Genomic DNA, 227,263 nt, shown 5'->3' with positions numbered 1-227,263 from the left:
TGCGCTCAGAGCAGCAGATGCTGCGCGATTGGGTGGAAGACCAGGGCGAACACACCAAACGCCTGGCAACCGTGATGGAAGACGTCTCGCGTTCGATGGCCAATGGCGGCCGCGGCCAGGAACCGGGCGAATAACCTGATATGGCGCTTTCTCGATCAAGACGGCGCTCCGGAGCGGTCGACTACTGGCCAGGCTTCGTCGATGCCATGGCCACGCTTCTGCTGGTCATCATCTTCCTGTTGTCGATCTTCATGCTGGCGCAGTTCTTTCTGAGCCAGGAGATCACCGGTCGGGACACGGTGCTCAACCGGCTAAACGCGCAGATCGCCGAACTTACCGAGCTGCTCGCGCTAGAACGCGCCACGGGCCAAGAACTGCAAAGCCGTCTGGCAACGCTCACCTCCAGCCTGGAGGATGCGCGCGCTGAGCAAGAACGGTTGACCGGTCTTCTCCAAACGCCCGATACCGAGGATACCAGCGGTTCGATCATCGCCAACCTTGAAGACCAGGTGGATGAAGAACAAGCGATCTCCCGCGAAGCGCTGAACCAGGTGGAGCTTCTGAACCAGCAAATCTCCGCTCTGCGCCGCCAGATCGCGGCCTTGGAAGATGCACTGGATGCCTCCGAGACCCGAGACCGGGAAAGCCAGACCCGCATCGCCGATCTTGGGCGACGCTTGAACGTGGCGCTGGCCCAACGGGTTCAGGAACTCTCGCAATTCCGCTCGGACTTCTTTGGTCGTCTGCGCCAGATCTTGTCGCAGCGCTCAGACATCCGCGTTGTGGGTGACAGGTTTGTTTTCCAATCCGAAGTGCTGTTCGACTCCGGCGCCGCCGATATCAATCCTGGCGGTAGCGCAGAGCTTTCGCGCCTTGCTGAGGCTGTCATCGAGCTTGAAGCGGCCATTCCCTCGGAGATCAACTGGGTGATCCGCGTGGACGGTCACACCGACTCTCGACCGCTTTCTGGCACCGGGCTCTACGCCACCAACTGGGAGCTTTCCACCGCCCGCGCCACGTCGGTGGTACGCTTCCTGATCAATGAAGGCGTCTCACCCGAGCACTTGATGGCCGCTGGCTTTGGCGAATTTCAACCCATCGCCGAAGGAGAGGATGATGAGAGCCTCGCGCGAAACAGGCGTATCGAGTTTAAGTTGACCGAGCGATAAACGAAGCGCCTCGTGATCAGGGCTCTCAACCCTATAGCAATCGCCCCAATCAACGCAGAACCACGGGTATTGTTTCACGGCGGCATCGCCGAATTGAAGAACTCCACAAGCTCGTGGTGGAGTTGCTGGTGAAACACTCCCCGATCAAAACCTTCTGCATCAACGCAGTAGAGGTTCCAGAAATGGCGGTCATACTGTCGAATGCTATCTGGGCAGACGATGCTGAAAGCGGCATGATCAGCGCCTTCAACCACGTGCACATCGGGCAGCGTTGGTAAGTTGGCGGCAAGAATGGCCCCATTCGAAGCGTGCGGCACCAACATATCCTGCGCGCCGGACCAGATCTGAACCGGAACTGAAACGTTCGATAAAGCGTCTTGATCAAACGCGTATCCATATCCAGGCGCCGCTGCACTGATCGCGGCAATGCGGGGATCACCAACCACCGCAATGAGCCGCGGAGCAAGCTCGACTGGATCAACATCATCCAAAGCGCTGGGGGCACATGTGAGCTCCCCAGGGACATCTCGGCAATACTGCGCCGCCAGTTCGATATCGATCAGTGCGCCCGCCGCTGCCAAAGCGGTGTAGCCGCCCATCGAGAAACCGTAGACACCAATGCGCTCGGCATCGATAACATCAGCCTGCGGCCAACCCGATACCATGTAGTCCAGTGTCGCTGACACATCCGCCGGACGTGACACCAACCAGTCGGCCGCCCTCGTGAGCCGGTTCTCATGATTGTCGCCCGGATGAGTCAGTGCCACGGCCACATAACCAGCCTCGGCAAGCGCAAGCCCGGTGTGCGCATGAGCGTCCATGGAGCTGTCGTGCCCATGGGAAATGACAATGAGCGGGAGGCTGTCTCCCTCTACTGGCCCATCAATGGCGACGGCTTGACCAAGCATAATCTCAGAGCCCCGCGACAGTTCGGCCGAGGACGGATACCAGATGCGCAGCTCAATGGGCGGCTCTGTCGGCACCTGCGCGCGTTGATGACCCACGGCCTGCACATGTGCGGGCCATAGCAGGGTGAGTGCCAGAAAGATCAGCTTGGCTTTCAAAAGGAACCCTCCAATAACAAACATTGGCAAAGCTCTGTCCTAGCATAAGTGGTAACTTTGAGGGCCTCGGCCCGCATGCGCAACGTGGACCACCATGCGGCCTGATCAGATTCGTCCGACATTGGACGTCTGTCACCGAGCTGGGAGGTACCTAAACCCGCTCGACGGTCTTCTCTGGCACTTCAGAAAACTGAAGATCAGCCAAGCGTGCGTAAAGCCCGTTCGAGGCGGCGAGTTCGCTGTGCGAGCCGCGTTCGACCACTTTACCATCGTCCAGCACAACGATCTCATCAGCGCTGCGCACGGTGGCAAGGCGATGCGCGATCACGATGACTGTGCGCCCAACCATCAAACGTTCCAACGCGTCCTGCACCAGATGCTCGCTTTCGGCATCCAAAGCGCTTGTGGCTTCATCGAGCAGCAAGATAGGCGCGTCCTGGAGCACAGCCCGGGCAATGGCGATACGCTGCCGCTGCCCGCCCGACAAGTTGACCCCGCGCTCTCCCAGCATCGTGTTGATGCCATCAGGCAGGCCGTAAACAAAGGCCGATGCATTGGCCGCAGCAAGTGCTGCCTGGATATCATCATCGCTTGCATTAGGCCGAGCGAAAGCAACATTGTCGCGAACGCTGGCCGCAAAGATCGCCACGTCCTGTGGCACCAGCGCCATCTTCTCGCGCAAGGCAATCGGATCCATGTCGACGACTTTCTTGCCATCCACCAGAACATCACCGCTCTGCACATCGTAAAAGCGCATAAGGATTTGCAACACCGTCGATTTGCCCGCCCCCGACGGGCCAACCAAAGCCACGGTTTTTCCCGGGAGCGCCTCAAACGAAACATCTCGTAGCACTGGCACCGCGGGCGAAGATGCACCGTTGGAACCGTAGCCAAACGACACATGATCAAAAACGACGTGTCCGACATCCCCCGCAACCGGCGTCACGGCCGCACGATCATCGCCGCGATCCTCTGGCAGGATTTTCACATCCACCTTCAGCAAGCCGCAGAGCCGATCAGCAGCGCCAATGGCCTGGGCAACCTCGCCAACCACCTGGCTGACCTCGCCAAGGGCACCGGCAGCAAACACCGCATAGAGCAAGAACTGCCCCAACTCACCCGCGGTCATATCGCCAGACACCACCGCGTTGGCACCGTACCAAAGCACCAACACGACGCTGGAAAAGATCACAAAGATCGCAAAAGAGGTCAGCAGCGCACGGGCCACGATGGAACTGCGTGCCGCTTCAAACGAGGCTTCCACTGCTTTGCCAAAGGTGCGTGCCAAGCGACCCTGCGCCGTATGCGCTTGAACAGTACGCACTGAGCTGATCGCTTCGCTCGCCATGGCCGAGGCATCGGCGAGCACATCTTGCGCCACCCGTGAGCGCGCCCGCACCTGACGGCCAAAGATGATCAAGGGCAGCACGATGAACGGAATAGCCAGCAATACCGCGCCCGACAGCGCGGGACTGGTCACCACCATCATGATGCTGGCGCCCACAAACATGAAAAAGTTGCGTAGCGCCACCGAAACGCTGGTGCCCACCGCCGACTTCATCTGCGTGGCATCGCTGGTAAGCCGTGAGACGAGCTCGCCAGAGCGGGCGCTATCGTGGAATGAAAGATCAAAGCGCATGATGCGCTCAAAAACCGCCGCGCGAAGATCAGCAACCACCCGCTCACCAAGCCATGTGACAAGGTAGTAACGCAGCGCACTCATCACCGCCAAAACGCTGACAACGGCGATAAGGCCTAAGAACACGCCGCCCAACGGCACGCCATCTTCGCCAGTAAATCCACGGTCGATCACCATGCGCACCGAAAGCGGGACGGTCAGCGTGGCGGTCGTTGATCCAACAAGCGCGAAAAAGGCTGCAACAATGCGTCCCTTATAGGGGGCAACAAACGGCCACAAATCACGCAGTGTTTGACGTGCAGACTGCACATCAAGACGCGAGGGGGGCTGGGTTTGGTCAGCGGAATTGGCCATGCCCTTCCCTACCGATCAAATCGCTTTGATGGCAAGGTTTGACAGGCGATCACTTAGGGGAGTGAGCCGATTGACCGCAGGCGCAGCGGCCAGAATGGACAAGCATTGCGCTACCGACTTGCAAGCCAGCGCACCATCGTGTATCGACGCGCGCTGAAGCGATGGATTTTTGGCTAGCGGCTGCAATCCAAGCGCCGCCAAGATTTTCACACCAATCGTGATCAACGCAGCGCCATCTAGGCGCGCGGGTCTCGCAATGACGGATAAAGACGATGAAACAGGATATCCATCCCGACTATCACACCATTAAAGTGGTGATGACCGACGGTACCGAGTACGAAACCCGTTCCACCTACGGCAAAGAAGGCGACACGCTGCGCCTCGACATCGATCCAACGACACACCCAGCTTGGACCGGTGGTCAGCAGACTTTGCTTGACCGCGGTGGCCGTCTGTCGAAGTTCAAAAACAAGTTCGACGGGTTCCTCGGCAGCAACTAAGCCGAAAACCGATCATAGAATTAAAAAAGGCACCCAGATGGGTGCCTTTTTTTTGTTTAAGGTCAGTCCGTCGGATCATCCAAACGCATCTGACAAACGCGCCATCTGCTCAGCCACCGGATTGGCCGCAGGCTGATCATCATCCACCGTGTGGCCGCGTTGATAAAAAATGCCATCCAGACGCTGCACACGTGTTTGCAGATCAAGCGATGCTTCAACCAGCTCACGCAGCGTGCTTGGCAGCTCATCCCAACCAGGGCCCTGCGTAGGACTGGAAAGGCCATGGATACGCACCTTGGCCTTTTCTTGCGCCGCTTGCTCCAGCGTCATCTCACCTTCGTGCACGGCACGTTGCAGCAACAGCCATGAGGCCAGCTGCATCAACCGGGTGGTCAGCCGCATCGACTCCGTCGCATACGCCATCGCCCCGGCGCGGGCCAGATCCTTGGCTTCCTCGCGACCTTCTTTGTCAAGATATTCAGCGGTCGTTTCAACCAACTGCATGCCGTGCTCAAAAAGGTCATGGAACGCGTTGGAACCAACCAGCCGATCAGCGAACGAGACCGGGTCATCCGGCGTCATCATTGAGCCATCGTCTATGCCGCTCGTATGATCCATAGTGCTGTGCCACCACTGTTGTTGCTCAGATTGTGGCAAAGCATAGCCCATTTGGCCGCGCCGTCCATATCCCAGCCCACCCTAGAGGCAGCGATCTTCAGGCTCGGTTAACAGTGCTTGGTGAGGTTTGGTCGTTTGTCTTGCTGGCACAAAGCAAAAAAAAGCCGCAGCAAACGCTACGGCTGAATAATCAGTTTGAAAACAGGGAGGCGTCAATGAGCAACCATGAGCTCAAAAACTGTCGAGAAAACTCGATTTCCAGAAGGTAACCGAGAAAGGTTTCTGAAATCTTAACGCCTCAAAATAGAGTGATTTTGTTTACTTCATCCTATCCACGGATACCGTTCAGTTCATCGACCAGCCAGTTGATCATAGGGTTTTTCTCATCTCGCACGTGCCGCAAGGCATGCACCTGGAAGGTGCGCACCGTGATCGGTGGCGGCGTGAAGGAAAGCTGAAAACGCGCTGCATGCAATCGCACAAGAGCTGCCGGTAGAGTGGCGATCATTGGGCTGTCGGCTAGCATTGCCAAGGCCGGTAAGAACAAGGGCACCGAGAGCACAACACGTCGCTTCAAGCCTTGGGCGGCAAGCACCTGATCGACAATACCCGCCATGGTGGCATCGCCTGATACCAGCAGATGATCCGCCGCCAGGTAGCGCTCCAAGGTAGGCCCATCGCGCAAAAAGGGATGGTCAGCGCGCGCGGTGACAAGATAGCTTTCTTCAAACAAAACTGTGCTGAGATGCTTGGAACTGCGATCTGGAAAGAACCCCAGCGCAAGATCAACGTCACCAGCTTCCAGCGCCTTCAACGCATCGGCCTTGGTGTGCGCTTGAATGGAAAGCGTGATGCCGGGCGCCGATTGGTGAAGCCGCGCCATCAAGGCAGGCACAAGCGTGGCAATCTCATAGTCTTGCGCTGAAAGGCGAATGTGCGCGGCGCTCTGGCCCGGGTCAAAGGCTGTGGGTCCCACCAGCGCACTTTGTAAGGCGTCCAGCGCTGATTGGACCGCAGGCTCGATGGAGCGCGCAAACGCCGTTGGCTCAAGCCCATGGGGTCGGCGCAGAAAAAGCTCGTCCTCAAACACCTCACGCAGCCGCCGCAGGGCGTGGCTGATGGAGGAGTTTGTCAGGCCAAGCTCTTGTGCCACCAACGATGCTTTGCCGTGTCGTATCAACCCAGCAAAGATCAGAAGAACCGTGAGGTCCAAACGGCGCATTTTCAAATGATTGAAATCTGACATGAAGTTATTTCAGTTTCATTGAATACACCTACCACCTAATCCTGTTGCTGACGGCCCGCAAGAGCGGCCAACCCATCGACAGGAAAACCTCATGCCTCACATTCTTATGATCGTCTCCAACCCCGCCACATCGCCGGTGACCGGCTGGCCGATCGGTTTTTGGTGGGCCGAACTCACCCACGCTTTCGAAGCTTTTCAGGATGCCGGACACGCCATTACCATCGCCTCTCCCAACGGCGGCGACTTGGAAGCCGATGCGTATTCTGATCCAGAAGATGAAAGCGGTTACTCCGCTGAAGACACCATCTCCCTGGCTTTCAAGCAATCGCCCGACAAGATGGCGCTGCTCAAAGGTACACCGAAACTCTCTGACCTCAACGCCGACAACTACGACGCTGTGTTCGTGGTCGGTGGCCAAGGGCCAATGGTCACCATGATCGATGATATGGCGACGCAGGACTTTCTGGCCAGTTTTTACGAGGCTGGCAAACCAACAGCCGCTGTCTGTCACGGCACCTGCGTGCTTTTGAAAGCCAAGCTTTCAAACGGCGATCTTCTGGTGAAAGGCAAGCGCTGGACCGGGTTTGCCAACGCTGAGGAAGAGTATGCCGAAAAGGCTGTTGGCCAAAAAATCCAACCCTTCTGGATTGAGACCGAAGCCAAAAAACTGCCCGACACGCAATTCGAGGTGGCAAGCCCGATGGAGGAGTTCGCCATTCGCGATGGCAGTTTGATCACCGGCCAACAACAAGTTTCAGCAGGCGCAGCCGCACGCGAAGTTATCGCCGCTCTCCGCAGCTAGGTGTTGACCATGGGACAGATGACCCTTGTTGCAATGGCGCTGGCAACGGGCGCTATGATCCCGCTCCAGCTGGCCTTCAACGGCCAGTTGGGCACCGCGCTCAGAGGCCCTGTGGTGGCGTCTTTCTTCGTGTTCCTGACCGGGGTTCTCGCCACGGGTTTGGTGCTGCTCATCGCGCGCACGCCCTTACCCGGTCTGGCAGCCATGAAGGCGGTACCCGTCTCCGCTTGGATCGGCGGCATCATCGCGACGCTTTATATTCTGGCGGTGGTCTATCTGGTGCCCAAACTTGGCGTTGGCTCAGCCGCTGTGCTGATCATTGCCGGGCAGTTGGTGACAGCACTGCTGCTCGACCATTTGGGCGCCTTCGGCACAGCGCAAAGCTCCATTACCTGGCTCAAAGCAAGCGGCGCGAGTCTGGTGTTGGCGGGTGCGGCGCTCGTGAAGTTTACCTGAACCTCAGGATTTTGGTGCCCCAAACACCGCATCAGCGGCAAGGCGTGCGGCATCCTTGGATGTCATTGCCTCTTCGCAGCGGGCGATCTCGCCACGCAAGGCTTCAATGCGCTCGGCCAACTCGCCGACCGAGGCATCAGACAAATCCTCGCCCACCGTGATTGTCGGCTTGGGCTTGGGTTCCAGATCGATATCCATCACATTGTCCCCCTTCATTGAAGCCATTTGCGGCGCTATGCGTTGAGACATCATACCGTCTGACCCTCTCGCACAACAAGTGGCACATCATGAGCAGCTTTTCCGATCTCCCCAGCAGCATCAACGTCATCACCATCGACAGACCAGGCGGGCCGGATGTTTTGGTGCCAGGCACCCGGCCCATGCCACACCATCTGGATGACCACAAAATCCTGATCAAAGTGGAAGCTGCCGGGGTTAACCGCCCAGATGTTCTGCAACGCGTTGGGGCGTACCCGCCGCCAAAGGGCGCAAGCGATATCCCGGGGCTGGAAATTGCCGGCACCGTGGTGGCGCGTGCGCGCGGCGCTGAGCGCTACGAGATTGGCGAACAGGTGACAGCTTTGGTCACTGGTGGTGGCTATGCTGACCATTGCGTTGCCGACGAGCGCCACGCCCTGCCGATCCCCGAAGGCCTTTCGATAGAAGCCGCAGCAGGCATTCCCGAAACCGCCTTGACGGTTTGGTCAAACGTGTTTGACCGGGGCGGCCTCACTGAGGGTGAGACATTTCTGGTCCACGGCGGCACATCAGGCATCGGCATGATGGCGATCCAACTGGCCAAGGCCCATGGCGCGACCGTGCTGGCCACAGCCGGATCAGACGAAAAATGCGCCGCCATGCGCGAGCTCGGCGCCGACCACGCCTTCAACTATCTAGAAGAAGACTATGTGGAAGGCACAAAGGCCGCGACCGATGGCAAGGGCGCCAACGTGATCCTGGATATGGTCGGCGGTGACTATATTGAGCGCAACTGGAAAGCCGCCGCCGTTGAAGGGCGCATCGTCCAGATCGCTTTCCTGAATGGCGCAAGCGTTGAGGCTGATTTCTCACGCCTGATGCTAAAGCGGCTTACCCACACCGGGTCCACACTGCGCGCACGCTCCGATGCGTTCAAAGCGCAACTAGCCGACGATGTGCTGCATCATGTCTGGCCACTGATTGAGTCGGGCGATGTGAAGATTCACGTCGACTCCGTCTTTCCGCTCCAAGACGCCAGCAAAGCGCACGAACGCATGGAAAGCTCAAAGCATATGGGCAAGATCATCCTGCGTCCCTAGGCCACCAAGAAACAGGTAGAACCAGAACCTGCGTTCAACCAAAGGCGGGTAGACTCGCAATCTATATATTTGTATATACAAAGATAAAAAGAAATGGAGTTTCGCCATGACAGCGCGTTCAACCACTACGCCGCCCCAACCGGGGCAACCACCCTATAGCCCCTTGATGTTCCTCGCCGCCCTGGGAGCAGGAGGTCTCATCGTCACTTTCTTCATGATGCTGATGTTCTGGGTCCCGCATCCCGACCAGCCCGTGCCCGTGTTCGAAGACATCATGACCGCGTTTTCCAGCGGCGGCCTTGCCATGCAAGCGACCATCTCCATCGCCTTGGCTGGTATCGCCTTTTTTGCTGCGACGCTGGTCCGGCTGCTTGTCTGGAATGTGCAACGTTTGCGCCAGTTCGCCCGCACCGAAGGCTACCAAACCCTCATGGCAAGCAATGCCGGAAGCCAAATCATGGCGATGCCACTGGCCTTTGCCATGGCGGTCAATGCCGGTTTCATTCTCGGCTTGGTGTTCGTGCCGAACCTTTGGAGCGTGGTCGAATATCTCTTCCCACTGGCTATGATCGCCTTCGCCATCATCGGATACTATGCGTTCAAGCTGTTCGCGCGCTTTGCCAGCAAGGCCTTAGGCGGCGGACTGGATTGCACCAAAAACAACTCGCTGGCGCAGATGCTGCCAGCCTTCGCCTTCGCTATGATCGGTGTCGGTTTGGCCGCGCCAGCCGCCATGTCCACAAACGCCATCACCGTGGCGTTCTCGCTTGGCCTGTCCACGCTTTTTATTCTGGCATCCATTGTTCAGGGCCTCATCGCACTTTCGCTTGGCGTGCGCTCCATGATGGAGAATGGCCTCGCCGCTGACGGCGCCCCTACTCTGATGATTGGCGTACCGATCCTCACCGTTCTTGGCATTGCCTTCCTGCGCCAAAACCATGGCTTGCATGTCCACTTTGATCTGCCCACATCGGCTGGTAGCACCTTCATGATGCTTACCACCTTCTTCGCCGCACAGATCCTTCTGCTTGCCGCCGGCTGGGGTGCGCTGAAGAAGACAAACTATCTGGCTCGCTTTGTCAGTGGACCTGAATCCTCTCCTGGATCACTCGCCCTACTCTGCCCTGTGGTGGCGTTCTCAGTGATGGGTCACTTCCTCATCAACAAGGGCTTGGTCGCCACCGGTCTCATTGCCGAGTTCGGCGTTGCTTATTGGAGCGTAACGGCCATTCCGTTGGCGTTCCAAGTGCTGGCCATCTGGCTGTTCTTCAAGCTGCTTGCTAAACTGATGCGTCAGGCACCGGCAGCGCCCCTAAACACCGCCGCGACCGCATAAACCCAAACAATCCACGGGCTGGATACCAGCCCGTGGTACTGTGAGCCCCTCATGTCGACAGACACCGTTGAACGTCCCACCGCTGCTTCCATGGCCGACAATGTTGGCGAAGTGACAGAGATTCTCAAGCTGCTCAGCGCCCCGGCGCGCCTGCTGGCGGTGTGCCACTTGGTGGATGGCGAGAAGTCCGTAGGTGCCTTGGCTGAGCTCACTGGAAGCAAACCCACCACGCTCTCACAGCATCTGGCTTTGCTGCGCGCCCATGGTTTGGTAGCAACCCGCCGCGATGGAACCACCATCTATTATACGTTGGCATCGGACGAGATCGCCGGCCTCATCGCCTATTTGCACAAGGCTTGGTGCAAAGCTTAGCGTGGGCAAACTGCAACCGACCATTGCAACCGGTTTGTAAATTTACTATACGGTTCCCACCTCCCCGACATCATTATCAAGATGCTCGGCCCCGCGATCGGAAACAGTCCGACCGGGCCTGAAGAGCCTTATTGTTAGGATTCCACCATGGCCGACACCCTTTTGATGCCCAAAGCCACCGCCGTTTGGTTGGTTGATAACACCGCGCTGACGTTTGATCAGATCGCCAAGTTTTGTGCACTTCACCCGCTTGAGGTGAAAGCCATCGCCGATGGAGAAGCTGCTCAAGGCATCAAAGGCCTCGATCCGCTGCAAACAGGCCAACTGACTCGCGAGCAGATTACCGCTGCTGAAGAGAACCCAGCGCTCGACCTAAAACTGCAGCCAGCCAAAACGGTGGTTGCAACCAGTTCGAAAAAGCGCGGGCCGCGCTACACCCCGGTGTCACGCCGCCATGACCGCCCCAATGCGATCCTTTGGTTGTTGCGCAACCACAAGGAACTCAAAGACGCACAGATCATGCGTTTGGTCGGTACGACGAAAAACACCATTGAATCGATCCGCTCTGGCGCGCACTGGAACGCGGCAAACCTTACACCGATGGATCCAGTAACCTTGGGTCTGTGCAAACAGATCGAGCTGGATTTGGAAGTGCAGAAGGCGTCACGCAATGCACCACCAGCCATCGAAGCAGCTGGCCCTGTGCTGCTGACAGCCGAAGAAGCGTTGGCCGCCACCACGCCAACCGAATTCCCCAGCGAAGAAGAGGCTGGCATCGAAGAGGTGTTTGGCGTCAGCGAACCTTCCGCTGAGCAGGAAGAAGAGGCTGCTCAAGAAGCGCAAGACGATCTTGATGCTGATTCTGTGTTTGCCAAGCTGAAAGAACTGACCAGCCCATCCGACGAAGACACAGGCGCCGACGAGAAATCGTAAGGCGTTAAGCGCTCGGCTCGACCGGCACGGTGTAGTTCAGCCCCAACCGACCGCCATCGGCATAGAGCGTTTGGCCAGTGATGTAGCTTGCCTGCTCGCTGGCCAAAAAGGCCGCGATGGAGGCAATTTCGCTCGCCTCACCGATGCGACCGATGGGCGTGCGGGTCATCATGCGCTGGCGAATGTCATCGTCAGCCAACACATCTTCCACCAACTTGGTCATGATCGTGCCCGGCCCGATGGCGTTGACCCGGATGCCATGCTTGGCGAGAGATAGGGCCATCACCTTTGTCAGCTGCCGCACCCCGCCTTTCGAGGCCACGTAAGGCGCTTGGTTGGGGATCGCGAGCTCAGCGTTCACGCTCGACATGGTGATGATTGTGCCCGGCTTTTCACCTGCCTCCACCCGCTCCACCATATGCTTGGCGACGGCTTGGCATGTAAGGAAGACACCTTTCAGATTCACGCCGATCACCCGGTCGAAATCAGCCTCATCAATCTCCAAAAAGTCTGCGGTGTGAACAATACCTGCATTGGCGACCAACACATCAATCTCGCCATAGGCCTCGAGGCTCTTAGCAAGCAGATTGCGCACATCCAGTCGGTCTGACACATCGCAATGCACATAGGTCGCCTCACCAACAGTCGACAGCCGCTCCACCACGTCTTGGCCAGCGCTGTCGTCCACATCGGCGACGATGACTTTCATGCCCTCTTCGACGAAACGTTCGGCAATGGCCAACCCGATCCCGTGCGCGGCACCGGTGACGATTGCGGTCTTGCGTTCCAGTGCGAAACTGACGGCCATGAAGTGTTCCTAATTCTGTTGAAGATGCGCCGCGTTTAACGCGTCGGGCGTTGGGCGGACAAGCAGCGTGCAATCATAAGTGATCGTACACTGCTTCGCTCGGCCCGATCGCTAGGCTGCATAGCCTTTGGTTTTCAGTGCGCCACTGATCTCATCCAAGATCGCAGGATCATCGATGGTAGCAGGCATTTTGTAAGGCTCGCCGTCAGCGATCTGTCGCATGGTTCCGCGCAAGATCTTGCCCGAACGGGTTTTCGGCAGACGATCCACCACCATCACTGTTTTGAAGGCCGCCACCGGCCCGATCTTCTCGCGCACCAGCGCCACCATCTCTTTTTCAAGCTGCTCCATCGGCAGATCGACGCCATCTTTGGTGACCACAAAGCCAGCTGGAAGCTGACCCTTCAGTGCATCAGAGACCCCGATCACTGCCGCTTCCGCAACAGCAGGGTGGCCAGAAAGAACCTCTTCCATGCCACCGGTGGAAAGCCTGTGTCCGGCAACATTGATGATGTCATCGGTGCGCGCCATGATGAAGAGATAGCCATCTCCGTCGATCATCCCGGCATCCGCGGTTTTGTAGTAGCCCGGAAACTCTTCCAGATAAGACGCCTTGAAGCGCTCATCATTGTTCCAAAGTGTCGGCAAACAGCCCGGAGGCAGGGGCAGTTTCACCACAATGTTGCCAAGTGTGTCGGCGGGCACCGGGTGTCCTGCATCATCAATCACCTGCACATCATAGCCAGGCATCGCCACGGTCGGGGATCCTAGCCTCACCGGCAGTTTGCCAAGTCCGACTGGGTTGCCAGCAATGGCCCATCCAGTTTCGGTCTGCCACCAATGGTCGATCACAGGTACGCGCAGCTTCTCTTGCGCCCATTCAATGGTGTCCGGATCTGCCCGCTCCCCGGCCAAGAAAAGCGTTTTGAGTGTGTGCAGATCATACTTCTCGATAAAGGCACCGTCAGGATCTTCCTTCTTGATCGCGCGGAAAGCCGTCGGTGCAGTGAAGAGGGAGGACACCTTGTGCTCTTCAATCACCCGCCAAAACGCACCTGGATCGGGCGTACCAACCGGTTTGCCTTCGTAGAGAATGGTCGTGCAGCCGGCCAGCAGAGGCGCGTAGACAATGTAGGAATGACCGACCACCCAACCGACGTCGGAGGCTGCCCAAAACACGTCGCCGGGTTGCATGTCGTAAATCGCGCTCATCGTCCAATTGAGGGCCACCATGTGGCCGCCATGGTCGCGCACCACGCCCTTGGGGATACCAGTCGTGCCAGAGGTGTAGAGAATGTAGAGCGGATCAGTGGCGTCCATAGGCTCTGGATCGCTATCGATACCGCGCGCATTGGCATCGGCGAGCAGCGCGTCATAGTCGTGATCACGTCCGTCAATCAGGTCACACGGCTTCTGTTCGCGCTGCTTGATGACCGTGAGCTCTGGCTTGTGCGTTGAAAGGTCAATCGCCTCGTCCAGCAGCGGTTTGTAGGCGATCACCCTGTTGGGCTCGATGCCGCACGAGGCGGAGATAATCGCCTTGGGACGGGCATCGTCGATGCGGGTGGCAAGCTCACTGGCCGCAAACCCACCAAACACCACCGAATGGATGGCCCCAATGCGGGCGCAGGCCAGCATTGCAATCGCTGCTTCAGGGATCATCGGCATATAGACAACAACGCGGTCGCCCTTACCGACACCGAGGTTTTTCAGCACCGCGCCAAAAGCGCTCACCTCATCGCGCAAATCCTCAAAGGAGTAGACTTTCTTTGAACCCGTGATCGGGCTGTCATAGATAAGCGCCGCCTGGCCCTTACGCCCGCGCTCCACATGACGATCAAGACAGTTGTAGGCTGTGTTGCAGACACCGCCAGGGAACCAACGGCCATAAACACCAGCACTTGGATCAAACACACGCTCAAACGGGCTCATCCAATCCACGCCTTGGGCAGCGTGGGCCCAAAAAGCCAGAGGGTCTTCCTGCCAGCTTTGATAGGTTTGATGATAGTTCTGGCTTGAAGCGCTCATGGCGGTTCCCTTCCCTGTATCCGGTTTCGGATCTTTTCTTGATGTCGCAGTGCTGCTGACAGGTGTGCCCAATCTGCTTCTTGCCCGCAAGCTGGGCAAAAGGTGATGAGCTTCATCAAACTCTACGCCTATAGACCAACAAAAAAGCCGCCCGGCGAGCGCCAGACGGCTTGGTGACATGTCACTCCAAAAAGGGGCTAGTTGGCCCTGGTGCCCACTGTCTCCTTACGCAAACGCTCCATCTCATCCTTCAAACTGAGTTTCTGTCTCTTAAGTGCAGCAATCTCCAGGCCATCCTTGGCCGGTCGCCGCTCTTCGTCAGAAATCTTGCTGTCAATCGCGAGGTGCCGCCGCTCCAATTCGGCGAGATGAGATTCAACCGTCATGCAATCCTCCTTTTTCTAACAAAATGAGGCTGCCATACTGATTTTGGGTCGTACAGATTGACTTTTCAAATAATCGCGCTGTTCGCATCGCCTATCCGCATCTTTTTATACTGCAATGCACGAAAAACCGGTTCGGAATCAGGGGGCGAGTAGCGCACTGCAAAAGAGCATGGTATCGATGCTGGCTCGCGACCGCATTTTGCGGACAGTTTTCGTCGGTCGAGTTACCCGTTTATGACCCCCACGCCTTCCAATGATGATCAGGATGCGCGCCAGGAACTGGCCAAGCTGCGCCAGGAACACCGCGACCTCGATGCAGCCATTGAGGCCCTCATCGAAACGGGACGTGCTGATCATCTGCAACTTCAACGGCTCAAAAAGCGCAAGCTCATCTTGAAAGATCGCATGATTGTGCTCGAAGATCAGTTGCTTCCCGACATCATCGCTTAAGCAAAGCCGCCTTTCATGTCCTCACATCACGCACCTCGATCCGGCGAGGCCCCAGTGGCCATCATCATGGGCAGCCAGTCCGATTGGCCGACCATGCGCCATGCCGCTGACCGACTTGATGAGTTGGGCGTGGTTTATGAGACAAAAATTGTCTCCGCTCATCGAACGCCAGATCGTATGACGGCTTTTGCCAAGGGTGCCGAAGACGCCGGTCACAAAGTGATCATCGCTGGAGCCGGTGGCGCCGCCCATCTTCCAGGCATGGTTGCCGCAATGACCACCTTGCCTGTGCTTGGTGTGCCGGTGTCAGTGACTGCGCTTCAAGGGCAAGATAGCCTTCTTTCCATTGTCCAGATGCCCGCCGGTGTGCCTGTTGGAACCCTCGCTATCGGCAAGGCCGGTGCCTCCAACGCCGGACTTATGGCGGCAAGCATCTTGGCACTGTCGGACGATGATCTGGCAGATCGCCTAAAAGCTTGGCGACAGGCACGCACCGATGGTGTTGCCGCTGCTCCGGTGGACGACCCAACCTGATGAACGCCCTCCAGCCTGGTAGCACCATCGGCATTCTTGGCGGCGGTCAGCTGGGGCGCATGCTTGCCATGTCAGCGGCACGCTATGGGCTAAAAATCCATATCTTCGATCCAGCCAAAGACGCGCCAGCGGCAGAAGTCGCTGCCACTCACACCTGCGCCAGCTACACCGATGGCAACGCACTCGCCTCGTTTGCAAAGGCCTGCCAAGTCGTAACGTTTGAGTTTGAAAACGTCCCCAAGGCCAGCCTGGAACAGCTGGCAGGCGCGGTTCCGCTCCACCCGGGCTTGGCCTCACTGGAAACCAGCCAAGACCGCCTCACCGAAAAACAGTTTTTGGAACGTTTAGGGCTGAACGTTGCGCCCTACGCCGCGATTGATGGTCCAGACGCAATAGAGCGCGCCCACACTGCGCTCGGTGGTGACACAGTCCTGAAAACCCGCCGGCTTGGGTATGACGGCAAGGGCCAGACACGCCTCCAAACGGCTGACATCGACGCCCATCAGGCCTGGCAGGCGATTGGCGCAGCGCCAGCAGTGCTTGAAGCGCGCATTGCTTTTGTGGCCGAGGTCTCAGCTATCATTGCACGTGACATTGATGGCAACGCGGTGGCCTATGACGTGCCGGTCAATATCCATAAGGACGGCATTCTCGACACGTCATCGGTTGGTCAGTTTTCAGCGTTCAACGTGACACCGGACTTGACGCGCCAAGCACAAGAAGCAGCCGTTAAGGTTGCCGTCGCACTTGAGCATGTTGGTGTGCTGACGGTGGAGTTCTTTGTCACGGAACAAGGAACCCTTCTGATCAATGAGATCGCACCGCGTGTGCACAATTCTGGCCACTGGACCATGGATGCATGTCTGCATGACCAGTTCGACAATCACATACGCGCCGTCGCCGGGTGGCCACTCGGCGCGCCAGAACGTCATTCAGACGCGGTCATGACGAATCTTGTTGGACCGGATGTCGAAGAGCTTGCCTCACATGCAGCAAGACCCGACACCCAAATCCATCTTTACGGCAAGGCAGATGTGCGAAAAGGCCGAAAGATGGGCCACATCACGCGCATTGCGCCACGCACATAAAGTCAGGCCAACCGCGTGCAAAAGCATGTCAGCTTTGTGGACAAACCGCAGTCGATCTGGTATCCGCCCACCTCATTCCGCATTGTAGGTTGGATGAGGAGCGCCATCGGGCGGCCATTGGGGCGTCCAAACGCGGCTTTGCTGCTGGTTTGGCCCAATACTCTGTTGATCTACAACGCATTGAAACAAAACACCCTTTTCGCCCTCTGGCACGGCAAAGCATAGGCCACGGCGACAACGACAGGATGACACGTGCAGGTACTCGTTCGGGACAACAATGTTGATCAGGCGCTCAAAGCCCTGAAAAAGAAGATGCAGCGTGAAGGCATCTTTCGTGAAATGAAACTTCGCGGCCATTACGAAAAGCCGTCTGAAAAGAAAGCCCGCGAAAAGGCTGAAGCCATTCGTCGTGCTCGCAAGCTGGCCCGTAAACGCGCACAGCGCGAAGGTCTGCTTCCAGGCAAAGGCCGCCGTTAAGTCTGGCGCCAGCCCCTATTCTGCCAGAATAACCCCTCACCAAAGCTGGACGATGCGCCTATGATGCGCATCATTGTAGCGCGGGGATTGCGCGTTCTAGTCTAGCAGCGCGCTCCACCGGGGTCATGCTGAGGGTTTTCATGGTTTGCGTTTCACCACACTTTGACACCAACCAAGGCAAGCAAACGGCCCATCGAGCGTCGACCTTGCGCTGGATGCCGCGTGTTGCGCTTGCTACCTGCGCGGCTCTCTTTTTGGCCGCATGTCAAACCGCTGGTCTCAACCAGGCCACCGGGCCGCTAGCTGCAAGCCAAGCGGTAAACATCGCCTCGCTCACCGAAGTCATCTCATCCAATCCGCAAGACCCTGGTGCCTACAATATGCGTGGCACGGCCTATGGTCGCGAGGGTCGCTACAATGATGCGCTGGCCGATTTCAATCAGGCGTTGGCGCTCAACCCGAGCTTTTACCAGGCTCTTGCCAACCGCGCCCTTGTTCATCGTGAGATGGGCAACAGCGCGCAGGCCCTGGCCGACTACTCTGCCGCTATCGCTGCCAACCCGGCCTATGATGCTGCCTATGTGGGGCGCGGCAACATCTATCGCGAAGCTGGACGTTTCCCGGAAGCCTTGTCGGACTATGAGCGAGCTATCCTGCTCAATTCTTCTGATGCGCGCGCTTATTACAACCGCGCGCTTATCTTCCAGTCACAGAACAATCATGTGCTGGCGATTGAAGATTTCACCACCGCCATTGGCTTCAATCCCAATGCCACCGAACCTTACATGGCGCGCGGCTTAAGCTATCTGGCCCTGCGGGATTGGAGCGCTTCGATTGAAGACTTTGATGCCGTGCTCGGCCGCGACTCGCGCAACATCGATGCGTGGATCAATCGCGGAATCGCGTATGAGGCCGCAGGCAGCTTAGAAAACGCCCGCGTGTCCTATCAGCGCGCCTTGACGATTGATGAAAACAATCGCGTTGCAATGCAGGGCCTCGGCCGGGTGAACTAGGTTCTGCCTTAGGCTTTCAAGGCCTGGGTTACTGCGCCTCTAAAACCTGCATCACGCACCATCAGATAAACAAACGGCTCCAACTCTAGCTGCCATCCAGCACATTCAGCTGCATGAGCAAGGGCTTGCTTCTGAGGGCCGAGTTCCATCAAACCTTCGCCGTTGACGACCGGGCCATGGAGCGACCGATACGTCCACACACCGGTCAGACGCACGCCAAGCCATGGCACGTCGATGCGCTGCTCCAGCCATACCCGATCATAATTAGTGCCAACAGCTTCACTGGCATCCAGCGCTTGTAAGAACGCAACCGGAATGAGTTGCAGATGGGCCATTGTGAGCCCACCCGACTGCTCGACCAGTGTTGCTGGCATAGCGCCATAGCGCGCAATATGGGCTGAGTGCGCTGTGACATAGCCGGAAACACGCACAGGCCCTTGCATCACAGAGACCGGCTTTACACCAAACTTGCGCCGCAAGACTGACACGGCTGCGTTGGACCCAACCGCCAGAACCGGCGCACAAAGCCCAACTCCTTCCACGTGGAGAGATCGTCCGCTCCCTCGCACGCCACACGGCGAAAAGCGGGCAGCACGCCCTTGATGAAAGTGCACGGGAACAGAAGGCCGACTGTAAGGATAGTTGAACGCCCGGGCGAGCACGTTGGCCCGAAACGAACAAACCCGCCCAGGGTCACCTGAGCGGGTTTGTGAACTTGATATCTGCGACACGTCGGAGCCCTAAAGCGCCTTCACAATATCCTCGACCATCTTCTTGGCATCGGAGAACAACATCATCGTGTTGTCGCGGAAGAACAGCTCGTTCTGCACCCCAGCATAGCCAGATGCCATGCCGCGTTTGACAAACAGCACAGTGCCAGAGTCCGCAACGTTCAAGATCGGCATGCCATAGATGGCCGACTGTGGGTCGGTCTTGGCTGCCGGGTTGGTCACATCGTTGGCGCCGATAACAAAGGCCACATCAGCGGTCGAGAACTCGCTGTTGATGTCTTCAAGTTCGAAGACCTCATCGTACGGCACGTTCGCCTCAGCCAAGAGCACGTTCATGTGTCCAGGCATACGGCCAGCCACAGGGTGGATGGCGTACTTCACCTCCACGCCTTCAGCTTTCAGCGTATCAGCCATCTCCCGCAGCGCGTGCTGGGCTTGCGCAACGGCCATACCGTAACCGGGTACAATGATGACTTTGCCGGCATTCTTCATCATGAAGGCGGCATCGTCAGCGGACCCCTGCTTAACCGGACGGGTTTCTTCTTCACCACCCGCGCCGGCTGCAGCATCATCGCCACCAAAGCCGCCCAGAATAACGGAGAAGAACGATCGGTTCATGCCCTTACACATGATGTAAGAGAGGATCGCACCCGATGAACCGACCAATGCGCCTGTGATGATCAACGCTGTGTTGCCAAGCGTAAAACCAATGCCCGCAGCAGCCCAACCGGAATAGGAGTTAAGCATCGACACCACGACGGGCATGTCGGCGCCACCAATCGGGATGATGATCAAAACGCCCAGAATCAGGGCTGCCAGCACAATCATCCAGAAGATGAAGTGGCTTTCAGTGCCGACCAGAACAACCGTCAACACCACAAGCGCAACAGCCAAAGCGATGTTGATCAAGTGCCGTGATGGCAACATGATCGGTTTGCCGGACATGCGCCCATCAAGCTTGGCGAAAGCGATAATCGACCCAGTGAACGTGATTGCACCGATGGCAGCACCCAAAGCCATCTCAATCAGAGCGGCCGTTTTGATGGTACCAACGTCACCCAATCCAAAAGCCTGCGGCGCGTAGAGCGCGGCAGCAGCCACCAGAACAGCGGCCAGACCAACCAGCGAGTGGAAGGCTGCCACAAGCTGCGGCATGGCCGTCATTGGGATGCGCTTGGCGATGACCGCACCGATACCACCACCGATCCCGATACCGAGAAGGATCAGCAGGATCGATCCCATGGTGAGGTTGGTGAGGAACAGTGTCGTCACCACGGCGATGGCCATACCGACCATGCCGTACATGTTGCCTTGGCGCGAGGATTCAGGGCTCGAAAGACCCCGCAAACTCATAATGAAAAGAACACCTGCAATCAGGTAAAACAGGGCTGCAAGATTAGCACTCATGATCTCAGTCCCGCCCTATCGTTCTTTTTTCTTGTACATGGCGAGCATTCTCTGGGTGACGAGAAAGCCACCAAAGATGTTCACCGAGGCGAGGATCAGCGCCACGAACCCAAAGGCACGCGCCAAACCGGTGCCTTCGGCGCTTGCCACATCCACACCAACAGCAAGCAGTGCACCCACCACGATCACCGAAGAGATGGCGTTGGTCACTGACATAAGCGGGGTGTGCAAAGCCGGTGTCACCGACCAAACCACATAGTAGCCAACAAAGATCGCCAGCACGAAGATCGACAGGCGGAAGACAAACGGATCAATTGCCCCGCCGCTTGCTCCATGGGCCACTGCGGCCATAGCATCAGCACTGCCTTCCAGCCCGCCGGATGCCAGCCGTTCGGCAATGCTTGTAGCGTGTGCGGCAGCGTCCGCCGCCTGTGCCGCCGCGTCTTGCGCTGCTTCTGCGGCCTCGCGCGCCTCTAACAGCGCTTCGTTGGTTGCATCGCTCATGATTTAGCCTCCTCTTCAGGAGCATCAGATGTATCAGCGTCCTGTTTGGGCGCATCCGTTTTGGGGGTATCGCTCTTAGGTGCGAAGTTTGGGTGCACCACGGCACCATCGCGGGTCAGCACAGTGGCCTGCACCAACTCATCATCCCAGTTGATGGCAAGCGCCTTGTTTTCTTTGTCGATCAACGTCTCGACAAAAGAGTAGAGGTTCTTGGCAAACAACAACGAAGCTGTGGCCGCGATCCGCCCGGGTACGTTGAGATAGCCAACAACTTTGGCAGGGCCAGCCTCGACCACGTCACCCGCTTTTGCACCTTCCACGTTACCACCGCGCTCAACCGCCAAGTCGACCAGCACCGAGCCAGGTTTCATCGCGTTGATCATGTCTTTGGTTACAAGGCGCGGCGCCGGACGACCTGGTATCAACGCCGTTGTGATCACGATATCTTGCTTGGCAATGTGCGAGGCAACCAGCTCAGCTTGCTGCTTCTTGTAATCGTCGGACATCTCTTTGGCGTAACCGCCAGATGTCTCAGCCTGTTTGAACTCTTCGTTCTCAACAGCAATGAACTTGGCACCAAGCGATTCCACCTGCTCTTTAGAAGCAGGCCGCACATCGGTGGCAGAAACAACGGCACCCAACCGACGGGCCGTTGCAATCGCCTGGAGACCAGCAACACCAGCACCCATGACGAACACTTTGGCTGCCGGCACCGTGCCAGCCGCCGTCATCATCATCGGCATCGCGCGGTCATAAACTTCGGCAGCATCAATCACCGCTTGGTAGCCCGCAAGGTTGGCCTGACTGGAAAGAATGTCCATCACCTGAGCGCGGGTAATCCGCGGCATGAACTCCATCGCAACACCGGTCAGCCCGGCTTTGGCCATCGCCTCGACAGATTTTTCATTGCCATATGGGTCCATGGACGCCACCAGGAGAGCACCTTTGGGATAGCTCTTCATGTCAGCATCGGATGGGCGGCGCACGCGCAAGATAATGTCAGCCTCGGCGACCGTCGCCTTGGCATCCTTAGCGATGGTTGCACCTTCTTCGGTGTAGGCTTCGTCTGGGAGGCGCGAGGTTGTGCCCGCACCTGCCTGAACCGTGACATCAGCACCTAACGCTTTGAAGCGTTTGACCGTGTCGGGCGTGATGGCAACCCGACCCTCATTGGGGTCGGTCTCTGCCGGAACCGCAATTTTGACCATGGAAATGCGTCCTTGATACGCGGACCCAGAGAACCTGGACCTTGGAAACAAATGAGAGAACAACCAAGCATTGTGGCTGCGTCAGCGCAACCAGCCTTGGCTGGCAGACTATCCCGCCAGATAGGGCAATGCCTGTTTAGAGCAAGAAAATCGCCATCAGGATCAGCACCAGGACAACAAGTACGGTGCCCCATTTCAGCAGCTGGATAAAGATTTCAAATGTGCGGTTGTGCTCGTTGTAATCGTTGGCAACGGGCGTGGTCTTCTCGGCAGCGTCAGACACGGGCGCTCTCCTAAAATCGGCATGACTGGGATTGGTCAAAGCGCTTACACCAGCTTGGCGGCGGCTGACAATGCACTCTGACCGCCAAAGCGTCTCTTATTGCGCTGCGATCGCTGGTTCGAGGGCATCTAGGCCATGCTCTTGCACTGAAATAGGCTCCAGCCCAGCTTCGATCATCGCCTCGGTTTGCTTCTCGACCAGCTGTGCGGCGTTGAAGTCTTCAATCTCTTTCTGGAACAGCTGATAGAAATTGAGCTCTGCTTTGAGGTGCAAGAAAACCCCACCCAGACCAATGGCCGCCCGGTCCATAAAGACAAACTCGCGCGGAATTTTCACCGGGCCAAGACGCTGAAGCTCCTTGCGCACCATGATCGCCTGCTCGCGGCCATACTCGGTGGCATTCACACCTGCAGCCACAGCGCGCACCTTGTCTTCTAGAAGAGGCCCATTGATGAAACGCGCCCAGATGTTGAGCACATCGCGCAGCTCTTTGGTCAGGTTCTCAAAACCCCAAAGCTCATAAGCATGGACGATTTGATCTTCGTCATCCTTCATCAGCCCTTCGTTGAGCTGGAGAACCCCTTCAACGAACCGGGCAGGGAACTTGCGGATGCAACCATAGTCCAGAAGGTTGATGCCTTCCGGCGCGCCATCTCGCTTAAACACCTGATAGTTGCCAAGATGCGGGTCGCCATGGATGACACCGATATGGGCAAAGGGCCGCCACCAGGCGTGGAAGATGGCGGTTGAAAGCCGGTTGCGCACCTCCTGGCTCTCGTCCTTGAAATCAAGGATTTTCTCGCCGTCCAGCCATCCAAGTGTCAGCAAACGCCCGGTTGAAAGCTCATCCACCACATCCGGCACACGCACCAGTGCATCATCTGTTCCAAAAAAGTTACGATAAAGGCGAGCATGGGCCGCCTCGAGCACGTAGTCGAGTTCCTCGCGCAGACGTTCGGCGGTCTCCTGCTTCATCTCCGATGGATCGATGGCCGCATCCATGCGGCGGAACAGCGAAAAGATGAAATCAAGCTGCTGAAGGTCAGCCGCCACCGCCGAGGCCATATCTGGATATTGCAGCTTCACCGCCAGATCGTGGCCATCCAGCGAGCGGGCCTTGTGCACTTGCCCCAGCGATGCCGCCGCCGTCGGTGCGTGCTCAAAGCTTTCAAATCTTTGCTGCCAACCAGCACCCAGTTCCGCGCGCATGCGCCGCTTCACGAACGCCCAGCCCATCGGCGGCGCCTCGCTTTGCAGCTTCTGCAACTCAGCGGCATATTCTGCTGGAACTGCATCTGGAATCGTGGAGATAAGCTGCGCAACTTTCATCAATGGGCCTTTCAGCCCACCCAGCGCTTCGGCCAACGCCTCAGCATCAGCAGGATTGACCTTCGCCCCACCGAATAGCCGACGCCGCGCCATGGTCGCCGCAACACCACCGACCGATGTACCAACGCGAGCGTAGCGCCCTAGCCGTCCTGTCAGGCGGTTGCGTTCATTGTCGTTGCGCTCATTGGCCATTGCTGTCTTTCACATGCGAGGGGGGATGCTCTGCTACGCATAGATAGGCCAATAAATTCAGCATTCCACTGTGGTATCCTCGGACTTGATCCGAGGAACCAGGCAAAGGCCTACCAGCGAAGTGGATGCCGGGTCACGCCCGGCAATAACAATGGTGTGGCGGGGCAGCTTACGCGTCTAAGGCCTCAAGCTCATCAATGAAGCCTGAAATCACATTCAGCCCGGCCTGCCAGAAGTTGGGATCACGCGCATCAAGGCCAAACGGCACCAACAGTTCGCTATAGGGCTTGGAGCCACCCGCGCGCAGCAGGTCCAGATAATGCTCAGTAAAGCCCGCATGCGCGTTCTCGTAACGGGCATAGAGTGCATTCACCAGACAGTCCCCGAACGCATAGGCATAGACATAGAAGGGCGAGTGGATGAAGTGGCCAATATAGGTCCAGAACGGACGGTAGCCATCATCAAATCGCACCGCATCGCCCAGGCTCTCATGTTGAACCGAAATCCAAAGATCACAGAGCTGCTCAGAGGTCAGTTCGCCTTGCTTGCGCGCTTCATGCACTTTGCGTTCAAACGTGTAGAACGCGATCTGGCGCACAACCGTGTTGATCATGTCCTCAACCTTGCCCGCCAACAGGCTCTTGCGCTGAGCGACATCATCGGTTTGCGACAGCACCGAGCGGAAGGTCAGCATCTCGCCAAACACACTGGCCGTTTCTGCAAGCGTCAGCGGCGTCTGCGCCATCAGCGCACCCTGTCTGCCAGCAAGCACCTGGTGCACACCATGGCCAAGCTCATGGGCAAGCGTCATCACATCACGTGTGCGACCTTGATAGTTGAGCAGAATGTAAGGATGCGCACTTGGCACAGTCGGATGAGAAAAGGCGCCCGGCGATTTGCCCTCTCGTGACGGCGCATCAATCCAGTTCTCATCAAAGAACCGCTTACCGATGGTCGCCATTTCCGGCGAAAACCGCTGATAGGCATCAAGCACAATGCCCTTAGCCTCATCCCAACCGATCAGCTTTTTATCAGCATTGGGCAGAGGCGCGTTGCGGTCCCAATAGTCGAGCGCATCCTGACCCATCCATTTCGCTTTGAGCGCATAGTAGCGATGGGAAAGCTTGGGAAAGCTGGCTCGAACCGACGATACCAGTGCGTCGACCACCTCACCCTCAACCCGGTTGGCCAAGTGGCGGCTGTCGGCAACATCCTCAAAGCCGCGCCACCGGTCAGAGATTTCCTTGTCTTTGGCCAAAACATTGGTGATCAATGTGAACGTTCGCAGCTCGCCACCAAGGGTCTGGCTAACGGCTTCCGCAGCCGCCTTCCGCTTGGCCCCATCATTGTCCTGGAGCAGCGAGAGCGTTGGTTCCAGCGATAGCGACTGGCCATCAACGTCGAAGCGCAAGCTGGCAATCGTTTCATCAAACAGCCGGTTCCAAGCTGCACGCCCGGTGACCGATTTTTCATGCAGCAACTGCTCCAGGCGATCTTCCAACTGGTAGGGCTTTTCGCGCAGCGTGTCGTCAATCCAGGGCTTGTAGCGGGCAAGCGCCTCGTCGGCGTATCCGGCAGCAAGCTCGTCATCATCCAGCTTGGTGAGTTCCAAGGTGAAAAAGATGAGGTGCGATGAGGCTGTTGTCAGTTTTTCCTGGCAATCACCAAAAAACTTCGCGCGTTCAGGGTCGGTGGTGTTTTCTGAGTAGACCAGGCCGGCAAACGAATAGAGCCGCCCCATAAGCTCTTCGATCGCTTCATAGGAAGTGATGGCCTCAGCCAGCTTTGCCCCGCCCTCAGCCAAACGATTGGCAAGCTCGCCTTTGTAGGTCGCCTCAAATGCCTGGGAGTCCGCCAGCACCTTCTCGAGGTCTGCGCTCACCTGGTCGCTTGTGATTCCGTCATAGAGAGCTGAAAGGTCCCATTCAGGCAGATTGTTCAGGGCTGCATCGCGCGCGGTCATACTAAGGCTTATCCTTTTTGTTGATTTTGGCGCGTAGCGGTACGCGCCACCTGGAGCCCGCGCAAGGCCCGTTTGTGTGACGGCGGTAATCTGTTGTTACGAAGAAAGCCCGCAAACGGTTTTTATGCTTAATCGCCCGTTTACCCTATCACGGCATGCTGTCCCCTATCGAAACAGGTCGATTACCCCGACCAACGGCAGTATTGCGTGGAGAAGTGCGTGTCCTTGCGTTCCTCAGTTCTCATTGTTGATGACGATCCTGTACAAAGGCGGCTGCTCGAAGCATCGCTAACCCGCCTGGGCCATACACCCATCTGTTTGGAGAGCGGCCAAGAAGCGCTGAACTTTCTGCGTTCTCCCGATGGCAAAACCATCAAAGCCATCCTGCTTGATCTTATTATGCCAGACCTGGATGGGATGGGCGTGCTGTCGGCGTTGAAAGCTGATGGCAATGCGATCCCTGTCATCGTTCAAACATCACAAGGCTCTATCGATACCGTTGTCTCCGCCATGAAGCTTGGCGCCAGCGATTTCATTGTGAAGCCGGTCTCACCGGAACGGCTTCGCGTTTGCCTTGCCAATGCGCTGAAGATGAGCGCGTTGGAAGACACAGTCAGCCAGATCAAGCGCTCCGCTGAGGGACGTCTTACCGTCACCGATATCATCACCCGCTCACCAGCGATGGCCCGCGTGGTGCAACTCGCCGAACGGGCTGCCAAATCGCAAATACCGATCTTGATTGAAGGCGAGTCCGGTGTCGGCAAAGAGATGATCGCTCGAGCGATCAAAGGTTCAAGCCCTCGCCGCAACAAAGCTCTGGTGACCGTCAATTGCGGTGCGATCCCAGAAAAACTCGTCGAGTCGGTGCTTTTTGGCCACGAGAAAGGTGCCTTCACCGGCGCCAATGAAAAACATATTGGCAAGTTCGCCGAAGCCCATGGCGGGACGCTTTTTCTCGATGAGATCGGCGAATTGCCGCTTGATATTCAGGTCAAGCTTCTCCGCGCCCTACAAAATGGCGAGATCGATCCCATCGGCGCCAAAGCCCCGGCACGGGCCGATTTTCGGCTGATCTCGGCAACCAACCGACCGCTTATTGATCTGACCCGTGATGGCTTGTTCCGCGAAGACCTTTATTACCGCCTCAACGTTTTCCCCATCTGGGTGCCACCGTTGCGCGAGCGCATGGACGATATTAGCCACCTGATTCAGCATTTCTTGGTGCGCTTTGCCGCTGAAGAGGGCAAACGCCACATCCGCGGCATCTCCGCCCCAGCGCTTGAACTTGTCAGCAGCTATTCGTGGCCAGGTAATATTCGTCAGCTTGAAAACGCCGTTTTCCGTGCTGTTGTGCTCTGCGATGGCGACCAGCTGACACCAGCTGAATTCCCACAAATCGCCGCGCATGAAGGCATGGTGCTGCCGCTTGAAACAGCCAAATCAGCCCCACTTGCGCCACCGCCAGCCAAAGCTCCAAGCCAAGCCATGTTGGGGCAGAGCGCCCCACAATCAGGCATGATCGACGCCGCATCGCGCTATGGCATGGCTGACTTGACCGATGGCGCTGGAGCACCACGAACGCTGGCCGCCTTGGAAGAACAAGCGATCCGCTTTGCCATTGGCCATCTTGGTGGGCACATGAGCGAGGTCGCTCGCTCGCTGGGCATTGGACGATCAACGCTCTACCGCAAACTCAGCGAGTACCAAATCGATGCATCCAACCCAGATGGAACCGCAGAGGGCGCTGACGCTGTTGCACAAGAGCAACCTTCAAGGTTGTCGGCTTAGCTTCACGCGGATTTGAGCACGGCCGTGGCCTCCGTGCGCTTGCAGGGTTGCAGGCACTCTGTCACCCCTTGAGCGGTGACAGAGTGCCTCTGAGTGAGGTGATTCGCGTCACAGACAGGGGCGCACACATTCTGGCATTCGGCTGGCGACGGGCAGAGACTCGCGCAGCGATGAGGAGACAATAGCTTTGAGAACGTGCACTTTTCTTTTGGCGACTGCTTTTTCCACCGCTCTTGTAGGCCTCAGCCACGCCGCAGATCGAGCTCCGCTAGACCTCGAATGTGAAATCAATCCGGTATGCGTTGAAGACGCTATCGCCCAAGCCATTCTAGAGATCGCACCGGAAACAGACACGGCCGCGACGAGCCTTGTTCCTATCGACCCTCGGCTTGAACTGGCCCTGCCCACGCTAACGCCTGAGCGTCCAAACACAGTCGTTGCACGCAACCTCACCCCGGCAACGACGACCGTGGCACCGGTACAAAGCGTCGATCAATATGAGATCGACGAAACAGCGATCGCTGCGCGTGATGCCCGGATGCTCGACACGCTCACCAGGCAGTCCATCGCTGCCATCGTCGGTCAAGGCCTGGAAAATGATGGCGAGACCACAAGCCAGGAGCGCCAAGCAGCCGAAGCGTTTTACGCAAGCCGTGGCCATGCACCGCTTTTTCTGACGGCCGGCAAGCTGAATGAACTGGGCGCAACACTGCTCGATGTTTTTGAGACCGCTGACAGCTACGGCCTCAACCCCGTCGACTTTGAAAACATCGCGTTCATTGCCAAGGATGGTCAAGCTGGCGACGCCATGGCTGCCGCCCGCGCCGATGTTGGTATGACGCTGTGGGCGATACGCTACGCTCGCCATGCAACAACCGGGCGCGTGAACCCGTCCAGCATTGCTTCCGACATCACGCTGGAGCGCAATTTCGTTGACCCTTCAACGGTGATGCCGTCCTTGCTAGCGGCCAGCGATCCGCGACAGGCATTGCTGAGCTACCACCCACCGCATGAACAGTTCCATGCCTTGCGCGAGGAACTGGCCAAACTGCGTCAGCGCTCTGAAACGGAAATCTTGCAGCCCATCGCCGAAGGCGGGACGATCCGTCTTGGTGACATCGATCCGCGCGTCCCACAGCTACGCGAGCGCCTTGGCCTGCCCGATATGATGATGACGGCAAGTGTTGATGACGCCGATGTACGGCTGGTCAGCACGCGCTCGGACGAAGATCCTGTGCCGACGCCGCCCAACCCCAACCTGTTTGATGAGACGCTCGATGCCGCGATCAAAGTGTTTCAGGCCGAACACAATCTGACGGCCGATGGCATTGTCGGTCCGGCAACATTCGCTGCGCTTAACGAGCAAGCAGGCGATTTGGTACCACACATCATCGCCAACATGGAACGATGGCGCTGGATGCCGCGCGAGCTTGGTGATTTCCACGTCATTGCCAATGTGCCCGAGTACCGGCTTTGGGTGATGCGCGATGGTGAAAGCATTTTCACCACCCGCACAGTGGTTGGTCAACGACGCCACCGCACAGCCATCTTTTCCGATGAAATGGAATACATGGCGGTGAACCCCTATTGGAATGTGCCATCCTCGATCGCCCGCAATGAGATCCTCCCGCGTCTTCTACAGGACCCTGGCTATGCTCATCGCGGCAATTACGAGGTCATCTACAACGGCCAAACGGTCGACCCCTTCGCCATCAACTGGCATGCAGCTGCCGAGCTTGGCATGCCGCGAATCCGCCAGCGCCCTGGCGCTCGCAACGCGCTCGGCGAAATCAAGTTCATGTTTCCCAACCAGCACGCGATCTACTTCCACGACACACCATCACGAGGCCTCTTCGGACGCGACCAACGAGCCTTCAGCCATGGCTGCGTGCGCGTGCTCGACCCATGGGCATTCGCTGAAGCGCTGCTTACCAACGAGCCAGACTGGGATTTGGCGCGTGCCCGTTCCCTGCAGGGTCCAAGCGAGCGCAACCTGATTCTCGACAATCATATTCAGGTCCATCTCACCTACTTCACCGCTCGCGTGAATGATGAGGGTCGCCTGATCATGGCGCGTGACATCTATGGTCATCATGGCCGCGTGCTGGACGCATTGGGTTTCGCCAGCAGCTAAAGCATCCTGCTTTTTCTCCACGACAGCCTTATCGCAAGTCGCGTTTTATTGGAGCGAGAGGCAGCGAATTGCTCCCCAACTCAAATGCAGAATGCATCAGCAATCGACGCCTCACATCAAGGAATGGTCACCTGTCGAAATCGGATCGTTGGCAGAAAGCGGTTTCGCTTTGGTAACCGGGGCTTAACCCTAATCATGGAAGCGTAAGCCACTTGCGCTTGCTCAAGGCGCTGCGCCATGATTTGACCAAGTTTTACCGGTGTTGGGTACAGTCGGTTGGGACCATGCAAGCGTCGTCTGTGGACGGCGGGCAAGCAACGCGCGAACGTCATTGGGGACATCGCAACGCAGCTTGCGCAACTTGCAACGCAAGCGAGGGCAGTTTGGGACACGGGACAGCACGAATGGACATGGCGCATCAGGCCAGAACGCGTGCATTGCTAACGGGCATGATCACGCAAGCCACAGCCAAAACTGTTTTTGCCAAGCGTGTTTCGCTTCTCCTGCTCATCACCGCTCTTTCGTTTTTTGCGTTCGGCGCATCGCTAAGCTTGGCGCAAGATCGAACGCTTTCGCTTTACAACACCCACACCCATGAACGGCTGACTGTCACCTACAAGCGCAATGGACGTTTCGTTCAAGCCGGCCTTAATCAGCTCAATCGGTTTTTGCGTGACTGGCGGCGTGACGAGGTGACACGGATTGATCCGGACCTCTTTGACATCGTCTGGACCGTTTACCGCGAAGTGGGTGCCAGCGAACCCATCCACGTTGTTTCCGCCTACAGGTCGCCAGCAACCAACAACATGTTGCGCCGCCGGTCCTCTGGCGTGGCGCGCAATTCTCAACACACTCAGGGCCGGGCGATGGACTTCTTCATTCCCGGTGTGTCCGCCGCTGAAATTCGCGCAGCGGGTCTGCGTTTGCAGCAAGGCGGCGTCGGCTTTTATCCACGCTCTGCCACCCCTTTTGTTCACCTCGACACCGGTTCGGTGCGCATGTGGCCACGGATGACACGATCACAGCTCTCGCGCGTGTTCCCCAATGGTCGCACCATCCATATTCCGGCCGACGGGCAGCCCATGCCAGGCTTCGAACAGGCCCAGCGCGAGCTTCAGCGCGGCGGCGGTCGCACAGTGTTTGCATCGTCAGGCTCCAGTGCCTCAACTGCACAAAATGATGGTGACGGCGACATCGTGCTACCAGGTGAAAGCGGCGGTGGTTTCCTGCAAGCCTTATTTGGTGGCAACACCCCAGAGCCAGCCGCAGAAGTACCTTCAGCGCCAAGCCGCACAGTTGTCGCGAGCCTGCCCGCGCAGACGGCTCCAGCCGAAACAGAGATTGCCAGCGCACCGCGTGATCGCTACGCGGCGCCCTCCCCTATTCTTCCGCCCTACGCCAGCGTCGATGGCACGTGGAGCGCACCCTCGACCGTGGCGGGTCTAACAGTCCCAGCACCAACACCAGCACCGACCATTGACGACATTCAAATGGCGGCTCTGGGCACCAGCCCAGCACCAGCTTCGCCAGGTGCCATTGCTCTGGACAATGCCTTTGCGACGGCACAGTCAGCGCCGACACCGCCGCCACTCAGCCCACCAGCGCTGAGCGAGCCGACCACCGCGCAACAACCACAACCGGTCGTGCTGGCGTCCGCATCCCCATCGTTGGCGCAAACACAACTGCCGCCCATCAGCCGCGAGCAACAGATCGCGCAGAACGTCCCGGCACCAGGTCAGATCGCGGCGATCATCGAGGCTCGATTTGCCGAGCGGCGCGCCGCCCAGGCGAGCCTCGCAGGCCAAGTGAGCGAAGCGTTGCAAACCGCAGCTTCATCACCGACCCCCGCCCCAGCGGCAGCACCAAACGACCCGAACTCATCTCTGCTTGCCTTCGCGCAACCCACAGAGTCAGCGCTCGCACCAGGCAATGTGCTTTCAGAAACAGGCGCTTTGGCCGCACCAAGTGCTGCTGAGGTAGCAAGCGCACCGCGCTTTGTTCCGCCAGTTCCAGCGCCCTCACCGACACTGGTTGCTGCCGCGCCAACGCAAGCGACACCAGCAACAACCGCCCCTGCAGCAGATGGCAACAGCTTGATTGCAGCTGCGTTCGCTGCTCAGCAGGACACACGCACCCCAGCACAGTCAGCCATTGATGTTTTGACAGGATCAACGGATAGCCCGGCGCAGCCTGGTATTACAGGACGGCTTTATCCAATTGCTGATGATTTGACGCCAGGGCTCGCCAAACAATCGATCCGTGGCGCGCGGCATGCGACGCTTGTCGCCCCCTCAGCGTCGGTGACGCTATCGCCGACCGTCGTCCAGTCCAGCGGCTTCGTGCCGTCGGGCACGTTCCAACTGCGCACAGACGGGTTTGGGCGGTCTGGCAGCTAACTGATGTTGGAAGATCGAAGTCTTTAGCTGTCGACGTCGGTTGGTGAAGGCGCAGCTGGTCCGCCAAGCGCGCCAAGATAGAGGTCAAGCAACGCTTCCTGCTCTTGCCGTTCGGCCTGATCCTGCTTGCGGATACGCACCACTTGGCGCAGCACTTTGGTGTCAAAGCCATTGGATTTGGCCTCGCCATAGACATCTTTGATATCGTCAGCGATGGCCTTTTTTTCTTGCTCAAGCCGCTCAATACGCTCGATGATACTGCGCAACTGGCCTGCTGCGACGCTGCTATCTGCCATGTCTACACTCCGCTTGTGCAGGGCATGCGCCCCGTGTGGATTTGATCAACAACCAAACGACCAAAGCCGGGTCAACCGCAGGCTCGCCCTTACCCGTGGATGGCGTCAACAAGGCTGGGGACAAGCTTCGCTTCGCTCAATCAGAATGCGCAGCGTGTGATTTCTCAAAGGCAGCCTTCTGTCCAGGCGTCGCCGCTGTTTGATACTTGGCTTTCCATTCATCGTACGGCATGCCGTAGACCATCTGCCGGGCCCTGGCTTTGTCGAGGTCAACACCAGCATCGTCAGCTGCATCGACAAGCCAATTGGACAGGCAGTTCCGGCAAAAGCCAGCCAGATTCATCATATCGATGTTCTGCGCATCCGTGCGCGTTTGCAGATGGGAGACCAACCGGCGAAACGCCGCTGCTTCCAGATCGCGCTGGGTGGATTCATCCATGAAAAAGCCTCGTTCTAGCGTTGATCAACAGGCAGTATGTGGCGAAGGCTCGGCTGTTTCACAAGGGTCGTTAGCATCGGTATCAGCCGAGACGCCCAGGCATCGACACCCGACGCGCTGTGGATCAAGTCCTGCCGCACTTCCAGCAGTGCATGGGGTAAGCCCTTACACGTGCCATGGCGATGCATGGTGTCACCTGGCAACTCACCGCGATAAGGCTCATTGTCGCCGACGATCAAATCGCCTTCAGCTTGCAAGGCTTCAATCAATGGCACGGCGAGACGTGGATCCTTGTCCCATAACACCCCAGCGTGCCACGGGCGGGGATGCCCCCGCCAGATCGGCGTGAATGAATGCACCGAGAACAGCACAGGAGCCCGGTTGGTAACGCGGTGCACATGCCCGATCGCTTCGGCGATGGCATCATTGTAGGGCTCATAATAATCGGTGATGCGCCGCGCGCGCTCAGCTGCGTCATGGCGCGCATTGCCTGGTACAACCGCACCATCGGACAACCGCATGATGAGGGTTGGGTCATCGATACCGCGGTTGGGGTCGATCAGAAGTCGGGAAAAGCGTGACATCACCAGCGTGGCATCCAACGCGTCAGCCAGCTGCTCACACAGCGCCTTGGCACCAATATCGTAGCCGATATGACGCTCAAGCTGATCGGGTTTCAAACCAAGCGTGCCGTAGGCTTGGGGCAAAGTGTTCTCGGCATGATCGCAAAGAATGATCAACCCATGATCGCTATCACGCAAACGCAGCTCGTAGGGAGCTGAGTCACGCGTTTGATGTGCCTGTCGATTGACGGGCTGATCCATGGGTTATGCTTTCCGATAGCAAATGGGGCGATGGGCCAGACCACAAGGTGCCTGCTTCCATCAGGTAGCGCTGATCATGGGATGCTTGCAAGACCATGCCCGTTGTTCTTAGCTCTCCGCCGATGGCCAAGGAACGATTTGCCGCACACCCAACAGTGCGCAGCACGACAGGCCGCCGCAATTTTGTCGTGTGGCCCCGTCATGGCAATCTCACGCCCGCTGTCTTGGCCCGACCAACACCGTGGGTCGCAAACCGCCGCTTGCACCTGGATGAGAGAACGATAATAAGACCCCCATGAGGCTCCTTAACCCCACAGCCGGACGCGCCCGCAAACCGGGTCTGACCTTCGCGTTCATCGTCACCGCCTTTGCTGTCGCGGCTTTGGTGGTCGGCGGCTACGTCGCATTCAATCGCACGCAAGCGGTTGAGCCGATCGTTGAGGACGCGATCGAAGGCCGCGTGGTGGAAGGCACAGATGCCATGGAAGAGGCCAGCACGGCGCCCAACACATTGGGTGTTGGGCCAACCGGCTTTCGTGTGTGCAACGAAACCTCCAGTACCATCGGCGTCGCACTGGGCTACGACTCACGCCAAGGTTGGATATCTGAAGGCTGGTGGAACTTGCCCTCCGACACATGCGAGACCCTGCGCTCAGGGTCGTTGGCTTCGCGCTACTACTATGTCTACGCGATCGACTATGATCGCGGCGGGGAGTGGAAAGGCCGCCACTATATGTGTACACACGCACGTATCTTCACCATCAGGGGATTCGAAGACTGCGCACAACGTGGACTGGAGACCACCGGCTTCTTTGAAGTTGATACCTCCGGACAGGCCAGTTGGACCGTGCAGCTCACCGAAGACTCTCTCCAGTAGCGACAGGCCGCCCATGCACAAGCGCAACCGCAGCGTCAAGATTCTCGCCACCCTCGGGCCGGCAAGTTCAGAAGTCGAACAAATCAAAGAGCTGCATCTGGCGGGCGCCGATGTTTTCCGGATCAATATGAGCCATGGTGACCCGGACAAGATGCGGGCGATGATGGAAAAGATCCGCAGGGTGGAGGCTGACGTTGGCAGCACCATCGGTATTCTGGTTGATATTCAAGGCCCCAAACTGCGCGTTGGTATGTTTGCCGATGATGCGGTGATGCTGGACAATGGCGCGTCTTTCCGCCTCGACACCAAGGATGAGCCAGGAACGGGGGAGCGCGTTCAACTACCGCATCCTGAGATTTTTGAAGGTATGGATGTCGGCCACACCCTCATTCTCGATGATGGCAAACTGCGTTTGGAGTGCACAGGCACCGACCAAAAAAGCTACATCGACACCAAAGTCATCGTTGGCGGCAAGCTCTCAAGCCGCAAGGGCGTCAGCTTGCCTGACACCACCATTTCAGGTGGCGCACTGACGGAAAAAGATCGCCGAGACCTAGCAGCCGCACTGGAAGCTGAAGCTGACTGGATCGCGCTTTCCTTTATTCAGCGGCCTGAGGATGTCGCCGAAGTGCGGAAGATCGCACGCGGCCGCTCTGGCATCCTGTCCAAAATTGAGAAGCCGCAGGCGGTGGAGAAGATCGAGGAAATCATCGAGCTTTCCGATGCGATCATGGTTGCTCGCGGCGACCTGGGCGTAGAAATGCCCTTGGCCTCCCTGCCCGGCACCCAGAAACGCATCACGCGCGCAGCTCGCAAGGCTGGCAAGCCGGTGGTGGTTGCCACGCAAATGCTGGAGTCCATGATCACCTCACCGGTGCCAACACGCGCCGAAGTGTCCGACGTTGCAACCGCCGTTTACGAAGGCGCCGATGCGATCATGCTGTCGGCTGAGTCCGCTGCTGGCGATTATCCGCACGAAGCCGTCTCGATGATGAACACCATCGCCATTGAGACCGAAAACGACCCACTCTATCGTTCCATTATCAACGCGCAGCGCACTGAGCCGGAAGCAACAGGCGCGGACGCGATTTCAGCAGCAGCCCGTCAGATCGCTGAAACACTGCACCTCTCAGCCCTCGTCTGCTACACCTCCTCTGGGGCCACGGGCCTGCGCGCAGCCCGCGAACGTCCACAAACACCCATTATCGCGATCACACCGCGGATACGCACCGCGCGCCGCTTGGCGCTGATCTGGGGCATCCACCCAGTGGCAACCGATGATGCGACCGATATTGACGATATGGTGGAGCGGGCATGTGCGGTGGCGATGAACCAAGGCTTCGCAAGCCCAGGTAACCGCATCATCATTACAGCGGGCGTACCCTTTGGCACCCCTGGGGCCACCAATATGCTACGCATTGCCTTTGTTCGCGAAGATCAAAGCAACAGCTAGGCTCACCCTTCGGCAGTCTCGACCGATGGGCGCGCCGATTCCACGATTTGATCGATGGCATCTAGCACCAGCTCCGGGTGGGTTTGGTGCGGCATATGCCCGCCACCTTCAATGACGACCTTTTGGGCCCCAGCGATGTCTCGCTCCAATCCATCTGAATGGATATGCGGCAGGACAACACCGTCCGCATCGCCGGTGATGATCCGAACAGGCATGGTGATGTTTTGATAGCTTGCCGCTTCATCGACGACGAACGGTTTGAGGCGGTAAACATCCTCTGCGTTGGCCTGAAAAGCGTGTGGCCTTAGCACCAAGCGCGGCATCAGCTGGTCGGCATAGTCTGGCCTTGGTGGTTCCGGCGCAAACACCCCTTCCACGCCAGATTCAACTTGAAACCAACCTGCCGGAAGACTGATCAGGCGGGTGAAAAGCCAACCAAGAACCGGTTGATTGGCCAGACCGTAAAACCAATCCACTCCGCCGGGCCATGGATGGGTAGCCGGCGCAACGAACACCGCGCCGTCCACAACATCGCTGTGGTGCACCGCCATCTGCGCAACCACAGCCCCACCCCAACTGTGGCCAACAGCGATGATGCGCGTGGCGCCCGCTGCTTGGGCGGCTGCGATGAGCCTATCAGCTTGCACACGCGGTGAATGATCGCCAGGAAGTCGCTCACTGTTTCCTTGCCCGGGCCGATCAACGTAAAGCGCGTGAAACCCAGTGCCAAAGCGCTCAGGAAGATGATCCCCAAGCGCAATCATAAACTCCCGATGATTGGAGCTCGCGCCATGAACGAAAAGCAGACTTGGCTGGCCGTCTGAGGGTGTGCCGTTCTCCACCAAATGTACGGTGACGCCGTCCACGTCGATGAGGCGACCCTGTGGCGGATGCGCATGGTTCAACCATACAGCACCAACCTGCGTGACCACGCCAGCAGCGCCGACAAGAACAATCAGAGCAACAAGAAAACCAGTCAAATGGGTGCGCCGCGCAATCGCCGTTCAATAGCACCAAGCACCTCACGCGTGCGATCCATATGCGGATGAACACGCAAAGCTTCGGCAAGGAAAAGCTGCGCTTGAGCGTCTTGGCCAAGCTCTTCAAGAATAAACCCGATGCCGCTGAGGGCCCCAAAATGGCGAGGCTCAAGGCGTAAAACCTGTTCCACATCCGCTATCGAGCGCGCATAATCCTCGCGCAAATAGTGCACGGTGGCACGTCGGTTCCAACCTTCAGCATAATCAGGCTCAAGCGCGATCACCGTGTCTAAGAGGTCAAGTGCCATGGGAAAGTCGCGCGAGCGCATCGCAACGGATGCCCGCCGCATCAACAGGTCAACCGCCTCGCTGCCCGACTGGTTCCAAAGATTTTGTACCTGACGGGCCAAAACGTCAGCAGCTTGACCGTCTTCGCTCAGCGCAAGGGCATCAAGCAGAGAACCAACACTGTGAACTGGATCGGCAACGCTATCAGATTGATCTGCCTCGGGAGCGGTGGCCGAAGCTTCAGTGTTCTCACTGGCGTTCGACGGCACAGCCAAGACAAGCCCGAAGAGCAGTCCCATAGCAAGCCCGGCGTTTCGTGCCAGGAGCGAATCAAATGTCAAACGGGCAAAGAAAAACCGCATGCCCTGAAGTCTGCATCAGGTCATGCGGTTCGTCAAAATCACCAAGCCGTGAGCATATAGCCCTACAGCTTAGGAAACAGGCTTAGCCCTGGCGCGCTTTAAAGCGACCCTGGGTCTTGTTGATGATGTAAACACGGCCACGACGACGCACCATGCGATTGTCGCGATGACGCTTCATCAGCGATTTCAGCGAGTTCTTGATCTTCATAACAACGGACCTTCACAACAGACGCGGCACGTGTTGGATCGGTGCCACAAATAAAAGGGCGCGCATTGCTGCGCGCCTTGAAAAAAGCTTGGACAGTCCATGCCAAGCAAGCTGGAGAATGTCAAGCAAGCTAGCGCCAATCCTCATCTCAGCCTTGATCCAGCATCTATAGCTGATGCCTATCGGCAAGCGCTTAGCCAACAGCGGCCCCATCGCGATGGACCCATGAGAAAAGCACGGGGCAACGCCTGGCGGAAAGCCAAATGAGCGGGAATAAAAATGGTGGGCGCGGGCAGGATCGAACTGCCGACCCCTTCGATGTCAACGAAGTGCTCTCCCGCTGAGCTACGCGCCCTCAACGGTGGCGAGGTCTTATCGGGTAAACTGAAGCGATGCAAGCGGGCAAAAGCGCTTGCGAAGGGATTTGCCTGTTAAGCCGCCAGAAGCTTTTCAACCTCATCCACCAGGTCTTTCAGATGGAAGGGTTTGGAGAGAACTTTGGCGTCTTTGGGCGTGTTCGCGTCTGGGTTCAACGCCACAGCCGCAAAACCGGTGATGAACATGACTTTGATTTCCGGGTCGAGCGCGGTTGCCTTACGGGCAAGCTCAATACCGTCCATTTCCGGCATTACAATATCGGTGAGCAGCAGCGTAAATGGCTCTTCGTTCAGCCGATTGTAGGCGCTCTGGCCATTGTCAAACGACACCACCTCATAGCCAGCATTTTCCAACGCTTTGGCCAAAAAGCGGCGCATGTCGTTGTCATCTTCGGCCAACAGTATCCGTGTCATGTCTGCTTATCTCATCAATCATCGCCAGGGCCGAAAACAAGCAAGGCCCGAAATCAAAAGGCAGGGCAGCAACCAACGTCAATGATTCGAGTTGCTGCTACGCCCGCTTACATACGGCGATGCCCCTTTCTTGGGAAGCCAAAGCAGGCTTTTGCCGGAAGAATTGAACGCACAACCCACCGGACTGGTTGATAAATCATTCCAATTGGCAACCCTCACACACGGTGGACTTCGCCAAGTGAACCTGCGATCCTCAACCCAACACTTTGCGTAGCAGCGCGTTTTTTCGCCTCAACGCCAAACAGACCTTGGGCCTTGATGGACACAGTTGAATCCTTCGATACAGCACCACCCTATGATCTGCTTGTGCCGATCACGCAAACGGTGCCGTTTGTGTTCGGTTCGCCCCATTCTGGCACCAGCTATCCACGCAACTTTTTAGAAGCATCGCAACTCTCAACGCTCGATCTTCGTCGCTCCGAAGACACCTATGTCGATCGGCTGATCACCCCGTCGGTGCAAAAAGGCGCCCCAATGATCACCGCGCGCTTTCCACGCTGCTATTGCGATGTGAACCGCGAGCCTTATGAGCTTGATCCACGGATGTTTTCCGATGCACTGCCCGCCTTTGCCAACACGGCATCGCTTAGAGTTGCCGGCGGTTTGGGCACGGTTCCGCGCGTTGTTGGTGACCGTCAGCCAATCTATCGGCGGAAACTGCCAGTGGCCGATGCCATGGAGCGGGTGGAAAAGCTCTACAAGCCCTACCATTCCGCACTGCGACGGGCTTTGGCGCAAACACATGTGCGCTTTGGCGCGTCGGTTTTGGTTGATTGCCATTCCATGCCCTCGCTCATTCGCACATCCAGCGGCACGCTGAGCACAGACTTTGTGGTTGGCGATCGGTTTGGCGCCAGTTGCGCACCGCAGATTTCTGAAACCATCGTTGATGTGCTGCGCGACCTTGGTTTCGCCGTTGCCCGCAACAAACCCTATGCTGGGGGCTTCATCACCGAACATTATGGTCGCCCCGACAAGGGCATTCACGCGGTGCAATTGGAGATCAATCGCGGTCTCTACATGAACGAGCGCACACTTCTCCCCAATGCGGGCTTCAACGCCGTTATGGACGCCCTGAGCGAGACGATGGATGCCTTGTTTTTGCTCGATGTTGAGGTCTTAGCACCGGTAGATCGCGCAGCCGCCGAATAGCCCATTCCATCAAGCCAAAAAAAAGCCGTTTAACCCGAAGGTCAAACGGCTCAAGTCTAGGGAGGAAACGCCCAAGGAGGGCATTACGTCACGCCGGGAGGGCCATGACGCACTGCAAAAATGAGGTGTGCACCGCAACAAGTCAAGGCGGCCGATACGTTTTTTGACCAGTTGCTCAAAAATGTCGCGCTTTAGCAACGCGGGCGAACAATTGTTGCGCAGAAACGATCAATACAGACACAAAGTGTCGAAATACCAACGCAACTCATCCACAGCCACGCCGACCACCCTAGGCTCTTTCATTCCGACTGCGCCAAAAACCAGTTGGTCAGGACAATTGTCCATGCGATGGCCATACCCATGAATCACGTGACGATACCGGACAATGACTGACGCACCCGACACTGCTATTGCCGCCCGCTCAGCCCTGTTTGAGCAAATGCAAACCATCGCGCGTCGTGAGACCTTGCCGTTTTTCCGCACGGCCATGACCATCGACAACAAGCAAGCAGGCACAGGCGGTTATGACCCCGTGACCGAAGGCGACCGCAACTGCGAGGCCGCGCTGCGCACCCTTATTGAGAAGCACTTTCCCGAGGATGGCATTTTCGGTGAAGAGTTCGGCAATGTGCGGCTCGACGCCCCTTTTGTATGGGTAATCGACCCGATTGATGGCACACGCGCTTTTGTTGCTGGCGTGCCGCTCTGGGGCATGCTGGTGGGTCTGATGCATCAACACAAACCCGTGGCAGGTCTTGCCCATCAGCCCTTTATTGATGAGGCTTTCAGCGCACCTGGCAATGGATCAGCACTTTGGTCCAAAAGTGATGAAACACGGGCCATGGCAACGCGCGCAACAGACGCGCTCAGCAACGCCACACTGATGACGACGACGCCGGCATTGTTCGATGGGAAAGAGCGCGCGGCCTATGACACGCTGGAGGCCAGGGCACGCAGCGTGCGCTACGGCACCGACTGGTACAGCTACGCGCTGATCGCTTCTGGTACCGCCGATATCGTGGTAGAAAGCGGTCTTAGCCCTTATGACATCCTGCCCCTCGTTCCAATCATTGAGGCCGCCGGAGGATCCGTGACCGACTGGCACGGCGCTCCCCTTGCAACAGTGAACGACGCGTTTTCTGGTCAGGTGCTCGCCGTCGGTGACAAAACGCTCATCGCAGAAGCAACAGAGTTGCTGGCACCAGCCGCGCGGTAGAAAACGCGATTGCTAGAGCAACGACACGTCAAAGTTCTCCAAGGTCCGCTTAAGGTTGCGATCGCGCAGTTCTGGGATGGAGAAAAAGGCCTCTGTCGCTGCTAGAAACAGATCGCGGATCGCATCGCGCTCAAACATCGGCTCGTGCTTGGATCGCGGCAAACGCAGTAACGTCGCGGTGGGAACAGCCGCGGCCATCCGCTCAATGGCATCGGGCGAAACAACATCATCATGCCCAGCTTGGACAAACATGCACGGCGTTTTGATCTGATCAAGAAAGTCCTGATCCCATACACGCGCCATGCCCCGCGAAACTCGGTGCAGCCAGCCAAAGGTCGGCCCGCCCAGGCCAAGATCAGGATGGTCGGACAACATACTGGAGACCGCCGCGTACCGTTTGGGATCAGAAGTTACCGCATTGTCCTTGAAGGGACCGGACCCCGAAAGCGTTTCACCGACTCCTGGTGGAAAAGACTGACCAAGCCCCATCCAAGTGGCCCATTTAGCACCACGCGCAATGGTCTGGTGCGAAGCGGTTTTCACGTTGAAGCGCAACAGCGGCACTGACAACACCATCCGATCAAACCAAAGTGGTTTGCGTATCAGCATGTGCAGCGCCAGCAGCCCACCCATCGAATGGGCAAGCCCCATCAGCGGCAGCGGGCAATCTGGCAACACACCCTTCTCGATCACAATCTGCAAGTCACGCACATAGGCATCGAAGTCATGGATATGGCCTTTGCGCGGTTCATTGCGCAAAACTCAACTCGAAAGCCCCTGACCGCGCCAATCAAATGTGACGACCACAAAGCCAAGCTTCACATAGTGCGCGATAACATCGGCGTATTTTTCGATGAACTCGCTGCGTCCGTGCATCAGGATCAGTGTGCCAAGCGCTGTGCCCAACGGACGAAAGTGTGCAACGCGCACCCGTGCGGTCCGGCGCAAGCCGACGGAAAGATAGAACACCCGGTGCAAGCGCTGCATGGGCATGCCATCGACCCAATAGAGAAACGCGCCATCCTCACCAACGATGGATTCCGGGCGCTCTACATCGTCGCTCATTTTCGGTTGTACTACCGCCATAGCAGGTCTCTTGCCTCACTCTGGGTGGGCTTGCAACATCGCGCGTTCGACAGCGGGAAGAATGGTGGGGTCCAAGGTTTGCGCCACATTGAACCGCAAAAACGTGCAGGCCTCCTCGCGCAGACTGAACGCTTGGCCAGGCGCCAGCACAACGCTACGGGCAAAAGCATTGCGTGCCACCTGCGCCGCGTCCAACCCGCCAGGCAGTTTACACCAAAGAAACATCCCACCTTTTGGCTCCAAGACCGGCTCTATCCCGATGGTGTGGAGCTGACGGATCACTTTGCCCATCGCATCGGCCAGCCGTGTGCGTACACTGCTCATATGCCGACGATAAGCGCCATCGGTCAGCAGCCTAAAGACAAGATCGGAGGAGAAAGCACCGCCCCCGAACGATGTCGCGAGCTTCAGATCAACCAGTTCCTCTATCCAATCAGAACGAGCGGCAATGAAACCGCATCGCACCGCAGCTGAGAGTGTCTTGGAAAAGCTGCCGACATGGATGACCCGGTCCAACCCGTCAAACGCAGCCAAGCGCGGCGCTGGTTCTTGCTCAAAATCGGCAAAAATATCATCCTCAATGATCAGAACATCGTGTGCCTCAGCAAGCTTCAACACACGATGAGCCACAACCGGCGACAACGTCGCGCCCGTTGGATTATGCAGCGCAGAGTTGGTGATGTAGAGCCGCACCCGATGAGCACCAAGCACATGCTCCAGTTGGGTAAGATCGGGGCCGTTTGGAGTGTACGGAACACTGACCACATTCACACGGTGAGCCCGCATCAAGGCGTGAAAATTGAAGTAACATGGATCATCAAGCAGCACCGTATCGCCCGGTTTCAGCAAAAACCGGCACAGCAGATCAACGGCTTGCGTGCCCGATTCGGTGATCATGATGTGCTGTGGGGGCGCTTCAATACCCCGATCTGCCAACCGTCGCGCAAGAAGTTGGCGAAGCGGCGCAAGACCGTGGGGGCTTGCGTAGTCAACAAGGTGACCATCCCCTTCTCGCGCCAAGCGGCGCAATGCCCTCGCGATGTCATCGCCGGGCATCCAAGACGCCGGAAGCCAACCGCAGCCGGGCTTCATCAAACTGGCGTCGTGATTGAGCGCGCGGCGCGTCATCCAAACCGGATCAACGTCACGGTGGGCTGACGGGTCAACAGGTGCCAACGACAAAGGCGGCAAATGGCCGGAGGCAAAAAAGCCAGCGCCAGGTCGCGACGTGATCGCACCCTCGGCAACCAGCCGATCATAAGCCTCAACCACAGTGGACTTCGAAACCCCAAGCCGCTCGGCCATGGCGCGGATGGAGGTGAGTCTGGCACCGGGCTGACTATGCTGGCCCGCAATTTGACGGCGAACAGCGCCCATCACCATGTCGACGCGGGTCTGGCTAGGCTCTGCAATGTTTTTGCTTAGGCTCATCTGTACACCAATTTGTATCAGTACACTTTTATGAAATTGTACTGCACTGTCTCTGGAGAATCCATCGCTGTCGGCGCCCTTGGGGGAGGCAAAGGGAGTGTTTGATGAACCAGAGCAAGAACGGTTGGATCTTTGGCCTTATCGGCGTGATCATTTTCAGTGGTTCGCTGCCCGCAACGCGTGTGGCTGTCGCTGATTTCGACCCCCTTTTCTTAACCGTCGCGCGGGCTGCACTGGCTGGGCTCTTGGCTGTCGCAACGCTTGTCTGTCTGCGCCAGAAACGTCCCGACCGCACGGACATCCCATCGCTCGTCATCGTTGCACTCGGTGTTGTCGTGGGTTTTCCTCTCTTCACCGCACTCGCCTTGCAACACATCACATCAGCCCGCTCGATTGTGTTCATCGCGCTGCTGCCCCTGGCGACGGCCATCTTCGGTGTCATGCGCGCTGGTGAACGCCCTCATCCCGCTTTCTGGGCATTCTCCCTAGCTGGCAGCGCCTTCGTCGTTGGATTTGCCCTCAGCGAAGCATCATCCGGGGTGCTGATCGGCGATGCCTTTATGGTCGCGGCCGTCATCGTTTGCGGTCTTGGCTACGCAGAAGGAGGCAGACTTTCCCGCACATTGGGCGGATGGCAGGTGATCTCCTGGGCTCTGGTGATCTCGCTGCCGCTGATGCTTGTCCTCAGCCTTATCACCTTCCCCGACACTCTGGCTGGGATCGGAACGTCAAGCTGGACAGCGCTTGGCTATGTGTCGATGTTTTCAATGTTTATTGGCTTCGCCTTTTGGTATCGTGGGCTGGCCCAAGGCGGCGTTGCCGCCGTATCGCAACTGCAGCTGCTGCAACCCTTTTTCGGTTTGCTGCTTGCAGCTGGACTGCTGCGCGAGGAGGTAAGCCTCATCATGGCAGTTGTCAGTGTTGCCGTGGTCGCCTGTGTAGCGGGTGCAAAACGGTTTTCTCAAAGCGCCATCCAAGCAAGAAAGGCTGGCGTCCCACAAAGGGGACACCAGCCTCGGTCCTAGATAGCCACCTGGAGGGCGGATCGGCGACCGTCTAAGCCCATTCTGGAATTCGGGGGGGGAAGGTCGGGTGTTACCCACGACCCCAACGCCAGATGATGTTGCCGTTGAACTTGTTGACGGCGATGCGGCGGTAACCGCGCTGGCCGCGAGCCTCAAACACATAAACGCGGTTGCGCTCACGCAGGAACGAGATGTCCCGGAAGCCCGCCTGGCGCAGAATGCGACGCGCCTGACGCGGACGGATCTGCTCGCGAACATGACGCGGTGGCTGATAGCGCGGCTGGTGGTAGCGCGGAGTGAAGTGGTGGCCGTTCGGGCCAAGCGTGAAGGTGCCTTGCGGCGTCGACCAGCTGAAGTGGAAGTTCGTCGCGTTGGCAACGTTAGCGCCGCCTGCGAGGGTACCGAAAGCCAGCGCACCGGCGATGGCGGTTTTCATCAGGGTTTTGCGATTGGTCATCATCGTCTCCTTAGAACCATCTGTGCTGGGCAGTGGTGGAAGCAGGTGGGGTTTGCCTCAGCGATGATCAGACACTAGCGACCGCCCCCTGAACCCATTTGGAAGCATGTGTTCATTTTCGGTTCAGGGAAAAAAGGCGGTGCAAAAAGGGGTTAGCAGGCCTGCAGAAAGGCCCCCCTTGAAAACAGCTCGTCCAATACGCAGCTATACTCTCGAAGGCGCCAAACGGGCCTTCAGCGCAGGTGACAGCAGCGATAGCCAGATGGGATCGCGACGCTCGTGACGAGCTCTGCCATCGGCGTAACCTTTCAACTGTTGCTTCTTATGGAGAACACACATGCGTGTTGATTATTCGCCCCTTTATCGTTCCACCGTCGGTTTTGATCGGCTCTTTTCCATGCTCGACCAGACGGTCTCAAACGAGACAAATTCTTATCCGCCCTACAACATTGAGCGCACCGGCGAGAACGCCTATCGCATTTCCATGGCGGTAGCCGGTTTCGGCCCCGATGAGCTGCACGTGGAAACCAAAAACCACACGCTGCATGTGCGCGGTGAAAAGGGTGCTGATGTGGCCAGCGACACCCGCGAGATCCTGTATCGCGGCATTGCAGCCCGAAACTTTGAGCGCCGTTTCCAGCTTGCCGACTATGTCGAAGTGAACGGTGCTTCAATGGAAAACGGCCTGCTTCACATTGAACTGAAGCGTGAGCTGCCTGAAGCCATGAAACCCCGCAAAATTGCGATTTCAAACGGCGCGAACGGCAAAGCCGAGACGGCTGCTATCGAGGTGGACACCGCAAGTGCCGACACCCAAAAGGGTTAAACAATCCAGACAGTAAGCCAGCTCCCTATGGCTTAATGAAGAAAGCCCGGCGGAAACGTCGGGCTTTTTAGTGGCTTGACCCCAACACCACACACGTCAAGGTGGTAGGTTGAAACGGGGGAACTAAGCCATGAAGAAGACAAATGTCGCGCGTTGGAGCGAACTGGCCGACCGCACACCAACCTATGCGCTGGTGGCTGATGTCGATCTTGTCATCGTCCGGTTCGATGACGAAGTCTCAGTGTTTTATGGGCGCTGCCTGCATCGCGGAGCTTTGATGGCCGATGGTTTCGTACGCGGCCAGAACCTTATCTGCGGTGTGCACGATTGGGATTACCGGCTCGACACTGGCATCTCAGAGTACGCCAATGAGGAGCAACTCCCCAAATTCTCCTCCTGGGTAGAGGGTGATGAGGTTTGCGTCGATGCGGATGAAATCAGCGCATGGGCACAAAAAAATCCGCAGCCCTTTAATCGTGATGCCTATCTTGGCCTCTATGCCGACACCTCTCATGGCACAGCCGAAGAGCCGCTGAACGGGCTTATTCAGCAATATGCACGCGATGGCCTATCAAAGACCGGCCACCATGGCATCGTCGAATCCATGGGGGTACCTCGCGAGCAGCTTCCCAGTTGGGACGATCTCCAGCTGCTCACCGCCCAGCTGCACAAGCCGCCATTGCTCGACGAGGACGCTGTTGGCACCGAGGTGGTAATTGGTCCAAACGCCCAAAAGCCGCTGCGCTTGAAGATACCCCTGTTTGTGTCTGACATGTCTTTCGGCGCCCTGTCCGAGCCGGCCAAAGTGGCCCTTGCTCGTGGTGCTGAACTGGCCGGAACCGGGATCTGTTCCGGCGAAGGCGGCATGCTTCCAGAGGAGCAGGAAGCAAACTCGCGCTACTTCTACGAACTGGCCTCTGCCCGCTTCGGCTTTGATTGGGAGAAGCTGGCCAATGTCCAAGCCTTTCATTTCAAAGGCGGCCAAGGCGCAAAAACTGGAACGGGTGGACACCTGCCTGGCGCAAAGAACCAGGGAAAAATCGCCGAGGTACGTGGAATAGCAGAAGGTGAAGACGCGATATCACCTCCGCGTTTCCCCGATTGGACGAAGCCATCGCAAATCAAAGCCTTTGCAGACGAGGTGAGAAGCCGGACCGGTGGCATTCCCATCGGCTACAAACTGTCGGCCCAACATATCGAAAAGGACATCGATGCCGCTCTGGAGGTTGGCGTGGACTACATCATCTTGGATGGCCGTGGTGGTGGCACGGGCGCCGCGCCCATCTTGTTCCGCGACAACATCTCTGTGCCGACCATCCCAGCGCTGGCACGCGCCCGCGCGCATCTCGATAGCCTTGGGCGTGAAGACGTGTCGCTTGTTATCACCGGGGGCCTGCGAAAGCCGGCCGATTTCATCAAGGCACTGGCACTGGGCGCCGACGCTATCGCGGTTTCCAACGCGGCGATGCAAGCCATCGGCTGCATCGCTATGCGCGCCTGCCACACCAACAACTGCCCGGTTGGGATCGCAACGCAAAAACCGCATCTGGTGAACCGCATAGTGGTGGAAAAGTCAGCGCGCCAGCTGACCAACTTCTTCGAAGCTTCGGTGGAACTCATGCAGGTGATGGCGCGGGCCTGCGGCCATGATCACTTGTCCAAGTTCAATCGCCATGATCTCACCACATGGAAGAAAGACATGGCCGCGCTATCGGGCGTTGCATATGGCGGGGTCAGCTAAGCGGTTTTATCTCGCTGCAACGATCCCAAACAGTGTTTAGCGCCGCAACGTCACGCCGGCTTGGGCGGTGAAGCGGTTGATATCGCCATCATCATCAGGCTCGTGTTCATAGGTGGTATCAAGACGGAACGCGACGATGGGTGACGCGCGCCAGGTCAGACCTGCGCGGCCGGAATAGGTGCGCGTTTCAGCATCAATTCCGCTGAACACCGTGTCATCAACACCAACACCCAAGCGCAGATCCACATTGCGTCGCAGGGCATGTGTCAGGCCCAGCTCTGCGGAACGATTGATGCCAACACCGGAGCCTGCACGAGTTGTCGGGTCAAGCTCGGTTTCCACATCAAGCGTTACGCTTGTCAGCGCAGTCACATCCCAGGTGAGAGATGCGGCAGCTGTAAGGGTGAGCACATCCTCCAGCTGATCGTCAGCAAATTGCTCGCCAGCAAAGCCAATAGAGGCCTCACCGCTGAGCGGTCCATCATCGGCAATCGTCAAGCCGCCGCGCAACCCGTAGCCCAGGCTGTTGCGCTCAAAACCATTGCGATCGACACGCTCGTCAAACCGCCGCAGACCAATCGTGCCTTCTACAAAGGGGCGCATGATCGGCCCAGGCGCTTGCGAGAGGCGCATGGTCAAGTCTCCATCGAAACGATTGCGATCCTCGTTGGATTGCACACCACCGCCTGCCAAATTGGTGTCGCTGAAAAGTGAGCGCGAGGCGTCCACCCCAAGGCTTGCCTCAACCGGACCAATGGTGCGCGCGACTGTGGCACCGACCTCAAACTCATGGGTGTCTGTGCTCCCATCAGCACCCGCAGCGGCGTTGTCATCGCTGTCAGGCTCTCCGGTCAGGGTGTAACCACCGCGCAACGTCACAGTGGTTTCCAGCCCGAGATCAAGACGCAACTCATTGTCGATGGCCAGCGAGCGACCAAGGTCGCGCCCATCGTCAACATACTCCAGCGAGCCGCGCAGACTGCCAGTCCACGCATGACGGCTCCAATCGCTCTCAACCGAAATCTCTGGCGACAGGGTGAGCGTGCGCACTTGGCGTGCATCCACCTCACTGTCGGTGTTGCTGTCATAACCGACAGCCAAATCAATCGCCGGAAACCAGGTTAGCGGGCCAGAACGAATACCAATTGGCGCGTAAGGGTCAGGAACATCAATACCTTGCTGCGTGGCAAGCTCAGGTGTCGGGGGCGTATCGACAGCACCCGTCACCAGATCAGTGTCAGGCAGAGAGAAACGGACAAGGTCATCTGCTCCAACAACTTGTTGGCCGGCAGACGCTTGACCCGTCAGATCAGGATCACCGCCGCTTTGGGAAACCGTTGCATAGCGATCACCAGCGTCCACTTCGCCCTGGCTCTGTGCTTGCGCAGGCTCAACGCCCATCAAGCCCAAAGGCACAATGGTCAGAGAGGCGAAGGCCCCAAAAACGATCAGAGAAGAGGAACGCACGCTCATACCAAAGGGCTGCTTTGCCGGGCACGCAACGCTCAAACGCTCGCACCAAAGAAGGGTTAAGCAACCTTAAACCGCTACGGTTAATGAGGTGTTGCTGCGCTGTTTACCGCGCACTAACCCTAAGTGCAGCTTTCGCAAACTCTGTGGTTTTTAACGCACGGCATTTAGCTCTCGTTTTCCATCGGCTGCCTACTCTGCACGCGAAAGGTGCAGTGGCTGACTGCACGTGAGAACAGCGCAAGGCCTGGGTGACCCCATGGATTTAGCAACGATTATCGGCATTTTGGCCGGAACCGCCGTCGTCCTGGTTGCGATGCTCCTAGGTGGCAGCATCGGACAGTTCGTCGATCTTCCCTCGATCCTGATCGTGATTGGTGGTGGGTTTGCCGCAACGCTTATTCGCTTTCCTCTGTCGGGCATCGGCCAGGCTTTGGTTATGGGTGGCAAGGCTGCTTTCACGCACAAGAAGGTTTCACCAAGCGAACTGGTTGAAGAAATCGCCAACCTCGGTGATGTGGTGCGCAAGAGCGGTCCCTTGGGTCTGGAGAATGTGGAAGTCTCCCACCCTTTGCTGCAAAAGGGCACACAATATGTCACCGACGGCTTTGAGCCAGCGTTTATTCGCGAGAGCCTGGAACGCGAGCGTGACCTGTCATTGGAACGGTTGGCCGAGGGCCAGCGCGTCTTCAAATCCCTTGGCGACGCTGCCCCAGCCTTCGGCATGATCGGAACGCTTGTTGGTCTGGTGCAACTGCTGGCCAACATGGATGACCCATCCACCATCGGTCCGGCGATGGCCATCGCGCTTTTGACCACCATGTACGGCGCTATTCTGGCCAACCTTGTCTGCCTGCCCATTGCCGACAAGCTGGAAGCCAAGTTTGCCGTGGACGAGGTCAACCTCTCGCTGGTGATCGATGGCGTCACGCAGATTCGCGAGAACAAAAGCCCGACACTTATCCGCGAAATGCTGTTGGCATACCTTCCGGAAAAAGCGCGCGCTGAACTGGCCGCTGAAGCAGCGTAAGCGGAGCGCAGAACGATGGCACGCAAAAAGGCATCCGGCGGCGGCGTCCCAGAATGGCTGGTCACCTTTGCTGACCTTATGTCCATTTTGGTGTGCTTCTTCGTGCTCATCATCTCCTTTTCCATTCAGGATCAGCAGAAGCTGCAAATTGTTGCCGGTTCCATGCGCGATGCTTTCGGCAGCCAGGAGATCATTCGCCGTTCCGGCATGATCGAGGTTGAGGGCGCACCACTTCGTGATTTCGTGCGTCGCGTCGGCATCGTTGAAACGCCAGAAGATTCTGAGTTCGCCAACGAGCGGCACGATATGCGACCGCTTCAGGGGCCTGAAGCGAACACGCATACTATCGAGCAAGCCGAGACGGAGATCCCGCGCCGCTTCGCCACGGCTGCTGCATCCCTGCGTCAAGCCTGGCAGGCACTGCCTGAGATCACCGAACTCTCCCAGCACATCATTCTGGAAGAGAATGAAGAGGGGCTGCATGTCTCGCTGGTCGATCAGGATGGCCGTTCCATGTTCCCAGAAGGGTCGAAGTATCCTTACGAAACAACACGGCTGCTGCTGGCTCAAATGGCCCCGACACTGCGCCAGTTCCCCTATCGCGTGCAGATCACAGGCCACACGTCGGCCTCGTCAGCACCGCCACTCAATCCCTCCTACACTGATTGGGAACTTTCAGCAGACCGCGCCAACGCTTCACGCCGTATCTTGCAAGACAATGGCGTTCCAGCCGAGCGCTTTGCTGGTGTCATCGGCCGCGCCGACAGTGAACCGTTGTTTACCAATGATCCGGCACTTCCGGCCAACCGTCGCGTGACGATCTTGCTGATGCGCGAAGAGCCACCGATCCCGCACGATCACTCGCCCTAACCGGCTTACCTGAAAAAGCAGAGAGTTAAACCGCTTCCACCTGCAGTGTCGCACCACGCGCATCAGATACACGCACGCGTGTACCGGCCGGCAAGTCTGGCCCCTCAACACGCCACATCGTATCGCCAAGCTTGACTCGGCCTCTGCCGCCGACGAGCGGCTCTTCCAACGTGATCTCGCGTCCCAGGTAGGATTTGCCGCGCTCATTAAGGCCCGGCGCATCGGTTGTTTCATCGCCTTGGCGTGCAAAAAAGCGGCGGCCTGCAATGATTGATGTGAGCGCAAAGACCGCGAACAGGATCAGCTCGACTTGCCAACTCATATCGTTGAAAAAGGCCACCAATCCAACGGCAATAGCGGCAATGCCAAGCCACATGAAAAACACCCCGGGGGCAAGCAACTCCAAGCCCAGAAGGGCGACGCCGAGCGTGATCCAAGTCCACTCACCCAGTTGCGAGAACGATTCCATGGTCAGCTCCCACCCGACTTACGATCGGTTTGATCGCCCAGGGCAGCTTTGGCGATCTCGCCAATACCAGCCACCGAGCCGATAACTGAGGCCGCCTCAAGCGGGATCATCAACGTTTTCTGGTTCGGTGAAGCAGCAATCTCGCCGAGAACCTTCACATACTTCTCAGCCACAAAATAGTTCACAGCTTGAGCCGAGCCGCTCTCGATAGCGGTGGATAGCATCTCGGTGGCTTTGGCATCGGCTTGAGCAAGGCGCTCACGAGCCTCAGCATCGCGAAAAGCGGCTTCCCGGCGACCTTCGGCTTCCAGCACCAGAGCTTGTTTCTCACCATCAGCACGCAAAACCTCTGCCTGGCGCAAGCCTTCCGCCTCCAGAACCGCAGCGCGCTTGTCACGTTCAGCCTTCATCTGGCGCGCCATGGAATCCACCAGATCGCGTGGAGGATCAATATCCTTGATCTCAATGCGAGTGATTTTCACGCCCCACGGATCAACGGCAGCATCGACAACGCGCAGCAAGCGAGCGTTGATCTCATCGCGGTTGGAGAGCAGCTCATCAAGCTGCATGGAGCCCATGACCGTGCGGATGTTGGTCAGCGTTAGATTGATGATCGCGTTTTCTAGTCCAAGCACCTCATAGGCCGCACGTGGAGCGTCCAGCACCTGATAGAACGTCACACCATTCACCGTCACCGTGGCGTTGTCTTTGGTGATGACCTCTTGGCTTGGAACATCCAGAACCTGCTCCATCATGTTGATGCGCGCGCCAATCTGATCAAAAAACGGCACGATGAGATTGAGGCCTGGGCGGAGCGTTTTTGTGTAACGGCCAAACCTTTCAACCGTGTAGTTGAACCCCTGCGGCACCTGCTTGATGCCCATAAAAATGAGGGCAATAATGAGTGCCAGCAAGACGATGATGACAATGTCAAAACCGCCAATAGGAAGGTTTGGGAAGGAATTCATAGGTTTCACCTGCCAAGATTACGAACGCTTGCCCCTGCGTTTACATGTGCCCGATCGGATCAATGCGCAAGCTTGAACTTTGGACGCACGACAATCTGCAAGAGCGTCAAGAGCGCTTGAGTGGGGCTTAAGACGCGCGCGCTACCATTGAGGCAGCCGCCTGCCCAGCCGCTTCAATGTAAGCGGGATCGTGATGAACCAGCACCGTTGAGAACGCTCCATCCATCAACAAAACCACGTGACGGGCCAACGCATGGGGATCTTGAACACTCTCTTCAACAAATGTTTCGGCAAGCCACGCCTCGAACTTCTTCTTGTGTAACGCGCCAACTTTCATCGCTGGGTGCCCAGGCATATTGGCCAGTTCAGCGGCCGTGCGCAGAAAGCCACACCCCTTCCATTTCGGGTGGCGTGCAGCATCAGCCAGCCGATCGAACATCGCTTGAACCTTACCCGATAGCCCACCCTCAGCCTCATCAAACCAGGCCTTAAACAGTGCCAAATTGGGCTGATCGCGCGAGGCCAGATAGGCCTCGATCAGATCGTCTTTGCTTTTGAAGTGGTAGTAGAGCGTTTTCTTCGTGATCCCAGCCTTGGCGGCAATTGCATCCACGCTGACGGCGCGAATTCCTTCGCCGTAGAACAGGCTGTTGGCGGCATCTAGAATGCGCTCTTTGGCAGGTCGATTGGGTCTTGGCACCAGGCATGTATACTACTCAGTGAGTATACGTCAATTTTGATGCCCCCTATGGTCTCCTCAACCAAAGGAGACCTTGATGAGTGATCTAATCATCCAACGCAGAGAGGGCGCGATCGCGCTCCTCACCTTCAACCGTCCAGAGAAGCTCAACGCCCTCAACTATGCTCTCAACGATCAGTTGCTGACGCTGCTCGACAACATCGAGCGTGATCAATCGGTGCACGCGCTTGTGCTAACCGGCGCCGGTGAACGGGCCTTTTCCGCCGGTGGTGATATTCATGAGTTTGCCCGAAGCATCAAAGCTGGCGTCGACGTCGCGGTGACTGACTTTTGCAAGCGCGGGCAAGCCATGACGGCCCGCTTAGAAAGCTTTCCCAAGCCCATTATTGCAGCGGTCAACGGCATCGCCTTCGGTGGAGGCTGCGAGATCACCGAAGCTGTGCATTTGGCAGTGGCCAGCGAACAAGCCGTTTTCGCCAAGCCGGAAATCAACATCGGTATTCCGCCAACCTTTGGAGGCACGCAGCGTCTCCCGCGCCTGGCCGGGCGCAAACGCGCCCTGGAACTGCTCCTGACAGGTGATCGTTTTTCACCTCAGCGCGCCTATGAGATGGGTTTGATCAACAAGGTGGTGCCACATGACCGGCTTTTGCCGGAAGCATTCGCCATGGCCGAACGGATCCTACAACACTCGCCCATAGCCGCCGCACGCATCATCACGGCGGTGACGCGCGGTATCAACACAACCATTGATGAAGGGCTCATGATTGAGCGCGAGCAGTTCGCGCGTATGGCGGTCACGAACGATGTTCATGAGGGACTTGATGCCTGGATCGCACGCCGCACGCCAAACTACAGCGGGACCTAACCGCCGAGCAGACGCAGAGCGCTCCCTAAGGCGCGGCCCTTGTTGCAGCACAAATGAATGCCCACCTCTCCTAAGGGAAAGAAGGGGACAACCGCTATGCCAAGACTGCTCTTCGCTCTGTTGCTGCTGGTAGGGGCAACATTCGCACCTGCAACCAGCATTGCCCAAACCACAGGACAGATCGTTGAGGTGGCGGTGCCAGCGCCGTCGTTCTCAGGCAATCTGCTTGGAACACCAGATACGCAGAACGCCGCGATCTATCTGCCGCCAAGCTATGATCAGGAACCCCAAAGCAGATACCCCGTCATCGTGCTGTTGCACGGCATCTTCGACGATTATGGCGTTTGGCTGGAGAATGTCGGCGTACCCGGCATACTTGATCGGCTGATCGCAACAGGTGACGTTCCCGAACCCATCGTCGTCATGCCCAATGGCGGCAACCGATATGGCGGCGGCTTCTATCGCAACTCGTCGGTCAGTGGAGATTGGGCCGACTATATCGCAGAGGATCTGCTTGGTTTCGTCGACGAGAACTTCCGCACCCTTGTAAGCGAGGAGAGCCGCGCGATTGTCGGGCATTCCATGGGAGGTTACGGCGCTATTAACCTTGCCATAACCCGCCCGGGATTGTTCTCAACGGTTTGGGCGATGAGCCCTTGCTGTCTGGCGGCCACCGAGGATCTGAGCTTCGGCAACGATGCCTGGAAGCGCGCTGCCGCTGTCTCAAATGCCGAGGACGTTCAGCAGCTGATCGACGCTAATGATTTCTTCCCCATCGCGTTCTTGGGCCTCATCACGGCTTTCAGTCCCGCGCCGGATGCAGCACCGATCCACGCAGACTTCCCTTTTGAAGTGGTCAGGGGGGAGGTCATCCTGGATGGACCCGCCTATGATCGCTACTTGGATGCTTTCCCGGTCCGTCAGATCAGCCAGGCTCGAGAAAATCTGCGCGATCTAAGAGGGTTGGCTCTGGATGTTGGTCTCGACGATCAGTTTTTGCACATCCCGACTGGCGCGCTCGCGCTGTCACAGCAGCTTGGCGAAGAACGGATTCCCCACCGTTTGGACGTTTATGACGGGGATCACCGCCAACAGGTGAGCGAACGGCTTGAAACCGTTGTCCTACCTTGGGTTGGCGGACGGTTGGAGGCACCGCAATAGTCCAATGGGGTTGGGAAAGCTCTACTTCACCCAGCCCTGCAACTCGCGACGGGTCAGCGCCTCAATGACACGCATGCCGTTTTCGCTGTCGTTAAGGCACGGAATGTAGCTGAAGTTCTCACCGCCATGTTCTTCAAAGATTTCATGGGCTTCCATGGCGATCTCTTCCAGCGTTTCCAGACAGTCTGAAACAAAGCCCGGGTTGAAGACGGCAATGTTTTTCACGCCTTCGCTGGCAAGCTTTTCCACCGTCTTGTCAGTGTAGGGCTGTAACCACTCTTCAGGGCCAAACCGCGACTGGAAGCACGTCATCAAACGGCCCTTCTCCCAGCCAAGCCGCTCTTCCAAAAGGCGCGAGGTCTTTTGGCAATGACAATGGTACGGGTCACCTTTGGCGAAATAGCTTTCCGGAATGCCGTGATAGGAAGCGATCACCTTTTCTGGCTCAAAATCCAAGGTCGCCAAATGCGCTTCAATCGAGCGCGCCAACGCATCGATGTAGACCGGCTCGTCATGATAAGCCGGCACCGTGCGGATCGCAGGCTGCCAACGCAACTTTATAAGGTGCTCAAAGGCCTTGTCGTTCACCGTGGCCGTCGTTGCCGATGCATATTGTGGATAGAGCGGGAACAGCAGAATACGGTCACAGCCTTCGGCCCGTAACGCTTCGATGCGGCTGGCGATGGATGGATTGCCGTAGCGCATGCCCCAGTCCACCACGACATTTTCGTGATCGGCAAGCGCTTCGCTCAATAGGTCAGACTGTGAGCGCGTGTAGGTGCGCAGGTAGCTCTCATCCAGCTCTTCATTCCAGATGGTCGCATAGTCTTTGCCCTTGCGACCCGGGCGCACCATCAAGATGATACCGTAAAGGATGGGATACCACAGCGCCTTCGGCCACTCGATCACGCGACGATCTGTCAGAAACTCCGCCAGGTACCGTCGCATCGGCCAATAGTCCGTTGCATCCGGCGTACCCAGATTAACCAGCAACACACCCACTTTGCCAAACTTGATCGGTGGATGACCGTCAGGCAGCACCGAGTTTTCACGCGAGCGATTGGGCTCAGCAGGTGCAATGGTTGCATCGGCGAACGCTTTATAATCCTGCGTGTTCACGTTGGGGAACTCCTCACGGCCTGTCCGGGCAGATTGTCTTTGGTGCATAAGCATAGTCCCATACGTGGCAGCAAGGCATTTGGATGGATCAATCGCCGCACATTGCCATTGATATCAAGCAATCGTCACGTCTGTGGGCTCGGTAAAAGCGACGCTTGCGGCGCGACACAAATCTGTCATGCTGGTGTCACACTGGGGCGAGACAGCTCTGGCAAGACATACCCAACCATTCCTATCACGCGCCTTGAGGGAGGCTTTTCATGCACCATACTCCAACCCGTCTGTTGGCCACGCTCGGTCTTACGACCGCTCTGCTGGCAGCGCCCGCGTTCGCGCAGGACTCAACCACAGTCAATGTGACGTTCCTGCTGGTGAACGATGTCGATACAGTCGACAACATGTCCGATCAGGGCGGCTTTGGGCGTCTTGCAACCGTTGTCGCAGAAGAGCGCGCCGCCAATGAAAATCTGGTGTTTGCCGTCGCTGGCGATGTCATTTCGCCATCCCTACTCTCCTCATTTGATCAGGGCGAGCACATCACCGAACTGTTCAACATGATTGGGCCGGACATCTTTGTGCCTGGCAATCATGAGTACGACTTCGGAGAAGAGATTTTCCGCACCCGTATGGCCGAGCTAGATGCACCTCTGCTCGCTGCCAATTTGCGCAATGAAGATGGCACCGTGCTTGATGGCTTCGCAGACACCATGATGATAGATGTCGATGGGTTCATGATCGGCATCATCGGCCTAACGGCTGAGGACGCTGTGGTGAAATCATCGCCGGAAACACTGCAACTGGGCGGCGCACTTGAAGTTGGCCTGGAGCAGGCCGCAGCATTGCGCGATGCTGGCGCAGACATGATTGTCGCGGTGACGCACAACCATGTCGGCATCGACCATGAAATGTACAACACCGGCGAGTTTGATCTCATCCTCTCCGGCGATGATCACGATTTGCGCATTGAGTACAATGGCCGCACGGCCCTGGTGGAATCGCGTGAGCAGGCTGACTACGTGACCGCCATCGACGTGACCGCGACCATCCGTGATGGCGACCGCCGCCGTGTGGGTTGGGAGCTTGGCTTCCGTCCGATCTCAACACTCGGCATGGATCAAGAGCCGACAGTTCAGGCGCGGGTGGACGAGTTCAACGCTATTCTCGATGAAGAGTTGAACGTTACCATCGGTTCGATCACTGCTGAGCTCGATTCCCGCAGGGCTTCTGTGCGTTCCGGTGAAGCAACAATGGGCAACCTGGTCGCCGATGGCATGCGTGCTGCTGTTGGCGCCGATATCGCCATCACCAACGGTGGCGGCATCCGTGCCGACAAAGTCTATGAGCCAGGCAGCGAAATCACGCGCCGTGATATCCTGTCAGAACTGCCGTTCGGCAACGTCAACATCATGATCGAACTGACCGGTGCTGAAGTGCTGGCTGCCTTGGAAAACGGCTTCAGCCGCGTGGAAGACGTGTCGGGCCGCTTCCCGCAAGTCTCAGGCATGATGATTGAGGCGGACATCACACGCGAGCCTGGCGACCGCGTAACCTCAGTCATGATTGGCGACGCACCGCTGGACATCGATGCAACCTACACCGTGGCCACCAACGACTTCATGGGTCGCGGTGGTGATGGCTATTCGGTGTTTGCCGATGCTCCACGCATTGTGCGCGAAGAAGATGCCAAGCTGATGGCCAACGATGTCATGGTGCATGTTCGTGAGCTTGGCGAATTCGCGCCAGCGATCGACGGCCGCATCACCTTGACCCGATAACGGTAACACCCGTCAAAACGACGAAAGGCCGGGAGCAATCCCGGCCTTTTTGTTTGAGGGCCTGCTAAGCCGCCATCATCGCAAAAGTACGGCCCGTGTTGCCAAACCGACCGGGCGCCAAGCGCTCAAGCTGCGGTCGCAGACCGGTCAAAGCCTCAAAGCGCGCCAACACATCCTCATCAATCCAGTCACCGGCCTCGGTCTCAACCTGCAGAATGGGTTGAGCCTGATCTTCCGCGTGGGCGATCAACCGCGCGTCGAGCACATCCTCATGGTCACTGACAAGCTGGGCGATGTCACGCGCTTGCACCTTATGCTCCTGAACGGTGGCCACCGGCTGAGCAAAACCCAACCAGCCCTGAAGGCCCGGTGTACGATAGCGGTGTGGTACCTGTTCGAGCGCAGAGAGAACGCCTGTGCGTAGCGGAGCATCATTGGCCGCCGGGTCATCAAGAAGCACTTCGCCCACCATGCCGTGTGGCACTTCACTATCTCCGCCTGGCTGAACGATCGCGACATCGATGTCTCCAAGCAAAACATAGGCGTCCTCGCGCGCTTGGCGCAAGGCATAGGGGCCAAAATCAGGGTCCGTCATGGCGTCGCACATCGCAATACCGTGTTGGGCTGCGACCGTGTGCACGATGGGAAACACGGCTCCGCCACCCACCAAAGCATGCGTGAGAACAGGCGCGTAGCCAGCTTGGCAAAGTGCGAACAAACGATCAGGCGAACCAACGAAACAGGTTGCGACAACACTCTCGTCTGTCAGCATCTGCTCGCCGCTGATAGGCTGTGCACCCAGTTCGCGGAGGGCTTGGTCGGTCATCGCCTGAAGCGCGCCATAGGCCGGGCCGAACCCGTTCAGCACAACCATCCCCGATCCAATACCCGCCATCTCCAGCGCAGCTTTCATGCGCGCAACAGCACGGCTGGACGGGTTATCGACCAAGGCTTCAGCCTGGCTCCACGCTTCCTGACTCATGAAACGCTCAACTCCACACAACGCAACTTTCGCGTTCAGTGTCGCCGCAAAGCCTTACCAAGAGGTGGATTGAAATTAACCTTTGTGGCGAGGCGCTCTACGCACCCTGAAGTCACTCATCCCAAGGAATAGGCCGACGGTCGCGGAAAATACGTCCAGATGGTCCACCTTCGGGAAGCGTGGCCAGAAACAGAGCGGTGTCCGCGCCCTCTTCTGGCGTGCGGTCAGCGCCCACTCCGCCCATATCGGTACGCACCCATCCTGGACACATCGCGTTGACCAGCACGCCGCGCCCTGCTTCGCGCGCCGCTTTTATGGTGATCGCATTCAAGAACGCCTTGGTGATGCCATAAGCACTCGGCCCCAATCCATTCAGAGACCCCCAACCGGATGACACATTGACCACACGGCCATAGCCGCGTGCCGCCATACCCGGCATCAACTCACGCATGAGTTGCAAGGGGCCAAGGGCATTGACCCGCGTTGAAGCCTCAACATCGTCCCAGGGCATGGTGAGCAGGTCACCATCAGGCAAGATACCGGCATTGTTGACCAACACATCAATGGGCACCTGATTACGGGCAAGCTTGGCAAGCCCTTGGCGGATCGACACCGGGTCGGCGACATCCATCATCATGGACCGTGCTTCAACCCTGTGCTGGCGATGGAGGCTCAGCACCAACTCACCCAGCGTTGCGCCGTCACGGCCAACCAAAACCACGTTCAAGCCTTCGGCAGCCAAACCTTCAGCAATGGCTTTGCCAATCCCACGATTGGCGCCAGTCACAAGAGCGGTTCGGTTCATCAAAAGCTCTCCCTATTTGTTGTTGGTAAGCGCCACCATTGATGCCGATCAACGCCCATCGCCTCTTTGATTGGCATTGAAGCGCACCCAAAACAAGGAGCAATACCTTGACCGAGAAACACCCTAATGTGGCCCTGTTGGAGACGTTGAATCCGCGCGACCTTGCCTCAGCTAAAGAGCTGTTTTCACCTGATGTGGTCTGGCATTACGTTAATCCCAACCTTCCGGAGATGGAGGGAGCTTACAAGGGACTTGAAGGCATACGCGATTTTTTCGAGCGCCTCGGTGAGAAATCTGATGGCACCTTCACTGTGCAGCCGATTTCAGCAACCGCACACGGCGACGAACTGGTGGTCACACACACCAAGAACACGATGACCATGGACGGCGAAACCTTCGCCATCCATGCGGTGGTTGTGTGGCGCTTTGTCGAAGGGCGCATTGTTGAGGCTTGGGATTTCCCATCCGCTTACACGCTGGCCGAGCTGACTTAAACTGAGCGAGTGCGTGGCTGTAATCGCGAGTTTCGCCGCCTCCTCAATGCCGGTGACAAAAGCGATGCAGCTCATGAGTTCAAGCCTTGTAAAGACAAGACCGGTCTACACATAAGCTCAAAACATTGGGTTGGCCCTCAAGCTTCGCCCGACCCGCCGCAGCTTTCAGCAGCAACGCAACATCACCGACGCGGTGACGCGCGCGTGACAGGACCATCTATGACGCATGCGCCTGCCAGCCTGTTGGAGATTGTTGATCGCGTTGTCGCAGCAGCAGAACCCGATGTCATCGACATCGACAGCGTGCTGAAATCAGTTGGGCGAGCAAGCTTCACACCCATTCTGTTGTTGCCCGCCGTGGCCGTGGCAACACCGCTGAGCGGCATTCCGTTTTTCTCGTCCTTGATGGGCATCATCATTGCCCTTGTGTCGGCGCAGATGCTGTTGCGGCGCCGCCATCTTTGGCTGCCATCCTGGTTGCTAAAACGTCAGGTCAATGGAAAAACCGTCCGCGATGCATTCCTTAGCGCCCGACCAGTTTTGGCATGGGTTGATGGCCATACCACCCAGCGCTTTCGTGCCTTTGTTCGACGCCCACTGATCTTCATTCCGCAATTGCTTTGCCTGATATCGGGCTTGATGATGCCGTTTTTGGAGTTTGTGCCATTCTCCTCATCAGCTCTTGGCGTGGGCGTCACTTTGCTTGCGCTCGGCATGCTTGCCCGTGATGGCGCTATCATCTGTATCGGTCTTCTGCCCTACGGCGTAGTGATTGGACTCATCATCCACTTTCTGTAAGAGGCTTCACAACGGACTGGCTGATTCAGCCAATACCCCAAGCCAACAAAAAAGCCCCGAAAATCGTCGCGATCTTCGGGGCTTTGCGTGAAGGTTTGTCCAGCCTAGTTGAGCAGATCCGGCAGGATCGTCACGATGCCGGGGAAGAGCCATAACAGCCCAAGTGCCAGCACTTGGATGCCCACGAATGGCAGCACCCCTCGATAGATATTGCCAGTGGTCACAGATGGTGGCGCGACACCGCGCAGATAGAACAGCGCAAAACCAAACGGCGGTGTCAGGAACGAGGTTTGCAGGTTCACCGCGATCATGATCGTTACCCAAGCGGGATCAAGCGTGCCGCCATAGATCACCGGCCCAACGATCGGGATCACAATGTAGATGATCTCCAAGAAGTCGAGCACAAACCCCAGAACAAACAGGATGAGCATGACGATGAGGAAAACCACCAGCTCATTGTCAAAGGCTCGAAGGAACTGCTGGATGTAGTGCTCACCACCGAAAGAAATCAGCACCAGGTTGAGCAGCTGACTGCCGATCAGGATGGTGAAAACCATCGAGGTAACTTTGGCCGTCTCGCGCACCACCGGCGAGAGAACATTGCCGCGGAAGAGAACCCAGCAGCTGTAAAGCAGCCCTAGGAACGCAAAGTGGTAGGCACCCTGCGCAAGCACGTAGGCAACCCAGTCTTCAAAGGCGACCGATTCACGCGTGATGCGCAGGTCGAAATTGACACCCAGCAGGATCATAACCACCAGCGCCAAGCTGGAGTAGATGACGATTTTGGACTTACCGTCTTCTTCCTTCAGCTTGCGGAACGCCGCCAGCATGATCGCACCAGCAGCACCTAGGGCAGCTGCTGGTGTTGGGTTGGTAATCCCGCCAAGGATCGAGCCGAGCACAGCAACGATCAGAACCAGGGGCGGGAAAACAACCCGCAAAAGCTCATTCTGCGCCAAGCGGCCCATCGCTTCACGGGCGCCATAAAGGGCCAGCAAAGCTGGGATTGCCAAGATCATGAACTTTGCGCCAGGCCCGGTGAGCGGACTGATGAACAAGGCATCAAGGACAAAGGCCAAGACAACGCCCACCCCGCCGATAATCAGTGGCGTTGCGCTGGCGCTGGCAGAGACCCCGCGCGCGATGATCAGAATAAGCGCCAACAGAACAAAGATGGTGGTGACACCTGAACCGATCGGGGCGGTGTTCTCCAGCGCCTCAGCACGCGCAACTGCCATTTCTTCTTCAGAGCGCTCATGGGCTTCTTCGCCACCACCTGACGCCTGGATGGCGGCACGTTCTTCAACAGCCCGGTCCCAAGCGTCCTGACCGTGCAATTCGATCATCGCTTCCTGGCATTGCGGAGAAACATTGGTGCGCAGGCTCGCCACTTCACCGCCATCGGAGAAATTCGAGACGGAGAACGATTGGCTACCGATCATCCCGCCGCTGACAGCAAGGCCCACGGCAAAGAGCAGGCCAAGCGGTGCGGCCAAGAACCATGTCATGCCGCGGCGACGGCCAATGGCTTCAGATGTGTTGCCGCCACCAAGCTCCACCGCTGGCGCTTTGTCTGGGTTCACCAGCGCAAAGCCAAAGGCGTAGACGCCATAGAGCATCGCGATGAAGATGCCAGGAATAAGAGCGGCCTGGAACAGCGTACCCACAGAGAGCACAGCTGGTTCGCCGAGATAGGTCAGCGCATCTGTACACCCGGCGAGCTGGGCGCGGGTTTCTTGACCGGCCGCATAAAGGTCACCCACCAGCGTGCCAAGAAGAACGATCACGATGGATGGCGGAATGATCTGGCCAAGCGTACCAGAGGCCGCAATCACGCCGGTCGCAAGCTCCGGAGAATAGTTGTTGCGCAGCATCGTAGGCAGCGCAAGCAGACCCATGGTCACCACGGTGGCCCCAACAATGCCGGTTGAGGCAGCAAGGAACGCCCCCACCATGACAATGGAAACAGCCAGACCGCCAGGCAGTGGGCCAAACACGCGGGCCATGGTTGTCAGAAGGTCTTCAGCGATCCGCGAACGCTCAAGCGTGATGCCCATCATCACGAACATGGCCACAGCCAGCAGAGTCTCAATAGACTGACCGGCGATCACACGCTCATTCATCCGGTTGACGATAAAGGAGATATTGCGCTCCATCGCCAACTGCCAACCGCCCGGGAAGACCGGTTCCTCTATCCTCGGTAAGTCCGGGTATCGGAAGATGGATATCGAGTCGCGCACCACCCCCTCGGCAACCAACGCTCGGTAGGGATCAGAACTGGTGTCGATGGCCTGATGTATCAGCAGGCCTGCGGAGTCGAGCCCTGCAATGATCGCAAAAGAAATCACCCCGGCCCCAGCGATGGAAAATGCCACTGGGAAGCCGGTCAAAATGGCTGCGAACAATGTCAGGAAGACAATGATCAGGCCGACTTCGACCCCGTCCAATCCAAAAAGCATGGTGTTGCCTTACCCCCTAGTCGCGCGTGGCGACCAAACTACTCAAATACCAGCGCTCAATCAGGTTGAGCCGGAATGGGCCTCGTGCGCGAACTCTTCGGCTTCGTCGCCCATCACATCCTTGTCGAGATACTTGCCCGCACTCTCCTCGCCCTCGACATACTCAAGGTAAGAGCGCCAGAAAAACGCCATCGCGTGGATCAGCACCAGCACACAGAATGCAACCAGCAGAACCTTGAAGAGGAAGTAGGCGTTGAAGCCGTTAGGGCTGAAGCCGATGGTCTCCACGTTCCAACGCAAAATGCGGGCCTGCATCAGCATGCGATCAAGCGTGCTGGAGGCCGAAGGATTGGGCACCACCAAATGGCGCCACATGAAAAACCAGGCGTAAAGATAGGTGATCAGCGTCGCCGGGATCATGAAGAACAGACACCCGAACATATCGATCAGTCGTTTTGTACGATGAGACACCGCCGAATAAACAAGGTCCACGCGCACGTGGCCGCCTTGAACAAACGTGTAGGTACAGCACAGACAGACGATCATGGCGTTGTAGAGCTTCAGTTCTTCAGACCACCAGCTCAAATCTTGACTGAAAGCGGTACCCAAAGGGCCAAGCTGAATTTCAGCGACGCGAAAAATACGCTGCAGGAAAACGATCATCACCTGCTGCAGCACCATGATGAGACCAACCCAGGCGGCGGTGCGCCCTACCAAATTGGCAAACGTTTCCAGACCGCGCACGCAGCCCCAAAGAATCTCGCGTTTCCAAAACATTCCCAGTGCAGTGATGACCAGAAACGTTGTGAGCATGACGAAGAAAAATTCGATCGACCCGCCATAGTAAATGAAGCGCACCAGCGCTTCAGGGTCGGCCCAGTTCAGCCAAGCTTGCGGATTGATAATCGCCAGAAACAGATGGTACGGCGCCAACGCAATGTTGGTGACAACCCAGACGATGAAATCGATCATACCAATGTACCCCGTGCGCGCGTCCCCAAAGGTATCCCAGCGGTGGGATCATGTGCGCGTCACCTCTGCAATTCAGCGACAGAAGTGAGAAAACCCGCCCGGCCTGAGCCGGGCGGGAAAATCAGTTACATCGCTGCGTTCACGCGGTTGCGCTGACGCATATATTCGCCATCGGCAATCTCGTACCAGTCAGCGGACTCTTGCAGAGACGCGAAGTAGCTCTCGGCGATTTCCGCATACATCGGATCGCTCATGTTCTCTTCGCGAACCTCAGCGGCGCCACGACCATACTCGTCCCAAACATCTTCGGGGAACTGGCGAACCTGAACGCCACCAGCCTGCAAACGAGCCAAAGCAGCACCGTTTTCAGCCAGCGAAAGCGCTGTGTTCTGTGCGTGGGCAGCTTCAGTCGCAACTTTACAGACCTGCTGCTGCGTTGCTGTCAGCGATTCCCAAACTTCCTGGTTGAACACCATGCTCAATGCAGAGCCTGGCTCATGGAAGCCAGCAGCATAGTAGGTGTTGGTCACTTCCTGGAAGCCCATGCGCTCATCGGCGTAAGGACCGATCCATTCGGCACCATCAATCTGGCCAGACGCAAGCGCCTGATAGATTTCACCGCCGGGAATGTTCTGAACAGAAGCACCAAGGCGACCGAGCACCTGACCACCTTGGCCAGGCATGCGGAAGCGAAGACCCTGCAGATCATCAGCGGAGTTGATTTCTTTGTTGAACCAACCACCTGGCTGCATCGCGGTCATGCCGCAAAGCAATGGCTTAAGGCCAAACAGGCCGGACAGATTGTCATGCAGTTCCTGGCCACCGCGACGGTAGTACCAGTTGGCCATTTCTTGCGCTGTCATGCCGAAAGGCACGGACGTAAAGAAGGCAAAGCCAGGATGCTGGTTGAGGAAGTAGTACTCAGCTGAGTGGTACACATCAGCTTGGCCTGACGACACAGCATCGAAAACTTCAAAAGCGCCAACCAGCGAACCGGCAGACATTTTGTTGAAGCTCAGCTGACCATCGGTCATGGCCGTGATGTAATCGATAGCGAGCTGTGCCGCGTCATCGAAAATCGCAAAACCATCAGGCACCGAAGTAACCATGGTCAAAGTGCGATTGCCCTGCGCAATGGCAGGAGCGGCCAGTGTGGTTGACGCGGCAGCGCCTGCACCAACAAGACCAGCTTTTTTAATAAAAGAACGACGATCCATATAGAGTTCCTCCCGAACTTCTTTCAGCGGATAGCTTTTTTAGCCAAACACAAGAAGCTATGCGCTATACGCATAACCCCCATGCAGCTGGGTGCACTTAAACCGTAAAGCTCTTCACAGCACAAGGGTCAATGACCATACACAATTAGGCGAAAGACCTTTAACCAAATCGCATGGTAAATCAGGCGGTTATGCTCAAGGAAAAGGCATTCTTGATTGCTGCCTGATTCCCTAGCAAACAGGACATACGTATGCAGACTTCACGCCCCCTCGTTCTGGTTTCTTCTGATGAACGTGAGCTTCACGGCTTCACCTGGCACGCGGCTATCAACACCTATTTGAAGTCTCTGGCAGGCCCGGCAGGCGTTACACCGGTGATCGTTCCCTCGCTGGGTGATGCGGTCGTCAACGACACGTTGCTGGCTGCTGCCAGCGGTGTTTTGGTCACCGGGTCACGCACCAATGTACATCCAGATCTTTATGACGAAGAACCAACCGAAGCTCACGAGCCCTACGACCCGGCACGCGACTCAACCTCCCTGCCCTTGATCAGGGAGGCGCTGAATCGAGACCTACCCCTGCTGGCCATTTGCCGCGGGCACCAGGAACTCAACGTTGCGATGGGCGGCACGCTGGAAACAGAAATTCAAGAGCAGGAAAACAGACGCGACCACCGCGGTGGCTCTGTTGACTTGCCCCAGCACGAACGTTTTGCCCACAACCATCTCGTTAGCCCCACACCTGGCGGCCTCCTTGCCACCATTCTCGGCGAAGATGATGTGCAGGTGAATTCAGCACACCGGCAGGCCATCGATCGGTTGGGCGACGGGCTTACCGTGGAAGCCACGGCAGATGACGGCACCATCGAGGCTATTAGGGTGAGTGATGCAAAGAACTTCGCCTTAGGCGTCCAATGGCACCCGGAATATTGGGCAAGCCTGTCGGAGGATGCTGACGCACCATCAACGAAAATCTTCAAAGCGTTTGGCGATGCGGCGCGCGCTTACAAAGACTAGCGCCCAAGCGATGCAAGCAGAAGCAGCGCACCGAAGGACACGACAATCAGGCCGCCAAGGAGGCTAAGCACAATCGGTGCATAGCGCATCAGCACCGATGTTTGGCCACCTTTGGTCAGAAACCCTGACAGCCCACTGGCAAAGACCGCCAGCGTACCAACGGTGATCGCCGTGCCCACACCCATGGCATAGGCAGAAAGGGCGCCGGCCCAAAGCAGACCTTGTGACATGGCGAGCACCAGAACCAGCAGCGCACCAGTGCAAGGCCGCGCGCCCGCGCCCAAAACAAGCATCAGCGATTGGCCGAGCCCAGCGGTCCGCGACACCTCATCCGCATCTGGCATGTGCACGTGATCGCACCCGCAATGGGCATCATGCACATGGTGTGGGTCGCCACGGGTGTGGGTATGGTGTGCGTGGTCATGGTGCGTGTGATGATGGTCATGATCATGGTGATGCCCATGATCGTGCGGATGACCTGCAGGCGCCAGAGCAACAGGCTGCGGCAGCAAACCTTTCACCGTTCGCCATACCAAATAAAACCCAAGCAGAATGATCAGCGCGTAGGAGAACCGCTCGAGCGTAATGGTCGCATCGGTCAGGAACGTGCGCGACAGGCCAAACACGCCTGCCAGCAAACCAACCAGCACCACGGCCATCGTTGCTTGCATGACCGCCGCCCCGATAGCCAGCATCGCACCGCGACGCGCGGTATCACCGCTCGCCAGCATGTAAGAACTGATCACCACCTTGCCGTGACCGGGGCCTGCGGCATGCGCCACGCCGTAGCCAAAGGAAAGGCCGAGCAGTGTCCAAAGCGCCGATGATGAGGTCGCAACCTCGCGCAGAGCTGCCGTCAACCCATCGTAGAACGCACCTTGGGCCTGCGCCGTCCAAACGATCAGCTGATCAAAGCCAAACCCTGGCACCGGCTCGCTTGGAACAACCGGACCAAACGGATTAGCCATTGCTGGCGTTGCCGCCATAGCCAAGAGAATGAGCAAGCAAAACCTGGTCATGTGCAGACGATCCGTGCCCGATTGGCCAATTGCTCTGTCACCGATAGCAACTCCTCCGGCACGGCTTCATCAGCCGGGATGAGCGAAAGAATGCTCGCATAGCTATCATCCAACGGCGGAGGTTCATCAACGGAAAGAGCGCATCCCATCGGGGCGTTGGCCATCTGAATAGGATTGTTCTCAACCAAGGAGAAGGCCACAAAATACTCCGGATCGAAAATGTCCAAAATCACCAAGTCATGAGCCGCTGCGTCTACTGTGGCCTCCAACGGCAGGGTGAAATGGAGTGTCGTGTGCACCCCATCATGCTCAAGATAATAGTCTTCAGGTGGGCCGAAAGTTTCGGAGTAAAGGTCGCCAATTCGGTCCGTGGTGGCGGCACCAGCCATACTAGTGAAAAAATGAAAATCAGCCAGAGACGTGACATTCACCTCAGCCAGCTCAGCGGTTTCCTCGCGCGAGTATTCGCCGTCGCCATTGGTATCAAGACCAAGCATCAGATAGGAAGAAAACGCTTCATCGAACCGCCACGCGTGACGGATCGCCGTGATGGCCCCTGCATCGTCGAACACCACTTCAGCTGCCGCATCCACCCACACGTGTGGGTGTGCCAAAGCGGGCATTGCGCCTAGCAGCATCAACAACGCAACAAGTGGGGCAGCGACCCCGTGAAAGAATGCAGTGCCGTTCATCACGGGTGCCTTTTGATTCTAAGCTTGGCACAAGTATGGCGCTCTAAGCCCCGCCACGCAAAAGACCATGAAGGGCAGGCAGGGCTGCGCCCAGCAAAACCACACTGATACCCACAAACGCGGCAAGTTCCAGCGTTTGGCCGAAGATAAGCGCCGCAGCAACAGTTCCAACCCCAGGGCCAGCCGCTGCAATGAGCCCAACATGGACAACAGGCAAGCGTGACAACGCAAAATTGAACGTGAAATAGCTGATCGCCGTCATACCAAGTCCAAGATAAGCAAACGCTATCAGCTGGGGCGATGTGACAGCTGTGGGCAGGTCGGATCCAACCACCAGCGCAACAACCCACGCGGCCGCACACGCACCGGTCACCTGCAATGGGGCTAAGACAAACCAAGGCATCGTGGCGCTAGTGTTGATCGCGCGGCCAATGGTCATGCCGCCTGCACCGATCAAAAGTCCTATGCCCGCCAACACGAAACCCAGCGGCTGATTGGCCCCCGTTCTTTCGCGCACAATCACCAACAGAAGCATCCCAGCAAAGCTGACCAGAAGGCCAATCACCACCCAGATGCTCAGCGTCTCTTTGAGAAAAAGCCGCCCCATAAGCGCCACCACACCAGGCATCAGTGCCGCCAACAGTACAAATGTCACGCTGTCCAAATGAGCCCCCGCATTGGTGAGGATAATCATCAGCAATCCCGGCTGAACCGCGCCTAGCGCCAACCCCTTGGCATAGGCTGAGGGTGGAAGAGAGACTTTGGGGAAGAAAAACCGAGCAACCCAGAGAACCAGCGCACCAACGGTCATTTGGATGAGGACAATGATCGGTGGTTCGAAGGATGTGACCAGATACTTCTGGACGACCAAACCGACTGGGCCCGCGCTGAAGGCAAAAAGAGCGCCCAAAACAGGCAATGTCAACGCATCATTGGCGCGGTGGGTCATGGTTGCATCTCATGCTAAGGAGGGAGAAAGCGAATCTCGTAACCATATAAGTTACATGAAACGAAACAGCAAACTCTCTTTGGCACTTCACACGCTTGGTCATTTGGCCATTGACCAAGACGAGCCGCGCACATCGGCGACCATCGCCCGCCACAATGACACCAATGATGTGGTGGTGCGGCGCGTTCTTGGCTTGCTGCGCAAAGCGGGATTGGTGGTGTCAGAAAAGGGGCACGCAGGAGGTTGGAAGCTCGCGCGACCAGCCGAAGAGATCACGCTGGCCGATATCTACCTGGCACTTGGTGAGCGGTTCATGCGCCAAGACATCAAAGGCGAAGAGAATCCCGCCACCTGTTTGATCGAGCGGGCCGTGCGCGAGGAGGTTGAAGGCGCCCTTAACGAGGCCGAACAGGTCTTGGTTGAGAAGCTAAGGGCGACGGATCTGTCGAAAATCGCCAACCAGGCAAACACATAGCCGCCGATCTTTCTAGATGCAGTCACTGGCGCGGTTGGCAAACTGATCAGCCAAAAAATCGATGAACGCTCGCAACTTCTGCGTCATGTGGCGCCGTTCAGCGTAAACGGCGTAGATGCCCACGCCCTTCAGCTCATACTCTTCCAACACCGGCACCAAACGCCCGGCTTTGATATCGTCTTGCACGGTGAGATACGGCACTTGGCAGAATCCAAGACCTGCCAAAGCCGCCATACGGATGGCGTGTGGCGCATTGATGCTGATGACCGGATCGATGCGAACGGAGCGCCGCCCCTCAGGCGTGTCGAACGTGTAGGCACGCTTTACCCGATGATTGCTGTCGGCAATGGTCGGCAAACGTCCCATATCTTCAAGCGCGTTCGGTGTACCATGCTCAGCCAAAACCTCGGGCGCTGCACACACCACAACGCGATAGGGAGAGAGCTTGCGGGCAATCAGGCTGGAGTCGGCGAGCTCGGAGATGCGAATGGCAACATCAAAACGCTCCGCCACCATATCGATAAAACGGTCCTCAAAAACCACGTCCAGCTGAACACTTGGATAAGCTGCAGCGAAGGCCATGATCGTTTCGCCGAGCAATCCCTCCGAATGGGTCCGAGGAGCCGATATGCGCAGCGGTCCGCGTGGCGTATCGCCCTGCTCACGCATACGCTCTTGCAATCCGTCAATGCCTGACAACAGGTCGAGCGCTTCATCAAAATAAGTCTGCCCAGCCTCAGTCACGGCCACCGAACGGGTCGTGCGGGTGAGCAAACGAACGCCCAGGAAGTCTTCTAACTCGCGCACATCCTTGGAAAGGATGGCTTTCGACCGCCCCGTCGCGCGCGCTGCTGCTGAATAGCCGCCCTCACGGACAACATCCACGAAGGAGCGCATACGGGTTAGTGTGTCCATGAAAGTCTCGCCAACTGAATCATGCTCCTGATTTAGGACAGAAGCACGAGACTTTCCATCGCTCTTCGGTGGCTGAGACTATGCCACTTCAGTCTGCGCAATGAGCGTTTGCTTGGCCCCCGAAGACAGCAGACCAAACAAAACGTCACTGCTCAAGTGATAGGGGTTCACGTCTGAGCTGGTGTCTTGAATGCCATAAAGCGCCTGATTGATGGAATCGATGCTGACCACATTCATCGCCCAATCAGGGAACTGGCGCTGATCAACAACGGCAGAGTGGCGCAACTTTACATTGTAGTGACCCTTGTCCTTCTCAATCTTGGCAAACAGGTCCATCACCACCTTTTCCTCTCCCTCAAGGAATTGGATGTAGTGGTTCGGAGTACACAACAACACACCAGTTATATTCAACCTTTGGTTGTTTAGACGTGATGCTTCTTGAATTCTGTTCAAGTCTTCCTGTGGATCAGTATGACGTGAAGGACGGCGAATACTGACATAAGTGAGGCCTGTAAGATCCATGGAGCATGCCCTTTTCATGGCTTTTGTTGTGGCTCTAAACTTATTTTCTATCTGTACTTTCACATCGAACCGGTTTCATGATGGTTAATTAGCCCCCTCTGTTTTAATGTTTACTAATGCAATGACAGGCAAAGGCAGTTGAACGCGATGCGCTCAACGGTTTTTGCAACCAGTTGCAAAAATCTGGGGCCCAGTCGAAAAGAGGCGTGACAAGCCCGTCGGCCTGTGCCCTAGTAACGTGAAGTCCGCAGAACGGGCTTAAGCAAGACGCGGACAAAGCCGCGCTAAAATACGGTTCTTTGGGAGAAGACACATGACCAAATCTTTGAAACGGGCCCTTTTGGGAACGGCTGCTGCTGCCATGCTCGCCGGTGGGGCGTTCACGGCTGCACAGGCCGACCATCACGTGGTTACCGAGCTGCACTTCCTTGTGCCTGGCGGCGCCGGCGGGGGCTGGGATGGTACAGCGCGCGGTACCGGCGAGGCACTGACCAATGCCGGCCTTCTGGAATCAGCGTCTTATGAAAACATGTCCGGCGGCGGCGGCGGTGTGGCGATTGCCCACCTGATCGAGACAGCCGAGCAGCAAGAAGGCACGTTGATGGTAAATTCCACACCCATCGTGATCCGTTCTTTGCAGGGCGTTTTCCCACAATCCTTCCGTGACCTGACACCAGTTGCCGGCACGATTGGCGACTACGCAGCGATCGTTGTGCACAACGACTCTGAGTACCAGTCGTTTGAGGAGCTGCTGGCAGACTACAACTCAGACCCACGCTCTGTCGGCATTGCAGGCGGCTCGGTGGCCGGTGGCATGGACCATCTGGTGGCCGCGCTAGTAATGCGTGCTGCTGGTGGTGATCCAACCGAAGTGAAGTACATTCCTTATGACGCTGGCGGCGATGCCATGGCAGGTCTCCTGTCAGGCGAAGCACAGGCACTGTCCACCGGCTTCTCAGAAGCGGTTGAAATGGCCCGTCAGGATCAGGTGCGCATTCTCTGCGTAACCTCGCTTGAGCCCGTGGCTGCAGCACCCGATGCTCCAACCTGCGATAGCGCAGGCGCTCCGGGAGCTGAGTTCGTCAACTGGCGCGGCTTCTTCGGCGCACCAGGCCTGTCTGATGAACTGTCACAAGCCTACCAAAACAAGCTGGCTGCCATGTACGATACGCCAGAATGGGCGGAAGTGCGTGACCGCAACGGTTGGGTTGAAATCTTCAATCCAGGCGATGAGTTCACCAGCTTCCTGGAAGAGCAGGAGCAGGTGATCGGCGATCTGATGCGCGAGCTTGGCTTCCTTTGATCGCGTAAAAACAGAAGGCGTCGGGATAAGATCCTGGCGCCTTTTTCTTGATCTAACTCTTGGTCTGGGGTTTTGGGGATCTCATGTCGCGTGACCGCGTAGGCGCTTTGCTGCTGCTCGTTTTCTTTGTGGCCTATGGCTATCTCAGCACGAACATCACACTGCTGCCGTTTCAGCTCAATCAAGCTTTTCATGCGCGCACCGCGCCGCAGTTTCTCACCTTTGCCGGCATCCTGTTGGCGGTGTTTTTGCTGATCAAGCCCGGTGATGATCGCCCTGTTGATACCTCAGGCATGACGTTTAAGCGCGTCGCGCTGCTGTGTGGCCTGATGATCTTTTACGGCCTCACCGTACGCGCCCTGGGCTTCCTCATCTCCACCAGCATCTTCCTGATGGGCGGCTTCTGGGTGATGGGCGAGCGGCGCTGGCTTGTGCTCGTCGGCGCGTCCATCCCGGTGGTTATTGGCTTCTGGCTTTTGATGACACAGGGGTTGGATGTGTTCGTTGCCCCCTTCCCTGAGTTTTTGAGGTAACGATATGTTGGACGGTATTCTCTCAGGCATTGGTGTTGCCGCACAGCCGATCAACATCCTCATGGTGATGGTAGGCTGCTTTGCCGGAACTTTCATCGGCATGTTGCCAGGCCTCGGGCCGATCTCAGCCATCGCACTGATGATCCCGATCACCTACGGCTTCGATCCCTCCACCGGCCTCATCTTGATGGCGGGCGTCTACTACGGTGCGATCTTCGGCGGCTCGACCTCGTCGATCCTCATCAACGCGCCAGGCGTGGCTGGCACCGTGGCCTCCTCCTTTGACGGCTATCCGCTTGCGAAAGCTGGCCATGCTGGCAAGGCGCTGGCAATCGCGGCTTACTCCTCATTCTCTGGCGGAACGATTGCTGCCATCTTCCTGCTGATCGCAGCACCCGCTCTGGCGCGGGTCTCACTTTCGTTCCAGTCGACTGACTATTTCGCCCTTATGGTTCTGGGCCTGACGGCCGTCGCGGCCTTTGCCGGCAAAGGCAATCTGGTCAAAGCCCTGTTGATGACCATTTTGGGCTTGATGCTTTCCACCGTCGGCACGGATCAAGCCCAAGGTGTGCCACGATTCACGCTTGGCATGCTCGATCTCATCGACGGCATATCCTTCCTGCTTCTAGCGATGGCAACTTTTGCACTCTCCGAAGCGTTGATGGCCGTTTTGCGTCCGAAATCGGCTGCAGATCAGGCCAAAGAGCTGGAGGCGCAGAAAAACCTCGGCTCCATGAAATTGAAAAAAGACGAGGTGAAGGAGATCGCCCCCGTGGTTGGGCGCTCTTCAGTCCTCGGCTTCTTCATTGGCGTTCTGCCCGGCGCAGGCGCCACCATTGCCTCCTTCTTAGCCTATGGCGTTGAGCAACGCTTGGCTGGGCCGAAAAAGGGCAAAGAGTTTGGCAAGGGATCGATCCGCGGCCTTGCCGCGCCGGAAACCGCCAACAACGCTGCCTGTTCGGGCTCCTTCGTGCCGCTGCTAACGCTCGGCATCCCAGGGTCTGGCACCACGGCGATCATGCTCGGCGCTCTGCTTTCCTACGGCATCCAGCCCGGCCCCCGCCTTTTCATCGACAACCCGGAAGTGTTCTGGTCGGTGATCATCTCCATGTATATCGGCAATATCGTGCTGTTGGTGCTGAACCTGCCGCTGATCCCCTACATCGCGCGCGTGCTCGCCTTACCGTCTGCCGTGCTCGTGCCGTACATCCTCTTTTTCTCACTGATCGGCGTCTACTTCGTCTCGTTCAATACCTTCGACATCCATCTCATGGTGCTTTTTGCCATCATCGCGCTGGTGCTGCGATTGCTGGACTTCCCTATGGCGCCGATGCTGCTCGGGTTCATTCTGGGCGGTATGATGGAAGAGAATTTGCGCCGCGCGCTGATCATCTCCGATGACAGCTGGTCGTTCCTGTGGGAGCGTCCGCTCACGGCATCCATCCTCGCCATCGCGATCCTGATCTTGTTCGTCCCGATCCTCACGCCCTACATCGCCAAGATGAAGGACAAGGTGTACGGCAATGTCGGCGAAGGCGGTTGATTAGGAAGAGCCTGCGCCGCCGCGGGATCAATCAAGGCCAAAAAAGCGATGCTCCATATGCTCGCTTTGCCCACTGAAATAAACAAAGCAATCAGCCTCAAACGGAGGGGTTGACGATGTTAGAGATACTTCCATTTCTTGAGGGAGAAGTGCTTTAACAACAGTGCGTTAAGTCACCATGTCAAAATTGTTCACCAAGTGCGAACTTGTGTCCCTATTTCGCAGCGATGGGTTTGACACCACCACATTTGGACCAGACTGCAAAAACGAAACCAGCATGCTTACCACACGCATGGGAAATGCTGAGTATACCGCTTTTGGAAGCCAGTTTCATCTTATTGAGTACTGCTTGGCGGGACATCACAAAGCGATGAACGCCTACGATCATCGCATCGGGTCAGCGCTTTGTGACTATAGACCCGGTGGCGTGTTCTATTGCCCTAACGCCAATCCTGGTAACCTTCGTTTTGAAGGCGATGTAATGTTGGTCATGTTCATGGTGCCCGACAGAGCCATGGCACGTGCCAAAGCTGATCTTCTGCGCGGCGATCCAGACCGTACCGAACCACCAGCCTTCAATGGCTCGTACAACCCCAAACTACGCGCTGTTGTACGTGCCCTCTTTCACTCTCTGATGAAGCCAACTGGTCCAGGCTGTTTCGGACGCGATCAGATCGTCCAGTCATTGTGCGCAGAAGTTCTGCAACAGGTTGATAGTGACAGAATGCAGCCCGATGCCAAACGCGAACGCCGCCTGACATCACGCGAACTCTCTCGAGCGCTGGAAGCGCTGGCGCATGAGGTTACAGATCGCGGCGGGCTTGAAAGAGTAGCCAGCAATATAGGCCTGTCACCATTTTACTTTTCACGTGCTTTCAAAGCCACCACAGGCCAAAGCCCCCATCAATTTCTGATCGATATGCGCATTGGCAAAGCCTGCCAGGAGATGCTCAGCAGCTCACAACCGCTCAGCCAGATTGCCCTAGCATGCGGTTTTGTGTCTCAAGCACACATGGCACACACGTTCCGCAGTCGGCTCAATGTTACGCCGACAGATGTACGTCAAGCGGCGCGCCATTAGTCCAAATCCCAGACCGCGAACAAAAAAAGCAAGAATCTGAAAGCCAGCCTCTTTCCAGGGTCCTAAATTTTGAGGCGCGCACCTCGCGCTTCCCCCTTTTGCCCACTGGAAAGAAAAGACCATGGCTGTTTTTGCCCTCGACTCCCAACCTCTCATCCCCGCCTCACGACTGGCCCGTTACTGGACAATCATAGGATCAGTGCTGCTGGCCGCATCGGTGTTTCAGCCCATCGTTGCATCATTTTTGCGCGACATCCCGCCTGAGCAAATGCTTGCGCCAATGGCAAACTATATGGGCAACGGCCAGATGCCAGACGAGGTGACCAACCTGTTCGCTGGTGTATTTGCCAACATCCAGTTTTCGCTCGCCTTTGCCGCCTTGAAACTGATCGTTGGTGGTTCGGTTCTTTTTGCTGCGCTGAAGTTGGCCAAGAATGACTCCACCTATGCCTGGATCCTTCGCGCAACCTCCTACCTGGGCATGGCTGCATTCGTCGGCATTGGCCTCTACTTTGCCTACTCCTCGTTCATCATCGGTAGCGCTATGGATATTCCTCTCCTCATGTCGATCATGATGGCGGCCTTCGGCGTTGTGGTGGCGTTCTTCCCTGGTCGTTGGCTTTGGCGAAACGCCGAAAGCTTGCGTGCCCTTTAATCGCATCCAAAAAAGAGAGCACAGAGATGACCACACGTGCACCAGCGAACGTACCCACCGTTTCAATGACCGCACTTCAGACAACACTGTCCGACTGTCTAGCCCTTGTCGCCGATACCAAGCATGCCCATTGGAACGTAAAAGGCTCAGACTTTTTTCAGTTGCACGAGTTGTTCGACCGGCTTGTGGATGATTTGACGGACCTGTCCGATACCGTTGCAGAGCGGCTTGTCGCCCTTGGCGGTTTGGCCCGCGGAACGATTGACGAAACCGCCAGCCACCGCACGCTTGCCACACTCAATGCCGAATTGCAGTCTCAAAGTGATCTGCTAGCTGGGCTGATCGAACGCTACTCAGACCTTTCAGCCAAACTCGTTCCACTGATCAATGAAACCGCCGATGCCGGCGATCCAACAACGTCAGATGTGCTCACCGAGGCCTCTCGTTCGGTCGACAAAGCCAGATGGTTTCTTATGTCTCATCAAGCAACTTGAGGAGACATGATGCCAGATCAAAATCCAAGACCCCAACACCTCGACGAAGCCGCCATTCGTGCTCTTTCCGACAGGTTTGCCGATGCCGCAAACAGCGTGAACGGCGACGATTTCGCGGTCCTTTGGACAGACGATGCCGTGTGGACCATTGGCCCACCTATCGATCAACAGTTCGACGGGCGTGAGACCATCACACAGGCCTTTATCGGCCTTTTGCAAACACGGTGGGAGTTCTTCATCCAGATGCCCGCCGCGCGGGTCTACACCATCGACGGCGATCGCGCTTCAGGACGGTGCTATGTCAACGAGATCGCACGTGCCAAAGATGGCACGGCCAATTACAATCTGGCCGTCTACGAGGATCAAGTCATGCGTGGGCCAGAGGGTTGGCAGTTCACACGACGCGACTACAAGGTGCTTTACCTTGATGAAACAGGCTTGGGTGGTGACGCCTTTCAACGCCAAGCAGGCTATGGCCAACCGTGAGAGGGTCCAAGCACCGAGAAGAACGCAGGACACAGCACTTGGATAACAACCCAAAGCTGCGCCCTGCAGTAAGGCAACTGGTAAGCTCTAACCTCCGGGGCCGCGCCTTTTGTCATGGTCTTTGGTGATGCGGCGAACCATCTTGCCGAACGCTTTGTCCTTGGTGCGCCGTTCGGCCAAACTCGCTGAGTTAAAGGCCTCTTCTGCCGATAGTTTGCGCCAGCGGCCAAGCCGCGCCGGATCCAAATCACCGGATTCAATAGCCTCTTGCACCGCGCATTCCGGCTCACCCTCATGCCGACAATCCTTGAACCGGCACTGACGTGCGAGATCGACGATATCGGCAAAGACATCCTCAATCCCTGACTCCGCCTCGGTCAGTTGCAGCTCACGCATGCCTGGCGTATCGAGCACCACACAGCCACCCGGTACCTGGTGCAATTGCCGCCGCGTGGTGGTGTGCCGGCCTTTGGCATCGTCTTGGCGAATGGCTTGAGTGGCGATCGCTTGCGTGCCCGAAAGCGCATTGGTCAGCGTCGATTTGCCGACACCTGACGTGCCAAGAAACGCCACAGTCTGCCCAGGTTTGCACCAATCAGCCAGCTTCTGCCGTGGCTCATCACCGCGCGCATCCAACGTGACGACACTGGCCAGATGAGAAATCGACGACGCTTTGTCGATATAGGCTTGAACATCAGACGTCTGATCCGCTTTGGTTAAAACGACGACCGGCGTGATCCCTGCTTCCAGGGCCACGGCGATGTAGCGCTCCAAACGGGCAAGTTTTAAATCTTGATTGCAGGAGGAAACGATGAACGCCGTTTCGATGTTGGCGGCGATCAACTGTATCTGTCGATCCGTCCCAGGCGCGCGTCGCTTCATCAGACTTTTGCGCTCTAGGAGACGGCTCGACTGTGGACGCGTTTGATCAAGCAGCAGCCAATCACCAACGGTCGCATCAGCACGTGGCGGGATACTCGTATCGATGCCATCGCCAAGAACATGCAGCGCGTTGCGATGCACCTCGATAACGCGAACCTGTGGCATCTCTGCCAGATCCTCGACACTGGTTTGTTGAGCAAAAAACGGCTGCCACCCTAAGGCGGCAAGGGCGGACAAAGAAGTATTAGCGCCGCGGTGCGTTTCAGCCTGCGGAAGGAAGGAGGAATAGTCCCGTGACATTGCGGGTCAACTTTCATGTCAGAGCCACGAGCCATGCTCGGGCATCTCGTTCGGTAGGGATGAAAGATGCACATCTACTGGCCCACCAAACCGCGTTTGGCAGTGCGTCTTCAGCTGTTGATGTTGCAGCGGGAGGCCTTTTGCCTCCCAACCTTACCGGGACATGAACTCTCCAATGTTGGCGCTTTGGATGTAGCGACGCCAAGCGGTTTTTCAAGACTGATCGAACACGCAACCTGGTGCACGGGGACCTTTTAATCGGCACTGTCCGCGCGTTGAAGAGACGCTTGCCCAACAGGGCTCAACGCGTAAACACCACGGTCCACGCGTTCAAACCAGCCATAGTGATCATCAGCCATCATGCGCGTTGCGCGCTCAACACCTGTTGCTTTGGCAACCTCGGCGCCACGGCACGGTCCATGGGCTTCCAAATGGGCAGCACAACGCATTGCATCCTGTCGGTAGGCCGTGATCAGGCCCACCCGGGTCGATCCACCGGTGTTGGGGTCGCCCACCCGCTTAGCGAACTCTCGCAGCAAACGGTCCTTGCGTTTTTTGGATTGGCGTGGGGCGTATGGCCCTGGGTCCAAATGCACCTCAACCAACGCATCAGAAAGCCGCACAGTGATAAGTCCTAGGCCAAGCCGTCGAGCGAGGCTCATATTGCGTTTCAACGCAAGCTGAAACCGCCGCCCAGATCCACGCGCCACGGCCAAATAAACAGCGTCAGTGATGGATTGCCGCGCGATGGCCTGATGAAAAAGACCAAGCGAGAACCCTGTTTTCAGCTCAACAATCACAGGGTCATCTTCGCCGCGGCAGGCCACAACATCGGCAGCACCGACCTCCGCTTTCACCTCATAACCCTGCTGGTTGAGAAACGTTTTGATCGGCTCATAAAGGTCTATTTCTGCGATTCGGCCCATGACGATAGGTTAGGATGGCCGCAGAGAAGCAGCAATTGTTGGAGGCAAACAGGAGACGCAGACTACGGCTGCTCTTAGAAAGCTTCCAATTGATTCAAATTTTAATGGATTTCTTCGCCTGTATTTTAAAGGTCACCCCTAGTGTGTCGCCAACAGAACGTAGGGATCGTCATGTTTCGGCACACATTTTTCGCACACCAAACGCCGCTAATGTCTGGTGTTTGTGCGACCTTCAGGAAATTCATCAAGCAGGACTCTGGCGCGATCGCCATCATCGCATCGATCGTCATGCCGGTCCTGCTACTCTTTGTGGCGTCCATGATGGACTACACCAATGCACAACGCCTGCGATCAGCATCGGCGTCGTCGCTGGATGCCGCCTTGTTGGCGGCGGCAAGCAGCTTCTCAGCGGGGCAGCTTGAAGAGGCGGATATTGAGACATTCGTGAACGATTATTTCACAGCCAACATGCTCGGCAAAAATCTCAATGCCGACTCCATCGGTACGGTCTCAACAAGCTTCGATGATGATACCGGACGCATCAGTGGATCGGTCCACGCGACGGCCAATGCCCTTTTCACCCACATCCTGAACCCGGATGGCGTGGAGATTGGCGTTGATGCAGATGTGACGGTGAGCAGGCTCAACATTGAGCTGGCGCTGGTTTTGGATGTCACCGGCTCGATGCGCGGGTCCAAGCTGCGTGCCCTGCAGGAAGCAGCCAATGAACTGGTGGATATCCTTATCCCCCAAGCCAATTCTGCGGTGGGTTTGAACGAAGTACGCATCTCCCTGGTTCCCTACTCCGACCTCGTCAATGTCGGTAGCTATGAAAGCAACATCACCGGCTACAGCTCAGGCGAATCATGTGTGTATGAGCGCAGAGGAGGTCTGGCATTCCGTGATACCGCACCCGTCGGACCAGCTCGAGGAGCACCTGAGGATGATAATGGGGTCGCGGACTACCCGCCCAACGGCAATGGTCTGCGGTCGGCTAAGCCTCGGTCGAACCCTCGGCGTAATTTCAGCGGCTACATCTGCAACAACCCAGAAATTGTGCCGCTCACCGCTGATAGTCGTCAGCTCTCCACTCAGATCAACAACTTCACAGCTGCGGGCTGGACCGCTGGCCACATCGGCATCCAGTGGGGTTGGTACACACTCTCACCCCAGTTCAACACCGTTTGGCAACCAAATGCCGCTGCCTATGAAGACGAAGAGACTCTGAAAGTGATGGTCGTTATGACCGATGGAGCCTTCAACACTTGGTATCGTCCAGGACGTCACGATTCGTTCGATCAAGGTGAACGGCTCTGTGACGAAATCCGCGATGATGGCATCCAAGTCTACGCCGTTGGGTTCATGACGGGATCAACCGAAGAAAACTTCCTTCGCGACTGTGCATCCAGTGCTGGTCATTATATCGACGCTGCCTCTCGATCTGACCTTATCGATGGGTTCCGGAACATCGCTCAACAACTCCAGTCCATCCGCCTGGCGTCGTAGTCAACCCGATAACGAGGTTTCGGCGGCCCACAGCCGTCGAAACCTCAAGCTTTGTCCGCATCGCGCGTTTGGCTGCGGATCGTAAGCCCAATCCCGATGAGAATAACAAAGGCGCCCACCCAGGTGAGCGGTGAGTAGCTCTCTCCCAGAAAGAGTGTAGCGGCCGCCAATCCAACGGCGGCGGCGATGTAGCCAAGCTGACTCAAAAGCACTGGGCCACCATATTTTTGAAGCCTAAAATACACCGGAAACGTCAGCGCACCGGCCAGCATCTGCAGCGCCGCCGCAATCGGGGCATTGGCAAGTTGATGCAGCTGAAGATCTTGATCGACTAAAAGAAGCGCAACGACATACCCAATCGAGGCAGCGACATTTGTCCAAAGCGCCAGCAGGTCCGGCGAAGCCCCCTGCGGCCAGCCGATCGTGCGATAGATATTGCCGATAGCCAGCGTGATGGGGATGAGAAACGCAACGGCTAGCCAAAACGTGGCCGATGGCGCCAACACGGTCTGACGTGAAAAGGCGACAAGACACGCACCAAGAAACCCGACAAATATGCCGACAATGCCAATCATACTCGGTGGCTTAAAGCGAAAGGCAATGGCAAGCGCCAACGTGAACACCGGCGACGTCGCAAACATCAGCCCTGCGTAGCCCGATCCAACAAAAGGAATGAGGGCAAACACCAAAATGTTGGCGGCGAAAAACGAGATTAGGCCAGAGATCAGTGAGAAACGGGCGACCCTCCAGCTCGGCAGTCGCAGCTCACCGCGCGGCAGCAGGATGAGGCTCATGCCGATCACGGCACCCACTGAAATAAGAAGCGGCCAGAGGATCGCAGAAATCCCCGCATCGCTTGCGATTTTTCCCAGCGGGAAGTTCGATCCTATCAAAAATCCTGACAGGATGAGCAAAAGCACAGGGTTGCTCCACATAAGCGTGCGCCTTCGATCTTGTCAGTCACTGGGAAGTGGCATGGGACATCACGCCAATCGGGTTATGGTGGAGACCAGGGGCCGCTACCAAATTGCGCTATAGCGGCACCGAGGGCAAACCGCCATACACGCCAAGCGGGAAAGACAGTTGCCGCTTCCAAGAACGCACACCTAAACTTGCTCTTGGTAGGTGTTAGCAACTGGAGCGAGAGCGGGCGTGATGAACCTGCTGACCACAACACAAAAACCCCAATCACCGGCGTTTTGCTTGCGATCCCCTTGGCATCGACCCGTCAGCAAATGCCTTGAGCGACATTTCATTATTGATATGCAACCAGCGCTACTTCGAATTTGCTCGGTATGTAGGCCACAGATACTCTTTCAAGTCCTGGCGGTGCGTTTTGGCACCCAGTCTATCGACGACACAACCCATCGAACGGCGATTGAGTTTGTCCACTAGCCCTGAATAAGCTCACCTATGCGGCGGTACAATGAGCAACAACAAGAAGACCTGGCCGCGCAAACTCCGTAGTCAAGAATGGTATGGCGGCACATCCAGGGATGCGATCTACCATCGCGGCTGGTTGAAAAACCAAGGCTATCCCAACGATGTCTTTGATGGTCGTCCCGTCATCGGGATCATGAACACATGGTCTGACCTCACACCTTGCAACGGCCACCTGCGCGAGCTTGCTGAGAAAGTCAAAGCCGGTGTTTGGGAGGCAGGCGGCTTTCCCGTTGAGGTCCCCGCCTTCTCCGCATCGGAAAACACCTTTCGACCCACCGCGATGATGTTCCGCAACCTGGCAGCCATGTCGATTGAGGAGCAAATGCGCGGTCAACCTATTGATGGCGCCGTGCTCATGGTCGGTTGCGACAAGACCACACCCAGCCTTCTCATGGCAGCCGCCTCCACCGACTTGCCATCCATTGTGGTGACCGGCGGACCGATGCTCAATGGATATTTCCATGGCGAACGGGTGGGGTCCGGCACCCATCTCTGGAAATTCTCTGAGGCCGTCAAAGCCGGCGACATGTCGCAAGAGGATTTCCTGGAAGCGGAGCAATCGATGAGCCGCTCCACGGGCACCTGCAACACCATGGGCACGGCATCCTCCATGGCCTCGATGGCCGAGGCTTTGGGCATGGCGTTGTCAGGCAATGCTGCCATCCCTGCGGTCGACAGCCGCCGCCGCGTAATAGCACAGCTGTCAGGGCGACGGATCGTTGACATGGTCAAGGATGATCTCAAACCATCTGACATCCTCACCAAAGACGCGTTTGAAAACGCCATTCGCACAAACGGGGCAATTGGTGGGTCTACCAACGCCTTGATCCACATGTTGGCATTGGCTGGTCGACTGGATGTCGACGTCACCCTGGATGATTGGGACCGATGCGGCCGCGATGTGCCAACTCTCGTCAACCTGATGCCGTCGGGTGACTACTTGATGGAAGAGTTCTTCTACGCAGGTGGCTTGCCGGTTGTTCTGCGTGCATTGGGCGAAGCAGGGCTTCTCCACAAAGATGCATTGACGGTCTCAGGTCATTCGATCTGGGAGGACGTGAAACACGCGCAGAACCACAATGAGGATGTCATCCGTCCCGTTGACAAGCCACTCACACCACAGGGCGGCATAGCCGTCTTGCGCGGCAATTTGGCACCCGATGGAGCGGTCTTAAAACCCTCCGCTGCGTCAAAGCATCTGCTGCGCCATCGCGGACGCGCCGTCGTGTTTGAGGACATTGATGACTACAAAGCCAAGATCAATGACGATGCCTTGGACATCGATGAAACCTGCGTCATGGTGCTCAAAAACTGCGGGCCTAAGGGTTATCCAGGCATGTCGGAGGTCGGCAATATGGGTCTGCCTCCCAAGGTCTTGAAGAAAGGCATCACCGATATGGTGCGCATCTCCGATGCGCGCATGTCGGGAACCGCTTACGGCACAGTGGTTTTGCACACGGCGCCCGAAGCAGCATCTGGTGGCCCCTTAGCGGTCGTCCAAAATGGCGACATGATTGAGCTGGACGTCGAGGCGCGTCATTTGCACCTTGATATCTCGGAAGCCGAGCTTCAGGCCCGTTTAGACGCATGGGTTCCTCCGCCTGGTGTTAGCGGCGGTGGCTACGCCTGGCTGCATCAGGAGCATGTGGAAGGCGCTGATACCGGGGCCGATCTGGACTTCCTGAAAGGCTGTCGAGGCGCACCGGTTGCGAGGGACTCCCATTGATGGAAATCGCGCTTGTTGGCATTGGCAAGATTGCGCTGGACTCGCACGTCCCTGCAATCAACGGCTCGCCAGATTGGACACTCGCGGCCACTGTCTCACGCAGCAACACCATCCAGGGCATCACCGCCTACACCGACTTTTCTGAGCTTTTGGAAACCCGCACAGACATTCGCACCGTCTCTCTGTGCATGCCGCCAGCACCTCGCTTTGCCTACGCTGAAGCCGCCATCAAGGCAGGGCGCCATGTCATGCTGGAAAAGCCACCAGGAGGTACATTGAGCGAATGTCATACCCTCCAAGCAATGGCGCAACACCATGGTGTCAGCCTTTACACAACATGGCACTCGCGCGAGGCGACCATGGTTCCAAATGCAAAGGCGTGGCTCGCCACACGTACGCTGCGCAGCGTGCATATGGAATGGAAAGAGGATGTGCGCCAGTGGCACCCGGGCCAAGACTGGATATGGGAACCTGGGGGCATGGGTGTCTTCGATATGGGCATCAACGGGCTGTCGATCCTGACCGAAATTCTCTGCGAACCGATCCATTTAAAAGCCGCACGACTTCTGGTGCCTGAAAACAAGCAAATGCCGATTGCTGGGAGCTTGGACTTTTTCCATCCCGATGGGGCCGATGTGTCGGTTGAACTGGATTGGGCGCAGAAAGGCCCACCAACCTGGGCAATTACGGTGGAAACAAATGATGGCACACTCCAGCTTAGCCAAGGCGGCGCCAAGCTTGCTTTAAACGGCGAGCCTGTTGCGCTTGAGAGCAGCGATGATGATGCGGTTGGCGAATATCCGCGCCTCTACCAAAAGATGGCGAAGCTTGTGCAGGCTGGCCAGTCCGACATCGATCTCAGCCCCATGCGCCATGTGGCCGACGCTTTCACCCTCGGCCACCGCGAAACCGTTGCTCCGTTTTTTGATTGAAGACAGCCTCAAACCAAAAGGCACATCATGGCTTACACCTATTCAGGCATTTGGCCTGTCGCGCCAACTCCCTTCCATGAGGATGGAAGCCTTGATCTAGAAGGGATGAAGCGGGTTCTTGATTGTCTGATTGATCAAGGCGCTGACGGCATCTGCATCTTGGCCAATTTCTCCGAGCAGTTTTTAATCTCTGACGAGGAACGTCAGACGCTCGCACGCCTTTGTGTTGAGCATGTCGCAGGCCGTGTGCCAATCATCGTGACCATCAGCCACTACGCCACACAGATTGCAGTGGAGCGCGCCCGTTATGCCAAGAGTTTGGGGGCTGATATCGTGATGATGATGCCGCCCTATCATGGTGCCCTCTTAAAAGGCACGCCAGAGCAAAGCTTTGAACAGTTTCAAGCGGTGGGTGACGTTGGCATCCCAATCATGGTGCAGGATGCGCCTCTGTCAGGTGTCGATCTATCCGTTCCCCTATTGGTCAAAATGGCCAAACAGATCGAGATGGTGAAGCTCTTCAAGATTGAGTGTCCACGCGCAGCCAACAAAATTCGTACGCTCATTGAGCAAGGTGGCGATGCCATTGAAGGACCATTCGATGGCGAAGAAGCCATCACGCTGCTGGCCGACCTTGATGCTGGCGCAAGCGGCTCCATGACATCGGGCATGATTGTTGATCAGATCAAGCCGGTTTTGGAACATCATCTGGCTGGCGATGCCGACGCGGCCACCAATGCCTATGGGCGCATTGCAATGGCGATCAATCATGAAAACCGACAATGCGGCTGGCAGTCATGCAAAGCTGCAATGATGGAGGGCGGCGTGATCGCTTCTGACTATTGCCGCCACCCGATCCCACCGCTTCATCCAGCCATCAAGGCACGCCTCATGAGCCTTTTAAAACCCTTGGACCCGCTCGTCTTGCGATGGGGTCAGGGGTGAAACGACAGCCCATCTGATCCAGCATCAGGCTCGACGCGCTACAGACGGCGCAGCGTTTCCTCCAGCACACGCTGGGTGGCCGGCGTCTGTTGCTTGTAGCGGTTGCGGATCACAAAGAACGGGCGCACCTGGATGCGCTCATTGATGTTCAACTTGGCAAGCTTAGCGCCCAATCGATCATCGGAAAACAAATCCGCCACCTGTTCGGTCAACGGCGCAACCGCATTGCCCGTGGCAATCATGGCCAAAGCCACCAGCAAGGACGAGCTGTCCGTCACGTTCATCGGAATAGCAATGCCCTGGCTGTGATAGGCGTGCTCTACGGCTTCGCGTATCGGTGAGCCGCGCTCCTGCATGATCCACTCTTCTTGCCTGAGATCACTCAAAGCAACGGACTGCGCACCGGCCAACCGATGGGTTTGATGCACCACCAGCGCCACGGTCTCGCGCCGGGCCGGCTGCATCAGGAACTGAGCGGCATCGAGATCCGGCGAAACGCGCGCGATAATGAAATCAAAGATGCCCTCTTCCAAACCGCGCACCAGCTGCGTCGACGGACCTATCTCGATCTTCACATTCAGCCCGGGGGTCTCTGAGCGCACCACTTGAACCGCTGGAACCAAGCAATCAACGGCAGGGCCGGTCACACATCCGACTCGCACGGCACCGCTGGCCCCAACATTGATCGCATGGAGCTCATGCTCCAGCGTGTCATACTCTGACTGAATAACGCGGGCATGGCGCAGAAAAGCCTGACCAAGCTCGGTCGGCTCCATCCCCCACGGGTGCCTGATGAACAGGGCGCCATCCACCTCGGTTTCGATCATCGACAGAATGCGTGAGGCGGCAGGTTGAGACATGCCCAGGGCGTCAGCGGCCACTTGGAGCTTTTCCACCTCGGCAATCTTGATCACCAACTGCAAGTGGGATGGCTTCATTTTGCGGGTGTAACTGGCCAAATCACATATCACCTTTGTTATGCAATGCGGCTCTAAATACATTTGAAAGCAATGTCACGATCGGTCATGACTTCTCTCAGGGGAAACACCCCAAAAATGTGAGGCACGAAGGCTGCAAACCCCAACGTGCCCTAACCAGGAGGAAAGCATGAAGATCGGGACTATTCTCGCAGCAAGCGTTGGCGTTCTGGCGCTCACAGCAACGGCCTACGCAGATGGCCTTATCGGCATCGCCATGCCCACCCAATCATCCTCCCGTTGGATTTCCGACGGCGAGTCGATGGTCGAGCAGTTTGAAGCCGCTGGATACGACACCATCCTGCAATACGCAGAAGATGACATCCCCAACCAGCTGGCGCAGATCGAAAACATGATCACCAACGGCGTGGACGCTCTGGTAATTGCGGCCATTGATGGCACCACACTGTCCAACGCCCTGGAAAATGCCCACTTCGCCGACATTCGCGTCATCGCCTATGACCGGCTGATCCGCGATAGCGAATATGTCAGCTACTACGCGACCTTCGACAACTTCCAAGTCGGTGTCCTTCAGGCCAACTCCCTGGTGGATGGCTTGCGCGAGCGCTTCGGCGACGGACCTTACAATGTGGAGCTTTTTGGTGGGTCACCGGACGATAACAACGCCTATTTCTTCTACGATGGAGCGCTAAGCGTTCTTCAGCCGCTCATCGACGATGGCACAATCAACGTCGTTTCAAGTCAGATGGGCATGGACACGGTGGGCACCCTGCGCTGGGACGGCGCCGTAGCCCAGGCGCGCATGGATAACCTTTTGTCCGCCCACTACACCGATGCCCAGGTACACGGTGTGCTATCGCCATACGACGGTTTGAGCATCGGCATCATCAGCTCGCTGAAAGGTGTGGGCTATGGGTCTGGTGACTTGGAAATGCCCATCGTCACCGGACAGGATGCAGAGCTTCGTTCCGTGCTTTCCATGCTTGAGGGTGAGCAATACTCCACCGTCTTCAAAGACACCCGTGAGCTGGCCGGTGTAACCGTCGGCATGGTGGAAGCGCTGCTTGAAGGCGGCGAGCCGGAAATCAACGACACAACAACCTATGACAACGGCATCATTGTTGTGCCAAGCTTCCTGCTTGAGCCTGTGTCGGTCGATATTTCCAATTGGGAAGAAGTTCTGATCAACTCCGGCTACTACACCGCTGATCAGGTGCAGTAGACACACTCCCACTGTCTTGGGTCGCCCGTTAAGATAGCGGGCGACCCAACCCGCGCCGGACTGCCCCATGATGCCCTCAACGTCTCCCCCCTGTTGGAAATGAAGGACATCACCAAGACCTTCCCCGGGGTGAAGGCACTGAACCAGGTCAATCTTCAGGTTCGCGAAGGCGAGATCCACGCTCTTGTGGGCGAGAATGGCGCCGGCAAGTCCACCCTCATGAAGGTGCTCTCAGGTGTCTATCCCTCAGGCACCTACGATGGTGAGATCCACTATGATAGCGCGCTTGCCCAGTTCAGCTCAATCGCTGACAGCGAAGAGAAGGGCATCATCATCATCCATCAGGAGCTAGCACTCGTCCCGCTGCTCTCGATCGCCGAGAACCTTTTCCTGGGCAATGAGATTGCCGCCCGTGGCATCGTCAACTGGCACGAGACCATGCGCCGTTCAGAAGGCCTGCTTGAAAAAGTTGGCCTGTCCGAAGCCCCCACCACCATTGTTGAGAAACTTGGTGTTGGTAAGCAGCAGCTTGTGGAGATCGCCAAGGCACTCTCGAAAAAAGTTCGCCTTCTCATCCTTGATGAACCCACAGCCGCCCTGTCAGAAGCCGACAGCCAAGCGCTGCTTGATTTGATGCTGGAACTGAAAACACAAGGCGTCACGCAGATCATCATCAGCCACAAGCTGAACGAGGTGCGCCGCGTGGCCGACACCGTCACAGTCATCCGCGATGGCGCCACCGTCTCGACCATGGCCTCGCATATTGAGGACATATCTGAAGACAAGATCGTCCGCGATATGGTCGGTCGCGATATGGCCCACCGCTATCCAGAACGCACGCGCAAAGCCGGTGAAACGCTGATGTCGGTCAGCAACTGGAATGTATGGCATCCCGAACATGCCGACCGTCAGGTAATCCACGATATCAGCTTCAACGTGCGCCGCGGCGAAGTTGTTGGCATCGCTGGTCTTATGGGTTCCGGCCGCACCGAGCTGGCGATGAGCCTGTTCGGTCGTTCTTACGGCCAGAACATCAAAGGTGATGTGGAGATTGGTGGGCAGCGCGTTGATGTGAGCAGTGTGCCGCGCGCGATTGCTGCGGGCCTGGCCTACGTGACGGAGGACCGCAAAAGCCTCGGCCTGGTCCTTGATGAATCCATCCAAACAAACATCACACTGAGTAACCTTGAGGCTGTGTCGGCCAATGCCATTCTCAACAGTAAGGAAGAAGCCAAAGTCGCCAACAGCTATCGCGAGGCGCTGAACATCCGCACACCCAGTGTGCGCCAACGCGTGGTGAACCTTTCTGGCGGCAACCAGCAAAAGGTCGTGCTGTCCAAATGGCTTTTTGCAGAACCTGATATTCTCATCTTGGATGAGCCAACACGCGGCATCGATGTTGGTGCCAAGTACGAGATCTACGGCATCATCAACGATCTCTCTGCGCAGGACAAAGGCGTGGTGATGATCTCTTCCGAAATGCCGGAGCTCCTGGGCATGTGCGATCGCATCTACGTCATGAACGAGGGGGCGTTTGTCGGCGAGCTAACCGCAAACGAAGCAAGTCAGGAACGCATCATGTCACTGATTGTGACGCACTAGTTGGAAGGACGAGCCAAGGTGGCCCAAGCCCAAGCGCAAGACACGTCAACCGCCTCAAACATGGGCGCTTACCTGGTTGCCAACTTCCGGCAGTACGGTCTGTTGTTGGCCCTCATCGCCGTCATGCTGTTCTTTCACATCGTGACGGATGGCACCCTGCTGCGCCCGGTGAACATCACCAACTTGCTGCTGCAAAACAGCTACATCATCATCATGGCGCTGGGCATGTTGATCGTCATTGTCTCCGGCCATATCGATCTATCGGTTGGTTCGGTGATGGGCTTTATCGGAGCTTTGGCAGCCTATCTGATCGTCAGTCTTGATATGTCGATGTGGGTCGCGGTGCCCATATGCATTCTGTTTGGCGGGCTCATCGGCGCTGCGCAGGGCTACTGGGTTGCCTATTGGGGCATTCCATCCTTCATCGTCACGCTGGCTGGCATGTTGGTGTTTCGCGGCCTTTCCCTTTGGCTGCTCGATGGTCAGTCCCTTGGCCCCTTCCCCCGCGAGTTCCAGGTGATCGCCAACGGCTTCGTGGCAGATCCTTTCCCGGCGGGGATCGGTGAGCAACTTGCTGCCATCTTCCAGGTATCGCGGCTCAACGTCTTGGCTCTTGGCACCGGTGTTGTGGCTGCCGTCATGATCCTTTGGATGGGCATGCGCAGGCGCGCGCAGGATCTTGCCTATGGCGTGGCCGTCGAACCAACCATCTTCTTTGTCGCGCGCAACGCCATCATTGTCGCCGCAGTGGTGTTCATTTGCTACAAGCTGGCAACGTTTCGTGGCCTGCCCAACGTGCTTCTCACCATGGGTGTGCTGACGCTGATCTATGCCTTTCTCACCGAAAGCACGATTTTGGGCCGCCGGATCTATGCTCTCGGCGGCAATGAAAAAGCAGCCACGCTGTCAGGGGTCAAAACCAAGCGTCTAACGTTCTTAGCCTTCACCAATATGGGCGTCTTGGCAGCTGTGGCTGGCTTGGTCTTCGCAGCACGCCTCAACTCAGCAACGCCCAAGGCAGGCTTTGCTCTTGAGTTGGATGTGATCGCTGCCGTCTTTATCGGCGGCGCATCAATGTCCGGCGGTGTGGGGAAGATTGTTGGTGCGGTCGTCGGCGCTTTCCTGATGGGCGTGCTCAACAATGGCATGTCGATCATGGGCATCGGCATCGACTACCAGCAGATGATCAAAGGCCTGGTGCTTTTGGCTGCGGTCATTTTCGATGTCTACAACAAGAGCAAACAGTAGCGATGGGATGTGTCCCGGCCTGCAACAGGCAAACCGAACGGCCCGCTAAGCCATCGCCTGGCCGCAATGGGCGCCGGAGAGGAACGCCAGCTCGATGCGCGGGCCGAGCATGCCATCGCCCGCAACGCCTAAGGTTCCGTCTGCGCTGAGCAGGTAGGGCTCGCCCAGAGCCTCTTCCACCAGGGCGTAGCGCCAGCGATGGCCCGCACCATAAATGGGTTGCGGCACATCCACGCCCATCTCGTCCTGGAAAAGGCGCAGCAAAACCGGCACCATCGCGTCGCGCTCCCGCTCGATATGCTCAGATGAATAGCTCGCCGAAGCCTGCACGACCCAAAGATCATGATCGCTTCCCCGGTCAGGTCCGCGCGCTGATTGGCGACATGCCATGGCAAGTTGGCTGGTCTCGCCAAGTTCGGGCACATCGGGCAGATCAAGTGGTTTGTCGAAGGCGGCAAGCAGCGTGTAGCTCGGCGCATAGCTGATCTCGCCAAGCCGTTGGAACCCCTCGCCAAAGGTCTGCAACAGGTTAAGCGCCTGAGGTGCAGGCGCCGCCACCACCACTTTGTCAAACGGGCCGTGATGATTGCCATCCTTGTCGGAAAGCACATGGCCCTCAGCCACTTTCCCGATATGGGCAACTTCAAAACCGGTGATAACAGCAATGCCATCCTGACCTTCAAAGCCCGCCTTCACCAGCGCCGCCATGCCGGGCTTGCCGATCATCGCCCCTTGCTTGACGCTGTCCCAGACGTGGATGGCGCCTTTTTCATGCAACTCGGCAATGTATTGCGAAAAGGCTGGGTCGCGCACCGTGGCGTACTGCGCCCCATGATCGAACGCGCCATACTCAGTGCGTCGGGTGGAAAGCCGTCCGCCAATGCCGCGCCCCTTGTCGAACACCTGCACACCATGACCGGCCGCTGCCAACGTACGTGCCGCCGCCAGACCGGCCATACCGGCGCCAATCACTGCGACATCAAGGGACATGAAAGAGGCCTCGCCTTTGTTGCTTTACAATCCATATAGCGAGCGATGAGCACAACTTCACCACAAAACGAAGACCAAGGCGCAGACCAGACGCCGCAGGCCTGCACCGTCTATTACGATGGTGCGTGCCCGCTCTGTCAGCGTGAGATCGCGATGTACCAAGGCATGGACGGGGCCGACGCCATCCGCTGGCATGATGTCAGCGCCGTCGGCACGGGTGCCGATGATTTGATCACCAGCGATGCCATGGCGCGCTTTCACGTACGCCGCGCTGATGGGTCTTTGGTGTCAGGCGCGCGCGGTTTCTTTGAGGTGATGAAAACCATCCCCAAACTGCGCTGGCTTGGCCACGCGCTCTCGGTACCACCCATCCCTTGGATTGCAGAGGGTGCCTATCGGCTGTTCCTACCCTTGCGGCCTTGGCTGAAGCGCATTGTGCCCGCCCCCAAAGTGGCGCCCCGAAACGATGTGTCCCTATCGGATGGCTGAGCTTTTCCCAACATCGCGTCAGGCTGCTCTGGAGCGGCTGAGATGCTTCGCCCCCAAAGCCGGGCGGGCTTATGCATCAGGTCGCAACACCGATGTCGGACCAGGCAACCCCACGGCCGTTTCCATGCTCTCGCCTTATCTGCGCCGCCGCATGATCACCGAGCGGGAAGCGATCGAAGAGGTTCTGAAACACCATTCGCCAGAGGCAGCGGAAAAGTTCATCCAGGAGGTTTTCTGGCGCACCTATTGGAAAGGCTGGTTGGAAATGCGGCCCGCCGTTTGGGATCACTATCTGACCGAGCGGGAGGCGGCGCTCGCTGATCCGCCCGCCGATTATCAAGCGGCCATCGAAGGGCGCACCGGTATTGAAGGGTTTAATGATTGGGCGCAGGAACTGGTGCAAAGCGGCTGGCTGCACAACCACGCGCGCATGTGGTTCGCCTCGATCTGGATTTTCACGCTGAAGCTGCCATGGGCGCTTGGCGCCGATTTTTTCTACCGTCATTTGCTTGATGCGGACCCTGCTTCCAACACGCTATCCTGGCGCTGGGTGGCAGGGCTGCATACCAAGGGCAAAACCTATCTGGCGCGCGCCGACAACATTGAAAAATACACCAATGGCAGATTCCGACCACGCGACCTTGCACCCTTTGCTGAGCCGTTGATCGAGGCGTTCGAAACCCCGGCCCCGCTGCCACCACGAGATGCGCAAACCCGTGTTCCGGATGGGCCTTATGTACTGCTCCTGACCGAGGATGATTTGCATCCCGAAAGCTGGCCAGGGTTCGAGACCAACCCACCGCAGGAGGTGATCGTTCTGAACCCGTCGCCGCAGGAGGCCAGCCTCAACAGCGGAACCATCGCCTCGCAGTTTTCGAAAGACGCCCTGCAAAATGCGATCACGCGGATCGACCGCCCCGTGACGTTTTGCGAGCAGACGGCAAGCGGACTGACGCAGACGATGAGCGGACGAACGGCGGACCGTCTGGTCATTCCGTACCAATTAAGCGGACCGTCCGCTCCCAGTCTGAACCGTAGTCTGGTTAAATTGGAAGCCGCTGGCATCACCGTACATGAGCTGAAACGCAGCTGGGATGATCACGTCTGGCCGCATGCAACCGCCGGCTTCTTCAAACTGAAAAAGAAAATCCCTAAGCTGATGGCTCAAGCGGGCCTAACCCACTAGGCCGCCTGCTCTACGTCCAGCCGACCCTCTTCAACCGCATGGCAGGCGATGGCCCGACCACCCATGTCGAAAGCATTTGGCACTTCGGCCTTACAGCGATCATTGGCAAATGGGCAGCGGGGATGAAACACGCAGCCTGAAGGTGGATTGATCGGGTTGGGTATCTCACCCTGCACCGGTTGGCGCTCGCGACCAACCTGCGCAATGGACGGCACAGCATCCAGCAACATGCGCGTATAGGGGTGCGCGGGATTGGAGAAAAGATCTTTGGTGTCAGAGACTTCCACCAGGCCACCCAGATACATCACACCGATACGATTTGCCATGTAGCGCACCACAGCAAGGTTGTGGCTGATGAAAAGATAGGTGAGGCCAAGCTCGTCTTGCAGGTCGCGCATCAGGTTCAAAATCTGCGCCTGCACGGACACATCAAGCGCCGACGTCGGCTCATCGCAAACCAAAAACTCTGGATTGGAGGACAACGCCCGGGCGATGCAAAGACGCTGACGCTGGCCACCAGAGAACTCGTGCGGGTATTTCACCGCATCGCGTGCATCCAGACCCACCAGTTCCAAAAGCTCGCCAACCCGCCGGTTGATCGCTGCGTCATCATCCATCAGGCCAAAAACGCGGATCGGCTCGGAGATGATCCGGTCGATCCGCCAACGCGGATTAAGGCTGGCATAGGGATCTTGGAAAATCATTTGCATGCGGCGCCTTAGCGCCGCGCGCGCATCCTCATCGGTGTTTTGATGGATCGATTGTCCATCCACCGTGATGCGGCCATCGGTCGGGTTCAACAGGCCAATCACCATCTTGGCGACAGTCGACTTGCCCGACCCAGACTCCCCAACCAAAGCGAAGGTTTCGCCTTTCTTGATATCGAAGGACACGCCGGAAACAGCGGTCAGATTTTGCTCTGGCAAGCGCTCAATCACGCGGTTCAACCAAGGCTTGGACACGTTGAACCGTTTCACCAACCCATCGACTTCAACAAAGGCGCTCATTCTGCTGCCTCCTGGATCAAATGCGCATAGGCCGGGTCATGGAGGAAACAAGCCGCAAAGGACTGGTCGACCGGCATCAAATCAGGCCGATTGGTTGTGCAGGGCTCAAAGCAGCGTGGGCATCGTGGATTGAACGCACAGCCTTCCGGCAGACGGTCCAAACGCGGCATAGACCCTTCGATCTGGGCCAGTCGATCTCCCTCCGTATCAAGGTCCGGGATCGCGCCCATCAGGCCAACGGTGTAAGGATGATGCGGATTGTGAACGACATCTTCCACCGGGCCGATCTCAGCAATCCGACCTGAATACATAACAGCGACCCGATTGGCCGTTTCGGCAATCACGCCCATATCATGCGTCACCAAAATCACGGCTGTGCCGCGCTCAGCGCAGAGACGCTTCAACAGCGCAATCACCTGCGCCTGTACGGATACATCAAGCGCGGTGGTTGGTTCATCGGCGATGATGAGTTCTGGCTCTGCGGCCAGTGCCAGGGCAATCACAACGCGTTGGCGCATACCGCCAGGAAACTCGTGCGGGAAGGCATCAAGTCGTTCTGATGCGGCAGGAATGCCAACATCTTCCAGCAAGGACACAGCACGTTCTCGCGCCTGCGCGTCTGTCATGTCCATGTGCGTGAGGATCGTCTCAGTCAGCTGACGGCCAATGGAGTAAAGCGGATTAAGGCTCGTCAGCGGGTCCTGGAAGATCATCGCGATCTTCTTGCCGCGTATCTTGCGCATCTCTTCCAGGGGCAAACCATCAATACGCTGACCATCCAGCGTCACCGTGCCGCCAGCAATGCGCCCTGGGGGCTCCAGCAAACCGATGATGGCTGCGCCAGTGATCGACTTGCCTGCGCCGGACTCACCAACCAGGCCAAGAACTTCACCGCGACGGACATCAAACGATACACCATCGATAGCACGCAAAAGCGCATGACGGGTTGGAAACTCGACCACCAGATCGCGCACCTGAAGAAGTGCGTCATCGGACAAACCGCTTTGGGTTTTGACTTCACTCACCACAATCAGCCCCTAACGCAGTTTCGGGTTCAGCGCATCGCGCAACCAGTCACCCAGCAAATTCACAGAAAGTGCCAAGGCCAGCAGCGTGATCGCAGGGAAGAGCAAAATCCACCACTCACCGGAGAACAGGAAATCCTGGCCTGTGTTGATCAGCGTGCCGAGCGAGGGTGTGGTTTTCGGCATGCCAACACCCAAGAACGAGAGCGTCGCCTCAGCGATAATGGCCAGAGCCAAACCAATGGTCGCAATCACCAGAACCGGACCCAACACATTGGGCAGAACGTGACGCATCATGATGGCAAACGGCTTCACGCCAATGACCCGGGCCGCCTGCACATATTCCTTGTTGCGCTCCACAAGGGTCGCGCCACGCACAGTGCGGGCATACTGCACCCAGTCGGACAGCGCGATGGAAACGATAAGGATCCAAACGGCCAGATCGTTGCGCATGTCGGGCGGCACCAAACCACGCACAACACCAAACACCAGCAGAGCAATCAGGATCGATGGAAATGTCAGCTGAACATCAGCCACACGCATGATGACGGTGTCCGCCCAACCGCCGCGATAGCCCGCGACCAAGCCCAAAACGATACCGATCACCATGGCCAATGCCACGGCGGACACACCCACAAACAACGAGATGCGTGATCCGTAGAGAATGGTGGAAAAGATGTCCCGACCCTGATCATCCGTGCCGAGCCAATAAACACTGCCGGTGAACTGATTGGGCTCCATGGGCGCCGTGAACCCATCCATCAAATTGAGTTCGGCCGGGTTAAACGGGTTCTGCGGTGAAATCAGCGGCGCAAAAATCGACGCCAGCACAATGATCAGCACAACCACAGCCGCAACAATGGCAACCGGTGACCGGGTGAAAGAATACCAAACATCTGACCGCCTGATGCGCGCTATCAGTGAAGGCGCATCGGCTTTAGCCGCTTCCAACTTCTCGGCAACAACCTCGCCGTCCACGGCCAGGTCAGATTTGTCCATCGATGTATCGCTCATGTCCGCGCTCCTATTTCGATGTCGGACGCTCGACCCGCAAACGCGGATCAACGGCGAAGTAGAGAAGGTCAACGATCAGATTGACCAGCACAAAGAAGACGGCGATCAGCATCAGATAGGTGGCCATCACCGGAATATCGACGAAGTTGATGGCGTTGATGAACATGAGGCCAACGCCCGGCCACTGGAACACGGTCTCGGTGATAATGGCGAAGGCAACGATGGAGCCAAGCTGCAAGCCAGTGATGGTGATCACGGGGATCATCGTGTTTTTGAGCGCGTGGCCAAAGTTCACCGCCCGCGCCGAAAGTCCGCGGGCACGCGCAAACTTAATGTAGTCGGTACGCAGCACTTCCAACATTTCTGAGCGCACCAAACGCATGATGAGTGTGAGTTGGTAGAGACCAAGAGTAATGGCTGGAAGAATGAGCGATTGAAGCCCTGAGACGGTGAGAAATCCGGTGGTCCATCCACCAATCTGCACCACTTCACCGCGTCCATTGGAGGGCAGCCACTGAAGCTCCACGGCGAAAATCCAGATCAGCGCAATGCCGATCAAAAAGGTTGGCAACGAAACGCCGATCAAAGACGTTGTCATGATAGTGGTGGCGATGAAGCCTTTGCGGCGTAGCGCGGTGTAAACGCCCAGCGCCAACCCTCCGACCAAGGCAAACAAGCCGGACACAAAGGCCAATTCCAGCGTCGCGGGTAGCCGCTCGCCGATAAGCTGCGAAACCGGCACACCGGCGCGGTAGGAGATGCCAAACTCGCCTTGAACCGCGCCCCAGAGGAAATTGAAGTACTGCACGATAAACGGATCGTTCAGCCCAAGGCGCTCGCGCAAATTGGCGATGTCTTCAAAGGTGCGTTCTTGCCCAAGCAAACTTTCGATCGGATCGCCGACATAGCGAAACATCAAAAACGCGATCAGGCCTACGATGAGCAGAACCACAATCGACTGAAACACCCGGCGAATGACAAACGCGATCATACGCTACCCCCAACCAAAAATGGCGGGCCACGAAAGGCGGCCCGCCATCAAAAAAGCTACTCGACGCTGACCCAGCGAAGAATGAAGAAATTGTCCGAGCGCGGCGAAACCTCTACGCCATCGCGCACACCCCAAAGAATGGGCTGCGAATAGAGCGGCACATAGGCCACCTCATCTTGGTAGATGCTGGTGATCTCATCGAGCATGCCCTGGCGAACACCCTCATCCACTTCCGATTGCACCGCTGGCAAAAGCTCATCCACACGATCGTTTGAGAAGCCACCAAAGTTCCAGGATCCGAGGCGCCGTTCTTCGTTTGGTGTTGAAACCAGGAAGCGGATCGGATGCTCATGGTCAAACGTGCCGGGCGACCAACCGAGCAGATACATATCGAAATTGTCGGCACGCAGCTCCGGCCAGTAGTTGGCGACCGGCATGGTGTTGAGGTCAACCGTGATGCCCACCTGCGCCAGCATGGCAACCACCGCTTGGCAGACAGCCGCATCATTGATGTAACGGTCGTTCGGACACATCAGCGAGAAAGTGAAGCCATCTTCGTAGCCGGCCTCGGCAAGCAGCGCGCGGGCACCATCAGGGTTGTAATCCAGACGGTCCGGCAGGCTCGCTGAGTAGCCACGCATATCGGGCGTGACGAGTTGAGACACCGGTTCGACCGCACCGCGCATGATGGTCGTGTCTATCGCGTCGACATTGATCGCGTGATAAACCGCTTGGCGCACTCGCACGTCCGCAAACGGGTTGGGCGACCCATCAAAGGTCAGCGTTTCGGCCTCATGCGGAAAACCGAGCATCATCACACGGGCTTCTTCGCCCACGATGACGTTCATGCCATCGGTGTTTTGCAGACGTTCCACATTTTGGATTGGCACCGGGTTGATGAAATCAACGTCACCGGCAATCAACGCTGCCAGCATCGTCGCGTCCGACTGAATGGGCGTGTAGATAGCCTGCGTGATGGTGTGCTCCACCTCACCCCACCAGCCATCGAACGGTTCCAAAACAGTACGCACGCCCGGCGAGCGCTCCACCACCTGGAAGGCGGCCGTACCATTGGCATTGAGCGTCGTGAAGCGCTCTTCATCGGTGGCGGGTGTCTCAGCTCCGTTTTCCACCGACCAATCACGATCCATGATCATGAAGTTGGCAATGGAGCCTGGGAAGATGGGATTGGGCGCTGAGGTCATGAAGTCGATGGTGTAATCATCAACCACATTCACTTCGCTCACCGTCGCAAACCAGGAGCGCACATCCGAGGTTTCACCTGAGGCGCGTTCATACGAGAACAGCACATCATCGGCGGTGAATTCCGCACCATTGTGGAAGGTCACGCCCTCGCGCAAATGGAACCGCCATCCTTCATCGCCAAGTGCTTCCCAACGCACAGCAAGTGCAGGTTCTACGGCCATCGTGCGATCGCGACGCACAAGGCCTTCATAAACATTGTTGAGGAAACCCAGAACCGGTGCAGACGACGCTCCATGCGGATCCATCGTATTTGGGTCAGACGTTGTCGCCCAACGAAAGGTTTCAGCTGAGGCGGGCGCCGCTGCACCCAGCGCCATTGCCAGCGCGAGCGTCGACACAGCCAAACGCGTTTGTGAGTGGAACATAAGTTGGTTTCCTCCGAAATCCGACCACAGCGCGGTGATGCGGGGCCGTTCTATCCACAAATGAGGCAAGGCCAGACATGCCAGCGCCCCCTGCCCGGATAGTGGGCGAAGAGAGTGGCGGAGCAAGCCAAATCCTTGCAGGCCCCGCCACTGTAACGACATCAGGTTCTAATCGGTGATCAATTGAACGTGAGGAACTTGAAGTGCGGCTGATCTTCAGGCTGCACGGGGAAGTCGATGTTTTCGCGCATACCCCAGTTCAACACTTGGTTGTGAATGGGGATGTAGAGCACATCTTCCTGTACCTGCGCCCAGATCTCACCGATGGTGGCATTGCGCGCTTCAAGATCGGTTTCCGATGCCAGGGAGACGATCATCTCGTCGACCTCTGGGTTAGAATAACCGGTGTTGTTCCAGGAGCCGTAATCGCCTTCGGTCGAGTGGACCAGGAAGTTGAACACATACTCACTGTCAAACGTTGGAACGCCCCAGCCGAGCAGATAGAACTCTGTTTCCTGGTTCTGGATCAGCGGGAAGTGGTTGGCACGGGTCTGTGCTTCCAAGTTCGCGGTGATACCGATCTGAGCGAGCATGCCGACGACGGCCTGACAGATCGCCTCATCATTGATGTAGCGGTCATTGGGGCAGTTGAAGATGATTTCAAAGCCATCTTCATAGCCAGCTTCTGCCATCAAAGCGCGAGCCGCTTCAACGTCGGTTTCAGGCGCTGCGTCCAGCTCTTCGGTCCAACCATTGACGAACGGAGGCATGATCACACCCGTTGGTGCTGATTGGCCGCGCATCACAACCTGCTGGATCGCATCGCGGTTGACAGCTGTGTTGACAGCCTGGCGCACGCGCACATCAGCGAACGGGTTGGCACCCTCAACGCTGTCGGTGTCCAAATCATCTTCACCCTGCTGCATCCCGAGGAAGATCACGCGGTTTTGCGGGGCGGTCACAACCTTCAGACCATCGGTCGAACCAACGCGGTCCAGATCCTGCACAGGGATGTCTTGGATCAGGTCCACTTCGCCCGAAAGGAGCGCAGCAACACGCGTCGCCTGGTTTTGGATCGGCGTGTAGATGATTTCCGAAACTTCAAGCGGGAACTCACCAATACCCCAATAATCTGGGTTGGCCGTCAGCACGGTGCGCACTTCTGGCTCACGGCTTGTCAGACTGAAAGCGCCGGTGCCATTGGCGTTGCGCGCCGCAAAGCTATCTTCGCCGTTGGCGATATCCTGAACAGCGACCACGTCGTTGGCCTCAGCCCAACCCTGATCCATCATGAAGAGGTTGGTCAAATTGTTCGGAAACAGCGGGTTTGGACCTTCGGTGCGGAAATGCACCGTGTAGTCGTCAACCTTGATCACCTCAGCCAACGAAGCGAGAAGCTCCTTCATCGCCGAGGTTTCGGTGCGCGCACGGTTAATCGAGAACACAACATCGTCGGCGTTGAACTCAGCGCCATCGTGGTACGTTACACCTTCACGCAGTGTGAATTCCCAGATGTTCGGATCGCTCTCAAGCGGCGCCCAGCTTGTTGCCAAGGCTGGGATGATGTCACCAGCCATGTCACGCTGCAAAAGCGGCTCGTAGATCTGGTGGGCGAGTGTATGGGTCGGACCCTCGTTTTGCGCGTGCGGATCGAGCGTCAACGAATCGCCGACACGGGCCCACCGCAAAGTCTCTGCGTTGGCCGCACCGGCAAGCATGGTTGCGCCCATAAGCACCGCAGCGGTGCGGATGAGTGTGGATTTCATATATGATACTCCCTGTTGCATCGCCGCGATCTTCGTGACCGGCGTGCGATGAAGACTTGCATCTAAACGCAAGGCGTAGGTCTTGTCACCTAGGATAGCTGGAGAGATCGCCTAAGCGTTGGGCAGTGATGAATATCTTTTCACTCCCAAAACAACTGACGCTACGTCACTGAGAGACCTGCGCAAACCAGGACGGCTGAAAGCGCTGAACCTCGCCGAGAAGCTTCACCATCTGCCGTGCTTGATGATCAATGATGGCTTGGCCGTCTTCAGCGGTCGCATCGTCCGCGTTGCCCACTGCACCAGATGGGTTGAGATCGTCGCCCATCCACCCAAACCCGATGGGCCCATAGGCGCGCAGCAAATCGAAGTCTGTCCCAAGCTCCCCCTGCAACGAAGGGAAGGGCTTGGCTTCGTCTTGATCCACAAGGTCAGGCCAAAGGGCCAGCATGATGGCCGTTTCGAGCCGTCCACCATGGATATCAACGGCCTTGTCGCCGGTCGTGATCAACCCTTCGGGCAAACCCAGACGCATCCAGTTGGTGCCAACACACAACATGCCAAGCTCCGCACGGATTTGGTGGGTTGCATCCACCATCACGCCAACATTGCCACCATGAGCATTGATGATCACCAGCTTACGCACTCCAGCGCGCGCAACTCCACGCGCAAGCTCCATGATCAATCGAAACGTCAGATCACGGCCAAGCGAAAGCGTGCCAGGTTTGTTGGTATGTTCCTGCGAATGCGTGATAGCCAGCACTGGCATTATCAACACGTTGGCCTCTGCTGGCAGCAGCGCCGCAACAGCCTCCATCAATCCGTTGGCAATGCTTGTATCAGTGCTGACAGGAAGATGAGGGCCATGCTGCTCGGTTGCACCCAGCGGTAGGACGGCCACATGATCGTTAAAAGCGCCATCGCCAAAGGCGGACGCAGGCAGCGCGGTCCAATGGTGTGTGGGCATGCAAGTTCTCGCATTGTTTTGACGTAGGTCCAATCAAAATCACTTGAAAACAGGTACTGGCAAGTCCCAACTTTTTGCTGAGGCCTAATGGGCCAATTGCGAACTACAGTACTTCTGGGTGATATACTCAACTTGTGTGGTATAAGGGGGCGCAAATGTCATTTAACCAACGCAAGACGGTTACCTATCGCTTGGTGCAAGCGTCAAAGGCTTACCGTCAACGTGCGGCCAACATTCTTTCAGAACTCAACCTGCATCCAGGGCAAGATCAGATCTTGAAAGCCCTTGCAGGGGGGGATGGCCAAACCATGGGTGCACTTGCCAGTGCACTATCGGTGCAACCACCAACGATTACCAAGATGGTCGTACGCTTGGGGACCCAGGGCATGGTCGAACGCCGCCCAAGTCTGGACGATGGTCGTTCATCAAAAGTCTTTCTAACCGAGAAGGGCAGCCAACTCATTGGTGACTTGGACACCCGCCTGAAACGCATGGAGCAGGAAGCACTTAAGGGCTTTGAGGACAAGGACCGGAAGCGCTTGCGAAAGGCGCTTATCCAGCTGGAGAAAAATCTCAGCGCAGACACAGAGGATGATCCCGCCTCATCAGAAAGCCCGTAAGAGAGGCTGCTTACCAGGAAGCTGAAGCAATAGACCTGGCGATGAGGTGGTGATAGGCAGCTGCTATGAGTGCACCCCCCGCTGATACGCGCGCCGCCAAAACCTCACAAACGCTGTCCACGCCGCTTGCCGCAATTACCTTGATGGTGATTGCCGTTGGCTTGTTCGGGTTTTTGGATGCAACCGCCAAATACCTCGCCCAAAGCTTGCCGGTCCTTCAAGTGGTCTGGATGCGGTTCGTCATGCACGTGGTGCTGGCCGTCTTCTTCTTGCGTTTGTGGCAAGGCTTCGGACGCTTTGCCACCAAGCGTCCAGTTTTACAGATAAGCCGCGGTCTTTTTCTGCTCGGCACGACGGTCTTCAATTTCTGGGCGCTGCTTTATCTGCAACTGGCCGAGACCGCGTCGATCATGTTTGCAGGGCCGATCGTCGTGGCCGCGCTGGCGGTGCCACTTCTTGGCGAGAAAGTCGGACCACGACGCTGGGCCGCCATTTTGGTAGGTTTCATCGGCGTTCTTATCGTTACCCGACCGGGCCTGGATGGCCTGGGTTGGCCAGCGCTTATTTCAGTCGGCGCGATGGTGAGCTTCGCGCTCTACTCCTTGGCAACCCGCGTTCTGGCCCAGACAGAGAACGAAGAGGGCCTGGTGCTCTTCACAGCGCTGGTTCCAGCCCTGGCTTTAGCGCCATGGGCCATTGCGGTCTGGCAATGGCCAACAGATGCGTTGAGTTGGTCACTGATGCTGGCCACCGGTATTTTTGGCGGTGGCGGCCATTGGCTGCTGATCAAGGCTCACCAAGGAGCGGGAGCCTCAACGCTTGCGCCCTTCATGTACACGCAAATTGTTTGGATGGTCTTGCTTGGCTGGTTGGTTTTTGCCGACATTCCAACAGTTTGGACCATACTCGGCGCTGGGATTATCATAGCATCCGGCCTCTACCTGCTCTATCGCGAGGAGGTGGTGCGGCGACGCGAACAAGCCCATTCTGGTGCTGGAACAACAACCTCACGAGACCTTCCTACATGATGCAGGCCCACCATGATGCACACCATTCAAGCCTTTGACCGCATCGGCGAAGAAAACGCTTTTGCCGTACTCGCACGCGCCCAGAAGCTCGCCGCAACCGGACGGTCCGTGATCAATTTGGGCATTGGTCAGCCTGATTTCTCCACACCTGACCACATTGTCGATGCTGCGGTCAAAGCACTGAAGGACGGCCATCACGGCTACACCGATGCGCGCGGCATCCCGGCGGTACGCGAAGGCGTAGCGCGGTACACGAAAAGCCGTACTGGCGTTGAGATTTCACCCGACAATGTGCTGATTGTGCCCGGTGGCAAGGTGACCATGTTCACGGCCATCTTGATGTTCGGCGAACCAGGCGCAGAAATCCTCTATCCCGATCCGGGCTTTCCCATTTACCGTTCAATGATCGAGTTCACCGGCGCTAGACCCGTGCCCATTCCAATCACGCAGGAGAACGGGTTCGCCTTCAAAGCCGATGATGTGCTCGCCCGCATCACGCCCGCCACACGCCTGATCATCGTGAACTCACCCGCCAACCCAACGGGCGGTGTGACACCCAAGGCGGAGATCGATGCGCTGGTAAAAGGGTTGGAAGCGCATCCAGATGTGGCGATCTTGTCCGATGAAATCTATGAGCGCATGACGTACGGCCCGGACGGCCCAGCCGATAATCATGTGTCACTGCTCACCTACCCGTCGATCCGAGACCGCCTGATCCTGCTGAACGGCTGGTCGAAAACCTGGGCGATGACTGGCTGGCGCATGGGCTGGTCGATCTGGCCTGACGGGCTCTATGACAAAGCGCGCAAGCTGGCGGTCAATTGCTGGTCCTGCGTCAACGCCCCGGCGCAATGGGCTGGGCTTGCCGCCCTCGACGGCCCACAGGACGCGGTTGATACCATGATGACCGCCTTCGCCAAACGTCGGCGACTGGTTGTCGATGGCCTGAATGACCTTCCAAATGTTTCCTGCATTGAGCCAGAAGGCGCATTCTACGCTTTTCCCGACATCTCAAAAACCGGATGGCAGGCAAAAAAACTGGCCCACACGCTGCTCGACGAAACAGGCGTGGCCCTCATCGGTGGCCCTGACTTCGGCACTCTGGGCGAAGGGTTTATCCGGGTGTCCTACGCGGCCTCAGCCGAGCAGATTGAAGAAGCGTTGGGACGGATCAAAAGCTTCTTGGAACGTTAGACCAAAAGTGCCATCACCAAGCCGGTCAAGATCGGCACAGGTGCTGAGACGATCAGCCGTTCGATGATGACTTTCTTCGGGACGGTCGCAAGCTCCCAGATCAACAAGCGGTTGAGGCTGACCAGCGCCCATGCCGTGACATAAACCACCACGATGGGCACAGAAGCTCCCGCTTTGATGGCGGCCGCGCCAAGTGCAAACCCAACCACCGGCCCACCAGGCGTCAGCACGCCGATCACATAGGCAATGGCGTATCCTGATGCTCCCGCACCATCACCCAGATAGGTCTCGGCAAGCTCCGGCGGCAGCAGAGCAGCGACAAACCCAGCCCCCAAAATGCCGACCGTCAGCGCCGGTAGGATAGCCAGAAACTGATCCCTGGCCTCGGTGAGGCCCTCGCCGACCAACGCTTTGTCGCGCCGCGCTGCCATAACAATCATCACCACGGCGATGACGTAGAGCAGAAGTGCAAACCCCAGAACGATCATTCACCGATCTCCGGCCGCGGCTTCTTTTTATCGGCAGCGCGCTGTTCTTCCGTGCGTCCCGGCAACATGCGTGCAGCCAACCCACACAGGATGGGTACAGGCAAAGAAATCAGCGTGCGCAGAATGACGAACTCCGCCCCGAAAAACGACAGTTCCCAGACGATCGCTCGATTGATCCCAATGGTCAGCCAAGCGGTGATAAACGCAATCGTCGAGCCGCGATCAGCACCGGACAGATAAAGCGCGGTGGCAATCGGAAAGATCGTCATCGGACCGCCGGGAATGATCGCACCGGCCAGCGTTGCCACGAACAGCCCTCTTAGCCCGGAGCGTTCGCCAATCCAGCGTGCTACCACTTCTTTTGGCAGAAGGATGCGCAAAAACGCAGCGACCAGAACCCCGGCCGCCACCTTCGGCAGTACCGTCAGCCAAAGCACGGCATCATCACGCAGGATCTGGGCGAACCGCTCCCACCCATCGCGCACGTAAACGCCGATGGCGGCTCCAACCGATAGCACCAGAATGAATAGAAACCCCACATCCTTATGCAGCGGTTGGCGCTTGGGTCCAGCCATCAGGCAACCACCACAATGAGCACGATGGAAAACCCAATCAACACGATACCGGCAACCTCGCGAACGCTCACCGGCTCCTTGAAATAGAACCAGCTGGTGAGGGTGGAGAAGATTAATTCCACCTGTGCCAATGCTTTGACCAAAGCTGCCGTCTGCAAGGTGAGTGCGGTGAACCAACCGATGGAACCAGCAACACCGGCCAACGCCACCAAGCCACTTTCGCGCCAAAGCCCAAGTGTTTTCATGACCTGTCCCGGCTCTCGCCAACGCAGCCAAATTGCCATGATGAGCGTTTGAACCAGTGTCGCCGCTGCCAAGGTCCATCCAGCACGGACAAAGGCACTGGAGTCTCCCAGAGACAGCGACGCGCCTCTGTAGCTTACCGACGCGATGGCAAAGCCAGCACCAGCGGCCACGCCAAACAAAACCGCCTTGTCCGCCAAGTTCAGCGCCCGCAGACCATCTTCACGGCGCTTGAACACCATCAACGCCACGCCTGCCATGCCAACAACGACAGCGATGACACCCCACAGTGAAAGCAGTTCACCCAGCACAATGGCGGCGAAGACAGCCGCCTGCAGCGCCTCCGTTTTTGAATAGGCCGTACCGATGGCAAAGGGTCCATGGGCGAAGCTGGCAAGCAACAGATAGGTCGCACCAATCTGCGCCACTGCACCCGATAGCAAGAACGCGACAAACGTCAGCGACGGCACCCCAGGCGTCCAGCCCGTCACGCTGGAAACAACCAGCGCATAACCAAGCGCCAATGGAAACGCGAACACAAACCGCGCAAACGTCGCCCCGCCCGTGGAGAGCCTGCCGGTCAGTTGCTTTTGCAACAGCGACCGCAGGTTCTGCAAAAACGCAGCGGCGATGGTGATGGGAATCCAGAGAGGCATATGGTGACGGTCTATCACCTCATACCTAGCCCACGCCATGCCCCGGCAAGCATGGCTGCCATTCAGCTGGTGTGCCCGGCCTAATTCTCGCTCACGTCTCGGTAACTGATCAGCTCAATGCCATAGCGAGCGGTCGCCTCGATGACATTTGGATCAGTAAGAACGGCAAGACAACTTGCTCGATCCTCAGCAACATCTTCGTATTCGTCATGACCATGGCCACGCAGCTCATCGGATAGCACAGCGGGATGATCCACGAAGATGGATGGACCCTCAGTGAGGCCCGCGAGCATCTGGTTAAACGCCTCAACACGTGGCTCGGCATCGCGCGGAAACGGCTGGTACCCTACAACACGCGGCAGATCGTCAGTACCAAGCGGATCGTCCTTCAACCCATACTGCTTGGCCAGCGCTCGCACCATGGCGCCCAGACTTGCATCGATATCCTCAAAATGCCGGGTCATGTGAGAGCTGATATGGCTGGCCTGAGGAAACAGACGCTTGCCAAGTTCGACTTGGGCACGAAACTCTGCTTCGATCTCGTTCAAGTTCCAGGCACTCGCCTGGAAACGGGGTCGAAAAAAGCCGTGACCGTCCACCAAGCTCGGCGCATGCGTGAGCGGGCGCCATTTCACGCGATCCCATTCGCTCGTCAGCGTCAAATGGACGCCGATATCGACGGCTGGCAAGCGCGCAAATCGCTCAGCCGCATCGCACACCCAAGCGCCAGGCATCATGACTTCGATCGAGCGGGCAATGCCTTCGTGCACGGCAAGCTCGCAACCCTGATTGGCCGCGAGGCTTGTACCTGCATCATCAACGCGAACAAGAAGCTTGGCGTTGGTGGTTGTCAGGGCTTCACTCCGCCGGTTTTGGGACATCCTCTTTTGGCGCGTCCCCTTTGGGCTCTTCCTTGCCAGCGCTCAAACGCGCCAGGAAGATACCGCCACCAGTAAGAACAGCACCCACAACATCAGAGATCAAGCTGCCTTCAATGAGGAACAGCGCCGCGATCAAGAACATGATGCGGGGCACCTGCGGCAAACGACCGGTAAAGAAGAAGCCTTGGACGCCGCCAGAGAGAAGACAGACGCCAACGGACGCCGTGATCAAGGCGCGCCCAATTTCCACCCATGTCCCATCAGCCAGCAGCGCCGGATTGTAGAAGAACATGAAGGGCACGATGAACGCGGCCAGACCGATCTTAAACGAGGTCACCGATGTGCCCATCGGATTGGCGCCGGATATCCCCGCCGCCGCGTAACTTGCCAGCGCCACGGGCGGCGTAATCGCCGACACCACCGCATAGTAGAACACAAAGAAATGTGCTGTCAGCGGGTTGATACCGAGCTGAATAAGGCCAGGCGCAACCACCGATGCCGCCACCGCATAGGCGGCCGTTGTCGGCATGCCCATACCCAGCAGGATGGAAATGCACATGGCAAAGAACAGCGCCAAAAGCTGGCTGGTGTCCGCCAAGCCCAAAAGCAAGGATGAGAACCGTGCTCCAACGCCGGTCAGCGAAATCACACCAACGATAATGCCAGCACAGGCACACACAGCAATGATCTGGATCGACATCACGCCAGCCAGGTCAAAGGCTCGGTAGATGTCGCGCGGCGTCATCTTGTTGGGCGAAAGCCAGGAGACCACAGCCGCTGCAGCCGTCGCCAACGTGCCGGCGCGGATCACCGAGTAACCCATGAAGAGCGCCACGATCAAAATGATGATCGGCAAGAACAAGTAGACGTGCTTGGCCAGCTCTTTGAACTTTGGCAGCTCATCCTCGCGCATGCCGCGCATGCCAAGTTTGCGAGCTTCGAAATCGACCATGAAGAAGATCGATCCGAAATAGAGGATCGCCGGGATCACCGCCGCCAGAGCGATTTCTGTGTAGGGAATGCCCGTGATTTCGGCCATGATGAACGCACCAGCGCCCATGATTGGAGGCATGATCTGCCCGCCGGTCGAGGCTCCCGCTTCAATCGCGCCTGCGGACTTGGGCGGATACCCAACTTTCTTCATCAGCGGAATGGTCAGCGAGCCCGTCGCCACCACATTGCCTGCCGATGTGCCGTTGATCATGCCCATCAGACCGGAGGCAAAGATCGCCACCTTCGCCGGGCCACCGCGTGAGCGACCAGCTGCCGCAAAGGCGAAGTTGACGAAATAATCGCCCACTTTGGAGGCCTGCAGGAACGCGGCAAAAATGATGAACAGGATGATATAGGTCGATGACACCGCGGTCGTCGGTCCAAGGATACCGGCGTCGGTGTACACCTGGCTAAAGAACCGCTCCCAAGTGATATCGGGCGCGTTCAGGAAGCCTGGCAGTTTGTCGCCGACAAACACGTAAATCAGGAACACCACCGCGATAACGATCAGTGTCAAACCAGCCACACGGCGGGTCAGTTCCATGATCAAAAGCGTACCAGCAACGGCAGCAATCGACATACCGATCGGCGCAAACGGCGTGCCCGTCGCATTGCGCATCGCGGTGCCATAAATGGTGATCAGATAAGTCGCGACGGCGATGCCGCAGATGGCAAGCACAAAGTCAGGTGCGGAAAAGTGGTGGCGCGGCAGTCGGTGCGCCCAGCCGATACCAATCGCACCAACCGTTGCGACCAGGAGCGGCACACCGAAATGATAGATTTCGCGATTGCGGATCGTTGCGTCGATGCCATTCCACATCGCACCGCCAGCGATTTCATTGGCAAAGCTAATGGCTGTGTAAAGCGCGTAAAGCGCAGGCAGGGCGAGCGCATAGGACAGATAGCCAAGCATTGTGGTTGGCTTGCTGTCATCGCGGTTGAACGAGCCACCGGCATAAAGCAGAAAGCCAAGCACCAAGGCGCCTGCAATGTGCAGAATACGGAAGTTCCAGGTTTCTAACGGGAACTGCGGCAGGAATGGAATGTCGATACCAGTCCATGCCGAGATCGAAACGCCGTTGAGGGCGGCCATATGGAAAGCGGCGTAAAAGGCTGAAACAAACGCAATGACTTTGAGCCCATGGCCTTCAAACAGGCGCCGGTTGCTTTCAACTGGCTCTTCATCCACGCCTTCGGCAATGACCACAGGGTCATGCAGCACGGGCTGGGCCACCATCGCGGCCTCATGGATTGCCTCATCGCTCATGCGATCAGGATGGTCATCACCCTCAACGGGTTTCTTGTCACTGCCTGAAGTGTCGCTGTCTGCCATGTCCCTAAAGGGTCCCCTGCCCACTGTCGTGCGGCGCTCCAGGTCTTGCTGCCCGGCTTCGAACCTCACGCGTTGACGCATCATGCGTCGAGATAGGAAACGGGCCGCCTTTGACAGGCGGCCCGAAAGTATTGGCCTTAGGCCAAGCTTACATTGATGAGTGGATCATGTCGTCGGCAATATCGGCGCCGGCGTTCTCTTCAAACCACTGAGCAGCACCTGGGTGCCACATCATCACGGTGTTTTTGTCCCAGTTCTCAGGAACCGTCGTACGTGCAGCACGGTGAATGTTCACCATCCGCTCATTGTCCGACATCACCGTGTCCACGACTGCGTAGACAAAGCTTGCAGGCAGATCGCAGTTGGCAATGGCAAAGTTCCACATGGAAACCGAACGAGCGTCAGCTTCAAGCGTGGTGTACGTGTCAGCTGCGATGTCAAACTGCGAAACCGGGAACGCTTCCATGATGGCAGCCTGTTCCTCTTCGGTGAACTCAATGATGTTCACATCCGTTTGCACTTCCAGCTGAGAAACAGCAGGCACCGGAACACCAGCAGCGAACGCGATGACGTCAAGCAGGCCATCCTGCAGCTGCGAGCCAAGGTCAGACCAGCCGCCATTGCGGCGATCAAAGTTCACACCCAGCTCTTCCATCATACGTGGGAAGTAGGTGTCAGAGGTCGAACCAGCAGGGCCGAAGCCGATGCGTGCGCCATCAGGAATGTCAGCAACCGACTCAATGCCCGAAGAGGACAGTGCCGTCACGGAAAATGGCGTCTGATACATCGGGAACATCGCGCAGGCATTGGTCATTTGCAGACCAGGCGCGATTGGGTTGGTGCCGTTGATGGATTCAGCAGCTGGGCCCATTGTGGTCATGCCGAACTGAGCATCGCCAGTGTGCACCAGCGCCATGTTCTGCATTGGGCCACCGGTGACTTCACCGCCGCCGGAAATGCCAAGCTCTTCAGCAACAAGGTTTGCCCAGCCTGAGCCGTAGGCAAAGTATGTGCCGCCCTGTGAGGCCGTGCCCACAGTGAAGCTTTCAGGCCAGCCTTCACGGTCCTGAGCAACAGCAGCGCCAGCAACAGCAACCGAAAGAGCTGCAGTGGTGGCAAGAAAAGTAGCAAGTTTCATCGAAGAATATCCTCCCGTTAAGCCGATGATGTCGGCTTTTCGTGTGCAATGTCACACGCGTTCTTATCTCGGTCGGACATGGGTGCATGGCAACCATGAAAAGAACAGGCGCGACGAAAGCGCGGCTTTTCTGCATGGCAGCTATGCACTACGCAACAATTGCCTGCGATTCCAGCAGCGCTTCAGCAAGCTTTTTCAGAAAATGGGTGGATTCGGTAACATCGCCCGATTTCCGTGGGTTGGTTTCTACCCACCAGCCTGGTCAGGTGAGCCACTATGTCGAAAATCGTCGCGCGAGAGATCGTATTTGCGCATCTTTTCATAGAGAGATTTGCGCGAAATTCCCAAGGCTTCGTAAGTCGCTTTGAGGTTTCCGCCATGAGCGGCGATGGTCGCGGCAATCAAGCTTTTCTCGTAGGCAGCCACTTGCTGCGCCAATCCTTTTGAGGCGCTCTGCAACCCGTCAGCCGGTTCGTCTGCCGCTGGATCAAAGTCCAAATCAAGATCCAGATCGAGCACGAAGCGATCAGCGGCGTTTCGTAACTCGCGCACATTGCCCGGCCAAGATCGCCGAGCCAGCGACGCCAGAAGGCGGTCTGGCACCACCCGAACGGGACGCTTGTAACGGACGCTCGCATCGTGAACGAGTTGAATGAAAAGGCGTGGAATGTCCTCACGGCGTTCATCGAGCAGCGGCATGCGGATGTGCAGCACGTTGAGACGATAATAAAGATCGTCACGAAAGGTACCCGCCTCAACAGCCTTTTCCAGATCGCTTTTGCTGGCAGCGATGAACCGCACATCCAGCTCCACCGGATCATTTGACCCCAGTCGTGTGATAACACGGTTTTGGATCGCGTGCAGAAGCTTGGCTTGCAGCCGCATCGGCAGACTGTCGATCTCATCGAGAAACACTGTCCCGCCGCGCGCATGTTCAAAGCGCCCATAACGCGCGCGGGTGGCACCTGGAAACGCCCCGGGCTCATGGCCAAACAACTCACTATCGATCAGTTCCGAAGGCAGTGCGGCACAGTTGATGTGCACAAAGGGACCGCTGGCGCGGGCGCTTGCCATTTGAAGCGCGCGCGCCGCCACTTCCTTACCGGTGCCCGTTTCACCAACAATCAAAACGTCAGCATCGGTTTGGGCAACCGCACGAACCTGCGCACGCACAGCAACCATCGCCTCACTGCGCCCGGCAAGGCGGGCTTCTATCGGACCGCGCCCAATCACCTGGTTGCGCAGCAACCGGTTCTCTAAGGTGAGGCGACGTTTGTCGAGCGCACGGTTGATGGAGTCGACCAGAACGGCGGGAGCAAAGGGCTTCTCGATAAAGTCATAAGCACCGTCCCGCATGGACTGAACGGCCAGTTCCACATCGCCATGGCCTGTTACCAGGATCACTGGAAACTCTGGATCAATCTCCAAACAGCGCCGCATCAAGGTCAGGCCGTCCATGCCCGCCATGCGAATGTCGGTCACCATCACGCCCGCGAAAGCGCGTCCAACATGGGCCAAAGCAGCCTCGGCATCGGCGAAACAGCGGGCGCTAAGATCAGCAAGGTCGAGAGTCTGCGCCGCTGCCAGGCGAAGTTGCTCTTCATCATCAACGAACAGAACCGTCTCATCGCTCATTCGGCAGCCATCCCAGCTGACGATGGAGCCTCGGCGGCCAGCAGTTCAATGGAGAACTCAGCACCACCCTTCTTGCGGTTGCGCGCGCGTAACCGTCCACCGAAATCCTCAACAATGTTGTAGGAAATCGAGAGGCCGAGCCCGAGGCCCTTGCCGGGACTTTTGGTGGTGAAGAACGGATCGAACAACTGCGCCAGAGCCTCATCTTCCAGCCCTTCGCCGCGATCACGCACATGGATCAACACGCGCTGTTCATCGTCTGCTTCGACAGCCAGTTCCAAGGGCGGTGTCGGCATGCCCTCCATGGAATCGAGCCCATTGTTGAGCAAGTTGATGATCACCTGCTGCAACCGCAGCTGTCCGCCCATCACCCAGATAGGCCGCTCTGGTGGCTGATAGGCAACCTCTGCGCCCGTCTTCTTGAAACGAGCCTCCATGAGCGCCATCGCATCATCAATCGCGTGCAGCACATTGACCGGCCCAACATCCTCTTGAGGGCGGCGCGCAAAATTGCGCAGATGACCCGATATCGCCGCCATCCGATCTGCCATCTTGGAGATACGCGAAACATTCTCCCGCGCATCGGACGGGCGGTCACGATCAAGAAACGTCATGGCGTTGTCAGCGTACGTCTTCACCGCCGTGAGGGGCTGGTTGATTTCATGCGAGAGCGCTGCCGACATTTGCCCAAGCGCTGCCAGCTTCCCGGCCTGCACCAACTCATGCTGAGTCTTTCGCAACCGCTGCTCTGCTGTCCGCCGTTCCTCTACCTCAACCCGCAGATTGGCGTTGGCTGCATTGAGATCAGCCGTGCGCTCATCAACGCGACGCTCCAACATATCCTGGGCAGCGCGCTGCGCTTCCATACGCTCCATGATACGCGCACGCCGCTGCAGCAAACTCATCAGAGCAAGTCCGACAAACAAAACGAACAGCACAAAGACCATGAGCGCCGTCAGCGCTTGCGCTTTGGCAGGCCCGGCAGGAACAAGAATGGCAACACGCCATCCCACATCCTCGATCAGGGTGGATGCGGTAACAAAATCTTCGCTCCTGCCTTCGTCTTGCACACGCAAAAAGCTCAGCGCGTCGGTCAGCGGTTCACGCATGGTGGTCAGCGGCGTCAACTCCTCCAGCGGATATTGCTGGGTGTCAGCCACTTCGGCCAGCACAGCAGGCGAGAGGTCAGAAAGCGTGCGAAAGTGCCAGGACTCTCGGCTCGACATAAACACAATGTCATTCAGGTCGCTGACAATGATGTCGTTCAGGCCGCCACGCCAGGCATCTTCAAACGCATCAACGGTGAACTTCAGCGTCAACACACCAATCACCGTCTCATCTTGCCAAACGGGCGCAGAATAAAAGTACCCACGCTCCAAGGACGCGGTACCCAGCGCAAAGTACCGCCCCAGCCCACCGACGACCGCCTGGGTGAAGTAAGGCCGGAACTCATAACTGCGACCAAGAAAAGAGCGCTCCTTAAGGTAGTTGCTGCTCGCAATAGTCAGGCCGTCGGTGTCCAGGAGATAAACATCGGAGGCTCCCAAAGCCTCAGCGGTGATACGCAACTCCTCATTGATCTCGTTTTGCAGCCCACCATTCTCAGGCTCAGCCAAAAGCCGCGCCAAGACAGGCCGCTCACCAATCAGGCCCGGTAGCGGTTCAAAGCGTTGCAGGGCACCGCGCAAACCTTCCACGGACAAGCGTAAAGTGGCCAAGCTCTGCTCGCCCGCGCGCACCAGGAACAAGCGTTCAACAGTTGGCAACGCCGCCAAGCCGAGCGCAATCACCACCAACAACCCAAGTGCCAATCGCCCGCTGTCAGATTTGAGAAAGCGGCGCCCCGATGAAACCTCTGCCATCATTCAACTATGCGGTGGTTGGTTCATATTGCCTAGCTGGCTTTTCGTTCTGGCTTAACGAACACAAGCACAAGCACAGCACTAAGAGCTGCCAGGCCAAACGCGATCCAGGCAAGCAGGCTGTAAGCTTCCAACGAGGCGACCGTGTGCAACACCTGGTCATTGAGGGTAAGGCCTTCCTCTCCAGGTACGGCAAAGCCTGGCAGTCCATCGGCGTTGCCATACGCCATCGCGCCAAGTGGTGCGAAAGCTGCTACGGCGAACAATCCCCCTGCCCGCGAGACGGCATTGTTAATGCCCGAGGCAACCCCAGACTGGCTGTCGCTGACCGCGTTGATGATGGCGGTTGAAAGCGGTGGGATACAGAGCCCCATGCCAAGGCCCAAAACCACCAGCGATCCACCAACGAGAAACAAAGAGCCCGTGCCTGCTGCAAGACTTGTCAGCCAGAACGATACCCCAGCAATGCCGGCACCGACCGCGAGAGGCAGTCGCACGCCGATCTTGTCCACCAGAGCACCAACCCGTGGTGTGATCAACGCCATCACAGCGGTGAATGGCAGAAAAACAGATCCCACAGCCAGTGCTGAAAAGTCATAGGCACTCAGCAATGTGACGGGCAGGAAGAAAAGCAAACCGCCCAGCGCCGCATACAGCAGAAACGTGGCCGCATTGACGGCGGAAAAACCCGGCGCGCTAAACATGCCAAGAGGCATCATCGGATCGGGTGAACGGCCCTCGTGCCAAAGGAAGAGCCCGCACGCCACCAAACCTAAGACCACCAGGGCAACAAGAACCGGCGTGCCAAGGACTGCAGAACCAGGTGCGCCGCCTTCACCCATCAGGGTCAGCGAGAAGGCAAGCAATCCAAGGGCGGCGACGGCCAACACCGCTCCTAGCCAATCTAGCTTTTGCGCCAACGTCCGGTGCGCATCATCTGGAACACGGGCCCACAACAACCAAAGCGTGGCGGCGGCGAGCGGTAGATTGATGTAAAAAGTGGAGCGCCATCCAAGCGCATCAACCATCGCACCGCCTATGATCGGGCCGATGGCGGCTGAAACGCCCGACGCCGCCGCCCAAATGCCAACCGCGCGACCACGCTCTTCGCGCGGATAGTAGGTGGCGATAAGCGCCAGCGAAGACGGCACCATCAGGGCCGCACCAAAACCTTGAACAACCCGTGCAGTGATCAGCTGGCCACCATTGAGCGCGATCGCACAGGCCAGCGATGCCAGCGCGAAAATCGCAATACCCAGACCGAAAACCCGCCGGCGACCGAATACATCGCCTGCACTCCCGCCGACCAGTATAAAGGCCGTGAGAACCAGCGTGTAGCCGTTGACCACCCAACTGATGGTTGCCAGCGAGGCGTCAAGGTCTGCACGAATGGCCGGTGCGATAATTGCGACAATGGTGCCGTCTATGAAGCCCAGGGTGGAGCCAAGAATGGCCACCACAAGCACGATGAGCTGCTGGCGTTTGGAACAGGCGACATGGCCAATATCGGCAGGCGCTGCAACGGCGCCCTCTTGGGTAATCCCGCGCATCAGTTAAGCGCCCTTGTTGATCACTTTGGACGCAAAGGTAGTACGCCTAAGGCCAGCTTCCAAGCGGCGATGTCACCACCACCCGGCACAAAAAAACCCCGCCCATGCGGGCGGGGTTTTTCACAATCGAACCATGGCACTGTTGCTCAGTAGCGCTCAGAAATTTGTAGCGTTGCTGGAATGCCGCTGCCGCGATTGTAAGAGCCGATCCAAACATCATACTGGCCAGCAGGTGCATTGGCGATGCGCAACTGCGCGCCCAAATCGACACCACCATCATCGTCGAAGTACCATTCGCCCGACGGTCCGTTGACCAGGAGAACAGTGTCGATGTTGGACTGAATGATAAAGGTAAGGGCTGACGCGCCGCTCGTGCGGTACTGAATACGATAATCAGGACAAGTCGCCACCCAACCCCAAGCACCGATACCGCAGTTTGAGACATCATTGCCGCCGCCAGCGGTCACATTACGGTTCCAAGGGTCAGGCAAAAACCCCTCGGTCAGATTCACGGTGCCAAAATGCGGGCTTCCCTGCCATGTTGGACATGCGGCATGTGCGTCATTCACAAAGGCAAAAGAGGCGCCAAATGTGACGGTGGCAAGCGCCATAACGCCGCCCAGTGCGGATAAGAAAATGCGTTTCATGTTTGTTTCCCTAGTATGACGCCGGGCGTTTGATCCAACCCGGCACTCCCCCCAAAACCCCAACATAGAAAGTCTTGCAAGGTGGCATGTCAAATATGGCCTGATCACACCACGCGCACGCACTGGATGAGCCAAGCACTACCAAGCACAAGCCGATCGGCCGGTTTGTGATATCTGTCACACTTTTCCAGTGCGCAAATCAAAGCTCACATTCGGGTTAACGCTCAGTGCTGAGGCAACCCATCGCACTTGCCAAACAAAACGCGTCGCGCACGTAGAAATGTCGAAACACTTGTCCCTAAACCTGCCAGGCCAACGCGATGATTGAAACGCAGCCCTTCTCGTCTTTTCCAGCCGATGGTTTGGCCATCATCATCGGCACCAATGGTGGCATTGGCGCACAAGTCGCTGCTCAAATACGCGCCAGCGGTCACTTTGCCGATATGATCGGCACATCACGCACTAGCGCGCCTTCGCTGGACATCACACGCGAGGATGACATCAAAGCACTTGCAGATACGGCCAGCGCAAGCGGACATGACCTTCGCTTGGTGTTCGATGCCACTGGCTATCTCCACGGACCCCATGGCGGTCCGGAGAAAAGCTGGTCGGCCATTGATCCCGAGGCCATGGCCTATCAATTCCGCATCAACACCATTGGCCCAGCCCTTCTGCTCAAGCACTTGCTGCCGCTGTTCCCACGCAAGGGCAAAGCGGTGTTTGCTACAATTTCCGCCAAGGTTGGCTCCATTTCCGATAATCAGCTGGGCGGATGGTACGGCTATCGCGCAGCCAAAGCGGCACTCAATCAGATCGTTAAAACCGCCTCGATTGAGTTGGCCCGGAAACGACCAGACGCGATTTGCTTGGCACTGCATCCAGGAACGGTGGCAACGCCTCTGTCCGATCCTTTTGCAAAGCAAGGCGTAAGACTTCAAAAGCCAGAAGAATCCGTAGCGTCAATGCTATCAGTCATCAACGCAGCAAGTGTAACGCAGTCAGGCAGCTTGATGTCTTACAATGGTGATTCGCTTCCTTTTTGAACTGGCTAAGAAGACCGGTGCAACAGCGGGACCAACACCCTGATTTGCATTCTCGCGCCCTTGCCCAGTGCTTACGCTTTGCGCAGCGGGGCAAAATAAGCCTGCATTTTGTGCGGTGCACAGCCCTTGAGCACCCCCAACCCCTGTGTTAGCCCTTCGTATCCTTTTGCTGTGATGGACCGAGAACACTCGGCCTCCAGTGTGAGGGTGGCACGTGTCCGCTGAGGGGTTGGGCAACAGACCAAGGGAATTTGTTTTGGTTGATCGCCAAAACTCCTGACTCGTGTCTGCGTAAACAAGGGAAGGACCAACAATGAAAAAACTATCGATCGCTGCAACAGCAGCATCGGCTATCGCGCTGACCGTATCAGCGATGCCAGCTCAAGCAGGCGACCAGCTTGATGCGATCATGGATCGCGGCGAGTTGATTTGCGGCGTGAACACCGGCTTGGCCGGTTTTGGTATTGCTGACAGTCAAGGCGTATGGACTGGCTTCGATGTCGACTATTGTAAGGCTATGGCCATTGCGATCTTCGACGATTCCAGCGCCGTTCAATATGTACCGCTTTCCTCCGTGCAGCGCTTCCCCGCCCTGCAAGCAGGTGAAGTTGATATTCTTTCGCGCAACACAACCTGGACGCTAACCCGCGATGCATCGCTGGGCGCAACCTTTGCTGGCACTTGGTTCTATGACGGCCAGGGCTTCATGGTCCGCGCAGAAGATGGCATTGAATCGCTCGAAGACATGGACGGCGCATCGATCTGCGTTGAGTCCGGCACCACCACTGAACTCAACCTGGCCGACGTGTTCGCTGCTCGCGGCATCAGCTATGAGCCTGTACTCTTTGAAGCGCTTCAGGAAGTTCTCACAGCGTTCTTCGAAGGTCGCTGCGATGTGTACACCACAGATGCTTCGGCATTGGCTGCTGTGCGTACCGCAAACGCACCAGACCCAGATGACTATGTGATCCTCCCAGACCTCATCTCAAAAGAGCCGCTTGGCCCAATGCTGCGCCGCGGCGATGATGAGCTCTATGCGATTGCACGTTGGGTTCTTTTCGCTGCTCTGGAAGCCGAAGAGAAGGGCGTAACGTCTGAAAATGCTGCAGATCTTGTGAGCAGCTCGTCAGACCCAACCGTTCAGCGCCTGCTTGGTGCATCTGGTGAAATGGGTTCCCTGCTTGGTCTGCGTAATGACTGGGCTTTGGACATCATCACCGAACTCGGAAACTACGGTGAAATGTACGAGCGCAACATCACGCCGCTCGGTCTACCACGCGGTCTAAACGCGCTGTGGACCGAAGGGGGCATTCAGTACGCTCCGCCGGTTCGCTAAGACGGCAATTTGGACGGGCCATGGTGCACACGCACTGTGGCCCGTTTCCTTTTCCAGCCTGAAGACTTCGATGCCTGAGCAAGAATCAACGCTTGCCATTCATCACATAGGTCATTCTGGCCAATGCGTATCGCGCTGACATGACGAACGACCAAACGTTCGCGGGTCCAAAACAGCGCACAGGGAACAGATTCGAGATCACGCATGACTGATCACGCGCACAGCAGCGCAGGATTTCCGGAGCCATCGGCCCCGAAACCCAAAGCCGCGCCGAAAACCAATCTTCTATACAGCGAAAAATTTCGCGCCATCATCTATCAAGTCGTGCTTATCGCCGTTGTCATCGGCATTGGCTTCTTCTTGGTATCAAACACGCTGGCAAACCTTGCGGCGCGCGGCATCCAGTCCGGCTACGGCTTTCTCGATGTACGCGCTGGGTTTGATATCGGCGAAGCGCTGATCGACTACACCAATGATGACACCTATGGCCGCGCCCTGCTGGTCGGCATTCTGAACACGATCAAGGTGGCTTTCTTCGGCATCATTCTGGCGACGATCGTTGGTGTAATCATGGGGATCGCCCGCCTTTCCTCCAACTGGCTGGTGGCCAAATTCGCTTCCATCTATGTCGAGGTTTTGCGCAACATCCCACTGTTGCTGCATCTGTTCTTTATCTACGGCGTGCTGATCAACATCCTGCCGCGACCGCGCGACAGTTGGACCCTCTTCCCAGGCGTCTTCCTTTCCAATCGCGGGCTGAAATATCCCGTGATGGCAGAAGACCCCATCTGGCTTTGGGTGTTGATCGCCATGCTTGTCGGCGCAATCGGCGCCTACTTCTTGGCACGTCGCGCAGACCAAAAGCAGGCCGAGACAGGCAATCGTCCCAAAACACTGCTGCCCTCGCTCGGCCTCATCTTTGGTCTTGGCATTGTGGTGTGGTTCATTGGCGGCGCTCCCACCGAGGTCAATGCACCAGAATTGCGTGGCTTCAACTTCCGTGGCGGTCAGTCACTTTCACCAGAATTTCTGGCGCTGCTTCTTGGCCTGACGATCTACACCAGCGCCTTTATCGCGGAAATCGTGCGTTCCGGTATTCAGGCCGTGAATTACGGTCAGACCGAAGCGGCGAAGGCCGTTGGACTCAACCCGGGGAACACACTGCGCTTGGTGGTGCTGCCTCAGGCATTGCGCGTGATCATTCCACCGATCACCAGCCAGTATCTGAACCTGACGAAGAACTCCTCACTGGCGATTGCCATCGGCTATCCAGACCTCGTGTCTGTCGGCAACACCGCTCTCAACCAATCAGGTCAAGCGATCGAAATCATCGCTGTTTTCATGACCGTTTACCTGTCTCTGTCGCTCATCACCTCGTTGTTCATGAATTGGTACAACGGGCGCATTGCGCTGACAGAACGCTGAGCGGGGAGAGAACCATGACAGATACAACAAGCTCCGCTGTGAACGACCGCCCAACAACAAGCGCATCGTTTGCTGACGCCGCCAACTTCGTGCCGACCGAGGCACGGCCTGCCCCGGCGTCTATTCGCCCGGGCCCTATGACCTGGTTGAAAGAGAATCTCTTCAACACCTGGTACAATGCCCTCTTCACCCTGGTTGCCATCTATGCTCTGGCCAACTGGATTCCAGCCGCGTTCGACTGGTTTTTCACCAGCGCGCTTTGGGAAGCTGCACCAGCTGACGCCTGTGACGCAGTCACTGGCGCTTGCTGGGCCTTTGTCTATGAGAAATGGCGCTTCATTCTTTTTGGCACCTACCCGTTTGAACAACAGTGGCGCCCCGGCGCTGCTGTGATTTTGTTCATCGGTATGGTGATCATCTCCTGCTTCAAGCCGATGTGGAACAAGAGCCTTTTGGTCATCTGGCCGGTTGGCTTGATCGTTTGCTGGATCCTCCTGTCCGGCGGAATTTTTGGCCTGGACTATGTGCCCAACAACCTATGGGGCGGTCTGCCCATCACACTGATGCTGGCCGTGATCGGCTGTGGCCTGGCCTTCCCGATTTCCATTGCACTGGCGCTCGGTCGTCGCTCCAAAATGCCGATCATCAAGGCCTTTTGCGTTGGCTATATCGAGTTGATCCGCGGTGTGCCGTTGATCACCGTGCTGTTCATGGCGTCGGTCATGTTCCCGCTGTTCATGCCCGAAGGCATCACCATCGATAAACTGCTGCGGGCGCAGGTTGCCATCATCATGTTCGCCGCTGCCTATCTGGCAGAGGTCGTGCGCGGTGGCCTTCAGGCGATCCCCAAAGGGCAATATGAAGCAGCCGACGCCATGGGTCTCTCCTACTGGCAAGCGATGGTTTTTATCATCCTGCCCCAGGCGCTCAAGATCACCATCCCACCGCAGGTCAACACCTTCATCGGGATGTTCAAAGACACCTCACTGGTGCTGATCGTCGGTATCTTCGATCTCATGTTCACCATGCGCGTGGCGATCAACGACCTTGAATGGCGTGCCTTCTACATCGAAGGCATGGTGTTCGTCGCCATCCTCTACTTCCTGTTCTGCTACTCCATGTCGAAATACAGCCAATGGCTGGAGCACGAACTTCACAGAGGCCACAAGCGCATCTAGTGCCTGGCACCTCTCTTCAGTTTCTCGCTTAGGGATAACCAACAATGGCTACCACAGCACCCGCCTCCACCGCCGCCTCATCTATGGGCACCAGCGAAGTCATCTCCATGTCTGGTGTCAACAAATGGTACGGCGATTTCCACGTCCTCAAAGACATCAACCTGTCCGTCAAATCGGGCGAGCGGATTGTCGTTTGCGGGCCATCAGGCTCAGGCAAATCGACCCTCATTCGCTGCCTCAATCGCCTTGAGGAGCACCAAGAAGGCGAGATCAATGTCGACGGCATTGAGCTTACCGACAACATCAAAAACATCGACGCTGTGCGCGCCGAGGTTGGCATGGTGTTCCAACACTTCAACCTCTTCCCGCACCTTTCCGTGCTCGATAACTGCACGCTGGCACCAATCTGGGTGAAGAAAACCGCCAAAGCAGAAGCCGAAGCGCTTGGCATGAAATATCTGGAGCGCGTGCGCATTGGCGAGCAAGCCCACAAATATCCCGGGCAGCTTTCCGGCGGCCAGCAACAGCGTGTGGCCATTGCGCGCGCGCTTTGCATGACACCAAAAATCATGCTGTTCGATGAGCCAACGTCAGCGCTTGATCCAGAGATGGTGAAAGAAGTGCTCGACACCATGGTGGACCTCGCCAAAGAGGGCATGACCATGCTCTGCGTGACGCACGAGATGGGCTTTGCCAAAGCGGTCGCCGACCGGGTGATCTTTATGGATCAGGGTGAGATCGTCGAACAGAATGAACCAAACGCGTTCTTCGACAATCCACAGAACGAGCGCACCAAAGAGTTCTTGAACCAAATTCTGTAAGCAAACCAGGTCGTTCCGAGCGCACCAAATGACGCCCGGAATGCCTTCTCTCAGCTGAACAACTTAACGGCCATATGTGGACAGCTATGACGGTGTCATAGACCCGTCACATGACCATCCTAAGCCGGCCACCATGACAGGTGTCCTTTCTGCACAGATACGCGCGCACGATGGCCTAACCGCCGTTGATGGCGGCGCTGGCATTACCCTCACCGATTGCGCCAAGACTTTTCCGGACGGCACGCGCGCGCTTCTTCCGCTTTCACTGGAAATTAAGCCGCGTGAAAAGATGGTCATTCTTGGACCCTCCGGCTGCGGCAAGACCACCCTTTTGCGCATCATTGCGGGCCTTGAAACACCTGACCTTGAAGGCTCGGTTTACTTCGATAAGGATGATGTCACCGGCGTTCCAATCGAGACGCGCCGTGTCGGCATGGTGTTCCAGTCTTATGCGCTGTTCCCAACGCTCACGGTTGCAGGCAACATTCTTTTCCCACTGCGATTGAAGAAGATCGACAAAGCGATCCAAAACGCCCGCCTGGCCCAACTGGCCCAGTTTGTCGGCATTGAAGGCTTGGAGCATCGCCACATTCACGAGCTTTCCGGCGGACAAAAGCAACGTGTGGCTCTCGCTCGAGCATTGGCGGTGGAACCGCGCATCTTGCTGCTCGATGAACCGCTCACGGCGCTGGACGCAAGCTTACGCGAACGCCTGCGCGCCGAGCTTTCCTCCCTCTTGGATCGTCTCGGCGTAACAGCCATCTACGTGACCCACGATCAGTCTGAAGCAATGGCCTTGGCCGACCGCATCGTCGTTATGGATCGTGGTGCGATCGCCCAGGTCGGCACACCCTTTGAGATCTACGAAAAACCGGCCTCCCCCTTCGTCGCCAAGTTCATCGGCGCAGCAGCCCTCATCCCAGCCCACGCACATGATGGTGGCATCCATGTGCAAGGTCAGCGCATCGCCGCCTATCCTGACAAGCGCGGGGATGTGTTTCTTGTTGCAAGGCCAGAAGATCTGGCCCCAACAAGCGACGGCCCTCTAGAAGGCCAAGTGACAGCTGCCACCTACTTTGGTGATCGCAAGCGGCTGCACATAACGCTGAATGACGGACCACCGATCATTGTCGACACGCCACCGGAGACAGCGCTGGAGGCAGGCGACACAACCCAGCTGGGACTTACATCCGACAAGCCGCGCATTTTAACGCCGTAAGAGCTTTTCCAAAGGAAACCAGCGTAGCGTCATAGACTTGTGATGAAGCCTCACTAGGCCCGTCATCATCGTCAATGACACCATCGTTTTGGAGCCTATCATGTCCGCATCGCGTTCCCTGAAATCTCTGGCCGCAGCACTCGCCATCACCATTGCTGTGCCACTGGCGGTGCAGGCCGCCGAAGGCCGCTTGGTGCTCTACACCTCACAGCCCAACGCTGATGCGCAGGCCACCGTGGATGCGTTCACAGCCGCTCATCCAGATGTTGAGGTGGAATGGGTCCGCGATGGCACCACGCAGATGATGGCGCGCCTTGCCACCGAGTTCGAAGCTGGCAACCCACAGCCAGATGTTCTGCTGATCGCCGACATGGTCACCATGGAAGGTCTGAAGCAAGAAGGCCGCTTGATGGCCCATGCCGATGCAGACACCTCAGCCTATAATGATGGCTTGATGGACCCAGAAGGCTACTACTTCTCCACCAAGCTCATCACCACAGGCATCGTTTACAACACCGCCGCACCCTTCGCGCCGGAAAGCTGGCTCGACCTGCTTGGTGAGCAGGCCGTCGGTCAGGTTCGCATCCCATCGCCGCTTACCTCAGGCGCTGCGTTGATCCACCTGGAAACGCTCACTACTAACCTCGACATGGGTTGGGACTATTATGAAACGCTTGCCGAAAACGACACCATTGCCGCAGGCGGCAATGGCGGCACGTTCAACGCTGTTGCCGGTGGCGAACAGCTCTTCGGCATGGTGGTGGACTTCTTGGCCATCCGCGAAAAAGCCAATGGCGCACCGGTTGAGTTTGTCTTCCCCACTGAAGGCGTGTCGGCTGTCACCGAGCCGGTTGCCATTCTGTCTACCGCGCAAAACCCAGATGCCGCCAAAGCCTTTGTTGATTTCCTGTTGTCGCCTGAAGGTCAGCAGCTCGCCGCAGATCAGGGCTATGTGCCCGCCCATCCAGCAATCGAACTGCCTGCCGGTTTCCCCGCACGCGAAGCCATCACCGTGATGCCGTTCGACCCGGCACAAGCGCTTGCAAACTCAGAAGAGAATCGCATCCGCTTCGCCGATATGTTCGGCCAGTAACAGCTGGAGAGAGACGGATTGACATTGGCTGGCGCGCCACTTCAAACAGATCGTGAGGTTGCTGCATGAGTGACCAGACGATAGGTGCGCCTACCCTGCCCCGCACACGCCATCATGTGGAACCCAAAGACCCGGCCAAGAGCCTAAGCCAGCGTGTTCCGTTTGCCCTTTCGCGCATGGACGCGTCCACCCCCTATTGGGTTCTGGTGGTGACCGTTGTGCTGCTTGCGATCTTCCCGCTCGTGCGCTTGCTTGTTGCTGCTTTTGCACCGGGCTTGGACGCCTTTTGGACCGAAATCAGCCGCACGGCTTCGGTGCGCGCCACGATCAACACCTTTGATGTTGCTCTCTGGTCCTCGTTCCTCTCGCTTAGCTTGGGTGGTCTTCTTGCCTTTCTCGTTGGCGCGACGGATATGCGCGGCAAACGCTTGCTCTCTGTTGCTTTCCTTCTGCCGCTGATGATCGCCCCACAGGTCACAGCACTGGCCTGGCTGCAACTGTTCGGCCCATCCTCGGCATTGCTGCAATCCATCGGCCTGGCACCACCACCTGGTTCAGCAAATCCGATGTATGGCCGCGAAGGCATCATCTTGTTGCTTGGGGTTCAGCACACAGCGCTCGCTTTCATCACCTTACGCGCTGGCCTGCGCGCCATCCCCGGCGATGTGATCGAGGCTGCCCGAGCGTGCGGGGCAAGCTCCTGGCGCGCCTTCTCCTTTGTCGGCCTACCAATGCTGGCGCCGTTTCTAGCAGCGGCCTTTGCGCTGTGCTTTGTCTCCTCAACTGGCAATTTCGGCATCCCAGCTCTACTCGGTATGCCGGAGAATTTCCTCACACTGCCGACACTCATCTACCAGCGCTTGGCAAGCTTCGGCACAGGGATGATCCCACGCGTCGCCACATTGGCCGTCCTGGTTTCTTTCATCGCTGGCATTGGCACGATCATCACCGCCTTTGTGCTCGCTCGCTACGCCACCCGCATTGAGGCCGATAAGCCGCTGACACCCTTCACGCTCGGCCGCTTCCGCCTGCCCGCCGAAGTCGGTGTCTGGACGCTGAACGCCCTATTGTTGGTCGCACCGCTCACCGCGCTGATCGCAGCGTCCCTGCTGCCCTCTTACGGCATGGCGTTGACCGCAGAGACGTTCACGCTCAACAACTATGTTGAGGTGCTCTTTCGCCAGGATGTCACGACGCGCGCCTTCATGAACTCCTTCATGTTGGCGAGCGGCGCAGCGCTGATCCTGATGGCGATTTCGCTGCCCTCTGGCTACGCGCTCTCTCGTCTCTCCGGGCGCCGCCGCGTGCTGTTCGAAGCGCTGGTGGAAACACCCTATGCCCTTCCGGGTATCGTGCTCGCCATCGCGATGATCCTGCTCTTCATCCGCCCACTGCCCCTTATCGGCGTCAGCCTTTACGGGACCTACGCCATCATCTTGATTGCCTACCTGTCCAGTTTCTACATTTTGGCCTTGCGCCCAGTAACGGCCGCCTTCAGCCAGCTCGATCCGCGACTTGAAGAAGCCGCCGCCATGTGCGGAGCAGGGTTTTGGCAGCGCTTTAATCTGGTTTTGGTTCCAGGTGTGCTGCCTGCTGCAGCGGCAGGGGCGGTGCTGGTATTTCTAACCGCCTTCAATGAGCTCACAATCTCCGCGCTTCTCTGGTCGTCGGGCACCGAGACACTGGGTGTGGTTCTCTTCAACTTTGAGGATGGCGGCTACACAACGCTTGCCTCGGCGGTTGCTGTGGTCACGGTCATCGTGGTTTTGGTTCTCGTGATCGCGCTCGACAGCCTGCACCAACGCCTGCCAAAGGGAACGCTTCCCTGGCGTTAAGCGCACTGCTAACAAGCAGCCATGAACCAGCAAAGCTTTCTCCGCTCACTCTTTGATGAAGCCGTACGGGTCGCTGACCCGATGATCTGCGTGCCCGCGCATCTGCCGCCGAAACCTGATGGTAAGCTGCTCGTCATCGGCGCAGGCAAAGCCTCTGCGCGTATGGGAGAAGCGCTCGAAAGCGTCTGGGGTCCGTGCGAAGGGCTCATCATCACCCGCTATGGCTATGAACGTCCGCTGCAAGGCGTCACGCTCAAAAGCGCATCACACCCCGTGCCCGACGAGGCTGGCTTGCGCGCAACGCGCGAGCTACGCGCTTTGCTGAACCAGGCAAACAAAGATACTTTTATCCTCGCTCTCATTTCCGGTGGCGGGTCATCACTGATGATCGAGCCGGCGGGTGACATGACGCTAGAGGACAAGATGGCGGTCAACGCCGCGCTGCTGACCTCAGGCGCGCCGATTGATGAGATGAACGTGGTGCGCAAGCACCTTTCACGCATCAAGGGTGGCCAGTTGGCCGCCGCCGCCTATCCTGCCACCTTGCACACGCTGATGATCTCCGATGTGCCGGGCGATGATCCGGCCTACATCGCGTCTGGCCCAACAGTCGGCGACAGCTCGACACCCGCTGACGCCCAAGCAATCATCAAGCGCTACGGCATTGATGTTCCCGCATCCGCAGAGGCTGTTCTCAATGATGCCACTGGCGTCATAACACCCGGCGATGAGCGTCTTTCAACCACGACCAACACCATCATCGCCGCGCCCTCCCAGTCGCTGGAAGCTGCCAAGGCTATCGCAGAAAAAGAGGGCGTCAACGTCACAATCCTCGGCGACGCGCTGGAAGGTGAGGCTCGCGACCTAGCCCGTGAGCAAGGCGCATTGGTGCTCAAGATGCAGAGTGGAATCAGCAAGCCACATCTGCTTCTCTCCGGCGGCGAGTGCACCGTGACGCGTACCGGCGATGGCATCGGCGGCCCCAATGCTGAATACGCTCTTTCGCTCGCCATTGCACTGGATGGCGCCCCGGGCATTCATGCACTTGCCTGCGATACCGATGGCGTGGATGGGGCAGCCGAAGTGGCAGGCGCGATGGTGGCACCAGAAACGCTGGCCAGAGCGCGCGCCAAAGGTATCGACCCACAAGCATCTCTAACGAACAATGACGCACACAGCTTCTTTGCCAGCCTTGAGGATCAGGTGAGCTCCGGCCCAACGCTGACCAACGTCAACGATTTCCGCGCGATCCTGATCGAACCCACTTAAACATCCACGGTATCGACAGCCCCGGACGTTTGGGCCAATGCCACCGACTTGATGACGGCGTAAACACCCAAACCTGGCTGCAAACCCATTTGCTCCACCGAGCGGCGGGTGACCTGAGCGACCAGACTATCCTCGCCGCAGGCAAGCATCACATCCACTGCCGACGGGTTGGTGCCCGATGCACGCAGTTCGGTTATCTGGCACGCCAACACATTGAGCGCGCTAAGACCCTCAGGCGGTTGCAGTGAAAGCATGACATCACGCGCCGCGATCTCCACCTGGAGCACCCAGCCGAGAGGCGCATCCACCTGCGGTACGAAGAGCCGCCCACCGGCCAATGCCAACTCTGAGAGACCATCGGAGCTGTTCTTCATCACCAAACGGGCGCGAACCGTGCGGGCCAACCCTGTCCCACTGCCGCCAAGCAGCGCATCGGGTGCGCCCTGATCAACGCATTTCCCATCGGCGATGATGGCCACATGATTGGCCAACCGCAGCACCTCCTCAAGCGTATGGCTGACATAGAGGATAGGCACGCCGACCACATCGCGCACCTTCTCAATGAGCGCGAGCACATCGGCTTTGCGCGCCTGATCAAGCCCAGCCAAGGGTTCGTCCATCATCAGAAGTTTGGGTTTGGAAAGCAATGCTCGGCCAATCGCCACCCGCTGTGCTTCGCCGCCCGAAAGCCCAGATGGTTTGCGGTTAAGCAGCCCGTCCAGACCCAACAGTTCAGCCATCGCCACCGCATCGGCCCGTTTCACCGAGCCATCGGAAAAGCGCGCACCATAGAGCAGGTTCTTCAGCACCGACAGATGGGGGAAGAGCCTGGCATCTTGAAACACCAGACCAATGCGTCGTTTGTGGACTAGCTGATTGGTGCGGCTGGCACTGTCGAACAGCACCTGGTCGCCGAGCTGAATGTGCCCACTGTCGGGCGTGACCAAGCCAGCAACCGCCTTGATCACCGTGCTCTTGCCTGCGCCCGAGCGCCCAAAAAGTGCCGTCACCCCATCCCCAGTGGTGACATCGAGATCGAGCGCAAAATCACCCTGCTGTTTTTGGATCGCGATCTGAAGCGTCATGACCGGTCCACCCGCGCTGCGCTTGCCCGACGCGCCAAAAGCTCAGCAACCAGCACTGCAGCAATCGAAACGGCAATGGAAACCACAATCAGGCGAAACGCGCTTTCTTCTCCGCCGGGCACCTGAAGAAAGGCGTAGATCGCTGAAGGGATGGTCTGCGTGCGCCCAGGAATGTTGGAGACAAAGGTGATCGTCGCACCAAACTCACCCATCGCTTTGGCAAAGGCGAGCACCATACCCGCGATAATACCAGGCAACGCCAGCGGCAGCGTCACACTCATCATAACCATGAGACGGCTAGCACCGAGCGTCGATGCGGCTTCTTCCAGTTTCGGGTCGATGGATTCAAACGCCAAGCGGATCGCCCGCACCATGAGAGGAAACCCCATCACGGCGCTGGCGAGCGCCGCACCGGTCCATTCAAAGGCGAAGCGTATGCCGAATGTCTCATCCAGAAACGCACCAATCGGCCCTTGGCGACCAAACCCGATGAGCAGCAGATAGCCGGTCACCACGGGTGGAAGAACCAGCGGCAAATGCACCACAGCATTGAGCAAGCCATGACCAAAAAACCGCCAACGGGCGAGCGCATAGGCGATGAAGAGGCCCAGCGGCAGACTGGTCAATGTCGCCACGAACGCCACCTGCAAGGAAAGCGCGACGGCCTGCCATTCGTTGGGACCAAGCCACTGCGTGATGCCCACTAGCCACCCTCACCAGTTGAGAGTGGCGAAAACCCATTCGCAGCCAAAATCTGCTGCGCCTCTTGGCTGATCAAGAACGCCAAAAATCGATCAGCCGTTGCATTGTCGGACTGCGCAACCCTTGATGCGGTGTACCGAATGGCGGAATGGCTATCTAAAGGGAAGGTTGCCGCTGCAAAAACCGCCTCATCGACATGCGCATCACTGGCATAAACAATCCCGAGCGGCGCTTCGCCACGCGCTACCAAGAAGAGCGCTGAACGCACATTGTCGCTCTGCGCCAAGCGTGGCTGCAAAATGTCCCAAACACCAAGGTTTTCCATTGCCTCACGCGCATAAATACCAGCGGGCACAGCATCCACGAGCGCCACAGCAAGGCGACCATCCCCGCCCAAAATAGCGAGCAAATCATCAGCAGAGGAAAGATCAGGTGGCGCATCAAAGACCGTGGATGATTGTGCAACAAGCACCAATCGATTGTCTGCAAACGTGTCGCGCGTCTCGGCGTCGATCAACCCACGCTGATCCAGATAGTTGATCCAGATTGGGTGGGCGGAAACGAACACGTCTGCTGGCGCACCTTGTTCAATCTGGCGGGCAAGAACGGACGTGCCAGCGTAAGAAAACACCACCTCGGCACCAGTTTCTTGCGTGAACGCCTCACCAATCGCATCAAATGCGTTTTTCAAGCTGGACGCCGCAAAAATGGTCAGCGGCTCGGCCCTTAATGGCAGCATCATCACAGCAAGAAAAACAAGGGCCGCAACCGCGCGCATCACGCCGTCCCTGCAACCCAATCGGTCAAGCCAAGCTCAGCTTGAAGCTTTTTGGTAAGCCCGCCCGCCATGATCCGATGAGCTTCGCGAACATAGACTGAAAGATCCTCATCGCTCAGCGGATTGTCCTCCACCACGCGGATCCATTGCCCTTTGGCCATGTAGGGTGCCTGCATAATGCCCACTTCCTGGGTGAGCATCTCAAAGCTCATCGGCGCAACTTTGAGCACCAAGGCGTGCTGACCATCCTTAGCCGCATCCTCATCCTTGCCGACCCAAAAAGTCGACATCGCAAAAACCTTGTTTTTGGTCTCGTTGCCAACCTTCCAGACATTGGAATTGCCCCACTGCACCACCATGAAGGTGGCCGGCAGGCTTTCGCACAAGGCGTCAAAGGCGGCGCGGTCCATCATGAGGTGATCTTAGGAGAAAGCGTCGCGCAAATCGAGCGTGCCGCGCTTGCCGATATCACTGTAATGAGAATCCAAGAACTGCGTTGCCGCCTCACGTCCGATATCGCGCAAGCGGGTGAAGAACGCCCAGCTGGTGTTGAACTTCGATCCAGCGCCCAGCGCTGCCAACTCGTCACTGGCATCGATGCGATGCACGCGGTTGCGGCGATACTCGCCACCCTCCAGCTTACCATCATCGATCAAGCGATTGACGAAGTCTATGGCGCGAAACTCGCGTAGCAGAGAAGCATTGAAGGTGATTTCAGAAACCCGTTCCAGAATTTCCTGGCTGGTTTTCGGCGTTTCGTTGCGCTCAATCGGGTTGATCTGGATGAGCACAATATCCTCGCACTCGGTCTCGGTGAAAAAGGGATAGAGCGCCGGATTACCGGTATAGCCCCCATCCCAATAGGGTTCACCCTCAACCTCCACAGCCTGGAAGGCATAAGGAAGGCAGGCAGAAGCCAGCACCGCATCAGCCGTCACATCACCCCGCCGGAAAAGCCGTATCTTACCCGAATGCACCTTGGTCGCCGCAATAAAGAGCTTGAAGTCGTTGCACTTGGCCACGCGATTAAAATCCACCAGCCGCTCAACCACATCGCGCAACGGATTGATGTTGAGCGGGTTCACCTCGTAAGGGCTGGTCAACTGAGACGTGAACGGATTGGCCCAGGGCGCCATCGGAAAGAGTTTGGCAAAGGCCTGCGCGCCGCCGCCATTGGCCATTGGCCACATCCAAAAGCTCAAAAACCGATCAAGCACTTCCTGCTGCTGATCTGTAACGGAAAACGATCCATTGCGGGAAATCGCCCGCCAGAACGTTTCTAGCTTCTCGCGCGCACCGTCAGCACCTTGTTCATACCAACCATCGGCCAGCGCCACCGCGTTCATCGCGCCAGCGCTGGTTCCTGAAATACCCTCAAAGCCAAGACGCCCATCTTCGAGTAGCTTATCAAGGACGCCCCAGGTGAACGCCCCGTGCGCACCGCCGCCTTGCAGCGCAAGGTTGACCTTTTTGGTGTTGGTTCGCGCCACGATCTGGGCCTACCTTTTTAACTCTACATAGCCGTCCAGCCGCCATCGGCTGGGAGCGCAGCGCCGGTGATTTGCGAGCCAGCTTCGGAGGCCAAGAACACCGCAAACGTACCCATCTGTTCCACTGTCACAAAGTCTTTGGTCGGCTGCCGTTCCAGCATCACGTTTTTGATCACGTCTTCACGTGACATGTTGTGCGCCTTCATCTGATCGGGAATTTGCCCTTCCACCAAAGGCGTCAGCACATAGCCGGGGCAGATGGCGTTGCAGGTGCCGCCGCATTCAGCCAGCTCCAGTGCGATGGTTTTGGTGAGGCCGACCAAACCATGTTTGGCCGAGACATAGGCGCTTTTGTAAGGTGACGCAGTAAGGCCGTGCGCCGAAGCAATGTTGATGATCCGACCCCACTTCTTTTCCTTCATACCCGGCACGGCGGCACGGATCGTGTGGAAAGCCGATGAAAGATTGATCGCCATGATCGCATCCCATTTCGACACCGGGAAATCTTCCACCGGGGCGACATATTGAATGCCCGCATTGTTGACGAGAATGTCCACGGTACCGAGCTTTTCAGCGGCAGTTTCAACCAGCTTCACACAAGCTTCGCCGTTCGACATATCCGCCTGGACATAGATCACCTCACTGCCGGTTTCCTCGGCAAGATCTGCGGCGATCTTATAGTCTTCCTCTCGACCCAAATGGCTGTTCAGGGCCACCTTCGCACCCGCTTGAGCCAGGCTTCTTGCGATACCAAGGCCGATGCCAGAGGTAGAACCGGTGACGACGGCAACATGGCCGGAAAGATCGAGGGTCAAAGCCATAGGGGCCTCCAAAAATTATGGGTGTCTTTGTCGCGGACCATACGCGCCTTGCTCCATTTTGCAATGCAGCATTGGAAACAGCTGGCCATCTCGGCTTAAGGTCGGAGTTAAGCTTTCAACTCTTTGCCGGGTACGCGCACACTTCCCGCACAACACACGCATGGCACTTGGGCGTGCGCGCTTGGCAAACCCGCTTGCCAAACTGCAACAGCCAGAAATGTCCATCGCGTTTTGCCCAATCCGGAGAACGGTCCTCAAGGCTTTGTGCGGTTTGCGCTTCGGTCTTACCACGCGCCAAACCAATGCGATTGGCGACACGATGAACATGGGTATCGACGGCGATCACACCCTCGCCGAACGTGAAACTCATCACGATATCCGCGCATTTGCGCCCAATACCTGGCAGGCTCAAAAGACCGGCGCGGGTCGATGGCACCACACCGTCATGCTCGTCGAGCAAAGCGGTGCAGAACTTGCGGATATTGCGCGCCTTCATGTTGTAAAGCCCAGCCGGTTTAATGGCCAAAACGATGGTGTCATCGTCCAGCGCCAGTATGGCCTGCGGTGTTTTGGCGAGCGCGAACAATTGCCGTGTCGCCTTAGCAGTGTTGGCATCGCGGCTTTGTGCCGACAGCATGCATGAGATGCAGGACCTGAAGGCGTCCGGCTGCCCCTTAGGGCTTTTGGCAGAGTGTGTCCGCCCAGGCATCGTCGTTTCGAGCGCGCGATAGACAGTCTCCACCTCCTCATCGCAGAGCAAACGGGTGGCAGTAACGGAGTGGGAAAGCTTTGGCATGCGCGCCAACATGGCGCGTGATGGTTTGGCTTCAAGCCGTGTGTGGGGCCAAAATGTGCGGGGCCAAAAAACTCGTTGCTACAGGCCGGAGTGATCCATCCAATCGATCTCGGGCTGATCTGCAACCAATCCAAACGGATTGTGCGATCCATCATTGAGGTAGTAACCGCGCCGTATCTCATCAAAGTCTACGGTCTCGGCCACACCAGGCATCTGATAAATCCGTCGCGTGAAACGCCAAAGAGCCAGGAAATCCGTCAACCGATAACGCGTGCAACGGAAGTGCGTCGCGTAGACCGTATCGTAGCGCACCAACGTGGCAAACAATCGAAGATCGGCAGCAGTGATCGCTTGGCCAAACAGGTAGGTCTGGCTCGACAGCCGCTCTTCCAAGGTGTGCAACATAGCGTAGACAGATCGGGTCGCCTCTTCATATTCGTCCTGCCGTTGGGCTTTGCCCGCGCGATAAACAGCGTTCGACAAGCCATCGAAAAGCTGCGGCAGAAAAACCGCCATATCGTCAGCGTGCTCATCGGGAAAAAGACTGGGGCCGGTGCCGACTTTGTCCAAGGCCACCAGGATGTCTTCCGACGAATTGGAAAGCACGGCCTTCTCACGCTCATCCCAAAGGGCCGGCACCGTTGCCCGCCCTGTATAGGTTGGGTCTGTCGCACTGTAGAGTCCATGGACATGGCGATACCCAGCCTTGGCCAGCGGCCCGTCAGGTTTGATCGCATAGCCTTGGACGCGCGGTCCGCCTGCAATCTGCAAGGGCATGCGTTTCGCAAATCCCTTCAACTGCCAGGCAAGCACCACTGCGTGCGACCAGGGACAACTAAAGGACACAACCAGCACGAAATGCTCCGGTGTCTCTCTAAGCGCTTCAACAACAGCGGCATCCAGACGAGAAGGCAGCGCACTCAGCTCGCGCCTATAAGCTCCATCTTGCATCGAACGATCGGCATCATCATGCCATCGGCCATCTATCAGCATACCCATACGCTTAGAACGCCTTGTCTTTGTGTTGCGATGCCACGGCACCAGCCCTATACCTAAAGCATGCTTGATCGACCCGCACCACAACCCGGTTTGACCGGATATCTTTCAACGATACTGCCCCGCCGCAAGTCGGTTCCCGTGAATGTGGGCGGCGTGGTCGTGGGTGGTGATGCACCTGTGGTCGTCCAGTCAATGACCAACACCGACACCGCGGATATCCGCGCCACCGCGATCCAGGTCGCAGCGCTGGCCAAGGCTGGGTCAGAACTGGTGCGTATCACGGTGGACCGTGATGAGGCTGCCGCTGCCGTTCCGCATGTGAAGGAGAAGCTCGATAAGTGGGGAGTGAACGTCCCGCTGGTCGGCGACTTCCACTATATCGGCCACCAACTGCTTCAAGATCATCCAGCTTGCGCTGAGGCACTGGCGAAGTACCGGATCAATCCCGGCAATGTTGGCTTCAAGGCGAAGAAAGACGTTCAGTTCGGTGCCATCATCGAAGAAGCGATGAAGCGCGACAAAACCGTGCGGATTGGCGTGAATTGGGGATCGCTGGACCAGGTGCTGCTCACCAAGCTGATGGATGAGAACGCCGACAACGGCTCACCGCTGACCGCCCGACAAGTGACTCATGAAGCGATGGTGCAATCAGCGCTCCTTTCTGCCGACTATGCTGAAAAGCTTGGCATGGGGCGCGACAAGATCATCCTGTCGGCCAAAGTGAGCCAGGTTCAGGATCTGGTGGCCTGTTATACAGCGCTCGCCGCCCGTTCGGACTACGCGTTGCATCTCGGTCTGACCGAGGCGGGCATGGGCTCCAAAGGCATTGTTGCTTCATCGGCAGCTTTGGGCATTTTACTTCAGCAGGGGATCGGAGACACGATCCGCATTTCGTTGACACCCGAACCGGGTGGCGACCGCACCAAAGAGGTACAGGTTGCCCAAGAGCTTCTGCAAACCATGGGCATCCGCTCATTCGTCCCCGTGGTCGCCGCCTGCCCAGGCTGCGGACGCACGACAAGCACCACGTTCCAGGAATTGGCGCAGGACGTGCAGACTATGATCCGTGAAAAGATGCCAAGCTGGAAAGAGAGCTATCCAGGCGTCGAGCAGCTCACCTTTGCTGTTATGGGCTGCATCGTGAATGGACCAGGTGAAAGCAAACATGCCGACATCGGCATCTCCCTGCCTGGCACCGGAGAGCAACCCGCCGCCCCGGTGTTCATCGACGGCAAGAAAGCCATGACCCTGCGTGGCCCCAATCTCGCTGACGACTTCAAAGGCCTGGTCGAGGACTATATCGAAAAGCGATTTGGGACAAAGTCTTCCCCCACCCCTAACCCCTCCCCACAAGTGGGAGGGGAATAAGATCAGCGATATAGCACCTCCCTCCCTTGATGGGGAGGGATTGAGGGTGGGAAGAACTCATCGCCTCGGCAGCACGAACCAAGCATCAAAATCCAAGATCACGCCGTCGGCATAGCCATCATCGCTCTTGTAGGGAAAATCAGCGCAAGGGAGATCTTTGGTGGCGACCAGCCGCATACGTGTCGCGCCGACGTCCGTGCGCCCTGCAATCTCGGCCTGATCTAAAACTTCGCTCCAGGCATAGACCGTGTCGCCCGCAAACAGCGGCGCGACATGCCGACCGCCATTGATGGCCGCCAGATGAAACGCGTTACCACAGCCATTGAAGGCAAGTGCCCGCGCGAGCGAAATCACGTGCCCGCCATAGATGAGCCGTCGCCCAAAGCGGCCTTGCCCTTCGGTATGTTGGTTGAAATGCACTTTGGCGGTGTTCTGGTAGAGCCGGGTGGCGAGCATGTGATCGCTCTCTTCCACCGTCATGCCGTCCACATGGTCGATCTTCTCGCCAACCTCGTAGTCATCCCAGAAGAAGTCAGAACCTGACAGAGACGCATCCCACTTAGCGATATCCAACGCAGGCACAGCCTTGCCGAGAGCAGACGCATCGACGGCGCTTGCAAGGTCCGGCACCTGTGGCTCAGGCGCGGCGTTGGCTGCATCGCGTTTCCGCACCATCACCCAGCGCACATAGGAAAGCATCGTTTCGCCGCGCTGATTGCTGCCTGTGGTGCGCACATAGACCGTGCCGGTCTTGCCGTTGGAGTTCTCTTTGACGCCGATTACTTCGCTCACCGAGGTCAGCGTGTCACCGGGATAAACGGCCGCATGAAACACTCCCTCGGCATAGCCGAGATTGGCAACAGCGTTGAGAGAGATATCCGGAACGGTTTTGCCGAAGACGGCATGGAACACCAGCAGATCGTCCAGCGGTGCCTGAGGGTAGCCAATACGCTGCGCAAAACTGTCTGCCGATTGCACCGCATAGCGGGTGCCGTAAAGCGCGCGGTAAAGGCTGGCATCGCCAGTGGTCAATGTTAAGGGCGTGGCATGGTGGAGCATCCGCCCAACGGAGAAATCCTCAAAGAAATTGCCCGCATTCGTCTTCGACATGCTTCTGCCAACTCCCAAGCTGTGCCATCAGTTGGGTTGATGTGAACTGCCATGCTGCACTGCGGCAAGAGCGACTTTAGGGTGGCGACCCAAATGGCCGAGAAACGATGAACGAACCTAGGCACTCTTTTGCTGAACGTGGCGAGGTCGATGACGGTCGCCTTTTTGCACCGGCGGCAGCGCGCAATATCGATGCAATCCTTGAGGCTCTGGTGCCCCACCTCCCCGCGTCCGGCAATGCACTTGAAGTGGCCTCAGGCACCGGTGAGCATGTTGTACGCCTAGCTAAGGCAACCCCTGACCTGATCTGGCACCCATCCGACATTGATGGTGAACGGCTAACAAGCATCACCGCGTGGACAATTCAAAGCGGCGCAACCAACGTGCGCGCGCCGTCTGCCTACAACGCTGTTGAGCGGACTTGGGACGGTATCCCAATGGATGCGGTGTTCCTGTCCAACCTCACCCACCTCATTTCAGATCAGGCGGCTACAAACCTGCTCACCCACCTTTCCGGAGCGTTGGCGGCGGGTGGATTGCTTGCCATCTACGGCCCTTTCAAACGCGGCGCGGACTATGCCAGCGAGGGTGATGAACGTTTTGACGCTAGCATTCGTGCCGAGCGGCCCGAAGCTGGTTACAAGGACATCGGCTGGGTGGAGCATCAACTAGCAAGCAACCGCCTGAAGCATCAAGACACCATCGCCATGCCTGCCAACAATCTGATGACCATCTGGACCCAACCGCTATGATCCCCAGCTATAAACAATCCCGCCTTGCGCTTGCCTGCCTCGCTCTTTCGTTGCCAAGCAGTCTGCTGCAAGCGCAGACGATAGACGTCGCCCAGCTATCTGGCGGGATCGATCTGACGATTACGATCCTGGCAGACGAAAATGCTCAGGTGCTTGCTGCCAACGGAACCGAAATCCTGCGCGCTCCGGCGATCACCATCGACCTCGACTTGGTGGACGTCAACGGCGAGATGGCTGGGTTGATTGTTCAAGCTGCCGCTGAGGATCCAGCTTGCCCTGCATCGCCGTATGGGGTGACCATCGAATTTGGGCAGCCTTGGCTGCAAGGCCCCATCGGACAACCCTGCATCCCCTATGCAAGCGCAGCCTACCCAGGCGGCGCGATCCTTTTCAGCCCTCCCGAACTCTATCGAGATGGTGACGTTGTCATGTTCGACTTGGAACAAGGTCCCTACCGCCTCGGCCCAATCACATACGCCCCACAACCAGATCGTGGTTGGGACGCGCTGGATGGCGAAGTCGGAGGTTACAATGATCTCAGTGCCATTGACCTCTATGCCTCGCAGCCCGTTTACGATGCGCTGTTGGAAACATGGCAGGATGAGCTTGGCATCTTTGCGCGCCACCTTGGCAGCCGCACAATACCTGTGATCGAGGGGAACTTTCTGTTGCAAACGGGCTGTCTGCCCGGTCAGTGCGCGTTCGCGATTGGCATGCTTGCCGTCGATCCAGCAAGTGAGCAAGTCTATTCCGCCTTCCTCAACGAGGGCGCGCCCGCCACCCGCCCACCTCTGGAACAGTGGAGCAGCGACGCGCAAGAGATCTACGAGCGTTGGTCAGCGGGAGAGTTTCGTTGAGCCGAACACTGATCTCGTCCGGCTCGCCCTTCGAAAAAGAGGCCGGATATTCACGCGCGGTGGTCGACGGGAATTGGGTGTTTGTGTCCGGCACCACCGGCTACGACTACACCGCGATGACAATGCCTGAGGGTATGGAAGCGCAAACCCGCAACACCTTCATCACGATCCAAAACGTATTGGAAGAGGCTAGCGCAGCCATGGCCGACATTGTGCGCGTGCGCTACTACATCACCAAACGCAGCGATGCTGCCGCCTTGATGAAAGTAGCCGGCGATGTGCTTGGCGACATTCGCCCAGCGGCCACACTGATCATCTGCGATCTTTTGGAAGAAGAGATGCTGGTGGAAATCGACGTAACGGCGAAGCGTTCGACCGGGTAACGTGGTGTCCACGCCTTATTTTTTGCCGCGATTGAGCCGCTTCAACACCGGATCGATGAGGTCCGGGCGGTAGTCCATGATGAACTGCATCACCTTACGACCGCCGCCATAGACAAACAGCGAAGGGATCCAAAGACCCTTTGCCCCAAACATAAAGCGGGTGAAGCGGCTCTGTGGGATGCGGCCATCCAGCAAGATGAGCCATACGCCACGCACGACCAATTCCCCCACATGCTCCCACCGAAATTCAGTGGTGCCAAAACCAAGCCGCATCCGGTGAACGGTTTCGCCATCGGTCGTCGCAAGCGGTGTTCGCAAAAGAATGGCCTTTGCGAACTGGAAGCCGGGCCATATGAAAACAGCGCCGAGCGCTAGGAAAACCAGTGCCAAAACAGCCGTCAGCGGTGTGGCTGTGGCGCTTGGCGTTACAAACATCAGATAATGCGGCAGGGCGACCAGAGCGAGACCGACAGTGATCAGAAACAGCGCCAATATCCCGCCCTTGATGGGCGAAACGTATAGCGCTGTGATCTTATCGGTTGGTGGCTTTGTTTTCAGCTTGGCATTCATGCCAGCGGCTTAAGACGCGGGCGCCGCCGCTGCAAGCGCCTCTTCGATAATGGGAAGAAATGTCTCCTCAACATCGCGGGCGTCAAACACACCAATGTGCTTGTAAAGGATCACACCATCGGTGCCGATGATGAAGGTTTCCGGCACACCATAAACACCCCATTCGATGGATGCCCGGCCGTTCGGATCAACACCGATCCGGTCATAGGGGTTACCAAGCGTTGCCAAAAACCGGCGCGCATCGGCTGGTTGATCTTTCTGGTTGATCCCGATGATCTGGAAGCGATCATCGCCCGATAGCTGCATCAGCATGGGGTGCTCTTGGCGACAGGGTGCGCACCAGCTGGCAAAGATATTGAGCAACGTCACCTGACCTTCAAGGTGATCCGGCCCAAAGCCCGGCACACCGCTGTCCTCCAGCCGTGGCAGCGCCACAGCTGGCACCTGCTGACCGATCAGAGCCGAGGGGATTTCATTGGCCTGGCCGCCGAACACAAGTTGGTAGCCAAACACACCGCCCAGCGCCAGGAACACGAGCAAAGGTGCAAGCGCCAGCCAGTTCACCTTGCGCTTGGGCGCGTCTGTCGATTGATCCACACTTTGCTCGCTCATGAGATCTCTTTGGCACGCGAGACATCAACACCTTGCGCTTCAAGTTCGGCGAGTTGAGCATCCAAAGCTTTGCGGTCACGCCAAATCCAAAACACGAGACCAGCAAACCCAAGGATGCCTGCAAGCCAGGAAAAGGCAATGAATCCAAAATGGTGATCAATGACCATCAGGCTGTGCTCCCTTGCGGCACCACTGATTGCTCCGGCGCAACACGGCGCGCAGCACGCATCTGCATGGCGCGGATACGGCGCCGCTTCAGTTCATTCTCCATGGCCGCAAAGTGCAGATAGAAAAAGACCAGCATGAACCCGACCGCGCATATCAGCAGCGGGTAGAGCATCGCTGGATAGATGGTCGGCCCATCCACCCGGAACACAGAGGCCGGTTGGTGCAGCGTGTACCACCAATCGACGGAGAACTTGATGATCGGCAGATTGATCGCGCCAACCAACGTGATGATCGCAGTGACCTTGCCAGCTTTGATGGGCTCTTCAATCGCCTGCCACAGCGCGATGATGCCGAGATACACCAGAAAGAGAATGAGAACGCTGGTCAGCCGCGCATCCCAGACCCACCAGGTGTTCCACATTGGCTTGCCCCAGAGCGATCCTGTGATGAGGCATATCGCCGTGAACGTCGCGCCAATGGGGGCCAGTGCCTTGGCAGATACATCGGCCATTGGGTGCTTAAAACCAAGTGTTCCGATCGCTGACAGCGCCATCATCGAATAGGCCATCATCGCAAGCCAGGCCATCGGTACATGAAGATACATGATACGGATCGTTTCGCCCTGCTGATAGTCAGCCGGTGCCGTGACGAACGCGCCGTAAAGGCCAGCGGCCAACGTGATCAGCCCAAGGCCGAGAAGCCATGGTTTCACAGCGCGCGAAAAGCGCATCACCCGCGTCGGATTGGCATAGTCCAGAATGCCCATAAGAGCCTTCGCATCCTCTTGTTTTGCCAGCTAGCGTTGAGCAAGGCGCTTAGCATGCCAGTGGCGGGCTATCCAGTTACAGGCGTTGGTTAGGCCTCTGAGGTCGAAACCTTATCCATCCCCAATCTTTAACGTCGCCGCCGCACCCAACGTGCCGATGACCGCATAGATGAGGCTGGTTGCCGTTAGCAACGCGAAGGGCGGCCAAAACGGATCAGGCTCAACAATGGCAGCACGGGTGGCAGCAACACCGAAGATAAGTACCGGAATGGAAAAGGGTAGAATGATGACCGACATCAAAAGAGCGCCGCGACGCAAAGTCACAGCAAGCGCCGCCCCCACTGCCCCCAGAAAGGACAGCGCCGGCGTGCCTACTGCGAGTGTCGCCGTCAGCGCCAAGATCGCCCTGGGCTCCAGTGCCAGAAGCAGCGAAAGCAACGGCGTCACAAGAACCAAGGGCAAGCTAGACCCAAGCCAGTGGGCAATGACCTTGGCAATCACAAAGCTTGAAACCGGGCTGTCGGTCAGACGCAGCAAATCGAGCGCGCCATCATCCTTGTCGGATTGAAAAAGCCGCTCCAAACCGATCAGCGTGGCAAGCAGCGCTCCAATCCACATGATTGCAGGCCCGATGCGCGAGAGCAGATTGAGGTCAGGTCCAACGCCGAACGGGATCGTAACGATCACCGCCAGAAAAAACAGCGTGCCAGTCAGCGCCCCTCCGCCGACGCGAGTTGCCAGCCGCACGTCGCGTGCGATCAACGCCCGGAAAGCGCTCATGCGGGTTCACTTTCCAACCAGTAGGATTCGGCATCGCTCACGGCCTGTTCACCGCCCCGGCCATGGGCAGGGTAATCCCCCAGATCAAGCGTTCTGAGGTTTTGTAGGTCCAACATTGTGTGCGTGGCAGCAATCACAATACCACCAGATGCCCGATGGGCCTCCACCAATGACAGGAACCGAGTGGTCGAAGCTACATCCAGTGCCGCCGTTGGTTCATCAAGCAACCAGATAGGTCTCGGCGCAACCAGCAGCCGAGCCAACGCTACCCGCCTTTTCTGCCCCTGCGAGAGAATGGCAGCGGGCAAATCAATCACATGGCCAACACCAAGCTGATCTAGGGACTCAGAAATTGAAAAACCGGAACCGCCAAAGTACGCGGTCCAAAAATCAAGATTTTGCCGAACGGTCAGTGCACCCTTCAACCCATCTTGGTGCCCACCCAAATGCACCAAAGCGTTACGCGGCAAGTCGCTATCCGCCCCCTCGACTGACATGACCAGATCACCGGCCGTTGGTTCCGCCAAGCCTGCCAGTACCCGTAACAGTGAGGTCTTGCCCGATCCGTTAGGCCCGACAAGTGCCACCGCATCGCCACCGGAAAGCTCCAGCGACAGCCCAGCGACCAGCGCCCGCTCACCGCGCGACAGCGCCAGTTGTGTCATCACCAATCGCGCATCAGACCACATAGCCTATCCTTGCGCCCATAGCGCTTGCGTCCAGGAGGCAACTGAGATTGGTTGCCACGCACAAATGTTCTGAGTTTTCGACACCTAACACCAAGACCTGGGAACTGTATGTCCACACGTATTGCTATCGTCTGCCCTATCGCAAGTGGCGGAGGCATAACAGAGGCGTTCTTCAATAGCCTTGAGATGCTGCAACGCGAGGGCGCAACGCCAATTGCCATCGTGCCCGAGCAGTTCAGATTTCTGGAACGCCTTGAGGCGACTGATTTGGAGCACCACACCATCAAAGGATTGGAGCGCGGTGGGACGTGGAACTTTTTGCTGCAAACCAGGCGACTTCGACAAGCAATCAAACGTACCAAACCGGATATCCTGGTTTTGAACAATGGTCGTCATGTCGCTGCACAGAAGCGCGCCAATCCGGGCCTTCCCATTGTCGCAATCTACCATGGTGGCAAAACGCAGCGCTACGCCAAAGCCGATCGCATCATTACCATCAATGATGACCAGCGCGGTTACATGATCAGCATGGGCTACCCAGCTGACCGCGTGGTGGTGGTAGATAACGCTCTTCCGCTAGAGACGTTGCCACCCTACGTTGCACGTCAATCACGCGCAAATCCACCGACGGTAGGCACTCTGCGTTTGCTGGAGCCAGCTAAAGGGATCGATACGCTTATCGAGGCAATCGCTGAACTTGCTGGGCGCGGTCTACGCCTAGAGACGCGTATCGGCTCGAACGGATCGCAAAAAGAGAAACTTATAGCGCTGGCAAAACGGCTTGGCGTCCAAGACCTGGTTCATTTCGATGGATGGATAGAGGACAAAGATGCCTATTTCGATGCAATGGACATCTATGTGCTGCCGTCGCGGGCTGAGGAGTGGGGCATCGGTGTTGTTGAAGCCAACGCCGCTCGCCTGCCGGTGATTGCAACGAACACCCTGGGACCAAAACGCATAGTGGAGCACGACGTCACTGGGCTATTGGTGCCCAAGGAAGATCCAGCTGCGATGGCAGATGCAATCGCCGCGGTTGCTAGCGATACAGAGCTTGCAGAACGCCTAGCAAAAGCTGGGTATGAGCGCTGCGCAGAGCGTTATCTTCTGCCAAAAATCGCGCCCATTTTTTTCCACGAGATTACGCACGTACTTACAAAGGAAAAAAGCAAATAGCCTGCTCAGTTTTTCAAAAAGTAGTGGTCGAAATCGACGGTAGCGACGTGATCAAAACCACGTTCGTTCATCCATGTTTTTAGCGCAGGTGCGTTGTCTGTGAAGCTCTCAATTTGAAACAAGCAAGCATTGTTGGCGATAGTCGCCTCCATGCCAGCCAATACCTTCATTTCGCTGCCCTCTACATCAATCTTAGCAACAACAAGCGCATCCTTCAGCGGAGCCATGCTATCTATCTGGTCGGCTTCCACAACCGTTTCACCGGCAAGACCACCGTCACCAGCTTCAGTCATTCGCGATCCACCTCGATTAGCACTGTCAGCCATGAAAAAGCGAATTTGACCCGGTGCATCTGACGCGGCTTTCTCGATCAGTGTGATCTGATCCAACAGATCGTTGATGAAAAGGTTGGCTTTCAGTTGAACTAGATTCACCGGGTCTGGTTCAAACGCGATCACTTGGTCGGCCAGTCCCTGCCGTGCCAGCATCATACTGTAGAGGGCACCATGCGCACCAATATCCAAAAACACTGTTTTTTGGCCAGGTGTTCGTGCCGTTTTGATCTGCCGCTTCAGCATGTCGACTTGGGCAGGCTCCCAAGCGCCTTTGATAAGAAGATTACGATCTACTGAGTTCTTCTGATCAAGCAGAAACAATAGCCCCATACGCTTTTCCACCAGGTAGCGATGTTTGAACAGCTTTGCGTAGCGACGCAACAAACTTGGAATCAAACGCCGCAAGAATGGGAAACGCGCAATGAGCGGTGCGGGTGACATCATAGAAGAATGCGTCCTTTGCGCATTGGCAGACCGCAAGACGTCGAAAGTCATAGCACCAATCGTTTTTGGCATAAGACTATCTTTGGCCGCGACCTTTGTTGCCCTTTGAAAGCCTTATAAAACCGGTTATCTGAAGCGCAACCTGCCAAAATCGGGAACGCAGGAACCAAGTGCAGACCAACCAACCGGATTGACTGGCCGGAAACCATGGCAGCACAGGTGAAAACCCGCCAGACACAGTTTTTCACACGATAGGACGCCGATGTCGCTCGATAGCTTCAAGTCTCGCCAGACCCTGACCGCAGGCGGTCAGACGGTCACCGTCTACAACCTTTTGGAAGCCGAGAAGAACGGCTTGCAAGGCGTTTCCAAACTGCCTTACTCATTGAAGGTGCTGCTGGAAAACCTGCTGCGCCATGAAGATGCAAAAACGGTGCACAAGGCCGACATCGAAGCGATGAGCACCTGGGCCAAAGAGCGCACCTCCACCCAGGAGATCGCCTACCGCCCGGCTCGCGTGCTGATGCAGGACTTCACCGGCGTGCCCGCCGTGGTCGATCTGGCAGCCATGCGCGATGGCATTGTCGCGCTCGGCGGTGATGCGGAGAAGATCAACCCGCTTAACCCCGTTGACCTGGTTATCGACCACTCGGTGATGATCGATGAGTTCGGCAACCCGCGCGCCTTCCAGATGAATGTGGACCGCGAATATGAGCGCAACATGGAGCGTTACACGTTCCTAAAATGGGGTCAGAAGGCGTTCAACAATTTCCGCGTCGTGCCCCCAGGCACCGGCATTTGCCACCAGGTGAATGTTGAATATCTCGCCCAGGTCGTTTGGACAGATGAGCAGGACGGCGAAACGATTGCTTATCCCGACACGCTGGTCGGCACCGACAGTCACACCACCATGGTCAACGGTATGGCCGTGCTCGGTTGGGGCGTGGGCGGTATTGAAGCCGAGGCTGCCATGCTCGGCCAGCCGATCTCCATGCTGATCCCAGAAGTGGTGGGCTTCAAGCTGACCGGTGAAATGGTCGAAGGCACCACCGCCACTGATCTGGTGCTCAAAGTCGTGCAGATGCTGCGCGAAAAAGGCGTGGTCGGCAAATTGGTTGAGTTCTACGGCGACGGGCTGGATCGTCTGCCTCTGCCAGACCGCGCAACCATTGCCAACATGGCACCTGAATACGGCGCGACCTGCGGTTTCTTCCCCATTGATGATGAGACACTGCGCTACATGCACATGTCCGGTCGCTCCGAAGAGCGCATCAAGCTCGTTGAAGAATACGCCAAAACCTGCGGCTTCTGGCGCGATGACAGCGTCGAGCCGATCTTCACCGATACGCTGGAACTGGATATGGGCACCATCCGTGCAGCCATCTCCGGCCCCAAACGCCCGCAAGACTTTGTGGCACTGACCGAAGCGTCTTCAGCTTTCAAAAAAGAAATGGCCGAAACCTTCAAGCGTCCGCTCAACAAAGAAGTACCGGTTGATGGCGAAGACTATGCCATGTCGTCCGGCAAGGTGGTGATCGCGTCCATCACCTCCTGCACCAACACCTCCAACCCTTATGTGATGATCGGCGCCGGCCTGGTGGCCCGCAAAGCTCGCGAGAAAGGCCTAGACCGCAAGCCTTGGGTGAAAACGTCTCTGGCCCCAGGCTCAAAAGTTGTGTCGGAGTATCTTGAGGCTGCTGGCCTACAGGACGATCTCGATGCCATCGGCTTCAACCTTGTTGGCTATGGCTGCACCACCTGCATTGGTAACTCCGGTCCGCTTCAGGAGGAAATTTCCAAAGCCATCAATGATGGTGACCTGGTGGCCACATCGGTGTTGTCCGGCAACCGCAACTTTGAAGGCCGCATCAGCCCGGATGTGCGCGCCAACTATCTGGCCTCACCGCCATTGGTTGTCGCCTACGCGCTAGCCGGCGACATGAACATGGACCTGACACGCGAGCCCATTGGCCAGGACAAAGACGGCAACGATGTTTATCTGAAAGACATTTGGCCAACCCAGGCTGAGATTTCTCACCTCGTCCACCAAACGGTGACCCGTGAAGCCTTCCAGAGCAAGTATGCCGAAGTCTTCGAGGGTGATGAAAAATGGCAGGGCGTGGAAACCACCGACAGCCAGACCTATGATTGGCCGCCAGCCTCCACCTATGTGCAGAACCCACCCTACTTTAAGGACATGTCCAAGGAGCCGGGCAAGATTTCTGACATTGAAAATGCCCGCGTGATGGCGATCCTGGGTGATATGATCACCACCGATCACATCTCCCCTGCTGGTGCCTTCAAGGAAACCACACCTGCTGGTCAATACCTCACAGAACGCCAAGTGCCGGTGCGTGAGTTCAACTCCTACGGCTCACGTCGCGGCAATCACGAGATCATGATGCGCGGCACCTTTGCCAACATTCGCATCAAGAACGAGATGCTCGACAATGTCGAAGGCGGCTACACGCTGGGTCCAGATGGCGAGAAAACCTCCATCTATGAAGCTGCTATGGCGTGGAAAGAACAGGGCGTGCCGCTGGTCGTCTTCGGCGGCGAGCAGTATGGCGCAGGTTCCTCACGTGACTGGGCGGCCAAGGGCACCAACCTTCTTGGCGTGAAAGCGGTGATTGCGGAAAGCTTTGAGCGTATCCACCGTTCCAACCTGGTTGGCATGGGCGTGATCCCGTTTGAGTTCACTGGCGATGACAGCCGCAAATCGCTGAACTTGAAAGGCGATGAGATCGTTTCGATCCACGGGCTGTCTGGTGACTTGAAGCCACGCCAGAACGTAAAGGCCACCATCGAGTACCCCGATGGCACCAAGAAAGAGATCGAACTGCTCTGCCGGATCGATACCGAGGTTGAGATCGAATATGTCGAGCATGGCGGCGTGCTGCACTATGTGCTGCGCAACCTCGCCGCTGCAGCCTAAGGCATCACGCTTCTAAGCCATTGCAAACGCCGGAGTGAAAACTCCGGCGTTTTTCGTGGGCCATGTAAAGCTTTCACGGTCTTGCCCACGTCATTCAAGGACCTTCACCATGTCGCAGACCAGAATGACGGGCGTGCAACTCATCGCCCATGGCGGGCCAGAAACACTGGTTCTCAACAGGGCCATCCCGATCCCCATCGCGGGAAAAGGTGATGTGGTGATCCAGGTAGCGGCAGCTGGCGTCAACAACACCGACATCAACACGCGCATCGGTTGGTACTCCAAAAACGATGCAGATCCTGATGATGCAGCTTGGAATGGAAAAGCACTTCAGTTGCCCCGCATCCAGGGTGCGGATGTATGCGGTACCATCGTTGCGGTTGGTGAGGGCGTCAATCCAAAACGGATCAGCGAACGGGTTCTGGTTGAGCCAAGCTTGCAGGTGGTTGATGGGCGAGCGCTCGAAACACCTCAGTATTTCGGTTCAGAATGTGATGGAGGCTTTGCACAGTTCACCAAAGTGGCATCGGTACACGCTCATACCATCGACAGCCCTCTTTCTGATATCGAGCTGGCTTCTTTTCCGTGCTCCTACTCAACCGCAGAAAACATGCTCACCAGGGCATCCGTTGGCCAAAGTGACAAAGTGCTGATTACTGGTGCATCAGGCGGGGTAGGGTCAGCGGCCATTCAACTGGCCAAAGCGCGCGGCGCAGATGTTATAGCCGTTACCAGCCCTGCCAAAGCAGAAACGCTACGCAAGCTTGGCGCATCGAGAACGATCTCGCGCAACGAAAACCTGGTCGAAGCGCTTGGATCCAGCAGCATTGATGTCGTCATCGATCTTGTTGCAGGCCCAACCTGGCCTCAACTGCTGGAGGTTCTCCGGCCTAAGGGGCGCTATGCCGTGTCGGGTGCCATAGGTGGGCCGCTTGTCGAGCTTGATGTGCGCACGCTCTACCTGAAAGACCTCGGCCTTTTCGGCTGCACAGTGCTGGAGCCAGAGGTTTTCGGCAACCTAGTTTCAAAGATTGAGTTTGGTGCTATCCAGCCGTTGGTCGCGCAGACATTCCCACTGGAAAAGATAGCGGAAGCACAAGACGTATTCTTGAAGAAAAGCCATATTGGAAAAATCGTTCTGACCATTCCTCAACACTGACGCTGGTCCTTGCCCTACCCCATACGCACCATTGCCGCTGATCAGACCCTGGTCTTCAGGCAAAGATATATGTGGCCGGATAAGCCACTCGATCATGTCAAAGTACCCGGTGACGAGACCGCTCTGCACCTTGGCGCCTTCGACCGGGAGAACCTGATCGGCGTCGCATCCTTCTTTCATGAACCACCGGGCATGCGGCTGCGCAAACTGGCCGTCGCACCCGACCATCGCGGGGCGGGACTTGGCTCGCAGCTGGTTCAAGAAGGGACGAAGCTCGCCAGGGAACAAGGCCATACCCAGCTCTGGTGCGACGCCAGACAAACCGCGCGCGGGTTTTATGAAGCACTGGGTTTCACGCTCGACGAAGAAGTCTTCGAAAAATCGGGGCTAGCCTACCATGTTGCCCGCCTCAGCCTCTGCGGCTAGCCGCCATAAATATCAAACCGCGTTGGTGGCACCGATGTGAAGCCTTTGGGCGATTTGCTGGCAAGCGTCTGATAGAGCCGCGCCGACCCGCGTTGAAACGCGAACGAGCACCCAGCCAGATAGGCCGCCCAGATACGGTAGGTCTCTGGTCCCACCATCGCTTCGGCTTCATCACGTCGCTTGTACAAGCGCTCGCACCATGCCCGCGTCGTCTTCTGGTAATGCTGGCGCAGCGCCTCCACATCCTGAACCTCAAAACCAGCGATCTCCATCTGCGACAGCGTATGCCCGATATCGTCCAGCTCTCCGCCGGGGAAGATGTACTTCTGCAAGGCCCGCTGCTCAGGACGGCTGGAAAACTTGCGTTTCTTGCGCTTCGCCCCGCGTGAAATCGCATGGTTCATAAACAGCCCACCAGGCTTTAGAAGGCGTTGAACGGTCGCGAAGTATTCGGGGATGTTGGCCAACCCGATATGCTCATACATGCCGACGGAGGATATTTTGTCGAACGCGCCATCCATCTCGCGATAGTCCTTCAGGTGCAGGTTCACCTGATCAGCGATACCAAGTCGCTCCACTTTCGCCTGCGCGAAAGCAAGCTGCTCCTCTGAGAGCGTCACGCCATGCCCTTCAACGCCGTAGTTTTGAACCGCATGGCAAAGCAGTCCACCCCAACCGCAACCGATATCGAGCATCACATCGCCCGGCTTCAGCCGCAGCTTCCGGCAAATGAGGTCAAGCTTGTTAACCTGCGCGTCCTCAAGGCTGGCGTCCCAGCTGGGATAGTGGGCGCAGGAATACTGCATTTCCGGGTCCAGAAAGAGCTGGTAGAAATCATTGCCCACATCATAGTGAAACTGGATAAAGCGCTTGTTGTCGCCCGCTTTGCGGCCTTGACCCTCTGCGTCACCCGCGAAATCGCGCGTCGCATCCGGGTGATCTCCCTTGGCGAAGAAGAACGGAGCAAGGCTGCGCACAAGCGTGCCTTTGGCCAGACGTTTGAACGCCCGGCGTTTCTCGCGATCATGAGCAAGCGGCTCAGCCAGATCAATCAACGACCCGCCCTCCACTTCTATCCCGCCTTTGGCATAGTGACGCAGCAACCGATCTAAGCTCGGACGGTGGAGGATGGACGACACAACACCGGGTGACGCTATCTTAATGGCCAAGCCTGGCACCGGGTTCTCGCCGAGCGGCTCCAGCGATCCATCCCATAGCCGCAGCGAGAAATGGGCGTTCACACCCTGGCGGACCTGTGCGGCGATCTGCCGAGCAGCCATAAGTTGCTTTGCATCGCCCATGCCGTTCGCCCCGCTTAAGTCGCTCTACTGAAATCGTCCGCGCTGGCGTTGGCGTGTCTGATGCAGCGTTTCAACAAGCATAGCGGTCAAAAGCCCGAACATCAAAAGACCGTTGGACGCCGCCATCCCGCCGAGAAGCCGCCACTCCACTGGCAGCAACACATCGCCATACCCAAGCGTCGTAAACACCACCAGCGAGAAGTAGACCGACGCTTCAAACGTGACGAAAATCTCCAAAAGGCGCAGCGCAATCGCCCACACCCAAACAGAGCCCATGACCAACACGACGGTCCAAAGCATGACCAGGCACAAGAGCGTTGCAAGCTTTGGCCCATGGGGCGCACGGATGACCCAGTCGTGGGTGCGCAGAAGAAACGCCTCAAGGCCCCACCAGGCGAGCGCGGCCATGATGGCTGTCAACACGATCAGGCCGCTTCCAAGAGTCAATTGAACGAACATGCTGGGCGCCTTCAAACACATGGCAGTCTTATCGATCCCACCACTATGCACCTGAAAAGTAACCGAGGCCTTCTCAACACGTCAGACAGGCAGCAAGCCCGCATTGCGGCAAAGGAACCAACCCAGTGTCGTCAATGGGACATGCGCACAACCAAAAAACCTGCCAAGGCGTGGAACGCCGAGGCAGGTTGGAAAAACAGTCAGTCTAGCCTGAACAGAGCAGCCCCACCTTGTGCATGCTGCGGGTGTCTGGCTCTTCAACGCGTCCACTTCGGAAGAATGTAGCGCGAAGCAGATGCTATGGTGCACGACGCCGAGAAATCAGGGGCTGGGGGCTGGAGGGTCTGATGACCCAGCGCCGCGCTACCAAGCAACATAGGCAATGGACCCCGCCAGTTTGGCCGGTAAAGGGCGCGATCGGGGCTGTTTCTGGGCAATAATGTGGCGGTGTGGATAACTTCGCAGGCCCTTGATGACACGAAAAGCGCACAGAGTGCGCAGACGCCTTGCCAAATCAACCAAGGCTTGAAACACTTTACCCAATCAGAGGTTGAACCATTCGAAGAGCGTATGACGGACACAACGCAAGATTTACAGCAGTTGGTAGAGCTTGATGCGCACCGCCAGTCACGCAAACAAACGCCAACCCAGGCCGGTCAACCAGACGATATCGTTCGAATTGTCACCTCTAACAACGCTCCGCCATCGGCCAATCAGCCTGCTCAGATCAGCTTTAATCGCCGCGAACTCGATATGATCCTGAACGTGTACGGTCGCATGGTGGCTGATGGAGAGTGGCGCGATTACGCCATTGATTTGCTCAAAGATCGGGCGGTGTTTTCGGTGTTTCGCCGTGCTGCCGAAGTGCCACTTTACACGATTGAGAAAGACCCAAAGATGGCCCGCCGCCAGGGCGCTTACAAAGTTGTGGCCGCATCAGGACAAATCCTTAAACGCGGCCACGACCTGAAACAGGTGCTCAAAGTCTTCGACAAAAAACCCAAGCTTGAACTTGTGTGAGTCACACATCGTTCCAGTGGCCACTCGTTCGCGTCGCAACAGTTGATGATGCTGACGCAGCGGCGCGTGTACTACGTCAGTCCATTATACATCTTTGCCAGTTGGATTATGCAGACCAACCCGGCCGGTTGGAGCAATGGCTCGCGAACAAAACATCATCACACGTACAAAATTGGATAAGCCAAGATGGCTTCACACTGTATGTGGCCGAACAAGAGCGAGGAATTGTGGGCGTTGGCGGTCTTAACAATCAAGGGATCATCCAGCTCAACTATGTGGACCCGCATTGGCGATTGAGGGGCGTGAGTTCAGCCTTGTTGCTTGAAATGGAAACAAGCGCGCGCGAAGCAGGCAACTCGAACACAACACTCGAAAGCACCAGAACCGCCGAGCGCTTCTACCGAGCGCGCGGCTACAACACGCTTGCCGCTCAACAAGCACCAAGAGATGGGCTTTGGTTGACCAAAGCACTCACATGACCATAGCCAAACAAAACCCCGGCATCACTGCCGGGGTTTCTTTTTTCCCAGGAAGGCCACTTACGATCCTGGCGTGTCGCGCACAAAATCATTGCCGCGCTGAGCCGTGGCGGTGAAGGTCATCGCGTTCACCTTCCAGCCGTCTTCAGTGCGAATGAAGCCGTGCACATAGGTGCCCCAGACTTCCCAGAGTGCTTCGCCACCGTTTTCCGGTAAGGCGCTGCTTTCCATCCGGTTCCAGGCATAACCATGCGAGACCATGGTTGCGCTGTCGGCTGAATGAAACGTCACGCGGTGATTGCCGCGCAGGTGGAAGGAGGTCTTCTCTTCCGTCAGATTGGCTGACCACCCAGCGATCAGGCCATCGGCTGGAATAGTGGCTGGCTCACCGCCAACCAGTGACGTGAAATCGACGGTGATCTCATCGGTGAAGAAGCCGCGGGTTGTCTCCCAGTCTTTGGCATCAACACCAGCATCAATGGCATCGGCAATGCGGACCATTTCGGCCTGATCAACCAGGTTGTCGAGAGTGAGGGGCGTGCCACCCAGTTGAACATCAGCGGCAACAGTTGCAGAGGCGCTCATGGCAAGCGCGGCGATTGTGGTTGCGGTCAGTTTCATAGGTCTTCGTCCTTTAAAGAAATGGGGTGATGGGCGCCCCGCCGACAGTCTCATCGGCGCGGCAGATCTCATCTATGGACTAGGAAGAGAAGTGGGCGGCCATGGTGTCGGCGGCACGCGTCACGTCTTGGGGATTGTCGTAGAAGTCGAACTGGCTGACATCTTCCAGCCACTGAAGTGTTGCGTCGCCAGCAAACCCGCTTAGGAAGTCACGCACACCCTGTGGGATGGCAGCGGACTCCGAGTGGACAACAGCCAGCGGCTTATCGAGCGCCGCGCCATGGTCAGCTGGGTGGTAGGTCAACCAGCCTTCCCAGCTGGTCTGGTTCCACTGGTTGTCATACTCGGGGATCGCACCACGATCGGCTTCATAATAGTAGCCTCCGATCGGCATCAGCACGCCTTCGGCGCCTTCGGGGCCAGCAGCCGGAATGATTATCCCGCCCTCTGCCTCTGCCGTGCGGCCAAGCTCGATCAGACCGTTCACGCCGTCCTCGCCGCCATAGACAGCATTCACCAGCGCTTCGTTCTGAAGCCATGGGGCAACCAGGCCAACGCGGTTGATCAGCGGATTTCCGGAAACAGCGTCGATCATGTAACCGGCTGAGGCGCAGATGCCGAGGCCATTGATGTTGGCCGCATCCACTTCGGGCAGGTCCGCGATAAACGCGATGGCCGCTTCAATATCTTCGATCTTGGCCGCTGGGTTTTCTTCAAACCGCACATTTTGGGGCAAGTCGCCAGATTGACCCCAGCCGCGGAAGTCAAAGGTGAAGGCCGCATAACCGCGCGCTGCCATTTCACGGGCATAGGTCGCTGGCATCTGCTGCTGCACACTCGTCCAAGCACCGGTGACAACGACCGTCGGCAAAGCCGATCCATCATGATCGACGGGCAGATAAAGGGTGCCAGCCATGGCTGCTCCGTTGCTATCGAAAGTCACGGCACGAGTTTGGATCTCTGAAGCCAGCGCCGTGCCCGAAAGCAGGGCTGAGGCGAGAGCGGTAGAAGCAATGGTTTTGGTGGTCTTGGTCATCTGTCTATCTCCTTGTTTGGCAGCGTTTGGTCGCTGCGATGAGGAGACAATGCCGAATGAACGCTCAGGCCACAGGCGCGATTCTTGGTATCCGATAGGTCATTCTTGCCGTTTGAGCAGCCCGGCGATGCACGGGCGATCCGCATCATCGAAGGAAGCTGATATCAACGACGATCTGGGTTATCTGTCAGTGTGAAAATGACGCCACGTGGAACCTGCTTTGGACATCAAAACAGCATCTGACCAGCATGAGATCGCTCAAGCCATTGCGATAGACGAGGCGGCTGTCGGCTCTAATGAAAGGGCCAGCTACATCAAGTTGGTTGCCGAACGCGGCGACCTCAATATCGCGATCGTGCAAAATGAAGTTCAGGCTTTCAGCTGCCTGGATCAGGCTTACTTCTTCGAAAAACCATTCATCTCCCTGCTTATCGTCAAACCCGAGATGAGACGGCGCGGTCTTGCATCCAGCCTGTTGTCATACGACCGGCGCAAGTTCCCAGAAGTTTGGACATCGACCAACCGGTCCAATGCCGCGATGCGGGCCCTGCTCGTCAAAACGGGTTGGCATTACTGTGGCGAGTTGGATGGCCTTGATGAAGGCGATCCCGAACAGTTTTTCAAAAGCGCATAGATGTCCGTTTTGCCCTCGACCAATAGGGCGTCCCCGACGTCACAGAAAAGCGCTCAACCGGTGCGGTGCTGCGCCGGAGTTGCGCCAAACGCCCGTTTAAAGTGCTTGCCGAACCGGCTTGTGTCCTCATAGCCAACCCGCAAGGCGATCTCAGCGACCGGTAGTCCCGTCGTTTTCAAGAGCACACCAGCAACGCGCATCCGCTCGCCAATCACATATTGCAGGGGCGTCACGCCAAGCGCGGCCTTGAAGGCGCGCGCGAAATGAAAAGCGCTCATCGCCGCCTCACCCGCAAGCACCTCCAACGAGATGTCTTCGGCCAAATGATCGTGAATGTAGGTCACCGCACGCCGCAAACGGACATCGTCCAGCGCAGCGGCATCTTCAGGCAATGCTTGGACGGTCTGTGCAAGATGCGCCGCCAGAGCCCGATGCATCGTCTCGCGGTAGAGCGCACTTGGCGCATGGGCAACATCAAGCGTTGACCGAGCCAATTGCAAAGTCAGCGGATCGAAGGCCCCAAACTGAGGTGCGATAGCGCCTGGACTATCAAGCCCAACCTCGCGGAGCAGCGCCTCATCCAATTCCACAGAAAGGTATGTGTGCTCATTGTCATAGTGACAAAGGCCGCTGGCCCCGGCAGGCAAGATGAAGCCTTCCTCTTTTTGTAGCGGCGTGTGGGCCGGGCGATCCGAGCCAACGGCAATCTCATGCCCCGGCTGATCGGTTAGAAACACGCCAATCGAAAGCTTGGGCAGATCAAACGCTCCGCCACCACCAGGCGTTTGCACCCGCTGCGCGCGCACCGGTGGTTCAACGTCTTTGCTCTTTCCTGAACGGCCCATCGCTCAAACATGACATCAAAGGCTGCGACTTCAAGGCCGAGGTCAACATCACGTTCCACCATGAACGAACCCAATCACGCCAAACCGGCCTTGCCGACATCGCCCAGAGATACATAGCTAGGGCCATGTCCTCTTCACCAGCCAACGACAATCGACCGCTCGCCATCGCGACGATCTTGTTCACCGTCTTTGCGATGTCGGCTGGCGATGCGCTGATCAAAGGCATGGGCACCGATTCCACGGTGGGCATGTGGCAACTGTTCGTGGTGCGCTCGGTCATCGTCATGCCAGTGTTGCTGGGAGCTGGGCTAGTGTTCGGACTGCCCGCCAGCCTGGTCCCACGCTCGGTGCTTTGGGTAGGGCTACGCGCGACCCTTCTGGTGATGGTTTGGATTGCCTACTACACAGCGCTACCCTATCTGCCACTATCAGCGGCTGCCGCTGCCCTTTACACACTCCCACTTTTCATCGTCGCGTTTTCCGCGCTGTGGGCACACGATAGAGTGACTCCACTCCAAGGCTTTGCCGCTTTGCTCGGCTTTGTCGGGGTGGCCCTGGTGCTGCGGCCCGGCAGCGAAGCGTTCTCACCCTATGCCCTCTTGCCAATCGTGGCGGCCATGCTCTTCGCAGGGGCGATGGTGCTCACACGGCTGCGCTGTCAGGACGAGCATCCACTCGCCATGGTGTTCAGCTTGCACGTGGCATTCATCGCCACCGGGCTTGTTGGTGTCGTCGTGCTTTCAATGGCACCGGGCCTAACAAGTGATAGCTTTCTCACCAGCACGTGGCACACCATGACATCGGCTGAGTGGCAATTGATGGGGCTCCTCGCCCTGTCGATCCTCATCGCCTCGGTTGGAACAGCCGTTGCGTACCAGAAGGCTCCAACCGCCATTATCGGCACGTTCGAATTTGCTTATGTCGGCTTTGCGGTGCTTTGGGGCATTCTGTTCTTCGCCGAACGACCCGATCTTCTCACCTTGGTAGGACTGGCGCTGATCGTCCTGGCAGGCGCGCTGACGATCCGCAAATAGAGCGGCTCAGATCCGCTAGATCGAGCGAATGTTCACACGCTTGGAGAGTTCTTCACGGGTCTCCACGCGTTCTGAATACCGGTCCACCAGATAGGTCGCCCGCCCTCGCGTGAGGTGCGTAAACTTCATCAGCTCTTCCATCACATCAACCATCCGGTTGTAGTAGGGCGACGGTTTCATCCGGCCATCATCCTCAAACTCGGTGAAAGCTTTGGGCACAGAAGACTGATTGGGAATGGTGATCATCCGCATCCACCGACCCAAAATCCGTAGCTGATTGACAGTGTTGAAACTCTGAGATCCGCCGCAAACCTGCATCAGCGCAAGGGTACGCCCTTGCGTTGGCCGCACACCGCCAATGGGTGCCAAAGGCAGCCAGTCAATCTGCGTTTTCATGATGCCAGTCATGGCGCCATGTCGCTCCGGCGAACACCAGACATGCGCCTCTGACCATAAAGAAAGGTCACGCAATTCCTGCACTTTGGGATGATCGCTCGATGGGTCATGACCCTGCTCATCATCCACCAGTGGCAAACCGGCCGGGTCAAAGACCCGCACCTCAGCACCAAGCTTTTCCAACACGCGCTTGGCTTCCAGCGTGAAAAGCTTGGAATAGGATCGCTCACGCAAGCTGCCATAGAGCATCATCACGCGTGGCCTATGAGTTAGCGTATCGCCCAACAGTGCGCCATCAATGGGGTGCAGTTCGTCATGCGCAAGGTTTGGCAGATCAGTCATTGTCAGCCTCTGTTTCAGGCCGCCGTTCCAGCGCTTTGCTGCCCAATGGCAAATCAAGCAGCCACGCGCAGACGAGCAAAGCCAGGAAACCACCAGCATATTGCGCCAGCAAGAACCACGGCATGTCAGCCAAACGGATGCCAGCGAAAGTATCCGATAGCGAACGCGCAATCGTCACCGCTGGATTGGCGAACGATGTGGACGCGGTGAACCAATAAGCCGCCGTGATGTAGAGCCCAACAGCCATTGCCACTGCACTCTCACGGACCTTCAGCGTGCCAAGAATGGTGAAGATCAATCCAAAGGTCGCAACCGCTTCTGCGAACCATTGTGACGGTCCCGAACGCGCTTTGTCTGAAAGCTGAAACACCGCCTCATCGAACATCAGATGCGCGGCCCAGACACCAACGATACCGCCGATGATCTGGACGGCCACATAGGCCCAGCTTTCACGATCAGCGATTTTCTTCTGGCAAGCAAAAACAAGCGTCACAACCGGATTGAAATGCGCACCAGAGATCGGCCCCAACATGGTGATGAGCACCACAAGGATCGCGCCAGTAGGAATGGTGTTGCCAAGCAGCGCAATGGCAACATTCCCACCAGCCAACCGCTCAGCCATGATGCCCGACCCAACGACAGTGGCGAGCAGAAAAGCCGTTCCGATAAACTCAGCGGCAAGACGTTGTTGAAGCGAAAACGACATGGGCAAAGGCACAGCGCAAACAAAAAAGCCCCGGTGCGTACACCGGGGCTTGTGAAGCTTTTGTGACAGCCTCGTTTCAGACCGCTATTCGCGCTAGCCGAACAGCTCGCGGTTGGGTCGCAGGCCCAGAGCAAAAAACAGAACCTATCTTTTTGCTCCGTTCCTTCGAAACGACCGCTATTCGCGCTGGCCGAACAACTGCAGCAACATGATGAACATGTTGATGAAGTTGAGGTAAAGGCTGAGCGCACCCATGATCGCTTTGCGACCAGCCGCATCAGCGCTGTCACCCTCATAGTACATCGTCTTGATGCGCTGCGTGTCGTAGGCGGTAAGGCCAGCGAACACCAGAACACCGATCACTGAGATAGCGAACTGCAGAGCAGACGAACCGAGGAAGATGTTCACGATCGAGGCAATGATCACACCGATCAAGCCCATGAACAGGAACGAACCCCAACCGGAAATGTCACGCTTGGTGGTGTAGCCCCACAAGCTCAACGCACCGAAGGCAGCTGAGGTGATGAAGAACACGCGTGTGATCGATTCAGCGGTGTAAACCAGGAAGATCGAGGACAGGGACACGCCCATCACGGCAGCAAACGCCCAGAAGGTGAACTGTGCGGCGGGCACGCTCATCTTTGAGATGCGGAAGCTTAGGAAGAACACAGCGCCAAGCGGGGCAAGCATGATCACCCAGCGCAGAGGCGAGGTGTAAATGGCTTCACCAATGCTGGTCAGCCCAATCACAGATCCGGATGCATCTTGCACCACAGCCAGTTGGAACATGCCCATCGCCGCGATACCGGTGATGGCAAGGCCAATGGCCATGTAGTTGTAGACCCTCAGCATATAAGCGCGAAGGCCCTCATCAATGCCTGCGGCTGTGTGTGCGCCCTGTTGGGCGTAACCGTCGCGAAGCGGGTTGTTCATCGTTTTCACTCTCCAAATGGTCGTAAACGGCCAAAAAGTGGGCCAAACGCCATGTTTGCCCACAAAACTCAGGTATTGATCGTGAATATGGATATGAATGGCAACAATCTCAAGAGCAATCGAACCGGATTTCGATGATCCTCAAGAGAAAGCTAATTGTTACTCATGCCCTTTTGACCAAGCGTCACAAGTTCCGCAGCACCGGCGCAGGCTTCTGGCCAAGAATCTGCCATGTGCCGATCAGCCCCAGACCGACGGTGAGAAGCAGAGCGATCCCCACCGCACCAAAGGCCACCGAGGGCAGGAAGGTGAAGCCAGCGGTCATCACATATTCCAGCACGGCAAAGGCCGCGAAACTGCCAGCCGCCAAACCGAAGATCGCAGCGGCCAGACCCAGCAAAGCGTATTCGAGCAGAAACGCACCAAGGATACGCCCACGTGTGGCGCCAAGCGTTTTGAGGATCACCGCATCGTAAAGCCGATGCCGATGACCAGCGGCCAGGGCACCAGCCAGTACCAGGGTGGATGCAATCAGGGTGACGGAAGCCGCGCCACGCACCGCGAGCGCCAAGTCTTCCACCAGGGCGTTCACCTCATCCAAAGCATCTGAGATGCGCACCGATGTGATGCCCGGGAACGCCGCCGTGACAGTGCGCAGCAAGGCCAGTTCGGTCGCATCATCGGCCTCGCTTTCATAGGTCACGGTGGCCAAATGCGCGTGCGGCGCGCCCGCCAAGGCATTGGGCGAGAAAACCATAGCGAAGTTGATTTCCAGCGATTGCCATTCAACCGCGCGGAAGTTGGCAATGCGGGCGGTAATCTCGCGGCCAAGCACATTGACGGTGAGCAAGTCGCCAAGCTCAAGGCCCAGTTGCTTGCCTTCCTCATCGATGAACGAAACCAGTGGCTCGCCAGCATAGTCAGCAGGCCACCACTCGCCCTCGGTCAGCTCGGTGCCCTCCGGCGCTTCAGCTTCATAAGTGATGCCGCGATCGCCTTGCAGCACCCAGGCTGCTTCTGGCGGAGCTTCGAACTCTCCAGCGGGAATGCCTTGCAAAGAGATCAGCCGACCGCGCAGCATCGGCACGCTTTCCAACGTCGCCGTCGGCGCTTCTTCGGCGATCAGGTCTTTGAAACCGTCAATCTGACTGTTCTGAATGTCCAAGAAAAAGAAGCTTGGCGCGACATCTGGAATGGAGTCGGTCAGTTGGCGTCGCAAGTTGGCATCGATCAGCGCCAAAGCCACAAGCAGAGTAAGGCCAAGCCCCAGCGACAAAATCACGGACGGGGTCAGCGCACCGGGGCGGTGAATGTTGTCCAAGGCGAGCTTGGCCGCTGTTGATTTGGGTCGCGGGCTACGCTTGGCAATCGCCATCACCGCCCATCCAACAAGCCGCAAGATGACGAAGCTTGCACCCGCTGCGGCTAAATAGATCGCCGCGATGAACCGGCTATCGGAAACAAGGAACGCGACGACCCCAAGGCCGATCATCGCAGCGGCAGCACCTACCAAATAAATCCAACGCGGGAAGCGTCTTGAATTGCCGCCAATGTCGCGAAACAGCGCCGTTGCCGGCACATCACGCACCGTCCCCAAGGGCCAAAGCGCAAAAGCCAAAGCCACGAGAACACCATAGAGGGCTGCCAGCCCCAAAGCGTCGGGGTAAAGGCGTGTGTCGAGCGGCACTGGCAAAAAATCACCAAACAAAAGCTGCACTGCCCACGGCACCAAGGCGCCAACCACAAGCCCGATGACAATGCCGAAGACCGCAATCGCCATGACCTGAAAAAACTGCACGCGGAACACGAACGGCCCCGCTGCGCCCAGTGATTTGAATGTGGCAATCACCTTGCGCTTGGCTTCAACAAAGGCCCGCACAGCGTTGGCAACGCCGACACCGCCAACCACAAGAGCTGTGAGACCCACCAGTGTCAAAAACTGAGCGAACTGGTTGATCGCACCGGTAAGCCGCGGGCTCGCTTCCGTGCGGTCACGTATGCGCCAACCAGCATCTGGATGCGCATCATTGGCAGAGGCTTCAAAAGCATCCAAACCAGCTTGATCCAGCGGTTCGGCGAAAGCGAGTGTGTACTCCCATTCCACCAGACTGCCGGGCTGGACCAGCTCACTAGCGACCAATCCGTCGGCGGAAATCATCGCTCGCGGTCCAAAACCGAAACCAGACGATAAACGGTCAGGCTCGCGCTCAATGATGCCACGAAGCTGAAAGGCATGCTCGCCCAAACGGATCGTTTCGCCGATCTCAACACCTAACCGAGCGGCCAGTGTGCCCTCAGCGAGCAGACCGAATGTGCCATCGTCTTCTTGCAAGGCGAGGTGAACGGCAGCGGATTTGATGCCATCGCCATCCACATAAATAAGCTCAGACACCATGGGATAGAGATCATCGACCGCTTTGATCTCAACAATCGTCTGGCTTTGTTCATCAGCCGTGCGGGCCATGCCGCGCAGATCGGCAATGGTCATCATCTCTGCGCCCTGCGCGTTAAGAAACGCCCTTTCCTCCGGCGTTACCTCGCGCTGGATCAGCTCCAGTTGCACATCGCCGCCCAGAATGGTGCGCCCCTCATTGGCCAGCCCACCGGCCATAGACTGCGCCAGCGCGTTGACACCCGCAATGGACGCCACGCCAAGGGCGATACAGGCGAGAAAAATCGCAAACCCACGCAAGCCACCGCGCAATTCGCGCATGGCGTAGGCAAAGCTGAGGGCAAGGCTGGACGGCTGTCGGACGGTGCTGTGGGCGCCTGTAGCGCTGATATCGGCCATTTATTCCGCCGCCTCAGACAGCGCCTTTTCCTGCGTGTCTTCAACAACGCAGCCGCCTTCCAAGTGCACCTGCCGATCACATCGCTGAGCCAGAGCAAGATCGTGGGTCACAAGCACCAGCGTCGTGCCACGCTTGGCAGGTGCCTCAAAGAGAAGGTCAGCGATTTGCTTACCTGTCGGACCATCCAAATTGCCCGTCGGCTCATCAGCCACCAGAATGGCTGGTTTAGGTGCCAGGGCGCGGGCCACTGCCACGCGCTGCTGCTCGCCGCCGGAAAGTTGCGTCGGGTAGTGCGCGGTCCGCTCACCAAGCCCTACCGACTCCAGTTCGGTTTTGGCCGTTCCAAACGGATCATCATGGTCGGCCAGTTCCAGGGGGACTGCAACATTTTCCAAGGCAGTCATGGTTGGGATCAGGTGAAACGACTGGAACACAATCCCAATCTCGCGCCCACGAAAAGCCGCCAGCTTGTCTTCTGACAAATCGGTCAGCACTGCATCGCCAACCCGCACCGTCCCTGAGGTCGGGCGCTCAAGTCCGGCCAACACCATCAAAAGGGTTGATTTACCCGAGCCAGATGGTCCGACCAGACCAACTGATGTGCCGCGAGCGACATCAAGCGAGGCGCCTTTCAAAATGTCGACGCGCGCAGCGCCGGTACCAAGAGAAAGGTGAACATCATCAAGAGAAATAACGGAGGGTTGCGAGGAATCGGGCACGAAGCTGTCCATTCGAACTGGAAAAGAAGGGTCAAGCGTCCTACGTGGCGCATGGGTTGCCCGATCAAATAGGAACGCCAACGCGATGCGCCAAGACAGTCACAAAAATCTGACCGAAGCGATCTCGGTCAGAAAAACGCTTCATCCGCTTCTATCAGGCCTGGTGGCCCTGGCCATTCTTGCCCTGCTGAGCGTTCATGCCACACAAGCACGCGCCGAATCCATCACCATCATGGCGATGGGCGACAGCTTGACAGCTGGGTACGGCCTGGCGCCTGGCGAAGGGTTTCCCGCCCAGTTGGAAGCCGCTTTGATTGAACGCGGCTATGATGTGCGCGTGCTGGATGCCGGTGTGTCCGGGGACACAAGTTCCGGCGGGCTGGCGCGGCTCGATTGGTCCATGGACCCAGCCACCGACGCAGTGATTGTTGAGCTTGGTGCCAATGACGCCCTGCGTGGCATTGATCCAAGCGTCACACGTGCATCGCTCGATGGCATTATGAGCAACCTGTCGGACCGTGGCTTGCCGGTACTTCTGGCCGGTATGATTGCCCCACCCAACATGGGCGAAGCCTATGGCGAGGCATTCAATCCGATCTATGCCGATCTTGCTGAAACCTATGACAGCGTCCTTTATCCTTTTTTCCTTGATGGCGTGGCATCGGTACCAGAACTCAACCTTTCTGATGGCATTCATCCAACCGCCGAAGGCATTGCCTTGATCGTGGAGCGGATCATGCCTTACGTTGAAGATCTTCTTTCTCGCGTGGCCGACCAAGGCTGACGCTTCCCGCTCTATCAAACACCTTAAAGGAACGACCCATGGAAAAGCGCCCACTGGGACGCACCGGCATGGATGTGTCGGTGATCTGCCTTGGCACCATGACCTGGGGCCAACAGAACACCGAAGCTGAAGGCCATGAGCAAATGGATTATGCCCTGGACCAGGGCATCAACTTCTTTGACACCGCCGAGCTCTACTCCATTCCGCCCAAAGCGGAGACCCAAGGCTCCACCGAAACAATCATCGGCAGTTGGTTCGCTGAACGCAAAAACCGCGACAAGGTGATTTTGGCCAGCAAAGCTGTGGGCGCCACGTCGGCCACCTATTTCCGCGAGCATGGTAAGCCTGACTTGCCAACCCGCGCCTCCATCATGGAAGCCGTCGAGGGCTCTCTGAAACGGCTGCAAACCGACTATATCGACCTTTACCAGTTGCACTGGCCGGGCCGTCCCTTCTCGATTTTTGGCACCAACCCCATCGTCTGGGAACCAACAGAAGGGGCCGAGGTCGCTATTGAAGAAACGCTCGGCGCGTTCGATGAACTGGTGAAATCCGGCAAGGTACGCGCCATCGGCCTTTCCAACGAAAGCGCCTGGGGCACCATGAAGTGGCTGCACACAGCCGAGGCCAGCGGCAAAGCACGCATTGCCTCAATCCAGAACGCCTACAACATCGTCAACCGAACCTACGAAACAGCCTTGGCCGAAGTGGGCATACGCGAAGACGTCGGCCTGCTGGCTTACTCGCCGTTGGCCCAAGGTTTTCTGACCGGCAAGTATCGCGGTGGCGCGGAGCCTGCTGGTGCACGCAAAACGCTGTTTGGTCGGGCGTCACGGTATGAAGGCCCTGGTGCGGACGCCGCGCTAGAAGACTATTTCGCGCTGTGTGATGCGCGTGGACTGGACTATTCCCAGACCGCCATACGCTTCACCACATCCAAGCCGTTCGTTGCCTCGTCCATTATCGGCGCGACCAGCATGCAGCAGCTGAAACACGATATCGCCGCTTGGCAGATGCCGTGGGACGATGATCTGGACTCAGCGATCAACGAGCTACACAAAGCTCGGCCCAACACCTGCCCGTAAGGCTCACCCCACCCCTAACCCCTCCCCATCAAGGGGAGGGGAACAACAACACAGCCTGCCAAACCACCCTCCCCTTGATGGGGGAGGGTCGCGCCTACGGCACGGGGTGGGCTGTTACTTGACCCACCCCATAATGTCCACTATCAGGGACATATGGACACTTTAGTAGACACATCCGGTCAAGCCATTGCGCGGCGCATTCAGCTGGAGCGCAAGGCGCGGCACTGGTCCATGACCGATCTGGCCGCCCGGTCGGATGTCTCCAAAGCAGCCATCTCCAAGATTGAACGCGGAGAGATGAGCCCCACCGCCAGCGTTTTGGTGCGCCTTGCCAACGCATTCGATCTCACGCTGGCCGGGCTTTTGATGCGTGCCGAGCAACAGACCGGCGCCGTGCAGCGCATGCAGGATCAACCCCTTTGGGAAGACCCTGAATCCCACTATGTGCGCCGTCAGGTGTTTCGCGCCACCAACAATCCCATTGAAATGGCCAAGATCTACCTGCCAGCCGGTGCGTCGGTGACCATCCCCTCAACTGGGTTTGATGGGATCAAGGAGGTCATCCACGTGCTGGAAGGCACGTTATCGCTCGAAACCCTCGGCCAAGCTCACACGCTTGAAACCGGCGACAGCATAGGCCTGGTCAAAACCAGCGACGTCACATTCGCAAACAAGGCTGGATCAGCTTGCACCTATCTGGTGACGCTGGCCCGCAAGTAACCCCCCACAGCGAGTTGTCATCATGCAGATAATCCCTGGTGATCTTGATCATCCCGCCATCATCGACCTGTTGCAGTTCCATCTGGACACAAACATAGAGGTCACGCCGCCAGGCAGTGTCCATGCCCTCGATCTGGACGGGCTAAAAGTACCCGAAATCGCCTTCTTTGCTGGCTGGGACGAAGAGGATTTGCTGGTTATCGGCGCAGTCAAAGAAATCGCACCCGAGGCCGATGGTCGTCGCCATGGCGAGATAAAGTCCATGCGCACTGTTGAAGCGCGACGTGGCAATGGCATTGGCGCGCAGATGCTTGACCATCTGATCGCCCATGCGCAGGCGAACGGTCTTAAGCGCCTCTCTCTGGAAACTGGGTCGTTCGACTATTTCGAACCGGCCCGCAAGCTCTACGCCAAGCGCGGCTTCACGGAATGCCCGCCGTTTGGCGATTACACACTGGACCCGAACTCCGTGTTCATGACGAAGGTGTTGTGACCACTCCCCTCATCTTTGGCCACGGTTACACGCCGACACTCATAGGCCGCGTGGTCACGCTTCACGCAGCCTACTATGCGAAAGCGGTTGGGTTCGGCGCAGCTTTTGAGTCAAAGGTGGCCAGAGAGTTGGCGGCATTCATCGCCCGCCTCGACCATCCGAACAACGAAATCTGGTGGGCAACTCACAACGGAGAAATCGTCGCAAGCATTGCAATTGACGGCCAACCATCACCGGAAGCACCAGCGGTGCTGCACTGGTTTATCGTCGACCCAAACCAGCACGGCCAAGGACTTGGTCAAACCCTCTTGGATGGCGCGATGAGCTTCTGTGATAAACAGCAGTTTCCAACAGTTGAGCTATCCACTTTTGCTGGTCTGGACGCTGCCCGCACGCTTTACGAGCGGGCAGGATTTGTTCTGACCAAGGAACAACAAGGCGCGTCTTGGGGCCAGTCCGTTACCGAACAGACCTTCATGCGCCGCCATCCAAACGGCGTCAGAGGCTCTTAGAGGATACTCTGACCAGTCTTGGCCCAATCGGCCATGAACGCATCGATGCCTTTGTCGGTCAGCGGGTGTTTGGCAAGACCCTTCAAAACCGCAGGTGGAATGGTCGCGACATCAGCGCCAATGATGGCCGCCTGCTTCACATGGTTGGCCGTGCGGATGGAAGCGGCAAGAATTTCAGTCTCAAGCGCAGGATAATTGTCATAGATCGCACGGATGTCAGCGATCAGCTCCATGCCATCAATGTTGATATCGTCCAGACGTCCGATGAAGGGCGAGATGAAGGTCGCACCGCATTTGGCGGCGAGCAGCGCCTGATTGGCGGAGAAACAAAGCGTGACATTGACCATCGTGCCTTCGCCAGAAAGCGCCTTGCAGGCTTTCAGCCCGTCCAGGGTCAGCGGCACTTTTACCGTCACATTCTTGGCAATCTTGGCAAGCTCCTTGCCTTCCTTGATCATGCCGTCGGCATCCAGCGCGGTGACTTCAGCCGACACAGGGCCTTCGACCAAACCACAGATTTCGGCGATTACTTCCTTGAAGTCGCGGCCCGATTTGGCAATCAGCGATGGATTGGTTGTCACCCCATCCAGAAGGCCCAAATCGTTCAATTCGGCAATGTCGTTGGTGTCGGCGGTGTCCACGAAAAACTTCATCACTTTGATCCTTACGCTGGTGATCTGCGGGCTACCCGCTCCGTTGCCGCTCGTCTAACGTGTCTCAATGCTTCCGTCATCCCCTTCAGCACCGATTGATTCGTCGCAGCCGCATGCAGCTGGCACCAACGTATCGGTCATGGTGCCAGCACCGATGCCCACGGCGCTCACCTATCAAGTAGCTGAAGGGCAGAACGTGGTGGATGGTAGCATCGTCAAAGTGCCGCTTGGCAAGCGTTTGGTACTCGGAACCGTTTGGGGGCAAAGCCATGACGAGGTGAACCCCAAGCGCCTGAAGCCCATTGAGGCTGTGGTGGATGCGCCCCCGATCCGTGAGCCGTTGCGCCAATTCATTGATTGGGTCGCCGATTGGACACTCTCAGCCCCTGGCATGGTGGCACGCATGGTCACGCGTGGTGAAGAGCTGATGCAGCGTGATCCGCCCGTAACGGCCGTTCGCAGAGCGGGCGATCCGCCAGAACGCATGACACCGGCGCGCCAAAAGGTTCTCGACGTCATCACCGGCGCAGATGCCTACACCAAGCCCGGCCTAGCTGACTTAGCTGGCGTTTCCACCGCTGTGATCGATGGGTTGGTGAAGACCGGAACGCTGGAAACACTGCAAGTTCAGCGCGAACCGGGCCGCATTGAACCCGACCCGGACTTTGATCCACGCACACTCACCGAAGGTCAGGCCGATGCGGTGCACGCGCTGATAGCCGAAGGGCCAAAGGACGGCTCCCTTGATGTCGCGCTGCTGGAGGGTGTTACCGGCTCGGGCAAGACGGAGGTCTATTTTGAGGCCATCGCCAACACGCTACGCCAAGGCCGCCAGGCGCTGATCCTGTTGCCGGAGATTGCTCTGACAGCCGCCCTTCTTGATCGCTTCGCTGAGCGCTTTGGTGCCATGCCTGGCGAATGGCATTCTGGCATCACGCCCAAAACCCGCCGTCAGGTCTGGCGCGGGACAGCTGAAGGTAAGATCAAAGTGGTGATCGGCGCACGCTCCGCGCTCTATCTGCCATTCGAAGACATCGGTCTTATCATCATCGATGAGGAGCATGAGGCAGCCTACAAGCAAGAAGAGTGGGTGAGCTACAATGCCCGCGATATGGCCATTGTGCGGGCACGCTTTGAAAAAGCGCAGGTGATTCTCGCCTCCGCCACGCCATCGGTGGAAAGCCGCATCAACGCCAAGGCGGGGCGCTATCGCCATGTCCCTCTGCCTGCGCGGTACGCCTCGCGACCTTTGCCCAGCCTTGCCGCCATCGATCTGCGTCGCACACCACCCGAACGCGGTATGTGGCTGTCGCCGCCTCTGGTAGAAGCCGTCAACGACACACTGGAACGCGGCGAACAGAGTCTCTTGTTCTTGAACCGACGCGGCTACGCCCCGCTCACCCTCTGCCGCACCTGCGGTCACCGCTTTGAATGCGTTATGTGCTCAGCCTGGCTGGTTCAACATCGTTTCACCCAAACGCTCAACTGCCACCATTGTGGCCATGTCGAACCGATGCCGACAGTTTGCCCGGAATGCGGCAATGCCAACACATTGGTGCCCTCGGGCCCAGGCGTGGAACGCATTGCCGAGGAGGTCGCCACCCGTTTTCCAGACGCTCGTACCTTGGTGCTGTCCTCCGATATGATGGGTGGCCCAAAACGTCTTAAGGCAGAATTGGAAGCCGTCGCCGGCGGTGAGGTGGACATTGTGGTCGGCACCCAACTGGTGGCCAAGGGCCATAACTTCCCAGGTCTCACGCTGGTTGGTGTGGTCGACGCTGACGTTGGATTTGGACAAGGCGATCCACGCGCGGTGGAACGCACCTTTCAACTGCTCACACAAGTAACAGGGCGCGCTGGGCGAGCTGAAAAGCCCGGCATCGGTCTCATCCAAACCCACATGCCCGATCATCCCGTTCTCCAGGCCCTGCTGGCGCATGACGCTGAACGCTTCTACGCGCTAGAAGAAGCTGCGCGCCAACGCGCCCATCTGCCGCCCTTTGTTCGCTTTGTCGCCGTCATTGTGTCCGGCACCGACGCTGGTGCTGTCAAAGCCCATGCCAATCATCTTAAAGCCATCGCACGCTCACCAGAGACCATCGATGTGCTAGGCCCGGTGGATGCACCGCTTGCCATGTTGCGCGGGCGTCACCGACAAAGACTGTTGGTGCGCGGGCCGCGGGGGCGAGAAACGCAAAGCTTCGTCAAGGCTTGGCTTGCCAAGTCTGACCGGACGCGCGGCGACATGCGGATTGATGTGGATGTTGATCCACAAAGTTTTGTTTGATCACTGACGGTGAACCAGCGTTGACCAGGGCGCGTAAAGACTTTCAAGAACGCCCGCATATCCCCCCAACTTTCCCTGCGTTCTTTTCGGAGCCCAACCCATGGATCTCATTGCCAACGGCCTCAACATTCTTCTTGCCCTTGGCACCATTGGGTTGGGGCTTTTCGGCTTGCTGCGTCCCGTCCAGACGATGGAATATATCGGTGTTGCTGCGACCGACGACACCGGCCTTGCCAAGTCTGAGGTCCGAGCAGCTTCGGGCGGCGTGTGGGTTGGCGGCGCAATCGGCGCTCTGCTCATCGGCTCGCCGGTAGCGTATGTTGTGCTTGGAGCACTATGGGCCGGTGCAGCGATCGGGCGCGGTATGTCCGTGATGTTCGACAAAGCCAACACAGGCAAACCGGTGATCTTTTTCGCCGTTGAAGTGGTCTTTGCCGTGCTGCTTTTGGGCATCAACCTGCCTGCTCTTTTCTAATTCAGCCAACATCTCAGCCTCGCTTGTCCGCCAAAGGTCGTCTGCCCCGCGACATGTTTGCCCTTTAGGCTTGGTTGCGTCCCAGGAAACCCTGTGTTAATTCCCACGCGCTTTCCGGGAAAAACGCCTTTCTCTCAAAGGCCTAAGCACGGAAATTTTAAAGAATTTCAACACGTTACGTCGGGTCTCATCGACCCCTCGCTAACCTCGTCACATCCGACTTACCAGCTGGGGCTCCATTGTCGTCATCATCCCTGACTTCCGGTGTTGCAGGACGTTACGCTGCAGCGCTGTTTGAGCTTGCCGATGGCGCCAAAGCCATCGACGCCGTCGAATCCGATCTTGATGGCATTCAAACCCTTCTTGATGAAAGCGCCGACTTGCGGCGTTTGGTCGAAAGCCCTGCTTTCACCAAAGAAGCCCAGGGCAAAGCAATGGCCGCCGTTTTGGACAAGGCCGGTGCCAAAGACTTGACCGCGCAGTTTGTTGGCGTGGTTGCCGACAATCGGCGGCTGTTTGCCCTACCTGGCATGATCAAAGCCTTCAAACAGATGGCAGCTGAAAACCGCGGCGAGATTTCCGCCGAGGTCACATCGGCCATCGCGCTCACCGCAGCGCAGCGCAAGGAGCTATCGGCATCCTTGAAAGAAAAATTGGGCAGCAACGTCACGCTCAGCGAGACAGTTGACCCCTCCATCCTCGGCGGCCTTGTTGTGAAGGTCGGTTCGCGGATGATCGACACGTCCTTGAAGACAAAACTCAACCAATTGAAATATGCTATGAAAGAGGCTGGCTGATGGAACTTCGCGCCGCTGAAATTTCTGCAATCCTGAAGGATCAGATCGCAAGCTTTGGCAAAGAAGCCGAAGTGACGGAAGTCGGACAGGTGCTGTCCGTCGGTGATGGTATCGCCCGCGTCTATGGCCTCGATAAGGTGCAGGCCGGTGAAATGGTCGAATTCCCAGGCGGTATTCAGGGCATGGCCTTGAACCTGGAAAGCGACAATGTCGGCGTTGTGTTGTTCGGCGATGACCGCGGCATTAAAGAAGGCGATACGGTCAAGCGTACCGGTAACATTGTGGAAGTGCCGGTCGGCAAAGGACTGCTCGGCCGCGTTGTCGATGGCCTTGGCAACCCCATTGACGGCAAAGGCCCCATCGAAGGCGCTGAAATGCGTCAGGTGGACGTCAAAGCGCCAGGCATCATCCCACGCAAATCGGTGCATGAGCCCATGTCTACCGGCCTCAAAGCCGTGGATGCCTTGATCCCGATTGGCCGTGGCCAGCGCGAGCTGATCATTGGTGACCGTCAAACCGGTAAAACCGCGATCATCCTCGACACCTTCCTCAACCAGAAGCCGCTCAACGATGGCGATGATGAGAGCAAGAAGCTCTATTGCGTCTACGTCGCGGTCGGCCAGAAGCGCTCCACCGTTGCGCAGCTGGTGAAAATTCTCGAAGAGCGCGGCGCGATGGAATATTCCATTGTGATTGCCGCAACCGCCTCTGATCCGGCGCCGATGCAGTTCATTGCACCGTTTGCTGGTTGCGCCATGGGCGAATATTTCCGCGATAACGGTATGCACGCTGTGATCGCTTATGACGATCTGTCCAAACAGGCCGTCTCTTACCGCCAGATGTCTTTGCTTCTGCGTCGCCCACCAGGCCGCGAAGCGTTCCCAGGCGATGTGTTCTATCTCCATTCCCGCTTGCTCGAGCGTGCTGCGAAGATGAACGATGATTTCGGCTCAGGGTCGCTCACCGCGCTTCCTGTGATCGAAACGCAAGGCAACGACGTGTCTGCGTTTATCCCAACCAACGTGATTTCGATTACCGATGGTCAGATCTTCTTGGAGAGTGATCTCTTCTTCCAAGGTATCCGCCCAGCCGTGAACGTTGGTCTGTCGGTGTCACGTGTGGGCTCTGCCGCGCAGGTGAAGGCCATGAAACAGGTCGCCGGTAAGATTAAGGGTGAGCTTGCTCAGTACCGCGAGATGGCGGCCTTTGCGCAGTTCGGTTCCGACCTCGATGCCACCACCCAGCAATTGCTGGCACGCGGCGCACGCTTGACCGAATTGTTGAAGCAGCCACAGTTCTCGCCGCTGAAAACCGAAGAGCAAGTCGTTGTCATCTTCGCTGGTGTGAATGGCTATCTCGATAAGGTTGATGTGTCTCAGGTTGGTGACTTCGAGCAGAAGTTCCTCGGCCTAATGCGCGACAAGCATGGCGATGTTCTCAACACCATTCGCGATGAAGCCAAGGTTTCCGATGAGGTTGACGCCAAGCTGCGTTCCACCCTCGATGAATTCCTGAAGAACTTCGCTTAAGCTGAAGACGTACGTGGAGGCTTAAGGCCCAATGCCATCGTTGAAGGACCTGCGCAATCGCATCGCGTCTGTGACGGCGACGCGCAAGATCACCAAAGCCATGCAGATGGTTGCGGCGGCCAAGTTGCGCCGCGCACAAACATCTGCTGAGGCTGCTCGGCCCTATGCCGATAAGATGAGCGCCGTTCTCTCCAATCTCGCTGCCGGTCAGATGTCCGGTGGTGGTGAAGGAGCATCGCCACTGATTGCCGGTACCGGCTCAGACAAGGTCCATCTGCTGGTTGTTGCGACGGCCGAGCGCGGCCTTTGCGGCGGTTTCAACTCGTCCATCGTTCGCCTTGCACGCCAAGAAGCGCGTAAGCTGATTGACGAAGGCAAAGAGGTGAAACTGCTCACTGTCGGCAAGAAAGGTCACGATCAGCTCAAACGCGATATGGCCTCTCGCATTGTCGATACGATTGAGTTTCGCGGCGTGAAGTCGGTCGGCTATGTCCAAGCTGAAGAAGTCTCCACCAAAATCATGGAGATGTTTGAAGCTGGCGAATTCGATGTCTGCACGCTGTACTACGCAGCCTTCAAATCGGTGATTTCACAGGTGCCAACGGCGCACCAGCTCATCCCGGCCAAGTTTGAAGTGTCTGAAGACCCGATTTTCTATGAGTATGAGCCGGACGAGAACGCCATTTTGGATGATCTCTTGCCGCGCAACCTCACTGTCCAAGTGTTCAAAGCACTGCTTGAAAACGCAGCATCTGAACAAGGCGCGCGCATGGCCGCCATGGACAACGCAACCCGCAATGCGGGTGAAATGATTGATGGACTGACGCTCTCCTACAACAGGCAGCGCCAAGCCCAGATTACCAAAGAACTGATCGAAATTATTTCGGGCGCTGAAGCGCTCTAAACAACTACCTTAGTGGAGCTTCTCATGGCAGATGCAACAGGGCGCGTATATCAGGTGATCGGGGCCGTCGTTGACGTGCAGTTCGATGGCGAACTGCCGCCGATCCTGAACGCACTTGAAACCGACAACAATGGCAACCGCCTCGTCTTGGAAGTGGCGCAGCACCTTGGCGAAAACGCCGTACGCTGTATCGCTATGGACACCTCAGAAGGTTTGGTTCGCGGCCAGCCGGTGTCCGACACGGGCGCACCAATCCAAGTGCCAGTGGGCACCGGAACACTCGGCCGCATCATGAACGTGATCGGCGAGCCCATCGATGATGCCGGCCCTGTCGCACACGAGACGACCCGTCCCATTCACGCGCCGGCTCCATCCTTCTCCGAGCAGTCGACGGAAGCTGAAATTCTGGTCACCGGCATTAAGGTTGTCGACCTTTTGGCCCCTTACGCCCGTGGCGGTAAGATCGGCCTCTTCGGCGGTGCTGGTGTTGGCAAAACCGTTCTTATTCAGGAACTCATCAACAACGTCGCTAAGGCGCACGGTGGTTACTCCGTGTTCGCTGGCGTGGGTGAGCGCACCCGTGAAGGCAACGACCTTTACTGGGAGATGATCGAATCCGGCGTGAACAAAGAAGGTGGCGGCGAAGGCTCAAAAGCGGCTCTCGTGTTCGGCCAGATGAACGAGCCTCCTGGTGCCCGTGCCCGTGTGGCACTGTCGGGTCTGACCATCGCTGAACAGTTCCGTGATGAAGGCCAGGACGTGCTGTTCTTTGTCGATAACATCTTCCGCTTCACCCAGGCAGGCTCTGAGGTGTCGGCGCTTCTAGGTCGTATTCCATCGGCTGTGGGCTATCAGCCAACGCTGGCCACCGACATGGGCGCCCTGCAAGAGCGCATCACCACCACCACCAAAGGGTCTGTGACCTCGGTGCAAGCCATTTACGTACCTGCCGATGACTTGACCGATCCGGCGCCTGCCACCTCGTTCGCTCACTTGGATGCGACGACCGTGCTAAACCGCGCGATCTCTGAAAAGGGCATTTATCCGGCTGTGGATCCGCTGGACTCCACCTCACGTATGCTCGACCCGCAGATCATTGGCGATGAGCACTATGAAGTCGCACGTGGCGTCCAAGAAATGCTCCAGCGCTACAAGTCGCTGCAAGACATCATTGCCATTCTCGGCATGGATGAGCTGTCAGAAGAAGATAAACTGACTGTGGCCCGCGCCCGTAAAATTGAGCGCTTCCTGTCACAACCATTCTTTGTGGCCGAAGTCTTCACCGGCTCACCCGGCATCTTCGTTTCGCTTGAAGACACAATCCGCTCGTTCAAGGCGGTTGTTGATGGCGAATATGATCACCTGCCAGAAGCTGCGTTCTACATGGTCGGCACCATTGATGATGCCGTGGCCAAAGCGCAGAAACTGGCTGAAGCAGCCTAACCGAGAAAGCGCACCGCAATGGCAGACGCCTTTCCCTTTGAACTGGTTTCACCGGAACGCCAATTGGTGACCGGTGAAGCAACCCAGGTTGTTGTGCCTGGTGCTGAAGGTCAGTTCACCGTGCTTGCCAACCATGCACCGTTTCTCTCCACGCTGAAACCTGGCGTGTTGGAAGTGACGATGGCGGATGGCTCGACCGACCGTATCTTCGTGCGTGGCGGTTTTGCCGACGCCAATCCTGAAGGGCTGACCCTTCTGGCGGAAGAAGCGCAGCGCGTCGCCGATATGGACATGGCCTCACTGGATCAAGCCATCCAGGATGCCCGTGAAGATGCCGCAGACGCCAAAGACGATGCGGCCAAAACGGCTGCTGAAACCAAGCTGGCCCAGTTGGAAGAAGTGAAAGCCGTTCTCTAAAGCTCACTGTTCCTGCTCAAAGATATCAAAGCCCGGCTCATCAGCCGGGCTTTTTTTGTTGTGACCACACAGATGCTCGCAATACTTCGGAGCTCAGAAAAAGAGTTGCGCGTTCTCGAGACAAAGCTAACCTTTGCCCATCGCCCGGGCGATCCAAAACAGATGGTCAAAGCGCACGATGCACCAATCTGCCACTGAGCCCACCGCAAAGGCATAAAGTATGCAACAGGCAGCATCAGCCAAGGCCTCCGTACAAAGCCGCTCAGCTTTGGGCGATGCTTCCCAAGAAAAGCTCACTGAACTCGCCTGGTTTCTAACGTTCTTATCCTGGATCCCCATCATCACGGGCACCAACTCCCACCCCATTTTGGGATGGCTCGGCTTGTCCGACAGCGCCACTTATCTGCTGGCTGAGCAACGCAGCCTCATCGCTGAACCGCTGGGCCTTTACACCGTTTGCACCGCATTAGCGGTCTGGCTCGCATGGAGACTTCGTTCGCGGGTCTTTGCTCTGGCCACCGTATCATTGGCGCTGAGCTGTTTTGTGTTCCTGTTCAGCGACAACAGTGCTGCCGACTTCATCTACCTGCCACTCTATTATGCCCACGTTGCGCTCTGCACGATCATGATGCTGCTGTTCGTCAGCTTCGGACGCATCCTATCAACGTCGTTCTTGGCCTTTGTCGCACTGCTTCTTGTTGATGCCACCATCTACAGCGTCACTGAAACCTATTGGCTCGCAACCGTGCCGATCGACACCCCATGGCCTGGCGAGCCGGTGACGTTGTTCGGTCAGGTCTTGAATGGCTATGCACCATCCCTGGGCAAGGTGGCCGTGTTCGTTTTTTCCATCGCGCTGATGCGATTGATCTTCATGGCCTACCGTGACAACCGCACCATGGCCAAAGCCCTTGGCGGCAAGCGCATTTGGGAGACCTTCAAGCCGACCGTTGGGCTGTGGTGGCCAGTGCTCGCGGTGTTCATTGTGATGACCTTTGTCTATTCGTTTTTGGCTGGCCGCGCTGAAAACGCGCTCATGTGTCAACTTGAGCCGGACTTCGTAGTCGAAGTGGCGATCCTCACAAGCTCCGGGACGCAGATTGAGCAGCGTTGTATACCGCGTGGCCATGCCACGCTTGAAAGCACGCTGCAGAGCTATCTGGACGCGCAATACGCGCAAATGGAGAACCAGCTCAACCAAGCAATCAATGAGGCTGTTCGCGCATCAAACCAAGCCACCGACAACGCGCCCGATGCCATCGTTGGGCGCATTGAAGAGACAACAGCCGGGCGCCTGCCAGGCACACGCCACAAGCGCTGCGGCTGGGACATCGTGGTCTGTCCTATTGGCAATGGGCTTCGCTCCATGGCCAACGCGTCGTACCAAAAGTCACGAACCGCCGCGATCCGTGATCTCGACCAAGAGTTGAACGCCCTAGCAACAGAGTTTGAAGGCGACGTTGAGGGCTATGAGGCAGCGGCAAAAGCAGCGGTCACACACCGTCTGGACCAAGCCAAACGCACAACCCAAACCGCCAACAGCGGCGCGTTCGCGATCTATCGCTTCGCATCTTACTTGCTTTTGCTCTACAGCGGCATCCTTCTGCTGAAGACCTTCCTCATGGTGTTTGCACGGGTGCTGTTTGATCCCGCAGGCAAACACAGCATGTCCGCACACTTTACCGAAGATCCATCCAAGTCGGGCCAAGGCACCTTGAAGGTGAAGAAAACTGAGATCCTGGTGCGCAAGGATGTCCGGGATGATCGGTTCTATGCCTATGGCAGTGTCCAAATCTCAGGACCGAAGAAAGCGCGCAGTTTTGTGCTGGGTCTGCGCTTTCTCATCACTCGGCTGCTGTCACGCCGGTTCTCGTTCCTACACGTGCCCGGCAAACGCACGGCGCGAACCGACCATTCGGTGAAGCTCAACGTCGAGGCGCCCAACCAGTTGATCGAGTGGACATTGAAACCTGGCGAGCGGGTATTCTTCCGCTTCCCTGACCTGGTCGGGTTTTCCGACACCGTTGACTTCGGTCGGCTGGCATCGATGAGCGTAACAACCCTCTATTTCGGCCGCATCTTCCACTACTATGCCAAAGGCCCGGGAACACTTTACTTCAAAACCAAAGCCAAGCCGGTGACCAGCGCGGAACGATCCGGCAATCGCCCCTTCGACCCAGCCTTGCTTGTCGCCTGGACGGCGCCCATCCGCTTCTTCGTCGATGCCAAGCTCGACATCCGCAACACGTTTTTGAGCAGCTACAATTTGTGCTGGGACAAGGCCGGGCACTATTTGCGAGACACCTCGCCGACCCGCGAGGGCGGAACGACCACCGGCATCATCCGCTTTGTGAAGCACTTTCTGCTCCCGATCTGACGCAATCGACATCGCACCGAACAGTCTTTCCCTTCAGGTCTGACATACTGTCCAAGCTGACGAACCGGTCATCGGTCGAGCACAATGAGACGCCTAGAGAATACTTTGCACCACTCGCATCACAGTGCCGCCAACCACCCGTTGACCGGGCCATCGATCAGCGTCGCCTTACTTGGTTTCCCGCTTAACAAGTCCATGCCCGCAACAAACAGAGAGATAGCCTCTCCTAGCTGAACTGCATGCCCAACGCCTCCAAGATACCAGTCCACCCGCCCTGATGATTGTCGCGCGCTTGCTCATCGGCAAACCGCACATGGGTCAGCGTGACGTGCGTGCGGCCATCCTTGGGAGCGAAGATCAGCGTCACCATGCTGTCGTCCACCGAAAACGGGCTCTCCCAAGTGAAGACGATGCGCTCGTGTGGATCGATTTCCTTGTAGGTGCCTGCATGAGGAATTTGGTCATCGCCCGCCTGCATCACCAAATCAAAACGCCCGCCAACCTTGGGGTCGCTGGAGGCGGCGGGAACGCTCATACCAGGCGCAGGCATCATGAATTTGCGCAGCATGTCCGGGTTCAACCAGGCATTGAAAACGTCTTGCTGCGAAGCGTTGATCGTGCGTTCGACGGTAAGGGTCAGGTCAGTCATCGTCTTTGGCTCCATGGGTCATCAGTTCGTCAAGCGCTTCCAACCGGAGATCCCAGATGGAGCGCAGGGCAGCGAACCAATCATCCACACGCGACAGCGGCCCCATTTGCAGCTCAATAAGATGCTCCCGCCAGTCAGTGCGGCGAACAACAAGCTCAGCCCGCTCAAGCACTTTGATGTGCTTGGAGATCGAGTTGAGGCTCATATCGAACTGGCGGTGAATGTCCGTCACCCGCATGGGGCCGTTTTGCGCCAAAAGGGTCAAAATGGCCCGACGTGTTGGATCACTCGCCGCTTTGAGAACATCGCTTAAGGTATCCGATGCAGTTCGTTCAACCATGCGGGTGAATAACTCCAAGCAATGCGATCAGTCAACCCTAGGGGTGAATGACCCTAAAAGATCAGGCAGACAAACCTCACACCACCTGCAGTGTGATGGCCGCAAGCGCAAGATAACGGCTCACCTTTGAAAGGGTCACCAACACCAGAAAACTCCAAAGCGGCTCGCGCATGACCCCGGCGATCACCGTCAGCGGGTCACCAATCACAGGTGTCCACGCCAGCAAGAGCGACCACCGACCCCAACGGTGGTAAAAGGTCCGCGCCCGCGCCAGCTGGGCCTCGCTGGCCGGAAACCAACGCCGACTTCGAAAGCTTTGGAGGCCAACACCCAGATAGTAGTTGACCACCGAGCCAAGCACATTGCCGATGCTCGCCACCAAGAGCATGCCGGCAACCGAATGCTCCCCAGCGGTGAGAAAGCCAATCAAGACCAGTTCTGATTGCGCGGGGAAAACGGTCGCCGCCAGAAAGGCTGAGGCGAACATCACGCCATAGGCGGCAATATCGATCACGCAAACTCCAGGGGTAACAACGCACGAAGGTTGGGTCTATCGCATGGAGCACAAACGATCCTCCACACTGCTCTAGCACCAGTCCCAATCATTTTCGTACCACTGCGCCAGTCCCTCGCGCACCAGCACGCTACCAGCCCAGTCGCGTTCCAAGCGCACATTCGCCAACGTGCGACCAAACCGATCTGTCCCATCCGGAACAACGCGCCACGGCTCAGAAGAAAGAAGTTCTGAGAGCCTGTCACGCGCTCTGAGCGCCAAAGCGCGCTCCGCTTCGCAGCCGGAATCAAAAAGCTCCGGCGCATCGATGCCAACCAGTCGGATCCGCTCATTGTGAAGCCGAATGGTGTCTCCATCGATCACGCAGGTTGGCGTGTCGCGGTCTCGGCAGACCCCGATCCATCCATCAAAATGGGCAGCATCAGCAGGCACCTGCCAGTCTTGCACCGTGTCCAACCACGTACTGGCTACTTGCAACACCTCATCTCTGTTGAAAGCTGCAAACACCAACGCGGCGCCAGCAAGAAAACCAAGCAACGCCCAACCCAACAACCGATCGGTGTTGCGGCGACGTTTCCTACGGCGCTGCGCATCCAATGAGGCAACAGACGATGACGATATCAAAGGGTCCATGCAGCTATCGTCGCCGTGATTCGGCAAGAAAGAGCAAACATCTGTCAAACGATACAAACGCCGAACCAAACGATGCTTATATTACGTTTACGTAAGAGTAATGCAAACGCGACGAAAAACCCCGGTCAGTTTCGACCTTGGTCGGCTCGACCAACTCAGGGATCGGCGCTACAACCGGTTTTGCAATTCGGACGATTTGCAGGCTGTGCGCTGGGCCATCGGGGGTCAACAACGCGGAGCTTCACTCAACAGGTTCCAAGCAACCCAACAGGTTTGACGTCAACGCGCCATGGCAAACACTGATACGCGGGCCAACAGGCCGCTTTCTCCGCACCTGCAAGTGTACCGACCGCTGTTCACGATGATGATGTCGATCATGCATCGCATCACCGGATCAGCGCTTTATGTTGGCACAATTCTCATGGTCTATTGGCTTCTGGCCGGAGCGGCGGGCGCTGAGAGCTACAACACCGCGATGGACCTGTTCGGCTCATTGCTGGGGCGCCTTGTGCTGTTCGGCTTCACCTGGGCTCTGATGCATCACATGCTGGGCGGTATGCGCCACTTTATCTGGGATACCGGTCGCGGATTGGATGCGGTAGGCCGCAACTGGCTGGCGCGTGCAACGCTTGCGGGCTCCCTTTCTCTAACGTTGATCCTTTGGATCATCGGCTACGCCGTACGCTAGGAGAGACACAATGGCAGATATGCGCACCCCCCTCTCCCGCGTCCGCGGCCTTGGCTCGGCCAAGGAAGGCACCGATCATTTCTGGCGTCAGCGCGTCACCGCGCTCGCCAATGTGCCATTGTTGTTGTTCTTCGTGGTCATGGTCATCGGCTTGCAGGATGCAAGCCATGCTAGCTTTGTCGCCACCATGGGTTCACCGCTCGTGGCGATCATCATGCTACTCGTCATCATCTCTGGCGCGATTCATATGCGCCTGGGCATGCAGGTCATTATCGAAGACTATGTGCACAATGAGCTGACCAAAATTCTGGCGCTTCTCGCCAACACCTTTTTCACCATCGTGATCGCGGCAGCATCCATCTACGCGATCTTGAAAATGAGCTTCGGAGGCTAACCCATGGCATCAAACGGAGCAGCCACCCCGGCCAAGAATGGTGATGCCTATCCCATCACCGATCACACCTATGATGTGGTGGTCGTTGGCGCAGGCGGTGCGGGCCTTCGCGCTGTCGTCGGCGCTGCACAGGCCGGCCTCAAGGTCGCCTGCATTTCCAAGGTTTTCCCCACCCGCTCGCACACGGTTGCAGCGCAGGGCGGCATCTCCGCCTCGCTCGGCAACATGGGCCAGGACGACTGGCGCTGGCACATGTACGACACCGTGAAGGGGTCCGACTGGCTGGGTGACCAAGACGCCATCGAGTATCTCTGCAAGAATGCGCCCGAAGCCGTCTACGAGCTGGAGCATTGGGGCGTACCCTTCTCGCGCACCGAAGAGGGCAAAATCTATCAGCGCCCGTTCGGTGGTATGACCACACAGTATGGCGAAGGCCCAGCAGCCCAGCGCACCTGCGCGGCGGCTGACCGCACTGGCCACGCCATTCTGCACACGCTTTACGGTCAGGCGCTTCGGAACAGCTCTGAGTTCTTCATTGAGTATTTTGCCATCGATCTCATCATGGACGAAGGCGCCTGCCGCGGCGTGGTTGCCATGTGCATGGAAGATGGTTCGATCCACCGCTTCCGCGCTCACAAAACGGTGCTTGCCACCGGCGGTTATGGCCGCGCTTACTTCTCGGCGACCTCCGCCCACACCTGCACCGGTGATGGCAACGCCATGGTACTGCGTGCTGGCCTGCCTTTGCAGGACATGGAGTTCGTGCAGTTCCACCCGACCGGGATTTACGGCGCCGGCTGTCTGATTACCGAAGGCGCGCGCGGCGAAGGCGGCTATCTGGTGAACTCTGAAGGTGAGCGCTTCATGGAGCGCTATGCACCGTCGGCCAAAGACCTTGCCTCTCGCGATGTTGTCTCCCGCTCCATGACCATGGAGATCCGCGAGGGGCGTGGCGTCGGCAAAAACGGCGATCACATCTTCCTGCATCTGGACCATCTGGACCCAGACATTCTGCACGAGCGCCTGCCCGGCATTTCAGAGTCAGCGCGCATTTTTGCCGGTGTGGACGTCACCAAAGAACCGATCCCGGTGCTGCCGACGGTTCACTACAATATGGGCGGCATTCCAACCAACTATCATGGCGAGGTGCTCACCAAAGTAGGCGGCGACGCCGACACCGTGGTGCCCGGCCTGATGGCCATTGGCGAGGCGGCGTGCGTTTCCGTGCATGGTGCCAACCGTCTGGGTTCCAACTCGCTGATCGATCTGGTGGTGTTTGGCCGCGCTGCTGGTGCGCGCTGCGCTGAGCAGCTTTCCAGCGGCGAAAAGCACCCCGAGCTGCCCGCCGACAGCGCCGAGATGTCTCTTTCGCGTCTCGATGCAGCACGCTATGCCGATGGCGCTCGCTCCACCGCTGATCTGCGTCTGGAAATGCAGCGCGTGATGCAGAACAATTGCGCGGTGTTCCGCACCGGTGAGGTGCTCGAAGAAGGTGTGAAGCTGATCAACCAAACCTGGTCAGCCTCCGACGACATCAAAACCACTGATCGCTCGCTGATCTGGAACACCGATCTTATCGAGACGCTGGAATATGAGAACCTCATCTCCCAGGCTGTCGTGACGGTGACATCAGCGGCCAACCGTAAAGAAAGCCGTGGGGCCCATGCGCGCGAGGATTTCTCCGAGCGTGATGACAAGGATTGGATGAAGCACACGCTGGCCTTCGTCGATGTGGACGAGAAGCAGGTGAAGCTGGATGACCGTCCGGTGCACACCTACACCATGTCCAACGACATCGCGTATATCGAGCCCAAGGCGAGGGTGTACTAACTCATGAGCGCAGTGGTCGTTCGGCACGAACGGAACGGAGCGAACCTCAGAAAATGGGTTTGCACCTTTGCCGCCATCTTGCTGGCCAACACCCTATCTCCGGCTTCGGCGCAAACGGGACCGATGTCCGGCGAGATCACAGCAGCTTGCATGCAAGCGATGGATGAGAGCGAAACCGTCTGCGCCTGCATTGAGGACGACGCGACGTCGACGCTGACAAGCGATCAACAAACCTTCTTGCTGGCACTGCTCACCGAAGACGAAACCCTGGTGCAATCGCTAGATGACTTCACGAACGAAGACGCCGAGCTGGTGCGCAATCAAATGATCAATGCCGGCATGAGTTGCCTGGGCTAACCCCTTTTCAAGAACCGAGACGGACACACCATGGTTCAACTGACGCTTCCGAAAAACTCGCAAATGAGCGAGGGCAAAACCTGGCCGAAGCCTGAGGGCGCCAGCAATGTGCGCGAGTTCCGCATCTATCGCTGGAGCCCGGATGATGAGGCCAACCCGACCATCGACACCTACTATGTCGATATGGACGATTGCGGGCCGATGGTGCTGGACGCGCTCATCTGGATCAAAAACAATGTCGATCCAACGCTCACCTTCCGCCGCTCGTGCCGCGAGGGGATTTGCGGCTCTTGCGCGATGAACATTGACGGTACCAACACGCTTGCCTGCACCAAGGGCATGGACGAGGTGCGCGCGGGCGCGGTGAAGATTTACCCACTGCCGCACATGCAGGTGATCAAGGATCTCGTGCCGGACCTTTCCAACTTCTACGCCCAGCACGCGAGCATTGAGCCGTGGCTTCAAACGGCAACGCCGCAGCCACAAGGCGAGTGGAAGCAGAGCCATGACGACCGTGCCAAGCTGGACGGGCTTTACGAATGCATTCTCTGCGCCTGCTGCTCGACGAGCTGCCCGAGCTACTGGTGGAATGGCGACCGCTATCTCGGTCCAGCGGTTCTGCTTCAGGCCTATCGCTGGCTAATCAACTCGCGCGATGAGGAAACCGGCAAGCGGCTGGACAATCTGGAAGACCCGTTCCGCCTCTATCGCTGCCACACGATCATGAACTGCGCCCAGGCCTGCCCCAAGGGGCTAAACCCCGCCAAGGCGATTGCCGAGATCAAAAAGATGATGGTGGAGAGACGGGTTTAGAACTCGACCATACCAAACCTCGGACAGCGACGCTGAGCCGGGACCTAAAGCCGAATGATCATCAAGGCCCCGGATATGCAAAGCATTCCGGGGCTTTTTCGTTGAACATTTTGTCCGGATGAAACCGACCGCCCCGCCTACTGCCCGATCAAACCAGCGGCGTAGGCAATGGCGCGCTGATAGTTGCCGCTGTCGTTCCAGGCCGACAAAACACGGAAATTGGCTGATCCTTCAGCAAAGGAACCACCAGCCTGCCACCCATTGCTGCGCAGCATGTTCGCGGCGGTCGCCAGCGCGTCAGCCGAATTGTTGGGGTCAGCGCGGCCATCGCCACTGCCATCCACCGCAAAGCGGATCCAATTGCCAGCCAAGAACTGCATGTGCCCCAACTCACCAGAAGGACCACCGCGGCTGCTGCCGGTAATGAGCCCCTGATCCACCAGTTGCAGGGCAGCGATCGCATCATCTTCAAAGCGTGGATGACGACGGCAATAAGAGGCCAAGGTCACAGCACCAGAAACGATGGGCGTGTCACCGGTGTAGCCACCCCAACTGGTCTCATACCCCCAGATCGCCACGAGTATGGACCCGGGCACGCCGTAGCGCTGTTCAATGGCCTGAAAGAACCCCGCGCTCTGCCGCAGCCTTTGCTCAGCACCGGAAACAAAAGAACTGACGCTGGAAAACCGGCTGGTCAAAAACTGTTCAGGACTGCGATGGCGCGTACCCGATTGTGAGGCTGGGTTCGATTCAAACCGCCACGTGATACCCGAAAGCCGTGCCTGCTGAAGCGCCTGCAAACCGCTTTGCCCGACGCCGAACGAGGCAGCCTGTTGCGCCAGTTGCGCCTTATAGGCCTCAAACTGCCCTTGGTTGGTAATGCAAGAAGCTGCCAACGCAGGGGTGGCAAGCAACATCCCAGCAACAAAGGCCAGTGTACGGAGTGTGGTCCGTTTTGGTGTCATATCAATCTCCATCAATCCGGATGATCCACGATCAAAGTCACAAACACATGTACGTCATCTTCCCCTTTACATCGATACCCTAATTGAAACCGTCGTGAACGGCCCCCAATGTTGTCCTCACCCCTAGAGCAAGTCCGGGGTAGGCTCTTGGCGCGGGGATAGCGTGCGGCCTTGTCCCCACCCCCATTTTTCTCCCTCATCATCCTCGCACCTTCCACCAATCACCATGGGAAGCTTGGGGTCGTGCCCAGGCCGGTGGAAGGGTGAAGCGCCCATCGGTGTGGTCCGGAGTCACGACCGGCGAGCATGGTTTGCTCTGCGCCCCTTGGAACGCGTGCTGTCCTTGTTGCTCTGGACCTTTGGTCCAACCGCCATTTTGTTTGGCTCCGGACCTTTGGTCCGACCGCCATTTTGTCTGGCTCCGGACCTTTGGTCCGACCGCCATTTTGTCTGGCTCCGGACCTTGGTCCGACAGCTCGGTATCTGGCTCTGGGCCTTTGGCCCAACCGCTTGGTACTTGGCTCTGGGCCGTTGGCCCAACCGCAACAGGCACGCTGAACAGAGGCCCAACCACGCCATGGGGGCAGAACCGAACATGCGTTGGCCTGTCAGTGTAGGTACGCGCGGCGTCGGCAGGACAGGCGAAAATCTGCTTGCTTGGAGCGTCACGTAGGGGTGGAACGATAGCTTGGCACCCAGAGCGCATGATCGATACGCCCAAAAACGCTTCACGCGGGGTGCCTTGCGGCATCGAACTTCACTACCCTTTCTCGGCGATGCGTCACGGCACCCCGCGTTCCCATGCTCTCACCGCAGCCCGGCTCCGGGCCTGCGGCCCGACCGCTTGTGCTTGATGGCAGCCCGCTCCGGGCCGATGGCCCGACCGCTTGGCTGCGGGAAAATCAAACCAGTCTGATCAAACCAGTTTGTTGTCGATAAAGCAGTAGCGCCAGCGCTCGCCCACTTCATAAGAGGTGATAATCGGGTGGCCATCCGTTTCCGCATGAGCGCGGGCGTGGCGGTTGGGGCTATCATCGCAGCACCCGATTTTGCCGCACGTCATACACATGCGCAGGTGCACCCATGTGCCACCAATGTCCTGACACGCCTCGCAAACCGCGTCCTGTTTGGCATCATCACCGGGCAAATCGAGTTTTATCTGGTCGCGATGGTCACAGCGCATGGGAGGGCTCCTTGTCTCACCACCTTATCGGCTAAGCGGGCCATGTCCACTGAACCGAGCGCGCCCAAACCTCTCCCAAGTCTTACCTCACGTAACGCCAACCTCTGCCACAATTGCTCTCTAGCCATCGCCGCCGGGGCGCACGCGCAATGTTTTTGGCGCGTATTTTCTAGGCGACATGTTTCATGGCAACCACTTTTGTTGATGCATCGGGGCGCTTCATGCGCTCGCCGGGCTTCAAGTTTTTCACCCTCGGCGTGCTTTCACTGCTACTGATTATTCCAGCCTCGTTGATTTGGCTGTTGGTCTCAGAACGCGAGGACCGCGCCCGCGACGTGGCCCGCGAGATCGCCCAAACCTGGGGCGGGTCGCAACGGCTCATTGGCCCGTTTGTCACCGTGCCCTATGAGATCGATGAGACTTGCATCGTGGATGACAAAGAAACCGTTGTCACCGTGCGACGTGAGGCGATCTTCCTGCCTGATGATCTTACCATCACTGCCGATGCCACCACCGAGATACGCTCGCGCGGCATCTTCGATGTCACCGTTTACGGGTCTGACATCAGCTTTGAGGGTAGCTTTTCTGCCCCATCGGGCGACGCCATCACAGCGCAAGATGCCCGCTTCCGATGGGCGGAGGCGAAGCTGTCGCTCGGCATCTCATCGGTCCGCGCCATCCGCAATGCAGTGACCTTGCAAATGGATGAGGACACCCGTGCCTTTGAACCAAGCCTCGGCATTGAAGGCCCCTTGCCCAACCAGGCAGGCTTTGATGGCCGACACGGCTCAAGCGGCAATTTGACCGGGATTCATGTGCCCAACCTGTTTTTGGTGAACCCGCGTGGCTTCACCTTCCGCATTGATCTGGCGCTCAACGGGTCTGACTCGTTGTTCATCGCGCCCACAGCCCGCGACACAACCGCGTCCATCGTCAGCAATTGGCCGCACCCCTCCTTCACAGGCGCCGCCTTGCCGGAAGCCAGCACCATCAATCCAGAAGTCGGCTTCTCGGCTCAATGGAGCGTTCCGCATCTGGCGCGCGCGGTGCCGCTCGCCTTCACGCTGGGCAGCAACAACTATCTTGGCCAACTGGGCCAGGATGCGTTCGGCGTTCGCTTTTTCCAGCCGGTGGACTACTACGCGCTGGTCGACCGAGCGCTGAAATACGCCATCCTGTTCATCGGCGTGGTGTTTCTTTCCGTCTTCGTCATTGAGGTGCGCACCGGTAAACGCGTCCACGTTGTGCAATATGTTTTTGTCGGACTGGCGCTGGTGCTCTTCTACATCCTGCTGCTCTCACTGGCCGAACATTTGGGCTTTGTGATCGCCTACCTTCTGGCGGGCACGGCCACAGCTCTGTTGATCGGCACCTATTGCGCACGATCGCTGGAAAGCACCAAATATGGCGCGCTCGTTGTGGCACTGATCGCTTCGATATTTGGCGTGCTCTATCTCTTCCTGCGACTGGAAGACTATGCGCTGTTGGCTGGCTCTATCTTCGCCTTCGGCGTGCTGGCAGTGACCATGTTCACCACCCAGCGGATCGACTGGTCTGGGCGTGGCCAGAAGACCGCCCCACCGACACTGCCCGAAGAAGTGGTCTGACAAACCGCTAACGCAGGCGTGATGAAACGCGATTGGCGCGGCGAACGCAAAAGACCCATATACCGATCACCAAATCTGCTTGGAGACCGATCATGGCCCTTTTCAACCGTCGCGCCACTTTGGCCCTTGGCACCGCCGCCCTGGCAGGGCTCGCACTTGCCACCGGCGCACACAGCCAATCAACCATCACGGAGGCGCCAGCAAGCGCTAGCGGTGACACCCAAACCGCGATCTTTGCTGGTGGCTGCTTCTGGTGCGTTGAAAAAGACTTCGACCATGTCGAAGGCGTGCTGGAAACGACATCTGGCTACATCGGCGGTCGGCTGCCCAATCCCACCTATCAAACCCATGTCGGCGCGGGGGACCGCGAGGCGGTGGAAGTCACCTTCGATCCATCAGTCGTGACTTATGAAGAACTTGCCCACAGCTTCTTCCGCACTGTCGACCCACTGGATGATGGCGGCCAGTTCTGCGACCGGGGTCACTCCTACACGACCGCTATCTATGTTCTGAACGAAGACCAACGCGCCACTGCCGAAGCAGCCGCTGCCAATGCATCTGACGCGCTAGGAGAAATGGTGGCCACCGAAATCGTAGACGCGCCACAGTTCTGGCCAGCCGAGGAATACCACCAGAACTACTACCAGAAGAATCCGCTACGCTATCAGTTCTATCGTGCGTCCTGCCGCCGTGACAGCACGGTGGAACGGCGTTGGGGAGCAGACGCATATGCCGGGGTCGACCACTAACAAGCAGAACAACAACGCTGACCGGCGTTAGGCATGCCTCGGTCTCTTGCTTGCGCCATGCAGCCACCCGTGAGACGGTAAAACATGGCCAGTGAGACACCCAAAACCGACAAGCCCATTCGGCTGATCACCGCAACCAACGCTGACGGCACCCATGTGCCGTCGGATCAGGTTTGTGTGAGCGTGGACGCCGACGGGGTTGTGTCGATTGCCATCCCCGATGGTGATATTCCGCTGCACCCACGAGCCGTAGCGTTAGTCGCAGCGGCGATGCAACTGGAAGATGAATCCACAGTTGCTTCCCTTGTCGGCACCTTGCAGGACTAAGCAGAAACCGGTATCGGTCATGTCATACTTTTGTTGAGATTGGGACATACCTCCCGCTCATCAGAAGCGTCTGGGGCGGCAAAATCAGACACTTGATTCGCAGGCAGTTAAGCCCGTCCAAGTGCGCCAATCCTGACTGAACAATGGGACCATAAGGGCGAACAATGTTTGATCGCAGTGTTTTGTTTGTCGGCGCAGAAGGCGTTGGCTTGGGCATGTTGGCAGAAGCTTTGGCGCTCGATTGCGTGCGCAATGCTGCCGGTCCCATGCCGCTGCGCGTCTATTCGGCCACAACAAGTGATGCAGCCGAATCAGATCCTGTGATGGTGCGCGCTATGCAGCGCTTGAAACTGGATACCAATGGCCTGTCACTGAAACCACTGACGCTTTACGCGTTTGCCGGAGCACCGCGAATTGATCATGTGATTATGCTGGGCGCCAAGCTTCCCGCTGCCACAAAACTGGCTTTGGGCGACACCATTGATGTGCGTCACTGGGATATCACACCGCCAAGCACGAGCGACAAAGATGATGCGCCAGGCACGCGTTATGTCGACTATCTGCGCCTGGCCGAAGAGCTTCGCACGCCCGTTAAGGCGCTGGTGGATGAGCTGACCGCCATGGATGCCGTGGCCGAAAACCCCATGGCCAACTCCGCCTAATCATCGACAGATTGAACCTTAGCCAAACAGCCATCGACTGGATGTTTGGGTCATTGGCGGCGGATTGGTCGCTGGAAAGCCTTGGTCACATGGTGTGTTGTGCACACCTTAACCCCTTGGCTATACAGTGCAGGTTCGGTCCGGCAAGGCCACACGATCCGCATGCAATGGCACAGGAACAGTATTGATGGTTTTTGATACGCGCGCTTTCGTTTCACGAAGCGCTTCATTTGGCCGAGCCAAATCCATCTTAAAGCCGCTCGCTGTAAGCTGCGTCTCTGCATTGTTTTTGGCTGGGTGCATGAGCGGCGGAAACCAGCTTCGCCCCTTGCCACCGGTTCCAACCACCACGGTGACGGCCAACAGTCTGCCGCAACCGATCACGTTCGGCCAAGAGCCAACAATTGAGAGCCAATCATTGGACGACGTCGCAGGCACCGGCCCAGAATCACGCGTCGATGGCGCGTTTGATACCGCAACGCTTGAGCCAGCACCTTTGCCCCAACCACCGGGCGGTGCGAGCGAGGTGACCGAAGATGATCTGATTGGCGCATGGTCAGCCACCACGCCGGTCGCCACATGCTCGATCAACCTGTCGCTGACCACATGGCAGGGTGGGTACCGCGCATCCACCCGCAACTGCGCAGATGTGCAAATGGCCGCTTTGACCGCCTGGTCGATTGAAGGCCAGCAGGTCCTGCTGCGTGATACCGAAGGCGCTCCTATGGGACGCCTCTATCGCACCGGACCGACCCGATATGCCGGACAGATGGATTCCGGTGACGCGCTGACACTCTTCCGGTAGGCACCCGCACCTTGGCTTCGTCTCGTCTCTCCGAACCCAAGCCAGCCGCTCCGCTCTTGCCCGCGCACCTGCGGGTCGAAGAGCGCTACAACACGATGATCCTCTCCAAGGAACTGGATGAGGATCCTGTTCAGCGCAAAGCCGCCAAGGCGCTTGATCAACTCAATGCCGAACTTGCCGAACTGCGCCTGGCGCGAAAATCAAGCGCGCTCGGTTGGTTGTTCGCCAAACGCAAAGCCGCCGCTCCACCCATCAAGGGCCTTTATCTCTGGGGTGGAGTTGGCCGCGGCAAAACGATGCTGATGGATCTGTTTTTTGACGTTGCCGCCATCAAGCGCAAGCGCCGTTCGCATTTTCACACCTTTATGGCCGATGTGCATGAGCGTATTCACGCCCACCGCCAAGCGCTGAAAGCGGGCACCACAAAACAAGACGACCCGATCCCACCGGTGGCACAAGCGATCGCCAACGAGTCGATGCTCATCTGCTTTGATGAGTTTCACGTTGTAGACATTGCTGATGCGATGATCCTCGGCCGCCTGTTCACCCAGCTCTTTCAACGCGGCGTCGTGCTGGTGGCCACGTCCAACGTCATACCCTCTGAGCTCTACAAAGATGGGCTCAACCGCGCGCTCTTCATGCCCTTCGTGGAGATGTTGCACCGCCATGTCGACATCTTCGAACTGGATGCCGACAAAGACTACCGGATCGACAAGCTTGGCGCTGCACCCACCTGGTACAATCCGCTTGGCCCCGTCTCCGACCACGCCATGGATGATGCGTGGGGCCGCCTGACCAACCACCACGATGGTGAAACCTACACCGTCACAGTGAAAGGCCGCGACATACCGGTGCACCACCAGGCCCACGGCGTGGCCCGTTTCTCGTTCGATGAGCTTTGCGCTCAGCCCTTGGGCGCAGAGGACTATCTGGCGCTGTGCAACCATTTCCACACGCTGATGATCGATGGCATTCCGCGCATGGGGGTGGAGAAACGCAATGAAGCCAAACGCTTCATCACCCTGATCGACGCAATGTATGACACGCGCACCAAGCTGATCGCATCCGCCGATGCCGAAGCGCACGAGCTCTACACCGCAACCACAGGCAATGAAGCCTTTGCTTTTGACCGAACAGCTTCACGCCTTATCGACATGCGATCAGAAGACTATCTACGAGCGCCGCGTCGCGCGATGGCGGCTTGAGGTCCACAGAAGACGCTCCAAGCTTACGTATACGTAAGGCCCTGAAAAGAAACCAACCTTATGCGTTTGCCCAACTTGCTTTGGCGGATTCTTGGGTATACGACCCAAAAGACGGCAAAGAGGCACATTACCTTAACGTCACCTATGAAGTAGCGGCGCGCAAACAGCGCCCGGCGCTGGCCTTTTGAAGCGATCAAGGGCACCGGCGTCCTAACGGGACACGCGTCCCAGGGGGAATGAATGGCTCGCAAGAAAATTGCATTGATCGGTTCCGGTCAGATTGGCGGAACGCTGGCCCATTTGGCAGGCCTTAAAGAACTTGGCGACATCGTAATGTTCGACATCGCTGACGGCATTCCCCAAGGCAAAGCGCTGGACATCGCTGAAAGCTCACCGGTTGATGGTTTTGACGCCAAGCTGTCTGGCACCACTGGCTATGAAGCCATCGAGGGCGCCGATGTTTGCATCGTTACCGCTGGCGTGCCGCGTAAGCCTGGCATGAGCCGCGACGATCTGCTTGGCATCAACTTGAAGGTCATGCAGCAAGTGGGTGCTGGTATCGCCAAATATGCCCCCAACGCCTTCGTCATCTGCATCACCAATCCGTTGGATGCCATGGTGTGGGCTCTGCAGAAGTTCTCAGGCCTGCCCCGCAACAAAGTCTGCGGCATGGCTGGTGTTCTGGACTCCGCACGCTTCCGCTACTTCATTGCAGAAGAGCTGGACGTATCGGTGGAAGATGTCACCGCCTTCGTTCTCGGCGGCCACGGCGACACCATGGTGCCGCTGACACGTTACTCCTCCGTTGGCGGCATCAGCTTGGATGACGTGGTCTCCATGGGGTGGATGAGCCAGGAGAAGCTGGACCAAATCGTGCAGCGCACCCGTGACGGTGGCGCGGAAATTGTTGGCCTTTTGAAAACCGGATCTGCGTTCTACGCGCCCGCCGCATCAGCGATCATGATGGCTGAAAGCTATCTGAAAGACAAAAAACGCGTCCTGCCCTGTGCGGCCGCTCTGAAGGGCGAGTACGGCCTGGATGACATGTATGTCGGCGTGCCGACCATCATCGGTGAAAACGGCGTTGAGAAGGTCATCGAGATCGATCTCGACATTGCTGAACGCGAAGAGTTCGACAAATCGGTGAACTCGGTGAAAGGTCTTATGGAAGCCTGCAAAGGCATCGACGCGTCGCTGGCTTAGGCTGACGCAAGCCAGGGACGGCAGACATGCCCCAGCCCCAGAACCTCAACACAATCTGCAGCGCCGCGGTGACCGCCGTGGCGCGCAACCGCATCAAGCTGCGTAACGCGCTGATCCCTTGAATTGAACCAATTGGCACTCGTCCAACCTAGGATATGACATGAACATCCATGAATATCAGGCCAAGGCCCTCCTGAAGAGTTTTGGCGCTCCCGTCGCCGATGGCGTTCCGTTGCTTGATGCCTCTGACGCGCCTGCCGCAGCTGACAAACTCGGTGGCCCAGTCTGGGTGGTGAAAAGCCAAATCCACGCAGGCGGTCGAGGCAAGGGCAAGTTCAAAGAGCTCGGCCCGGATGCCAAAGGCGGCGTGCGTCTGGCCTTCTCCAAGGATGAAGTGCTCTCCCATGTCGGTGAGATGCTCGGCAACACGCTGGTGACCAAGCAAACCGGTCCGGCGGGCAAGCAGGTCAATCGCCTTTATCTGGAAGATGGCGCCGACATTGAGAGCGAGCTCTACTGCTCCATCCTGGTGAACCGCGAGACCGGCAAAGTCTCCTTCGTTGCCTCCACCGAAGGCGGCATGGACATTGAAGCAGTCGCCGAAGAGACACCGGAAAAAATCCACACCATCGACGTGGATGTGGAAACAGGCGTGGATGATGCCACAGTCGCCAAGCTAAACGCCGCCTTCGAGCTCACAGGCGCAGCGGCTGAGGATGGCAAATCGCTGTTCCCGATCCTCTACAAAGCCTTCACCGAGAAGGATATGAGCCTACTGGAGATCAATCCGCTGATCGTCATGAAAGACGGCCATTTGCGGGTGCTTGATGCCAAGGTCTCCTTCGACGGCAACGCCCTCTTCCGCCACCCTGATGTGATGGAACTGCGCGACAAAACCGAGGAAGACGAAAAAGAAATCGAAGCCTCGAAGTACGACCTCGCCTATGTCGCGCTCGATGGCGATATCGGCTGCATGGTCAATGGCGCAGGCCTTGCCATGGCAACGATGGACATCATCAAGCTTTACGGCAAAGAGCCCGCCAACTTCCTCGATGTCGGTGGCGGCGCGACCACCGAAAAGGTGACGGCTGCTTTCAAGATCATCACCGCGGACCCCAATGTGAAGGGCATCCTGGTGAACATCTTTGGCGGCATCATGCGCTGCGATGTGATTGCCGAAGGCGTGGTGCAGGCGGTCAAAGATGTTGGCCTGCAAGTGCCACTGGTTGTTCGCCTTGAGGGCACAAAAGTTGAAGAGGGCAAGGCCATCATCAACTCCTCCGGCCTCAACGTCATCGCCGCCGATGATCTCGACGACGCCGCCCAAAAAATCGTGAAGGCCGTCGGCTAAGCCGTCGCTGCACCCCGATCTCCTATGAGGAATTCATTTCATGTCCATCATTGTCGACAAGAACACCAAGATCATCGTGCAGGGCCTGACCGGCAAAACCGGCACGTTCCACACTGAGCAAGCGCTCGCCTATCACGGCACGCAGATGGTTGCTGGCATCCACCCCAAAAAGGGTGGCACCAACTGGACGGCTGGCGACGGCGCTGGCCCAGCGGCTGGCAAAGAACTGCCGATCTACGCCACCGTTGCTGAAGCCAAAGAAGCCACTGGCGCCAACGCGTCGGTGGTTTATGTGCCACCAGCAGGCGCTGCCGCTGCGATCACCGAGGCCATTGACGCGGAGATCCCTTTCATCACTTGCATCACCGAAGGCATCCCGGTGAACGACATGGTGGGTGTAAAAGCGCGGCTTGAAAAATCCAACTCACGGCTGCTTGGTCCCAACTGCCCTGGCATCATGACACCGGACGAATGCAAGATCGGAATCATGCCGGGCTCGATCTTCAAAAAGGGCAATGTCGGCATCGTCTCACGCTCTGGCACACTGACCTATGAAGCGGTCTTCCAAACCACCAATGAAGGCCTTGGCCAATCCACCGCTGTTGGTATTGGCGGTGACCCGGTGAAGGGCACTGAGTTCATCGACGTGCTGGAGATGTTCCTCGGCGATGATGAAACCACCTCGATCATCATGATCGGTGAGATCGGTGGATCGGCCGAAGAGGATGCTGCGCAGTTCCTGGCGGACGAAAAGAAAAAAGGCCGCTGGAAACCAACCGTCGGCTTCATCGCTGGGCGCACAGCACCTCCAGGTCGCACCATGGGTCATGCCGGTGCGGTGATTTCTGGCGGCAAAGGCGGCGCCGAAGACAAAATCGCAGCGATGGAAGAAGTTGGTATTGCCGTTTCTCCATCTCCTGCACAACTTGGCAAGACTTTGGTCAAGGTTTTGAATGGATAGTGAAAACGGTTGAGCTCATTCCTATCTGGGTTGAGATCAACCGAAAACCAGGCCGCGTGACGGGCATGCGGCCGACATAGGGAGCACGGGGACACCCCCCGGGGAAAACGCCGATGGCACGGCAGGATGCGAATGCGGCTTTCGCCGCCACGTCATTCCTTTATGGTGGAAACGCCACCTATCTGGATCAGCTCTACGCCGACTACCAGAAAGACCCCTCAAAATTTGGCGCCGAATGGGCCGCTTTTTTCGCCGAGTTGGGCGATGACGCCGCCGATGTCAGCGACAATGCGCGCGGCGCCTCCTGGAAACGCTCCGACTGGCCCATTGCTGGCAATGGCGAACTGGTATCAGCGCTCGACAGCGATTGGGGCGTCGACGAGAAAGCTGCCGCCAAAGCCGTTGGCGAGAAGCTGAAAGCCAATGCCCAGGTTGCTGGCGTTGAGGTTTCCGACGAACAGGTGCAGCAGGCAACACGGGACTCGGTTCGCGCGATCATGATGATACGTGCCTACCGTATGCGTGGTCACCTGGCCGCTGATCTTGACCCATTGGAGCTGAAAGAGCCTGAAGATCATCCAGAGCTTGACCCGCGCAGCTACGGCTGGACGGAAGAGGATTTCAGCCGCAAGATTTTCCTCGACAAGGTGCTCGGCCTTGAGTTTGCGACCATCCCGGAGATGCTTGATATCCTCAAGCGCACCTACTGCTCCACGCTCGGCGTGGAGTTCATGCACATCTCCGATGGCGAAGAGAAAAGCTGGATCCAACAGCGCATCGAAGGACCGGACAAAGGCATCGCCTTCACCGAGAACGGCAAGAAAGCGATCCTCAACAAACTGATCGAAGCCGAAGGCTTTGAGAAGTTTTTGGACGTCAAATACACCGGCACCAAGCGCTTTGGCCTTGATGGTGGCGAGTCCCTGGTGCCTGCGCTGGAACAGATCATTAAGCGTGGCGGTCAGCTGGGTGTTGAAGACATTGTGCTCGGCATGGCCCACCGCGGTCGTCTGAATGTGCTCAGCCAAGTGATGGAAAAACCGCACCGCGCGATCTTCCACGAGTTCAAAGGCGGCTCCTACGCGCCTGATGATGTGGAAGGCTCCGGCGATGTGAAGTATCACCTCGGCGCCTCGTCCGACCGTGAGTTTGACGGCAACAATGTTCACCTGTCGCTGACAGCCAACCCGTCACACCTAGAGATCGTTAACCCGGTTGTGCTCGGCAAAGTACGCGCCAAGCAGGATCAGATCGGCACCTTCGATGAAGAAGCTGAAGTAGTGCCGCTGGAAGAGCGCGCCAAAGTTCTGCCACTGCTCCTTCACGGCGATGCTGCCTTTGCTGGACAAGGCGTTGTAGCCGAGTGCTTTGGCCTATCGGGCCTGCGCGGTCACAGAACCTCCGGTTCTATTCACTTCATCATCAACAACCAGATTGGCTTCACCACCAATCCACGTTTCTCGCGTTCCTCGCCCTACCCTTCGGACGTGGCGAAAATGGTTGAAGCGCCAGTGTTCCACTGCAACGGCGATGATCCAGAGTCGGTTGTTTACGCCGCCAAGATCGCCATCGAATTCCGGCAGAAATTCCACAAGCCGGTGGTGATCGACATGATCTGCTATCGCCGCTACGGCCACAACGAAGGCGATGAGCCCGCGTTCACGCAGCCGATCATGTACAAAAAGATCCGCTCGCATCCGACCACGCTGACACTCTACAGCGAGAAATTGGTCAAAGACGGCGTCATCACCGAAGCTGATCTTGATGCAATGCGTGCGGCCTATCGCGCCGATCTGGATAAAGAGTTCGAGATCGGTCAGGCCTATAAGCCCAACAAAGCCGATTGGCTGGACGGCAAATGGGCAGGTCTCTCTCAAGCCAAAGTCGATGACGATCCTCGCAAAGGCAAGACCGGCGTCGACATGGATGTGTTGAAAGATATCGGCGCCAAACTGACAGCCGTGCCCGAGGACTTTGAAGCGCACCGAACGATCAAGCGCTTCCTGGCCAACCGCAAAGCTATGATCGATTCCGGCGAAGGTATTGATTGGGCAACCGGTGAAGCTTTGGCCTTCGGTACATTGGCACGCGAAGGCCACCCCATCCGCTTATCTGGCCAGGATTGTGAACGCGGCACGTTCTCGCAACGCCACTCAGTGCTCTACGACCAACGCGATGAAAAGCGCTTCATTCCGCTCAACAATCTGGGCGGCGATCAATCGCGCTATGAGGTTATCAACTCCATGCTATCTGAAGAAGCGGTGCTCGGTTTTGAGTACGGTTACTCGATGGCGGAGCCGAACGCACTCACGCTTTGGGAAGCCCAGTTTGGCGACTTTGCCAACGGGGCGCAGGTTCTGTTCGACCAGTTCATTTCATCGGGCGAACGCAAATGGTTGCGCATGTCAGGCCTCGTTTGCCTGCTGCCGCACGGCTATGAGGGCCAAGGGCCGGAACACTCTTCCGCACGCCTTGAGCGCTTCCTGCAGATGTGCGCCGAAGACAACATGCAAATCGCCAACTGCACCACGCCAGCCAACTACTTCCACATTCTGCGCCGCCAGCTGAAACGCGATTTCCGCAAACCGCTGGTTTTGATGACGCCGAAAAGCTTGCTGCGTAACAAGCGTGCGACATCACGGTTGCACGAGTTCGGCCCTGACAGCACCTTCCACCGCGTCCTTTGGGATGATGCGGAGGTGTTCAAGGACGAGCCCATTCAGCTGGTGAAAGACGATAAGATCCGTCGCGTCGTGCTGTGCTCGGGCAAGGTCTATTACGACCTCTACGAAGAGCGCGAGAAGCGCGGCATTAACGATGTGCAGCTTCTGCGCGTTGAACAGCTCTATCCATTCCCGGCACGTGCGCTGATCACCGAGCTTTCCCGCTTCAAGCAGGCAGAGATCGTCTGGTGTCAGGAAGAGCCAAAAAACATGGGCTCTTGGACGTTCATCGAACCGAACATTGAATGGGTGCTCAACAAGATCGAGGCCAAGCACAAACGGCCACGCTACGCCGGTCGTTCGGCGGCAGCAGCGACCGCAACCGGCTTGATGTCGAAGCATCTGGCACAGCTCAACGCATTCCTAGAAGAGGCGCTCGGCGAATAGCTGGACGTCTGAACGAAAGACTTTCTTCCAGCCAAGGCTGGGCAATCGCGCCGGACAATCGGCTGCATGGAGACTGAAAATGGCCAGTGAAATCCGCGTTCCCACCCTTGGTGAGTCCGTCACTGAAGCAACCGTTGCCAGCTGGTACAAAAAAACCGGTGATGCCGTGAACGCCGATGAACCGTTGGTGGAACTGGAAACCGACAAGGTCACCGTGGAAGTTCCCGCCCCCGCCTCCGGTGCCTTGGGAGAGATCCTGGTCAAGGAAGGCGAAACGGTTGAGGTCGGAACACTGCTCGGCATGCTGGAAGCTGGTGACGGTGCAGCACCCGCACCTGCCGCGAAGAAGGAAGCAGCACCGGCGGCGGCTCCTGCCGCATCCGACGGCAAGCTGGTGGATGTCATCACGCCAAGTGCCGGTGAATCGGTCACCGAAGCTGAAGTTGGCGAAATCTCCGTCAAAGTCGGTGATGCGGTGAAAGCCGACGATGTGCTGCTGGAGCTGGAAACCGACAAAGCCGCGCAAGAGATTCCAGCGCCCGTCTCCGGCACGATTGCTGAGATTGTTGTGAAGTCAGGCGATATCGTTGAACCGGGGCATTTGCTTTTGAAAATCCAAGAAGGGGCATCTGTCGGTGCAGCCGCTGCGTCAGCCCCTGCTCCTGCGGCGGCTCCGGCCCCAGCACCGGCATCCTCCACAGAGATGCCACCTTCACCCTCGGCAAGCCGCATGATGGCTGAGACGGGCGTCTCGGTGGCAGCAGGCACGGGCAAGCGTGGTCAGGTGCTCAAGGGCGACGTGATCAACGCCATCAATTCCGGCCAGGCCGCAGCGCCTGCGGCTTCGGCCCCCGCCAGCGTTCGTGCGCCCTCCAGCGCCGATGATGAAGCGCGCGAAGACCGCGTGCGCATGACCCGCCTGCGCCAAACCATTGCCCGTCGTCTGAAGGATGCTCAGAACACTGCAGCCATGCTCACCACCTACAATGAGGTGGACATGGGCCCAGTGATGGACATCCGCAAACAGTACAAAGAGCTGTTTGAGAAGAAGCATGGCGTGAAGCTTGGCTTCATGGGCTTCTTCACCAAAGCGGTCTGCCACGCGCTGAAGGAAATCCCAGCGGTGAACGCTGAGATCGACGGCACCGACATCATCTACAAGAACTTTGCGCACATTGGCGTGGCTGTCGGCACCGACAAGGGCCTTGTCGTCCCAGTGGTTCGTGATGCCGACCAGATGTCGATTGCCGAGATCGAAAAAGAGATTGGTCGTCTGGGCCTCGCGGCTCGCGATGGCAAGCTGGGCATGGATGCCATGCAGGGCGGCACGTTCACCATCTCCAATGGTGGCGTCTACGGCTCGCTGATGTCCTCGCCCATTCTCAATGCGCCGCAGTCAGGCATTTTGGGCATGCACAAAATTCAGGAACGACCGATGGCTGTGAATGGCCAAGTCGTCATCCGCCCCATGATGTATCTAGCACTTTCCTACGATCACCGCATCGTTGATGGCAAAGAGGCCGTGACCTTCCTGGTGCGCGTGAAAGAAAGCTTGGAAGACGTGCAGCGCTTGGTTTTGGATCTGTAAGCAGGCGAACGATCATCCCATGTCGCAACCGCCAATCGCGCTTGTTACGGGCGGAAGTCGCGGTATTGGAGCCGCGACTGCCAAGATACTCGCAGATCAAGGGTATAAAATCGTACTAAGTTTCGCCTCCAACCAACAAGCCGCGGAGGTGGTTGTCGCAAGTATCATGGAACAGGGTGGCCAAGCACGGGCAGTTCAAGCCGACGTTTCAAGCGAAAGCGAAATCCTGTCCCTGTTTGGGCTGGTCGATCAAGAGACAGGCACATTGAGCGCACTGATCAACAATGCAGGCATCGTCGATCAACCTACCAGTGTCGCTGACATGAGCTACGAACGCTTGGAACGCATGATGAGCACCAACATTATCGGCAGCTTCCTATGCGCCCGCGAGGCGATCAACCGCATGGCGGTCAGCAAGGGCGGGGAAGGCGGAACCATCGTCAATCTGTCATCGGCAGCGGCCCGCCTTGGCTCACCCCATCAATATGTTGACTACGCAGCCAGCAAAGCGGCTATCGACACTTTTACCAAGGGCCTCGCGCTCGAAGTTGCCGACGATGGTATTCGGGTCAATGCCGTCAGCCCAGGCATCATTGAAACAGACATCCACGCATCTGGCGGACTGCCGGACCGGGCCCGCGACATGGCATCGTCGGTACCCATGAAACGCAGTGGAACAGCTGAAGAAGTTGCGCGAGCAATTGCGTTCTTGGTTTCAGCAGAATCATCATACACGACAGGTACGGTCCTTGATGTGACCGGTGGCCGGTAATGCAAAGGAAAACACACCATGGCTGATGCTTACGACCTGATTGTCATCGGAACCGGCCCTGGCGGCTATGTCTGCGCCATTCGCGCCGCGCAGCTCGGTATGAAGGTGGCTGTGGTGGAAAAGCGCGCCACCCATGGCGGCACTTGCCTCAACATTGGCTGCATTCCTTCCAAAGCGCTGCTGCACGCCTCAGATGTGTTTGAGGAAGCCGGGCACACCTTTGAGACACTGGGCATCAAAGTCACCAAGCCCAAGCTTGAGCTCGCCAAGATGATGGGCTTCAAGGACGACGTCGTGAAAGACAATGTCAACGGCGTTGCCTACCTGTTCAAGAAGAACAAAATCACCGACTACATCGGTACCGGCACCATCACCGCGCCTGGCAAAGTGACAGTGACGGCCGATGACGGCAAAACAACCGATCTGGACACCAAGCACATCGTGATTGCCACGGGCTCTGATTCAGCGAGCATCCCAGGCGTTGCCATCGATATCGATGAAAAAACGGTGGTCAGCTCCACCGGCGCTCTGGAACTGGACAAAGTGCCCGGCCATTTGGTGATCGTCGGTGGCGGCGTGATCGGGCTGGAACTGGGTTCGGTTTGGCGTCGTCTTGGCGCAAAAGTCACGGTGGTTGAGTTCCAGGATCACATCCTTGGCACGATGGATTTGGACACGTCCAAACAGTTCCTGCGCATCCTAAAAAAACAGGGCATGGAGTTCATGCTCTCCTCCAAGGTGACCGCCGTGGAGAAAAAGGGGCGCAAGCATCTGGTCACTGTTGAGCATGCCGGTGGCGAAGCCGATGCAGAAACGTTGGAAGCCGATGTGGTCCTCGTTTCAACCGGTCGCGTGCCTTACACCAAAGGCCTGGGTCTGGAAGCTGTCGGCGTTGCACTGGATGAACGCGGCCGCGTGGCCACCGATGGCCACTTCAAGACCAATGTGAACGGCATCTACGCCATTGGCGATGTGATCGACGGCCCAATGCTTGCCCATAAAGCTGAAGATGAGGGCGTGGCTCTGGCTGAGTTGATCGCTGGCAAAGTAGGCCATGTGAACTATGACGTGATCCCGTCGGTTGTCTACACCGAGCCCGAAGTCGCTTCGGTCGGCAAAACCGAAGAAGAGCTGAAAGCCGCAGGTATTGAGTACAAGTCCGGCAAGTTCCCATTCTCGGCCAATGGCCGTGCGCGGGCCATGAACGCCACCGCAGGCTTTGCCAAAGTGTTGGCCGATGCTGCAACGGACAAAGTTCTCGGCGTTCATATCGTCGGCAAGGGCGCTGGCGACCTCATCCACGAAGCCGCCGTATTGATGGAGTTTGGCGGATCATCGGAAGACATGGCTCGCACCTGCCACGCCCACCCGACCATGTCAGAGGCGGTCAAAGAGGCGGCCATGGCCGTGGAAAAACGCCAAATCCATATGTAGCAACCACGCAGGCACTGATGGTGATGACCAGCACTGTGCATGAAGTCGCACTGAACCTGCCCCATCCCGCTTTCCCGCAAGCCGATTGGGGTGACACGTTTGAAGTGCGAACCAGTCGGCACTTCAGCGATGCGGAGCACGCGGCCCGCACCATCATGGACTCACTGCCTGGATGGGCAGCTGGCCTCATGGACATGCGCGACAGGATCGTCGGCCCACTTGGTCTTAAAACGGGTAAAGCCATGGAAGCGGCGTCAAACACAAACTGCGTCGGGTTTTTTCCAGTTATCGCAAATTCACCCGAGCGCATCCTTCTCGGTGAGGACGATCAGCATCTCAACTTTCGGGTGGCCGTTGATTTGCACAATGATCAGGCCGGGCAACGGGTGCGCCTATCGACATTGGTTCAGCGCAACAACGCCATGGGCACAGCCTATCTGGCAGCGATCATGCCGTTTCACAAACTGATCGCCAAAGCCATGCTGCGCAGCATCCGCTGAGCGGGGCCGCTCAGCCAGGTGGAAAACCTGTCGCTCCAACGGCAACAATCGGTTCAAAGCCACCAAAAATCATCCGTTTGCCATCGAGCGGCAAAGCTGAAAAATGCTGCTCCATACGGGGGTCTTCAAAGACATCCGCGTTGCCTTTGTCGCGGGTGGCTTTGTCAGGCCAAACGATCCAGGAAAACACCACCGTTTCATTCTGGGCCTTCTTCACCGCCATTGGAAAGCTGGTGATTTCGCCATCAGGCACATCCACACCCCAGCACTCGCAAACCGACAGAGCGCCATACTCCTGGAAAACATCGGCTAGGGCTTGCGCTTGGGTGCGAAAATCGTCCCTACGCGCGGTAAGAACAGCGAAAACAAATCCATCGACATATGTCATGATGACCTCCTTTTCGAAGGCCATCCTATCACGTTGATGGTACTACCGCTTGCGCAGCCTTTCGATCTCATCAATCGGGTCGAACATCACCTTCACGCGCTCGCTGAGCGCGTCCAGTGATTCTAGATGTCGATCAAGATCGGAGAGACGCTTGCGAGCATAGAGAGCATCGCTCTCAACCTTCGTCAGCTGTTGCTCGGCGCTATCATCGCGCTCGCCCTCATAGCCGGTGTCAACCAATTGCGAGGCTTGACCAACAAAATCGGCGTAGCGACGCTCTAAGCCGCGCCGCTCTTTCATGACGCCCGAGCGCACATCTTGGATTTGCCGAACAATCGCTGCAACCCGCGCATCATCGCTGGTTTTGTCACGTGCAGAACTTCGCGCTTTGAAGAACACCATGGCTTACGTCATGCCATGCAAAACGCGATTCGGGCAATCATGAAACCCGTTCAGCGCGTACTCAAAAATAGGTAGAACCGATGATTTCACATTGGCACCACATTTGCCTGTCAGCGCATGCTCTTCAGATTTGATAATTGTGCTTTACCAGCACACGTTTGGCACGATAAACCGCTCATATGGCACCACTTCGGCGTACCCCAAAACGGATCAAGGTCGGCAACGACCCTGCGCTCAATCTTGAGCCGCAAAAGCCGTCCGCCGTCGAGCATAGGGGCGTCAGCCTAAAATGGCTGCTGAGCACAGTTGTCACCGGCTTTGCCTCCACTGGCCTTATGATTGGCGCTCTTTACGCGGCGGTAGATGGCCGCCAGCAAATCGCCGTCCCGCCGAACGTGGCGCAAACCGATCTACTGGCCAGCTTGATCGATGAAGATGGCCGTATCGGCAAAGGTGATCGCCTGACCCGGATCGCCGAGCCGATTGCCAACCGCCAGCTCATTGACGTTTCCACCATTCATCGCGAAGGCGATATGGATGTGGTGCGCCTTCAGCCCTTTGTTCGCGTGATCGCAACACTGGCTCTTGAATCAACCGAGGTCAGCGAAGGCCGACCGCCCTTCAATCCGCTCAACCTTTTCGCTGGCAATGATGAAATCATCAGCGCTGATGCCGCCTCCCTCATTTACGATGCTGAGGTAGAAGGCGAGATCGCTGTGCGCGAAACGCCCTTTCCGTTCGAACAGATCGAGCTAGATCAAAACGCCGTCCCGACCCCGGAACAAGTTGCGTTCGAAGTGGCCGACATTGCCCGCTTCACCGTTGGCGACAGCGCGGCACCGGCTGTCCCGGCCGGGTTTACACCAGCGCTTGATCTGGGTACCGGCGGCGCGCTTGCCTTTGCCGATCCTGCCCGAGCATCCTCCGCTTTCGCCTCATTGAATGCTGCTGAGGCCGACGCTCAATCCGCACTGGATGCGTTGGAAAGCTTCGATGCGGTTCGCGTGGTCCCAGAAAACTTCTCCATCATCGGCAAGGTGGAAGACGACCCGGTTGCTCCTACCGATGGCTTGGATGAAGTCATTGTTGCCCTACGTGAAGGCGACACACTCGGCTCAGTGTTGATCGCCAATGGTTCACGCGAAGGCTCCGTGGCTCCGGTTGAAACGGCCTTTGAAACCTTCCTCAACACCACGCAAATGCGTGAAGGCCATCGCCTTCGCATTGCCATGGCACCCGCCGATGAAAGCGGTGAAACCTTCGATCCAATTCGCGTTAGCCTCTACGACGAACGCTCTCATTTGCTCACCATCGCGCTGACTGAAACTGGGCGCTACCAGGTGGATGAAGAACCCCGCATCGTGGACCTCAACGCCTTTGCCGCTGTTGAACAGGAAGCTCAGGGCTCAGCACGCATTTACTCATCGATCTATGAGACAGCGCTTGCCAACGACATGTCGATGGACATCGCCAATGAGCTTATCCAGATTTTTGCCTACGACCTGGATTACCAGCGCGTCGTACAGCCCGGCGACACCATAGAAGTCTTGCACGAACTTGATGATGATGGCGATGCCTCAGGTGACGTGGTTTTTGCATCCATCACCACAGGATCAACCACACACAAATTTTATCGCTTCACCGCCGAAGATGGTTCGCTGCTCTACTTCGATGAAGACGGTGTTTCGGCGAACAAGTTCCTCATCCGCAACCCCGTGCCCAATGGACGCTTCCGCTCCGCCTTCGGCATGCGTCGCCATCCCATTTTGGGCTACTCACGCATGCACAATGGTGTTGATTGGTCGGCGCCTCGCGGCACCCCGATCATTGCCGCAGGTAATGGCACTGTTACGGATGCGCGCTGGAATTCTGGCTTTGGTCGCTGGATTCGCATCGAGCATGCCAACGGCTATGTCACGTCCTACGCGCACCAGAGCCGGTTCGCCGACGGCATCGCACCAGGCGTTGAAGTCCGCCAGGGCCAAGTGATCGGCTATATCGGTTCCACCGGTCTCTCCACAGGTCCGCACTTGCACTATGAGGTGTTGGTGAACGGTCGCAACGTGGACCCGATGGGCATCCGTGTGGCCCGCGAAGAAACACTCTCAGGCCAACGCCTCATCGATTTTGAGCGTGAGCGTGACCGGATCGATCAGCTAATGGAACGCGATCGCGGCGCCACCATCCGCGTGGCAAGCTCAGCCGATTTCTAAAAGCACAAAATAGCGGCGATCCGCGTTAGCGCGGAATGTACCAGTCACGGCGATGGTTGAAGGCGATCAAGCCGTTCAGAACCACCGCGCCAAGCAGTGAATACATTACGACCGACAGCGGAAACAGAAACGCGGCCACCGCAAACAGCACGGCATCAAAACCAAGCTGAATGTAGCCTGCACGCACACCGAACGTGTCTTGGATCCAGATGGCCACGACGCCCAGACCCCCGAGCGATGCCTTGTGGCGGAAGATGGCGAGCAGCCCGATGCCGGTGACAACACCAAACATGATCGTGCCAAGCACCGGGTCCAGCCGCTCAATGGCAAAGCCCAATGGAACAAGCTCTGTCCCCAGCGAGAGAGCCGCCACGCACGCCATCGACTTCAGTGTGAACTCCCAGCCCATCGCCTTGATAGCGAAGAGGTAGAACGGGATGTTCACCAGAAAGAAGATCAATCCAAACGACATCCCAGTAAGATAGGAGATCACCACCGCCAGGCCGGCTGTCTGCCCAGTGATCAGTCCCAAATGGGTCAAGATCACCAGACCCATCGTGCACATGACAACGCCAGTCGCCAGCCCCTGCGCATCCTCCAGCGGCGTGTGTTTGACGGTGGATTGAGCGACAGGAACCGGGCTTGGCATGAGGCGCTATCCGCCGAACTTTTTGGTGCGAGCAGCCAGCGTGCGAAGGCGCAAAGCGTTCAGCTTGATAAAGCCCTGCGCGTCCGTCTGATCGTAAGCACCCTGATCGTCCTCGAACGTTACAAGCTCTTCGGAGTAAAGTGACTTGGCCGATGCACGGCCCGTAACGATCACATTGCCTTTGTAAAGCGTCAGCGAAACCTCGCCTTCTACATGAGCCTGGCTATGGTCGATGGCCGCTTGCAGCATCTCGCGCTCGGGCGAGAACCAGAAACCGTAGTAGATCAATTCGGCATAACGCGGCATCAACTCATCTTTGAGATGCGCGGCACCACGGTCGAGCGTGATCGATTCCATCGCCCGATGCGCTTCAAGCAGGATCGTCCCGCCTGGTGTCTCGTAAACACCACGCGATTTCATACCGACAAACCGGTTCTCCACCAGGTCGAGGCGGCCAATGCCATTGTCGCGACCCAGATCATTGAGCTTGGCCAGCAACGTCGCTGGTGAGAGCTGCTGACCATTGATGGAAACTGCGTCGCCCTTCTCAAACCCGATGGTGATTTTGGTTGGCACATCCGGTGCATCCATCGGCGAGACAGTGCGCATATGGACATATTCCGGCGCATCCACGTTCGGATCTTCCAGCACTTTGCCTTCCGATGAAGAGTGCAAAAGGTTAGCATCCACCGAGAACGGCGCTTCGCCGCGCTTGTCCTTGGGCACGGGAATCTGATGCTTCTCGGCGAAATCAAGCAGCGCTTCGCGGGACTTGAAATCCCATTCGCGCCATGGCGCAATCACTTTGATGTCCGGGTCAAGCGCATAAGCATTAAGTTCGAACCGGATCTGATCATTGCCCTTGCCGGTCGCGCCATGCGCAACAGCATCAGCACCTGTTTCGCGCGCAATTTCAACCAACCGTTTGGAGATCAATGGCCGGGCAATGGAGGTGCCAAGCAAATAGACGCCCTCATAGACGGCATTGGCGCGGAACATGGGAAAAACGAAATCGCGCACAAACTCTTCGCGCAGATCATCGATGTAGATCTCTTGGATGCCGAGCATCTCAGCTTTTTTGCGCGCTGGCTCCAGCTCCTCACCTTGACCGAGATCGGCAGTGAACGTCACCACCTCAGCATCATACTCGGTCTGTAGCCATTTCAGGATGATCGAGGTGTCGAGACCGCCAGAATAGGCAAGCACAACTTTGTTGACGTCACCCTTGTGGGCCATGACATGCACTCCAATACGAGAAATCAATGAGAGGCTTGCGTTTAAGCGCGCGCGCGCCACGCTGGCAAGCACAGATGGCAGGCATTGTGATGGGGTGAAACGCCTACCCGGCGCTCAAAGCGAAAAACCAAAACACGACCAGGAGCACAAAGAGCTGAAGCATGTTCATGCGCACCGACCAAGCGTGCAGCATTTTCGCCGGGCCAGCCTGGATGGTGGAACCACGCGCCACCTCGTCATTGAGCGCATTGATGCGCGGTGTCATCACCTGACGGGCAAACAGGAAGCCGCCGGCAATCACAGCCAGGACAAGACCTGCAGCCACATTGACCAAAAATCCGGCAATGGCGGCCAAACCACTCATGATCGTGAGAACCAGATAGTAAACTGGGAACATCGCACGGGTCAGTGTACGGGCCCGATCTTTATCCAGCACCTTATGCACCAACGGCGCAACGGCGGCAGCAAACAGCACCATCGCGCCAGCAGTAAGCGCCGTGAAGAAAAGCGCTGAATAAAGCGCCAGGTGAGCAGCAAAAGCAGCGTCCATCAAATCATCCTTGGTGACAGTGGCAGCGGACTATCACGGCCTGCGATACTGAAGAAACCCGGCATTGTGCCCCACCTTGTCATAAAGCGCGCGACCAGCCGTGTTTGTTTCATGGGTGTGCCAGTAGACGCGCGAAGCGCCGATCTCATCGGCTTTGTCGTAGACAGCCTGGATCAACGCCTTGCCTATCCCCTGTCCACGCGCTTGCGGCACCGTGAACAGGTCCTCCAGATAAACGTACCAGCCTTCCGTCCAGGTCGCGCGGTGGCTGACGCAATGAACAATGCCCAGCAACTGATCGCCATCAAAAGCACCGAGCACAAACATCGGTTCGCTCTCATCATGAAAGCGCGCCCAGGTGACGTCCGTCACCGCCGGGTCAAGCTTTGCCTTATAAAAGGTCAGATACCCCTGCCACAGTGGCAACCACGCCTCATAATCATCTGGCGTCAAAGGTCGGATAGAAAAAGGCTGGCCTGTTGGCTTTGATGCGGTCACAACAACTTGCTCTGGATATCAGCCCGCGATAGGTGGGCACACGCCACATAGGACGCACATCGCCACGATGGCAACATCCACCACCTCTTCTGAAAATCCAATCGCCAAGCCGCCTGCTGAGCAGAGCCGCGCATACTACGCGAAAAAGCTAGCTCTTATCGTGATTGGCGTGGTGATTGTGCGGCTCGCCGTACTGCTGCTTACCCCTCTCGATCTGTTTTATGACGAGGCGCAGTATTGGTACTGGTCTCAAGACCTGGCGCTGGGCTATTTTTCCAAGCCGCCCCTCGTCGGCTGGTTGATCGCGGCAACCACGGCTGTCTGCGGCAACACTGAGGGCTGCATTCGCTCAGCTGCCCCACTGTTCCACGGCATCACGACAATGCTCGTGTTTGGCCTGGCTGCATCGCTCTATGCCGCGCGCACCGCTTTCTTTGCAGCGCTTGGCTACCTTTTCGCCATTGCTGTCTCAGCGTCTTCTCTACTTATCTCCACCGATGTGCCGCTGCTGGTCTGTTGGGTGGCCGGGCTTTGGGCTTTTGTGCACTACACCCGCACACCCAGCGCGACGTTGGCTGTCGGCTTTGGTCTGGCCATCGCCATCGGGCTCAATGCCAAGTACGCGATGATCTACTTCCCGCTTTGCGCCCTGGCCTATCTGGCCTTCACACGCGACATGCGGCCTTTGCTCAAACGGGGCGATCTTTGGTTGGGTGTTGGCATTGGACTGCTTGGCTTTCTACCCAACCTCATTTGGAACATCCAACATGAGTTCATCACCTTCAGCCACACAGGTGAGAACATCTCCGGCGGTGGTCTCACCTTTGACCCGGTGAGCTTTCTTGAATTTTTCGGCAGTCAATTCGCCGTTGCAGGCCCCATCCTTTTCGCAGCTCTTCTGTTTGCAATCGTCAAACGCTGGCGCAGTGATACCCCCAACGCAGATCGCTTACTGCTCTTCTTCTCGCTGCCGATCATCGGACTGTTGAGCCTGCAAGCCTTTCAATCCAGCGCGAACTACAACTGGGCCGCTACGGCCTACCCAGCTTTGATTGTTGTAACGACGGCGATTCTGCTGGATCGCGCGCGCTGGCAATGGATCCGCTGGAACCTCATCACCTGCATCGCCTTGGCAGTGATCATGCTTGGCAGTGCCCTTGCGGCTCTGACCGTGCGTCCCGATCATCCGATCATTGCCAGCACCAACCTAGAAGACATGTTCGGTTGGGCTGAGCATGCCGAGGAGTTGAGCACCCGCTTGGATCGTTTGGAGCCTGACACCATCGTGACCGTCGGTCGGCGTTATTCGGCTGGGTTTGCCTACTATCTGCGTGATCGCGAGGAGACGCTGCGCGCCTTCCGGCACGATGGCAGCCCAGCGCGTAACCATTTTGAATTCACCGCACCCTGGGGCCGACCCGGTCCAGGAGAGCGGGCGGTGATTATCTCGCCAGGCAACATCAGCCCCCTGCGCGGCGCACGACTGGTGGGCGTGGTGGAGGCCGATGACGGTGCCGCACCGTTCCGCTCCAACAGCTATCTTTTCCTCGCTGTCGGGCCTGACGAGTGAGTTCGCTTTCGGGTGGTGAAGCAGGCAGTAGCGCGTTAAAGTTCGATCATGTTTGAGTTCATCCCATCTCTCGCCACACTTGCCGCTTTTTCGTTGGCGGCGATCGCTCTAACGCTTACGCCTGGTCCAGACATGACGCTGTTTCTGGGGCAGACGGTGGCCAATGGACGACGTGCAGGGTTCATGTCGATGGCTGGAGCATCAAGCGGCATCATCGTCCATTCATTGGCCGCAGCCATTGGATTGTCAGCGCTGATCGCAGCCTCACCGCAAGCTTTTGAGGTGCTCAAATGGGTTGGCGCAGCTTACCTAGCCTATCTCGCTTATGAGGTGCTGCGACACGGTTCTGGGCTTACTGGCGATGGGCCGCCGAAGTCCAACTCGCTGAAAAAGGCCTATATGAAGGGCCTGACGATCAATCTTCTCAATCCGAAGATCATCCTGTTCTTCGTGACCTTTCTGCCGCAATTCGTATCACCAACAGATCCACACGCATCGGGCAAGCTGATGTTTCTGGGCCTGTTTTTTCTGGTGATTGCCATCCCTATGGTCATCCCAATGATCTTGGGCGCAGAACGCATTTCAGGTTTCCTGCGTCGCTCAAAGCGCGCAACACGGATTTTCGATTGGCTATTTGCAGGCGTGATGGGTGGCTTCGCGCTTAAGCTTCTGGCGACGCAGGCTCGCTAGGCCTGGTGTAGAGGCGTTCTCTGTAGGCGCCCGCGCTGCGCCCGGCGATGAACCAATAAACGAGACCACCAACAATACCGGCTGCGGCGGCAATCAGCATGCGCCGGTCCGAAAAGGTGATCCCAGGCCCAATCGCTTCCAGTGCACAATAGGCGCCGACCAAGGCTCCAGCGACACCGAAGACGAGCACGCTGCGCAATCGAAGTGTTTCAGTGGCCAAAACGACCAAGGTCGACGGCAAAAAGGCTGTATGAGCGACGGCAAACACCGCCAGGATCGCTGTGCCCCAATAGAACGCCTCATAGGCCGGGTCACCTTCCAGGCCACGATAAATCGCGAACGTGCCAACCAGACCGGCTGCCAAAACAGCAACCAGAAAGGCAAACACACACAGCAAGAAGCGCAAGAAGAGCAGCGTGAAAGAAACACGCCCAACAGCATAGTCCGGCGCTTGATCAGCCATTCTCGGCAATCGCCTGTTGGGCCGCCCAATCTGCAGCCTCCAGATGCGCCGCATCATGCGGATCAGGCGCTTCTCCGGCCAAAGCAGCGTTCATCGCACGCTTCTTCCAAGCCGGAATGCGCTCCGACTCTGACTTCAACTGACCGCAGGCGGCCAGAATATCGCGACCCCGAGGCGTGCGCACCGGCGAAGCGTAGCCAGCACGGTTCACCACATCGGCAAAACGCTCAATCTGATCCCAATCGGAGCACTCATAACGCGTGCCTGGCCATGGGTTGAACGGAATGAGATTGATCTTTGCCGGAATGCCTTTGAGCAGACGCACCAGCTCTTTGGCGTCGGCCAAGCTGTCGTTCACACCCTTCAGCATCACATATTCAAACGTGATGCGCTTGGCATTGGAGACACCCGGATAGGTCCGGCACGCCTCGAGCAACTCAGCAATCGGATACTTTTTGTTGAGCGGCACCAACTCGTTGCGAAGCTCATCGCGCACGGCATGCAACGAGATGGCAAGCATCACGCCAATCTCATCGCCACAGCGTGTGATTTCCGGCACAACCCCCGATGTTGAGAGCGTGATCCGGCGTTTGGAGAGCGAAATGCCCTCGCCGTCAGAAGCGATAAGCAGAGCTTTTTTCACATTGTCGAAATTGTAGAGCGGCTCCCCCATGCCCATCATGACGACGTTGGAGATAGCCCGGCCGCCATCACGTGGGGCAGTCATCCCCGCCGGCGTCACTTGATCAGGCCAGTCGCCAAGCCTATCGCGCGCGACCAAAATCTGCGCCAGCACTTCATCAGCGGTGAGGTTGCGCACCAACTTTTGTGTGCCGGTGTGACAGAAGGTGCAGGTTAGCGTGCAGCCAACCTGGCTCGACACGCACAAAGTGCCGCGATCACTTTCAGGAATGTAGACCGTTTCCACGTCCACCGGCTGCTCAGTGGCATCGCGCGCGGGGAACCGCATAAGCCACTTGGCCGTGCCATCTTCGCTGATCTGTTCTGCGACGATGTCTGGGCGTTGAATGGAGTAAGCATCTGCAAGGGCTGATCGCAAATCTTTGGCGATGTTGGTCATCGCATCAAAGTCATGCACACCGCGCACATAAAGCCAGTTCCAGAGCTGCCGCGCGCGCATACGGCGCTGTTTTTCTGGCACACCAATGCTCTCCAAGATCGCCAACAGGTCGGCGCGATCTTGGCCGATCAGTTGCGGCTTGGGCGGCACAAATTCTGCCACCGCGTCGATCATCGGCGCGTTGGCGTTCTGGCGAGCAAGGTCAAGTGTGGCGGCCATTGAGGGGGCGGCTTCCATCAATCAAGAGCAAAGGGGCAGAAGGCCGCGTGCATAACGCAAAAACCGCCGCCCGGCAAACCGGACGGCGGTTCAAAAATCAACACCACAGCCTGTTAGGCGGGGCAGTCAGCCGCTGTGCGGTTTGTGCCTGCTGTGACACCCGAAAGCGAGAACACATAGGTCACGCTTGTTCCACGTGACGACGTGCCGGAGACCCGCATATCGCTCCCCGCGCGCATCGCCGCCAAAAGGTTGTCACCTTCCGCCGGATTGTTGAGGAAAGCGCGGGGGCCCTGGGTGAGGAACGTGAAGCTGGTGCCGGCAACTGTCGTGGTGACCTGCGAGCCTTCAGCAAAGGAATAGCCGACCAAGATCAGCGGTTCAGCCGTTACGCTCGCTGCTGGGCGCCGCGTTAGATAGAAGAACACGTCACCATGGCGGCTCTCCGGCATCGGATCGTAGGAGCGCGGCTTGGACACGATAAAACAGGCAGGTGAGCCCTCAATCGTGGTGGTGAAAACATCCCAATCACGAGACTGCTCAACAAAGGTCGGCTCCTGCGCAAGGGCGACGCCCGGGGCAATCATGCCAAGCCCAACAGCAACGGCCATAACAGCGTTACGGGCACGGGAAAGAGAAAGCGGAAACACAGACATCATAAACTCGCTCGGTCGCTTGTCAGTTCTGGGCCAGTTCGGGATGGCTCCTGACGGTTAACACATGCCTAAAGCACACCGTCAAAGGCGAAGCTGGTCCACAAGGTCCAATTCACCATGATAATGCGCCAAAGGTCGTTAAATGCCGGTTAAGGACTGCTGCACGTTACTCTGTCCTCTCCCGGCGATCCGCCCGCCCGCATACCTAGTGGCGAGTGGGGCAACAGTGTGGCCAACCTGCGCGCACACTTAGGGCCATCCCAGGTGCGTCAAAGTGCCGAGATGGCCAAACGCTGTTTACCTCTTGGAACAAATAGCTCACACTTACAACGAAGTGATAGCAGTGGTTCGACCGCGACTTCAGGACAAATTGCAAAAGAGCCCTATGTTCTGCATGTCATCGTCGGCAATGTCTCAACCTCACCCACCCCGAACGGTTTCTTGAATGCCGCGATCCACGCAGCCTGATACCCGGTCTGAATCGGCAAAGGCCGATGCAAAGCACCATGCAGCTTGGCTTGAAGCTGTGGCGGAAAACCAAGACCGCAGCGCTTTCGCTGAGCTGTTCAATCATTTCGGCCCGCGCGTGAAAGCCTATCTCATTCGCCTGGGTTCAGATGACACGATGGCCGAAGAGGTCACTCAAGATGTGATGGTGACCGTTTGGCGCAAGGCGGCTCTGTTCGATCGCTCCAAAAGTTCCGCCGCGACCTGGCTTTTCAGAATCGCCCGCAACCGCCGGATCGACATGTTGCGTCGGAAGCGCACCGTCAATGTCGACACCGAAACGATGGTCATTGAAGACGAGAACCTGCCCGATCCCAACGAAACGCTGGATGAGGACAAGCGACAAGCTCGTATCCGTAAAGCGTTGGCGCAGCTGCCAGAACAGCAACTGCAACTGGTGGAACTGGCATTCTTCACCGAGCTATCGCACAGTCAGATCGCTGAGGAGACGGGCTTGCCGCTCGGCACAGTAAAGTCACGCATCCGTCTGGCGTTTGGCCGCCTGCGACGCGTCCTGGAAGAGGATGATCAGGTAGACGCACCCACCAGCTAAGCTGGAGTGGTGGTTCAGCTTCATCATGATCAAGCGCAATGCGCTGAGACTTTGCATCGGGCATCTTCTGGTCTTCAAGACCCAAGAAAGAATCCCGATGATCGCCTTCGAAGATGCTCGCAAACGCCTCAAAACCCGCCTGGCGGAACTTGATCACCGCCTTGTCGATATCGAGCACGATTTGGATGAGGCCAAGCCCGCCGACTTCGAAGAAGCGGCCAGTGATCGCGAGAGCGATGAAATGCTCGAAGAGCTAGGCTCTGTCGGTCTGCTCGAAGTGCGGATGATCGAAGCTGCTCTGAAGCGTTTGGATGACGGCACCTATGGGGTCTGCGTGTCCTGCGGTGAGCCGATCTCAGTCGAGCGGTTGGAAGCTGTTCCGCATACGCCGCTCTGCAAAACCTGCGCCGGAGCAGGCAAGCATTAGCAAGGTCACGTCCTTAAAAGTCTGACGTCAGACCCTTAATTTCCCAATCATCATAGCGCACCGGGTCCAGCCCACCGCGTCCATCGACTTCTTTAGGCGATGGCTTGGTCTGTTGATCAGCTTTGGCGCGCCGGGCTTGTGCCTCTGCCTTGGCGCGTTCAGCCGCAGCCTTGCGCCGTGCCGATTTTTCGTCCTGATGTTCGCTCATAGGTCAAGCTCACTTGTGGCTGGTGACAAACACTTAGAGTTGCATTCCTAAAGGATCAAACCTTGTTGGACGCTCTGTCGCACCCCATAAATGGAAGACCCCCGCACTGAACACAATGGATATTGCAGCAATGAGCGTAATGCGCACTGGCATACTTTTGGCTGGCCTGACCGCCCTGTTTATGGGCGTCGGCTTTCTCATTGGCGGCACAAGCGGCATGATCATTGCGCTGGTCATCGCAGCAGGTATGAACCTTTTCAGCTACTGGAATGCCGACAAAATGGTGCTGCGCATGCACAATGCGCAAGAGGTGGACGAGCGCTCCGCCCCGCAACTGGTCGCCATGGTGCGTCAACTCGCCGACCACGCCAATCTGCCAATGCCAAAGGTGTATGTGATCAACACACCGCAACCCAACGCCTTTGCAACTGGCCGCAACCCTGAAAACGCCGCCGTCGCTGCGACCACCGGTCTGCTGGAAACGCTGACGCAGGAAGAAGTCGTTGGTGTGATGGCCCATGAGCTGGCACATGTGAAAAACCGTGACACGCTGACCATGACAATCACCGCAACGTTGGCTGGTGCGATTTCGATGCTTGGCAATTTCGCGCTTTTCTTCGGCAACAACCGCAACAATCCGCTGGGCATTGTTGGCGTGTTGGCAGCGATGATCGTCGCGCCTATGGCCGCGATGATGGTGCAAATGGCAATCTCGCGTACCCGTGAATTCGCCGCAGACAAACTGGCAGCCGAAATTTGCGGACGGCCCGATTGGCTGGCCTCAGCCTTGGCACGCATCGGTCAACTGTCTCAACGCGGGCGGATCGAAAGCGCTGAACGCAACCCAGCGACAGCACATTTGTTTATCGCCAATCCACTGGCCGGGTCTCGCTTTGCGGGTCTCTTTGCAACCCACCCACCAATGGAACAGCGCATCGCCAAACTCAATGAGTTGGGCATGAGCTGGGGTGATGAGCCGTTCTCGCTGGATGGCGAGCAGAACCAAACGCGCAGCGCCACCTTCCGCGACACCAAAGGCCCTTGGGGTTGACGGGGTTGAACGCACAACACGTGCGTCGTCGCCAAAAGCCCGATCAGCGAACCGGAAGATCTATTCCAGGTCTGCCGGCACGCTCCCATGCGGCTGATCTCGTTTTCGGTGTTTTGAACAATGGCAAGGCCCTAGACGGCGCTTTTGAAAGCCAAAAGGCTGGCGGTTTACATGCAGGCGCCGACCGCGCTCTGACCCACGCTCTTGTGCTCACCACGCTCCGCCGTTTGCCAACGTTAGACGCTGCCATCAATGCCTGTCTTGATAGACCGCTCCATACGAGTGCCGCCAAGGCGATGGCCATTCTTCGGGTGATGACCGCCCAACTTCTGGTGATGGAGATGGCCGATCACGCCGCCGTCACGCTGGCGGTAGAGGATGCCGCGCGCCGTAAAGACACCGGCAAGCTGAAGGGCCTGATCAACGCCGTCGGACGCCGTATGGTGCGCGAAAAACAAGCCCTTATGGACGCCACACCAGTATCTGACCTGCCCGCTTGGCTGGAAAACCGCTGGCGCCGAACCTATGGTCAAAAACGCACCGCCAAGATCGCACAGGCGATGCAGCAGCAACCGGCCATCGACCTATCCTTTAAACCAGGGGTTGATCACCAACTCTGGTTGGAGAGGCTTTCCGATCGCGACCCCGTTTCCCTCAACGAGCGATCGATCCGATTGGTCAAGCCAGGTGGCATAGACCGCTTACCCGGTTATGAAGAGGGTGATTGGTGGGTTCAGGATATCGCTGCGACCCTCCCAGCACATAGCCTGATCGATGCACTGCCTAACCCGTCACAAACGTGTGTGCTCGATCTCTGCGCCGCACCTGGCGGTAAGACCGCTCAACTAGCGAGCGCCGGATGCACCGTTACAGCCATTGATCAGTCCGCACCTCGAATGAAGCGCCTGGCCGCCAACATGAAGCGCCTGGGTCTCACCGTTGAAGTCCAGATTGCCGATGCGTTGACCTACTCACCCAAGAAGCGCTTTGATGCTGTTCTGCTCGATGCGCCATGTTCGGCAACGGGCACGCTGCGCCGCAACCCAGACATTGGATATCTGCGACGTGAGCGCGATATCCAGTCCTTGGCCAAGCTCCAAGCAAGCCTTCTGGAAAAGGCAGCACACTTTGTGAAGCCGAACGGGGTTCTGGTTTTTGCCACCTGCTCATTGGAACCCGAAGAGGGCGAAGCTCAGATCACGCGCTTTCTGCGCGAGCATCAGGATTGGTCGCTCGACCCCATAGAGGCCGACCTTGGCCCCAAAGGCGTCATCCAGGACGATGGAACGGTGCGCACACTGCCTCACCTATCGGCCGACCAAAATGGCGTTTGCCCAGGCATGGATGGCTTTTTTGTTGCCAGGCTGCGTGCGCCCAACTGATCCAAGTTGGCGGTCTGCCGTAAAGGCAAATCAGCCAGCGATGTTAACCGGAACTGTAAGTTTCCTAAGCTTTTAGCGAAAATTTGAGCTATTGCGTGCCACTTATCACACAGCGTGATCGCGTTTTGCATCACAACATGCACTCTCAATGGGACTGGGGGCAGGCACGGTGGCGATCGGAACGACCTTTCGACCACTTTTTGGAGCATTCAAACGAACCGGCTCGTCGCTGACGAGTCGGCGTCGCGCTATGGGTGCGAGCCTTTCCACCCTTTTGGTGGGCACATGGTCGCCACGCCGGGCCTTCTTCCAACTCGTGCCCCGCGATATGCGCACTGCCGATCCAACCCGCGCAAGCGAGTGGATCGAAGGTTACATAGCCCTGGCTGATAGCGTTATCGAGTTAAAAGGGCGCAGGCTCTTTAACATAGAGCCGCCCACAGAAGAGTTTGCGCGCGACCTTCATAGTTTCGAGTGGTTGCACCATCTGCGCGCCTATGAATTGGCATCCACCAGCACCAAAGAAGCCCAAACAATCGCCGCTGATCACGCGCGCGACCATGTACTTGGATGGATTGCGACGCGGAGCAAACACCCAAAGTTTGCTCACACACCCTCCATGGCTGCCCGCCGCGCATTAGCATGGACCAACCATGCTGCCTTTCTGCTCGATGAAGCTGACCCACAGGATTATCGAACCATCATGGCAAGCATTCTGGCTGATACCCAGTATGCATTCACCCATCGCGCCCTAGTCGAAGACCCCACAAAACATTGCATGCTGGTTCTGGCGTGCGCGTCAGTTGCACATGCTCTCAGCGATCACATTGCACTTAAGCAACAAACGAGAGATGCCCTCACCGAAGCTCTCAAGATAACCTTCAATGCCGATGGTGGACCGCGCACCCGCCGCGCAGGTGACTTGCCACCATTGCTGGCGGCCATGCTCTCGCTGAAAGCCCTGATGGAAGGCCGTGGTCTCAACGCGCCACAGCGGTTGCTACAGTCGATCGAGAATGGTCAGCGTATGCTGCGTATGTTGCGCCACCCCGATGGCACACTGGTTCGTTTTCAAGGCACACGCAGCATCATGGCGCTGGAAACCGACCTCATCGCAACCATCCTTTTCTTTGATACCGAGCGAGGCCCACTGCCTATCTTGGCGCAGCAAAGCGGATATGCGCGGCTGGAAGCACCAGACTCGGTTCTGCTGATCGATTGCGGAGGCGCTCCGCCCCTTGAAGCCAGTCGACAAGCCCATGCATCCACATTGGCTTTTGAGTGGAGTTACGCCGCAACCAAAATCATCACCAACGCACCGGAGATTGGATACTCTGTGGACGCTGACCTTTTGGATCAGCGCCGCACAACGGCACACTCCACGCTGTGTGTTGGCGGCGTATCCTCCGCCACCTTCCCAGACGCGCATGCCGATAGCGTGCTTGTGGCAAACGGCCTGGCCATCGCCACCGAGAAGTCCGCAGATGCTCCAACGCGTAGCTTTCGCGCCCGACACACTGGCTATCGGCAAAAGTTTGGCGTCGATCACGCACGCTCCCTGACCGTGTCCGACAACGGACGGGTGATTGAAGGTCATGATCAATTGGTGTTCGCCTCAGGTGCTCTTGCGAGCACCAATCGCAACCCGTTCACTTTGGCTTTTCAGCTGCAACCGGGCGCGCGTGTTCGAAGTGAAGGTGACCGGCGCATGCGCATTGTGATGCGCCACCATACCATCATGTTTGAGATCGATTCTGGCACCGCCAAAATTGTTGATCCCACGGATCGTCCAACCTATCGCGGACCAAGCCGTGCGCGACGCATCCTGGTGGAGGGCCCAGTCGGTGGGCCAGCGGAGATGCATTGGCGGTTCATCGTTCAAATGGGTGGTGGTTTTGACGCGCCCCCAGCAACAGATGCGCCGCTTGAGACCATCGAAGAGGATCAGGACGCCCCGTCCCCAGATTAGGCAAGTGTCCAGCTTTCATTGGCAGGGCCGAGCGTGTTAGCGCCAAGCCTGAGCAAGACAACTCCGTCAGCACAAAATGAAAGCGCGCCCGCATGAGCGACCTCGCCCCCATCCGTCGTGCCCTCCTGTCGGTATCCGATAAGCAAGACCTGGTACCCTTCGCACGCAAGCTTGCAGAGCATGGTGTCACAATCCTATCCACCGGCGGCACAGCGCGCGCCTTGAAAGAGGCTGATATCGCCGTCACCGATGTGTCGGACGTGACAGGCTTTCCAGAAATCATGGATGGCCGGGTAAAAACGCTGCACCCCAAAGTTCATGGAGGTTTGCTGGCTGTGCGCGCAAACGGCGAGCATCAAGCTGCCATGGCCGAGCAAAACATTGAGCCTATCGATCTGCTCGTGGTGAACCTCTACCCATTCGAGGCAACTGTTGCTGCTGATGCAGACGCAGCCACAGTCATTGAGAACATCGACATTGGTGGCCCGGCTATGATCCGAGCTGCGGCCAAAAACCATGGAGATGTTACCGTCGTGACCGCTCCAGAAGACTACCAAACCGTGTTGGATGACCTGGCGGCACATGACGGTCAGACAAGTCTTGCGACACGCACCAGCTTGGCTGGCAAGGCTTATGCCCGCACCGCTGCCTATGATGCGGCGGTAGCCGCTTGGTTCGCCCGTGACACGCCCGATGCCCTACCAACACATGTTACTTTAGGCGGCACAAAAGCGCTGGATATGCGCTACGGCGAAAACCCACACCAAGCCGCTGCGCTTTATCTCACCGGCGAAAAACGCCCCGGTGTGGCGCGTGCAGACCTGGTGCAAGGCAAGCCACTCTCCTTTAATAACATCAACGATGCCGATGCCGCTTTTGAGTTGGCATCCAGTTTTGATCCTGCCGCCGGTCCAGCTATTGCCATCATCAAGCATGCCAACCCGTGTGGCATTGCCCAGCAAGAAACGTTGGAAGAAGCCTATGCGCTGGCTCTGCGCTGCGACCCAGTTTCAGCCTTTGGCGGGATCGTCGCCATGAACACCATGCTGACCGGGACAGCTGCTGCAAAAATCACCGAAATCTTCACTGAGGTGATCATCGCGCCCGATGCCGATGACGAGGCCAAAGCGCTGGTCGCCAAAAAGAAGAACCTTCGTCTCTTGCTGACCGGTGGCTTGGCCGATCCACGCACCGCTGGACACGCGATCCGAACCGTAGCAGGTGGGTTCTTAGTCCAGGGGCGTGACACGTTGGAGGCAGAGGATATCAACCTCACGGTTGCCACCAAGATCGCCCCAACGGATGCGCAAATGCGCGATCTACGCTTCGCCTTCAAGGTTGCCAAGCACGTGAAATCCAATGCCATTGTCTATGCTAAAGACGGCGCAACCGTCGGTGTCGGCGCCGGCCAGATGAACCGATTGGATTCCTCACGGATCGCCGCCATGAAAGCCGCCGAGGCGGCTGAAACCGCGGGCCTTGATCAATCCCTCGCCATCGGGTCGGTTGTCGCCTCGGATGCGTTCTTCCCCTTCCCTGACGGGCTTCTCGCAGCAGCTGAAGCAGGGGCCACGGCTGTTATCCAACCCGGCGGTTCGATGCGCGATGATGCTGTGATCCAAGCCGCTGACGAGGCAGGCCTTGCGATGGTTCTAACGGGTGTGCGCCACTTCCGGCACTAGCCAAACAAGGCTAATTACTGCCTTTGGCATCCGCCTCAAGGAACTGAGCCACCAGAGGAATGGGGCCTTCAGCGTTCACGACGGCATAGTCGCGCAATTCATCATTGGACAGGTAGCGCATATCCGCCGGAGGCACGTCGAGCGACATATCAATGAAGGTGTCATCGACGCCCATATCAAGCGCGTAAACCTTGATCATCGCAGCAACCGCTTCATCGCCAGGGCGCAGAACAACACGATTGTCTGGCTCCAAATTGCCCGGATAGAAGCGATGCACGCCGATCACATCATCCTCAGCGTAACGCTCCACGCCGCCCAGAAAGGCAAAGGTACAAGCTGATGCGCAATCGCCCGAGCGCATCGTGTAACCACCGCGTGGCAAACGCTGCGGGAAACCCACCTGGGTGTTGAAGCCTTGCTCGCGGATCTCACGACCCAGACGCAAACCGGCTATCACATCTCCACCCGGCGAAGAGAAAACGACCGTCAGGCCCTGCCCTTCCAGGCGGTAGGCTTTGACGAAGTCGCGAAACTGGGCGGCTGTGAAATCTTCTATATCGCCAACCGCGCGAATGTACCGGCAAGCAGGGCAGTCGATGTCATTGTCTACCAGCAAGAACCGCATCGGTTGGATGGGCTGGGGTGCCTGGTTTTGTGCCAAAACCGGACCAGTCACCATCGCACTGATCATCGCCGCAGCACCAGCCAGCAAAGCAGTCAAGCGTTGGACACTCATGGGGCGGATTCCCTTGCATCGAACCAGGAACAAAGAGTTGGCCAAAAATCGTAAAGGATCAAGCCTCACATGGCGCGTTCGCGCACACGCACCTGCAAAAGCAGTGCGCCACCTGCAACGAAAAAGAGGATCAACACCGAAATGCCCGCGCGCTGATCCATGGTTAGCGCTGTTACAGTGGCCACCGCCCATGGGCCTACGAAGCTTGTCACTTTGCCGGACAGGGCGAACAATCCAAACGTGCGCGCCCGAGCATGCGGCGGCGCCAAACGTGCCAAAAGTGCGCGGGAGGAAGCTTGCAACGGCCCCGCTGCTGCACCCATCAAGCCACCAAGTACCAGATAAAGCTTCTCCGGCGTCGTGGCGAAAAGACCGTCCGCAGGAGAAACCGGGATAACGAAGAACATAGTCTCAGCGCTCAAACTAACCACTGACAGGCTGGCCAGGGTGAGCACACCAAGGCTCGTCAAGATGACTGGTTTGGCACCAACTTTGTCTTCCAGAGGCCCACCAATCAACGCACCTATCGTCCCGGTGATGGTCAACAAGATACCGAAAAGACCGACCTCAGTGATCGTCCAGCCAAAAACGCCCGTGCCGTAGATGCCACCGAAAGCAAAAAGCGCCACCAGACCATCGGCATAAATCATATGCGCGATCAAAAAAGTGGTGAGCGGTTTTTCGCCGCGCAATGCGGCCAGGCCCTCACGCAGGTCAGCAAGGCCCTGTCCGATGGCCTGTGACATCGGCATCATCGTTGGCCGATCTGGCGTGAAGACCATCAGCGGCAACACCAAAACCGCAAACCAAATCGCCGTAAACGGGCCCACCGCCCTGTCGCCCTCTCGGGCAGACGCATCCAAGCCAAACAAAGGTTCAAGACCCAGGATGGTTCGCCCTGTTTCCGGTGACCCAACCAGCAGCCCGATGGCGATCAAAATAGTGACAACAGCTGCACAATACCCAGCCGCCCAACCGTGAGCAGACAGCCGACCTAGCCTATCAGCAGGCACAAGGGTGGGCATCATGGCATTGTTGAAGACGCCGGCCATTTCCGCCGCAACTGTTCCAACCGCAAACAAGATCAAGGCAAGCGTCAGACCATACGGAACACGCGGTTCGGCAAACCAAAGACCGATCGCGCATATCGCCATGATGAGGCCAAGCAGCGCAATCCAAGGCTTGCGTGGGCCCGCTGCATCGGCAATTGCCCCCAAGGGTGGAGACAACAGCGCGATCGTCAAACCGGCAAAGCCTGCAGCATAGCCCCACAAGGCCTGCCCTTCAGCGGGGGATGCAGCCAAAGCAGAAACCACATAAGGGCCAAAAACGAAGGTCGTTACCAACGTGAACCAGGGCTGCATGGCTGCATCAAACATGATCCAACCGAAAACACCCTTCCGATCCGCCGGGGGATCGGAAAGGCTGTCAGCGACCTCGGCCATATGATCGGCTTGGGTCATGCAGAGAAGGTCTTAGGAGAGGTCGTCAAGCAACCCACCCGCAACGGAAAGCTTGGAAACCGTCAACGCGCCCCCATCAATGATGTCGCTCATGGCATGGGCCACGCGCTCCACCTTGGCAGACCTTTCAGCCTTCCAAGCATCAAGTCCGCCTTCATGCTGTAAGATGTCGATGGTCAGACGACGGCGAACCGAGGCGAGCGATTGCCGTGCCCGATCGAGTGCCAATGCATCATAATAGTCAGCGACCTGAAGATCGCGCGCTGCCGCATCCAGACGGCCCAAACCGAAGATCGCTCCAAGCTCAAAATAGGTCTTGGCCACGGCCTCGGTGTCCAACCCACAGGCGTCACGCACCAGGATCATATCCGGCAAGATCGAATAGACCGCCATGGAGGCGATCCGCGCCGATAGCTCTTCGGGCACACCACGCTCAACCAGTTCCTGCGTATCGCCAGCGATGCGCTCAGCAACCGGACGCGCCATGGTGCGTTCGAGCACCGGTGCAAAATCAGCGATACCAGCACGGTAGTGATCCACCACATCAGCCAGGCCTTTGGAGAAATCGACATTGGTCAGGAACCACCCAATCCGGTCGATCACCAAGCGTTGCACAGCGCTGTAAAGCGACAGCTGCAAGGCACCGGAAATTTTGGTGTCCAGCGCATCGATTTCCTCGTTGAGCGCCGTCAGCTGATAGGCATCGCGCACGATAGCAAAGGCACATGCGATGTCAGCTTTCGAAGCGCCTGTAGTATCCGACACGATCTGGACAAGCGTTGCCCCACCCCGGTTGATCATCGAGTTGGAAAGCTGCGTGGCAATAATCTCACGGCGCAGGCGATGGTTTTCGATTTCCTCGCCATAAGGTTCATGCATCGGCGTTGGGAAGTAGCGATACATCTCCCGGCCAAGATAAGGATCATCAGGCACATCGCTTTCAAGAAGCGAGGAGAACAGATCGATCTTAGCGTATGCTAGCAGAACAGCCAGCTCCGGGCGGGTTAGCCATTGGCCAGCCTCACGCCTCTCGGTAAGCGCCATCGCATCGGGCAGAAACTCAACCGCCCGATCCAGAAGACCTGAGGCCTCCAGCGTGTTCATCAGGCGCGCCTGGTAGCCGAAATCATTCTCGTTTTTGGCTTCCGTCAGCGAAACTGACAGTGTCTGCAAATAGTTGTTGCGCAGCACCAGAGCCGCCACCTCGTCGGTCATCTCGACAAGCAGCGTGTTGCGGTCCTCGCGCACCAGCTTGCCTGCTGCCTCTGCAGCGCCAAGCGCGATCTTAATGTTCACCTCAAGGTCGGAAGAGTTCACGCCAGCAGAGTTGTCAATCGCATCGGTGTTGAGCCGCACCCCATGCAAACCAGCCTCGATACGCGCCTTCTGCGTGATACCCAGATTGGCACCTTCGCCAATCACCTTCACGCGCAACTCAGGCGCATTGATACGGATCGCATCATTGGCGCGGTCACCGGCATCCAGTTGGCTTTCGCCGGTGGCCTTGATGTAGGTGCCAATGCCGCCAAACCACAGCAGATCAGCATCAGCCTTGAGGATTGTCGTCATCAGCTCGTTGGGCGTGACGGTAGCCTGCTCCAGCCCCAGCACGGCTTGGGCTTCATTGGAAAGGGTGATCGACTTGGACGAGCGTGGATAGATGCCACCGCCCTTGGAAATGAGGTCGGTGTTGTAGTCCTGCCAACTGGAACGCCCCAAATCAAACAGCCGCTGGCGTTCAGCGAAGCTCATTGATGGGTCGGGATCCGGGTCGATGAAGATGTCGCGGTGATCAAACGCCGCCAACAACTTGATGGCTGGCGAAAGCAACATGCCATTGCCAAAAACATCGCCCGACATATCGCCAACACCGACAACGGTGAACGGCTCAGTCTGGATATCGACATCCATTTCGCGGAAGTGGCGTTTCACCGCTTCCCAGCCACCACGGGCGGTGATGCCCATCTTTTTATGATCGTAGCCTTGGGACCCACCAGACGCGAACGCATCACCCATCCAGAAACCATGCGCCTCCGAGATGCCGTTGGCGGTATCGGAGAAGGTCGCCGTGCCTTTGTCGGCTGCGACCACCAGATAAGGATCATCGCCATCCAATCGCACCACCGCATCAGGTGGTTCGATGCCATCAAGCGACAAATTGTCGGTCACATCGAGCAATGAGGAGATGAAAATCTTGTAGGCTTCAGTGCCTTCGTTGAACCACGCCTCACGATCATCACGGGGCGGAAGCTGTTTGGGCACAAACCCACCTTTGGCACCAAACGGGACGATCACCGCGTTCTTTACTTGCTGCGCCTTGGCAAGGCCCAGCACTTCGGTGCGGAAATCCTGCGGACGATCCGACCAACGCAGGCCACCACGGGCGATCATGCCACCGCGCAAGTGAACCCCTTCCACACGCGGTGAATAAACCGAGATCTCGCGCAAGGGGCGTGGCTCAGGCAAGCCATCGACATTCTTTGAATCAATCTTGAAGGCGAAGGTTGGTTTGGGTTTGCCATCCGTGCCAGGCTGGAAAAAGTTGGTCCGCAAGATCGACTGAATAAGATTGAGGAACCGACGCAAGATCGTGTCCTCATCCAAACTGGAGACATCCTCCAAAGCCATGCTGATGGCTGCGGCGATCTTCTCTGATTGATGATCACGCTCAGCTTCAGTTTTACGAGGGTCAAGACGAGCGTGGAAAAGATCAACCAGCGATGTCGTGATCTGCTCGTGCTTGATCAGCGTTTCCCAAACATAGTCAGGGCTGAAAGCAAGCAGGGCTTGGCGAAGATACCGGGCCAACGCACGCAGCATCGCCACATCGCGCCAAGGCAGGCTAGCGCTGGCAATCAACGTGTTGAAACCATCATTTTCTGCTTGGCCATACCAAACCGCCAAAAACCCAGCCTTTAGCGGTTCAGCCAACGACTCCAGATCGATAGCCTCACCATTGGCGCGTTCCAGCAGGATATCGTGAATCCAAACCGGCTCCGCATCGCGACGCTCAACGCGGTACGTCCGCTCATTGATCGCGCGGAAACCCATGGCCTCAATAATCGGCATGCGGTCGGACAAAGCGATCGGCTTACCAACGTGGTAGAGCTTAAGATCGATGCGTTTTCCATCGGTGTCATCGCGCCCACGGAAGGCCAGTTGCAGACTTCGGCTCTCGCCAAGGCTCTCCATCATCACCGCATCGTCTAACGCGGCTTCGCCTGAGAACGCCTCGCGATAGGCACCGGTGAAGGCATCGCCGTAGCGGCTTAGAAGCAAAGCGCTACGCACGCTGTCTTGACTTGCCCGGACTGCCGAACGGAAAGCATCCGTCCAGGTGCGCACAATGCCTGCGACACCCTCTTCGAGCACCTCTTGCGCGATATCAGGCGTGTCACCTTCAGAGCGGCCGATGATGAAATGGACCCGCGCTAGGGGGCCTTCGGGATAGGCCACATACCAAGCTGAGACCCGTCCTTGATACTGCTCGGCCAGCCACTCCCCGATCTTCATGCGCATCCCGGTGGAGTAACGTTCACGAGGCACAAAAACCAAGGTGGAAACGAACCGGTCAAACTTATCGATCCGCGAGAGCACCCGCACACGTGGGCGCTCGCCCAATTGCAAGATCGCAGTCGAGAAGCGGTGTAAGGTCTCTAAGTCGAGCTGAAACAACTCATCGCGCGGATAGCTCTCCAGCACATTGGCCAACGCACGACCGGAATGGCTGTCAGGATCATAACCGGACCGCTCCATCACCTGATCAGTTTTACGGCGCAGATAGGGAATGTTGCGCGTGGAGCGGGTGTAAGCGGTGGCAGAGAACAGGCCGACAATGCGAAGCTCGCCAAACAGCGTGCCATCTTCGGCGTAGGTTTTGAGCCCGATATAGTCCATGTAGGTGCGCCGATGAACACGGCTGCGAATGTTGGCTTTGGTCACCAAAAGCGGCTCGGGCCGGCGCATAAAGTCCAGAAGCTCTGGCGTGTGGGTGACAAAGGTTGCCCCTTTGCGCAGCACCATCAAATCGGGATCAGAGAGCAAGCCGAGACCTGGCACATCCACCCGTTCCAATGACCCGCCTTCACCGTCATCGACGAATTTGTAGTCCCGCATACCAAGGAAGGTGAAGTTGTCGTCCAACACCCAGTCAATGAATTGAATGCCTTCAGCCAGCTCATCCACGGGCAGAGAAGGAGGGTCGGACTTATAGCCCATAACCACCTGGTTCACCCGGTGGCGCATCGCTTTCCAATCGCGCACCGCCAAACGAACATCAGCCAACACAGCGTGGATGCCGGTTTCTAGCGCATCACGGTCGGACACGCTGTCCATCTGCTCAACATGGAACAGGATAACGCTCTCGCGAAGAGCGGTTTCATC

220 protein-coding genes, 1 tRNA gene and 2 pseudogenes (2 of these 223 cut by a window edge) are annotated in these 227,263 nt (G+C 57.4%); 114 read left to right on the top strand and 109 right to left on the bottom strand.

Annotated features, from left to right (window positions below; translation table 11 throughout):
- Positions 1-134, top strand: partial view of a MotA/TolQ/ExbB proton channel family protein gene (locus ABWH92_RS08000; RefSeq protein ID WP_375573720.1) — the 3' portion only. The gene continues 943 nt to the left of window position 1, outside the view; 134 of the gene's 1,077 nt are visible here — the last part of the coding sequence; its start codon lies off the left edge, out of view; its stop codon occupies positions 132-134.
- Positions 135-140: 6 nt separating this feature from the next.
- On the top strand, positions 141-1,169 hold the full coding sequence (locus tag ABWH92_RS07995) for a peptidoglycan -binding protein (protein ID WP_375573718.1): 1,029 nt from the start codon (positions 141-143) through the stop codon (positions 1,167-1,169).
- Positions 1,170-1,243: 74 nt separating this feature from the next.
- Here the strand turns inward: ABWH92_RS07995 and ABWH92_RS07990 are convergent, their stop codons facing one another.
- Positions 1,244-2,257: an alpha/beta hydrolase family protein gene (locus ABWH92_RS07990; RefSeq protein WP_375573717.1), complete on the bottom strand. Its 1,014-nt coding sequence runs from the start codon at positions 2,255-2,257 to the stop codon at positions 1,244-1,246.
- 127 nt (positions 2,258-2,384) lie between these two features.
- Positions 2,385-4,226, bottom strand: a complete 1,842-nt coding sequence (locus tag ABWH92_RS07985; protein ID WP_375573715.1) for an ABC transporter transmembrane domain-containing protein — start codon at positions 4,224-4,226, stop codon at positions 2,385-2,387.
- Positions 4,227-4,498: 272 nt separating this feature from the next.
- Here ABWH92_RS07985 and rpmE point away from each other — a divergent pair, with 272 nt between their 5' ends.
- Positions 4,499-4,726 (top strand): 50S ribosomal protein L31, encoded by a 228-nt coding sequence (gene rpmE, locus ABWH92_RS07980; RefSeq protein ID WP_375573714.1) that lies wholly within the window; start codon positions 4,499-4,501, stop codon positions 4,724-4,726.
- A gap of 75 nt (positions 4,727-4,801) precedes the next feature.
- Here the strand turns inward: rpmE and ABWH92_RS07975 are convergent, their stop codons facing one another.
- Both ABWH92_RS07975 and ABWH92_RS07970 read right to left on the bottom strand, forming a co-directional pair.
- Positions 4,802-5,344 carry a DUF1465 family protein gene (locus tag ABWH92_RS07975; RefSeq protein ID WP_375573712.1) on the bottom strand — a complete coding sequence of 181 codons (543 nt, stop codon included), beginning with the start codon at positions 5,342-5,344 and terminating at the stop codon, positions 4,802-4,804.
- A gap of 328 nt (positions 5,345-5,672) precedes the next feature.
- Positions 5,673-6,590 (bottom strand): LysR family transcriptional regulator, encoded by a 918-nt coding sequence (locus ABWH92_RS07970; protein ID WP_375573710.1) that lies wholly within the window; start codon positions 6,588-6,590, stop codon positions 5,673-5,675.
- A gap of 91 nt (positions 6,591-6,681) precedes the next feature.
- On the opposite strand from ABWH92_RS07970, the gene ABWH92_RS07965 reads away from it, so the two are divergent.
- Complete coding sequence (locus ABWH92_RS07965) at positions 6,682-7,392, top strand: type 1 glutamine amidotransferase domain-containing protein (RefSeq protein ID WP_375573708.1); 711 nt, start codon at positions 6,682-6,684, stop codon at positions 7,390-7,392.
- Between the two features lie 9 nt (positions 7,393-7,401).
- Positions 7,402-7,848 (top strand): DMT family transporter, encoded by a 447-nt coding sequence (locus tag ABWH92_RS07960; RefSeq protein ID WP_375573706.1) that lies wholly within the window; start codon positions 7,402-7,404, stop codon positions 7,846-7,848.
- A 3-nt stretch (positions 7,849-7,851) separates the two neighbouring features.
- Here ABWH92_RS07960 and ABWH92_RS07955 read toward each other — a convergent pair whose 3' ends face one another.
- The gene (locus ABWH92_RS07955; protein ID WP_375573704.1) at positions 7,852-8,100 is read right to left on the bottom strand and encodes a DUF1192 domain-containing protein; all 249 of its coding nucleotides are present in this window, start codon (positions 8,098-8,100) and stop codon (positions 7,852-7,854) included.
- A gap of 35 nt (positions 8,101-8,135) precedes the next feature.
- Here ABWH92_RS07955 and ABWH92_RS07950 point away from each other — a divergent pair, with 35 nt between their 5' ends.
- From ABWH92_RS07950 to ABWH92_RS07935, 4 genes are all read left to right on the top strand, one after another.
- On the top strand, positions 8,136-9,146 hold the full coding sequence (locus ABWH92_RS07950) for an NAD(P)H-quinone oxidoreductase (RefSeq protein ID WP_375573702.1): 1,011 nt from the start codon (positions 8,136-8,138) through the stop codon (positions 9,144-9,146).
- Between the two features lie 106 nt (positions 9,147-9,252).
- Complete coding sequence (locus ABWH92_RS07945) at positions 9,253-10,482, top strand: hypothetical protein (protein ID WP_375573700.1); 1,230 nt, start codon at positions 9,253-9,255, stop codon at positions 10,480-10,482.
- Positions 10,483-10,533: 51 nt separating this feature from the next.
- Positions 10,534-10,854, top strand: a complete 321-nt coding sequence (locus tag ABWH92_RS07940) for an ArsR/SmtB family transcription factor (protein WP_375573699.1) — start codon at positions 10,534-10,536, stop codon at positions 10,852-10,854.
- Between the two features lie 147 nt (positions 10,855-11,001).
- Positions 11,002-11,787, top strand: coding sequence for a DUF1013 domain-containing protein (locus ABWH92_RS07935; protein WP_375573697.1), 786 nt, complete (start codon positions 11,002-11,004; stop codon positions 11,785-11,787).
- 4 nt (positions 11,788-11,791) lie between these two features.
- Here ABWH92_RS07935 and ABWH92_RS07930 read toward each other — a convergent pair whose 3' ends face one another.
- From ABWH92_RS07930 to ABWH92_RS07920, 3 genes are all read right to left on the bottom strand, one after another.
- Complete coding sequence (locus ABWH92_RS07930; RefSeq protein ID WP_375573695.1) at positions 11,792-12,595, bottom strand: SDR family NAD(P)-dependent oxidoreductase; 804 nt, start codon at positions 12,593-12,595, stop codon at positions 11,792-11,794.
- Between the two features lie 111 nt (positions 12,596-12,706).
- Entirely contained in the window at positions 12,707-14,623 is a 1,917-nt protein-coding gene (locus ABWH92_RS07925; protein ID WP_375573693.1) for a propionyl-CoA synthetase, read from the bottom strand.
- Between the two features lie 197 nt (positions 14,624-14,820).
- Entirely contained in the window at positions 14,821-15,009 is a 189-nt protein-coding gene (locus ABWH92_RS07920) for a YdcH family protein (protein ID WP_375573691.1), read from the bottom strand.
- Between the two features lie 234 nt (positions 15,010-15,243).
- On the opposite strand from ABWH92_RS07920, the gene ABWH92_RS07915 reads away from it, so the two are divergent.
- The 5 genes from ABWH92_RS07915 to ABWH92_RS07895 all read left to right on the top strand — a co-directional run bounded on the left by ABWH92_RS07915 (position 15,244) and on the right by ABWH92_RS07895 (position 18,571).
- Entirely contained in the window at positions 15,244-15,459 is a 216-nt protein-coding gene (locus tag ABWH92_RS07915; protein ID WP_375573689.1) for a YdcH family protein, read from the top strand.
- Between the two features lie 15 nt (positions 15,460-15,474).
- On the top strand, positions 15,475-15,993 hold the full coding sequence (gene purE / locus ABWH92_RS07910; protein ID WP_375573688.1) for a 5-(carboxyamino)imidazole ribonucleotide mutase: 519 nt from the start codon (positions 15,475-15,477) through the stop codon (positions 15,991-15,993).
- Positions 15,993-17,081 carry a 5-(carboxyamino)imidazole ribonucleotide synthase gene (locus ABWH92_RS07905; RefSeq protein ID WP_375573687.1) on the top strand — a complete coding sequence of 363 codons (1,089 nt, stop codon included), beginning with the start codon at positions 15,993-15,995 and terminating at the stop codon, positions 17,079-17,081. The genes purE and ABWH92_RS07905 overlap by 1 nt, the downstream gene beginning before the upstream one ends.
- A 252-nt stretch (positions 17,082-17,333) precedes the next feature.
- Entirely contained in the window at positions 17,334-17,558 is a 225-nt protein-coding gene (rpsU, locus tag ABWH92_RS07900) for a 30S ribosomal protein S21 (protein ID WP_375573686.1), read from the top strand.
- A gap of 215 nt (positions 17,559-17,773) precedes the next feature.
- Entirely contained in the window at positions 17,774-18,571 is a 798-nt protein-coding gene (locus ABWH92_RS07895; RefSeq protein WP_375574214.1) for a tetratricopeptide repeat protein, read from the top strand.
- Positions 18,572-18,579: 8 nt separating this feature from the next.
- On the opposite strand, the gene ABWH92_RS07890 is transcribed toward ABWH92_RS07895, so the two are convergent.
- The 7 genes from ABWH92_RS07890 to ABWH92_RS07860 form a co-directional block, all read right to left on the bottom strand.
- Positions 18,580-19,017, bottom strand: coding sequence for a hypothetical protein (locus ABWH92_RS07890; protein ID WP_375573684.1), 438 nt, complete (start codon positions 19,015-19,017; stop codon positions 18,580-18,582).
- Positions 19,018-19,311: 294 nt separating this feature from the next.
- Positions 19,312-20,709: an NAD(P)(+) transhydrogenase (Re/Si-specific) subunit beta gene (locus tag ABWH92_RS07885; protein WP_375573682.1), complete on the bottom strand. Its 1,398-nt coding sequence runs from the start codon at positions 20,707-20,709 to the stop codon at positions 19,312-19,314.
- A gap of 15 nt (positions 20,710-20,724) precedes the next feature.
- A complete protein-coding gene (locus tag ABWH92_RS07880; RefSeq protein ID WP_375573680.1) occupies positions 20,725-21,213 on the bottom strand; it encodes a proton-translocating transhydrogenase family protein in 489 nt (162 codons plus the stop codon).
- On the bottom strand, positions 21,210-22,421 hold the full coding sequence (locus tag ABWH92_RS07875; RefSeq protein WP_375573678.1) for a Re/Si-specific NAD(P)(+) transhydrogenase subunit alpha: 1,212 nt from the start codon (positions 22,419-22,421) through the stop codon (positions 21,210-21,212). The genes ABWH92_RS07880 and ABWH92_RS07875 overlap by 4 nt, the downstream gene beginning before the upstream one ends.
- A 136-nt stretch (positions 22,422-22,557) precedes the next feature.
- Positions 22,558-22,704, bottom strand: coding sequence for an aa3-type cytochrome c oxidase subunit IV (locus ABWH92_RS07870; RefSeq protein WP_375573676.1), 147 nt, complete (start codon positions 22,702-22,704; stop codon positions 22,558-22,560).
- Between the two features lie 96 nt (positions 22,705-22,800).
- Entirely contained in the window at positions 22,801-24,225 is a 1,425-nt protein-coding gene (locus ABWH92_RS07865; protein ID WP_375573674.1) for an ABC1 kinase family protein, read from the bottom strand.
- 169 nt (positions 24,226-24,394) lie between these two features.
- Positions 24,395-26,188 carry a M3 family oligoendopeptidase gene (locus ABWH92_RS07860; protein ID WP_375573673.1) on the bottom strand — a complete coding sequence of 598 codons (1,794 nt, stop codon included), beginning with the start codon at positions 26,186-26,188 and terminating at the stop codon, positions 24,395-24,397.
- A 225-nt stretch (positions 26,189-26,413) separates the two neighbouring features.
- Here ABWH92_RS07860 and ABWH92_RS07855 point away from each other — a divergent pair, with 225 nt between their 5' ends.
- From ABWH92_RS07855 to ABWH92_RS07845, 3 genes are all read left to right on the top strand, one after another.
- Positions 26,414-27,976, top strand: a complete 1,563-nt coding sequence (locus ABWH92_RS07855) for a sigma-54-dependent transcriptional regulator (RefSeq protein WP_375574213.1) — start codon at positions 26,414-26,416, stop codon at positions 27,974-27,976.
- A gap of 208 nt (positions 27,977-28,184) precedes the next feature.
- Positions 28,185-30,110: a murein L,D-transpeptidase gene (locus ABWH92_RS07850; RefSeq protein WP_375573672.1), complete on the top strand. Its 1,926-nt coding sequence runs from the start codon at positions 28,185-28,187 to the stop codon at positions 30,108-30,110.
- 404 nt (positions 30,111-30,514) lie between these two features.
- Positions 30,515-32,506, top strand: coding sequence for a DUF882 domain-containing protein (locus tag ABWH92_RS07845; RefSeq protein WP_375573670.1), 1,992 nt, complete (start codon positions 30,515-30,517; stop codon positions 32,504-32,506).
- 23 nt (positions 32,507-32,529) lie between these two features.
- Here the strand turns inward: ABWH92_RS07845 and ABWH92_RS07840 are convergent, their stop codons facing one another.
- The 3 genes from ABWH92_RS07840 to ABWH92_RS07830 form a co-directional block, all read right to left on the bottom strand.
- Entirely contained in the window at positions 32,530-32,802 is a 273-nt protein-coding gene (locus tag ABWH92_RS07840; RefSeq protein WP_375573668.1) for a DUF2312 domain-containing protein, read from the bottom strand.
- A gap of 136 nt (positions 32,803-32,938) precedes the next feature.
- Positions 32,939-33,241 (bottom strand): DUF1244 domain-containing protein, encoded by a 303-nt coding sequence (locus tag ABWH92_RS07835; RefSeq protein ID WP_375573666.1) that lies wholly within the window; start codon positions 33,239-33,241, stop codon positions 32,939-32,941.
- 14 nt (positions 33,242-33,255) lie between these two features.
- The gene (locus ABWH92_RS07830) at positions 33,256-34,065 is read right to left on the bottom strand and encodes an N-formylglutamate amidohydrolase (protein ID WP_375573664.1); all 810 of its coding nucleotides are present in this window, start codon (positions 34,063-34,065) and stop codon (positions 33,256-33,258) included.
- A 295-nt stretch (positions 34,066-34,360) separates the two neighbouring features.
- Here ABWH92_RS07830 and ABWH92_RS07825 point away from each other — a divergent pair, with 295 nt between their 5' ends.
- Both ABWH92_RS07825 and pyk read left to right on the top strand, forming a co-directional pair.
- Complete coding sequence (locus ABWH92_RS07825) at positions 34,361-34,942, top strand: DUF1036 domain-containing protein (protein WP_375573662.1); 582 nt, start codon at positions 34,361-34,363, stop codon at positions 34,940-34,942.
- 13 nt (positions 34,943-34,955) lie between these two features.
- Positions 34,956-36,395, top strand: a complete 1,440-nt coding sequence (gene pyk, locus ABWH92_RS07820) for a pyruvate kinase (RefSeq protein WP_375573660.1) — start codon at positions 34,956-34,958, stop codon at positions 36,393-36,395.
- Positions 36,396-36,397: 2 nt separating this feature from the next.
- Here pyk and ABWH92_RS07815 read toward each other — a convergent pair whose 3' ends face one another.
- The 5 genes from ABWH92_RS07815 to cpdR all read right to left on the bottom strand — a co-directional run bounded on the left by ABWH92_RS07815 (position 36,398) and on the right by cpdR (position 39,024).
- The gene (locus tag ABWH92_RS07815) at positions 36,398-37,375 is read right to left on the bottom strand and encodes an alpha/beta fold hydrolase (RefSeq protein WP_375573659.1); all 978 of its coding nucleotides are present in this window, start codon (positions 37,373-37,375) and stop codon (positions 36,398-36,400) included.
- Positions 37,372-37,962, bottom strand: a complete 591-nt coding sequence (locus ABWH92_RS07810) for a tetratricopeptide repeat protein (protein WP_375573657.1) — start codon at positions 37,960-37,962, stop codon at positions 37,372-37,374. Before ABWH92_RS07810 ends, ABWH92_RS07815 begins: the two co-directional genes overlap by 4 nt.
- A gap of 145 nt (positions 37,963-38,107) precedes the next feature.
- Positions 38,108-38,233, bottom strand: a complete 126-nt coding sequence (ykgO, locus tag ABWH92_RS07805) for a type B 50S ribosomal protein L36 (RefSeq protein ID WP_375573656.1) — start codon at positions 38,231-38,233, stop codon at positions 38,108-38,110.
- Between the two features lie 280 nt (positions 38,234-38,513).
- Positions 38,514-38,588, bottom strand: a tRNA-Val gene (locus tag ABWH92_RS07800).
- A 76-nt stretch (positions 38,589-38,664) separates the two neighbouring features.
- A complete protein-coding gene (gene cpdR, locus ABWH92_RS07795) occupies positions 38,665-39,024 on the bottom strand; it encodes a cell cycle two-component system response regulator CpdR (protein WP_375573654.1) in 360 nt (119 codons plus the stop codon).
- A gap of 318 nt (positions 39,025-39,342) precedes the next feature.
- On the opposite strand from cpdR, the gene ABWH92_RS07790 reads away from it, so the two are divergent.
- Together ABWH92_RS07790 and ABWH92_RS07785 are read left to right on the top strand one after the other, a co-directional pair.
- On the top strand, positions 39,343-40,236 hold the full coding sequence (locus tag ABWH92_RS07790) for an N-formylglutamate amidohydrolase (RefSeq protein ID WP_375573652.1): 894 nt from the start codon (positions 39,343-39,345) through the stop codon (positions 40,234-40,236).
- A 385-nt stretch (positions 40,237-40,621) separates the two neighbouring features.
- Positions 40,622-41,452, top strand: a complete 831-nt coding sequence (locus tag ABWH92_RS07785) for an inositol monophosphatase family protein (protein ID WP_375573650.1) — start codon at positions 40,622-40,624, stop codon at positions 41,450-41,452.
- 12 nt (positions 41,453-41,464) lie between these two features.
- Here the strand turns inward: ABWH92_RS07785 and ABWH92_RS07780 are convergent.
- A pseudogene (locus ABWH92_RS07780) lies at positions 41,465-42,439 on the bottom strand (alpha/beta fold hydrolase).
- A gap of 114 nt (positions 42,440-42,553) precedes the next feature.
- The gene (locus ABWH92_RS07775) at positions 42,554-43,969 is read right to left on the bottom strand and encodes a PLP-dependent aminotransferase family protein (RefSeq protein WP_375573649.1); all 1,416 of its coding nucleotides are present in this window, start codon (positions 43,967-43,969) and stop codon (positions 42,554-42,556) included.
- A 104-nt stretch (positions 43,970-44,073) separates the two neighbouring features.
- Between ABWH92_RS07775 and ABWH92_RS07770 the strand changes: the two genes are divergently transcribed.
- Positions 44,074-44,994, top strand: a complete 921-nt coding sequence (locus tag ABWH92_RS07770) for a DMT family transporter (protein ID WP_375573647.1) — start codon at positions 44,074-44,076, stop codon at positions 44,992-44,994.
- A 70-nt stretch (positions 44,995-45,064) separates the two neighbouring features.
- Here ABWH92_RS07770 and ABWH92_RS07765 read toward each other — a convergent pair whose 3' ends face one another.
- Entirely contained in the window at positions 45,065-45,451 is a 387-nt protein-coding gene (locus ABWH92_RS07765) for a hypothetical protein (RefSeq protein ID WP_375573645.1), read from the bottom strand.
- Between the two features lie 337 nt (positions 45,452-45,788).
- Here ABWH92_RS07765 and ABWH92_RS07760 point away from each other — a divergent pair, with 337 nt between their 5' ends.
- The gene (locus ABWH92_RS07760) at positions 45,789-46,277 is read left to right on the top strand and encodes an Hsp20 family protein (protein ID WP_375573644.1); all 489 of its coding nucleotides are present in this window, start codon (positions 45,789-45,791) and stop codon (positions 46,275-46,277) included.
- Between the two features lie 130 nt (positions 46,278-46,407).
- Positions 46,408-48,018 (top strand): glutamate synthase-related protein, encoded by a 1,611-nt coding sequence (locus ABWH92_RS07755; protein ID WP_375573642.1) that lies wholly within the window; start codon positions 46,408-46,410, stop codon positions 48,016-48,018.
- Positions 48,019-48,054: 36 nt separating this feature from the next.
- Here ABWH92_RS07755 and ABWH92_RS07750 read toward each other — a convergent pair whose 3' ends face one another.
- A complete protein-coding gene (locus ABWH92_RS07750; RefSeq protein WP_375573640.1) occupies positions 48,055-49,491 on the bottom strand; it encodes an outer membrane beta-barrel protein in 1,437 nt (478 codons plus the stop codon).
- Positions 49,492-49,747: 256 nt separating this feature from the next.
- On the opposite strand from ABWH92_RS07750, the gene ABWH92_RS07745 reads away from it, so the two are divergent.
- Entirely contained in the window at positions 49,748-50,518 is a 771-nt protein-coding gene (locus tag ABWH92_RS07745; RefSeq protein ID WP_375573638.1) for a motility protein A, read from the top strand.
- Positions 50,519-50,533: 15 nt separating this feature from the next.
- Positions 50,534-51,388, top strand: a complete 855-nt coding sequence (locus ABWH92_RS07740; RefSeq protein WP_375573636.1) for a flagellar motor protein MotB — start codon at positions 50,534-50,536, stop codon at positions 51,386-51,388.
- Between the two features lie 25 nt (positions 51,389-51,413).
- On the opposite strand, the gene ABWH92_RS07735 is transcribed toward ABWH92_RS07740, so the two are convergent.
- The 3 genes from ABWH92_RS07735 to ABWH92_RS07725 form a co-directional block, all read right to left on the bottom strand.
- On the bottom strand, positions 51,414-51,857 hold the full coding sequence (locus ABWH92_RS07735; RefSeq protein WP_375573634.1) for an NfeD family protein: 444 nt from the start codon (positions 51,855-51,857) through the stop codon (positions 51,414-51,416).
- Between the two features lie 2 nt (positions 51,858-51,859).
- Positions 51,860-52,825, bottom strand: a complete 966-nt coding sequence (locus ABWH92_RS07730) for an SPFH domain-containing protein (RefSeq protein ID WP_375573632.1) — start codon at positions 52,823-52,825, stop codon at positions 51,860-51,862.
- A 127-nt stretch (positions 52,826-52,952) separates the two neighbouring features.
- On the bottom strand, positions 52,953-53,525 hold the full coding sequence (locus tag ABWH92_RS07725) for a TetR/AcrR family transcriptional regulator (protein ID WP_375573630.1): 573 nt from the start codon (positions 53,523-53,525) through the stop codon (positions 52,953-52,955).
- Positions 53,526-53,601: 76 nt separating this feature from the next.
- Between ABWH92_RS07725 and ABWH92_RS07720 the strand changes: the two genes are divergently transcribed.
- Together ABWH92_RS07720 and ABWH92_RS07715 are read left to right on the top strand one after the other, a co-directional pair.
- On the top strand, positions 53,602-54,393 hold the full coding sequence (locus ABWH92_RS07720) for a crotonase/enoyl-CoA hydratase family protein (RefSeq protein ID WP_375573628.1): 792 nt from the start codon (positions 53,602-53,604) through the stop codon (positions 54,391-54,393).
- A gap of 96 nt (positions 54,394-54,489) precedes the next feature.
- On the top strand, positions 54,490-55,554 hold the full coding sequence (locus tag ABWH92_RS07715; protein WP_375573626.1) for an alpha/beta hydrolase: 1,065 nt from the start codon (positions 54,490-54,492) through the stop codon (positions 55,552-55,554).
- A gap of 21 nt (positions 55,555-55,575) precedes the next feature.
- Here the strand turns inward: ABWH92_RS07715 and hemH are convergent, their stop codons facing one another.
- Entirely contained in the window at positions 55,576-56,721 is a 1,146-nt protein-coding gene (hemH, locus tag ABWH92_RS07710) for a ferrochelatase (protein ID WP_375573625.1), read from the bottom strand.
- Positions 56,722-56,933: 212 nt separating this feature from the next.
- On the opposite strand from hemH, the gene ABWH92_RS07705 reads away from it, so the two are divergent.
- Positions 56,934-58,448, top strand: a complete 1,515-nt coding sequence (locus ABWH92_RS07705) for a bifunctional metallophosphatase/5'-nucleotidase (RefSeq protein WP_375573623.1) — start codon at positions 56,934-56,936, stop codon at positions 58,446-58,448.
- A 64-nt stretch (positions 58,449-58,512) separates the two neighbouring features.
- Here ABWH92_RS07705 and ABWH92_RS07700 read toward each other — a convergent pair whose 3' ends face one another.
- Together ABWH92_RS07700 and ABWH92_RS07695 are read right to left on the bottom strand one after the other, a co-directional pair.
- Positions 58,513-59,430, bottom strand: a complete 918-nt coding sequence (locus ABWH92_RS07700) for a hypothetical protein (protein ID WP_375573621.1) — start codon at positions 59,428-59,430, stop codon at positions 58,513-58,515.
- Between the two features lie 112 nt (positions 59,431-59,542).
- Positions 59,543-60,235 (bottom strand): SDR family NAD(P)-dependent oxidoreductase, encoded by a 693-nt coding sequence (locus ABWH92_RS07695; RefSeq protein ID WP_375573619.1) that lies wholly within the window; start codon positions 60,233-60,235, stop codon positions 59,543-59,545.
- A 107-nt stretch (positions 60,236-60,342) separates the two neighbouring features.
- On the opposite strand from ABWH92_RS07695, the gene ABWH92_RS07690 reads away from it, so the two are divergent.
- Complete coding sequence (locus tag ABWH92_RS07690; RefSeq protein WP_375573617.1) at positions 60,343-60,729, top strand: nuclear transport factor 2 family protein; 387 nt, start codon at positions 60,343-60,345, stop codon at positions 60,727-60,729.
- A 219-nt stretch (positions 60,730-60,948) separates the two neighbouring features.
- Entirely contained in the window at positions 60,949-61,527 is a 579-nt protein-coding gene (locus tag ABWH92_RS07685; protein ID WP_375573615.1) for an exopolysaccharide biosynthesis protein, read from the top strand.
- 104 nt (positions 61,528-61,631) lie between these two features.
- Here ABWH92_RS07685 and ABWH92_RS07680 read toward each other — a convergent pair whose 3' ends face one another.
- The 3 genes from ABWH92_RS07680 to ABWH92_RS07670 form a co-directional block, all read right to left on the bottom strand.
- A complete protein-coding gene (locus ABWH92_RS07680; RefSeq protein WP_375573613.1) occupies positions 61,632-63,986 on the bottom strand; it encodes a TRAP transporter large permease subunit in 2,355 nt (784 codons plus the stop codon).
- 60 nt (positions 63,987-64,046) lie between these two features.
- The gene (locus tag ABWH92_RS07675; protein WP_375573612.1) at positions 64,047-64,958 is read right to left on the bottom strand and encodes a TRAP transporter small permease subunit; all 912 of its coding nucleotides are present in this window, start codon (positions 64,956-64,958) and stop codon (positions 64,047-64,049) included.
- 125 nt (positions 64,959-65,083) lie between these two features.
- The gene (locus tag ABWH92_RS07670) at positions 65,084-66,175 is read right to left on the bottom strand and encodes a TRAP transporter substrate-binding protein (protein ID WP_375573610.1); all 1,092 of its coding nucleotides are present in this window, start codon (positions 66,173-66,175) and stop codon (positions 65,084-65,086) included.
- Positions 66,176-66,426: 251 nt separating this feature from the next.
- Between ABWH92_RS07670 and ABWH92_RS07665 the strand changes: the two genes are divergently transcribed.
- Positions 66,427-67,191 (top strand): gamma-glutamyl-gamma-aminobutyrate hydrolase family protein, encoded by a 765-nt coding sequence (locus ABWH92_RS07665; RefSeq protein WP_375573608.1) that lies wholly within the window; start codon positions 66,427-66,429, stop codon positions 67,189-67,191.
- Here ABWH92_RS07665 and ABWH92_RS07660 read toward each other — a convergent pair.
- Genes ABWH92_RS07660 through ABWH92_RS07650 form a run of 3 tightly spaced genes read right to left on the bottom strand, consistent with a single transcriptional unit; the run spans position 67,188 to position 69,851 of the window.
- Positions 67,188-68,210: a nickel/cobalt transporter gene (locus ABWH92_RS07660; RefSeq protein ID WP_375573606.1), complete on the bottom strand. Its 1,023-nt coding sequence runs from the start codon at positions 68,208-68,210 to the stop codon at positions 67,188-67,190. The two genes, ABWH92_RS07665 and ABWH92_RS07660, sit on opposite strands and share 4 nt — an antisense overlap.
- Positions 68,207-68,902, bottom strand: a complete 696-nt coding sequence (locus tag ABWH92_RS07655; protein WP_375573604.1) for a DUF1007 family protein — start codon at positions 68,900-68,902, stop codon at positions 68,207-68,209. Before ABWH92_RS07655 ends, ABWH92_RS07660 begins: the two co-directional genes overlap by 4 nt.
- Positions 68,903-68,945: 43 nt before the next feature.
- Positions 68,946-69,851 carry a DMT family transporter gene (locus ABWH92_RS07650; RefSeq protein ID WP_375573602.1) on the bottom strand — a complete coding sequence of 302 codons (906 nt, stop codon included), beginning with the start codon at positions 69,849-69,851 and terminating at the stop codon, positions 68,946-68,948.
- 55 nt (positions 69,852-69,906) lie between these two features.
- Between ABWH92_RS07650 and ABWH92_RS07645 the strand changes: the two genes are divergently transcribed.
- The gene (locus ABWH92_RS07645) at positions 69,907-70,326 is read left to right on the top strand and encodes an RrF2 family transcriptional regulator (protein ID WP_375573600.1); all 420 of its coding nucleotides are present in this window, start codon (positions 69,907-69,909) and stop codon (positions 70,324-70,326) included.
- 12 nt (positions 70,327-70,338) lie between these two features.
- Here the strand turns inward: ABWH92_RS07645 and ABWH92_RS07640 are convergent, their stop codons facing one another.
- Together ABWH92_RS07640 and ABWH92_RS07635 are read right to left on the bottom strand one after the other, a co-directional pair.
- Positions 70,339-71,241: a LysR family transcriptional regulator gene (locus ABWH92_RS07640; RefSeq protein WP_375573598.1), complete on the bottom strand. Its 903-nt coding sequence runs from the start codon at positions 71,239-71,241 to the stop codon at positions 70,339-70,341.
- 78 nt (positions 71,242-71,319) lie between these two features.
- Positions 71,320-71,763: a BLUF domain-containing protein gene (locus ABWH92_RS07635; protein WP_375573596.1), complete on the bottom strand. Its 444-nt coding sequence runs from the start codon at positions 71,761-71,763 to the stop codon at positions 71,320-71,322.
- Positions 71,764-72,076: 313 nt separating this feature from the next.
- On the opposite strand from ABWH92_RS07635, the gene ABWH92_RS07630 reads away from it, so the two are divergent.
- The 7 genes from ABWH92_RS07630 (at position 72,077) to ABWH92_RS07600 (ending at position 77,858) form a co-directional block, all read left to right on the top strand.
- Positions 72,077-73,066, top strand: a complete 990-nt coding sequence (locus ABWH92_RS07630; RefSeq protein WP_375573594.1) for a tripartite tricarboxylate transporter substrate binding protein — start codon at positions 72,077-72,079, stop codon at positions 73,064-73,066.
- A gap of 83 nt (positions 73,067-73,149) precedes the next feature.
- Entirely contained in the window at positions 73,150-73,599 is a 450-nt protein-coding gene (locus ABWH92_RS07625; protein ID WP_375573593.1) for a tripartite tricarboxylate transporter TctB family protein, read from the top strand.
- Positions 73,600-73,603: 4 nt separating this feature from the next.
- Entirely contained in the window at positions 73,604-75,142 is a 1,539-nt protein-coding gene (locus tag ABWH92_RS07620) for a tripartite tricarboxylate transporter permease (protein ID WP_375573591.1), read from the top strand.
- A 277-nt stretch (positions 75,143-75,419) separates the two neighbouring features.
- Positions 75,420-76,223: a helix-turn-helix domain-containing protein gene (locus ABWH92_RS07615; RefSeq protein ID WP_375573589.1), complete on the top strand. Its 804-nt coding sequence runs from the start codon at positions 75,420-75,422 to the stop codon at positions 76,221-76,223.
- Positions 76,224-76,344: 121 nt separating this feature from the next.
- A complete protein-coding gene (locus ABWH92_RS07610; RefSeq protein ID WP_375573587.1) occupies positions 76,345-76,878 on the top strand; it encodes a hypothetical protein in 534 nt (177 codons plus the stop codon).
- Positions 76,839-77,372 (top strand): DNA starvation/stationary phase protection protein Dps, encoded by a 534-nt coding sequence (gene dps / locus ABWH92_RS07605; RefSeq protein WP_375573585.1) that lies wholly within the window; start codon positions 76,839-76,841, stop codon positions 77,370-77,372. The genes ABWH92_RS07610 and dps overlap by 40 nt, the downstream gene beginning before the upstream one ends.
- A 6-nt stretch (positions 77,373-77,378) precedes the next feature.
- The gene (locus ABWH92_RS07600; protein ID WP_375573583.1) at positions 77,379-77,858 is read left to right on the top strand and encodes a nuclear transport factor 2 family protein; all 480 of its coding nucleotides are present in this window, start codon (positions 77,379-77,381) and stop codon (positions 77,856-77,858) included.
- A gap of 87 nt (positions 77,859-77,945) precedes the next feature.
- On the opposite strand, the gene rsgA is transcribed toward ABWH92_RS07600, so the two are convergent.
- Entirely contained in the window at positions 77,946-78,905 is a 960-nt protein-coding gene (gene rsgA, locus ABWH92_RS07595; protein ID WP_375573581.1) for a ribosome small subunit-dependent GTPase A, read from the bottom strand.
- 389 nt (positions 78,906-79,294) lie between these two features.
- Positions 79,295-79,966, bottom strand: coding sequence for a DUF2161 domain-containing phosphodiesterase (locus ABWH92_RS07590; RefSeq protein WP_375573579.1), 672 nt, complete (start codon positions 79,964-79,966; stop codon positions 79,295-79,297).
- Positions 79,967-80,137: 171 nt separating this feature from the next.
- On the opposite strand from ABWH92_RS07590, the gene ABWH92_RS07585 reads away from it, so the two are divergent.
- Positions 80,138-81,472 (top strand): pilus assembly protein TadG-related protein, encoded by a 1,335-nt coding sequence (locus ABWH92_RS07585; RefSeq protein WP_375573577.1) that lies wholly within the window; start codon positions 80,138-80,140, stop codon positions 81,470-81,472.
- Positions 81,473-81,516: 44 nt separating this feature from the next.
- Here the strand turns inward: ABWH92_RS07585 and ABWH92_RS07580 are convergent, their stop codons facing one another.
- Positions 81,517-82,407, bottom strand: coding sequence for a DMT family transporter (locus tag ABWH92_RS07580; protein WP_375573576.1), 891 nt, complete (start codon positions 82,405-82,407; stop codon positions 81,517-81,519).
- Positions 82,408-82,898: 491 nt separating this feature from the next.
- On the opposite strand from ABWH92_RS07580, the gene araD reads away from it, so the two are divergent.
- The 3 genes from araD to ABWH92_RS07565 are packed head-to-tail and all read left to right on the top strand — an operon-like array spanning position 82,899 to position 86,518.
- Positions 82,899-84,641 (top strand): L-arabinonate dehydratase, encoded by a 1,743-nt coding sequence (gene araD / locus ABWH92_RS07575; protein WP_375573574.1) that lies wholly within the window; start codon positions 82,899-82,901, stop codon positions 84,639-84,641.
- Positions 84,641-85,573, top strand: coding sequence for a Gfo/Idh/MocA family protein (locus ABWH92_RS07570; protein WP_375573572.1), 933 nt, complete (start codon positions 84,641-84,643; stop codon positions 85,571-85,573). Before araD ends, ABWH92_RS07570 begins: the two co-directional genes overlap by 1 nt.
- Positions 85,574-85,600: 27 nt before the next feature.
- Positions 85,601-86,518, top strand: coding sequence for a dihydrodipicolinate synthase family protein (locus tag ABWH92_RS07565; protein ID WP_375573570.1), 918 nt, complete (start codon positions 85,601-85,603; stop codon positions 86,516-86,518).
- Between the two features lie 38 nt (positions 86,519-86,556).
- Here ABWH92_RS07565 and ABWH92_RS07560 read toward each other — a convergent pair whose 3' ends face one another.
- Complete coding sequence (locus ABWH92_RS07560) at positions 86,557-87,477, bottom strand: LysR family transcriptional regulator (RefSeq protein ID WP_375573568.1); 921 nt, start codon at positions 87,475-87,477, stop codon at positions 86,557-86,559.
- Positions 87,478-87,625: 148 nt separating this feature from the next.
- Between ABWH92_RS07560 and chvE the strand changes: the two genes are divergently transcribed.
- From chvE to mmsB, 3 genes are all read left to right on the top strand, one after another.
- Complete coding sequence (chvE, locus tag ABWH92_RS07555; protein ID WP_375573566.1) at positions 87,626-88,678, top strand: multiple monosaccharide ABC transporter substrate-binding protein; 1,053 nt, start codon at positions 87,626-87,628, stop codon at positions 88,676-88,678.
- 99 nt (positions 88,679-88,777) lie between these two features.
- Complete coding sequence (gene mmsA, locus ABWH92_RS07550) at positions 88,778-90,280, top strand: multiple monosaccharide ABC transporter ATP-binding protein (RefSeq protein ID WP_375573564.1); 1,503 nt, start codon at positions 88,778-88,780, stop codon at positions 90,278-90,280.
- 60 nt (positions 90,281-90,340) lie between these two features.
- Complete coding sequence (gene mmsB, locus ABWH92_RS07545) at positions 90,341-91,528, top strand: multiple monosaccharide ABC transporter permease (RefSeq protein ID WP_375574212.1); 1,188 nt, start codon at positions 90,341-90,343, stop codon at positions 91,526-91,528.
- 45 nt (positions 91,529-91,573) lie between these two features.
- Here mmsB and ABWH92_RS07540 read toward each other — a convergent pair whose 3' ends face one another.
- Positions 91,574-92,518, bottom strand: coding sequence for an NAD(P)/FAD-dependent oxidoreductase (locus ABWH92_RS07540; protein ID WP_375573563.1), 945 nt, complete (start codon positions 92,516-92,518; stop codon positions 91,574-91,576).
- Positions 92,519-92,563: 45 nt separating this feature from the next.
- Between ABWH92_RS07540 and ABWH92_RS07535 the strand changes: the two genes are divergently transcribed.
- Positions 92,564-93,007 (top strand): thiol-disulfide oxidoreductase DCC family protein, encoded by a 444-nt coding sequence (locus ABWH92_RS07535; RefSeq protein ID WP_375573562.1) that lies wholly within the window; start codon positions 92,564-92,566, stop codon positions 93,005-93,007.
- Positions 93,000-94,193, top strand: coding sequence for an FAD-binding domain-containing protein (locus tag ABWH92_RS07530; protein ID WP_375573561.1), 1,194 nt, complete (start codon positions 93,000-93,002; stop codon positions 94,191-94,193). The genes ABWH92_RS07535 and ABWH92_RS07530 overlap by 8 nt, the downstream gene beginning before the upstream one ends.
- On the opposite strand, the gene ABWH92_RS07525 is transcribed toward ABWH92_RS07530, so the two are convergent.
- The 7 genes from ABWH92_RS07525 to ABWH92_RS07495 form a co-directional block, all read right to left on the bottom strand.
- Positions 94,190-95,200 (bottom strand): ABC transporter ATP-binding protein, encoded by a 1,011-nt coding sequence (locus ABWH92_RS07525; protein ID WP_375573559.1) that lies wholly within the window; start codon positions 95,198-95,200, stop codon positions 94,190-94,192. The genes ABWH92_RS07530 and ABWH92_RS07525 overlap by 4 nt on opposite strands.
- A complete protein-coding gene (locus ABWH92_RS07520; protein WP_375573558.1) occupies positions 95,197-96,225 on the bottom strand; it encodes an ABC transporter ATP-binding protein in 1,029 nt (342 codons plus the stop codon). The genes ABWH92_RS07525 and ABWH92_RS07520 overlap by 4 nt, the downstream gene beginning before the upstream one ends.
- A gap of 12 nt (positions 96,226-96,237) precedes the next feature.
- Positions 96,238-97,224, bottom strand: a complete 987-nt coding sequence (locus ABWH92_RS07515) for an ABC transporter permease (RefSeq protein WP_375574211.1) — start codon at positions 97,222-97,224, stop codon at positions 96,238-96,240.
- A gap of 25 nt (positions 97,225-97,249) precedes the next feature.
- Positions 97,250-98,230 carry an ABC transporter permease gene (locus ABWH92_RS07510; RefSeq protein WP_375573556.1) on the bottom strand — a complete coding sequence of 327 codons (981 nt, stop codon included), beginning with the start codon at positions 98,228-98,230 and terminating at the stop codon, positions 97,250-97,252.
- A 56-nt stretch (positions 98,231-98,286) separates the two neighbouring features.
- Entirely contained in the window at positions 98,287-99,861 is a 1,575-nt protein-coding gene (locus ABWH92_RS07505; RefSeq protein ID WP_375573554.1) for an ABC transporter substrate-binding protein, read from the bottom strand.
- Positions 99,862-100,040: 179 nt separating this feature from the next.
- Positions 100,041-101,627: an ABC transporter substrate-binding protein gene (locus ABWH92_RS07500; RefSeq protein WP_375573552.1), complete on the bottom strand. Its 1,587-nt coding sequence runs from the start codon at positions 101,625-101,627 to the stop codon at positions 100,041-100,043.
- A 166-nt stretch (positions 101,628-101,793) separates the two neighbouring features.
- Entirely contained in the window at positions 101,794-102,594 is an 801-nt protein-coding gene (locus ABWH92_RS07495; protein ID WP_375573551.1) for a creatininase family protein, read from the bottom strand.
- A 155-nt stretch (positions 102,595-102,749) separates the two neighbouring features.
- On the opposite strand from ABWH92_RS07495, the gene ABWH92_RS07490 reads away from it, so the two are divergent.
- From ABWH92_RS07490 to ABWH92_RS07480, 3 genes are all read left to right on the top strand, one after another.
- Positions 102,750-103,214 (top strand): MarR family winged helix-turn-helix transcriptional regulator, encoded by a 465-nt coding sequence (locus ABWH92_RS07490; protein WP_375573549.1) that lies wholly within the window; start codon positions 102,750-102,752, stop codon positions 103,212-103,214.
- Positions 103,215-103,279: 65 nt separating this feature from the next.
- Positions 103,280-104,242: a DMT family transporter gene (locus ABWH92_RS07485; RefSeq protein WP_375573547.1), complete on the top strand. Its 963-nt coding sequence runs from the start codon at positions 103,280-103,282 to the stop codon at positions 104,240-104,242.
- 12 nt (positions 104,243-104,254) lie between these two features.
- Positions 104,255-105,436 (top strand): pyridoxal phosphate-dependent aminotransferase, encoded by a 1,182-nt coding sequence (locus tag ABWH92_RS07480; RefSeq protein WP_375573545.1) that lies wholly within the window; start codon positions 104,255-104,257, stop codon positions 105,434-105,436.
- On the opposite strand, the gene ABWH92_RS07475 is transcribed toward ABWH92_RS07480, so the two are convergent.
- The 10 genes from ABWH92_RS07475 to ABWH92_RS07430 all read right to left on the bottom strand — a co-directional run bounded on the left by ABWH92_RS07475 (position 105,433) and on the right by ABWH92_RS07430 (position 117,437).
- Positions 105,433-105,924, bottom strand: coding sequence for a hypothetical protein (locus tag ABWH92_RS07475; RefSeq protein ID WP_375573544.1), 492 nt, complete (start codon positions 105,922-105,924; stop codon positions 105,433-105,435). The two genes, ABWH92_RS07480 and ABWH92_RS07475, sit on opposite strands and share 4 nt — an antisense overlap.
- Entirely contained in the window at positions 105,921-106,499 is a 579-nt protein-coding gene (locus tag ABWH92_RS07470; RefSeq protein ID WP_375573542.1) for a permease, read from the bottom strand. The genes ABWH92_RS07475 and ABWH92_RS07470 overlap by 4 nt, the downstream gene beginning before the upstream one ends.
- On the bottom strand, positions 106,499-107,398 hold the full coding sequence (locus tag ABWH92_RS07465) for a DMT family transporter (RefSeq protein WP_375573540.1): 900 nt from the start codon (positions 107,396-107,398) through the stop codon (positions 106,499-106,501). Before ABWH92_RS07465 ends, ABWH92_RS07470 begins: the two co-directional genes overlap by 1 nt.
- 80 nt (positions 107,399-107,478) lie before the next feature.
- The gene (locus ABWH92_RS07460) at positions 107,479-108,279 is read right to left on the bottom strand and encodes a ChbG/HpnK family deacetylase (RefSeq protein ID WP_375573538.1); all 801 of its coding nucleotides are present in this window, start codon (positions 108,277-108,279) and stop codon (positions 107,479-107,481) included.
- A complete protein-coding gene (locus ABWH92_RS07455; RefSeq protein ID WP_375574210.1) occupies positions 108,257-110,509 on the bottom strand; it encodes a TRAP transporter permease in 2,253 nt (750 codons plus the stop codon). Before ABWH92_RS07455 ends, ABWH92_RS07460 begins: the two co-directional genes overlap by 23 nt.
- Positions 110,510-110,753: 244 nt before the next feature.
- Positions 110,754-111,743, bottom strand: coding sequence for a TAXI family TRAP transporter solute-binding subunit (locus tag ABWH92_RS07450; protein WP_375573536.1), 990 nt, complete (start codon positions 111,741-111,743; stop codon positions 110,754-110,756).
- Between the two features lie 246 nt (positions 111,744-111,989).
- On the bottom strand, positions 111,990-113,378 hold the full coding sequence (locus ABWH92_RS07445) for a sigma-54-dependent transcriptional regulator (protein WP_375573534.1): 1,389 nt from the start codon (positions 113,376-113,378) through the stop codon (positions 111,990-111,992).
- Complete coding sequence (locus ABWH92_RS07440) at positions 113,375-115,243, bottom strand: ATP-binding protein (RefSeq protein ID WP_375573533.1); 1,869 nt, start codon at positions 115,241-115,243, stop codon at positions 113,375-113,377. Before ABWH92_RS07440 ends, ABWH92_RS07445 begins: the two co-directional genes overlap by 4 nt.
- A gap of 29 nt (positions 115,244-115,272) precedes the next feature.
- The gene (locus tag ABWH92_RS07435; protein WP_375573531.1) at positions 115,273-116,790 is read right to left on the bottom strand and encodes an MFS transporter; all 1,518 of its coding nucleotides are present in this window, start codon (positions 116,788-116,790) and stop codon (positions 115,273-115,275) included.
- A 146-nt stretch (positions 116,791-116,936) separates the two neighbouring features.
- Positions 116,937-117,437: a hypothetical protein gene (locus ABWH92_RS07430; protein WP_375573529.1), complete on the bottom strand. Its 501-nt coding sequence runs from the start codon at positions 117,435-117,437 to the stop codon at positions 116,937-116,939.
- A 320-nt stretch (positions 117,438-117,757) separates the two neighbouring features.
- Here ABWH92_RS07430 and ABWH92_RS07425 point away from each other — a divergent pair, with 320 nt between their 5' ends.
- The 9 genes from ABWH92_RS07425 to ABWH92_RS07385 all read left to right on the top strand — a co-directional run bounded on the left by ABWH92_RS07425 (position 117,758) and on the right by ABWH92_RS07385 (position 128,656).
- Complete coding sequence (locus ABWH92_RS07425) at positions 117,758-118,480, top strand: SDR family oxidoreductase (RefSeq protein WP_375573527.1); 723 nt, start codon at positions 117,758-117,760, stop codon at positions 118,478-118,480.
- Positions 118,481-118,793: 313 nt separating this feature from the next.
- Positions 118,794-119,816 (top strand): amino acid ABC transporter substrate-binding protein, encoded by a 1,023-nt coding sequence (locus ABWH92_RS07420; RefSeq protein ID WP_375573525.1) that lies wholly within the window; start codon positions 118,794-118,796, stop codon positions 119,814-119,816.
- A gap of 204 nt (positions 119,817-120,020) precedes the next feature.
- A complete protein-coding gene (locus ABWH92_RS07415) occupies positions 120,021-121,241 on the top strand; it encodes an amino acid ABC transporter permease (protein ID WP_375573524.1) in 1,221 nt (406 codons plus the stop codon).
- 14 nt (positions 121,242-121,255) lie between these two features.
- Positions 121,256-122,419, top strand: coding sequence for an amino acid ABC transporter permease (locus tag ABWH92_RS07410; RefSeq protein ID WP_375573522.1), 1,164 nt, complete (start codon positions 121,256-121,258; stop codon positions 122,417-122,419).
- An 83-nt stretch (positions 122,420-122,502) separates the two neighbouring features.
- On the top strand, positions 122,503-123,240 hold the full coding sequence (locus ABWH92_RS07405; protein WP_375574209.1) for an amino acid ABC transporter ATP-binding protein: 738 nt from the start codon (positions 122,503-122,505) through the stop codon (positions 123,238-123,240).
- 133 nt (positions 123,241-123,373) lie between these two features.
- The gene (locus tag ABWH92_RS07400; protein WP_375573520.1) at positions 123,374-124,459 is read left to right on the top strand and encodes an ABC transporter ATP-binding protein; all 1,086 of its coding nucleotides are present in this window, start codon (positions 123,374-123,376) and stop codon (positions 124,457-124,459) included.
- Positions 124,460-124,577: 118 nt separating this feature from the next.
- A complete protein-coding gene (locus ABWH92_RS07395; RefSeq protein ID WP_375574208.1) occupies positions 124,578-125,552 on the top strand; it encodes an ABC transporter substrate-binding protein in 975 nt (324 codons plus the stop codon).
- Between the two features lie 65 nt (positions 125,553-125,617).
- Complete coding sequence (locus ABWH92_RS07390; protein ID WP_375573518.1) at positions 125,618-127,387, top strand: ABC transporter permease; 1,770 nt, start codon at positions 125,618-125,620, stop codon at positions 127,385-127,387.
- 21 nt (positions 127,388-127,408) lie between these two features.
- Positions 127,409-128,656 carry a glycerate kinase gene (locus ABWH92_RS07385; protein ID WP_375573516.1) on the top strand — a complete coding sequence of 416 codons (1,248 nt, stop codon included), beginning with the start codon at positions 127,409-127,411 and terminating at the stop codon, positions 128,654-128,656.
- Here ABWH92_RS07385 and modC read toward each other — a convergent pair.
- From modC to ABWH92_RS07345, 8 genes are all read right to left on the bottom strand, one after another.
- Positions 128,653-129,741: a molybdenum ABC transporter ATP-binding protein gene (modC, locus tag ABWH92_RS07380; protein WP_375573514.1), complete on the bottom strand. Its 1,089-nt coding sequence runs from the start codon at positions 129,739-129,741 to the stop codon at positions 128,653-128,655. The two genes, ABWH92_RS07385 and modC, sit on opposite strands and share 4 nt — an antisense overlap.
- A complete protein-coding gene (modB, locus tag ABWH92_RS07375; RefSeq protein WP_375574207.1) occupies positions 129,738-130,439 on the bottom strand; it encodes a molybdate ABC transporter permease subunit in 702 nt (233 codons plus the stop codon). Before modB ends, modC begins: the two co-directional genes overlap by 4 nt.
- Before the next feature lie 5 nt (positions 130,440-130,444).
- Positions 130,445-131,221, bottom strand: a complete 777-nt coding sequence (modA, locus tag ABWH92_RS07370; protein ID WP_375573513.1) for a molybdate ABC transporter substrate-binding protein — start codon at positions 131,219-131,221, stop codon at positions 130,445-130,447.
- A complete protein-coding gene (locus ABWH92_RS07365; RefSeq protein ID WP_375573511.1) occupies positions 131,221-131,634 on the bottom strand; it encodes an MmcQ/YjbR family DNA-binding protein in 414 nt (137 codons plus the stop codon). The genes modA and ABWH92_RS07365 overlap by 1 nt, the downstream gene beginning before the upstream one ends.
- 9 nt (positions 131,635-131,643) lie before the next feature.
- Positions 131,644-132,711, bottom strand: coding sequence for a patatin-like phospholipase family protein (locus tag ABWH92_RS07360; RefSeq protein WP_375573509.1), 1,068 nt, complete (start codon positions 132,709-132,711; stop codon positions 131,644-131,646).
- A gap of 23 nt (positions 132,712-132,734) precedes the next feature.
- Positions 132,735-133,532 carry a 3-hydroxybutyrate dehydrogenase gene (locus ABWH92_RS07355; protein WP_375573508.1) on the bottom strand — a complete coding sequence of 266 codons (798 nt, stop codon included), beginning with the start codon at positions 133,530-133,532 and terminating at the stop codon, positions 132,735-132,737.
- A gap of 115 nt (positions 133,533-133,647) precedes the next feature.
- A complete protein-coding gene (gene nth, locus ABWH92_RS07350; protein WP_375573506.1) occupies positions 133,648-134,328 on the bottom strand; it encodes an endonuclease III domain-containing protein in 681 nt (226 codons plus the stop codon).
- 78 nt (positions 134,329-134,406) lie between these two features.
- Positions 134,407-135,327: a glutathione S-transferase C-terminal domain-containing protein gene (locus tag ABWH92_RS07345; RefSeq protein ID WP_375573504.1), complete on the bottom strand. Its 921-nt coding sequence runs from the start codon at positions 135,325-135,327 to the stop codon at positions 134,407-134,409.
- Positions 135,328-135,417: 90 nt separating this feature from the next.
- On the opposite strand from ABWH92_RS07345, the gene ispG reads away from it, so the two are divergent.
- Positions 135,418-136,695, top strand: coding sequence for a flavodoxin-dependent (E)-4-hydroxy-3-methylbut-2-enyl-diphosphate synthase (gene ispG / locus ABWH92_RS07340; protein ID WP_375574206.1), 1,278 nt, complete (start codon positions 135,418-135,420; stop codon positions 136,693-136,695).
- A 57-nt stretch (positions 136,696-136,752) separates the two neighbouring features.
- Here ispG and ABWH92_RS07335 read toward each other — a convergent pair whose 3' ends face one another.
- Entirely contained in the window at positions 136,753-137,805 is a 1,053-nt protein-coding gene (locus ABWH92_RS07335; RefSeq protein WP_375573503.1) for a MaoC family dehydratase, read from the bottom strand.
- A 107-nt stretch (positions 137,806-137,912) separates the two neighbouring features.
- Here ABWH92_RS07335 and ABWH92_RS07330 point away from each other — a divergent pair, with 107 nt between their 5' ends.
- From ABWH92_RS07330 to ABWH92_RS07320, 3 genes are read left to right on the top strand one after another with little or no spacing between them, the layout of a single operon-like run.
- On the top strand, positions 137,913-138,557 hold the full coding sequence (locus ABWH92_RS07330; RefSeq protein WP_375573502.1) for a DUF938 domain-containing protein: 645 nt from the start codon (positions 137,913-137,915) through the stop codon (positions 138,555-138,557).
- A complete protein-coding gene (locus ABWH92_RS07325; RefSeq protein WP_375573500.1) occupies positions 138,554-139,414 on the top strand; it encodes a hypothetical protein in 861 nt (286 codons plus the stop codon). Before ABWH92_RS07330 ends, ABWH92_RS07325 begins: the two co-directional genes overlap by 4 nt.
- Positions 139,411-139,797: a RidA family protein gene (locus ABWH92_RS07320; RefSeq protein ID WP_375573498.1), complete on the top strand. Its 387-nt coding sequence runs from the start codon at positions 139,411-139,413 to the stop codon at positions 139,795-139,797. The genes ABWH92_RS07325 and ABWH92_RS07320 overlap by 4 nt, the downstream gene beginning before the upstream one ends.
- 15 nt (positions 139,798-139,812) lie before the next feature.
- Here the strand turns inward: ABWH92_RS07320 and ABWH92_RS07315 are convergent, their stop codons facing one another.
- From ABWH92_RS07315 to ccmA, 6 genes are all read right to left on the bottom strand, one after another.
- Positions 139,813-140,367, bottom strand: coding sequence for a hypothetical protein (locus ABWH92_RS07315; RefSeq protein ID WP_375573496.1), 555 nt, complete (start codon positions 140,365-140,367; stop codon positions 139,813-139,815).
- 9 nt (positions 140,368-140,376) lie between these two features.
- Positions 140,377-140,979 carry a DsbE family thiol:disulfide interchange protein gene (locus tag ABWH92_RS07310; RefSeq protein ID WP_375573494.1) on the bottom strand — a complete coding sequence of 201 codons (603 nt, stop codon included), beginning with the start codon at positions 140,977-140,979 and terminating at the stop codon, positions 140,377-140,379.
- Positions 140,976-141,146: a heme exporter protein CcmD gene (gene ccmD, locus ABWH92_RS07305; RefSeq protein WP_375573492.1), complete on the bottom strand. Its 171-nt coding sequence runs from the start codon at positions 141,144-141,146 to the stop codon at positions 140,976-140,978. The genes ABWH92_RS07310 and ccmD overlap by 4 nt, the downstream gene beginning before the upstream one ends.
- Entirely contained in the window at positions 141,146-141,913 is a 768-nt protein-coding gene (locus tag ABWH92_RS07300; RefSeq protein ID WP_375573490.1) for a heme ABC transporter permease, read from the bottom strand. The genes ccmD and ABWH92_RS07300 overlap by 1 nt, the downstream gene beginning before the upstream one ends.
- Positions 141,914-142,024: 111 nt before the next feature.
- Positions 142,025-142,693, bottom strand: coding sequence for a heme exporter protein CcmB (gene ccmB, locus ABWH92_RS07295; RefSeq protein WP_375573489.1), 669 nt, complete (start codon positions 142,691-142,693; stop codon positions 142,025-142,027).
- The gene (ccmA, locus tag ABWH92_RS07290) at positions 142,690-143,382 is read right to left on the bottom strand and encodes a heme ABC exporter ATP-binding protein CcmA (protein WP_375573488.1); all 693 of its coding nucleotides are present in this window, start codon (positions 143,380-143,382) and stop codon (positions 142,690-142,692) included. Before ccmA ends, ccmB begins: the two co-directional genes overlap by 4 nt.
- Positions 143,383-143,490: 108 nt before the next feature.
- Here ccmA and ABWH92_RS07285 point away from each other — a divergent pair, with 108 nt between their 5' ends.
- Complete coding sequence (locus tag ABWH92_RS07285; RefSeq protein WP_375573486.1) at positions 143,491-144,555, top strand: glycosyltransferase family 4 protein; 1,065 nt, start codon at positions 143,491-143,493, stop codon at positions 144,553-144,555.
- A gap of 5 nt (positions 144,556-144,560) precedes the next feature.
- On the opposite strand, the gene ABWH92_RS07280 is transcribed toward ABWH92_RS07285, so the two are convergent.
- Positions 144,561-145,334 carry an FkbM family methyltransferase gene (locus ABWH92_RS07280; protein WP_375573484.1) on the bottom strand — a complete coding sequence of 258 codons (774 nt, stop codon included), beginning with the start codon at positions 145,332-145,334 and terminating at the stop codon, positions 144,561-144,563.
- Positions 145,335-145,596: 262 nt separating this feature from the next.
- On the opposite strand from ABWH92_RS07280, the gene acnA reads away from it, so the two are divergent.
- The 3 genes from acnA (at position 145,597) to ABWH92_RS07265 (ending at position 149,854) form a co-directional block, all read left to right on the top strand.
- A complete protein-coding gene (gene acnA / locus ABWH92_RS07275) occupies positions 145,597-148,269 on the top strand; it encodes an aconitate hydratase AcnA (protein ID WP_375573482.1) in 2,673 nt (890 codons plus the stop codon).
- Positions 148,270-148,378: 109 nt separating this feature from the next.
- Positions 148,379-149,428: an alcohol dehydrogenase family protein gene (locus ABWH92_RS07270; protein WP_375573480.1), complete on the top strand. Its 1,050-nt coding sequence runs from the start codon at positions 148,379-148,381 to the stop codon at positions 149,426-149,428.
- A 69-nt stretch (positions 149,429-149,497) separates the two neighbouring features.
- Entirely contained in the window at positions 149,498-149,854 is a 357-nt protein-coding gene (locus tag ABWH92_RS07265; RefSeq protein ID WP_375573479.1) for a GNAT family N-acetyltransferase, read from the top strand.
- On the opposite strand, the gene ABWH92_RS07260 is transcribed toward ABWH92_RS07265, so the two are convergent.
- Together ABWH92_RS07260 and ABWH92_RS07255 are read right to left on the bottom strand one after the other, a co-directional pair.
- Positions 149,851-151,155, bottom strand: a complete 1,305-nt coding sequence (locus ABWH92_RS07260) for a class I SAM-dependent methyltransferase (RefSeq protein ID WP_375573478.1) — start codon at positions 151,153-151,155, stop codon at positions 149,851-149,853. The genes ABWH92_RS07265 and ABWH92_RS07260 overlap by 4 nt on opposite strands.
- Before the next feature lie 24 nt (positions 151,156-151,179).
- A complete protein-coding gene (locus ABWH92_RS07255; RefSeq protein ID WP_375573476.1) occupies positions 151,180-151,614 on the bottom strand; it encodes an ion channel in 435 nt (144 codons plus the stop codon).
- Between the two features lie 570 nt (positions 151,615-152,184).
- On the opposite strand from ABWH92_RS07255, the gene ABWH92_RS07250 reads away from it, so the two are divergent.
- Both ABWH92_RS07250 and ABWH92_RS07245 read left to right on the top strand, forming a co-directional pair.
- Positions 152,185-152,634, top strand: a complete 450-nt coding sequence (locus ABWH92_RS07250) for a DUF2794 domain-containing protein (RefSeq protein ID WP_375573474.1) — start codon at positions 152,185-152,187, stop codon at positions 152,632-152,634.
- The gene (locus ABWH92_RS07245) at positions 152,631-153,113 is read left to right on the top strand and encodes a GNAT family N-acetyltransferase (protein ID WP_375573472.1); all 483 of its coding nucleotides are present in this window, start codon (positions 152,631-152,633) and stop codon (positions 153,111-153,113) included. Before ABWH92_RS07250 ends, ABWH92_RS07245 begins: the two co-directional genes overlap by 4 nt.
- A gap of 60 nt (positions 153,114-153,173) precedes the next feature.
- On the opposite strand, the gene ABWH92_RS07240 is transcribed toward ABWH92_RS07245, so the two are convergent.
- Together ABWH92_RS07240 and ABWH92_RS07235 are read right to left on the bottom strand one after the other, a co-directional pair.
- Positions 153,174-153,734 (bottom strand): nuclear transport factor 2 family protein, encoded by a 561-nt coding sequence (locus ABWH92_RS07240; RefSeq protein WP_375573471.1) that lies wholly within the window; start codon positions 153,732-153,734, stop codon positions 153,174-153,176.
- 79 nt (positions 153,735-153,813) lie between these two features.
- The gene (locus ABWH92_RS07235; protein WP_375573469.1) at positions 153,814-154,770 is read right to left on the bottom strand and encodes an alpha/beta hydrolase; all 957 of its coding nucleotides are present in this window, start codon (positions 154,768-154,770) and stop codon (positions 153,814-153,816) included.
- A 208-nt stretch (positions 154,771-154,978) separates the two neighbouring features.
- Here ABWH92_RS07235 and ABWH92_RS07230 point away from each other — a divergent pair, with 208 nt between their 5' ends.
- Positions 154,979-155,404: a hypothetical protein gene (locus ABWH92_RS07230; RefSeq protein ID WP_375573467.1), complete on the top strand. Its 426-nt coding sequence runs from the start codon at positions 154,979-154,981 to the stop codon at positions 155,402-155,404.
- Positions 155,405-155,457: 53 nt separating this feature from the next.
- Here ABWH92_RS07230 and ABWH92_RS07225 read toward each other — a convergent pair whose 3' ends face one another.
- On the bottom strand, positions 155,458-156,249 hold the full coding sequence (locus ABWH92_RS07225; protein WP_375573465.1) for a helix-turn-helix domain-containing protein: 792 nt from the start codon (positions 156,247-156,249) through the stop codon (positions 155,458-155,460).
- A 125-nt stretch (positions 156,250-156,374) separates the two neighbouring features.
- Here ABWH92_RS07225 and ABWH92_RS07220 point away from each other — a divergent pair, with 125 nt between their 5' ends.
- Positions 156,375-157,283 carry a DMT family transporter gene (locus ABWH92_RS07220; protein ID WP_375573463.1) on the top strand — a complete coding sequence of 303 codons (909 nt, stop codon included), beginning with the start codon at positions 156,375-156,377 and terminating at the stop codon, positions 157,281-157,283.
- A gap of 15 nt (positions 157,284-157,298) precedes the next feature.
- On the opposite strand, the gene arsH is transcribed toward ABWH92_RS07220, so the two are convergent.
- From arsH to ABWH92_RS07195, 5 genes are all read right to left on the bottom strand, one after another.
- Entirely contained in the window at positions 157,299-158,021 is a 723-nt protein-coding gene (gene arsH, locus ABWH92_RS07215; protein ID WP_375573461.1) for an arsenical resistance protein ArsH, read from the bottom strand.
- Entirely contained in the window at positions 158,014-158,727 is a 714-nt protein-coding gene (locus ABWH92_RS07210; RefSeq protein ID WP_375573459.1) for an aquaporin, read from the bottom strand. Before ABWH92_RS07210 ends, arsH begins: the two co-directional genes overlap by 8 nt.
- A gap of 177 nt (positions 158,728-158,904) precedes the next feature.
- Positions 158,905-159,660, bottom strand: a complete 756-nt coding sequence (locus tag ABWH92_RS07205) for a Bax inhibitor-1/YccA family protein (RefSeq protein WP_375573457.1) — start codon at positions 159,658-159,660, stop codon at positions 158,905-158,907.
- A gap of 184 nt (positions 159,661-159,844) precedes the next feature.
- On the bottom strand, positions 159,845-162,451 hold the full coding sequence (locus tag ABWH92_RS07200; RefSeq protein ID WP_375573455.1) for an ABC transporter permease: 2,607 nt from the start codon (positions 162,449-162,451) through the stop codon (positions 159,845-159,847).
- Positions 162,452-163,183, bottom strand: coding sequence for an ABC transporter ATP-binding protein (locus ABWH92_RS07195; protein WP_375573453.1), 732 nt, complete (start codon positions 163,181-163,183; stop codon positions 162,452-162,454).
- A gap of 73 nt (positions 163,184-163,256) precedes the next feature.
- On the opposite strand from ABWH92_RS07195, the gene ABWH92_RS07190 reads away from it, so the two are divergent.
- The 5 genes from ABWH92_RS07190 to ABWH92_RS07170 all read left to right on the top strand — a co-directional run bounded on the left by ABWH92_RS07190 (position 163,257) and on the right by ABWH92_RS07170 (position 166,765).
- Positions 163,257-163,955 (top strand): arylesterase, encoded by a 699-nt coding sequence (locus ABWH92_RS07190; protein ID WP_375573451.1) that lies wholly within the window; start codon positions 163,257-163,259, stop codon positions 163,953-163,955.
- A 38-nt stretch (positions 163,956-163,993) separates the two neighbouring features.
- Entirely contained in the window at positions 163,994-165,040 is a 1,047-nt protein-coding gene (locus ABWH92_RS07185; RefSeq protein ID WP_375573449.1) for an aldo/keto reductase, read from the top strand.
- A gap of 153 nt (positions 165,041-165,193) precedes the next feature.
- On the top strand, positions 165,194-165,760 hold the full coding sequence (locus ABWH92_RS07180; protein ID WP_375573447.1) for a helix-turn-helix domain-containing protein: 567 nt from the start codon (positions 165,194-165,196) through the stop codon (positions 165,758-165,760).
- Positions 165,761-165,782: 22 nt separating this feature from the next.
- Positions 165,783-166,253, top strand: coding sequence for a GNAT family N-acetyltransferase (locus ABWH92_RS07175; RefSeq protein WP_375573445.1), 471 nt, complete (start codon positions 165,783-165,785; stop codon positions 166,251-166,253).
- Positions 166,250-166,765 (top strand): GNAT family N-acetyltransferase, encoded by a 516-nt coding sequence (locus ABWH92_RS07170; protein ID WP_375573444.1) that lies wholly within the window; start codon positions 166,250-166,252, stop codon positions 166,763-166,765. Before ABWH92_RS07175 ends, ABWH92_RS07170 begins: the two co-directional genes overlap by 4 nt.
- Here the strand turns inward: ABWH92_RS07170 and fsa are convergent.
- Positions 166,762-167,418: a fructose-6-phosphate aldolase gene (gene fsa / locus ABWH92_RS07165; RefSeq protein ID WP_375573442.1), complete on the bottom strand. Its 657-nt coding sequence runs from the start codon at positions 167,416-167,418 to the stop codon at positions 166,762-166,764. The genes ABWH92_RS07170 and fsa overlap by 4 nt on opposite strands.
- A 67-nt stretch (positions 167,419-167,485) precedes the next feature.
- Between fsa and ABWH92_RS07160 the strand changes: the two genes are divergently transcribed.
- From ABWH92_RS07160 to ABWH92_RS07125, 8 genes are all read left to right on the top strand, one after another.
- Complete coding sequence (locus tag ABWH92_RS07160; RefSeq protein WP_375573440.1) at positions 167,486-169,705, top strand: primosomal protein N'; 2,220 nt, start codon at positions 167,486-167,488, stop codon at positions 169,703-169,705.
- 100 nt (positions 169,706-169,805) lie between these two features.
- On the top strand, positions 169,806-170,180 hold the full coding sequence (locus ABWH92_RS07155) for a DUF4345 family protein (protein WP_375573438.1): 375 nt from the start codon (positions 169,806-169,808) through the stop codon (positions 170,178-170,180).
- Positions 170,181-170,419: 239 nt separating this feature from the next.
- Positions 170,420-170,977 carry a F0F1 ATP synthase subunit delta gene (locus ABWH92_RS07150; RefSeq protein ID WP_375573436.1) on the top strand — a complete coding sequence of 186 codons (558 nt, stop codon included), beginning with the start codon at positions 170,420-170,422 and terminating at the stop codon, positions 170,975-170,977.
- Positions 170,977-172,506, top strand: a complete 1,530-nt coding sequence (gene atpA / locus ABWH92_RS07145) for a F0F1 ATP synthase subunit alpha (protein WP_375573435.1) — start codon at positions 170,977-170,979, stop codon at positions 172,504-172,506. Before ABWH92_RS07150 ends, atpA begins: the two co-directional genes overlap by 1 nt.
- A gap of 31 nt (positions 172,507-172,537) precedes the next feature.
- Complete coding sequence (locus ABWH92_RS07140) at positions 172,538-173,410, top strand: F0F1 ATP synthase subunit gamma (protein WP_375573433.1); 873 nt, start codon at positions 172,538-172,540, stop codon at positions 173,408-173,410.
- Between the two features lie 24 nt (positions 173,411-173,434).
- Positions 173,435-174,853 carry a F0F1 ATP synthase subunit beta gene (gene atpD, locus ABWH92_RS07135; RefSeq protein WP_375573432.1) on the top strand — a complete coding sequence of 473 codons (1,419 nt, stop codon included), beginning with the start codon at positions 173,435-173,437 and terminating at the stop codon, positions 174,851-174,853.
- Positions 174,854-174,871: 18 nt separating this feature from the next.
- Positions 174,872-175,270: a F0F1 ATP synthase subunit epsilon gene (locus ABWH92_RS07130; RefSeq protein WP_375573430.1), complete on the top strand. Its 399-nt coding sequence runs from the start codon at positions 174,872-174,874 to the stop codon at positions 175,268-175,270.
- A 220-nt stretch (positions 175,271-175,490) separates the two neighbouring features.
- Complete coding sequence (locus tag ABWH92_RS07125) at positions 175,491-177,647, top strand: hypothetical protein (protein ID WP_375573429.1); 2,157 nt, start codon at positions 175,491-175,493, stop codon at positions 177,645-177,647.
- A 226-nt stretch (positions 177,648-177,873) separates the two neighbouring features.
- Here the strand turns inward: ABWH92_RS07125 and ABWH92_RS07120 are convergent, their stop codons facing one another.
- The 4 genes from ABWH92_RS07120 to ABWH92_RS07105 all read right to left on the bottom strand — a co-directional run bounded on the left by ABWH92_RS07120 (position 177,874) and on the right by ABWH92_RS07105 (position 179,783).
- Positions 177,874-178,296, bottom strand: coding sequence for an SRPBCC domain-containing protein (locus ABWH92_RS07120; protein ID WP_375573427.1), 423 nt, complete (start codon positions 178,294-178,296; stop codon positions 177,874-177,876).
- A complete protein-coding gene (locus tag ABWH92_RS07115; RefSeq protein WP_375573425.1) occupies positions 178,289-178,636 on the bottom strand; it encodes an ArsR/SmtB family transcription factor in 348 nt (115 codons plus the stop codon). The genes ABWH92_RS07120 and ABWH92_RS07115 overlap by 8 nt, the downstream gene beginning before the upstream one ends.
- A 76-nt stretch (positions 178,637-178,712) precedes the next feature.
- A complete protein-coding gene (locus tag ABWH92_RS07110; protein ID WP_375573423.1) occupies positions 178,713-179,150 on the bottom strand; it encodes a YqaA family protein in 438 nt (145 codons plus the stop codon).
- Between the two features lie 72 nt (positions 179,151-179,222).
- The gene (locus tag ABWH92_RS07105) at positions 179,223-179,783 is read right to left on the bottom strand and encodes a thermonuclease family protein (protein WP_375573421.1); all 561 of its coding nucleotides are present in this window, start codon (positions 179,781-179,783) and stop codon (positions 179,223-179,225) included.
- Positions 179,784-180,072: 289 nt separating this feature from the next.
- Between ABWH92_RS07105 and sdhC the strand changes: the two genes are divergently transcribed.
- From sdhC to ABWH92_RS07080, 5 genes are read left to right on the top strand one after another with little or no spacing between them, the layout of a single operon-like run.
- Complete coding sequence (sdhC, locus tag ABWH92_RS07100; RefSeq protein WP_375573419.1) at positions 180,073-180,471, top strand: succinate dehydrogenase, cytochrome b556 subunit; 399 nt, start codon at positions 180,073-180,075, stop codon at positions 180,469-180,471.
- A gap of 10 nt (positions 180,472-180,481) precedes the next feature.
- Entirely contained in the window at positions 180,482-180,865 is a 384-nt protein-coding gene (sdhD, locus tag ABWH92_RS07095) for a succinate dehydrogenase, hydrophobic membrane anchor protein (protein ID WP_375573417.1), read from the top strand.
- 3 nt (positions 180,866-180,868) lie between these two features.
- Positions 180,869-182,695 (top strand): succinate dehydrogenase flavoprotein subunit, encoded by a 1,827-nt coding sequence (gene sdhA / locus ABWH92_RS07090; protein ID WP_375573415.1) that lies wholly within the window; start codon positions 180,869-180,871, stop codon positions 182,693-182,695.
- A 3-nt stretch (positions 182,696-182,698) separates the two neighbouring features.
- On the top strand, positions 182,699-183,052 hold the full coding sequence (locus ABWH92_RS07085) for a hypothetical protein (protein WP_375573413.1): 354 nt from the start codon (positions 182,699-182,701) through the stop codon (positions 183,050-183,052).
- Positions 183,053-183,082: 30 nt separating this feature from the next.
- On the top strand, positions 183,083-183,865 hold the full coding sequence (locus ABWH92_RS07080; protein ID WP_375573411.1) for a succinate dehydrogenase iron-sulfur subunit: 783 nt from the start codon (positions 183,083-183,085) through the stop codon (positions 183,863-183,865).
- Positions 183,866-184,002: 137 nt separating this feature from the next.
- Here the strand turns inward: ABWH92_RS07080 and ABWH92_RS07075 are convergent, their stop codons facing one another.
- Positions 184,003-184,830: a lytic transglycosylase domain-containing protein gene (locus ABWH92_RS07075; RefSeq protein WP_375573409.1), complete on the bottom strand. Its 828-nt coding sequence runs from the start codon at positions 184,828-184,830 to the stop codon at positions 184,003-184,005.
- Positions 184,831-185,746: 916 nt separating this feature from the next.
- Positions 185,747-186,013 carry a UBP-type zinc finger domain-containing protein gene (locus ABWH92_RS07070; protein ID WP_375573407.1) on the bottom strand — a complete coding sequence of 89 codons (267 nt, stop codon included), beginning with the start codon at positions 186,011-186,013 and terminating at the stop codon, positions 185,747-185,749.
- A gap of 185 nt (positions 186,014-186,198) precedes the next feature.
- On the opposite strand from ABWH92_RS07070, the gene creD reads away from it, so the two are divergent.
- From creD to ABWH92_RS07000, 14 genes are all read left to right on the top strand, one after another.
- Positions 186,199-187,620 carry a cell envelope integrity protein CreD gene (creD, locus tag ABWH92_RS07065; protein WP_375573405.1) on the top strand — a complete coding sequence of 474 codons (1,422 nt, stop codon included), beginning with the start codon at positions 186,199-186,201 and terminating at the stop codon, positions 187,618-187,620.
- Positions 187,621-187,712: 92 nt separating this feature from the next.
- On the top strand, positions 187,713-188,369 hold the full coding sequence (gene msrA, locus ABWH92_RS07060; RefSeq protein ID WP_375573403.1) for a peptide-methionine (S)-S-oxide reductase MsrA: 657 nt from the start codon (positions 187,713-187,715) through the stop codon (positions 188,367-188,369).
- Between the two features lie 84 nt (positions 188,370-188,453).
- A complete protein-coding gene (locus ABWH92_RS07055) occupies positions 188,454-188,696 on the top strand; it encodes a hypothetical protein (RefSeq protein WP_375573401.1) in 243 nt (80 codons plus the stop codon).
- A gap of 164 nt (positions 188,697-188,860) precedes the next feature.
- Positions 188,861-189,358 (top strand): hypothetical protein, encoded by a 498-nt coding sequence (locus ABWH92_RS07050; protein ID WP_375573399.1) that lies wholly within the window; start codon positions 188,861-188,863, stop codon positions 189,356-189,358.
- A 301-nt stretch (positions 189,359-189,659) separates the two neighbouring features.
- Entirely contained in the window at positions 189,660-190,163 is a 504-nt protein-coding gene (locus ABWH92_RS07045; protein ID WP_375573397.1) for an AprI/Inh family metalloprotease inhibitor, read from the top strand.
- Between the two features lie 11 nt (positions 190,164-190,174).
- Positions 190,175-191,368, top strand: a complete 1,194-nt coding sequence (gene zapE / locus ABWH92_RS07040; RefSeq protein WP_375573395.1) for a cell division protein ZapE — start codon at positions 190,175-190,177, stop codon at positions 191,366-191,368.
- Between the two features lie 240 nt (positions 191,369-191,608).
- Positions 191,609-192,571: a malate dehydrogenase gene (gene mdh, locus ABWH92_RS07035; RefSeq protein ID WP_375573393.1), complete on the top strand. Its 963-nt coding sequence runs from the start codon at positions 191,609-191,611 to the stop codon at positions 192,569-192,571.
- Positions 192,572-192,731: 160 nt separating this feature from the next.
- Positions 192,732-193,922, top strand: a complete 1,191-nt coding sequence (gene sucC, locus ABWH92_RS07030; protein ID WP_375573391.1) for an ADP-forming succinate--CoA ligase subunit beta — start codon at positions 192,732-192,734, stop codon at positions 193,920-193,922.
- A gap of 40 nt (positions 193,923-193,962) precedes the next feature.
- Entirely contained in the window at positions 193,963-194,883 is a 921-nt protein-coding gene (sucD, locus tag ABWH92_RS07025; protein WP_375573389.1) for a succinate--CoA ligase subunit alpha, read from the top strand.
- Positions 194,884-194,996: 113 nt separating this feature from the next.
- Positions 194,997-197,993: a 2-oxoglutarate dehydrogenase E1 component gene (locus tag ABWH92_RS07020; protein WP_375573387.1), complete on the top strand. Its 2,997-nt coding sequence runs from the start codon at positions 194,997-194,999 to the stop codon at positions 197,991-197,993.
- Between the two features lie 79 nt (positions 197,994-198,072).
- Positions 198,073-199,581, top strand: coding sequence for a 2-oxoglutarate dehydrogenase complex dihydrolipoyllysine-residue succinyltransferase (odhB, locus tag ABWH92_RS07015; protein WP_375573385.1), 1,509 nt, complete (start codon positions 198,073-198,075; stop codon positions 199,579-199,581).
- A 19-nt stretch (positions 199,582-199,600) separates the two neighbouring features.
- The gene (locus ABWH92_RS07010; protein ID WP_375573384.1) at positions 199,601-200,353 is read left to right on the top strand and encodes an SDR family oxidoreductase; all 753 of its coding nucleotides are present in this window, start codon (positions 199,601-199,603) and stop codon (positions 200,351-200,353) included.
- A gap of 18 nt (positions 200,354-200,371) precedes the next feature.
- The gene (gene lpdA, locus ABWH92_RS07005) at positions 200,372-201,787 is read left to right on the top strand and encodes a dihydrolipoyl dehydrogenase (RefSeq protein WP_375573382.1); all 1,416 of its coding nucleotides are present in this window, start codon (positions 200,372-200,374) and stop codon (positions 201,785-201,787) included.
- Positions 201,788-201,810: 23 nt separating this feature from the next.
- Complete coding sequence (locus tag ABWH92_RS07000; protein ID WP_375573380.1) at positions 201,811-202,287, top strand: DUF2867 domain-containing protein; 477 nt, start codon at positions 201,811-201,813, stop codon at positions 202,285-202,287.
- A gap of 10 nt (positions 202,288-202,297) precedes the next feature.
- Here ABWH92_RS07000 and ABWH92_RS06995 read toward each other — a convergent pair whose 3' ends face one another.
- Together ABWH92_RS06995 and ABWH92_RS06990 are read right to left on the bottom strand one after the other, a co-directional pair.
- On the bottom strand, positions 202,298-202,675 hold the full coding sequence (locus tag ABWH92_RS06995; protein WP_375573378.1) for a DUF1428 domain-containing protein: 378 nt from the start codon (positions 202,673-202,675) through the stop codon (positions 202,298-202,300).
- Between the two features lie 42 nt (positions 202,676-202,717).
- Positions 202,718-203,077, bottom strand: a complete 360-nt coding sequence (locus tag ABWH92_RS06990; protein ID WP_375573376.1) for a hypothetical protein — start codon at positions 203,075-203,077, stop codon at positions 202,718-202,720.
- A 179-nt stretch (positions 203,078-203,256) separates the two neighbouring features.
- Here ABWH92_RS06990 and ABWH92_RS06985 point away from each other — a divergent pair, with 179 nt between their 5' ends.
- The gene (locus ABWH92_RS06985; protein WP_375573374.1) at positions 203,257-205,290 is read left to right on the top strand and encodes a M23 family metallopeptidase; all 2,034 of its coding nucleotides are present in this window, start codon (positions 203,257-203,259) and stop codon (positions 205,288-205,290) included.
- 25 nt (positions 205,291-205,315) lie between these two features.
- Here the strand turns inward: ABWH92_RS06985 and ABWH92_RS06980 are convergent, their stop codons facing one another.
- The 4 genes from ABWH92_RS06980 to ABWH92_RS06965 form a co-directional block, all read right to left on the bottom strand.
- The gene (locus ABWH92_RS06980; protein ID WP_375573372.1) at positions 205,316-205,939 is read right to left on the bottom strand and encodes a YitT family protein; all 624 of its coding nucleotides are present in this window, start codon (positions 205,937-205,939) and stop codon (positions 205,316-205,318) included.
- 6 nt (positions 205,940-205,945) lie between these two features.
- Positions 205,946-207,175, bottom strand: coding sequence for an argininosuccinate synthase (locus tag ABWH92_RS06975; RefSeq protein WP_375573370.1), 1,230 nt, complete (start codon positions 207,173-207,175; stop codon positions 205,946-205,948).
- 103 nt (positions 207,176-207,278) lie between these two features.
- Positions 207,279-207,725: a DUF4149 domain-containing protein gene (locus ABWH92_RS06970; protein ID WP_375573368.1), complete on the bottom strand. Its 447-nt coding sequence runs from the start codon at positions 207,723-207,725 to the stop codon at positions 207,279-207,281.
- Between the two features lie 33 nt (positions 207,726-207,758).
- Complete coding sequence (locus ABWH92_RS06965; protein ID WP_375573367.1) at positions 207,759-208,223, bottom strand: GNAT family N-acetyltransferase; 465 nt, start codon at positions 208,221-208,223, stop codon at positions 207,759-207,761.
- Positions 208,224-208,290: 67 nt separating this feature from the next.
- Between ABWH92_RS06965 and ABWH92_RS06960 the strand changes: the two genes are divergently transcribed.
- Both ABWH92_RS06960 and ABWH92_RS06955 read left to right on the top strand, forming a co-directional pair.
- Positions 208,291-209,793, top strand: a complete 1,503-nt coding sequence (locus ABWH92_RS06960; RefSeq protein ID WP_375573366.1) for an ArnT family glycosyltransferase — start codon at positions 208,291-208,293, stop codon at positions 209,791-209,793.
- 48 nt (positions 209,794-209,841) lie between these two features.
- Positions 209,842-210,483 carry a LysE family translocator gene (locus tag ABWH92_RS06955; RefSeq protein WP_375573364.1) on the top strand — a complete coding sequence of 214 codons (642 nt, stop codon included), beginning with the start codon at positions 209,842-209,844 and terminating at the stop codon, positions 210,481-210,483.
- Here ABWH92_RS06955 and ABWH92_RS06950 read toward each other — a convergent pair.
- The 3 genes and pseudogenes from ABWH92_RS06950 to ABWH92_RS06940 all read right to left on the bottom strand — a co-directional run bounded on the left by ABWH92_RS06950 (position 210,455) and on the right by ABWH92_RS06940 (position 212,905).
- On the bottom strand, positions 210,455-210,946 hold the full coding sequence (locus ABWH92_RS06950; protein ID WP_375573362.1) for a hypothetical protein: 492 nt from the start codon (positions 210,944-210,946) through the stop codon (positions 210,455-210,457). The genes ABWH92_RS06955 and ABWH92_RS06950 overlap by 29 nt on opposite strands.
- A gap of 79 nt (positions 210,947-211,025) precedes the next feature.
- Positions 211,026-212,246 (bottom strand): annotated as a pseudogene (gene rlmN / locus ABWH92_RS06945) (23S rRNA (adenine(2503)-C(2))-methyltransferase RlmN); the annotation flags it as partial.
- Between the two features lie 113 nt (positions 212,247-212,359).
- A complete protein-coding gene (locus ABWH92_RS06940) occupies positions 212,360-212,905 on the bottom strand; it encodes an invasion associated locus B family protein (protein ID WP_375573361.1) in 546 nt (181 codons plus the stop codon).
- A 442-nt stretch (positions 212,906-213,347) separates the two neighbouring features.
- Here ABWH92_RS06940 and ABWH92_RS06935 point away from each other — a divergent pair, with 442 nt between their 5' ends.
- Both ABWH92_RS06935 and ABWH92_RS06930 read left to right on the top strand, forming a co-directional pair.
- A complete protein-coding gene (locus ABWH92_RS06935; RefSeq protein WP_375573359.1) occupies positions 213,348-213,962 on the top strand; it encodes a sigma-70 family RNA polymerase sigma factor in 615 nt (204 codons plus the stop codon).
- Positions 213,963-214,059: 97 nt separating this feature from the next.
- On the top strand, positions 214,060-214,389 hold the full coding sequence (locus ABWH92_RS06930) for a TraR/DksA family transcriptional regulator (protein WP_375573357.1): 330 nt from the start codon (positions 214,060-214,062) through the stop codon (positions 214,387-214,389).
- Between the two features lie 13 nt (positions 214,390-214,402).
- Here the strand turns inward: ABWH92_RS06930 and ABWH92_RS06925 are convergent, their stop codons facing one another.
- Positions 214,403-214,597 (bottom strand): DUF1674 domain-containing protein, encoded by a 195-nt coding sequence (locus ABWH92_RS06925; RefSeq protein ID WP_375573356.1) that lies wholly within the window; start codon positions 214,595-214,597, stop codon positions 214,403-214,405.
- 130 nt (positions 214,598-214,727) lie between these two features.
- Here ABWH92_RS06925 and htpX point away from each other — a divergent pair, with 130 nt between their 5' ends.
- The 4 genes from htpX (at position 214,728) to purH (ending at position 220,681) form a co-directional block, all read left to right on the top strand.
- Positions 214,728-215,648, top strand: coding sequence for a zinc metalloprotease HtpX (gene htpX / locus ABWH92_RS06920; protein ID WP_375573355.1), 921 nt, complete (start codon positions 214,728-214,730; stop codon positions 215,646-215,648).
- Between the two features lie 5 nt (positions 215,649-215,653).
- The gene (gene rsmB, locus ABWH92_RS06915; RefSeq protein ID WP_375573354.1) at positions 215,654-217,030 is read left to right on the top strand and encodes a 16S rRNA (cytosine(967)-C(5))-methyltransferase RsmB; all 1,377 of its coding nucleotides are present in this window, start codon (positions 215,654-215,656) and stop codon (positions 217,028-217,030) included.
- Positions 217,031-217,280: 250 nt separating this feature from the next.
- Positions 217,281-218,999, top strand: a complete 1,719-nt coding sequence (locus ABWH92_RS06910; RefSeq protein WP_375573353.1) for a heparinase II/III family protein — start codon at positions 217,281-217,283, stop codon at positions 218,997-218,999.
- Between the two features lie 92 nt (positions 219,000-219,091).
- Positions 219,092-220,681, top strand: coding sequence for a bifunctional phosphoribosylaminoimidazolecarboxamide formyltransferase/IMP cyclohydrolase (purH, locus tag ABWH92_RS06905; protein WP_375573352.1), 1,590 nt, complete (start codon positions 219,092-219,094; stop codon positions 220,679-220,681).
- 10 nt (positions 220,682-220,691) lie between these two features.
- Here the strand turns inward: purH and ABWH92_RS06900 are convergent, their stop codons facing one another.
- The 3 genes from ABWH92_RS06900 to ABWH92_RS06890 form a co-directional block, all read right to left on the bottom strand.
- Positions 220,692-221,417 (bottom strand): hypothetical protein, encoded by a 726-nt coding sequence (locus ABWH92_RS06900; RefSeq protein WP_375573350.1) that lies wholly within the window; start codon positions 221,415-221,417, stop codon positions 220,692-220,694.
- 65 nt (positions 221,418-221,482) lie between these two features.
- Positions 221,483-222,880, bottom strand: coding sequence for an MFS transporter (locus ABWH92_RS06895; RefSeq protein WP_375573348.1), 1,398 nt, complete (start codon positions 222,878-222,880; stop codon positions 221,483-221,485).
- A 12-nt stretch (positions 222,881-222,892) separates the two neighbouring features.
- Positions 222,893-227,263, bottom strand: partial view of an NAD-glutamate dehydrogenase gene (locus ABWH92_RS06890; RefSeq protein ID WP_375573347.1) — the 3' portion only. It continues 447 nt past the right edge of the window; 4,371 of the gene's 4,818 nt are visible here — the last part of the coding sequence; the start codon falls outside the window, past its right edge; it ends in the stop codon at positions 222,893-222,895.

Source organism: Ahrensia marina (assembly GCF_042140245.1).
Classification (GTDB): Bacteria; Pseudomonadota; Alphaproteobacteria; order Rhizobiales; family MH13; genus MH13.
This window is presented reverse-complemented; position numbering and strand designations above follow the sequence as displayed.

Bases quoted from the DNA above. Each gene is read 5' to 3' on its own strand.
- ABWH92_RS07720 (WP_375573628.1), top strand. From the start codon at position 53,602: ATGAGTGATCTAATCATCCAACGCAGAGAGGGCGCGATCGCGCTCCTC.
- purH (WP_375573352.1), top strand. From the start codon at position 219,092: ATGAGCGACCTCGCCCCCATCCGTCGTGCCCTCCTGTCGGTATCCGAT.
- ABWH92_RS06995 (WP_375573378.1), bottom strand. From the start codon at position 202,675: ATGACATATGTCGATGGATTTGTTTTCGCTGTTCTTACCGCGCGTAGG.
- ABWH92_RS07260 (WP_375573478.1), bottom strand. From the start codon at position 151,155: ATGGGCGATGCAAAGCAACTTATGGCTGCTCGGCAGATCGCCGCACAG.
- ABWH92_RS07915 (WP_375573689.1), top strand. From the start codon at position 15,244: ATGACCCCCACGCCTTCCAATGATGATCAGGATGCGCGCCAGGAACTG.
- ABWH92_RS07905 (WP_375573687.1), top strand. From the start codon at position 15,993: ATGAACGCCCTCCAGCCTGGTAGCACCATCGGCATTCTTGGCGGCGGT.
- ABWH92_RS07885 (WP_375573682.1), bottom strand. From the start codon at position 20,709: ATGAGTGCTAATCTTGCAGCCCTGTTTTACCTGATTGCAGGTGTTCTT.
- ABWH92_RS07315 (WP_375573496.1), bottom strand. From the start codon at position 140,367: ATGAATGCCAAGCTGAAAACAAAGCCACCAACCGATAAGATCACAGCG.
- ABWH92_RS06960 (WP_375573366.1), top strand. From the start codon at position 208,291: ATGGCAACATCCACCACCTCTTCTGAAAATCCAATCGCCAAGCCGCCT.
- ABWH92_RS07925 (WP_375573693.1), bottom strand. From the start codon at position 14,623: ATGAGCGCTTCAAGCCAGAACTATCATCAAACCTATCAAAGCTGGCAG.
- ABWH92_RS07080 (WP_375573411.1), top strand. From the start codon at position 183,083: ATGGTTCAACTGACGCTTCCGAAAAACTCGCAAATGAGCGAGGGCAAA.
- ABWH92_RS07020 (WP_375573387.1), top strand. From the start codon at position 194,997: ATGGCACGGCAGGATGCGAATGCGGCTTTCGCCGCCACGTCATTCCTT.
- ABWH92_RS07210 (WP_375573459.1), bottom strand. From the start codon at position 158,727: ATGTCGTTTTCGCTTCAACAACGTCTTGCCGCTGAGTTTATCGGAACG.
- ABWH92_RS07495 (WP_375573551.1), bottom strand. From the start codon at position 102,594: ATGCCCACACACCATTGGACCGCGCTGCCTGCGTCCGCCTTTGGCGAT.
- ABWH92_RS07685 (WP_375573615.1), top strand. From the start codon at position 60,949: ATGACGCATGCGCCTGCCAGCCTGTTGGAGATTGTTGATCGCGTTGTC.
- ABWH92_RS07835 (WP_375573666.1), bottom strand. From the start codon at position 33,241: ATGGATGAATCCACCCAGCGCGATCTGGAAGCAGCGGCGTTTCGCCGG.
- ABWH92_RS07010 (WP_375573384.1), top strand. From the start codon at position 199,601: ATGTCGCAACCGCCAATCGCGCTTGTTACGGGCGGAAGTCGCGGTATT.
- ABWH92_RS07990 (WP_375573717.1), bottom strand. From the start codon at position 2,257: ATGTTTGTTATTGGAGGGTTCCTTTTGAAAGCCAAGCTGATCTTTCTG.
- ABWH92_RS07075 (WP_375573409.1), bottom strand. From the start codon at position 184,830: ATGACACCAAAACGGACCACACTCCGTACACTGGCCTTTGTTGCTGGG.
- sucC (WP_375573391.1), top strand. From the start codon at position 192,732: ATGAACATCCATGAATATCAGGCCAAGGCCCTCCTGAAGAGTTTTGGC.
- ABWH92_RS07510 (WP_375573556.1), bottom strand. From the start codon at position 98,230: ATGATCGCGTTTGTCATTCGCCGGGTGTTTCAGTCGATTGTGGTTCTG.
- ABWH92_RS06990 (WP_375573376.1), bottom strand. From the start codon at position 203,077: ATGGTGTTCTTCAAAGCGCGAAGTTCTGCACGTGACAAAACCAGCGAT.
- ABWH92_RS07300 (WP_375573490.1), bottom strand. From the start codon at position 141,913: ATGGGCATTCTGGACTATGCCAATCCGACGCGGGTGATGCGCTTTTCG.
- ABWH92_RS07585 (WP_375573577.1), top strand. From the start codon at position 80,138: ATGTTTCGGCACACATTTTTCGCACACCAAACGCCGCTAATGTCTGGT.
- ABWH92_RS07625 (WP_375573593.1), top strand. From the start codon at position 73,150: ATGTCGCGTGACCGCGTAGGCGCTTTGCTGCTGCTCGTTTTCTTTGTG.
- ABWH92_RS07400 (WP_375573520.1), top strand. From the start codon at position 123,374: ATGACAGGTGTCCTTTCTGCACAGATACGCGCGCACGATGGCCTAACC.
- ABWH92_RS07530 (WP_375573561.1), top strand. From the start codon at position 93,000: ATGGCTGAGCTTTTCCCAACATCGCGTCAGGCTGCTCTGGAGCGGCTG.
- ABWH92_RS07920 (WP_375573691.1), bottom strand. From the start codon at position 15,009: ATGACGGTTGAATCTCATCTCGCCGAATTGGAGCGGCGGCACCTCGCG.
- ABWH92_RS07160 (WP_375573440.1), top strand. From the start codon at position 167,486: ATGCTTCCGTCATCCCCTTCAGCACCGATTGATTCGTCGCAGCCGCAT.
- fsa (WP_375573442.1), bottom strand. From the start codon at position 167,418: ATGAAGTTTTTCGTGGACACCGCCGACACCAACGACATTGCCGAATTG.
- creD (WP_375573405.1), top strand. From the start codon at position 186,199: ATGGCAACCACTTTTGTTGATGCATCGGGGCGCTTCATGCGCTCGCCG.
- ABWH92_RS07640 (WP_375573598.1), bottom strand. From the start codon at position 71,241: ATGGACACACTAACCCGTATGCGCTCCTTCGTGGATGTTGTCCGTGAG.
- ABWH92_RS07945 (WP_375573700.1), top strand. From the start codon at position 9,253: ATGACAGCGCGTTCAACCACTACGCCGCCCCAACCGGGGCAACCACCC.
- ABWH92_RS07335 (WP_375573503.1), bottom strand. From the start codon at position 137,805: ATGTCGAAGACGAATGCGGGCAATTTCTTTGAGGATTTCTCCGTTGGG.
- ABWH92_RS07415 (WP_375573524.1), top strand. From the start codon at position 120,021: ATGACTGATCACGCGCACAGCAGCGCAGGATTTCCGGAGCCATCGGCC.
- ABWH92_RS07265 (WP_375573479.1), top strand. From the start codon at position 149,498: ATGTGGCCGGATAAGCCACTCGATCATGTCAAAGTACCCGGTGACGAG.
- purE (WP_375573688.1), top strand. From the start codon at position 15,475: ATGTCCTCACATCACGCACCTCGATCCGGCGAGGCCCCAGTGGCCATC.
- ABWH92_RS07420 (WP_375573525.1), top strand. From the start codon at position 118,794: ATGAAAAAACTATCGATCGCTGCAACAGCAGCATCGGCTATCGCGCTG.
- ABWH92_RS07085 (WP_375573413.1), top strand. From the start codon at position 182,699: ATGAGCGCAGTGGTCGTTCGGCACGAACGGAACGGAGCGAACCTCAGA.
- ABWH92_RS07590 (WP_375573579.1), bottom strand. From the start codon at position 79,966: ATGGGCCGAATCGCAGAAATAGACCTTTATGAGCCGATCAAAACGTTT.
- ABWH92_RS07475 (WP_375573544.1), bottom strand. From the start codon at position 105,924: ATGATCGTTCTGGGGTTTGCACTTCTGCTCTACGTCATCGCCGTGGTG.
- ABWH92_RS07840 (WP_375573668.1), bottom strand. From the start codon at position 32,802: ATGGCAGATAGCAGCGTCGCAGCAGGCCAGTTGCGCAGTATCATCGAG.
- ABWH92_RS07480 (WP_375573545.1), top strand. From the start codon at position 104,255: ATGATGCACACCATTCAAGCCTTTGACCGCATCGGCGAAGAAAACGCT.
- ABWH92_RS07960 (WP_375573706.1), top strand. From the start codon at position 7,402: ATGGGACAGATGACCCTTGTTGCAATGGCGCTGGCAACGGGCGCTATG.
- ABWH92_RS07105 (WP_375573421.1), bottom strand. From the start codon at position 179,783: ATGGACCCTTTGATATCGTCATCGTCTGTTGCCTCATTGGATGCGCAG.
- ABWH92_RS07770 (WP_375573647.1), top strand. From the start codon at position 44,074: ATGAACCAGAGCAAGAACGGTTGGATCTTTGGCCTTATCGGCGTGATC.
- ABWH92_RS06910 (WP_375573353.1), top strand. From the start codon at position 217,281: ATGGGTGCGAGCCTTTCCACCCTTTTGGTGGGCACATGGTCGCCACGC.
- sdhA (WP_375573415.1), top strand. From the start codon at position 180,869: ATGGCATCAAACGGAGCAGCCACCCCGGCCAAGAATGGTGATGCCTAT.
- ABWH92_RS07950 (WP_375573702.1), top strand. From the start codon at position 8,136: ATGAGCAGCTTTTCCGATCTCCCCAGCAGCATCAACGTCATCACCATC.
- ABWH92_RS07490 (WP_375573549.1), top strand. From the start codon at position 102,750: ATGTCATTTAACCAACGCAAGACGGTTACCTATCGCTTGGTGCAAGCG.
- ABWH92_RS06930 (WP_375573357.1), top strand. From the start codon at position 214,060: ATGATCGCCTTCGAAGATGCTCGCAAACGCCTCAAAACCCGCCTGGCG.
- ABWH92_RS07190 (WP_375573451.1), top strand. From the start codon at position 163,257: ATGCGCCAAGACAGTCACAAAAATCTGACCGAAGCGATCTCGGTCAGA.
- ABWH92_RS07410 (WP_375573522.1), top strand. From the start codon at position 121,256: ATGACAGATACAACAAGCTCCGCTGTGAACGACCGCCCAACAACAAGC.
- ABWH92_RS07985 (WP_375573715.1), bottom strand. From the start codon at position 4,226: ATGGCCAATTCCGCTGACCAAACCCAGCCCCCCTCGCGTCTTGATGTG.
- ABWH92_RS07655 (WP_375573604.1), bottom strand. From the start codon at position 68,902: ATGAACGGCACTGCATTCTTTCACGGGGTCGCTGCCCCACTTGTTGCG.
- ABWH92_RS07705 (WP_375573623.1), top strand. From the start codon at position 56,934: ATGCACCATACTCCAACCCGTCTGTTGGCCACGCTCGGTCTTACGACC.
- ABWH92_RS07465 (WP_375573540.1), bottom strand. From the start codon at position 107,398: ATGCCTCTCTGGATTCCCATCACCATCGCCGCTGCGTTTTTGCAGAAC.
- acnA (WP_375573482.1), top strand. From the start codon at position 145,597: ATGTCGCTCGATAGCTTCAAGTCTCGCCAGACCCTGACCGCAGGCGGT.
- ABWH92_RS07670 (WP_375573610.1), bottom strand. From the start codon at position 66,175: ATGGATCGTCGTTCTTTTATTAAAAAAGCTGGTCTTGTTGGTGCAGGC.
- ABWH92_RS07175 (WP_375573445.1), top strand. From the start codon at position 165,783: ATGCAGATAATCCCTGGTGATCTTGATCATCCCGCCATCATCGACCTG.
- ccmB (WP_375573489.1), bottom strand. From the start codon at position 142,693: ATGAGCGCTTTCCGGGCGTTGATCGCACGCGACGTGCGGCTGGCAACT.
- ABWH92_RS07240 (WP_375573471.1), bottom strand. From the start codon at position 153,734: ATGAAACTGACCGCAACCACAATCGCCGCGCTTGCCATGAGCGCCTCT.
- ABWH92_RS07895 (WP_375574214.1), top strand. From the start codon at position 17,774: ATGCCGCGTGTTGCGCTTGCTACCTGCGCGGCTCTCTTTTTGGCCGCA.
- ABWH92_RS07270 (WP_375573480.1), top strand. From the start codon at position 148,379: ATGTCGCAGACCAGAATGACGGGCGTGCAACTCATCGCCCATGGCGGG.
- ABWH92_RS07470 (WP_375573542.1), bottom strand. From the start codon at position 106,499: ATGGCTGGACCCAAGCGCCAACCGCTGCATAAGGATGTGGGGTTTCTA.
- ABWH92_RS07525 (WP_375573559.1), bottom strand. From the start codon at position 95,200: ATGAGCGCCTTTGTTGAAGTCGATGGGTTGGTGAAACGGTTCAACGTG.
- ABWH92_RS07810 (WP_375573657.1), bottom strand. From the start codon at position 37,962: ATGGGACTGCTCTTCGGGCTTGTCTTGGCTGTGCCGTCGAACGCCAGT.
- ABWH92_RS07700 (WP_375573621.1), bottom strand. From the start codon at position 59,430: ATGAGTCAGGAAGCGTGGAGCCAGGCTGAAGCCTTGGTCGATAACCCG.
- atpA (WP_375573435.1), top strand. From the start codon at position 170,977: ATGGAACTTCGCGCCGCTGAAATTTCTGCAATCCTGAAGGATCAGATC.
- ABWH92_RS07310 (WP_375573494.1), bottom strand. From the start codon at position 140,979: ATGAGCGAGCAAAGTGTGGATCAATCGACAGACGCGCCCAAGCGCAAG.
- ABWH92_RS06925 (WP_375573356.1), bottom strand. From the start codon at position 214,597: ATGAGCGAACATCAGGACGAAAAATCGGCACGGCGCAAGGCTGCGGCT.
- ABWH92_RS07125 (WP_375573429.1), top strand. From the start codon at position 175,491: ATGCAACAGGCAGCATCAGCCAAGGCCTCCGTACAAAGCCGCTCAGCT.
- ABWH92_RS07615 (WP_375573589.1), top strand. From the start codon at position 75,420: ATGCTTACCACACGCATGGGAAATGCTGAGTATACCGCTTTTGGAAGC.
- ABWH92_RS07620 (WP_375573591.1), top strand. From the start codon at position 73,604: ATGTTGGACGGTATTCTCTCAGGCATTGGTGTTGCCGCACAGCCGATC.
- ABWH92_RS07535 (WP_375573562.1), top strand. From the start codon at position 92,564: ATGAGCACAACTTCACCACAAAACGAAGACCAAGGCGCAGACCAGACG.
- ABWH92_RS07200 (WP_375573455.1), bottom strand. From the start codon at position 162,451: ATGGCCGATATCAGCGCTACAGGCGCCCACAGCACCGTCCGACAGCCG.
- ABWH92_RS07715 (WP_375573626.1), top strand. From the start codon at position 54,490: ATGCCAAGACTGCTCTTCGCTCTGTTGCTGCTGGTAGGGGCAACATTC.
- ABWH92_RS07635 (WP_375573596.1), bottom strand. From the start codon at position 71,763: ATGGATCTTACAGGCCTCACTTATGTCAGTATTCGCCGTCCTTCACGT.
- ABWH92_RS07650 (WP_375573602.1), bottom strand. From the start codon at position 69,851: ATGACCCACCGCGCCAATGATGCGTTGACATTGCCTGTTTTGGGCGCT.
- ABWH92_RS07695 (WP_375573619.1), bottom strand. From the start codon at position 60,235: ATGAACCGAACCGCTCTTGTGACTGGCGCCAATCGTGGGATTGGCAAA.
- ABWH92_RS07845 (WP_375573670.1), top strand. From the start codon at position 30,515: ATGGACATGGCGCATCAGGCCAGAACGCGTGCATTGCTAACGGGCATG.
- lpdA (WP_375573382.1), top strand. From the start codon at position 200,372: ATGGCTGATGCTTACGACCTGATTGTCATCGGAACCGGCCCTGGCGGC.
- ccmD (WP_375573492.1), bottom strand. From the start codon at position 141,146: ATGGTCATTGATCACCATTTTGGATTCATTGCCTTTTCCTGGCTTGCA.
- ABWH92_RS07965 (WP_375573708.1), top strand. From the start codon at position 6,682: ATGCCTCACATTCTTATGATCGTCTCCAACCCCGCCACATCGCCGGTG.
- ABWH92_RS07255 (WP_375573476.1), bottom strand. From the start codon at position 151,614: ATGTTCGTTCAATTGACTCTTGGAAGCGGCCTGATCGTGTTGACAGCC.
- ABWH92_RS07940 (WP_375573699.1), top strand. From the start codon at position 10,534: ATGTCGACAGACACCGTTGAACGTCCCACCGCTGCTTCCATGGCCGAC.
- ABWH92_RS07330 (WP_375573502.1), top strand. From the start codon at position 137,913: ATGAACGAACCTAGGCACTCTTTTGCTGAACGTGGCGAGGTCGATGAC.
- ABWH92_RS07760 (WP_375573644.1), top strand. From the start codon at position 45,789: ATGCGTGTTGATTATTCGCCCCTTTATCGTTCCACCGTCGGTTTTGAT.
- ABWH92_RS07540 (WP_375573563.1), bottom strand. From the start codon at position 92,518: ATGTCCCTTGATGTCGCAGTGATTGGCGCCGGTATGGCCGGTCTGGCG.
- ABWH92_RS07930 (WP_375573695.1), bottom strand. From the start codon at position 12,595: ATGGCCGTCAGTTTCGCACTGGAACGCAAGACCGCAATCGTCACCGGT.
- atpD (WP_375573432.1), top strand. From the start codon at position 173,435: ATGGCAGATGCAACAGGGCGCGTATATCAGGTGATCGGGGCCGTCGTT.
- ABWH92_RS07045 (WP_375573397.1), top strand. From the start codon at position 189,660: ATGAGCGGCGGAAACCAGCTTCGCCCCTTGCCACCGGTTCCAACCACC.
- ABWH92_RS07750 (WP_375573640.1), bottom strand. From the start codon at position 49,491: ATGAGCGTGCGTTCCTCTTCTCTGATCGTTTTTGGGGCCTTCGCCTCT.
- ABWH92_RS07405 (WP_375574209.1), top strand. From the start codon at position 122,503: ATGGGCACCAGCGAAGTCATCTCCATGTCTGGTGTCAACAAATGGTAC.
- ABWH92_RS07050 (WP_375573399.1), top strand. From the start codon at position 188,861: ATGTTTGATCGCAGTGTTTTGTTTGTCGGCGCAGAAGGCGTTGGCTTG.
- msrA (WP_375573403.1), top strand. From the start codon at position 187,713: ATGGCCCTTTTCAACCGTCGCGCCACTTTGGCCCTTGGCACCGCCGCC.
- mdh (WP_375573393.1), top strand. From the start codon at position 191,609: ATGGCTCGCAAGAAAATTGCATTGATCGGTTCCGGTCAGATTGGCGGA.
- ABWH92_RS07430 (WP_375573529.1), bottom strand. From the start codon at position 117,437: ATGAAACGCATTTTCTTATCCGCACTGGGCGGCGTTATGGCGCTTGCC.
- ABWH92_RS07250 (WP_375573474.1), top strand. From the start codon at position 152,185: ATGACGGACACAACGCAAGATTTACAGCAGTTGGTAGAGCTTGATGCG.
- ABWH92_RS07660 (WP_375573606.1), bottom strand. From the start codon at position 68,210: ATGACCAGGTTTTGCTTGCTCATTCTCTTGGCTATGGCGGCAACGCCA.
- ABWH92_RS07445 (WP_375573534.1), bottom strand. From the start codon at position 113,378: ATGAGCGATGAGACGGTTCTGTTCGTTGATGATGAAGAGCAACTTCGC.
- ABWH92_RS07500 (WP_375573552.1), bottom strand. From the start codon at position 101,627: ATGAAATCCACACTCATCCGCACCGCTGCGGTGCTTATGGGCGCAACC.
- mmsB (WP_375574212.1), top strand. From the start codon at position 90,341: ATGGGCGCTTACCTGGTTGCCAACTTCCGGCAGTACGGTCTGTTGTTG.
- ABWH92_RS07355 (WP_375573508.1), bottom strand. From the start codon at position 133,532: ATGGCTTTGACCCTCGATCTTTCCGGCCATGTTGCCGTCGTCACCGGT.
- ABWH92_RS07180 (WP_375573447.1), top strand. From the start codon at position 165,194: ATGGACACTTTAGTAGACACATCCGGTCAAGCCATTGCGCGGCGCATT.
- sucD (WP_375573389.1), top strand. From the start codon at position 193,963: ATGTCCATCATTGTCGACAAGAACACCAAGATCATCGTGCAGGGCCTG.
- ABWH92_RS07675 (WP_375573612.1), bottom strand. From the start codon at position 64,958: ATGATCGATTTCATCGTCTGGGTTGTCACCAACATTGCGTTGGCGCCG.
- ABWH92_RS07225 (WP_375573465.1), bottom strand. From the start codon at position 156,249: ATGGGCCGTTCAGGAAAGAGCAAAGACGTTGAACCACCGGTGCGCGCG.
- ABWH92_RS06950 (WP_375573362.1), bottom strand. From the start codon at position 210,946: ATGGCTGATCAAGCGCCGGACTATGCTGTTGGGCGTGTTTCTTTCACG.
- ABWH92_RS07775 (WP_375573649.1), bottom strand. From the start codon at position 43,969: ATGAGCCTAAGCAAAAACATTGCAGAGCCTAGCCAGACCCGCGTCGAC.
- ABWH92_RS07755 (WP_375573642.1), top strand. From the start codon at position 46,408: ATGAAGAAGACAAATGTCGCGCGTTGGAGCGAACTGGCCGACCGCACA.
- ABWH92_RS06975 (WP_375573370.1), bottom strand. From the start codon at position 207,175: ATGGCCCACAAGGGTGACGTCAACAAAGTTGTGCTTGCCTATTCTGGC.
- ABWH92_RS07000 (WP_375573380.1), top strand. From the start codon at position 201,811: ATGACCAGCACTGTGCATGAAGTCGCACTGAACCTGCCCCATCCCGCT.
- ABWH92_RS06985 (WP_375573374.1), top strand. From the start codon at position 203,257: ATGGCACCACTTCGGCGTACCCCAAAACGGATCAAGGTCGGCAACGAC.
- ABWH92_RS07970 (WP_375573710.1), bottom strand. From the start codon at position 6,590: ATGTCAGATTTCAATCATTTGAAAATGCGCCGTTTGGACCTCACGGTT.
- ABWH92_RS06940 (WP_375573361.1), bottom strand. From the start codon at position 212,905: ATGATGTCTGTGTTTCCGCTTTCTCTTTCCCGTGCCCGTAACGCTGTT.
- ABWH92_RS07155 (WP_375573438.1), top strand. From the start codon at position 169,806: ATGGATCTCATTGCCAACGGCCTCAACATTCTTCTTGCCCTTGGCACC.
- ABWH92_RS06980 (WP_375573372.1), bottom strand. From the start codon at position 205,939: ATGCCAAGCCCGGTTCCTGTCGCTCAATCCACCGTCAAACACACGCCG.
- mmsA (WP_375573564.1), top strand. From the start codon at position 88,778: ATGAAGGACATCACCAAGACCTTCCCCGGGGTGAAGGCACTGAACCAG.
- modA (WP_375573513.1), bottom strand. From the start codon at position 131,221: ATGCGCGCGGTTGCGGCCCTTGTTTTTCTTGCTGTGATGATGCTGCCA.
- ABWH92_RS07745 (WP_375573638.1), top strand. From the start codon at position 49,748: ATGGATTTAGCAACGATTATCGGCATTTTGGCCGGAACCGCCGTCGTC.
- ABWH92_RS07205 (WP_375573457.1), bottom strand. From the start codon at position 159,660: ATGAACAACCCGCTTCGCGACGGTTACGCCCAACAGGGCGCACACACA.
- ccmA (WP_375573488.1), bottom strand. From the start codon at position 143,382: ATGTGGTCTGATGCGCGATTGGTGATGACACAACTGGCGCTGTCGCGC.
- rpmE (WP_375573714.1), top strand. From the start codon at position 4,499: ATGAAACAGGATATCCATCCCGACTATCACACCATTAAAGTGGTGATG.
- ABWH92_RS06895 (WP_375573348.1), bottom strand. From the start codon at position 222,880: ATGACCCAAGCCGATCATATGGCCGAGGTCGCTGACAGCCTTTCCGAT.
- ABWH92_RS07285 (WP_375573486.1), top strand. From the start codon at position 143,491: ATGTCCACACGTATTGCTATCGTCTGCCCTATCGCAAGTGGCGGAGGC.
- ABWH92_RS07425 (WP_375573527.1), top strand. From the start codon at position 117,758: ATGATTGAAACGCAGCCCTTCTCGTCTTTTCCAGCCGATGGTTTGGCC.
- ABWH92_RS07825 (WP_375573662.1), top strand. From the start codon at position 34,361: ATGAGGCTCCTTAACCCCACAGCCGGACGCGCCCGCAAACCGGGTCTG.
- ABWH92_RS07975 (WP_375573712.1), bottom strand. From the start codon at position 5,344: ATGGATCATACGAGCGGCATAGACGATGGCTCAATGATGACGCCGGAT.
- ABWH92_RS07830 (WP_375573664.1), bottom strand. From the start codon at position 34,065: ATGGATCAGCCCGTCAATCGACAGGCACATCAAACGCGTGACTCAGCT.
- ABWH92_RS07235 (WP_375573469.1), bottom strand. From the start codon at position 154,770: ATGACCAAGACCACCAAAACCATTGCTTCTACCGCTCTCGCCTCAGCC.
- araD (WP_375573574.1), top strand. From the start codon at position 82,899: ATGAGCAACAACAAGAAGACCTGGCCGCGCAAACTCCGTAGTCAAGAA.
- ABWH92_RS07790 (WP_375573652.1), top strand. From the start codon at position 39,343: ATGGACACAGTTGAATCCTTCGATACAGCACCACCCTATGATCTGCTT.
- ABWH92_RS07345 (WP_375573504.1), bottom strand. From the start codon at position 135,327: ATGGGTATGCTGATAGATGGCCGATGGCATGATGATGCCGATCGTTCG.
- ABWH92_RS07055 (WP_375573401.1), top strand. From the start codon at position 188,454: ATGGCCAGTGAGACACCCAAAACCGACAAGCCCATTCGGCTGATCACC.
- ABWH92_RS07765 (WP_375573645.1), bottom strand. From the start codon at position 45,451: ATGACCAATCGCAAAACCCTGATGAAAACCGCCATCGCCGGTGCGCTG.
- ABWH92_RS07505 (WP_375573554.1), bottom strand. From the start codon at position 99,861: ATGTTCCACTCACAAACGCGTTTGGCTGTGTCGACGCTCGCGCTGGCA.
- ABWH92_RS07600 (WP_375573583.1), top strand. From the start codon at position 77,379: ATGATGCCAGATCAAAATCCAAGACCCCAACACCTCGACGAAGCCGCC.
- ABWH92_RS07565 (WP_375573570.1), top strand. From the start codon at position 85,601: ATGGCTTACACCTATTCAGGCATTTGGCCTGTCGCGCCAACTCCCTTC.
- htpX (WP_375573355.1), top strand. From the start codon at position 214,728: ATGAGCGTAATGCGCACTGGCATACTTTTGGCTGGCCTGACCGCCCTG.
- sdhC (WP_375573419.1), top strand. From the start codon at position 180,073: ATGGCAAACACTGATACGCGGGCCAACAGGCCGCTTTCTCCGCACCTG.
- ABWH92_RS07570 (WP_375573572.1), top strand. From the start codon at position 84,641: ATGGAAATCGCGCTTGTTGGCATTGGCAAGATTGCGCTGGACTCGCAC.
- ABWH92_RS07740 (WP_375573636.1), top strand. From the start codon at position 50,534: ATGGCACGCAAAAAGGCATCCGGCGGCGGCGTCCCAGAATGGCTGGTC.
- ABWH92_RS07875 (WP_375573678.1), bottom strand. From the start codon at position 22,421: ATGGTCAAAATTGCGGTTCCGGCAGAGACCGACCCCAATGAGGGTCGG.
- ABWH92_RS06935 (WP_375573359.1), top strand. From the start codon at position 213,348: ATGCCGCGATCCACGCAGCCTGATACCCGGTCTGAATCGGCAAAGGCC.
- hemH (WP_375573625.1), bottom strand. From the start codon at position 56,721: ATGCACCAAAGACAATCTGCCCGGACAGGCCGTGAGGAGTTCCCCAAC.
- ABWH92_RS07995 (WP_375573718.1), top strand. From the start codon at position 141: ATGGCGCTTTCTCGATCAAGACGGCGCTCCGGAGCGGTCGACTACTGG.
- ABWH92_RS07880 (WP_375573680.1), bottom strand. From the start codon at position 21,213: ATGAGCGATGCAACCAACGAAGCGCTGTTAGAGGCGCGCGAGGCCGCA.
- ABWH92_RS07070 (WP_375573407.1), bottom strand. From the start codon at position 186,013: ATGCGCTGTGACCATCGCGACCAGATAAAACTCGATTTGCCCGGTGAT.
- ABWH92_RS07220 (WP_375573463.1), top strand. From the start codon at position 156,375: ATGTCCTCTTCACCAGCCAACGACAATCGACCGCTCGCCATCGCGACG.
- ykgO (WP_375573656.1), bottom strand. From the start codon at position 38,233: ATGAAGATCAAGAACTCGCTGAAATCGCTGATGAAGCGTCATCGCGAC.
- ABWH92_RS07385 (WP_375573516.1), top strand. From the start codon at position 127,409: ATGAACCAGCAAAGCTTTCTCCGCTCACTCTTTGATGAAGCCGTACGG.
- ABWH92_RS07485 (WP_375573547.1), top strand. From the start codon at position 103,280: ATGAGTGCACCCCCCGCTGATACGCGCGCCGCCAAAACCTCACAAACG.
- rsgA (WP_375573581.1), bottom strand. From the start codon at position 78,905: ATGCCACAGGTTCGCGTTATCGAGGTGCATCGCAACGCGCTGCATGTT.
- ABWH92_RS07115 (WP_375573425.1), bottom strand. From the start codon at position 178,636: ATGGTTGAACGAACTGCATCGGATACCTTAAGCGATGTTCTCAAAGCG.
- ABWH92_RS07130 (WP_375573430.1), top strand. From the start codon at position 174,872: ATGGCAGACGCCTTTCCCTTTGAACTGGTTTCACCGGAACGCCAATTG.
- ABWH92_RS07860 (WP_375573673.1), bottom strand. From the start codon at position 26,188: ATGACCGCGCGCGATGCAGCCCTGAACAATCTGCCTGAATGGGACCTT.
- ABWH92_RS07390 (WP_375573518.1), top strand. From the start codon at position 125,618: ATGAGTGACCAGACGATAGGTGCGCCTACCCTGCCCCGCACACGCCAT.
- ABWH92_RS07195 (WP_375573453.1), bottom strand. From the start codon at position 163,183: ATGGACAGCTTCGTGCCCGATTCCTCGCAACCCTCCGTTATTTCTCTT.
- ABWH92_RS07450 (WP_375573536.1), bottom strand. From the start codon at position 111,743: ATGAAACTTGCTACTTTTCTTGCCACCACTGCAGCTCTTTCGGTTGCT.
- ABWH92_RS07680 (WP_375573613.1), bottom strand. From the start codon at position 63,986: ATGCTTTTTGGATTGGACGGGGTCGAAGTCGGCCTGATCATTGTCTTC.
- ABWH92_RS06955 (WP_375573364.1), top strand. From the start codon at position 209,842: ATGTTTGAGTTCATCCCATCTCTCGCCACACTTGCCGCTTTTTCGTTG.
- ABWH92_RS06970 (WP_375573368.1), bottom strand. From the start codon at position 207,725: ATGGACGCTGCTTTTGCTGCTCACCTGGCGCTTTATTCAGCGCTTTTC.
- ABWH92_RS07435 (WP_375573531.1), bottom strand. From the start codon at position 116,790: ATGCGCGGGATTACCCAAGAGGGCGCCGTTGCAGCGCCTGCCGATATT.
- ABWH92_RS07785 (WP_375573650.1), top strand. From the start codon at position 40,622: ATGACTGACGCACCCGACACTGCTATTGCCGCCCGCTCAGCCCTGTTT.
- sdhD (WP_375573417.1), top strand. From the start codon at position 180,482: ATGGCAGATATGCGCACCCCCCTCTCCCGCGTCCGCGGCCTTGGCTCG.
- ABWH92_RS07630 (WP_375573594.1), top strand. From the start codon at position 72,077: ATGACCAAATCTTTGAAACGGGCCCTTTTGGGAACGGCTGCTGCTGCC.
- ABWH92_RS07185 (WP_375573449.1), top strand. From the start codon at position 163,994: ATGGAAAAGCGCCCACTGGGACGCACCGGCATGGATGTGTCGGTGATC.
- cpdR (WP_375573654.1), bottom strand. From the start codon at position 39,024: ATGACACGGATACTGTTGGCCGAAGATGACAACGACATGCGCCGCTTT.
- pyk (WP_375573660.1), top strand. From the start codon at position 34,956: ATGCACAAGCGCAACCGCAGCGTCAAGATTCTCGCCACCCTCGGGCCG.
- chvE (WP_375573566.1), top strand. From the start codon at position 87,626: ATGAAGATCGGGACTATTCTCGCAGCAAGCGTTGGCGTTCTGGCGCTC.
- ABWH92_RS06900 (WP_375573350.1), bottom strand. From the start codon at position 221,417: ATGAGTGTCCAACGCTTGACTGCTTTGCTGGCTGGTGCTGCGGCGATG.
- ABWH92_RS07645 (WP_375573600.1), top strand. From the start codon at position 69,907: ATGAAACGAAACAGCAAACTCTCTTTGGCACTTCACACGCTTGGTCAT.
- ABWH92_RS07455 (WP_375574210.1), bottom strand. From the start codon at position 110,509: ATGGTGGCCCAGCCCGTGCTGCATGACCCTGTGGTCATTGCCGAAGGC.
- ABWH92_RS07935 (WP_375573697.1), top strand. From the start codon at position 11,002: ATGGCCGACACCCTTTTGATGCCCAAAGCCACCGCCGTTTGGTTGGTT.
- ABWH92_RS07325 (WP_375573500.1), top strand. From the start codon at position 138,554: ATGATCCCCAGCTATAAACAATCCCGCCTTGCGCTTGCCTGCCTCGCT.
- nth (WP_375573506.1), bottom strand. From the start codon at position 134,328: ATGCCAAAGCTTTCCCACTCCGTTACTGCCACCCGTTTGCTCTGCGAT.
- ABWH92_RS07140 (WP_375573433.1), top strand. From the start codon at position 172,538: ATGCCATCGTTGAAGGACCTGCGCAATCGCATCGCGTCTGTGACGGCG.
- ABWH92_RS07280 (WP_375573484.1), bottom strand. From the start codon at position 145,334: ATGATGTCACCCGCACCGCTCATTGCGCGTTTCCCATTCTTGCGGCGT.
- ABWH92_RS07730 (WP_375573632.1), bottom strand. From the start codon at position 52,825: ATGAATTCCTTCCCAAACCTTCCTATTGGCGGTTTTGACATTGTCATC.
- ABWH92_RS07580 (WP_375573576.1), bottom strand. From the start codon at position 82,407: ATGTGGAGCAACCCTGTGCTTTTGCTCATCCTGTCAGGATTTTTGATA.
- ABWH92_RS07120 (WP_375573427.1), bottom strand. From the start codon at position 178,296: ATGACTGACCTGACCCTTACCGTCGAACGCACGATCAACGCTTCGCAG.
- ABWH92_RS07865 (WP_375573674.1), bottom strand. From the start codon at position 24,225: ATGGCCAATGAGCGCAACGACAATGAACGCAACCGCCTGACAGGACGG.
- ABWH92_RS07365 (WP_375573511.1), bottom strand. From the start codon at position 131,634: ATGATGGACCGCGCCGCCTTTGACGCCTTGTGCGAAAGCCTGCCGGCC.
- odhB (WP_375573385.1), top strand. From the start codon at position 198,073: ATGGCCAGTGAAATCCGCGTTCCCACCCTTGGTGAGTCCGTCACTGAA.
- ABWH92_RS07460 (WP_375573538.1), bottom strand. From the start codon at position 108,279: ATGTCCCAAAACCGGCGGAGTGAAGCCCTGACAACCACCAACGCCAAG.
- arsH (WP_375573461.1), bottom strand. From the start codon at position 158,021: ATGACTGATCTGCCAAACCTTGCGCATGACGAACTGCACCCCATTGAT.
- ABWH92_RS07665 (WP_375573608.1), top strand. From the start codon at position 66,427: ATGCAGACTTCACGCCCCCTCGTTCTGGTTTCTTCTGATGAACGTGAG.
- ABWH92_RS07440 (WP_375573533.1), bottom strand. From the start codon at position 115,243: ATGATGGCAGAGGTTTCATCGGGGCGCCGCTTTCTCAAATCTGACAGC.
- ABWH92_RS07735 (WP_375573634.1), bottom strand. From the start codon at position 51,857: ATGGAATCGTTCTCGCAACTGGGTGAGTGGACTTGGATCACGCTCGGC.
- ABWH92_RS07955 (WP_375573704.1), bottom strand. From the start codon at position 8,100: ATGATGTCTCAACGCATAGCGCCGCAAATGGCTTCAATGAAGGGGGAC.
- ABWH92_RS07610 (WP_375573587.1), top strand. From the start codon at position 76,345: ATGGCTGTTTTTGCCCTCGACTCCCAACCTCTCATCCCCGCCTCACGA.
- modC (WP_375573514.1), bottom strand. From the start codon at position 129,741: ATGACGCTTCAGATCGCGATCCAAAAACAGCAGGGTGATTTTGCGCTC.
- ABWH92_RS07515 (WP_375574211.1), bottom strand. From the start codon at position 97,224: ATGGACAAATCTGACCTGGCCGTGGACGGCGAGGTTGTTGCCGAGAAG.